Genomic DNA, 205,980 nt, shown 5'->3' with positions numbered 1-205,980 from the left:
TTCATTGGCTTTACGGGCAATGTGTTCGTTTAAGCAACGCATATACCAAGAGATATCAGATAAGCGTTCACGCCATTGTTGAATGATGTCGATAGCAACCTGCTTTTCCGCATCTGTGGTGAGTTTTCCCGCCAGGTAACGCCCAACCATTATTGGCCAGGTAAACAGCTTGGCCCAGCGCTCAGCTACTTCAGTATCACTCAGACTTTCAGCCTTCTTGGGGTTGAGATGTACCACCAGGTGGTAGTGATTGGACATCACCGCATAAGCGCAAAGCTCAATGGTAAAAACTTCATCTAACAGGGCTAAACGCTCAAGCACCCATTGTTTACGGTGGCCGTAGTCGGTACTGGTAAATCTATCTTCACCGCACAAGAAAGCACGGCCAACGCAGCGGCAAACACAATGGTAGTAAGGCGTATCCGCGGGTGAAACCAGCTCTGAACGGGGGCGAGTCATATCAGCTTCCTTGCTTATTTATCACTCAAACAGCGTAGAAACCGAACCTAGAACTGTCAACGTCGAGTGGTTTAGTGGATGTCCTATCCCTATAACCCTATTAATTAACCAGCCTGCTAATCATCGGCACTGTCGGTACCAATCGATATAGTTAAATTGTCTATGGGTAACTTTGAAAATATGTCTTCAATTGCTTTGCCAAGGGACTCACCGTCGGGGCCGCCCATTAATGCTAACAAGAACTGGTTATTTGACACTTGATAATCTTCAGCAAAGAACTCTTCAGGTTCAAACTCTTCAAAAAAGTCATCAAATAGATCACCTGCCGCTGGCTGGATCTCGTCTAGAAGATCCTGAAATTTACTGCCACTACCACCAGAAGCAAGCAGTTCACTGATCGCTAACCAAGTCTTTCTATCATACTCCCGTACGGTAAAGCCTACGTTGACGATATCACTCATACTCTCTTCCTAAAACATGTCATCAAACCAACACCAGCTAGCAATCCCTTGTACGGGAAGTTTTGAAAATAGTGCTACTAACTCTGATTCAATTTCATCGATATTATCGTTGTTAGACACTTCGATAAAATGAGTAAAGTCGTCCCGATGAGGGCAATGATAAAGGCACATTTGGTATTTACCAATATCATGCTTTTTGGTGATGAGCTCCCATAATGTAACTGCCTCAGCTGAATAATTCTTAAGGATTTCAGCAAATACCTTGTGAATACCAAAACTTGAGTGCCAATATTCGTTATCAAATTCCCTCGATGACTCACCATCATCGATCATCTGCTGGCGACACACCTGATGCCAAAAAGCGCGCTCTTCTTCATCTAGGGTAAAGGTTAGCCACAACTTTTTCTTTAATGGTATTTGTCCCGCCTGAAATGCCTTGACCAACCCATCATAAGTCGGTTTTGCATCCGGATGAGGTATCAGCTCTGCCAGAAAGTCACTACGCAACTGATTAAGTTCCTGCACATAGCGCGGAAGAGTGCTTACGTTGCTGTAACACGGACCGGCTAACAAAGGCCAAATAACCTTTTGAAATCGGTCAACGCCCAGAGCATCATGTCGCTCAGCTCGTTGCTGGGTGAAAAATTCCGCACTTAGTTGGTTAAACAGGTGAATGCCGTAAGATTTTCTCTGCAGCCATAGTGAACGATAAGGGTGGGCACAGTAATCATTGATCGCACGGGTATGGCTATTAATGATAGAAATGAGAACATACAAAGGTTCTAACTTAAAGAACTCACTTGTTTGCTTTTTGCCTACTTTCACTGGCAGGGGTAATTCAGTTTGATAGTCTGGCCCGCATAGCCAATCAAACAGTGCTAACGCTTCTGGTTCAGCAAGCAAATGCAACTGCTCTTCACCATAATCGCTCTCCGTTGCGATGGCCCTGCGAGACATCAGGTCGCCAACAAGACAACTAAACATGTCCTGCCACTGTTCTGGACGCACCTCAGCAGGCTCCATAGTCTCCAATAAGTAGCTGATCGTTACCTTATTAAGCACAGGGAAAAGCCTAATGTGATCTCCCGACCCTCGAATAATATCTTTTGGCGGATTACTCAAGTCACCCATCATAAAATAGTTGTGATACCAGCGATACTCTTTACGGCTACAGTCCTCTTCATAATATTCTTTAAAACTGTCGTCCCAACATTGCTGGCGCTTTGTTTGCCACTCAGGATCTTGGATGACCTGTAACATCTTGGCTATGTTTTCAGGAAACTGCGTCATTAATCGTCTTCCTCCAACAAGTCCTTAATTTCGTCTTCTGATACGTCAAATGCCGTTTGGGCCATCCCTCTAAAGCGGAGAGGACAGCCATTTTTGGATAGCTACAAATAGTCACCTCGGAATAGGGTTTATTCAATACCCCTTCGGTGGAAAACATGACTTTAGGCTTATTAACTGACTATTTTTTAGGGGATATTTTACGATTTCAAACTGAACTTTAGGAGGCAAGACACTCCAAACTCTTTCCTTTGGGACTGAACTGTGACGTGATTCTTCTGGACAGCCATCTCTAGATAGATAAATCAGCGGCATTTGTGGTCACATCAGCTTGATATCTTCTTTTGCCTCCAAACTTCGTTAACCTCAAAGAAATGAAAACTGACCTGTCACCAGTTGTTTTCTAGTAGAAAGCAATGCAGGACATTAAAAAGAAGAATGTTAGAATCGGTAGCAAGCTAACACGTTAAAACAGCAAAACACTCTATGAAACAGAACACGATCCTCTGGCACGATTATGAAACCTTTGGCGCTGATCCTAAACGTGACCGCCCAGTTCAGTTCGCGGCGATCCGTACAGATGAAGATCTCAACGAGATCGACGAGCCGTTGATGTTTTATTGTGCGCCAGCGGATGATGTGCTGCCGGCACCAATGGCCTGTTTAGTTACAGGGATAACGCCGCAATTGGCATTAGCCAATGGGATCCCTGAAGTTGAGTTTATTAAAAGGGTGAATACAGCATTCAGTGTGCCGGGTACATGCAGCGCCGGTTACAACACCATCCGCTTTGATGACGAAGTCACCCGCAATACCCTTTATCGTAACTTGATGGATCCGTATGCCCGGGAATGGAAAAACGGTAATAGCCGCTGGGATATTATCGATATGGTACGTACCTGCTACGCACTGCGCCCCGAAGGTATCGAATGGCCGACGCGGGAAGATGGTGCCCCCAGCTTTAAGTTAGAGCATCTCACTGCAGCGAACAGTCTCGCTCACGGTCAGGCCCATGATGCGCTGTCAGATGTGCGTGCGACCATTGCGATGGCGAAGTTGATAAAAGAAAAACAGCCACGACTGTACGATTACCTATATGGCTTGAGATCAAAGCGAGAGCTCGCCAAGCTCATTGACGTTGTAAAAATGCAGCCTTTGCTACACGTATCTTCGAAGATCCCCGCAGCTCAAGGGTGCTGTAGCTGGGTACTGCCGCTGATGTTTCACCCGACAAACAAGAACAGCATTGTGGTTGCCGATCTTAATTGCGATCCGACCCCTTTGTTAAAGATGAGCACTGAGCAGGTATTGGAAGCACTTTATGCCAAAGCAGATGCCGGACTCTATCGACCGCCACTCAAACTCGTTCATCTGAATAAGTGCCCGGTATTGGCGCCGGCAAAGATGCTGACAGCAGAGAATGCTGAGCGCTTAGGGATTGACCGAGATGCGTGCTTACAACACCTTAGCTGGTGGCGAAGCAACGCCCAGATCAAACACACCCTATCTGACGTCTATGAAGCCCCTTACGAGGGACATGTTGACGATGTAGACCTAAATCTTTACCAAGGTTTTGCCAGCAATCATGACAAGGCGACGATGGAGGTGATTCACCAAACTAAGGTTGAAGATCTACCCGCTATCACACCGAACTTCGAAGACCCTCAGCTCGCTGAACTGTTCTTTCGATTTAAGGCCAGAAACTACCCTCACCTTTTATCTGAACAGGAACAGCTTAGATGGCAGGCATTCAGGGAAAAACGGCTTGCTGCGCCCAACCCCTACGCGTTAGATATTCAGACCTTTAGTCATGAACTTGAAGCGTTGGCGATGGAACATCAAAACAATGAGAAGAAAATGGCGATCTTACATGCGCTGTATGATTACGCTCAGTCTTTGTAAACCTCAGTTGCGACATGATCGAGATACTTTCTATTGATAGGCCGCGTCGTCTCAAGCAGAGGGTTGGCTAATACAATCGTGGCCATCTCTGCATAACGGTAACGCCTAAGGCTTTGGCCAAAGTAACGCTCAAACATTGTCATAAAGTCACCGCTAGCGATCATCTTTTCCATACTCTGGGTAAGACAGGTGTTCAGCTCGATATCGCTATGATTAGTGAAGAAATAACCTGCGGTGGGATATATCAATGCGATATCAGGCAAAACTGCGAAACTATCATCATTCAGTACTTCCAGCTCCCTATCCACTTCAATAACCGCTCTGGGAAAGTAATCAACAAACCCTTCTTTGAGTAAACGATACATCTCAGATGTTGTGCCGTAACCATCAACGGGTAACGCGTTAGCACGCAATATCTCAATATCCGGCCAATCGTACCCCTGCACTGCGCGCAGTTCTTTTAACTGTTCTATTGTTCGGATGTGACTAAAACGAGCTAGGTCCTGGCGGCGCACAACCAGCACGCGAAAACCAAGCAGGCCGCGATAGATAGGAATGGGGACGGGCTTTAACAGCGACTCGCGCTCACTGGAAGTCATAGTCCAGACAACACTTAAACTGCCAGGATCTTCCGCTATTTCCATTGCCGCACGCCCCTGCAACATGGAGATCTCGGACCGTTCAAGTTGGTAACCAGAGCCGCAACCTTCAATTACCGCTTGGAGTAAATGTTGCGGGTACAGATCCGGCAAGCGTACCTCGTCGTGACCTAAAAGGTAACGTACCGTTTTCTTACTGCTATTGTCTGTGGCCTCTGCTTGCAGATCACCGGATGTAAAACAAAAAAAGACAATAAGCGTTAGGTAATTCAGCCAGTTCAAGGTTTTTTGGCTCGCTAAGTTGTGTATCAAATTTATCTTAGCAGCGAACCAAACAAACGTTAGTTATTCCGCTTATTTCACTGAGAAAGCGAGATCAGCTCGATGTTCTGGTTTACTTAGCACCACTTGCACCGTACTAATCACCCGCTCTCTGAACGCACCTTCGCAATAACAGAGATAGTATTGCCATAGGCGCACAAACTGTTCGGAGAACCCCATCTCGCGTACCGCGTCAAGGTTGGCAAAAAATCCTTCCCGCCAATGTGCCAGTGTTGTCGCATAGTGCAGACCAATATCTTCCAGTTGCCTGATCACCATGTCACTGTGCTGGGAAACCTGGGTAGAGAGGCGCTCCACAGATGGCAAACAACCGCCAGGAAATATATATTTTTGAATAAAATCAACACTGTTAACATACTTTGTATAACGTTGATCGGATATCGTAATTGCCTGAATTAATGCAGTCGCCTGCGGCTTCAGTAGCGACGATATCTTTTCGAAGTAGCTCGGTAAATACTGGTGGCCAACCGCTTCGATCATCTCAATGGATACGATTTTGTCGTATTTGCCGGTTAGCTCACGATAATCCTGTTTCAACAAAGTGATCTGATGCTCAAGCCCTTTTTCTCTGATCCGTTGCTGAGCAAATCGATATTGTTGCTCCGAAATAGTTGTCGTGGTTACGTGACAACCATAGTGTTCCGCCGCATAGATGGCCAAACCACCCCAGCCAGTGCCTACTTCAAGCAGGTGGTCAGACGGTTGCAAAGCTAGCTTTTCGCACACCACCTGCAGTTTATATTCCGCAGCCTCATCAAGGCTGGTGTCTGGGGTACGATAGATGGCGCTGGAATACATCATTTTCGGATCGAGAAATAGCTGATAAAAATCATTACTCAGATCGTAGTGGTCACCGATATTCTGACGCGCGTTCCGCCTACTATTACGACGGCGCCAATGACTGAGCACACGCAGTGGCGACTGCAGCCAGCTAAACTTAGCCTCTAATCTTTCTAACCTAGGGAGGTTCGCAGCAAAAATCTGGATCAAGCGGGTTAAATGATCACACCGCCACGCACCGCGAATGTATGCCTCAGCCGCTCCGATACTGCCGCCAAAAACAAAGGCTCGGTAAGCTGACGGGTCGAGTATCTCAACCGTGACATCAGCATCTCCTTCGCCGAAACGACAGCTGTCGGTACCGTCCAGCAGCATGACTGTGCCATGCTCTACCTCGTTGAAAAGTCGAAATACCAGCTGCTTGGCGAACTTATCGCGCATAGAAGGTTTCGCAGTGTCTGTGCCTTGATAGAGTTTGTCTGTTAGTAAGCGTTTTTCCCGTGTCATCAATGCACCTCTTTTCCAGATGGGTGACCTATAAAAGGCACACCTTTAAGCCAAATCTTCAATGCTTGCCAATAGATAGCAAAGACGATTTTGAACGTTATCAGCGGTATACGTAGGAAGATACGTTTTAGATTAGTTCGGGTTAACGGTTGGTGCTTAAGCTGCATGTTGGCATTAAACATCACTGTGTCACTTTGCAGATTCTTCACCCCAAAACCAAGTGTTGCTGTTGGCTCTGCAATGGCCCACTCGTATCGTTGATCCATCTCCATAAACGGCGATACGTGGAATGCTTTTTCCGCTGACGAAGGATTATCTGCGTCAATCAGATATCTATGCCGTTCGTTCCAAGGTGTATTGCTGACCTCAGCTAAGATATAAACGAGCGCTTCACCGCGGTAGCAGTAATACAGATTAATCGGGCTAAAATGAAAACCAAAGTACGCCGGATGGCACAGTGCAAAAACTTTATCTAGTGTTCCTTCGCCGCCTAACGCATTAACTTCACTTTGCACACGCTGCTTCAGCCGTGACTCTGACCGGTGGGAAAGGTGCCTATCAGCGCAAAATTTCGCCACACTAAACCGACGCTCACCCAACCAAGGCCGCAGGGCTGGCCACTTCCCTTCGTTATCCAAATCTAGATAAAGCATCATCAGATAGTATCTGAAGCTGTGGCGCTTGGGCGCAAAGCGAGTGTGCGCAACCCAACCGTGATATAACCCCTCACCTATCATAGTGTTTCCCCAAATGCTTCTGCGACCCTTAAAGCACTATTCACGCCATCTTCATGGAAACCATTAAACCAGTACGCGCCACAAAAGTGGCTACGCCGCCAACCACTAATTTGCCCCCACATGGTTTGGGCATTAGCCGCAGCGACCGTATATTGTGGATGAGCATAGGTGAATTTTCTTAGTACCTTGCTGGCGTCGATCTTTGTCGTGGCGTTAAGCGTGACACAGAAGGTTTCGTCCGACTTTATCCCCTGCAAGATATTCATATTGTAGGTGAGCTGCGGTAACTCGGTATCTACGCCATCCATCAGGTAATTCCAACTCGCCCATGCGCGCTTTTCCAGCGGAAGCAATGACTGATCAGTATGTAAAACCACCTCGTTATCAGCATAAGCAAGCGCAGAAAGTATTTCCTGCTCATTCGCGTCGGCATCAGCGAGAAGAGATAGGGCTTCATCTGAATGGCAGCAAAAAACCACCTCATCAAACTGTTGCTCACTGCCGTCAGCAAATCTCACGATGACGGCGGATTCCAAACGCTGCACCGATGAGATTTGCGCATTCAGTTGGATATCACCATCTATTTGCCGAACGAGTGGTTCGACATAGCTGCGCGATCCCCCTCCAACGACATACCATTGGGGACGATCTTTAATATCCAGCAAACCGTGATTTAGGAAGAAACGCAGGAAAAAGGTCAACGGAAATGCTTTCATCCCTTCTATGCTGGTCGACCAAATCGCTGCCCCCATAGGTAGAATGTAATGCTGCTGAAAGAAGTCGCTGAACTGATGCTTAGAAAGGAAATCACCAAGGCAATCATGACCCAAACTGGATTGAGATTGTGCCTTACATAGCTTGTTGAAACGGAGTATCTCGCTAATTAATCGATAAAACTTTGGGCTAAACAGGTTCTTACGTTGAGCAAACAGCGTATTTAGGTCATGGCCGTTATACTCAAGGCCAGACTGCCTATTACTGACGCTGAAGCTCATTTCTGTGGGCTTATACTTAACCCCTAATTGATCAAGCAAACGGATAAAGTTGGGATAAGTACGGTCATTGAATACGATAAAGCCTGTATCTACCGCGTAGCTTTTACCACCCACCTCCACATCAACAGTATGCGTGTGGCCACCAATGTAGTGGTTCTTCTCAAACAGGGTGACATCATGCTTTCGCGAAAGCAGTTTCGCCGTAACTAAGCCTGAAATTCCGGCGCCAATGATAGCTATACGCTTCATACTTTAATTAACCTTTTTTGTACTACTAACTGCCAAGACTCGGGTAGACAGGCGAGCAGTCGCAAAAACCAGATCAGCCGTCTAGGAAAAGTGATTAATGGCTTACGATTAGCGATCCCGCGTTGGATCCGACGACAGGCTTCTTCTACTGGCATTAGGAGCGGCATCGAAAAATCATTCCTACGGGTAAGCGGCGTATCAACAAAGCCCGGCTCAATCAGGCCGACGCTAATATCCATTTTTAGCCAGTCAACACGTAATGAACGAGCAAAATAATTTAGCGCAGCCTTGGTAGCGCCATAAGCTTCCGCACGGGGGAACGGAAACAGACGCGCAGATGACCCAACAATATAGACTTGGGCGTCTGTAACTTCGGCTAAATGCGGGGCTAGCAAAGCCAGTAAATCAACCTGGCTTTGGAAGTTAACCTGCCACATCCGCATAAATAGCGCAGTGTCTAACTTGCCGTCATTAATATACTCACAACCACCCGCCGCCATAATAACTAACGACGGTAAACCTGTTTCCGCCATCGCTTCAACAGCATCTACTACCTGGTCGCTTTCCAATAGGTCAACACTCTGGGTCCTTATGCGTGCCCCTTCAAGTTGCTTGAGCGCGTCTATATTTCTGCCCCATGCAATAACATCGTAACCAAGCCCTGCGTAATCTAGCGCAAGCTGCCGCCCGATACCCGAGGTAGCGCCTGTTATCAGGATCCTCATGCAGCCAAACGTCGCTTGAGGAAGTTAACTACACCACCCAATAGCGGCACCTGCTCGTAAAGCATCGTTCCCATATCAAAGAAATCGGTATGCTGATAAATCCCATTGTCGTTAAACTTAAGGACACTGCAGCCAGGCACGAGAATCTCTTTTCCCTGCTGCAATTTCGGATGAGAAAATGACATCTGCCACTGCAAGAAGCAGACGTTGTCGTTGAAGGCTCTTTCGAAGATCTCAAAGCGACAGTGAGTGAGGTCATTACATAAACCTGAAAAGTACGCAGTTAAAGCATCTAACCCCTCAACAGTATGAGCGGGATCCTTAAACACAACCTCTTCTGTATAGATTGAATCCAACTGAGCCAAACTATCAACAGTAAGGTTAGTAAACAGCGTTTCGAAACGTTTAAGGTAAGGTTGCATCATTGATTCCTTTATAGAACGCCAGCGCTCGTTGACGGGCTTCCGCATGAATAACCACAGGCATGGGGTAATCTCCTGCCAAAAGGTTTCTACCCTTTTTGTGCGGTTCAAAGATCTCCGGTACGGCTAACGATTTAAGTTCTGGCACCCACTTACGAATGAAACTGCCGTCCGGATCGAAACGTTTTGCCTGCAGAAGTGGGTTGAAGATCCTGAAATAAGGCACGGAATCCGCACCGGTACTTGCCGCCCACTGCCACCCACCGTTATTGGCAGCCAAATCACCATCGACCAACTGCTGCATAAAATACCGCTCTCCCCAGCGCCAATCGATGAGTAAGTGTTTCGTAAGGAAGCTGGCAACCACCATTCTTAGCCGGTTGTGCATCCAACCGGTATGTTTAAGTTGTCGCATCCCTGCATCAACCAACGGATACCCAGTTAATCCATCGCACCACTGTTGAAATAGCTGTGCATCATTGCACCACTGTAGCGAGTCGTAAGCAGGCTTAAATGAACGGTGCATGGATAATCGCGGGTACGCTTCAATCAAATGACGATAAAAATCTCGCCAAACCAGTTCGCTTAACCAAACATTTTCGCCCTCGGACAACGCACTGATATCACCGCTGACCTGATATAGCAATCTGGCAATACATTGCCTGGCAGAAATAGCTCCTATTGCCAAAAACGGACTTAAAGCACTTGTACCGGCAATGGCTGGCACATCCCTATCTGCATGATAATCATTAACTTTCTCAGCAACAAACTGGCGCAAGGTACCTAATATCTGCTCTTCAGTTACTGTTTGACTATTATTGACGTTTATATTTTCAGGCCAGCTAGACGCTTCATTATTGCTAGACGACAGGGTGTGACACTGCCTCGCCTTAGGTCGAGGAAAACAGCTAACCCCGGCACTACTGAAAAGGCGCAGCCATGCCTTTTTAAATGGCGTAAACACGGAGAATGGCTTGCCCTTCCCTGTTAATACCGACCCTGGAGGCAGTATTGCTCTTGTATCATAAGCGACCGTAGCGACACCTAGCAGTTGCAAGGCAGCTTTAACCTCGCGATCTCTTTTGCCTTCATTAAAGCCGACCTCTTTATTGATAAATAGATGATCTATATCGTTCGCCTGGCAATGGCTGGCAATTAGCTCTGGAATCTCACTGTAGGTATCAGCCATCAGCACAGTAAGGCCAATATTTAAGGCGGCAAGTTCGGCAGTTAAAGCTTCTATACGACGTCGAATCAATCCGATGCGGCTCGGAGACCAGTGATGACGCAGCCATTGCGTCGGAGAAATAACGTAAATCGCAAAGACCTGGCCTTCATCCTTTTCACAGGCATGAAAGAGCGCGGGGTTATCCAACGTTCTTAAATCGTCTCGGAACCAAACTAATTTCGCCAACTGACTACCCTTATCCGATCAACATCGCCTACAACAGCATATTTGTTTATACAACACAAAAGGTTAACGGCAGAAACGCTGGTTCGGATCAGTCGCGGTAGGCTAATTTTAGGTGATCAGGGTGAGAGAATATTGGTCGGAGCTGAATTTTTGACAAAAAAAAGCGGGAGTAAAGACTCCCGCGCAAAAATTCAATAGAAGCAATTGCTTCTCAAAGGCTAATAAATCTTACGAAAAACACTCTGTGACTGAGTCATCCAAACCGGCTTATCACTGGTTTTGAGCCAGTAGCGATGAAGATAACTAAACAGCTGAGCCCTTTTCGTATTAAACACAAAAGGAAAAGCTATAACGCCTAACACCAATACGAACATGCGACGTGCCACAACTTTAGGGAAGCTATAACGCATATACATGTCTCAATCCGTTGCCTTAGTGTTAAGTTGGTCACACTGTAACTAAAGCAAAGTCAGTTTACAAGAATTATTTAATTATTTGCAGTTGATCACACTTGATGAGCACCTAATGTAGTTTTGTTACACCAACCACCCCTTTAGAAGTAGTCATCAAAACAAAGATACAAAAAAGCCACCCGAAGGTGGCTTTTCTTTAGTACATCAATTTAACTAATCTAAAACTATTCACCACCGTCGATAGCATCTTCAACACGGCTTTTGAGCTTTTGCCCCGGGCGAAATGTCACCACCCTGCGTGCAGAAATTGGAATATCTTCGCCAGTTTTTGGATTTCGACCAGGTCGCTCATTCTTGTCTCGCAACTCAAAATTGCCAAAACCAGACAGCTTTACCTGTTCTCCACTTTCCAACGCCGAACGGATCTCTTCAAAAAAAGATTCGACCATCTCTTTTGAATCCCGTTTGCTCAAACCAATCTTTTCAAACAAGTGTTCAGCGATGTCAGCTTTGGTCAACGCCATTATCAGTCCCTCAAACAAGCACCATATTCTGAGGACAGGGTGTCCACGACGCGTTGCACGATGGCAGCCATCTCGTTTTCCTCTAACGTCCGCTCGTTATCTTGTAAGCGCAACGCTAAAGCGAGACTTTTGTGTCCGTCTGGAATACCTTTGCCCCTGTATACATCGAACAAGTCTATGCCAACTAACTGATTTCCGCCAACTTTCCTTGAGGCATTTATTAAGTCTGCAGCATTTATCTGCTCTTCAACGACAATCGCGATATCTCTGCGATTAGCAGGGAAGCGTGAAACAGGCGCAGCTTCAGGTACTTTTCGCTGCAATACGCTGCTTAATGACAACTCAAACAGGAAAACTTGGCTATCAATACCAAGCTTATCCGCAACTTGCGGATGCAAAGCACCACACCAACCTACGGCAACATCACCACGATATATCCGAGCAGATTGCCCTGGATGAAGGGCTGGATTCACTTCCTTTTTGAAACTAAATGTTTCTGCATCAGAGGTTAACGACAATAACGCTTCTACATCACCTTTCAAATCGAAGAAGTCGACATTCGATGACACATCATCCCAATGCTCATCAACCTTGCCCCCGGTAATAGCGCCAGCGATCATCCCTTGCTGATCCGGTAAATTCTCGCCGTTTGGCAAAAAGCGAAGACCGCTTTCAAATATACGAACCCGTGTCTGCTGGCGATTCTGGTTATATTTAACGGCTTGTAGGAGTCCAGACCAAAGGCTAACGCGCATAGCTGACATATCAACCGAGATAGGATGCGGCAATACGATTGCTTCAGCTTCAGGATGCAACACTGCTTGCGCCTTAGGATCAACAAAACTGTATGTAATCGCTTCCTGATAGTCACGACTAACAAGCAGTTTTTTCATCTCTGCTAAAGGCAGCGCAGCTTCCTGATGCTCGCCCATCACTAAGCTTCCCGCTGGGGCAATATTAGGTATGTTGTTGTAGCCATAAACACGAGCGATCTCTTCGATGAGATCCTCTTCGATAGCAATATCAAAACGGAAGCTCGGAGCAACCGCTGACCAGCCACCATCAATCAGTTCAACTGCCATCCCCAAGCGCTGCAAGATCTCAGTAACTTGCTCATTGGGAATGCTACATCCTAATAATCGAGCCAGACGACTCTGACGCAGCTCAATAGTATTTCGTGTAGGCAAATGAGATGCTTCAGTGCGGTCAATCAAAGGGCCTACCTGCCCCCCACATATTTCGACAACTAGCTCAATCGCTCTCGCCATCGCGCGATATTGCAACTCGGGATCCACACCACGCTCAAATCGATGAGAAGAATCGGTGTGCAAACCATAAGTTCGCGCTTTACCGGTAATAGCTAGCGGGCTAAAAAACGCACACTCTAGTAAAATATCTTGCGTGTCTGCATTCACACCCGTGCGCTCGCCACCGAATATGCCTGCCATTGCCACAGGACCTGACGCGTCAGCGATAACAAGCGTATCGTCTCGTAGCTCAACACTATTGCCATCAAGCAATGTTAGCGACTCACCCGCTTCAGCCATGCGCACGGTGATCGCGGCATCTAACTTCGCTAAGTCAAAGGCATGCATCGGCTGGCCAAGCTCTAACAGCACATAATTGGTGATATCGACAATTGGATCGATAGACCGTATGCCACAACGACGTAATTTTTCAACCATCCACAAAGGTGTCGATGCGGTGACATCGACATTCTTTATAACCTGACCTAAATAGCGTGGACATGCTTCTGTTGCCGACACTGAAATAGGGAAAACATCAGTGATGCTGGTTTCAACCGAATTACTGACTGGGCCCTGCACATCGATTTGGTTCAGAACACCTACTTCCCGTGCCAGGCCAGCAATGCTCAGGCAATCAGCACGGTTGGTCGTCAAGTCGACGTCAATGACAGAGTCATCCAGTTGCAGGTAATCACGCACAGACTGGCCGACAGGAGCATCAAGAGGAAGTTCAAGAATACCGTCGGCACTCTCTGCCATGCCCAGCTCTTCTTCACTACAAAGCATGCCAAACGATGGCTGGCCGCGGAGTTTCGCTTTCTTGATTTTGAAATTACCTGGCAATACCGCACCCACGGTGGCAACAGCCACTTTAAGGCCTTGGCGGCAATTCGCGGCGCCACATACGATATCCAGTAACTCCTCGTCACCCACATCAATTTTGGTAACTTGCAACTTGTCCGCTTCAGGGTGTTTAGCGCAACTGACCACTTCGCCAATCACAATACCGGTGAACTCACCCGCTACAGGGACAATTTCATCCACTTCTAAGCCGGCCATAGTGATCTGTTCAGCCAGCTCATCACTCTTTGATTTTGGTGATACCCATTCGCGCAACCACTGTTCGCTGAATTTCATTGTTCTTGTTCTCCTCGGCTATCAGCTGAACTGCTTAAGAAAGCGCAAATCATTTTCAAAAAATGCGCGAAGGTCATTAACGCCATAGCGCAACATGGTGAGTCGTTCGACTCCCATACCAAAAGCGAAGCCCGTATACTTTTCAGGATCGATACCTACGGAGCGAAGGACGTTAGGATGCACCATGCCGCAACCTAAGACTTCGAGCCAGCCGTTCTTACCCTTTACATCCACTTCTGCAGACGGTTCAGTGAACGGGAAAAAAGAGGGACGGAAACGTACTTCCAGATCCTCTTCAAAAAAGGCGCGAAGAAAATCGTGGAGAATACCTTTTAGCTCAGCAAAGCTGACATTTTCATCGACCATCAAACCTTCAACCTGGTGAAACATTGGTGTATGGGTTTGGTCGTAATCGTTGCGGTAAACTCTACCGGGAGAAATAATGCGTAGCGGCGGCTTTTCCACTTCCATGGTGCGGATCTGAACCCCAGAAGTTTGCGTCCGCAACATCATGTCAGGGTTAAAATAGAAGGTATCGTGATCCGCTCGCGCAGGGTGATGCTCAGGGATGTTTAATGCATCGAAGTTGTGAAAGCCATCTTCAATCTCTGGGCCTTGCTTAACTTGAAAACCTAACTCACCGAAAAAGCTTTCGATACGAGCAATAGTGCGACTAACAGGGTGTAAGCCACCGGTTGAAGCGCGACGACCAGGCAAGGTGACATCAATCGACTCACTGGCGAGTCGTATATTCAGCTCTTGCTCTTTTAACATCTCGCGGCGAGCATTCATTGCTCCCGTGATCGCTTGCTTTGCTTGGTTGATCGCCTGCCCTGCTTTGGGCTTTTCTTCAGGACTTAGCTTACCCAAGCCTTTCATTAGATCAGTGAATTTACCTTTTTTGCCAAGGTATTCGACACGCAACGTCTCAAGCGTTGCGTTGTCGTCTGCTTTTGAGATCGCTTCTAGCGCCTCAGCAGAAATTGCTTCCAGATTATGCATGGATAGTTACCGAACTATACGCAGAACGCGCAGATCCCAGTTTATGTCGTTATAAAGGCAGGAATTCTAACTGATCCACACCAATACTGACCAGTTTTAAACAGACTTTATGATCTGCAACATGAGGCTGGCGCATTCCCATCGACTGATAAATCACCAAACAGTTGTCAAAACAAAAAAACTGCTTGCGCAGGAAAATTCATTTGCTACTATACGAGCCGCTTCAAACAGCAGCATTAAAGCGTCCTTAGCTCAGTTGGTTAGAGCGCTACCTTGACATGGTAGAGGTCGGTGGTTCGAATCCACTAGGACGCACCAAACTCCCCTTGCGCCTCGTTTCAACCAATTTCAGTGTCAAAATATTTTACATAAGAAAAATTTAAATCCCTTTGTTTTTCGTAGCTTACAAATTCACTCGTGATCCCGAGCAATATTTAATCAATTCCCCTTTGATTGATTTGTTAAATTTGTTTACATTTAACACGTCTAAAGTTTATTAATCGGTGTATCTCAGTGGTCAAGCAGTCCCTGACAGGTATCGTAGCGATATTAACAACATGTTGCTCCTTGAGCGCGAACGCGGCGGATGTCGAAATATTCGACGGGTCACGTTTGTTCATTATGTCGGCCTACGATCAGCAAACAGCGATGCCTACCTCTAAGCAAGATCCGCTTTCGCTTCCAGCGACAGCTTATGAGCTAATCACTAATACACTGAGTGACGTATACCAGAAGGCAAAATTCGCACCTTCGGCCCAGGAGAGCTACTTCCCAGATTCAAAACTGTATGAAATGGTCGCTCTGCCAATGGTTGCCATTCCCTATCTCGATGATGGCTATCAAGTTGAACTCTTTGGACAGTTTTATGACAAGCAACGAAATGACTTGCTAAACATAGGCGCTGATGACCCGCTCTATCACTACTACGCTGGTGAGCAAACAGGCGTACTGAATAAAGATTTTGCAATCGGCTTTGGCACCAGTTACCTAATCAATAAAGATGTAACGGTTCAAACGATGTTTAGCTCTGGCGCAATTCCTAACCATGGCGACAGTAATGTCGCCGTCGGTATTGATATCAGCTTTTAGTTAATTCAATAACAGCGCCATCATAGCCGTCGAGAACGACAACAACACAATCACTTTCCAGCCTCACTTCTGCGCCCACAATGACGTTGCAGCTTTCTTCACTCTGCAGGGCAATTGATAGTGTCAGCGCTTCTTCGCCACCATTGGTCAATGTGACTAAGCGTCCGCCACTACAGTTCGCCACACCAACATGCTGATCAAGACCAACGAACTGCGCTGCACCATAGCCTTGATCAATTAACCGGCTCACTGCTTTTACGAAAGACTTTTGCTCGGTGGTAAGCGCGTTTAATCTATCACCGAGCATCAGAATGCCACCGCTAGCGATGATAGTTGTTAAATGCAGACGATAGTTTGCCTGGTTTGCAACCTGACCAGGTATATCCCTAAATACCAAACAATCAGGATCATTGAGCCACAATGTTCCGTGGCACCAATTACGATAGAAGGTCTCACGCCGTATCTGATTAAAGCGATACCACTGCCGCTCAACATCGTCGGACACACGCATACCGTCGACTAGCCCAACGCTTGGCCACATGGGTGCATTGCAGCCGAGAATAAACGCACCATCGGCAGCCTCATTAATCGCTTGCATGCCCAAACGATAAGCCTCAACGCGTGTCACGTTTTCCCGGCTCAATTTCCCCCCATGAACGGCCCCCCAAAAGTTCGCGTCGAGCTTAAAATAGTCAACCCCCCACGAATTTCTCATTGTACTAACCACATGCTTAAGGTATTGAATAACTTCTGACTGCGTCGCGTCTAACATGTACCACGGCGTACAGCGCCAGCCACCATAAGTAACCTCTTCTGCCGCTAGCGGTTGATCTGTTTCGGGGTGCTTTACAAACCATTCAGGATGTTCTTTAAACAAACGTGATCCGCGTTCGGCAATAAATGGCGCCAGCCAGATCCCCGCTTTTTTCCCTTGGGCTTTAATCTCTTTTATCAGCGCAGGAACGCCACCGTCAAACTTGTCAGAAGGAGTCAGCCAATCCCCCATAAACGCTTGATAGCCATCATCGATTTGAATGAACTCTAATGCAGGGTATGACTTTAATTCTGCCAAGTTTTCTCGAACGTCATCCGCCGTGACATTTTCGTAGTAGTGATACCATGAGCACCACCCTTGAGGGATCTTCTCTGGAAGCGCTCGGGGATGAGCGACCTGCATCAATTGACCGAATTGCGATAGCAGCTGATCTAAGTATTGCCCCTCAAGGCAGCAAAAGCCTTCTAACTGGATTGTTTCATGGGGCGCAAGCGTCACCCCTTCCAGATCCAGCGTGACCTCGATCCTTCCCTGCCGCAAAGAAAAATAGCCAGCGAAGCGATGACAAGAAACAAAGCCAAGCAATATGAATTGGTTGCCGGAATTGAGGACGCAGAGATTGTAAACGCGTTGTTCTCGATTGGGATCATACAGCCGATAGGTTTTACCATCATCACAACGACCAATATCAACAGGCTTAGCAAGCAGTCCGCCGGTTTGCGATAACATTTGAAAGCCTTCACCGTATAAGAGCGCATCATCATTCAGGCCATGTTGCCAATCATAAATAACCACTTTGTCTACGGCCTGATAACGGCCAGTCTGATTGGTTAACTCAGCAGTCATTACCCCATTATCAAACGGTCGAAGCAGAAAGAAGTGGTCTGCCGCGTTATTCCCACTAGTAATGGACGAGGAAGATTGGGTAAGTGAGTGCAACGTCATAATATTTCCTGTCGATCCAAATCTAATTTGTGATCATCTAGTCAACTAACTGAGTTCTTTATAACTATATTGGTATAGCAAAATATATCCTAACCTTTTTGTCAGTCATCGAGGCACTATATGAGCCAGTCACGCCTTACAAAAATTTCGATAGTTTTATTAGCTTTTTGCTGTATCAATGCGCATGCAGAAAAGGTAAAGCAAGTAGTTTACTTTCAAGATGATGCACGGTTTTCTTATGATATAGAGCTTCTACAGATGGCGCTGGACAATACTGCCGATCAGTATGGGCCAGCAAAAGCGGTCGCTTTCAACCAAAAGGTCAATGAAGCTCGAGGTTTGCGCTTGCTCGAGCAAGGGAAGGTTGATGTCGCATTTGTGCCCACAAACAGAGAAAGAGAACTACGGTTTCAATCGGTGAAGTTCCCTGTCCTTGGCGGGCTTCTTGGCTATCGGATCTTATTAATCCATCAAGAGAGCCAAGACAAGTTTAGTAGAGTTGAAAATATCGACCAACTCAGAGACAACATGATCGCTGGCTTTGGTTTGCACTGGGCAGATATGCAAATACTGTATTCAAACCAGATCCCGGTGATCGGCCATCCGGAATATGAAGAACTATTCAATATGGTCGAGCAGCGGCGTGTTGATTATTTCCCCAGAGGCTTGAATGAAGCTTGGCAAGAGATAGAACGGTTTAAGGGGCAACATCCAGGATTGGCAGTGGAGCAACACTTGGCTTTATACTACCCTTTCCCGCGCTATTTTTACGTCAATAGCAGCGATGACGCTCTTGCAAAACGCCTGCTCGCAGGACTAAAAATAGCCAAAACCAATGGCTCATTTGAGAAGCATTTTTTTGAAGCCTTTGGTGAGTGGATCCACCTAGCGCAGTTAAAAGATAGAAAAGTTATCCATTTAAATAACCCATTCTTAAGTGACGACACCCCACTGCCAGACTCAAGCTTTTGGATAGATAGAGAGTGAGATGATGTTCAGGGACGAAAATAAGGTAATTCGAGAGAATAGTAGATGTTTATATTAAAAAAATTAGCAGCAGCTTGGATCTCTCCTCTGCCCATTATCTTTCTTCTGTGTTTGGTCGCGCTAATTATGGCGATTAAATCTGGCAGCCATAGAATAGTCACCAGCCTGCTTGCAATCACGTTGTTGCTGATCGTTTTTACCTCTATTCCCCCTGCCGGTGATTACCAGATCGCGGCGGTTGAAAAAGAGTACCCTGCGGTGCTCTCTCTGCCCGAAGACACTAAGTATATTGTTGTGCTTGGTTGCGGGCACCAAAGCCTACCCATTGATGTTATTTCAGCAAGATTATACGAATGCGCGCTTAAACGAGTGACTGAAGGGCTACGGCATTTCTATCAAAAACCTAACCGTATTATGATATTCACCGGATATGGCGGAGCGGAATATACCGCCAGCGCTATCGTTATGAGGGATGTAGCGATTTCCCTAGGACTTCCGGCCCAGAATGCAGTTGTCTTACCTTCACCGAGGGACACATCAGAAGAAGCTATTGCGACAGCGTCCTTTATTAAACAAGCACCGTTTGCGCTGGTCACTTCGGCCAGCCATTTGCCTAGAGCAGTGAACTTGTTTAAACGCCAGGGACTAGATCCCTACCCGGTCCCCGCTGATATTCGGGGAACCCCTGATAAACCGAGAGATTGGTGGTACTACCGCCCCGATAGTGACCAGATAAGGAAAACTCGCCAAGCCTGGTACGAATATATGGGGCGTTTGTGGGTATGGCTAGGCGGCCACTAAGCCATCACGACTTATGCAGGATTGTCGATATCAACAAAACTAACATCCAGACCGAACTTCTCATTCAAGTGTTCACCTAACGCCTTAATGCCGTAACGCTCTGTCGCGTGATGACCGGCTGCAAAAAAATCAATACCTAGCTCTCGCGAAAGAAGAACAGTACGTTCAGAAACTTCACCGGAAATAAACGCATCACACCCCAAATCGGCGGCTTGCTCAATAAAGTCTTGACCGCCACCAGTGCACCACGCCACGCTCTTAATCTCATAAACCACAGCACTATGCAACGGTGCTCGGTTAAGCGTTTGGCTAAGCCGCTCTGCTAGCTCAACACTTTTGATTGGCGGCGAAAATGCGCCTGTAGCGAGAACGCTTGTCGGATCAGAACTCTCTGTTTGAGCGATACCAAGCAGCTTTGCGAGTTGCGCATTGTTGCCAACAACAGGATGGGCATCGAGCGGTAGATGGTAAGCCACTAGATTAATGTTGTTCTGGATTAACTTTCTAATGCGATTCGCTTTGATCCCAACAATTTCTGGAGATTCGCCCTTCCAAAAATAGCCGTGATGTACCAGTAAGGTATCTGCTTTTAAGGCTATCGCTTTATCAATCAAGGCGGCGCTGGCTGTTACCCCGGTAACAACATTTTGCACGACAGGTGAACCTTCAACCTGCAAGCCGTTAGGACAATAATCTCTAAATTGATCGACAACCAGAAAGTCATCCAAATATCGTATCAGTGTCTTTCTATCCATTGCAGTACTCATTACCACCTACTTTTTTGACTCAGGGGCACTGGGCAATTTACCGCTCTTAAGTAATTGCACAACCGTGTCTTTGTTCATCGCCAAATAATGGCCAACAGCATCACAAAGGTCATCTCCAAGCCCCAATTCACTTTCATTCAAGTACGATGACATTGCATCAGCGATATCAAGCAAACGATCATAAGCATCGGCTTCCTTCTTGCTGGTAAACGTCATCTTTTCCTCACCATTTCTTACTACGACATATTTTACTACGACAGCCATAACTTGACCCTTAACTGTTTTTTTATACAGTACTATCTTTGCTTACTGATTAGCAAGCATTAACCAAACATCCAATAACAAACACCAATAGCTGCCGTCATACCCGCAAAATCCGCAATCAATCCACAAGTCACGGCATGCCGAACACGCTGAATACCAACCGCGCCAAAGTACACGGCAAGTACGTAAAAAGTTGTCTCAGTAGAGCCCTGCATGACAGAGCTGAGACGACCGACAAAGCTATCCGCGCCATGGGTATCCATAGATTCGATCATTAACGCTCTGGCGCCGCTGCCCGAAAATGGTTTAAGTAGACCCGTAGGTAATGCATCAACAAATCGCGTATCGATAGCAAGCCAAGAAAGGAGGTAACGAATGCCATCGATCAAACTATCTAACGCACCAGATGACCTTAGCACGCTGATCGCACAAAGCATGGCGACCAAGTAAGGGACTATCTTAAATGCTTGCTCAATCCCCTCTTTCGCCCCCTCAACAAAGGTTTCATACACATTGACCTTCTTGTACCAAGCGGTCGATAGCAGCGCACAGATAACACCAAGCAAGGTAAAGTTGGCAATAAACGCTGAGCCATTAGCCATTGCATTCGCCGACAACGACATTAGATATAGAAGAGGCGCACCCAGCAAAAGCAGCAACGCCGCAGCGTAGGTAATAACGACTGTATTAAACAAATTGATTTTCTGCACAACTGCCACTGCGATTAATCCAGACAGGGTCGATGCAGCGGTGGCTAAGAGTATAGGGATAAACACATCGGTAGGAACTGCAGCGCCCATCTGTGCCCGATAGAGAAACACGGTAACGGGGAATATGGTGACTGAGGAGGTATTCAATACTAAGAACAGTATTTGCGCGTTAGATGCCACTTTTTTGTTCGGGTTTAGTTCATGCAACTGCTGCATCGCTTTAATGCCCAATGGCGTTGCCGCATTATCTAAACCGAGCATATTCGCTGCCAGGTTCATCGTGACACCGCCAATCGCAGGGTCGCCCCTTGGAACCTCCGGCATCAATTTTTCAAATAAGGGGGCTAGCAGCCGCGACAAACCGCGGATAACTCCGCTAGCTTCCGCCACCTTCATTAAACCCAACCAGAAACAGAGCAAGCCCGCTAAACCGATACCGATGGTCATCGACAAACTCGCAGCATCAAATAGGGCCTGGATCACGCGTGAGAACACCTGGCTATCATTCTTTATGAGCCACTGCCCTATCGCCGACACAGCACCGATAAGAAACATGGCCAGCCAAAAAACATTCAACATATCCTATTTCTCACCATCGATTTCAAGCTGCCCTCATCTGCCTATGGTATGATCTTGTTTAAGCTTAAAAAGAATGACATATCCCAGTGAAGACGCCTACGACTCTGCCCACAGATTTCCTTGAAAAAGTTAAAGAAATACTTCCGCCGGAAGAAATGAAAGCCTTTCTGGAAGCAACTTTAAGGCCGTTGCGAAAAAGTGTCCGCTTTAATCGCCTAAAAACCAATCACGATGATGACCAAAGCATTGCAGACCGGCATGATTGGACAATGAAGTCGATCCCTTGGTGCCGGGATGGCTATTGGATCGATCACGACAACGAAGCGCCACTTGGCAATGTTGCTGAGCATATGAATGGGCAATTCTACATTCAGGAAGCCAGCTCGATGCTGCCACCAATGGCGTTAGCTTATGCGGTCGGCGAACGCCCATTCGAACAAGTACTGGATATGGCAGCCGCCCCCGGGTCCAAGACAACACAACTTGCCGCGATCATGAGCAATAAAGGCGTACTTGTTGCCAATGAGTATTCAGGTAGCCGGATCAAAGGTCTATATTCCAACCTCGTCCGTTGTGGCGTTAAAAACGGCGCGCTGACCCATTATGACGGCCGCGTATTTGGCGAGTATTTGCCGCAAATGTTTGATGCCATCTTGCTCGACGCCCCCTGCTCTGGTGAAGGCACCATTCGCAAGGATCCCGATGCTTTTAAGAATTGGTCAGAAGAGTCCGTTGTAGAGCTAAGTGATACTCAAAAAGCATTGATGGAGAGTGCCTTTAAGGCACTAAAACCTGGTGGCACGCTGATCTACTCTACCTGCACCCTTAATCATCAGGAAAATCAGCAGGTATGCGAGCATCTACTTAATACCTATCGCGATGCAATAGACGTTATCCCACTAAATGAACTTTTCGATGGCGCCGAAATAGCTGCGACCCCAGAAGGCTATTTACATATCTGGCCACACCATTACGACAGCGAGGGCTTTTTCGTTTCAGCTTTCCGCAAACATGGAGAATGCCCGAAAAAACTATTAGCCCCCAGAGAGATGCCGGCAAAATTTCCATTCCACCGCCCCAGTCGTAAACAGCAGGCAGAAATTCAAACGGAGATCACAGCCCAATATGAATGCAGCCTAGATGGGCATAGCCTTTGGCAGCGAGACAGAGAGATATGGCTGTTTCCCGATGCTCTGTTACCAATGATCCCTAAAATGAAGTTTGACCGACTCGGTATTAAGGTGGGTGAACAACATAGAAAGGAATTACGTATCTCCCATGAATTTGCTATAGCGTTTGGCTCAACAGCGATAAATAAACATGAATTATCGCCGCCCGAAGCGGAAGCCTATTTTATGGGCAAGGATATAGAAAATCGTTCACAAGCAAAACGGGGCGATATCATCTGTACCTATCGCGGCACACCGATCGGTTTAGCCAGGGTGACGGGATCACGCTTAAAGAACAAGCTGCCAAGAGAGTTGGTACGTGACCAGGGTCTGACTTTTAAGTAATGCGCTGAAGTGAAAATTTGGGTGCATTAAATATCTATGTCTACACTTGAAGCTAGCTAAAGCAACAAAGTAACGAGTTTGACCAAGTTCTTTTGTGTTTTTTTAGTTAGCGCACGGCTCTTCCATAGAGCCATTCCCCTAGGCTCGGGACCCGGAATAGTCCCGAGCATTTTTTCTGCCCACAACATCACAATTTTTTTCTATCTTTAACAGTAACATGAAACCTGTTTAGCCAACTCTCGATAACAGGTTGTTAATGTAAGAGAGATAAATGGCAAATTCTTACCAACCGGAACTGATGAACGGCCATGAGTGAGCAAAAAAACGCTGAAAAAGATCCCCAACTAATCTCTTTACTGGAAGTCATGTCCAATGCGCTTAGCCAGTGCAAGCCTGCAACGCTAAACCGTATTAACGAACAAGCGGGTTTTCAACCCGGCACTGTTAGTGACGTAATAGCCAAATCCCACGTGCTGCTCAGCGATGACAAAACGGTCACTGAGCTTCCGGCCGAACTAAATATTTTAACGGCCAAGTTGTGGCAGCAAGCATTGTCCTTAGCCACCGTAACTAAAGGCTCCGTCAGCACATCGTCAGCGGAAATAGACGCCGCGGTTGCAGATATTGACGATATCGCTGAATTACGGAAGCAGTTTCAAGCCCTGAGTAAGCACAGCGCTTCTCTGGAAACGCAACTGAAGAGTAAAGTCAGTTCTGAGCAGTTACTGCAGAAAAACCTTGGCAAGGCTCGTATCGAGATCGCCACATTAAAGTCGTCTCAGTTAAACACTAAAATGCTCAGAGAAAGTGCAGAAAAAGAAAAACTGCACGCAGATCAGTACCATAAGCAGTTTGAAGCGGCAAAAACAGAGATCTATCACCTTTGTAAACAGTTAGAGCAACAGAAAAAGTCTCATCAATCTGAAGCAAAAGTAGATCAGGATCGGATCGTACAATTAGAGCAAGAGCTTTCGCAAGTTAGCACAGACGTTGACAGTAAGAGTGGCCTGCAAGATGCAGAACTGGCGACATTAAAATCTGAAATAGAAAAAGCAAATGACCAAATCGCATCCCTAGAGCAATCCTTAGAGACGGAAAAGGCACAAAATAGTGTCTTGGAAAAACAGTTAAGCAGCAAACACTCAACCGAAGAAAAGAGCTTAATAGAGAAAGCTTCACTGAAAGAAAAAACTGCTCATCTGGAAGAGCAAATCAGTTCGTTGAGCGCAGCACTAGAAGCGAAAGAAACATCTCTGGCGGAATATAAAGAGAGAATAGAAGCTGAAGCAACTAAGTCAGCGCAGATAGAAGCGTCACTCCGCAGTCATGAAAGCACGATAGAACAACAGCGTTGTTCACTGGAAGTAACAGAAAGCGAACTAATAGAACTCAAGCAAAGTAATCAATCTCTTGCAGAGGCAAATAGCAGTTTAGATGCTTTGAAAAAAGAGCTAGTGACACTCAAAAACTGTCAGCAGGAGAACAATGAACTCAGCTCTAAGTTGCAAGCAATGCAACAAGCCTTGGAAAAACATAGCTCGGCCTATGAGAAAGCAAAACAAGAGGTCGCTGGGTATAAAGATTCTAATGTCGAATTACAGAAAAAGTTAGCCGCGACACAACAACAAGTCGATAAGTTAGTCACTGACAAAGAGAGCATAGAAAGCAAGTTCAGTAGCGACATTGAAGAGTTTGAGGATGAGCGTAAACAGTTAAGTGCCAAGCTACGCGATTATCACGCTTTGAATTCAGAACGCAGCGAGTTGCTAGAGCAGCTATCTAAGGCTGAAGAGCGCTTCGCTAACGCAATGGGGGCGAAAGAAAATGCAGTGAGGGAACGCGATCGTATCATGACAGATATAGAAGTATTAGCGATGAAACTGCAAGAGGGGAATGACCGGGAGTTACTCGAGTCGTTACTAAAGAAATACGAAGAAGAAGCCTAAGCCTGACATAGGGGGAGTTTAACTCCCCCACTACGCTAATCAGCCTCTATTAATTTGACTAAATAAGCGATAGAAATTATCAGTTGTGGCACAGGCCAATTGTTGGAACGAGACCCCCTTGAGGTCTGCAACAAATTCCGCCACATCACGCACATAAGCAGGTTGATTCTGTCGACCTCGATGTGGCACTGGCGCCAGATATGGAGAGTCCGTTTCAACTAACAAGCGCTCTAACGGCACCTGCTTAACCACTTCTCTTAGAGCCGACGCATTTCTAAATGTCACGATCCCCGAAATAGAGATATAGAATCCCATATCCAAGGCAGCTTTCGCCATTTCCCAGCTTTCGGTGAAACAGTGCAATACACCGCCAACTTGTTCAGCGTCACCGGCTCGCATGATGGCTAAAGTATCTTCTTTTGCATCTCGGGTATGAATAATCACCGGCTTCTTAAGCGTATTGGCAACCTCAAGATGCCCAGCAAACGCTAATTTCTGCTTCTCTTTTGACTCTGCAGCGTAGAAATAATCTAGCCCTGTCTCACCAATGGCAACCACAGCTGGATCAGACGCTAGCTCTAGCAACTTGCTTTGCTGCCAAATAGAGTCCTGATCTAACGGATGAACCCCGCAGGAAACAGATACTTCAGGGAAACCGGTAACTTGACGCAGCATCTCAGGAAATGTTTCTAGCCTAATGCCAACACACAGCATGTGTTCCACACTCTGTGCTTTTGCCGCACTTATCACTTTTGCCAAATCGCCATCGAACTCATCAAGCTTAAGCTTATCGAGATGGCAGTGGGAATCTACGAGCATCTTTTCTCCAGACACAAAAAACGGGAAGTGAAAACACTTCCCGTTTATTCATAAAGCTTTCTCTGAAATTACAGAGCCGCTTTTGCCTTTTCTACCAGTACCGCGAAACCGGACTGATCGAATACAGCGATGTCTGCCAGGATCTTACGATCGATCTCGATAGATGCTTTCTTCAGACCGTTGATGAAACGGCTGTATGAAAGACCATTCTGACGAGCGGCCGCGTTAATACGCGCGATCCACAGCTGACGGAACTGACGTTTACGCTGACGACGGTCACGGTATGCATATTGACCTGCTTTGGTTATCGCCTGAAAGGCTACGCGGTAAACACGTGAACGTGCACCATAATAACCTTTAGCCTGATCCAATACCTTCTTGTGACGCGCGCGCGCTACAACACCACGTTTTACTCGTGCCATAGTTCAGTCTCCCCTTACGCGTATGGCAGCATACGCTGCACTGATCTAGTATCACATTTCTCAACCAAGTGCATAGCGCGAAGCTGACGCTTACGCTTAGTACTCTTCTTGGTCAAGATATGACGCAGGTGAGACTGTTTATGTTTAAAACGGCCGGAGCCAGTTTTTTTGAAGCGCTTTGCAGCACCTCGGTTACTTTTCATCTTTGGCATTTTGCCACTCCGCATTGAGCGTTAATACATAGCAAAACAGGCGGACCTCTCGATCACTTGTAGGCCTGAGTTACTTCTTAATTGGCGCGAGTACCATTACCATTTGGCGACCTTCCACTCGATGAGGGAATGACTCCACTTGGCAAATCTCAACCAGGTCTTCTTTAATTCGGTTCAATAACTTGATACCGAGCTCCTGGTGGGCCATTTCACGACCACGAAAACGTAGTGTGACTTTGGCCTTGTCTCCCGCCTCAAGAAAACGAACCAGGTTGCGCAGTTTTACCTGGTAATCGCCTTCATCTGTGCCAGGTCGGAACTTAACTTCCTTAACCTGAATCTGTTTGGTTTTCTTACGCTGCTCTTTTTGTTCCTTGCTCTTCTCGTAGAGGAACTTACCGTAATCCATCACTCGACATACCGGCGGCTCTGCGTTTGGACTGATTTCCACCAAGTCCATGCCTGCGGCAGTTGAAGCTTCTAACGCTTCAGTGATAGTAACAACACCAAGAGGCTCACCTTCTACGCCTACGAGGCGTACTTCTGACAGAGTGATCTCTTCGTTCAAACGGTTTGCGGGCTTCTGTTGCAGCGGCCCTCTTCTTCCACCTTTGCCTTTAATGGCTATTCCTCCACGATATCTAATCTTTTCTCAGAAACGCTGGCCTTCAGCAGGTTGATGAAATCATCAATTGGCATCACTCCGAGATCTTTACCTCTGCGAGTTCTAACAGCCACTTGACCAGATTCCACCTCTTTGTCCCCTGCTACTAATAAATAAGGAACGCGTTTTAGAGTGTGCTCGCGGATTTTAAAGCCTATCTTCTCGTTTCTCAAGTCCGCATTTGCTCTAAAACCTTCAGATCTCAACTTTTTAACCACTTCATCGCAATAATCGCCCTGTTTATCAGTAATATTCATGACGACTGCTTGTGTTGGTGCCAACCAATCAGGGAAATAACCCGCGTAGTTTTCTGTCAAAATACCAATAAAGCGCTCAAGCGACCCCAAAATGGCACGGTGGATCATCACAGGTTCATGACGTTCACCATCTTCACCGATATATGATGCACCAAGACGTCCCGGCATAGAAAAATCGAGCTGGATGGTGCCACATTGCCAAGCGCGACCAAGACAGTCATACAAGGTAAACTCAATTTTCGGGCCATAGAAGGCGCCCTCGCCTGGCTGAACTTGATATTGAAGACCATTTGCCGCCAAGGCATCAGCCAAAGCTTGCTCTGACTTATCCCAAACCTCATCAGAGCCAACACGTTGCTCAGGACGCGTAGACAGTTTGACATCAATCTCATCGAAACCGAACGTTTTGTATGTATCAAACACCATCTCGATACACGCCGACACCTCTTGCTGAACTTGGTCCTCAGTACAAAATACGTGGGCATCATCCTGAGTGAATGAGCGAACTCGCATCAAACCATGTAATGATCCAGACGGCTCATTACGGTGCACCAATCCAAACTCGGCCATGCGATATGGCAGATCACGATACGACTTCAAACCTTGATTAAAGATCTGTAAGTGGCCAGGGCAGTTCATCGGCTTCACCGCATAATCGCGCTTCTCCGATTCTGTAGAGAAAATCATGTCACCATACTTATCCCAGTGACCTGACTTTTCCCACAACGTTACGTCCAGAATCAATGGCGCACGGATCTCTTCATAACCAAACTTCACCAGCTGGCCACGCATGAAATCTTCAAGATTTTTGAAAATGGTCCAGCCACCGGCGTGCCAAAACACCATCCCAGGCGCTTCTTCCTGCCAGTGGAACAGATCCAGCGCTTTACCGATCTTACGGTGGTCACGCTTTTCAGCTTCTTCTAAGCGTTTCAAATACGCTTTAAGCGCCTTTTTATCGGCCCACGCCGTGCCATAAACACGCTGCAACATTTTATTGTCGCTATTACCGCGCCAATAAGCACCGGCAACTTTTTGAACTTTAAAATGCTGGCAGAACTTCATGTTTGGTACATGAGGTCCACGACACATATCAACATACTCTTCATGATGATAAAGGCCAGGTTGTGAATCTTTTGGCACGTTTTCGTCTAAAATCTCGATTTTGTAACTTTCACCTCGAGCTTCAAACGTATCTCGCGCTTCCTGCCAACTGACGTTTTTCTTCACAACGTCGTAATTAGTTTTTGCCAGCTGTAGCATGCGTTTTTCCAACGCATCCAGATCGTCTTGGCTCAACGCATGGTCAAGATCAACGTCGTAATAAAAGCCATTGTCGATCACCGGCCCGATAGCCATTTTACAATTTGGCCATAACTGCTTAATGGCATGCCCTAATAAGTGCGCACAGGAGTGGCGAATGATCTCAACACCTTCGTCGTCTCGCGCCGTAATAATGCTGACTTCGGCGTCACTACTGATAACATCACAAGCATCCACCAGCTCACCATTAACACGGCCAGCAATGGTCGCCTTAGCTAAACCGGGACCAATATCCGCCGCGAGCTGCATAGTAGTTACGGGCGATTCGAAGACACGTTGACTTCCGTCAGGGAGAGTGATTACAGGCATTGATTAGAATCCTTATTTACAGTGGTGACCCACACCAAGGGCCACATGCAATTAAAAAACAAAAAACATCCCAAATGAGGATGCTTTTTGTGCTTAGACGAGATTGTCTTTAATAGCCGCCCACTATAAGAAAAGAGCGTAGCAAATGCAATTTGAACTATTACCATTTGCTTGGTTCTTAATGGGCTCTAACCAAACACAACCAGATATTAAAACGAGCGCCTTATGACGACCAATTCCGCCTCGAGCCAACAGAGCGAAAACTATGATGCTGTCATTTTTGATATGGATGGCGTCATCGTTGATTCGGAGCCCTTATGGCGGGCTGCAGAAGCACAAGCATTTCAATCGTACGGCGTGCCCATAACCGAAGATATGGCCTATCAAACCACGGGGTTGCGGATCGACGAAGTGGTGTCTTATTGGCAGCAACGCTTTACTTTCGACACCCCGTCCCAAGTGTTACAGGATGCCATTATGGATCGGGTGATTACGCAGATAGAACAAACAGCCAAACCAATGGCAGGCGTATTGCCGCTGATAGAACGCTTATCTGCAGGTGGATACCCATTGGCTATCTGCAGCTCTTCACCAATGCGACTGATTGACACTGTGGTGCAAAAATTTCAGATTAAAGATAAGTTCCAAGCGCTGATATCCGCGGAGCATCTAGCTCTAGGGAAACCGCACCCACAAGTCTACTTGGACGGCGCTGATGCATTAAATGTCGTTGCCACCCGATGCATCGCAATAGAGGACTCCCTCAACGGCGTCATCGCAGCCAAAGCGGCTCGAATGACAACCTTTGCCGTGCCTGAGCCAAGCCAAGCCTCACTGGTACAGTTCGCAATCGCAGATGCAAAATTCTCATCATTGGTTGAGCTGAATCAGGCAATCGAAGAGTGGCTTCCCCGACTTAAGGCATAAACAGTAAGAAACAGCCATACTGAAACAGGAATGACTTGAGCACGGGAGCGGCATCATGGATCCGCTACTAAAGCAACAAATTAAATGCCCCCACTGTGGTCATCACTATACCGCAGAAATAGACAGTACTGGCGGTGATGAAGACTACTATGAAGACTGTCCAGCCTGTTGTTGCAGTATTCATATCACGGTTGGCCATTCCTCTGCCGACGGCACAACCACGGTCGCAGTGGATGGTGACGACGAGCAGTTGTTTTAACGCTTTTGTGCCAAATAGGTTCCAAACGCGTCACTCGAGAATTATCGAGCGCTAAACGTTTTTGGTGTTCAACAGCATCCTTTCAACCGTATCAACGACAGCCTGCGTCTGAGCATCGATCTCCAAATTAACGCCGCTTGCAACAGGTTTACCACCTAAAGTGGTCAGCCGCAGCGTCTCCGGGATAATGTGCAACCAGAAACCTCTTTCCGTCAGCTTACCGACAGTAAGACTAATTCCGTCTACAGCTATATAGCCTTTTTCCAGCACATACTTGTGCCATTCAGGGGCGATACTAACTTCGATATCATATTGGTTTTCACACTCGCTCACTTGTTCAACAACGCCTTGGGTTTGGATATGCCCAGATAAAAGATGACCACCTATCTCGTCACCCCATTTTGCTGCTCGCTCAAAATTCACAAACGAACCAAGGGTTAGCTGAGCCAAATTAGAACGTTGCAGAGTTTCGTTGATCAGATCAAAGCTCACGGACTCACTATCAAAGCTAACCACAGTCAGGCAAACACCATTAATCGCGATGCTTGCACCAGTCGTAAGACGCTGTAAATAAGAGGTGTCCGGCGGCATAACCGTCAAACGGCTAATATTAGCTTTATGTTCAAAACTACTGACCCTTGCACTACACTGCACGATTCCTGTAAACATGCGCCTCCAAGAAGTTTTATTAGGTTAAGAATGAAAGTAATCAGCGCTAAGTTTACGCGCGAAATAAGGCAGATCCTACGCCTATGTCTGCCGATATTTGCCGCCAACCTCGCCACTACGGTCATGTCATTTATCGACACGACGATGGCAGGTACAGTGTCTCCGACAGATCTCGCAGCTGTTGCCGTCGCAACAAGCATCTGGCTACCAGTGCTATTGCTGGTTCAAGGCTTAATTATGGCGCTGTCACCTATCACTGCACACTACTATGGTGCACAAGCGCAACACAATATAGCCAATGCTGTTTGGCAAACAGGCTACCTTGGGCTGGCCATGGTTGCCATACTTCTGCTCTGCTCACCCGTAGTGCCAATCATTATTGAAAGCATGGTTGATGATCCCCATTTGGCTGAGCTTACTCTTGGCTACCTCAAAGGAATTGTCTGGTCGGCACCCGCATTTGTTGTATTCCAAGTACTACGAAACATGTCTGAGGGGATGGACTTTACGCGTCCCATCATGCTGATTGGGTTACTAGGACTGATCCTTAACGTGCCAGCGAACTATGTCTTTATCTACGGTAAGTTTGGTCTGCCAGCGCTTGGGGGGGCAGGCTGTGGTTGGGCAACGGCCATTGTTAACTGGTGCATGATGCTAGGGATGATGCTCTATGTTCGCAGACATCCGCACTACAAGAAAGTGTCATTAGTCGAAGTCATACCGGCACTGCACTGGCACCAGATCAGCAGCCTTTTAAGACTCGGCATTCCAATCTCATTAAGTCTGTTTTTTGAAGTCTCATTGTTTGCTGTGGTTGCTCTGCTGGTTGCCCCATTAGGAGCAGCTCATGTAGCCGGACATCAAGTAGCGATCAACTTTAGCTCGATGATATTTATGATCCCGCTGTCAATTGGCATGGCTGTCACGATACGTGTTGGTATAAATCTAGGCGCAAAACGATCCGAAGATGCGCTTTATTCCGTAAAAAGTGGCATCGCCTTTGGCCTACTAATAGCTTTAGTCACTGCCGTTGCGACTGTAGTCCTAAGAAACCTGATCGCAGATGTCTACACTGACGACAATCATGTCATTGACTTGGCAGCGTCCCTGTTGTTACTTGCCGCGATCTATCAATTACCGGATACAGTTCAAGCAATAGGCGCTGGTGCTCTGCGCGGTTATAAGGACAGTAAGGCGATATTTATCATCACACTCGCCGCCTATTGGGGCATAGGTTTACCGATCGGCTACATCTTGGGTATGACAGACATAATGGTACCTGCGATGGGGGCGAAAGGATTCTGGATCGGCTTTATTGCAGGCCTTAGCTCCGCGGCGATTTTGTTTGGCCTACGTCTGAATCAATATCGAGTTAAAAGCCATTGGCAAAAGCGATAGCAACAACCAAACTCATCTACCTTTTGTGCTGCAGCTTTTTGTTGTTGAGCTGCAGCAAAATTTCGCCCGCCGACGAGGCTCTTTATCAAAACCATATTCGCCTCAACCGGTTACTAGGAGATGAGCACCTAGAGCTAACCCCTCCCTTAATCTCCGCCGTTTCTCCCCTTCCATCCGCTGCGGACAAGACGCCCCCGTTAAAAGAGATCCGCTACAGCATGACAGAGATCTGGCAGTACAGAGAATGTGGCTTAACACTACGCATGGGAGAGCGAAATAGCATTTTAGGGAAAGTAATGACGGCGTCTCAACAACTGATTTATGAGACACAACTGCTCTCAACCTTGGAGCTATGCCTTAAACAGCAGCAAAGCAATGAGCAAATAAAATGGTTAAAAACGCTGAGACAAACCAAACAGCAACAGCTCGCCAGTGTATGGCAAAAGGTACTGTGGAGTGATCCAATAATTCGCGGCCTATTTAAACCGCCAAGCCAGCGTCACTTGCCCCGCCGCGGCCGCTCCACTGCTATCGAAGGTCTCTCCCGGCTAAACGAACAGATGCATCAAACACTAACGTTTGCCCAGCAACTAGATCAGTCTTTTGAACAAATACTGTACCAGCTCCAAGGCAATCACTATCTGGGGCAGCTAGCTATAGACAGCGAGAACACCCTTGCTTGGCTCGCCATCACCAATGCGTTATTACGAGTTAAGCTACCCGAAGTTACTTGTATAGACAACAAGCCAAGCCCCGCTGCGAAAAGGCTTAAGGGGTATTTGCGTGGTTACTATGCAACCACCGTACAACCAGTAGTCTCGCAATTATTACGAGAACTGCAGGAGGTGAAGCCGTTGCTACATCCGCTGTATGGTGACACTGACGTGAGCAACACCATAGGTTTATTGACCAGTGATGACGGTTACTATCAACGCATCAAAACAGCCGCTAAACACCAGCAGCAAACTTGGCAAAAGTTATTTCATCGCTGCGGGCTCAGCCTACAACCATAGAGTGTTGCAACTGTTTCACTTGATCACGTATACGCCCGGCCTCTTCAAATTCCAAATTTTTTGCATGTTCATACATCTTTGCTTCTAGTTCGGCGATCTGCTTCGCCAACTGAGCAGGATCTGCAGGTACATAACTCGCCTTTCGCTCGGCAATAGCCAACGCTTTATTCTGTTTTTTACCTGACTTCTGACCTAAATCCATGACGTCAGCAATTTTCTTATTAAGCCCGGTTGGGACAATGCCATTCTCAAGGTTATGTGCTTCCTGCTTAGCTCGACGGCGAGTCGTTTCATCAATCGCACGCTGCATAGAGCCGGTGATTTTGTCACCATACAAGATAGCTTTACCCCGAACATTACGTGCTGCACGCCCCATGGTTTGAATCAATGAGCGGTCGGAGCGCAAAAAGCCCTCTTTGTCGGCATCCAGAATGGCAACCAGAGACACTTCTGGCATATCCAACCCTTCTCGTAATAGGTTGATACCTACCAACACATCAAATTCACCCAAACGCAGATCCCTAATAATCTCTACCCGCTCAACGGTATCAATATCAGAATGCAAATAGCGCACGCGTATACCATGTTCGTCCAAATACTCCGACAGATCCTCCGCCATACGCTTGGTAAGTGTCGTTACCAATACACGCTCATTGAGCGCCACACGTTGATTTATTTCTGACATCAAATCGTCCACTTGTGTAGCCACTGGACGAACTTCGATTTCCGGATCCAACAAGCCCGTAGGACGAACAACTTGCTCAATCACATCACCGCCTGAACGCTCTAACTCATATTTTCCCGGCGTTGCCGAGACATAGATAGTTTGCGGTGCGATCGCCTCAAACTCTTCAAAGCGTAGCGGCCGGTTATCCAAGGCCGAAGGGAGACGAAAGCCAAACTCGACCAAGGTTTCTTTGCGGGAGCGGTCGCCCTTGTACATGGCTCCGATCTGCGGCACGGTCACATGGGATTCATCTAAAATAACTAGCCCATCTGCCGGTAGATAATCAATCAGCGTTGGTGGTGGCTCGCCCGGTGTGCGACCAGACAAATAACGTGAGTAATTCTCAATGCCGGAGCAATAGCCTAATTCGTTCATCATCTCGATGTCGAACATAGTACGCTGCGAAATGCGTTGCTCTTCAACCAGTTTATTGATCGATAGCAACTGCTCTCGTCGCTCTTTCAGTTCTAACTTTATCGATTCAGCGGCTTCCAGTATCCGTTCCCGCGGCGTCACGTAATGAGACTTAGGGTAGATGGTATAACGCTGTAACACTCGCTCCTGCGCGCCAGTCAAAGGATCAAATTCGACTAAGCGCTCAATCTCTTCATCAAACAATTCGACTCTGATTGCATTTCTATCTGACTCGGCCGGAAAAATATCAATCACATCTCCCCTCACCCGATAATTAGCACGCTGGAACTCAACGTCATTGCGAGTGTATTGCAGCTCCGCCAAACGGCGTAGGATCGCGCGTTGATCAATCATGTCGCCAACACGAAGGTGCAATAGCATTTTTAAGTAAGCGTCCGGATCGCCAAGGCCATAAATGGCGGACACAGAGGCCACCAAAATAACATCTCGACGCTCCATCAGTGCTTTAGTTGCAGATAGACGCATCTGCTCAATATGAGCATTAACGGCCGCATCTTTTTCGATGAAGGTATCCGTGGTCGGCACGTAGGCTTCGGGCTGATAGTAATCGTAATAAGAAACAAAATACTCAACAGCGTTGTTAGGGAAAAACTCTTTCATTTCTCCATAAAGCTGCGCCGCCAATGTCTTATTGTGAGCCATGATTAAAGTTGGCCGGTTTAGCTCAGCGATCACATTCGCCATGGTAAAGGTTTTACCTGAACCCGTTACTCCCAATAAGGTCTGGTGCGCTAATCCCGCCTCCAAACCATCAATCAACTTTTCGATTGCCTGCGGCTGATCACCGGCCGGTGCAAATTGGGAATGGAGCTTAAAAGGCTTACTCATTACGCCTCCTGCAGATGTAAATTAAGCTGTTTGCGAAACCAACAGAAAGCAATCACCCCGGTCAATATGGTACCGACCAAACCACCGAGAAACAGGCCTTGGATACCAAACCACTGCCCCCCCAAATAAGCCAAAGGCACAAAGAAGAGGAAGAAGCGCGCAAAACTAAGTAACAGTGCTCGGTGAGGTTGATGGAGCGCATTAAAGCTGGAGTTTGTCAAAATCGTCACGCCTTGAAAACCATACCCAAATGGAAGGATTAAGATAAACAACATAATGATATCGGCAACAGATTCATCCTGACTAAACGCGCTAGCGATGAAGCCACCTGTAGCCAACAAAAGAAGGTAAACAACCCCTTGCCAAATCATTACAAACTTAATCGCCAACAAGTAAGCTTCTCGGACTCGGAGCCAGTTACCTGCACCATGATTTTGGCTCACTAGCGGTGGCAATGACATAGACAAGGCCAACACCACTAGGCTGGCAATTGACTCTAGACGAGTACCAACGCCGTACGCAGCCACCGCAGCAGCACCGTAACTTGCAACCATAGCTGTCATGACGGCCATAGCCAACGGCGTGAGCATATTTGCACCTGCCGCAGGCAAAGCAATATTCAAAATGCGTTGCCAAGCTTGGAGGAGTCCGGCAGACGGAAACCAATTAATTAAACCGTGACGATTTGCTAGTACGGTGATGATAATGACAGAGCCGATAAAAAATGAAATGACACTGGCTAACGCCGCCCCGCTGATCCCCATCTCTGGGAATGGCCCAATACCAAATATCAACAGTGGATCTAACACCGCATTGATCGCACCACCAAGCGCCATGTAAAGGCTCGGTAGCTTAGTTTCCCCGTTAGCTCTAAATACAGCATTACCGACCATAGGCAAGGCCAAGAACACACTACCTAAAAGCCATAAGTTCATATACTCCATGACTAAGCGTATCTGCGCGTCAGAAGCGCCTAGAAGTGAAAAGATCTCATCAGCAAGCAAAAAGGTCACTAAAGATAAGCTTGCAACCAACAAGGCGGTTAAATAGATCGCGGCCGTACCATGGGCTTTGGCCTCTTCTGATTTTCCCTGACCCGCAAATCGCCCGAGCACTGCTGAAGTACCAATGCCTAAGCCAATCACCATACTGATAATTGAAAAGGTCACTGGGAAGGTAAAGCTAATTGCCGCTAATGGCTCAGTCCCCAACAAGCTAATGAAAAAAGTGTCCACCAAATTAAAACTCATCAGCATCACCATCCCCAGGCAAATGGGTAAAGTCATACGTTTTAAGGTTGGTGCTATAGGGGATGAGAGCAGATTTTGCATTCAGAAGGCCAAACAAATCAGGGGTTATGAATATACATGGTTTAACTGCTCGGATCACCCATCTCATCTGCTACAGAACAAAATCAAAAGGCAACAAATCATGACAAAAAGATGAATAAATTTAAGGTTCGCAAATCATTAACGGACAAACACCTAAAAAGATCACTATTTACCAGAGTATATGAATCTTTAAAGAATATTGGGCTGAGCGCAGGCGATGAGCAAACTAAACTTGATCTAGCGCCTTATTTTCTCATTTTCACTACAATCTTTAGCCTAAAAGCCCTTGACATGAGAAAGCTCACACAATCTAGACTATGGAACGAAAAATGCAAAAAAATCTCTTGTTTTTTTATTGTTTTAAGAAAGTAATGCACAGCGACAATGTAACAACAAGAAGCTGTACAACTTTTAACCACTGCGTTTATCTAACGAACAAATGGTTTAAAAAACAATTTAAAATCAATGCGTTAAAACCATCTGGCAATAGTGACGAATCGGCAATTCGAAACGTAACAATGCGGCCTCTAGGCATGTGTAACATAGCTATCAACACACTTATCCACAGTTTTGGTGGATAACTGACTTCAGCCCAGAAACGACGCGGCCTGCAGCCAAATTGCCCTAATTTTGTGCAAATGTAGCCAACCTCTCTGAGGCACCGACAGGACGCGGGTTTGCGCAAAAAAGCCTTTAAAAATAGCTGTAAAATGTGACAATTCGATGAAGCATCGACAAACACTTCCCTAAGCAACTTTAAAAGAAGTTTACAGCGCGTTTTCTAGCGCAATATGATTAGGGAATGTAAAAAAATCCGCCACTTATTGTTTTGCCAACCAAGTTCTAGCCAACAAACCGGCCGAAGTTGTTACCCCCATATCCTTTGAGACAACAATGCCTGCAGAATCTATCGTGTAATAGGTAGGGAAAGCAGTGATTTTATATGCATTAGCCATCGCCCTGTCACCTAAAACCACTGGTATAGTTAAATCATGTTGAGCAATGAACTCATCGACTTCCGTCGTTGACTGATAGTCCAAAGCTACCGCAATGACATTCAGATTTGGATTACTCAGCTTAAGATCATCTACCGCATCGATACTGAAGTGGCATACGCCACACCAGGGGGCAAAAAAATAGAGCAACGTTGGACGCCCTCGTAACGAATCACTAGAAACAACCTCCTGCTCCAGCGTAACAAGCTCAAAGGCGGGAAGCGTTTCTCCCACGTCGAGCAGCTTCTGCGTATACAGCCACTGAACAACCCACCATACCAAGACAAAGAACAGGAGTTGAAACACCCATGCGCGACAGCGCTCCCAAATAGCCAATGTGCTCTCCAGACAAAATATCTAATAGTTGAAATAGAGACCGCTAAAAGAGTGATCCTCTTTCGCTCACTTTAATCGCCTGCGCAGCCGTGGCAAAAACAGAAACGAAAAAGGCCACCCTTAAGGTGACCTCTCAGAGATTAGCGCTCCGGAAATTACCAGCCAGCAATCTCTCTTAGTGCCGCACCGATATCAGCAAGACTACGTACTGTTTTAACGCCAGCGTCTTCAAGGGCAGAAAATTTCTCGTCTGCTGTTCCTTTCCCGCCTGCAATGATGGCACCAGCATGGCCCATACGTTTGCCTGCAGGCGCTGTAACACCAGCAATATAGGAAACGACTGGCTTAGTCACGTTAGCCTTAATAAAGGCCGCTGCTTCTTCTTCTGCTGTACCACCAATCTCACCAATCATCACGATAGCTTCAGTTTGAGGATCTTTCTCAAACATAGCCAAAACATCAATGAAGTTTGTGCCAGGGATAGGGTCACCACCGATACCTACACAAGTTGACTGACCAAAGCCTTCATCGGTTGTTTGTTTAACCGCTTCATAGGTCAACGTTCCTGAGCGGGAAACAATACCCACCTTACCCGGCTTATGAATATGACCAGGCATGATGCCGATCTTAGATTCACCCGGTGTAATGACGCCTGGGCAGTTAGGTCCAATCATGCGTACGCCAGATTGGTCAAGCTTGATCTTCACTTCCAGCATATCCAATGTTGGTATACCTTCAGTAATAGTGACAATCAGCTTAATACCAGCGTCAATTGCTTCAAGGATCGCATCTTTACAAAAAGGAGCTGGTACATAAATAACTGACGCTGTTGCGCCAGTCGCTGCCACAGCCTCGCTGACGGTATTAAATACAGGAAGGCCTAAATGCGTCTGTCCGCCTTTACCTGGGCTTACGCCACCGACCATCTGCGTACCATACTCGATGGCCTGCTCCGAGTGGAAAGTACCCTGACCACCGGTAAAACCTTGGCAGATAACCTTAGTATCTTTATTAATCAAAACACTCATTGGTTAGCCTCCGCTGCTTTAACCACTTGCTGAGCTGCGTCAGTCAGGCTAGTTGCTGCAATAATGTTTAATCCAGAATCAGCCAATTTCTTAGCACCTAACTCTGCATTGTTGCCCTCTAAACGAACCACTACTGGCACTTCGACACCCACTTCTTCTACTGCGCCAATGATGCCATCCGCAATCAAGTCACAACGAACGATGCCACCAAAAATATTCACCAAGACAGCTTTTACATTGTCGTCAGACAGAATAATTTTGAATGCTTCAACCACGCGATCTTTCGTTGCACCACCACCAACATCGAGGAAGTTAGCTGGCTCACCACCATGCAGGTTTACAATGTCCATCGTCGCCATTGCCAAGCCCGCACCATTGACCATACAACCAATGCTGCCATCAAGCGCTACGTAGTTCAGTTCCCATTGGGCTGCATGCGCTTCACGAGCATCTTCCTGCGACGGATCATGCATCTCTTGCAGTTTAGGCTGGCGATACATAGCGTTGCTATCGATATTGATCTTGCCATCTAAGCAATGCAGATCACCCTGTTTAGTGATAACTAGCGGGTTGATCTCCAACAGGGCAAAATCATAATCGGTGAACATTTTACCCAGACCCATAAAGATCTTGGTGAACTGGCGTATCTGTTGTCCCTCAAGGCCCAATTTAAAAGCCAAATCACGCGCTTGATAAGCTTGCGGGCCAACCAAAGGATCAATCATTGCTTTATGAATGAGTTCAGGTGTTTCTTCCGCTACCTTTTCAATTTCTACGCCACCTTCAGTTGATGCCATAAAAACAACACGCTGCGTGGCTCGGTCAACGACGGCACCCAGGTAGAGCTCTTGGTCGATATCAGAGCATGATTCAACCAAAATCTTAGTAACAGGCTGACCTTTTTCGTCAGTTTGATAAGTGACCAAATTCTTACCTAACCACTCTTGGGCAAAGGCCTTAATTTCGTCTTTCTTCTTCGCCAGTTTTACACCGCCCGCTTTTCCGCGACCGCCGGCGTGTACCTGACATTTTACTACCCACATGTCACCGCCGATTCGATCAGCAGCTTCAACGGCTGCTTGCGGTGTATCTACCGCGAAACCTTCGGAGACAGGCAGTCCATATTCGGCAAACAGTTGTTTTGCCTGATACTCATGCAAGTTCATTGGACATTATCCAGTTTGAATGATGGGAACATAGCCTGGGCATTTATATGCCCTCAGCTCTTTATTGACCCCGCTAAAGCGGGGCAAACTTAAATTTAGAGATCCAACAGAAGACGTGTTGGGTCTTCTAATAGTTCTTTAATCGTCACCAAGAAGCCAACCGACTCCTTGCCATCGATAATTCGATGATCGTACGACAGCGCCAGATACATCATAGGTAAAATCTCTACCTTGCCATCAACGGCCATAGGGCGTGGCTGGATCTTATGCATCCCCAGGATCGCACTTTGCGGCGGGTTGATGATTGGCGTCGACATTAGTGAGCCGAACACACCACCGTTAGTGATGGTAAAGTTGCCACCCATAATCTCATCAACAGTCAACTTACCATCACGCCCTTTAAGCGCCAGCTGCTTAATGGCGTCCTCAGTTTGTGCTAACGACAGCGTATCAGCATCTTTTAGTACTGGCGTCACCAAGCCGCGGGGCGTTGATACTGCAATACTGATATCAAAATAGTTGTGATAAACCAGATCATCACCATCAAGGGATGCATTTACTTCTGGATAACGCTTCAATGCTTCGGTCACAGCCTTCACATAGAAAGACATAAAGCCCAAGCGAATACCGTGCTTCTTTTCAAACTGCTCTTGATACTGCTTACGGATATCCATGATTGGCTTCATGTTAACTTCATTGAAGGTTGTCAACATGGCTGTAGACTGCTTTGCTTCAAGCAGACGTTCGGCAATACGCTTACGCAAACGAGTCATCGGTACGCGTTTTTCGCTGCGCCCAGTTGCAACTGCAGCTACGGCAGCACCTGCTGGGGCCGGCGCTTTTGCGGCATAGGCGTCGACATCTTCTTTAGTGATGCGACCGCCCTTACCTGTGCCCTTAATTTCCGCGATGGCATGCGCTTCAGTGATACCTTTCTCACCCAAGATACGGCGAACCGAAGGACTCAAGACATCATTTGAAGCAGCTTCAGCGGCCTCACTGGCTGCCGGTGCCTGTGCTGCTTGAGCTGGAGCCACTTCCTGTCCTGCGACTGCACCCGCCTTGAACTTAGCAATCACTTGCTCTGCCAACACAGTGTCACCTTCGGGATGGATGATCTCTACCAAGGTACCGTCTTCAGGCGCTACTACTTCGAGAACAACTTTATCAGTCTCGATATCAACGATATTTTCGTCACGAGCAATTGCCTCTCCAGGTTGTTTATGCCAGGTCGCAACTGTGGCATCAGCAACTGATTCAGGGAGTACCGGGACTTTAATCTCGATTGTCATTTTTATTCGTTCCTTCCTAGCAATTAGCTATCAATCATCAGTGCGTCGTTCACTAACGCCTGTTGTTGAGCAATATGTACAGAGGCGTAACCCACCGCCGGTGCTGCCGATGCTTCGCGCCCGGCGTATACCAAAGAGGCTCCTTTCGGAATAGCAGTCCAGAAATGGTGCTGACTACAATACCAAGCACCTTGGTTCTGAGGTTCTTCCTGACACCAAACGAAGTCTTTAACATGCTGATAGTCTTTAAAAATTTCAGCCAGACATTCATGAGGGAAAGGATAGAGCTGCTCGATTCGGATGATGGCAATATTATTAATCTCGGACTTACGTCGTTGTTCAGCCAGATCGTAATACACCTTGCCAGAGCACAATACGACACGCTCTACGTTTTTCGGATCGATATCCTCAACTTCACGTATCGCATTGTGGAAACGCCCGTTTGACAGCTCATCTAAAGAAGAGCTAGCTGCAGGCAAACGCAGCAACGACTTAGGTGACATGACGATTAGTGGCCGGCGCATCTTACGAAGCACCTGACGCCGAAGCATATGAAATACCTGCGCAGGAGTCGACGGTACACACACCTGCATATTATGGTCAGCACACAGCTGCAGAAAACGCTCCAACCTTGCAGAGGAGTGCTCTGGCCCCTGTCCTTCATAACCATGAGGCAACAGCAGAGTCAGGCCACATAGACGTCCCCATTTTTGCTCACCGGAACTTAAGAACTGGTCTATAACGACCTGTGCGCCGTTGGCAAAATCACCAAATTGCGCTTCCCATATCGTCAAGCCACGAGGCTCAGCAGTGGTATAACCATACTCAAATGCAAGTACCGCTTCTTCCGACAATACCGAATCGAATACTTCGAACTTACCCTGCTTCTCATGTAGGTGTTTCAACGGAATGAGCGCCGTTGCATCTTGCTGACTGTGTAACACTGCGTGCCGATGAAAGAAGGTTCCACGGCCGCTATCTTGCCCGGTTAAACGAATATCATAACCTTCATCCAGCAGCGTGGCGTAAGCTAAGGTTTCTGCAGCGCCCCAATCAAGCGCACGTTCACCATTAATCATGGCTAAACGATCATTATAGATTTTGGCAACGCGGGATTGCAGTTTATGACCTTCGGGGTAACTGCACATCAGCGCGCCCAAATGCTGTAATCGTTCTACTGAAGCAGTAGAGTCATAATTCGCATCCCAATCATGGCCAAGGTATGGCGTCCAATCGACAGAGTGTGACTCCATCGGCCGCCACTCTTTAACCATGCACTCGCCCTGGTCCAGCGACTCACGATAATCATTGTTGATTTGTGAGACTTCGCTCTGCTCCAAAGTACCCTCAGCCATCAAACGGTCAGCGTAGTGCTTACGCGGCGTCGGATGTTTGCGGATCTTTTGGTACATTAACGGCTGAGTAGCATTAGGTTCATCCGCTTCATTATGGCCATGACGGCGATAACAGATGAGGTCGATTAACACATCACGTTTAAAGGTATTACGAAAATCCAGCGCCAGTTTGGTCACTTCGACCACCGCTTCAACGTCATCAGCATTAACGTGGAAAATAGGCGCCTGCACCATCTTAGCGATATCGGTACAATATTGTGTTGAACGGGTATCTTCTTGATTAGACGTAGTAAAACCAACCTGATTGTTGATCACGATACGCACGGTACCGCCAACCTTAAACGCCCGCGCTTGGGACATATTAAAGGTTTCTTGCACGACACCCTGCCCGGCTATCGCCGAATCGCCATGCAAAGTAATAGGCAGCACAGTATTAGTATCAGGGTTACCACGGCGGTCTAAACGTGCCCGAACCGAGCCCAATACCACAGGATTTACAATTTCCAGGTGCGACGGGTTAAAAGCTAAGGCTAAATGAACCTTACCCCCTTCCGTTTCGAAGTCGGATGAGAACCCCTGATGATATTTGACGTCACCAGACCCCCAACCACCTGAATGCTTCCCGGCAAACTCATCAAATAATTCGCCCGTTTTCTTGCCTAACACGTTTACTAAAACGTTAAGTCGGCCACGGTGCGCCATACCGACAACCACTTCCTTCGCACCGTTTTCACCGGCATGATGGATCAACGCTTTAAGCATCGGAATAAGTGCATCACCACCTTCCAATGAGAAACGTTTAGCGCCAGGAAACTTAGCACCTAGGTACTTTTCTAATCCCTCGGCTGCGGTCAAGCCAGCAAGAAACTCAAGCTTATCTTCTTTTGAAAAATGAACCGCTGCATGCTTCGGCTCTAAACGGCTTTGGATCCAGCGCTTCTCTTCTGTCGAAGTGATATGCATATATTCTGCACCGATAGAACCACAATAGGTCTGCTTCAGTGCATCAATAAGCTCTCCAAGGGGCATGGTTTCCCTACCACCTTGGTATGAACCAACATTAAACTCGCGCTCAAAATCGTCACCTTCAAGATTATGAAAACTCGGATCAAGATCAAGGACTCGTTCTTGGCGCCATAACCCTAAGGGATCTAGGTTTGCGTGTTGATGACCGCGAAAACGGAACGCGTTGATGAGCTGCAGGACTTTAACCTGCTTTGCATCTAGCTCCGGATCTGAGACTTGCCCGCCACCGCGGTTGCCCTCTTTAGCTAACGTCCGAAAATACTCGCGTATCTTAATGTGTGACTGTTCTGTCGATTCAGGCTTAACTATCGGCAACTTATCGAAAATACGTCGCCACTCTATATCAACAGAATCAGGATCTTCTAAGTAGGCTTCATACAGCGGCTCTATATAGGCTGCATTGGCTCCAGCAAAGTGGCTGGACTCCCACCACGCCTGCATTGCGACTTCTTCCATCTCTTGTTTTCTCACCCCTGGCCGGTGGTGTAACTCTCAAAAAAATAGCCATTCGTAACCGAATAGCTATTTAGTCGTACGTAAACCAAGCACAAATGCCTGACGTCTTAACTACTAAACAGCCCGCTGTAAAAGCATCGACTTAATATGGCCGATAGCTTTCGTTGGGTTTAATCCCTTAGGACAGACACTGACACAATTCATAATGCCATGGCAACGAAATACACTAAATGCATCGTCTAATTCTGACAGACGTTCATCTGTGGCAGTGTCACGACTATCAGCAAGGAAGCGATACGCCTGTAACAAACCTGCTGGACCGACAAATTTATCGGGATTCCACCAGAACGATGGGCATGACGTTGAACAACATGCACAGAGAATACATTCATATAAGCCATCGAGCTTGGCACGCTCTTCCGGGCTCTGCAGGTGTTCGCGTGCTGGCGGCTGTTTACCATCGTTAATCAGGTACGGTTTGATACGTTCATAGTTTTCATAGAACTGAGCCATATCAACCACCAGATCACGAACAACAGGCAATCCTGGTAGCGGCCGAAGAATCACTTTGCCGCCGACTAACAGATCTGACAGTGGGGTAATACAAGCTAAGCCGTTCTTACCATTCATATTGACACCGTCGGAACCGCAAACGCCTTCACGACAGCTCCGTCTAAATGCCAATGTCGGATCTTGCTCCTTCAGCAAGATCAAAGCGTCCAACACCATCATGTCTGAGCCTTCAGGCACTTCAAGTGTGTAATCCTTCATGCTTGGCGCGTTATCTACGTCCGGGTTGTAACGGTATAGCGAAAATACGACTTTCATTACTGCGATACTCCCTTAGTATGTACGAGCTTTTGGCGGAAACGCATCACGCAGCTTAGGCGTCATATTGACATCTCGCTTAAGCATCTCTTCTGACTCAGGCATATAGAGGGTGTGGCACAGCCAGTTACCATCATCTCGTTCAAGATAATCTTCACGGCTATGTGCGCCACGGCTTTCCGTTCTGAAATTGGCAGATTTAGCTGTGGCGTAAGCTGTTTCCATCAAGTTATCCAACTCCATGCATTCAATTCGCTGGGTGTTGAACTGCTGGCTCGTATCATCAAGTCGCGCATTAGCTAAACGCTCGCGTATCTCACCCAACTCTTTCATGCCTTCAGCCATCGCGTTGCCTTCCCTGAACACTGAGAAATTCAACTGCATACATTGCTGTAGGTCTTTACGAATTTGCACCGGATCTTCACCCTGCTGGGTGCTGTTCCAGCGATTCATACGCGCTAAGCTGGCTTCCAAGTCTGACTCAGAGGCATCACGGGATTCGCTCATGGCATCAAGCGCTTCACCCAAGTGTTTACCTGCCGCACGACCAAACACCACCAAATCCAATAGTGAATTGCCACCAAGGCGGTTTGCCCCATGAACCGATACGCAAGCGATCTCGCCGACAGCGAACAAACCAACTACAGGCTTCTCGTTACCCTGCGCATCGACAGTGATCGCCTGGCCACTCACCTGAGTAGGTATACCACCCATCATGTAATGACAGGTTGGGATCACTGGGATCGGCTCTTTCACGGGATCAACATGGGCAAAGGTGCGTGATAACTCGCAAATGCCAGGCAAACGGGACTCAAGTACCTCTTCGCCCAAATGGTCGAGTTTCAATTTAGCATGCGGGCCCCAAGGGCCATCGCAACCGCGCCCTTCTCGGATCTCCGTCATAATCGAACGCGCAACAACGTCACGGCCAGCCAAATCTTTGGCATTTGGCGCATAGCGTTCCATAAAGCGTTCGCCATCTTTATTTAGTAGATAGCCACCTTCACCGCGACACCCTTCAGTCACCAACACACCCGCGCCAGCGATACCTGTGGGATGAAACTGCCACATCTCCATATCTTGAACCGGAACCCCGGCACGCAGAGCCATACCAACGCCATCACCAGTATTAATATGCGCATTAGTGGTTGAAGCATAAATCCGACCAGCACCACCAGTGGCTAATACCGTCGCCTTACTTTTGAAATAGACAACCTGTCCTGAATCGATATCAATGGCGGTACAACCAACAATGTGCCCATCTTGATTCTTAACCAAATCCAGTGCGTACCACTCACTAAACACCTTGGTCTTGTTCTTAATGTTCTGTTGATAAAGGAGGTGCAATAAAGCATGACCAGTTCGGTCAGCGGCAGCGGCCGTGCGTGCGGCCTGTTCGCCCCCAAATGCTTTTGATTGGCCACCGAATGGGCGTTGATAAATACGACCATTTTCAAAGCGAGAAAAAGGCAGTCCCATCTTTTCTAATTCAATGATCGCCTCTGGGCCGGTTTTACACATGTACTCAATGGCGTCCTGATCACCGATATAATCGGAACCTTTTACCGTGTCATACATATGCCATTGCCAATCGTCATCGTGGGCATTACCCAACGCAACGGTGATGCCACCTTGAGCAGAGACCGTATGTGAACGAGTAGGAAAGACTTTGGAGAGTAAAGCGCAAGACTTGCCCTCTTCAGAAATTTGCAGTGCGGCGCGCATACCGGCACCACCGGCGCCGATGACGACGGCATCGAATTCAAATGTTGGAATGCTCACTTGACCCCCCAGAGAATAAACAGACCTGCGGCGACGTAAGCAACTGCAGTTAAATTAATGAAGAACTGTAATGCGGCACGCAGCGCCGAGCACTTTATGTAATCAGTTAACACTTGCCACATTCCGATCCAGCAGTGCACAAGCAGACCGATTAATGCGAGAAAAGTGAAAACCTTCATGGCTAATGTGCTGAACAAGCCGTGCCATACGCCGTAGGTCATCTCTGGTGTAAAAAGAGCAAAACCGACAATAAAAATTGAATAGAGAGCTAAAACAATCGCCGACGCACGTAACAAGACAAAGTCATGCACGCCACTTCGGCCTAACATAGCAGCATTAGTTACCATACCCATACCCCCGCCAAAACAGACAGAACAGCGGTGAGCGCAAAACCTACATGGGCAGAGCGAATACCACTTTCGAGTTCTTCAAAATATCCAAGATCCTGTAATAAGTGACGAATGCCACCGACAAAGTGATATGCCAGCGCTGTCAGGATGCCCCACAGGACAAAACCAACAAACCAGCCATCAATCATCGCCTTTACTTCATTAAATCCGGATTCTGAGGTAAGAGAAATATTTAGTAGCCAAAGTAGAATAGCAATTGCAACAAACATAATGACGCCACTGACGCGGTGCAATATCGACGCAATGGCCGTCGCTGGAAAGCGAATTGTTGCTAGGTCTAAATTAACGGGTCTTTGTTTTTTCACATCCGACTCACTCGGCCCTTAAGAGCCTCTATTTATTTTTTTAATGTCGTATTTTTTTACGCCCTAACCATCATATTACTTTCGGGATATAAAGTTATTACCCCAAAAATGATATGCGGATCACATTTTAGACAAACAGTTGTTTGAAAAGCACCATTTTGGCGCGCCAAAGCCGCATTCTGCCTACGTTTGAGGGCGTAGTGTGGGCAGTATATCCACGACATTTTTTTATTACAATTCTTTAAATTTTGATTTGTATCAGGGAGAATTCTATTCACCTCTGAAATAGATCTTTGTTTCAAGAGATGTTGTAATCAGGTACTAACTTGTAAAAATGATAAATTATGCATCCAAGACGGGATTTAATGCATAGATAATTGACAGCTGCCCTATGCAGCGGTTAATAATACTGCGCTTAATTTTGGGAGCATCATACAATTCCAATAAGGAGAATCCTGAAATGACGGAGAAGAAAGCAGTTCTTCACGTCGGTGGCCAGGAGATAGAACTCCCCGTGCTTTCCGGTACCGCGGGCCATGACGTAATAGATATCAGAACCCTCGGCAAATATGGTTATTTCACATTTGACCCAGGTTTTCTTTCGACCGCATCGTGCGAGTCTACGATCACCTTCATCAACGGTAGTAAGGGCATCCTGCAACACCGCGGTTATGCTATCGACGATTTAGCGAACAACGCTAGCTATCTCGAAGTATGCTATCTGCTGTTGTACGGCGAATTGCCCAATGCAACGCAATATGCAGAATTTAGCCGTATTGTTTCCGAACACACGATGCTGAATGAACAACTCACACGATGCTTGCAGGGCTTCCGCCGAGATGCGCACCCGATGGCTATCATGTGTGGCATGGTTGGTACCATGTCAGCCTTCTATCACGACTCATTGGACATCACCAATGAACGTCATCGTGAGATCGCAGCCTACCGACTGATATCTAAAATGCCAACAATCGCCGCAATGTGCTTTAAGTACAATGTCGGTCAGCCATTCATGTACCCTAGAAATGACCTCGGCTACGCAGAGAATTTCCTTTACATGATGTTCGCTACACCGTGTGCAGAATACACACCAGATCCTATCGTTGCTAAAGCGATGGATCGAATATTTACCCTGCATGCTGATCACGAGCAGAACGCTTCAACATCGACCGTTCGCTTGGCCGGCTCCTCTGGTGCTAATCCGTTCGCTTGTATCGCGGCAGGTATTGCTTCTCTATGGGGCCCAGCTCATGGTGGCGCCAATGAAGCTTGCCTCAACATGCTTGAAGAGATCGGTAATGTTGACCGCATTCCTGAGTTTATCGAACGCGCGAAGGATAAAGATGATTCTTTCCGCTTGATGGGCTTTGGTCACCGTGTTTACAAGAACCATGATCCACGAGCAACTGTGATGCGCGAAACCTGTCACGAAGTTCTCGATAAGTTAAAGATCAAAGATCCTCTGCTTGATGTAGCGATGGAGCTTGAGCGGATCGCGCTGGAAGATGAATACTTCGTTTCGAAGAAACTCTACCCTAACGTAGATTTCTACTCTGGTATTATCTTGAAAGCGATTGGCATTCCGACCAATATGTTCACAGTAATTTTTGCGCTGTCACGCACGGTTGGTTGGATAGCTCACTGGAATGAAATGATGAGTGACGCAGGCCAGAAGATCGGCCGTCCACGCCAGCTATATATCGGTGAAATAGATAAAGGATTCAAATCAACAGAAGAACGTTGATTGGTCTTGCTCAAAGATTAAAAAAGGCAGCTTCGGCTGCCTTTTTTGTCTAAAAAAACCAGTGATGGTTAACCGATCCAACTGAGGTAGACCCCAGCCAAAATAGCAACAACAGCCACAGAGCTACGACGCCAACACCAATGGGAGCAATGCAGAACTCTTTGCTGCACGCGATAGCAGTTGGCTAACACCAAAGCAGGCAACGACATCGCCAGCAAAATAATAATCCGCAAACAAAACACAATGCAGGTCAGCAAACAAGAAAGATAAAAAGCAAGCTGAAAACGATTTGGATCACTCACCCCAAACAACTGCAGGTCCTTGACAAAACCGAACAACATTCCAGGATGAAGGTCGACCATCCAATCCAACAATAGCAGTGGCCAAGGCAACAGAATGCACACCATCAACAGTGGCTTACCGGAAAAAAATTCTTTCTTAAATTCACCCGGAAATTGTAGAGACGCCCAGAGAATACAAATAGTAATAGTTAAAACAACATAGGCCGTAGAAGGTATAACATGGGCCGAAATTGCCCCCAACAGTACCGAAAGCAGTATGAAAGCTAGAAAACCAATAAAAATCTTTCCATACTGCAGGCTTCTGCGAACACGCATCAACTCTTCACTCTTCCAACACAGCATTTTCCCTCGCGTCAGAGAGTCAAAATAGCGCCTGCCGGAATGATTTCTTAATGCAACTTGTTTGGCCAATACCACTACGCCCACAACCGTTAACAACATTCCGGTAATCGCTTCAACCATATTTTATTCCTAAAACAATATAAATATCTGACAGCTAGCTTTGCTGTTCTGCTATCGATATAGCAAAACCGCAACCTGCGACGCCCTATTCAGGAACACCAAAAAAGGTGATCTACGTCACTATGCCTTGATTTGGCTCATCGGTCTACTATTGGTTAAAAAATGACTCATAAACAGATAGTCGCCGTGCTATACCGACAACTGACTTGCCGGATATTGACTGAATAGTTAGGGTAAGCAAGCTGTGAAGTTATAAAACAACTGAATAGATAGCTAAAGACTAACTGAATATATTACGCAGCTTGTGGCAACGTTTGATGTTATCCCGTCATCTCAGCTTCAGTCGCGGTGCGCGCCTCACTTTCTAACAACACGGGTATGCCATCATCAATAGCAAACACCAGCTTATCAAACCGGCAAAGTAGCGCGTCTTTGTTTGGAGTAAATAGCAGCTTTCCCTTACAACAAGGGCAAGCGATTATTTCTAATAATTTCTTATCTTTTAACATGGTTAACTCTGTCTTCCTGGTTAATCCTATCGCACAACTGCGACAAAAAATGATCTGGTAGCTGCGCAGAGATGGGTAAATACCACAAATTTACGTGACCGTTGCTTTGACATTTAACTGCGTCCTTTTCAGTGACCAGCAAACAAGCCGCCTCCCCCTGAAGTTGAAGCAGCAATTGCGGATTGAATCCACAGTGATCTGCTAGTGGTGTCTCTTTGACTACATTGCCGCCGAGCTGAGTCACCAATGAGAAAAACCTTTGTGGATTTCCTATGCCTGCCGCTAAAGCGAGTGAGCCCAACTGCTCGATTGGTACTAGCTCTGCTTCACCGTCAACAGGTGCGGGGGGATCAGGTTCTAGTAACATCTGGTAGCGCCCCTTTGCTTCGGTACCCAACTCACCACCATTTTGAATAATAAAATCCACTTCCGATAGACGCCGACACGTTTCCCGTAAAGGGCCAGCAGGCAACAACAAACCATTACCCAATTGCCTGTCACCATCTATCACAGCGATCTCAATGTGCCGCCCCATACGGTAATGCTGAAGCCCATCATCACTGATAACCAGGTCGACGTCTGCACTGTGCAGCAGCAATTCTATCGCTGCCAACCGATCTGCACCAACGACCACTGGCACGCCCGTCCGGCGAGCAATCAGCAGTGGCTCATCACCAACCTCTTCAGCTCGGCTATCGGCTTGCAAATGGTATGGGTAAGTCGGCGCATTGCCACCATATCCTCTCGACACAACACCGACACGATAGCCCTTTTCCGTAAGGTGTTCACAAAGCCAAATAACCAGTGGGGTCTTGCCTGTGCCTCCGACACTGATATTGCCAACGACTATCACCGGAACCTTTGGCTCGACTTGGCGATAACGGCAAATAAACCAACGCCGTAATCGGCTTATCATGTAGAACAGCGCAGAAAAAGGAACCAATAGTTTGGGCCATAGGCTGCCGTCGTACCAGGCTTTAGGAAGTGGTGACAGCATTAATCACCAAATTGCATTTTATGGAGTTGAGCATACGCACCATCTTTCGCCAGCAACACCTCATGAGTGCCCTGTTCGATGATCCGACCACCATCAAGTACGACGATCTTATCGGCGTTCTGAATGGTTGAAAGCCGATGGGCAATGACCAGACTGGTGCGGTTAGCCTGTAGCGCCTCCAAAGCCCCCTGAATATGGCGCTCACTCTCAGTATCGAGGGCGGAAGTCGCTTCATCGAGGATCAAAATAGGTGCATCCCGCAGCAATGCGCGAGCTATCGCTATGCGTTGGCGCTGACCGCCAGATAACATCACGCCGTTTTCACCGACTTGGGTATCCAAGCCGTCGGGCATAGATTGCGCGAACTCTAAAACGTGTGCACTTTTAGCCGCTGCCTCTATTTGCTCCCGGGTAACACTGTCATCACAGGCATAAGCAATATTGTTAGCGATAGTATCGTCAAACAGCGTGACGTGCTGGGATACGGTAGCAAACTGGCTTCTTAGATTGGCCAATTTAAAATCATTTACCTCAATGCCATCAAGGGTAATGGTGCCATCCTGATAAGGATAGAAACGAGTCAGCAAACTAGTAATGGTTGACTTACCGCTCCCGGAACGCCCGACCAATGCCACCGTCTGCCCGGGTTCAATGCTGAGGTTGATGTTCTCTAACGCGGGTGTTTCTTTGCCTTGATAGGTGAATGTGACGTTGTTAATCCGTAAGTCACCTTTCGCTCTTGCAAACTCTTTCGTGCCGTTATCAGTTTCCTCTTCTTCGTCTAAAACGGCAAAAATACTGGCACTAGCAGCCATCCCTTTTTGAAATTGACTATTGACCGAAGTGAGCTGCTTCAAGGGCCGCAGTAACATGATCATGGAGGTGATGATGACGGTAAAGGTGCCAGGAGTGAGGGTTTCCATCATGCTGTCAAAACTTGCAACAAACAGCACTGTGGCTAAGGCGAAAGAGGCAATAATTTGAATCACCGGTACGCTAATGGCACTGGCAGCAACCATTTTCATATTTTGGCGGCGGGTTTTATTACTGATCTTTCTAAACCGCTCAGACTCGATCGCTTGTCCGCCAAACGTTAACACCACTTTATGGCCATTTAGCATCTGCTCGGCGGAGGTGGTGATATTACCCATCGCATTTTGGATCTGACGACTAATTTTCCGAAACCGCTTACTGACGAAACTCACGACCACAGCGATGATCGGACCGATAAGTAAAAATATGAGTGACAACTGCCAGCTCTGATAAAACATCAAAGCCAGCATACCGACGACAAACGCACCTTCTTTAACGATGATTACCAAGGTCTTGCTCGCAGCATTTGCGACCTGCTCGGTGTCATAGGTGATCTTGGATATCAATTGACCGGTGGTTTGCGAATCAAAATAGGGCACAGGCATTCGCATCATATGATCGAATAGTGATTGCCGCATCGTCATCACTACGTTGCTACCTACCCACGACAAGCAATAGGTAGAAACAAAGTTAAACAATCCACGAAGACAAAATGCACCCACCACAAATATCGGTGCGTAGGTCAGCACCCCGGGGTTTTTATTTGTCAGGCCCTCATCAATTAATGGCTTAATGGAATAGATAAATAATGAATCGATACCGGCGTAACCAACCATCGCAACAATGGCCGCGATGAAACCCAGCTTATAGGGCTTCATATAGGAAATAAGGCGCTTAAAATTCGATTGTTGCGTAGTTTCGCTCACTATGGCGTTCTCATCACTTAGAAAAAACAGGTTATTCTACCGTGCCTTACGGCACCCGGACAAACGTTGATACCACTTAGCATGGCTAAATACGCCTGTTCTTTGGCGATAATGCGCCACACTAAGCCCTTCAGTTGTCACTTCAATACTGATTTGACCGCTACAAGCTGTATCGAGTGTTTCCACTGATAACGCATGATAACGCTCTTTCACTTCTTCCGCGGGAAACCGATAGCGATTATAGGCGCCACGACTAAACACCGCATAATCGGGAGCAACAGCAGTCAACCAAACCAAAGAGGAGGAACTGCCGCTACCATGATGGGGTGCCAGCAAGACATTACTGGGAAGAGTCACGCCATTACGCAACATTTCCAGCTCAGCTGAACGTTCAATGTCACCGGTCAACATTAAACTATGGCGGCCATCAGAGATATGTAACACGCAGCTTTGATCGTTCTTGTTACGAGTTAAAGGAAGAGACGGGCTGAGCATGTTTATCTCAAGCTCGTTAAAAAATAGTGATTGCCCGGCCTGGCAACGGACATGCTCTAGTTGCTCGCTAGACAGAGAGCGATGAGACCCGACCGTTGGCGATATCAAAGTACCAACATCCATCTTATTTAAAACAGCTTCAGCCCCACCAACGTGGTCGGTATCATCATGGCTTAATACTAGGTAGGTTAATCGGCTAATGTTGTGCTGAATCAGCCAAGGCACCACTGTATGTTCCGCAACAACAAAGCCACTTTTATATCGGTTTCCCGTATCATAAAGCAGTACGTCATCCCCTTGCTGGATGACCACCGCCAGTCCCTGCCCCACATCAAACACCTCAATCTGCCAACGGCTTGCATCTACTGTTCTTAATGCCAGCAATAACGGTGAGCTCGCCAGACAAAGCGCTAATGGCCAAAGCCGGCGATTAACAGCAACAAGTATTACGGCAGAAAACAGTAAGCAAGCAACGATGATGGGCAGTATATAGGTACCAATGCCACCAGAGCTGAGCCAATTCAACCACCATGTAAACAGAGCCAAAATCTGGTCGACAAACACAAACATGGATCCCGCAAGCACTGGGGAAAACAGCAATATAACCACACTAACAAGCAACAAAGGCACAACTACAAATGTAATTAGTGGCACAACCAACAGGTTACTTATTGGCGTTAGAGGCGCAACAAAGCCAAGCTGCAACAAAGTCAGTGGCATCATCATCACGGAGAGCCCCAATTGCATCACCAGTAACTCAGCTATTTTGCGTGAAATAGCCTGCCCTTCCCTGCGACACCACCACCAGTGCAGCAAAGCGATGTTGGCCACAGCCCCGAACGACAACCAAAAACTCGCGCCATATAACACCGCGGGTGAAAAAATAACGAATAGCGCCATCAATGCCAGTAGCCCAGTCATGCGACTGATCCGCACATGCAAGCAAGAAAGAGCACACCAAATAGCTATCCCAAACCATGCTCGTTGTGCTGGCAATGCAAAACCTGACAACAGCGCGTATATACCGCTCACCGACAAAGCTAAGCAGATAACCAGTGGTACTTTTACAGTGATCCGATTAGATAGGTAGGGCACCCAGCCCATGACGGCGGTCAGCAACTTATGAGCGAGGAGAAAAATCAGTCCGATATGTAAACCTGATATCGCGATCAGATGGCTTGTGCCAGTTACACTAAGCAGCTGCCAGCGGTCACTAGAGATCAAACTACGATCACCTAACGTCAAAGCTAATATCAGATCTTTATGGCTTAACGATTGAACGAGAGCATTAATTTTTGCACGTAGCTGCTCTCGATAGTTTGTAGCCGTTGTTAACTGTCGAATTTCGCCGCGAATATATCCTGCGGCGTGTACCTCTTGACTCACCAGGTATTTTTCATAGTCCATCCCCGCGTCATTGGCGAAGCCCACAGGCGGCTTTAGGCGCACCCGCCACTGCCAAACATCGCCAAGCTTTGGCGTGAGCTCGGTGTGATACCAATTTAGCTTGACCTTTCCTTGCCAAATTGGCGGTGCAAATGGATATCCTATACTGTCAGACGACTCGTACGCTTTTAGCCGAACCATAAAACGCCAACCATCGTCAATGCGCCGTGGTAATGAAATGATCTCACTAGTTGTGGTAATGTCTTGCCCCGCTAATTCATCGGGTAGAATATTAGCTGCGTAATTGGCGTTAAATAGACAGACCCAAGTGGCACCGGCGAGCAAAGCTAGGCAGGTTCGACACCACTTTTGACGACACCAGGGCAGCAATAAAATACTGCAACTGAACCAAACGGGGTCAACCACCCAAGGTGATTGCGCAGCCGTGATGGCGCCAATAAGAAATCCGATAAAAATTGATTGCACAGTAGCTTTTGTTAATAAGAGATTTGAGACTGGGTTTACACACTATATGCCAAAAAAGACGTTAAAGCGGTTCATGCCCAGCCATGAAACTATCAAAAGCCATAAGTACTTACAGATGTTCGGCACCCTACTGCACGATCCGAACCTGTTTCATCTCAATCGACGCTCTGCGGCTGGCGCTTTTGCCATAGGTCTGTTTGTGGCATTTCTACCGATCCCATTTCAGATGGTGACTGCCGCCGCTATCGCAATTTTTATCCGGGTGAATCTGCCGTTATCAGTGGCATTGGTTTGGATCAGCAATCCAATCACTATGCCCCCGCTATTTTATAGCGCCTATCTGGTGGGTGTATGGATCACTGGAGGCAGTGAAAAGGCGTTTAGCTTTGAACTCTCTTGGCAAGGTTTAGCTGACAGTTTTGCTCACCTAGGTTACCCATTTATTCTAGGCTGCTTGATCTGTGGTGTGGTGTCTGGGGCAATAGGCTATTTTGCTATTAGATTACTGTGGCGTTATTCGGTAGTTCGCCACCTGCGCCAACGCAGGCAGCGACGCAGTTAGACTGATTGTCCAAGCACATTGGCTGGCAATATTTTACTCGCTTTCCATGCCGGATAGAGTGTTGCCAGCAGAGACAAAACAATCGCAACAATCACTGTAAACACGACGTCGCTGATACTAAGCAAAGACGGCAGAAAGTCGATAAAGTAGATCTCGGCGTCCAGTAGTTTATGCCCTAACAGCCGCTCTACACCCTGCGCAATTTGCCCTAACGAACTGGCTATCAAGACACCAAGTCCCGCTCCAATCAGGCTTCCCAGCACGCCGTTAAATAGCCCCTGTAAGATAAAGATCTTCATCACCATAGCATCTGTCGTCCCCATAGTTTTCAAGATCGCTATCTCTGACTGCTTATCCTGTACCGCCAGCACCAGCGTCGACACGATATTAAAACTGGCCACAGCGATAACCAAGGTTAACACCATATAGACGATCCCGCGGACCAATTGGATATCGCTGTATAGATGCCCTTGAGTACGTGTCCAGTCACTGATATAGAGGTAATGCGCCATCTCATAGGCTGCGTTCCTTACCAAGCGGGGCGCAGCCATCACATCGCCAAATTTAAAGCGGATCCCCTGCACACCACCTTGCCACCCGCTCAATTCTGCAGCGGTATCAATAGAGATTAATGCGGCACTCGCGTCCAGTTCACCACCCATCTGGATCAAGCGCTTCACTACAAACATCTTACGCTTTGGCGGCTTCATTCTCATCTGCGGATCAAGCGTCGGGATCAGCATCATCACCTTGTCGCCGACGGCAAGCGACAGCTCATCCGCAATGGTTTTACCCAGCCACAATTCATTATCAACCAAGGTGTCTGCAGGTTCAGGCAACAAATACGCGCCGATATCCGACACGTCTAATTCATAATCGAGATCAACGCCACGAGATTCAATCGCCTTCATTTTGCCACCTCGTTCAAGCATCGCATTGAACTTCACGAAGGGCGCAGCGGCAACCACGGCGGGATCGGCTATCGCGGATGCCGATAGTGATTTCCAATCGACAATCGGCTCCCTCACAGCAGTCACTTCACCGTGGGGAACCACCGAAAGTAAACGATCTTTAAGTGCCTGTTCAAAACCATTCATAGCGCTAAGTAAGGTGATCAACACCATCACCCCAAGCGCAATACCAAAGGTCGAGGAAGCTGAGATAAAAGAGATAAACCGATTACGTTGCCGAGCGCGACTAAAACGGAATGCGATCCAAAGTGCCAAATGCTGCATCAGTGTGCTGGCTCCTCAAGCAAACCGTTGACCAGCGATATCTTACGGTGCAACCGCCCTGCCAGCGCCAAATCATGGGTCACGACGATAAAACTGGTACCGAGTGTTTCATTTAGGCTCAACATCAACTGATACACTGCTTCACCAGTATTGGAATCGAGATTACCCGTCGGTTCATCAGCCAACACAATGCGTGGCTCAGTCACCAATGCTCGGGCAATAGCGACGCGCTGACGTTCACCACCGGACAGTTCCGACGGCCGATGTTTCTCACGGTGCGATAAGCCGACGCGCTCCAACATTTTTGCTGCCCTTTTACGTGCATCGCTGCCTGAAACACCGCCGATCAACAGTGGCATCGCCACATTTTCCAAGGCATTGAACTCTGGTAATAGGTGATGAAATTGATAAACAAACCCGAGCTTTTTATTACGAAGTTGGCACTGCTGGGTGGCGCTCATTTGATAGATATCATCGCCATCAAGGATCACCTTCCCCTCCGACGGTGTATCCAAAGCCCCTAACAGATGTAACAAGGTGCTTTTGCCTGAGCCCGAAGAGCCGACAATCGCCAACATCTCACCCTCATTGACCGACAAGCTAACGCCTTTTAATACCTCTGTTGTTAACTTACCTTCTTGATAGGTCTTAGATACCGAATCACAGACCAGTAACGGCTTACTCATATCTTAATGCTTCCGCAGGTTGGATCTTAGATGCCCGCCATGCGGGATAGAAAGCGGCCGCGATACAAAGCGCCACCGCGACGCTAGCCAACATGGCCACTTGCTCAATTTGATACTCAACAGGCATTGAGCGATTGCCAAGGCCCGGCGCAGGTACCAGGGGTAGATTTAATATCGGCGTCAACACATCAAGGTTCAACACAATCGCCGAGCCGATAATCAACCCCAACAAAGTACCAACGACACCGTTGTAGATGCCCTGAAAAAGAAAAACAGTCTGCACGCCAGCAGGGGTTAAGCCCAAGGTTTTAAGGATCGCGATCTCGGCGCGTTTTTCACCAACCAGCATCACCAACGCAGAAACGATATTAAACGCCGCGACGGCAATGATCAGTGACAGCAGCAACCACATCATATTCTTTTCCATTTTCACCGCCGAAAATAACTTCCCCTGACTTCGGCTCCAGGTATCCACCTGCCATTTCGCTGGTAATAGGCTAGTTAACTTGGTCGCCGTTTGGTCAGCCAGAAAAGCATCATCCAGATATAACCTGATCCCCTCGGCGCTACCGATTGGTTTGCGGGTCAAACGGGCAGCGTCATCACCATGGATCAACACGACAAAAGTATCGATATCGGCGCCAACCTCATACATACCCACCACACGGAAACGCCTTTGACTTGGCATTCTTCCCATCGGGGTAAATACACTGCCCTCAGCAACCATTAAACGAATAGAATCACCAACATTGACGCCCAGTTTGGCGCCCATACCACGTCCAATCACCACACCAAACTCACCACTTTTCAACCAGCCAAGTTCTCCTGAAATCATGTGGTTGCCGATGGTGGAAAGTGCCGTTTCTTGCTCTGGCCATACGCCATAAATCATCGCCCCGCGCAGGGTTTTACGGCTTTGTGCCATCCCCTCGCTAGCAATAAACGGCGTCGCCCCTTTCACATGTGCAATCGTCGAAGACTGTTCAATGAGATCTGGCCACGCTTTGATTGGCGAGCCATCTTCAGCTTGGATGGTCACCTGAGGCACTATGCCCAAAATACGGCGTTTCAGTTCCGACTCAAACCCATTCATCACTGAGGTGACGATAATTAAGGCGGCTACACCAAGCATCACACCGGTGATAGAAAAAAAGTTAATAAAGGAGATAAACCCATGCCCTTTGCGGGCTCGGCTGTATCTTAGACCTATAAATAAGCTGGCAGGATGAAACATCTGTTCCTTTGCGGTAGACGCTTTAGTTGTATGTATGCATAAACAGGGGGGATAATAAGATCTATTCACTAGAGATAACAAGCAAGTGGCACCGATAGCCCATGACTGATCAATATTTTTCTGTACCTTATCGACTACCTATCAACGTGATCGTGATGCCGGAGGCGACACCGATCCCCGATCAGCAGCAGCTCATTGACGAGATCCCAGAGCCATTCCGCTTGGCTTCTGAAGTCTCCACTTTGGATCAGGGTACCGTGCGCGCGTTACGAAACATGGGCGACGTCGCCGATGAGATATCTAATTTTCTTGAACTACAAGCACGCAAAATCAACGTAATCATGGGCTACCTGCTGTCGATGCAAGACGATCCTGATTTGCGCCACCACACCGTAAGTTTTGGTGCCAGTGAGTTTTGCTATACATCAGCACAGCCATTGGTGGCTGGCCGATTAATCCAAGTAAAAATATTTCTTCACGATGAAGCTGCTGCCGTCTTCGCCTATGCCGAAGTGATCAGTTGTGACCAGGACGCTGACAGTCATCTAATTGGTGCAAAATTTGTCACCCTCAGAGAAGAAGATCACGAGATGCTGATCAGAGCAACTTTGCATGTTCAGTCAAAGCTGTTAAAACAACGCGCCGAACAACGTAAAGGAGACAATGGGTGATCCAACGCGCTGCTTATCTGCCCGCGGAGTGGGCACCTCAAGATGCGGTATTGCTGACCTGGCCCCACGACCAGACAGATTGGGCTACGCAGCTTGAGCATATCGAGCCCGTCTATATTGATATGGCGAAAGCGATCACCCGCTTTGAGCGCCTGATTATCGTCGCCAGAGATCTGCCTCTGCGCGCGCATATCGCTAAACTGTTGAGCCATGCCGGTGTCGTTATGAGCCGTGTACGCATCCTGATCGCTACAAGTAATGACAGTTGGGCGCGGGATCATGGTCCAATCACTGTTTTTGATGGCCACCAGATGCAACCACTCTCCTTTACCTTCAACGGTTGGGGCGGAAAATATCCCTGCGAGCTAGACAACCAGATCAATCAACAACTGGCCGATCAGGCGCTGTTCAAGGCAGCCATAGTCAACATTGATTTGGTGCTTGAAGGGGGCGGTATCGAAACGGACGGCCATGGTACACTGTTGCTCACAAAGCAGTGCTTGCTCAATCCAAATCGTAACCCTGGGCTCGATCAAACCGCGATAGAACAGCGATTAAATGAACTACTCTACGCCGACCATTTCCTTTGGCTCAGTCACGGCGCGCTCGAAGGTGATGACACCGATAGTCATATCGATACACTGGTACGCTTTGCACCCAACGACACCCTGGTGTATGTCGCCTGTGACAAGGTAGACGATGAACACTACCCAGAACTACATGCAATGGAATTAGAACTAAACGCGCTACGAAACCGCCACGGCGCTAACTATCGTTTACTCCCCTTGCCATGGCCACAAGCCAAATACAGTAGTGAGGGCGAGCGTTTGCCCGCCACCTATGCAAACTATCTGATTATAGATGGCGCGGTGCTGGTGCCTATTTACGACGATCCAGCCGATGAACAGGCACTTGCGGTCATTGCGCAAGCGTACCCAGGGCGTGAAATCATCGGCATCGATTGCCAAGCAGTGATAGCGCAATTTGGTAGCCTGCACTGTCTCACTATGCAAATCCCAAAAGGCACGCTCGCCTAACGGCGCTAGCAAAGGAGCAAAGATTATGTCACGCACTCTCAATGTCGCCCTGCTTCAGCATGCCTGTAGCGACAATCTAAATGACAACCTGCAGCACACCTGCGACCTGATCCGTCAGGCTAAATCCGGCGGCGCCGAATTGGTGGTGCTGCAAGAACTGCATCGCAGTCGCTATTTTTGCCAGCAGGAAGATGTTGATTACTTTGATTTGGCAGAAACCATACCCGGCCCAAGTACTGACGCCCTAGGTGTTCTAGCTAAAGAGCTAGACATCGTCATTGTCGCGTCGCTGTTTGAAAAACGTGCCGCGGGCCTTTACCACAATACCGCAGTGGTACTAGAGAATGATGGCTCGATCGCCGGTAAGTATCGCAAAATGCATATCCCCGATGACCCTGGGTTCTATGAAAAATTTTACTTCACCCCTGGCGATCTTGGCTTTGAGCCCATCGACACCTCAGTGGGTCGCCTTGGCGTATTGGTGTGCTGGGATCAGTGGTTTCCGGAAGGCGCTAGGCTGATGGCTATGGCCGGTGCCGAACTGCTTATCTATCCGACCGCCATAGGTTGGGATCCCCGTGACGACGACGCAGAAAAAGCGCGCCAGTTAGATGCTTGGATCACAGTGCAACGCGGTCACGCCATCGCCAATGGCTTGCCGGTGTTGAGTTGTAACCGCATCGGCCATGAGCCGGATCCTGCTGACAGCAACCCAGGCATTCAGTTCTGGGGCAACAGTTTTATCACTGGCCCTCAGGGCGAGTTTCTGGCTCATGCCAAGGAAACGGAGACGCTGTTAACCGCGACTATCGACATGGAACGTTGTGAATCCGTGCGCCGCATCTGGCCCTACCTTCGCGATCGCCGTATCGATGATTATCAAGATCTTACTAAACGTTTTAGGGACGCATGAGTACATTGAGCCAATTCAACCTACTTAATCCACCAACACTCGGCAAAGCTGGGGATATCCAACTTTGGGGCGAAGCGCTTTCAACCGCTGAATCGCTCGCATTGGCGGAAGCGGTGTCCCGTCATCCAGGGATCAGTGTGATCATCACTGCGGATACGCCGACCGCCCTGCGTTTGGAATCTGAGCTGGCTCACCTATTGCTGGCGCAAGAGGTTGAGGTATTACTGTTTCCCGATTGGGAAACCTTACCTTACGATAATTTTTCGCCACATCAGGATATCATCTCACAACGTTTATCAACCCTGTATAAGCTGCAGCAGGCCAAGCAGATTGATGCACAGATGGCCTTAATCGTACCCGTTGCCACTTTGAGCTTGGTAACCGCACCGCCTAGCTATTTAAGCGGTCACACCTTGTTTGTGAATAAGGGACAGAGCCTGCCCCTCGACAAGCTTAAAGAGCAGCTCGCCTATTCCGGCTACCACCACGTACAACAGGTGTTGGAGCATGGTGAATTCAGCGTCCGAGGATCCATTTTGGATCTCTACCCCATGGGCAGCACTGTGCCCTACCGTATCGATTTCTTTGACGATGAAGTCGATTCGATCCGGCCGTTTGACCCAGAAAGCCAGCGTTCGGAAGCCCCGATCGACGCGATAAACCTTTTGCCGGGACATGAGTTCCCCACGGACGAGTTTGCCATTGAACGTTTCCGCACTCAGTTTCGTGAACAGTTTGCCGTCAGTAACGCCAAAGAATCACTGTATCAGCAGGTAAGTAAGAAGTTGATGCCAGCCGGCATTGAGTACTATTTACCACTGTTTTTCGAACAAACAGGAAACCTGTTTGACTACCTGCCGGAAAGCGCGCAACTGTTGCAGGTTGGGGATCTTGTTGCTGCTGCCGAACATTTTGCCCGTGATGTGCAGCTGCGTTATGACGACCGCAGCATCGATCCACTCAGGCCATTGCTTAAACCGGACCAACTATTCCTGCCAGTTGAAAAACTGTTTGCTGAGTGTAAACGTTGGCCTCGCGCACAACTGACCACCGCTTCTCAGCCGAGTAAAGTCGGCCGCTTTAATCTGGCGGCCAATGCGGTAACTGACATCGCCGTTAATCACAAATATGCCGAGCCCCTCACTCACCTAAAGCACTATCTGAAAGAGCATTCAGCACAGGTACTGTTTGTCGTTGAGTCGGAAGGCCGCCAAGAAGCACTGTTAGACCTTTTACATAAAGCGGGCATACGGCCAAATAAAATCCAATCAATAATGGCGTTTGTTGCCAGTAAAGATGCTTATGGCATCTTGGTCGCGCCGTTTGAGCACAGCGTCACACTGGCATCGGTGCCACTCACCATCATCACCGAAACCGAACTATTCGGGAATCGCGTTCGCCAGCGCCGGCGCCAGAAATCCAGCCGCGCATTGTCACCAGATCAGCTGATAAGAAACCTGGCTGAGCTACAAATTGGCCAGCCGGTTGTCCACATGGATCACGGCGTTGGTCGCTACGCCGGTCTACAGACCTTGGAAGCTGGCGGGATGACCAGTGAATTTGTCACCTTAGAGTATGCCGGCAACGCCAAGCTCTATGTGCCAGTCACCTCACTCAATATGATTGGTCGATACAGCGGTGCGGAGCCAGAAAACGCGCCCTTGCATAAATTGGGCAACGAAAGCTGGGGCAGAATTAAGCGTAAGGCCGCAGAAAAGATCCGTGATGTCGCCGCCGAGTTACTGCAAATTTACGCCAATCGCGCCGCGCGCTCAGGGGTCGCTTTCAATCTCGATAATGATTACAAAGCATTCTCCGAAAGTTTTCCATTTGAGGAAACCGTGGATCAGAAGAGCGCTATCGCCGCGGTAATCAACGATATGTCAGCAGCAAAATCGATGGATCGCTTGGTTTGTGGCGACGTTGGTTTCGGCAAGACAGAGGTAGCGATGCGCGCCGCTTATGTCGCTGTTAGCAATGGCAAACAGGTCGCCGTTCTGGTACCAACCACGCTGCTCGCCCAACAGCATTACGACAACTTCCGCGATCGATTTGCTGGCCATGCTGTTAGCATCGAAGTACTTTCCCGCTTCCGCACAGCGAAGCAAACTCAACAAGTGCTAGACCAACTGGGCGAAGGTAAAGTTGATATAGTGATCGGGACGCATAAGCTGCTGCAGCAACAGATCCCATTTAACGATCTAGGCTTGCTAATTGTCGATGAAGAACACCGGTTTGGCGTTCGCCAAAAGGAAAAGATCAAGGCCCTGCGTGCAGACGTTGATATCCTCACATTAACAGCCACACCGATCCCGCGGACACTAAATATGGCGCTCGGTGGCATGCGAGATCTGTCTATCATCGCCACCCCGCCAGCCAGGCGACTAGCAGTGAAAACCTTTGTTCGGCAACGGGACAACCACCTGATCCGAGAAGCCGTCATGCGCGAACTACTCCGCGGCGGCCAAGTCTACTTCCTTCACAACAGCGTCGACACCATCGAACGCACCATGGAAGAGCTAACCGAACTGTTGCCAGAAGCGCGCATCGCCGTTGCCCATGGCCAGATGCGGGAGCGTGAACTCGAACAGGTAATGACAGATTTCTACCATCAGCGCTATAACATCTTGCTTTGTACCACCATCATAGAAACGGGGATTGACGTAGCAAGTGCGAATACCATCATCATGGATCGGGCTGATAAGCTGGGCTTAGCTCAGCTGCACCAGCTTAGAGGTCGTGTCGGGCGTTCTCATCACCAAGCCTATGCCTATTTACTCACACCACCGCCGAAACGATTGACAAAAGATGCGCAGAAACGCTTAGAAGCAATTGCGGAGCTTGAAGATCTCGGTGCTGGTTTTGCGTTAGCGACCCACGACCTCGAGATCCGCGGTGCTGGCGAACTGCTCGGTGAAGATCAGAGTGGGCAAATAACGGCCATAGGTTTCAGTTTATATATGGAGATGTTGGAGCACGCCGTTGATGCACTGCAGAACGGCGAACCGATCAACCTCGAAGATGATCTTGGTAAGCAAACTGAAATTGAACTGAAGATCCCTGCTCTGCTGCCAGATGATTACATTTTTGAAGTAAATCTGCGCCTGTCATTTTACAAGCGCATCGCCGGTTGCAGAGATCAACAATCCCTAGATGAATTGCAGGTCGAACTGATCGATCGTTTTGGCCTACTGCCAACACCAGCCAAGAATCTATTCAAGATTAGCGAACTGCGCTTGCTGGCGGAAAAACTCGGCATTAAACGTATCGACGCCCATGGAAAAGGCGGTGTTGTTGAGTTTGCTAGCAAGACATGTGTCGACCCAACGTTTATCATTCGTCTCATCCAAACACAGCCTGCGCAATATAGGCTGGAAGGTGCCGACAAGTTTAGATTTATCATACCTTCACAAACCAGCGAACAACGACTGGTATTGGTAGAGCAAATGCTGGCAGAATTCAGCAATCACAGCGATTTAAAACATAAAAAGGACAGAGCTCGATGAAGCGAAACCGGATCCTGACGCTGGCATTAGCACCAGCCGTATTAATGGCAGGGCCACTTTTCTCCGCCAGCGTCGTTGCCGAAGAGGAAGAACCCCGTTGGTTCGAGGTGGAAGTGATCCTATTTAGCCGCAACGTGCCTGCCGACAGCGTTAATGAACATTGGCCTTCAGAAGCCAATAAACTCGACACTCGGAATGCACCAGATCTGCTGTCTGCACTGCTTTTCCCCGCAGAGGAAGTAGTACCTGTCGACGACAGCTACTGCATCCCAGCGGATCAGCTGACAACAGATCCCGTTATGGACGGCGCTGCAGCAACACCAGACAGCCTTGAAGCAGGTACCCCAGAAGTAGCAGGCGAAACAAAGGCGCCTTTAAGCGACAGCGAACAGATCCCGCAGCCCTGTCCACCGAGTGAGCTAGAGGATGCCGCACCGGCTACATACGCTAAAACAGACGTTCCCGAGATTGTCGTTGCCCCAGCGCTACCAGACTTTGATGTCACCCCCTACCTGATTGATGACCAATCGCTGCAATTAGTCGCCCAGCGTAAAGTTATTGAACGGCGACCAGAGTTCAAAATGATGTTACATACCGGTTGGCGTCAAGCCATGGTGCCACGCAAGCAGAGCGCAAAATGGCATCTGTTTGCTGGTAAGGACTTTACTGACCAATTTCTAGCTGATGGTACATTGCGCAATAAGCCTGAACTAGCAAAAACCAATCAAGCACCCTGTCCCTTTGGGACAGTGACTATCGATGGTGAGTGCATTATCAGTGACAACGCAGCATCGGAAAACCCAGCACCGAGTGCTAACGCCGATGCCCCTGCAGCGCCACAGCCATTAACCACTGAAGAAGTACAAGCCAACATTACAGAGATGCTGGCTGCCCAAGAAACGGAACTAGCGGCAGCGATGGCTGCGCAAGTGGAAGTCGAATCTACTGACGCACCAATCCTGCCATTGTGGCAACTAGACGGGCTGTTCCGCGTCTATCTGGAACACTACCTCTATATCGATGCCGATTTCGACTACCGCATTGCCGGTGAACGCGAACTACCGTTGCTGATTGAGGATCCATCATCAACCGATGGCAGTGCTGACAACCTCGAAATGACAGATCCGCTAGCGACACCTGAGCCGATACTCGCCATCGACAACCTTGAGCAAAGTTTGGCAGCAGAAACTCTACCTTTAACCCAACAGGAAGATCCTGAGGCTGGCGGCACGCTGGTAACAACAAAGCCCACAGAGGGCTACCTTTATAGGTATCGCCTAAGCCAAAGTCGTCGATTACGTAGTGGCGAATTGCACTATTTTGACCATCCTTTGGTGGGGATTTTGGTACAGATACGCCCTCACGACTATCGTGAACCGCCAACGCCAACAGAAGTAGATACAAGTGCAGCGGTAGAAGCAACTACACCTGCAGAAGTAGCAGCCCCAGCAAGTGACACGCAACCGGCGAGTTAACTAGAGGTTCAGTTAGTTCTGTTTTAAAAGCGCCAGGAGACAATCTGGCGCTTTTTTTTCGCCAATCAGAATAGAGAGAAATGCAAATGCTTAAAGGCGTTCATCATATAGCGATCATCTGCTCCGATTACCCACGCTCGAAACATTTCTATTGTGAAGTACTTGGTTTAAAGATCATCGCAGAAAACTATCGTGCAGAGCGCCGTTCATACAAATTGGACTTGGGCCTGCCAGATGGTACGCAGATCGAGCTATTCTCTTTTCCTGATGCACCAGAGAGACCAAGCTATCCCGAAGCACAAGGTTTACGCCACCTTGCATTTGCAGTCAGCTCAATGAATGAGATGGTGGCATACCTAAGTGATCACGACATAAAAAGTGAGCCGATCCGAATCGACGAATATACCGGCAAGCGCTATACCTTTTTCGCTGATCCTGACGGGCTCCCCATAGAGCTTTATGAAGTCACAGAGCATCCCATAACGCCAAAAACGTCATAGCATGGCTTGTTGCGATCACTCGGACTTACGCTTCCGCATGATGGCCTTGATGCGCGCAATAGTAAGCGGATAGATGCAGACACCTACGATCGTAATAAACAGCAACCCAAGTCCGCTAAACAACCAAACCTTTGCATTAGAAGGTGTTAATTCGGGCAAGCGCTTACCAGCCGCTAGGTAATCTACAACCCAGAGGTCACGCTGCAACAGGAACCACTGCTGCCGCTGGGTTTGCGCCATACGCTGCAACTGCAACTCACTGCTCACGGAACAGTTTTGCTGAACCAGCAGCACCTCGTCGTCACCAACTAAGGTGTTCGGATCAGCAACTGCCAACTTGGCGAGATCAGCAATATGGCGGTCAAAGCGGAACCTGTTGTCTTTAGCAAACACGAACCCCGATGGCTGCAGCAGTGCCAGCCCTATCGCTGTTGATTCAGACTGGTGCGATTGCAGGTATTGCTGCTGTAAAGCCAGAATTTGCCGTTTCGTCGGCTGTTCACAAGCACGAACGGCCAATAAGCGCTCTGCTTCAGTTCGCCATGAGACTTGTTTAGCACTTAACTGTTTACGTATTTCACTTTGTTCTTGCACGAGCTTGGCATGGGAGCCTTTCATCGCTTGCTGGCAGGTAGGAGAAGATACCGGCGGCTTAAAACCACTAAGGCTTAACTTCTCGCTGGCATTGCGCTCCAACAGCAGTAAGCTTTCCGCCGAAAGTCCACTCGTAACCTGCTTCCTTTGTTCCAGCCAAAGCAGTATTTGATCAAGTTTTGTTCGGTGACTATCGATCGCTTGCTGATAACGATTTTTACACTGGGCAACACCAGCAGAAGCTGCGACCTTTTTCCGCCCTGCCGCGCCCAGCTGTGCCTGCGCACGACCAACATTGTCTACTGAGCCATCCCAAAGCCGAAAATTGCGCTGATAAAGCCCACGCGCCTGTTCACATATCCCACGAGTATCCTGTGCCGAACACTCCGCTGCATGATACTCACGGATCGCGAGATTGACTGACACCCCCGCTTCTAGGCACAACATGTATGCAGGCCTGCTCCACGCTGCGATAGGACGACAATAATGCTTCAGCTTATTGTCGATATCCGAATCAGGCACGGCAACACCAAGGCCTGGTACTCGTTCAGGGGGCTCAGGTTTAAATGCCTGAGCGCTGAACGAGAACAACAGGCCGAGCCCGAGATAGAGTACGTTGATCAATACTGAAGACGCGTATTTACTCATTAATGTAATTTCAACGTTGGACGTAACGCACGGTTGATTTGACCAACCAGTAGTAGCAATAACGTCTTAAACCAGCCATGCAGTGCAAACTGGTGCATACGATACAAAGAGATATAAACGAACCGCGCTACGCGCCCTTCAACTCGCATTGATCCTCTCGTCAGGTTGCCCATCAGACTTCCCACCGTGGTGTACTTGCTTAATGAAACAAGCGAACCATGATCTTTATACTCATACGCTGTCAGCGGCTTCCCCTCTAACTGCGCGAGCAAATTCTTATACACGTGAGAGGCCATCTGATGCGCGGCCTGAGCACGTGGAGGGACAGGCTTTCCGTCTTCCTGAATACAACTCGCGCAATCACCCAATGCATAAATTGAATCATCGTTAGTTGTTTGCAACGTCGACTTAACCACCAGCTGATTAATACGATTGGTTTCTAAGCCGCCAATTTCTGCGAGAAAGTCTGGCGCTTTAATACCTGCAGCCCATACCATCAACTGTGCAGGGATCTCATCACCATCTTTGGTTTTCAAACCCGAACTGGTAGCTTCCGTCACCATGGTGGCGGTTTTTACTGCAACACCCAGATCTAATAATTCTTTGTGTGCAGCACCACTAATTCGCTCAGGTAGTGCAGGCAAGATGCGAGGCCCAGCTTCAACCAAAGTGACATTCAACTTATCGCGTCCGGCATCTTTAACACCGTACAGCGCGGCTTCTTCCGCCGCTTTATGTAACTCTGCAGACAGTTCTACACCTGTAGCGCCTGCGCCTACAATGGCGATATCGAGGGTTTCATTCTTGCCGCCACCCACTTTCAAAAACGCATTGAGTAGCTCACGGTGAAAACGCCTAGCCTGTTCAGGCGAGTCAAGGAAGATACAATTGTCTCTAACACCTTGGGTATTAAAGTCATTGGACACACTACCTAGGGAGATCACCAAGTAATCGTAATCGAGCGTGCGTTCAGCCATGAGCTCTTCGCCCTTCTCGTCATTCATCGGCGCAAGAACAATTTGCTTACTGTCCCGTTCTATTCTCGATAAAGCACCCAGCTGAAATTGAAAATGATGATTGCGGGCATGAGCACGGTAACTAAGCGCATCAACACCATCATCTAACGAACCTGCAGCCACTTCGTGCAATAACGGCTTCCAGATATGGGTACGTTTTCTGTCAACCAGGGTGATCTCCGCTCTGCCCTTTTTACCAAGACGACGTCCCAGCTTAGTTGCCAACTCCAAACCACCGGCACCACCACCAACGACAACAATCTTAATTTCGCTCATTCGGCGCTCCTAAAAAAACAAAAGCGGGCCAAATGGCCCGCAAAACATGCTAGCTGTCACATAGTTTAAGCTATTCGCTCGATTCCTTAAATGCTTTAATCTGTTGCAGATGGGGCGAGAGCTTTTTGAACTTATGACTCTGCTCTTCGTCCCAAATCACATCGTAATATGGCGCCAAGGCATCATGGCTAACCGTGTTGTCATGCACCTCATCATTTCGAGACAATACGACTAACGTACGTCCCTTATTCTTATTGCGAAACTCAGACACACATTTACCGGCTATATCTTTGTATTCTTCCGGCCGATCGATCTTCCCTTCCATCGTTACCTCGGGTTGAAGGTTGGGATTAATGATCACCGATTTTATTCCCGCCAGAAAACCGATCCGCTCAGACCAGTAACCGCCTAATCCCACACCACAAATCAGCGGATTAGGATCCCCCGCTTCTCGGACATCCCGCATCACCTCTTTCAGTAGATGGCTCATATCGTGCTTTGGATGCATGGTGCTATACGTCACGGCGCGTACATCAGGGTCAATAAATTTAAGCTGTAGCACTTTCTCGTGATTGCCAGGACTTGTCGAATCAAATCCATGTAGGTAAATAATCATTTTCTGCTCCCAATTTTGCGCCAGCTTTCTGAATATAGGCGAATAAATCGAATCTACGAATGCGCTGAGTCAAAAGATAAGTTAAGCAAAATTTTCCGAAATGATCGCCTGTACCTGCTGCCATCGCGGTGACGCGGTCAAATTTGCCCAGCTTGGCGCCGCAGACTTACGCATCTTCGGCAGACGTGGGGAGTAAGATGGTGCCAATTTCTGCACCGAATCTAACACCTCAACTGCAGCTTTTCGATCATTGCAAACCAACAACATATCACAACCAGCAGCTAAAGCCGCTGCGGTACGCTCATGATAGTCGCCCATAACACTGGCGCCTTCCATCGTCAGGTCGTCAGAGAAAATAACACCGTCAAAATCGAGTTCGCCGCGCAGCACTGTTTGCAACCAATAAGGTGAAAAGCCTGCTGGCAGTGCATCAAGATCCGGATATATCACATGGGCTGGCATAATCGCATCTAGCTTGTGATCCGCAGATAAGCGACTAAACACGGTCATATCATAGTCGCGGATCATCGCACTTGGGCGCTCATCAACCGGCACTGCCACATGGCTATCTGCAGCCACCGAACCATGACCAGGAAAGTGCTTACCGGTGCTTTTCATACCCGCTTGATGCATACCGTCAATAAACGCCGATGCCAGCGAAGCCACTTGTGCAGGTTGACTATGGAAAGCGCGATCACCAATCACTTCACTGATGCCATTCAGATCAAGCACAGGTGCAAAACTAATATCGATATCAACCGCCAATAACTCTGAGGCCATCAACCAGCCAAAATGCGTAGCCCAGGATGACGCCGTTGCCATATCACCATCACACGCTGCAAAGATTTTTGCCATTGCTGGAATATGGGTAAATCCGTCGCGAAAGCGCTGTACTCGGCCTCCTTCATGATCAACGGCGATCAGCAGTTCTGGTCGAACGCTACGGATCTCGGCCACTAACCTGGTGATCTGTTCTCGGCTTTGGAAGTTACGACTAAAGAAAATCAATCCACCAACGGCGGGATGAAGTAAGAGCGCTTTCTCTTCCGCGCTCAACACTGTTCCTTCCAAGTCAATCATCACAGGCCCCATAGGCAAACCTTGCGACATTACTATTCCTCCCGATGCAACTCAGTTAAATCATTAATTAGCTCACTAAGTTTGTCATCTAAGTGTGTCTGTTGTTGTTTTGTCATTGATGTGGAGATATCAACGATCATCTGCGCGTAAAAACGCCGGTTCTTTTCGATAGCGGCAAGATACTCGCCCCCTCGGATCTCATCGAGCTGTAACAAAAGATGTTCAGCACTCTGCTGAAACTGCGCTGGCTGATTGCGCTTCGCTAACGTTTGTTCAAGCTCATCCACCCAACGGTAGCGATATGCGATCCAGAGATCAAAACTGCTCGTTCGGGTCTCACTCCACTCTTTAATTCGCAGGATTTGGCCGTCAGTTAATGACCCTAGCCAATCTTCCAGTCCCTCTTCCATCCCCTCACGCCACTCTTGCTGACGTTCCTCGAGGGTCTGCTCATCATGTTCGGCCTTTATTTCGTCTAGCTCTTCGCGCACAGTTGCAACTAACTGTCTGGCCTGTTCGTCACTTAAGCTCTGGCCAAACTCAACCAAGGGGGGAAACATCACTTCTATCAGTTGATACCAGTGCGCCCGCGCCTTCTTAGTGAAGCCAACGACCTCATCGATGGTGAGTTCAGATTTTAGTGCAGAACGGAGCGACTCAAGATCTGCCGCATACAGAGGCAGCTGCTCTTGCCGGTGCCAACTCAATACCTGAGCGAGAGAGCGGTCAACGAATGCCTCTTGCTCGCTATCCAGCGTTATATAGTCGTCAATCGTCCAAGGCACTATCCAGTCCAAATAGTTATAAACCATTTTAGTGCTACAGGCTGTCAGCGTTCCGATAACAAGCAGCATGAAAAACGTGCGTGTTATCCAACGCCATCGCGGCCGAGATAGATTATTCACGATTGACTAATACTCCATAGCTGATCACTTTTTCCACCTGTAACACTTGATTGATACCAGATTGTGACAACACGACACGACTGTTCAGCAAATTGCGGTAAAACTGGGACAACTGCGATGCCAGTGGCGAAGGTGCTTGTTTCGCTTCGGCGCTAACCCAGTTGATTAACCAGTTAATACGTTCGACAGGCGCCTGAGCGATCAGTTCTTTCAACTCATTTAAGGCGCCTTTCTCGCCCTGCTGCCACCTAGCGTACAAAGCAGAAAAAGCCTGCAACTGAGCGTATTCCTCCGATTGAATGAAGTTTTGCAACGCCAACGGCGCATTTTGCAATAACGTCAATACATTGAAATCAACATTGAGCTGGTGTTGTTGTAGCCAATCGGTTGCCTGCTCGGGTGATGCCGATAGCGGGTAATGTTGGCAACGGCTAATAATGGTCGGCAATAACCGGCTCGAAACTGCCGTAGTCATGATGATAAACGTACCGGCGGGCGGCTCTTCAAGGGTCTTCAACAACGCATTAGCGGCGTTACTGTTCATTGCTTCTGCGCCAACAATCACAATGACTCGCCGACCCGACTGGTGAGTGGCTTGAGCGGTAACTCGCGTCAGTTCCCGAATCGCATCAACAGTGATCGTGCCCTTGTCATTGGCGGTAAGGAAAAGGTAATCAGGATGGTTTCCTGCGTCTTTCAATTGGCAGCTTTTACACTGGCCACAGGCGCGAAGATACCCCAGCTCTGTAGTTTGGGGTTGAACACAGATAAGCAGAGAAGCGAGATCATCGGCTAAGGTCCGCTTGCCAATACCGGCAACGCCAGTCAACAGCACCGCCGCAGGTAAACGATTGGCTGCAACACTTTGAGCTAACGTACCGTAGGCTGACAGCAACCAAGGCATCTGCAATGCACTTAGCACCTGCTGAGCCACGGTAAAACCTCTTCGGCGAGCAGATCATTTATTTGTTGCGTCACTTGCGGTATGGCAACCCCAGCGTCAACGGTTCTAATACTTGGGTCTTGCTTGGCCAGGGTCAAGTAGCGCTCTCGTGTTCTCACGAAAAAGTCGAGCGCTTCCAGCTCAATACGATCTAATTCGCCCCGCCCTCGAGCCCTAGCTAAGCCTACCTCAGGATCTATATCCATGTAGAGCGTTAAGTCCGGTTTAAAGTCACCAAGCACTGCATGTTTTATTGCCTGGATCTGACCATCGTCAATCCCGCGACCACCGCCTTGATACGCGCGACTCGACAAGTCATGGCGATCGCCCAATACCCATTTTCCAGCGGCTAACGCGGGTTCAATAACCGTTTTGACCAACTGTGCGCGACTGGCATACATCAAGAGCAACTCAGTTTCCGGAGCGACCGGTTCATCCAGGGTCGGAGATTTCACGATATTACGTAGTTGCTCCGCCAACGGCGTACCACCTGGCTCTCTCGTTGTTAAGATATCGCGCACGCCGTGGGAGGCCAGAAACTCCGTCACCGCAGTGACAGCTGTGCTCTTGCCGGCACCTTCGAGCCCTTCGATAACAATAAATTTACCCGGGACTGTTACTTCACTCATTATCATTTTCCAAGAATATATTTTCTGACCGCTTGATTATGCTCTTTCAAGGTACGGGAGAAATAGTGACGCCCGCCACCGCTGGCGACAAAATAGAGGTAATCCGATTTTTCCGGTTTCACGGCTGCCATCAGCGAGTTAACTCCCGGCATCGCAATAGGCGTAGGCGGTAAAGCAGGGATCACATAGGTGTTATATGCGGTCTTTTGACGCAAATGAACCCGTTTAATATCCCCTTGATAGCTGTCCCCTAAGCCGTATATAACGGTCGGATCCGTTTGTAAGCGCATACCTAACCTAAGGCGATTCTCGAATACAGAGGATATCCGAGGGCGTTCGTCATCAACGCCGGTCTCCTTCTCAATGATCGAGGCCATAATTAACACCTCATACGCACTTTTTAGCGGGATATCAGGATCTCGCTGCTGCCAAGCGAACTCAAGTTGGGCTTTCATTGCATCGTGGGCGCGCTGCAACAGTTCCAGATCAGTGCTGCCCTGAGTATAAAAGTAGGTATCAGGATAGAGCCATCCTTCGACAGATGGCGACTCAATGGCTAACGCCTCTTTCACTTGCGCATCACTTAACTCACCCAGTGTGCGTTTTAAGCCTGGGGCTTCCAGTAGCTTCAGTCGCCAATCACGAAAACGTTCACCTTCTACAAAGGTCAATTGATACTGAAATTCAGCACCGCCACTGAGTAAAGCCAAACTTTCCCTGAGCGTAGCATTGGGCTGAATTTGAAAGGTACCGACCTTGATCGCTACAAGTTCAGGATAGACACGACCAACCAGCCGGCTTTGCCAGGCTCCGCGGATCCAACCTTGCTGTTGCCACTCATCCAATACTTTACGGTAATGACTGCCGCTAGCAACAGCATAGATGACCGGTTCATTGACAAAAAGCGGTTGATTTAAATAGCTATCAACACGAGCAAAGACTATTGCCACGGCGACAATACCAAGCATGGCTAAGCCAATGACAAACACACTAAAACGTTTCCAAAAACTCATCTATTTCCTTCCATGATGATCGCTTGCAGCCTTCGGCTAAAGGCAAAATCTTGCATCACTCGGCCATCAAATAGTCTGACAGGAACAACTTGTTGTACGCTGTTCGTTATCCAAATTTCATCTGCAGAACGCAATGCATCTAGCGTACCTTTGACGACATTAAACGGGATATTTTCTGCGCTAAGCGTGTCCAACACAACTCGGCTCATCACCCCTGCAACCCCGGAACCGCAAAGATCGCATGTATATACAAGCTTATCTTTACGCCAAAATATATTGGCAGCATTTGTCTCTATTACATCGCCGTTTACATTGCAAAATACGGCATCATCAACACCTAACGCCAACACCTCTTGCCTACCTAATACTTGCTCAAGGCGGTTAAGTGTTTTCAAACCAGCCAGCGCTGGACTAACACCCAGTTTAAATTTTGCGACACCTAAACTTATTCCTTTCTGCTGCCATGCATCTACATGTGCAGGGACAGCAAACTGGCTGACAATCACAGAGGGCAGGTTACATCCTTGCGGGCTATAACCACGGCCACCGCTGCCCCGCGTAATAACGACCTTAATCACCGATGATGGCTGTGCTGATGCGGTCGCAAAAACGTCACGTTCTAAGCGATGCCAATCAATACCGGAAATATATAAACGCTGCGCACTGGTTTGCAATCGCGCCAAGTGGTGATCCCACCATTGAGCATGGCCGTCGGTAACCAACATAGTGGTAAAGAAACCATCGCCATACTGGAGGCCGCGATCGTTAACATCAATTTGAGATGAGGCTACGCCATTAATGAGGTGCAAAAGTGTTATCACAGATAATAAAAAAGCCTGATGCCATAAGGTATCAGGCTTTTTTATTCAGCAACAGTTTCCGTAACTTAGATTTTCTTCAAAAGCACGGATCCGTTGGTACCACCAAAACCGAATGAATTGCTTAGTGCATATTCTGCGTCCGTTTCTTGGGCGGTATGCGCACAATAATTCAGATCACAACCTTCGGCGGGGTTATCAAGGTTAATGGTGGGAGGAATAATCCCCTTCTCCAATACCAGTGCTGTGATGATGGTTTCAATCGCACCCGCAGCGCCTAGCAAGTGGCCTGTCATCGACTTAGTTGAACTGACCTTCAGGTCATAGGCATGTTCACCAAAGACTGACTTAACCGCAGCTGTTTCAGCAATATCACCTGCTGGTGTTGATGTACCATGAGCATTGATATAACCGACTTTGTCGTAATCAATACCAGAATCATTCAGCGCATTTACCATTGCCGCTGCGGCACCGCTGCCGTCTGCTGGTGGTGAAGTCATGTGATAAGCATCGCCGCTCATACCAAAACCAACCACTTCTGCGTACATCTTCGCTCCGCGAGCCTTCGCTGATTCATACTCTTCAAGTACGATCATGCCAGCACCATCTCCGAGCACAAAACCATCACGATCTTTGTCCCACGGGCGGCTTGCTTGCTGTGGTTCATCATTTCTAGTTGAAAGCGCCTTCGCAGCGGCAAAACCACCCAAGCCAAGTGGCGTACAAGCGGCCTCAGCACCACCAGCCAGCATAGCGTCAGCATCACCGTAGCAGATCATACGTGCAGCATGGCCGATATTGTGCACACCTGAGGTACAGGCGGTGACAATAGAAATATTCGGGCCTTTCAAACCGTATTTGATTGAAAGGTGTCCAGCTACCATGTTGATAATGGTCGAAGGTACAAAGAAAGGTGAAATCTTGCGAGGACCGCCAGCCAGCAGAGCTTCATGGCTCTTTTCGATGAGACCTAGCCCACCAATACCAGAACCAATCGCTGCGCCTACACGCGCTGCGTTTTCGTCTGTAATCTCCAATTTGGCATCTTCAATTGCCTGAATACCAGCGGCAATACCATATTGAATGAACAGATCCATCTTGCGAGCATCTTTCTTCGACATATAGTCTTCAACATTGAAGTCTTTTACCTGCCCAGCAAAGCGCGTGGAAAAAGCTTCAACATCAAACCCCTCAACAGGACCGATACCGCTTTTACCCGCTACCAGAGCCTGCCAGGACTCTTCAACGCTGTTACCAACAGGGGAAAGCATCCCCATGCCAGTGATTACTACACGACGTTTAGACACGTTCTGCCTCCATAAGGAGTTAACCCTACAAAAAACAAAGGCGGCTTAAGCGCCGCCTTCCTGAAATCTTTTTGATTAGTCCTGGTGAGACTGGACGTAATCGATAGCTGATTGAACAGTTGTGATCTTTTCAGCTTCTTCGTCAGGAATCTCAGTATCAAATTCCTCTTCAAGAGCCATCACCAACTCAACTGTATCCAGCGAGTCTGCACCGAGGTCATCAACAAAAGAAGCTTCGTTTTTCACTTCTTCTTCTTTAACACCCAGTTGCTCGATGATGATTTTTTTTACGCGTTCTTCAAGAGTGCTCATTTTCTATATTTTCCTTTATGAACAAATAACGCTTTCGCGAATTTTTGCCTAGTGTATTCGATAGGCCAAAAGATTCAAGCTATTGGCTAAAGAACTCAAAGTGGTCAAACCACGATTTTAGCGTTATTTATGAAAATTGCAGAACAAAATGTGTTCTTTGGTTAAACCATATACATGCCGCCATTTACGTGCAGCGTTTCGCCCGTAATATAGCCAGCCATATCAGATGCCAAAAAGACCACCGCTGAGGCAATTTCTTCTGGGCTTCCAAGACGTTCCATTGGTACCTGAGACAAAATAGCGCCGCGCTGACCTTCGTCAAGAGCATGTGTCATATCAGTTTCAATAAATCCGGGCGCGATCGCATTCACGGTGATTCCGCGACTGGCAACTTCCCGAGCCAAAGATTTAGTAAAACCGATCAAACCCGCTTTTGCTGCCGAGTAATTCACCTGGCCAGCGTTGCCCATAGTACCAACCACAGATCCGATATTGACGATACGACCGCCACGTTTCTTCATCATGGTACGAATGACTGCCTTACTCAGGCGAAACAGTGAGGTCAGGTTAGTATCGATCACTGACTCCCACTCATCTTCTTTCATTCGCATGAACAGATTATCTTTGGTGATACCAGCGTTGTTAATTAACAGATCAACACCACCATGAGATTCTTTGATATCGGCAAACAATGTGTCAACCGACGCCTGCTCAGTGACATTTAGTACCTTGCCAGCACCATGTTCACCAAGATATTCAGCAATGGCGTTGGCGCCATTTTCACTGGTTGCTGTACCGATAACAAAAGCCCCCTGCTCTACCAGTTTCAGGGCAATTGATTTACCGATGCCACGGCTAGCGCCGGTGACCAAAGCAACTTTACCTTCCAGGCTTAAGTTCAATGACATGTTTTTTAATTCCTCAAATTATTTGGTCAGCGCGTTTTCAAGGCTGGCAAAGTCATTGACAGCAACACAAGTTGCAGAACGGTCAATACGCTTAATCAAGCCTGAAAGTACCTTACCCGGTCCTACTTCAACGAATTCAGTCACGCCACCGGCGACCATTGATTGCACGGATTCAGTCCAACGCACAGGCTTATGTAACTGCCTAACCAACGCATCACGAATTTCAGCGGCGTCAGTGGCCTGAGCCACATCAACATTATTAACAACCGGTACAACAGGTGTTGCAAGCTCTACGGAATCCAACGATGTTGCCAGCTGTTCCGCTGCGGGCTTCATCAATGCACAGTGCGAAGGAACGCTGACCGGAAGCGGTAACGCTCGTTTGGCACCAGCTTCTTTACAAAGTTCATTTGCACGTGCCACAGCTGCAGCGGAGCCTGCAATTACAACCTGACCAGGTGAGTTAAAGTTCACTGCCGACACCACTTCATTCTCAGCGGCTTTCTCACAAGCAGAGATAATCTCTTCATCGCTCAGGCCAATGATGGCAGACATAGCACCTTCACCCGCAGGTACCGCCTGCTGCATGAACTTGCCCCGTTGCTCAACCAACTTGATCGCATCGACGAAAGACAACACACCCGCACAAACCAAAGCGGAGTATTCGCCCAAGCTGTGACCGGCCATCACACTCGGCATTTCACCACCTTGGCTCTGCCAAAGGCGGAATAGCGCGACAGAACTAGCCAACAACGCTGGCTGCGTGCGGTCAGTTTGGTTCAAGTCTTCTACCGGGCCTTCAGATACCAGCTTCCACAAGTCATATCCCAGTACAGCTGATGCTTCAGCGAACGTGGCCTGAACGACCTCATTGTTCGCCAGATCAGCCAACATGCCAACGGTTTGAGAACCCTGACCAGGAAATACAAATGCAAACTTATTGCTCATAATCTCTTCACCTAACTACCATTCACATCAATGAATAATGGGGTTAATAACGAACCAGTGCCGCGCCCCAGGCAAAACCACCGCCAAAGGCTTCCAATAGCAGAAGTTCGCCGCGCTTAATCCGACCATCTCTGATGGCTTCATCGAGCGCGACAGGTACAGATGCCGCAGATGTGTTCCCGGTGTTGTGTAGATTAACCACCACCTGATCCATCGACATCTTCAATTTTTTGGCTGTTGCCTGAATAATTCGCAGGTTGGCTTGGTGAGGAACCAACCAATCTAACTCCTGCTTATCCAGGTTATTGGCTTTGAGTGTTTGTTCAACCACTTCACTTAGCTTAGTGACGGCTACTTTAAACACCTCATTGCCCTTCATGAATAGCCAATCATGATCCTCTTGCCCAGGCCGCATATTGCGGATCTTCAGCAAGTCTCCATAACGGCCATCGGCGTTGATGTGAGTCGACAAGATACCCGGCTCTTCACTAGCAGTCAGAACCGCAGCCCCCGCACCGTCACCAAACAAGATGATAGTCCCACGATCTTCCGGGTCAGCCATGCGACTGAGGACATCAGCACCAATCACCAAGATATTCTTTGCTTGGCCTGTGCGGATAAATTGATCTGCCACGCTCAATACATAGCTAAATCCAGCACAAGCCGCCGCCACATCAAATGCAGGCATAGGTGGCGCGTTTAGGATCCGCTGTATTTCACATGCGGCCGACGGGAAGGCGTGTTCTGCACTTGTCGTTGCGCAGATAATCATATCGAGTTGATCAGCCGTTAACCCTGCAGCTTCAAGCGCATTTTTGGCTGCTTCTGCACCCATGGTTGCGACAGTTTCATCAGGGCCGGCGATACGACGTTCGATAATACCTGTTCGTTCAACGATCCATTGATGAGTGGTATCTACCATCTCTTCAAGATCGGCATTGGTACGAACAAGCTCAGGCAGGTGACTGCCTGTTCCAGAAATTTTGCTGTACATCATATTAACAATGTTTATCCAGCAGAGCGGCTTCGAGTTGATCTTTGATGCGCTTAGGCACCTGACGTTCCATTTCCACGATTGCTTCATCTATCGCGTGCTGAAACGCCTTAAGATCGGCGTTACCGTGGCTCTTGACCACGATGCCGCGCAATCCTAACAGACTTGCGCCATTGTACTGGTCGGGGTTCATCCCTTTTAACATCCGAGAAAGCGTCGGTAAAACAAAAGGTAGCAGAAATTTTAGCCAACCTTTAGGTTTGAAGCGACGCTTAAACTCTTTGATGATGAACTGGCTTAACCCTTCACAGGTTTTTAAACAAACATTACCGACAAAACCGTCACAAACCACAACATCGACGTTACCAGTAAAAATGTCCCGGCCTTCTATATAGCCAACAAAATGGATATCGTCACTGTCTAACAGTAATTGTGCTGTCTGTTTAATCTGATCATTACCCTTGGTTTCCTCTTCACCGATATTCAGCAAAGCGATTTTAGGGCGTTCAATTTGTTCAACTTGTTGCGCTAATACATGCCCCATCAAAGCAAATTGAAACAGTGTTTCACTATCGCAATTAATGTTCGCGCCCAAATCGAGCATATGTACCCGCTTGCCAACTTCGGTTGGCAAAGCAGCAATCAATGCGGGACGCTCAATACCAGGCAGAGTCTTTAAGACAAATTTGGCCATCGACATCAACGCGCCGGTATTTCCCGCGCTAACGCAAGCATCAGCGTGACCATCAGCCACCGCGTTTAGCGCCAGACGCATAGAAGACTGCCGCCGATTACGCAGCGCGAATGACGGTTTATCACCCATGCTAACAACGTCATCAGCATGATGAATAGAGATACGATCAGTGAGAGTTGCGGGTAATGACTTATCTAATAAGGGCGTGAGTTCTTGTTCGAGGCCGAACAACTGGATCTTAAGATGGGGGTGAGAATGCAATGCCTGCAAAGCTGCAGGCACTGTAATAGAGGGGCCATGGTCGCCCCCCATGGCATCTAACGCTAGGGTTAGATGTGACAAAATAGGCCTTCGGTATTAACCGACAACCTTTTGACCACGGTAGAAACCGTCAGCTGTCACGTGATGACGACGGTGAGTTTCACCTGAAGTCGCATCTACAGACAAAGTTGGTCCAGTCAGGCTGTCGTGGGCACGACGCATGTTACGCTTGGAACGAGATTTACGAACTTTTTGTACGGCCATCTGCCCTACTCCTCAGTTAATCACTTTTTTAACGAATTCAGTATAGCGAAGGGGTTTGGACGCTCATCAGCAGGCTCTATTTCACCAAACACCATGGTTTTCGAAGACTGAGGACAATCCGCATCGTCATGCATAGGCACAATCGGTACAGCTAACATCAGTTCATCTTCAACCAGAGTGTGCAGTTCAACTTCACCATTTTCATCAAGTTCAACTGGCTCATAAGCATCAGGCAGTTCATCCACATTCACTTTCGCCGTTATCGGGCAAAACTGCGAATGAACTTCAAACTCCTGTTCAAAGGTTTCGTTACAACGCTGACATGTGAGTGTCAGGCTAGCTTTAATGGACGCATCCACCACTGCCAGGCCTTGCGCGTCTATCCCGCATTTAAGCGCCACAGAAACCGGCGCCAACAACGGAGCCATTTCACTGAGCCGACTAAAACGTACTGCGTCTATTTCTCCATCATACGAGGTTCGCTTTTGCGAATTTCGTATGGGATCTAGACGTACGGGTAACTTCACCTTTCGCATAGGGCGCGAATGATAATGACCTAATACCCCAGAGTCAAAGGAAAATGAGGTTTTAAGTAGAAGAATAATCGGGCGTATACTAGGCGGTAACAGTGATCAGCGTAAAAAAGAAACTATGAAAACCTTAGTACTCGGCTCAACTTCCCCTTTTAGAAAAGCGATATTAGAGAAATTATCCGTCCCTTTCACCTGCGCATCGCCAGATATTGACGAATCAGCTCAGGATGGGGAAGCCCCGACAGCACTGGTCGAACGCCTCGCTGAAGAGAAAGCAGCGGCGGTATCGTCACTGTTTGACGATGCATTAATTATCGGCTCAGACCAAGTGGCTGTGATCGATAATCAGATCCTTGGCAAACCTGGCACTCATGAGAATGCAGTGAAACAACTGCAACAAGCCAGCGGTAAAGAGGTGACTTTTTACACTGGGTTAGCGGTCTACGAATCAGCCACCGGCGTCTGTATCTCGATAGTAGAGCCCTTTGTGGTCAGATTTCGCCACCTCAGCATCGCTGAGATAGAGAACTACCTTCGGGTAGAAAAGCCCTACAACTGTGCTGGCAGCTTTAAAAGTGAAGCGCTGGGGATCACCCTGTTTGACTCTCTCAGTGGCAAAGATCCCAATACTTTGGTTGGCCTGCCGCTGATTTCACTGACATCGATATTGAAAGAGTTTGGTGTCGATCTGCTGGCAGAAGCGGCAAAACAACATTAACTAGTTAACTGATTCACTCGCCCTTCTACAACTATCATCACCAAGGGCGAGTGCTACCTACCTGCCTGCCATCTAAACGGGCCAATGCCAGCGACGATAAAGGAAATGCATCACCCAAAGCGGACCTATCAACAAAAACTGCAGATCCTTAAAAAACGAGGGTTTCTTACCTTCAATTTCGTGACCAATAAATTGAAAGATCCAAGCGATCACAAAAACGATCGCGGCACTATAAAACAGGGGGAACTCCACCCACGTCTGATAACCCAGCAGCGCTGCGCACATCAATAACGTCATCACTAGCATGCCGATCGCGAGGGATAAGGATAATCGCCAATAGAACACAAACACCGGCAACATCGCTAATGAGCCCCAGTTCAACCAAGGCAACAGAGCGCCATCCCAAGGTACAGGGATCGACCATAACATTGCTAACACAGTAAAATAGATGGTAGGCACAGCGACCCAGTGAATCGCCTTATTGGTTGGATTTTTATGGCTCACGCCGTATTCATTTAGCCACTGCTTCAAAGATTTAGACATGATAGCTCGCCTTTTTATTATTGTTTTTTTGGCCAAGCTTAACAGGCTCTGCTCATATTTCCAGCAGAGGTCTAATCAGTGCAGCTATCGAAATGTAATGGTAAAACCGCGTTAATCAATCTTAATCAGGTTAACCGCTTTGATATGTGCGTATAGAGAGAGCCCCGCCACCAGCTTTAGTTGGCGCAATGCGCGTCTGGACAACGAGATAAGCAGTGACTGCGCCGACGGTGACGCCCCAAGGCAAACCTTCACGAGTGCTTCAGCTCCCCCCTGCTCCGAGATCTCCAGCACGGTCACCGGCACACAGTTCTGAATACTCGATTGCGCTAGTGGCCGCAATGCCAACACAACTTCATTGGCGGGAATACGGAGAGTGACCGTCTCACCCAATACCTCCTCAGGCAGCGGAGCCGTCAGCCAATACGCTGCAGGTCCATCATCATGTAAACGCAATCGCATCAGTTGATCGTGAGGATCGTAGGATTTTGCCGTGGCAAATAGCACTGCACCTTGATGCTGCTTATCAAGGTAACGACTATATTCTGGCGTAGAAAACAGTACGAGTGGATCCCCTTTCGCTACCACCTTGCCGTGGTCGATCATCACCACTTGATCACAAGCGGCGCAGATCTCTTCAGTGGAATGGCTGACATACAGCATCGGCAAAGACCACTCACAGGCGATGCGGCGAAGTAAAGGTAATAGCTGACGACGGGTTGCCACATCGAGCGCAGACATAGGTTCATCGAGTAACAGTAACTTAGGTGTTTGCAACAGGCCACGGGCAAGAGCAACCCGCTGCTGCTGCCCTCCTGAAAGTTGCCGTGGGTATTTGTCTGTCCAATTCAGTATTCCCAACTCACCAAGCAGATCAAACTCTTGCTCTGGGGTTAGGCTGCCCCGTTTAGCTGCCAACTGCAGATTACCGCCGACCGTTAGATGAGGAAACAGACGACTGTCCTGAAACACAAAGCCGATGTGACGCTGTTCACTCGCTAACTGCTCTTCGGCACTAAGCAACACCCTATCAGCGAGGGAGATGCAACCTTTCGCTGTTGACTCTAATCCAGCAAGCAGCCGCAGTAAGGTCGTTTTCCCTGCCCCTGACGCGCCCACCAGCCCAGTAATACCCGACAGTTCAGTATTAAGGTGATAAGCACTATGCCAGTCACCACGTTGCAGACTTACCGCCATATTCAACTGCATGGTAATAACCTCTGCTGACGCCGTTTCATCAAGCCATATACCAGTACCAATACGGCGATACTAAATATCAGCAATAGCCCAGCCAAACGATGAGCGGCATTAAAATCCAACATCTCGACATGATCGAACAGCGCGATCGATAACACGCGGGTTTCACCCGCAATATTGCCGCCAATCATCAACACCACACCAAACTCACCCACGGTATGGGCAAAACCCAGCACGCCCGCAATCACAAAACTGGGCAGAGTCAGGGGTACAACAATACGAAAAAATCGCTCTGTCCCACCCATCCCCATGGTGGCCGCCGCTTCTAAATAGTCCTTACCTAAATTGCTGAACGCCGCCTGTAGTGGCTGTACTACAAAGGGCAGCGAATAGATGATGGAAGCGAACCATAAGCCAGTAAAACTGAACACCAACGGGCTGCCAAACCACTGCAACCACAGCGCACCGAAACCGTTAACCGGCGAAAATGCCCATAACAGATAGAAACCTAATACGGTCGGCGGCAACACCAGTGGCAAGGCCACTACCGCCTCAACACAACTGGCGATAAATGAACGTTTGCGCGCCAGCCACCAGGCCAACATAGGGCCGATTAGCATCAAGGTCACCGTCGTCAGTAATGCCAGCTTAAGGGTTAATATGACCGCTTGCCAGTCCGCCGCGCTCATAGCACAACGTCCGTAGCCAAATAGCCCATTTTTAGCACCTCTCGCTGTCCCTGACTTAGTAGATAATTAACAAATGCATTGGTCTGCTCAGGATATTGACTGCGCTTTAATACCACTCCTTGTTGCACAATTGGCGTGTACCACTCAACAGGTAGCTTTATCGCCTGACTCGGCTGATCAATCACCTGTGAATAAGCAACGAAACCGCCAGCGACATTACCTGTAGCGATAAATTGATAGGCTTGAGAGACACTATTGCCAACGGCGGGAGGTATCGTTGACGACCAGTGCAGATGTCGCACAACTTCTGCAGCTGCAGCACCATAAGGGGCTGTATTGGGGTTTGCCATTGCCACCCGCGCGCGCCAACTGGCAACGGTATCCAAGCTCAGTCTTTCGCACGTTGGGCACCAGAACGCCAAAGCGCCACGTACGTAGGTGAATGGCTTGCCCAAGGCAAGTTGCTGCTCATATAAAGCGGCAGGTCGTACTGTATCGGCAGACAAAAAGAGGTCGAAAGGTGCACCGTGGACGATCTGTTGATAGAGCACACCACTGGAGGCAACACTGATCTCTATCTTAGTTCCGGTTTCAGTTTCATAATTAGCCACAACTTGCTGCAAGGTGGCATTAAAGTTGGCAGCCACGGCGATCCGAATAACGATGGTTTCAGCAACAACGGAGCCATTAATTAACCACAAAAATATCAACAATATGCGCATCTACGCCCCCTGAAATAACCAACACAGAGAAAAATTACGCCATTACAATTCGGGTCCGAAGCACTCGTTATAGCTTTGACATTCGCCACAGCTAGGCGCGCGACACACATAATCTCCTTCCCCCTGGCATAGACAACGGTAGAAGTACTTCTTCCAACGCATATCTTCGGTGTTATTTGCTGCCAATTGCGGGAAGTTATGCTCTAGCAAATAACGTAGCTGTTCTCGGCTAGTCATTCCTAATGCTCGCCATAGATGCGCCTTATCAAGACAAGCGCTAGCCACAACCAAGGCGATCACCTCCGCACCAGGGATCGCTTCATCGGCATGTGCCAGCAGTAATTGAGCCAACTGATTCCGCTCTTCTAGGCGCGAATTGTGCAACGAATTAAGCAGCTCAGACCGCGCCCGCAGCATAGGCCATTCGTTTTCTCGCCACCTTTGGTCTAACGCCAATAGGCGCTTATCGACTTGGGTTCTTAATACGTCCCGATAAGCAGCCATCGCCATACCTAAGCCGTACGGTAGACCACTCTTTCCCGTTAGCTGCGCCTTAATAATTTGATTGATAAAATCGCGGTTCGCTTGCGACCAGGCATTAGCTTGTGCCCACGCCCAATTCTTATCGTCTTTTACCTGCGCTTGGTGGTGTTGGGAAAGCAGGCTACCCCAAGAGAATGAGAAAGCTATCGTATTGGCGGTCATAAGCGCGCTCTCCTTTTTGACAAGGCGACGACTTTACGTTCATCGGGCAACCCAGTTAGGCTACCGGGCGGATTCAGCGCTCGTCCCTCAGCATTAACGATGGCCGTTTCGACCGGACAGATACTGGCGCATTGCGGATCAGCGTGGTGCCCGACACACTCATTACAACGATGCGGTAAAATTGAGTACTGCTTAGGCCCTACCGTTATCGCTTTTTGTGGGCAAACCAGCTTACACGCATTGCAGCCGATACAACTTGCAGTGATTTCGAAAGCCATTAGCACACCTCCCCTATCTCACTGCTCACCGTCCCCTGTGTTGAATTTTCACAGAACCGTTGCCATTCAATTGCCAACACCTCATCAATAGCCTGCATTGCATAATCGGTAGATGGGGCGACACCATGCTGCTCTAAAGATTGCCAAGGCCCCATTCCAATACGGGAGCACAACACCTGATCACACCCCTCAAGGCTACTGATCAAAGTGGACATACGCTGCTGTTGGTTAAGGGATTCATCATCACACTCGGTGCTACCCAAACAGTATTGATCGACATCGCGATCTGGCTGCCTGACGATGCCCGCCTGAGTCAGTTGATAGACTTGAAAATGCGTAGCATGGCCGAAATGCTGATCAATCAGCACGCCGCTCTGGCTGGCCACGGCAATATATCGCTCTGCCGCCGGCAAAGCGCTAGTGCCACACGCGCTAGACCCGTCATCATCAAGGTCCGCATGACAATCTTGCCCCAGCTTACCTACGGCATCAGCGCGGCACTGCTGACAATGGCTCATCTGCTCCATCGACTGCCCCGCCGCTTCACGAGCCGCGGCAATCTCAGATTCAGTCGGGCTTCGCTGCCCCATTAAACCAAAGTAAGTACCGTGTTCCGCTTCTGCGATCAGCGGCATAACGTTATGCAACATAGCGCCTAGGCGTTTCACCTCTTGCGCGACTGCCGCAACGTGATGATCATTGATCCCCGGGATCAGTACGGTGTTGATCTTCACCAACATGCCGAGGTCCGCCGCCGCCTTTAAACCAGCCAGCTGACGGTCAATCAGCGTTTGTGCCGCAACACGACCACGTAAACGTTTATGGTTAAAATAGACCCAAGGATAGATCTTGCTGCCGATATCAGCGTCGATACAGTTAATAGTGATGGTTAGGTGGTCTACACCCACCGCCTTTAGGTCATCAACGTGATCAAGCAGATTTAAGCCATTGGTTGAGACACACAGGTGCAGCTCATGTTGTAGCGCTGCCACCGCTTTCAAGGTAGCTATGGTCGACTTTGGATTAGCCAACGGATCACCAGGCCCAGCGATCCCAACGACACGGGTTTCTGGGATCCGCATCTTCACTTTTTGATAGCGAGCCACCGCTTCCGCTGGTGACATCAGTTTTGAGACAACGCCCGGACGAGACTCATTACTGCAATCAAACTTACGATTACAGTAGTTACATTGAATGTTACAGGCGGGCGCTACCGGGAGGTGAATACGCGCGTACTGGTGTGCCTGTTTTGAATAACAAGGGTGCGTTTCAATCTTAGCTTGTTGAGTTGCTAGCAGCTCGCCCATCTGAGTCCTCCACATACATCCTGGTGACTAGGTCACCCATCCGTTTCAGTCAATTCACTTACATAAGCTAATGCAAAGGACCCGCCAACACGTTAATAGTTATTTTTCAATAAGTTAAGAAAGGAGTCGAGAGTGATGTACCTCACAAACATCACATTTGTGAGGTACCTGACATTAGAGTTGTCGCATTCTGATATTCATCGTTTGTATTCGGTAAGCGATCTGTCTTGGAGTCATATCCAGCAGGCGTGCGGCTTTCGCTTGCACCCAACCCGCCTGCTCCAATGCAGCAACCACCCGCTCACGTTCATCTATTTCAGGATCTTCCAGGTCCGTTTTCGCTAAAGTGGCAGTCAAGTTAGGCGCAGAAGAAGAGAGTTTCATCGGCGCATCAACGCCGCCAAGCATGATCAAATCCTGATCGATACTGCCCTCTTCACTCATGATGGACGCCCGCTCCAGCATATTTTCCAGCTCACGGACATTACCTGGCCAGTGATATCCCATCATGGTTCGGATCGCGCCATCGGTCACCGACAGCTCACGGTTTTGTACCTTGGACAGTTTTTCAATCAGAAACTTGGTCAACTCCGGCAGATCTTCAATACGCTCCCGTAGCGGTGGCGGGTAGATAGGCATCACGTTGAGTCGATAATAAAGATCTTCCCGGAACCGTTCCGCACGCACCTCATCTTCAAGATTACGGTTAGTTGCCGCAACAATACGCACGTCAACCTTTAACGTTTGCGTACCGCCAACCCGTTCAAATTCTCCCTCCTGCAGGATCCGCAAAAGCTTGGCCTGAAACGCTGCTGATATCTCCCCCACTTCATCAAGAAACAGGGTGCCGCCATCGGCCATCTCAAATCGACCTTTACGCTGCTTTACCGCCCCGGTAAACGCCCCCTTCTCATGACCAAACAGTTCCGATTCCAACAGGTTGTCTGGCAGTGCAGCGCAGTTCAACTTAACGAAAGGCCCGTTTGCTCGTGGCGAGTTATAATGAATGGCATTAGCGATCAACTCCTTACCTGTGCCTGACTCACCCCGCACCAATACGGTACTGTCCCATTTCGATACCAGGCGCACCTGCTCAAATATCTTGCGCATTGAACGGGTATGGCCAACCATATTGTCGAAGCTGTAATTGCCGCGCACTTTGCGCCGCAAACGATCACGCTCAGCGACCAGGTTGTCATTCTGCTCGGCGACATTTTTTGCCAATAGCACATTTTTACCGATCAGCGTGGCGATCATCTCTACCAGTCGTGTGAAATGCTCCAACAATTCGGTACTGGCGAGTTCTGGCTGCGCGGCTAATACCCCATGTACCGTGCCGTCACGCTGCTTCAACGGCACAGCAATAAACGGTTTATCAAGCGCATACAGTGCTAGCTTATCGGCAAATCGCAGATCATCAGATACCCTGGCCAGCACAATCGGTTGCCCCTGACTCACCACACTACCAATGATCCCTTCACCAGCGCGATATCGCACTGTGCCAGTCTGTTGATTGGCGTCTTGTTCCGGTGAATGCAAAGCGTCGATCACCAGCATTTCCCTTTCGCTGTCCAGTAACGCCAACATGCCATGGCTTAACAGCGCGTCATCATGAAGCACCTGCAATACCTGACTTACCGTCTGCGTATAGTCGAGGCTATTGCCTAACAGGCTGCTAACTTTGTACAGCGCAGAAAGGTGCTTTTCCGCAATTTTTTCCGGTCGAGTTAAAAGCGTATCCATGGCTAACTCCTGTCTCTTTCACGTCGCGGTAAACTGATAACGGCTCGGCAGCCCCCTAAAGGACTGCGCTGCAGTAACGTGGAGCCACAATGCTCATTCATCACCTGTTGTACTATGCTCAAACCCACGCCACGGGCGCCGTTTGAAGCAACAGGTTTGGTACTATAAAAGGGTTGAAACGCTTTGATTTTGTTAGCTTGTGGCACACCGGGACCACTATCATCAATCAGCACCACCACGGACTCATCGTCCATATAGGTTTGGATTTCGATCTCCCGGCTTTGCGGCTTACCAAACTCGATAGCGTCGATGGCATTGTCCAGCAGCTGCTTAATCGCCACACGTAACCGGCTCGGTTGGCCATTAATTGAAGGCAGCGTAGCGGTCAGCTTGAGCTGCATCGGAATCGAAGTTTTTAACAGTCGCTGGGTACTCAACGCCGCCACATCATGTACCAGCTGATTAATATTTACCGGCTGTTGCGCCTCTTGTGGTCTATCCGGCAATGCATCACGCAGCTGGTCAACGGCATCGGCGCCAGATTTAAGCGCCATCTCCATCGCTTCTAACCCCGGACATTTACCGGAACGGCCGGTAAGTACGGTGACTGCCGCCTCAATCATATTGATCGGCCCCTGCATCTGGTGGATAGCAGCATGTAACGTCTCCTGCATTACATGCATCATTTCCGACTCAGCCGTCATCCTCTGCAGTTCCGACACCCGTTGCTGCTCCTGATGCCGCTTCTCTTTGGTGTGTTCGCTGATGGTCAACACCAGATAATCGCTGGCGGTGGGCGCAAAGTAATCATCCACGCCACTGTCTGCCGCAGAGAACCCCGACAACTTGCAGTAGAACCAGCGCTCGCCCCGAGACTGCTTTAACTCCAGGCTCAGACTGTGTCCTTCAACAAAGCGCCGTGTGCGCAGCTGCTCGGTGGCATTTTCACCCAGTTCCTCTTTCAATTTGGCGATGATCTGTTTCGCCGGCTCTTGTTGAAAATCTGCTGCCAACGCTTTGTAACTTAAGTTATCGAGCACAACCTGTTGGTTTTCATCAAGTAGGGCAATGGCCACTGGCGCGGCATTGAGCACAGCCTCAACCAAGGTTTTTTGATTGATCAGCTTGGTGGTCAATTCGTGGGTTTCGGTGACATCCCGGTGGATCCCCAGAAAGTGGGTCGTTTCACCTTCACCATCGGTCAAGGGCGTTACGATCACATCGGCCAAATAGCGTTCACCATTTTTGCGCCGATTAATTAACCGTCCCTGCCAGCTTCGCCCTTTCTTTAATTGATTCCACAACCCTTGATAAACCTCTGCAGGGGTTGTGCGGTAACTCAGGATGGAATGGTTTTCACCTTTAATCTCCTGCAACCCATAGCCAGTGGTCTGACAAAACCAGGGGTTTACGTAGAGAATATTGGCATCCGTATCGGTGATGGAAATCGCCATCGGCGCCTGTTCTACGGTTTGAATGAATTGGCTAACGGCTGTTTCGCTGCCCACTTCGCCATTAAAAAACGGAGTCATATCTATCACCGCACTTTCTTGCTGTTTGCTCATCCTTTCCTCCACCACACATAAGTGCGAGGTCACCGACATCGCTCATGGTTATCCCTAACTGCAATCACCGTTCCCATCTCGTTGCCAAGGTATGCAAGGGCTTAGCTAAAGAAGCCTTTGTTTGATTTGTGACAAACCCACACAAATTAACCTTAAGGTTTGTCGCATTTAGTACGCCTATCGATGGGCCGTTCTATTCATATCCCCAGTTAACACCGCACCAGCAAAGGGAAAAACGCACTTTGATGATGCACGCCTAGCAATGGCACAGCCCATGCAGAGGGGATAAGGAGCTGTCAGTAGGCCAAGCGATTGGTTTCAACGAACGCAGTAGGTGGTACCCAACGTTCCCCCTAATCCGGTTTTGGGTACCTCTGTGTTTTCTTCATCTAAACAGGAGCCCTGCTATGAGCGACTATTTCCTACTGCTGGTCGGTACAGCACTGGTCAACAATGTGGTGCTAGCTAAGTTTCTCGGCCTCTGCCCTTTTATGGGGGTATCCAACAAAATCGACAGCGCGCTAGGGATGGGATTGGCCACCACGTTTGTTCTCTGCCTCGCTGCAATATCAGCCTGGGTGATTGAACGCACCCTGTTGCAGCCCCTCGATTTAGGCGTGATGCGGATCCTGGCATTTATTCTGGTGATCGCAGCAGTGGTGCAGTTCACCGAGTTGTATATACAGAAGATGAGTCCCGCGCTTTACCAGTCCCTAGGGATCTTCCTTCCCCTAATTACCACCAACTGCGCCGTACTTGGCGTGGCACTACTAGTCGTTCAGGAGCAGATGTCGTTTACCGAAACTCTGGTCTACGGGCTTGGCTCTGCCCTCGGTTTCACTCTGGTGATTGTGCTGTTTGCTGGACTCAGGCAGCGACTGAAATTAGCGAAAGTACCCGCAGTATTCGAAGGGGCACCTATCGCATTTATTACTGCAGGTCTGCTGTCGATGGCCTTTATGGGCTTCGCCGGCATGGTAAAGGCAAGCTAACAACAGCTTAAAGGAGTTAACCATGAGCCTTTTTACATTGATCATATCTGTTAGCTGTTTTATCGCCCTTGGCGCCCTGTTGGGTGGTCTATTGGGCTGGGCATCGCGGGCATTTAAAGTGGAAAGTGATTCCCGTGTCGATGATCTCGAAGCGCTGTTACCGGGCGGACAATGCGGCCAGTGCGGCGAACCTGGTTGTCGTCAGGCTGCCGAAGCCATGGTCGCTGGCACACTGGGGCCGGAATGCTGCCCCCCAGGCGGAAATAGCTTGGCCGCCAGTATCGCCAAACTGCTTGGGGTTGACCTGACGGCCAAAGGTGATGACACCCAATGGGTGGCTTATATAGAAGAAAGCCAATGCTCTGGTTGCACCCGCTGCTTCAAAGCGTGCCCATTTGACGCCATCGTCGGTGCCAGTAAACAGATGCATACCGTCATCAGCCAAGTCTGCACAGGCTGTCGCCTATGTGAAAAAGCCTGTCCACAGGATTGCCTAACCATGCAACCCGTGACGCCTGCCATCCATACATGGCAATGGCCAAAACCCAACGTTGCCTAGGAGTGGCCCATGTTCTCATTCGATAAGCTACGTTCGTCATTGAGTCGCAAGCCTTTTAGCGGTGGTATTCATCCCACGGGCTATAAAGAGCTGTCGCAGCACTCATCGATTACCACGATGCCCCACCCAAAGCAGGTGTTTCTCGGGCTACAACAGCGCAATGGCTCCATGCTGCATACCATCGTCAATGAAGGCGAAACCGTTTACAAAGGCCAGTTAGTGGCCAAGGGTGCCAGTGATATGAGTGTTCCCCTGCACTCCCCAGTCAATGGCGTAGTACGGGAAATTAAACCCCATGTCACCGCTCACCCCTCGGGGCTGAAAGGCGCAACCTTGGTGATTGATGCCAATGACGATCCGCGCTGGGGGATCCCCCATGAGCCATGCAATCCATTTGAACTATCACCTGAAACCATTATTCGACGAGTGCTAGCGGCCGGTGTGGTTGGGCTTGGTGGCGCAGGCTTCCCGACCGGTATCAAGCTCCGCCTCGCAGCACAGAATGGTGTTCACACGCTAGTCATTAACGGCGGTGAATGCGAACCCTATCTAACCTGTGATGATCGTCTAATGCGCGAATACGCGCCTGAAATTGTTACCGGCGTAGAGCTGATGGTGAAAGCCATTGGCTGCAAGCAGGCCATTATCGCCATTGAGGACAATAAACCCGCGGCATTAGCAGCGCTCACCAGCGCCTGTAGCGAAGCAGAACAGGTCAGCATTCAGTCAGTACCTAGCCTCTACCCCATGGGTTCAGAACGCCATCTGATCAAAGCGGTCACAGGCAAAGCAGTGCCCGCCGGACAGCTCAGTACCAGCATCGGAGTGCTGGTGCATAACGTCGCCACCGCGCGAGCCGTATTCCACGCCGTGCGCTATCAACGACCACTCATTGAACGGGTGATCACTGTTTCTGGGGGAGCCGTCGAACAGCCAGCCAATATTGTTGTGCCAATTGGCGCATTGGTATCACAAGTATTAGCTGCTTGTGGTGGCTTAAAAATGGAAGCCGCACGTCTGGTTTCCGGGGGGCCAATGATGGGGCAAGCGCTGCCATCGCCATTTGTTCCTATCGATAAAAGCATTGGCGGCTTACTGGCGCTATCCGAAGAGGAAGTCCGCCCTAAGCAAAGCCACGAGTGTGTGCGCTGTGGGCGCTGCGTCAATGCCTGCCCGATGGGGCTAATGCCATTTCAGATGTCCGCCCATAGCCGCGTATCAGACTTTGAGGGGGCCAAGGAGTTTGGCCTAGATCACTGCCTGCTCTGCGGAGCGTGTAGCTATGTTTGCCCATCGAATATCCCATTGGTGCAGTACTTCCAACACGCCCGCGGTGCACTCAATGCGCAACGCGCCATGACCAACAAATCTGGCCAAGCACGGCAATTAACCGAGGCGCGCCAACTGCGGCTAGCGAAAGAGGCGGCAGAGAAAAAAGCAGCGAAGGCAGCAAAAGCGGCCAAATCTCCACGGCGCAAACGTGCCCCCAGAGCCAGTAAAACCACAGGAGAATCATAATGGTGCAATTTGCAGCAGTTTCCGGTCCCCATAGTCACAGCAACCAAAGCACCACCAAGCTGATGTTTCTGGTGCTGTTCGCGCTCACGCCCGCTACGCTGTACGGATTCTATCTGTTCGGTTTGCCAGCATTTCAGGTGTGGTTAGTTTGCTGCGTAAGCGCAGTGATCTGTGAAGCAGTGTGCCTGCTTCCACAAAACAAAACTTGGCACAGTGCCGTCGACGGCTCAGCCATGCTCACTGGATGGCTGCTAGCGATGAGCTTGCCGCCATCAACACCTTGGTGGGTCGCGCTCAGCGGCTCTCTGTTCGCCATTATGGTAGGCAAGCAGATCTACGGTGGACTGGGGCAAAACCTGTTCAATCCAGCGATGCTGGCGCGGGTAATGCTGCTGATCTGTTTCCCTGTCGAACTCACGTCATGGAATCAAACAGCGGCTCCACTGATGACTCCTGAAGGACTGGCGTTCACCGACAGCTGGCTTGGTAACGGTATTGATGGTGTCAGCGCTGCCACCCCCTTGGCTGCACACAGCAACATTGGGGTTTCAGCGAAGGCACTGCTGCTAGGTAATCATGCCGGTAGTTTGGGCGAAACCAGCGCAGTGTTATTGGCTTGCGGTGGACTATTTTTGTTATGGCGCCGTGTCATCAGTTGGCCTCTGCCTACAGCGTTAATACTTGGTCTGGCAGTTCCCGCCGCTATCGCCCATCTGGTTAACCCCAGCGAATATGCGTCTGCCCTCACCCATATTTGCTCTGGAGGCGCCATGCTGGCGGCCTTCTTTATCGCAACCGACATGGTTACTTCTCCCGCCAGTCCTAAAGGGCAATGGGTATTTGGCATAGGTTGCGGCCTGTTGATCTGGTTAATCCGCTGCTTTGGTAGTTACCCGGAAGGCGTCGCCTTTGCCGTACTCATCATGAATGCCACCACACCAATCATCGACCACTACCTGCGGCCGAAGATCTTTGGTACCCGCAGCCGCTTGAGTGTCTAGGAGGACCTATGTTGCCTTGTATCGAAAAAATGCGTGACACACTCAGCTATCAAACAGCACTGCTCGCCGGTGCTACGGGCACGGCCACACTATGCCTGCTGCTGACAAACCTGCTGACCGCGCCGGCAATCGCCATGCGCGCAGAGGAAGATCAGTTAGCAGGGTTGGCGCAAGTAATGCCTTTAGAAAGATATCAAAACGACATCCTTAAATCAGAACAGCATTTCAGTACCGAAGGCCACGACTACGCCATGTTCACCGCAATGAATGCACAAGGCCAAGTCACAGGCTATGTACTTAAAACAGAATCGATGGGGTATGCCGGTGCCATCTCACTGCTGATCGGTACCGATCCTCAGGGCGAGATCCTTGGCGTAAGAGTGCTGTCCCATGCTGAAACGCCTGGCCTAGGGGACAAAATCGAACTGGCCAAAAGTGACTGGATACTCGCTTTTGACGGCCACTCACTTGGCAATACAGGTGACGAGCAATGGGCCGTTCGCAAAGACGGCGGCGAATTCGACCAATTCAGTGGAGCCACCATAACCCCAAGAGCGATCGTTAACGGCGTTCATCGCGCACTTAAAGATCTCCCCCTGAAGCAAGATCTCTCCCCAACGGAGGAAACGCCATGAGTGATTACCGTAAAATCTTTGCCGACGGCTTCTGGAACAATAATGTGGTTTTGGGACAAAGTTTAGCTTTGTGTCCTTTGCTGGCGGTGACGACCAGTGCTACCAATGGTTTGGGGCTAGGCCTGGCCTCACTGGTGGTGATGGTTGCAGCCAACGTACTGGCCTCACTGTTTAACCCCTTGATCAGCCGTGCGGTGCGTATTCCGGTCAATATTCTGATGATCGCCACGCTGGTTACCATTACAGATCTACTGCTCAATGCCTGGCTTCACCCATTACATAAAGTGTTAGGGCTGTTTATTCCATTAATCGTTACCAACTGCGCCATTCTTGGCCGCGTCGAGTCGTTTGCCAGTCGTAATGCCATACTACCCGCGGCAGCCGACGGGCTGGCGATGGGACTGGGGTTTACCTGGGTACTGGTATTGATGGGTGGCATTAGAGAGCTATTTGGCGTCGGCACCTTGTTTGCCAACGCCAGTTTGCTGCTTGGAAAACATTTTGCGTTTCTAGAGATGGTCATTATCCCCGATTATCGTGGCATCCTGCTGCTGATCCTGCCCCCCGGCGGCTTCCTGATCTTAGGTGGCATGTTGTCCGCGAAACGTTTACTCGAACAACATATCGCGGCGAGAAAAGCAGCCAAGAATAAACTCGTCACTGCCGTAGAAGGAGGTTAATGATGCGTATCAGTATCGCTTACGCTCTGCCTGAACAACAGGTGTGGATGGATCTAGATCTGCCTGAATATGCGACCGTGATCAGCGCGATTAACCGCTCTGGCCTGCAGGAGCTGTTTCCCGAGATCCAGCTAGACCAACAGAAAGTCGGTATTTTCGGCAAGCTAGCCACGCTAGAGACACGACTGGTGGAAGGTGACAGAGTGGAGATATATCGCCCCACCACTTGGCTTCCACCGGAAGACGATGATGACGACGAATAATCCAATCTACACCGTCATAGTTTGAGCAGTCGGGGCGCGTCAAAGCGCCCCTTTTTTTGCCGTCGTCATCTCAGATCGCGCAGCAACTTTGCCAAAGCGTATCTTGGCAAAATGTTTGTTCCCACACGACCACTGTCTTGTTTGCGACAATGTCGTATGACAATGCCACATCAGCCGTACCAACATCAGCCACTCCACCAATAAATTCAATGAGTTATATTCAAAACGAGCATGGCAACCTTATTGCAATGTCATAGTTAGATATGTTTTTGCTGCCTTTTGGCAGGCATTTAAGGAGCTCAGACCATGGCAAAAGTAGGCATTTTCTTCGGAACCGACACCGGCAATACACGCAAAGTCGCCAAGCAGATATTCAACAGTTTGGGCGCAGAGGTGGCCGATAAACCACTCAATATTAACCGTATCGATGCAGACACCCTGCTCAGCTACGATGTTTTGATCCTCGGCACTCCCACCCTAGGTGAAGGGCAACTGCCCGGGTTGTCGTCAGAGTGTCAGACAGAAAGCTGGGAAGAGTTTATGCCCAACTTCGACGAGCTGGATCTGGAAGGAAAAAAAGTCGCCCTTTATGGATTAGGCGATCAAGTGAACTACCCAGACGAATTCGTTGATGCCCTGGGTGAGCTTTACGACGCTGTCGATGAATGTGGTGCAGAAGTCATCGGTAGTTGGCCGGCTGACGGTTACACCTTTAATGAATCACAAGCGGTTGATGAAGATGGTCGTTTTGTCGGTCTCGTACTCGATAATGACAATCAAAGCGATCTGACCGCTGATCGTGTGGCCACCTGGTTAGCACAGTTGGAAAGTGAATTGGTTTAGTTGCCAACTAAACCCTGAGAGAGGGCCGCTGTAGCGGCCTTCACTCGTTTTTGACGCCGCTTGGTGGACAGAACGCTTTATCAATCGCTATTCAACATGCCATGGCTGACAACTTGAACGCCATACGGGAACAAAGCACCGCTGCCAATCGAGGCGATGACGTTAAGTCCGTTCTCGCTACCACCCATCCCCACTACACGTCGCTATCTAGCAAAAACGAATTACTCTAATTCATCGTCTAATCGCTGCATATCCCAAACAATACCTCGCATATTCACCAGCACGTTAAGCCAATCGTCCTATGCCGAGCGCGTTGATTTTAATCACCCTCCTGCGAGGTAACTAGTATGCAATTAGATGTGATACTCACTATGGCGGGGTTAACCCTATTGGGATTATTACCCATGGTTAACCCCCCGACTTCCGCCACGCTCCTTCTGGGATACAGCAAGGGTAAAAGCAAGGCGTATATGTCACAGACGGCAAAGAGTGCCAGTCTGATCCTGTTTTGCGCGTTAACCACCACCTTTTTTATCGGCTCCTCTATTTTGGAGCTGTTTAATATCTCGATGCCTAGCCTGCGCTTAGGCGGTGGCCTAATTATTGGCGCCATTGGCTTCAAGATGCTGTTTCCTTCTGACGAAGTGAAGCCCAAAGCGGATAACGAAGATTCGATTGCCTTTGTCCCTTTAACCATCCCCAGTATGTGCGGCCCCGGCACCATGGCGCTTGTGATCAGCGGTGCGTCTGAAATTGCTGCGTTGTCTGACGATGTGAGCAAATTAAGTATCTATGGCGGCGTGCTGGCAGGGTTTGTCGGTGTTGCACTGGTTGCGTTCTTTGTATTAAGCATGGCCTACCCGATGTTAAAGCTACTGGGTAAAAGCGGTATTGATGCCTTTAGCCGGATCATGGGATTCATCCTTATCTGTATGGGCGCACAGTTCTGTGTCAACGGCTTAACCGAAGTCTATCAGGGCATGCAACTCGCTTAATCAGACCGATTTTATATAGATAGGAAACCACCATGAAAGAACATGTATTTATAAAGTCACATGAACAGATCATTGAAGGCGGTATCGGGTTAATTGAGCAATTTGATGCGCAAGCCAGCCAGTACATTTGGGTGGATATCGAAGGTGAACTGTCAGCGACGGCGAAACAAAAACTCGTTGAACTTGGTTGCCATGAGCTGGCCATGAACGCTTACCTGCAACAGCCCAATGCAATGAAAGTCGAGCAGTTCCCTAACATGCTATTCATGCTGTTTAAGGAGCAGGCCTCATGTACTGATGATTTGTCCTTTGAACATCAACAGGTAGCAATGTTTCTGGGCGAGAGGTTTCTTATCACCGTTCGCCCCAGCCGCTCAGCTGAACAAAACGCACAGTTGGCGCATCAATATTGTTCAAGAGCCAACACAGCAAGCCAATTGGCGATCATGATATTGCAGTCGGTGACTCGTTGTTACTTGGATAATGTTCGTTCATTTGAACAGCTGCTGGAACAAAAAGAAGATGCGTTACAAGGCGGCGAACAGAAAGAGACCCTGAATGACCTGGTCAACTACCGTTATCAGTTCCGCCGCTTAAGCCGATTGTTCGAACACCATAATGATCTGTTGTTGCAAATCAGTGGCGAGCCCGAACCGTTTCTCAACCTGACAACGGTGAAAGACAAACATGAATGGAACAAAATTCTGGAACGCTCGCGGCGCTTAACTGGACTGACTCGAATGTACTACGACATTTGTGGCGATCTGCTGGATGGCCATATCACCACCAGTACCCATGATTTAAACAACACAATAAAGATCCTAACGATGATCACCGCAGTGTTTGTTCCTCTAGGGTTTATCGCCGGTATTTACGGGATGAACTTTGAAAACATGCCAGAGCTCGAGTTCGAATATGGCTACTTCGCTGTACTCACGTTTAAAGTGCTTATCGCAGCCTCGTTCTTCTGGGTATTTAAGAAAAAGAAGTGGATTGACTGACACTAAGTCGCAGCTATAAATAAAGCCACCGGCATAACGCAAGTGGCATTTTTGTATGGAGCTCGTACTCGATCAGACATAAATGAAGCTGAGATCTCGATAGAATCATCCAGCAGTTATGTGCCAAGAGGCGTCATTCAAGCTGCTGTATCCGATCGCTAAAAGTCATCCATAGCAGTCGTTGATGAGGTTAACGGTTGTCTGTTCCTTTAGTGGCAAACCCAAAATGAGATACTAATACTTCCTACACTCAGCCGAGTTGCTGCGGACACTGAGTCCGATAATATCGTGAAGACTAGGTCTTAAATAGAAGTTGATACGCTTCAAGTGATCACAGTCGACAATGACAGGCGTCGTATTTGCGAGCTTTATCGATGAAATAGCGATCGCGAAAGCCGCATAAAAGCCGCATAATAGATCTACCGTCACGGATGGCGGCATTCCAGGGACAGCTGTATCAGGAGAAGGAACGATGCGGACAACAATCATCACTGCGGCGCTGACCGCACTCTTAACTGGTTGCGGTGGTGGCGGTGGCCAACAAGAAGAACCGCAGCCAGCGGCAAACGGTAAAGTCTCATTCACTGTTGACTACGATCTGATGGAGGTCAGTTGGATCGATGCGTTCGACAACGAAACCAGCTATCTGATTGAGAAACGTAATCTCGAACACAGCAACATAGAGTGGGAAACGGTCGCATCCACAGGCGCCTTGCCTACTGGTGCGCAGGGCTCAGTTAACCTGAACGCCATCACCGGTACATACCGCGTTTCTGCATTGCTGGATAACGGTGTGCAGGCCACAGTGAGCAATGATGCGGGTGTTACGCAGTTCAGTATTGATACCTTGCAAACAGAAATCAGCATCAATTTCAGCGCTAGCGTCGACCCATATTCAGGCGAGGTTGAATTTGGACTGAACGGCAGCGCAAGCAGTGTTCAGTGGTTCGTTGATACCGTTGCAGCAGGTGAGAGCGCCACCCTGGTATTGGATACAACGCGACTGATCAACGGAACGCACCGACTTGATGTGCTGGCAGAAATAAGCTCGGGTGTTTACGCGCAGACCGATTTCGTGTTCAGCAGCTACAACAGCGGTCTCTCAATGATTGGTTATATCGGCAACCTGCAAATCCCAATGATGTTGGTGGCACAGCCTGAAAGTCTCGATGCAATTATCAGCGTTGAATTCTGGGTTAACGGTGAACTGGTAGAGTTGCAAACAGCAGAAAAACCCGAAATCACGCTGATGGCTTGCAGATCTTCCTACATCGATCTTGGCTGCGGCGGGCATTCTGATCAGTCGTTTGTCTGGTACACAGACTGGGAGCCTGTTCACGGCGACTATGACATTGAGATTGTCGCGACGGACAGCGCAGGAAGTCTGGCGACTGAACGGTTGGCTTATCGGGTCAACGATCCTCCCATTATCTACATCGATTCACCGGCCCACCCCTTGTTAACAGGGGACACATTATCAATATCCGGTTCAATCGAAAGCGATGACGCTGTTACCGCTGACGTGTTGCTGGGCGATATCGTAATCGGCTCCGTGACCGACAAGGGGGCGTTCAGCGTTAGCTATTCATTGGTTGGTCTACCTTCTGGCAGCTATGCCGTTACCGTACGCGCTATTGATTCATACGGAGCCGAAATCATCAGGTTGTTAAACATCGTTTATTCGCCGGGCTCGAACGCAGAGCTGGTTTACTCTCTGGCACCAGGTGAAAGCGTTGCACACATCAACGAAGACTATCTGGTGATTAACAAGGGCGTCTATATGTTTGAGCGCCTGAACATGTTTAGCGGCGAAACTATTGCGGTTGACTTGTCAGCAGAACAAAGCCCAAGCAACGTTAAAGTCACAGAGTCCGGTAATGTTTATTACAGCGTGTATGATCGATATATCAAGCAATGGTCGCCTGCAGGCATTCGCAACCTATCCTATGAACTGCAGGCGCAACTGGGTAACTATGGGTTTAGCCTCGGCAATGAACCCTTTCTGAACGGCAGCGTCATCAGTTGGACAGGATGGCATACCTCGCAGTACGACGAAATAACCGGAACCCTGACGGAAGTATCTGACACGATCCAACTGCTGACGGATATCGACCCGCTTTCAGATGCGCTTGAGGTTCAACTCACCGCAGACGGCATTGAGGTCAATGGTGTGAGCGTCTGGCCGGCTTCTGGCTTTTACTATGCCAGACAGGGGCGGATATTTGTCATGTTCGGACAGCATTTGTATTCGGTTTATTGATTGAAGGGCAAGACTGCTCAACAAGGGGAATGCCGAATACGAGAAATTTTGGATGATTGCGATCTATATTGTTGTCTTACCGCTTGGGGCGCTAGGGATTCTGCAACTAGGGCCTTCTAGCCATAACCGTAAAGCCTGGCATCTGCGCTGTTTTTTTATCTTTGAACAATCCAGGTATCAATGTGTTCACAGTCAAAAGCGTGCCAATTGCGGTCATTGCTGTGCTGCAACACTAACCCACTTCTGCCCCAAAGTGAGTTATGGCTAGTTGGCACCTCATTTAATCACTGCGTCACTTGACCAAGTTTTCTTCATCCATGTAACGTGTGTGAATATTCAATGAGATATATGGGCTAGATGATGGGTCTTTTTGACTTTATCTTTGGTAAAAAGAAATCTACTGAGCAAGTTAGTCAGAGTCGAGCTAGCAGCAGAACAACAGAGGTCACCCAAGCCCCTCAACAATATAGAGACATGGCGTCACAGAATACAGTGCAGAGGATGAAGTTTCATGCAACTTATTTCAGCTTTATGCATTATAAGGTTGGAAATTACCCTGACACCTCATGTGTTGAAATTGTCGTGATACAACCTGAGCTAGCAAGGTTGCAGCTAGCCCAGTTGAATCCGCCAAAATTCAGTTCACATCTCGCTGGTTAAATTCCAATCCACTTAAACCATGCTTCTTGACCGCTTCAAAAAGTCCGTTTGGCCCATCCGTGCAATAAGTTGCCAGACCACAACCATCGATTCTGAAAAGGCCATCTTTTTCTATTCCGCTAGCATTGAGAACTAGTTTCTTAAACTTGCGAACACGGCTGGGCTTGCCGTTAGCGCGGTAGTTGAGCACGGTCTGGCCTTCATTGATGGCGTTGTACTTTGCCAGCACATGCAGTGCATACCAGCGCTCACCATTCAGTGATAAAGGAAGAAACTCGCATGTGTCTTTCAGCACCGGGCGCAGCAGATCTGCGACAGGTTCTGAACAAGCAAATTCGGTTGAGCCCCAAGCTGCGATATCCGGAACAACCATCTCTTCACTTAAATCATCGATTAGCCACTCCACCTCTACCGTTTGCCACCTATCTGCCTGAGGTACTCCACGCAACTCGATAAGCTCGCCGTTGGTTGACTGCAACGCCATCTCCAATCCTGTCTCCTGCAGCGTCAGGTAACGATCTACATCCGGACTAACGCTGAAAATGCTCTTAAAGTCACTCACGGTTACTGCTCCTTCTTAATCAGCTTGCGGAGGGGAAATTCACCGTCATACAGCTCCTCTCCTATTTCTCGCAATGTTTCGATGATACCGCGTCGCCCCAGTCCTTCAGCGATAGTTTCCTTAAGGAGAAACTCCACGTTCATATAATACTGTGGTGTATGCGTTTGACGATGAGACTTATCAGTTGGTATGCCTGGTATCGGAACGTTTCTCTTAAAGTTTGGTAGGTAAACGCCATTGGCTTCATGATCGATATCAATGCCAAACGCGGCCAGCCGTAATCGAGCCCAGACTGCACGTTTAGCGTCCCAAGCCACGATATGATGAGCTTCGACATTGCCTGGACGCGAGCCACGACCAGCTTTGTGCATATTCTCACAGAGTTTTTCACTGTGTTTTTTGGCATGTTCCCATTGAATGTGGCGGCTGTACTCAAGGTCATCTTTGGTTATCAGGTTGCCTTTGTACTTAGCAGAATCAATCACCAGCCCTCTGTAATAGATGGCATAGCTCATCGCTTGTTTCTTTGCTAAAGCAGGGTTGCCCGTGGCAGTAGCGAGATCGCGTTCTAGTTCAGCAACCGTGACGTATTCGTCTGTAGGCTGGTGCATATAACATCCTTGTATTGTTGGGAATTGCTTGTCCGTACATCCTAGACGGGAGCTTTGGAAGGTAAGAGATAATCAGATTGAAATCAACCAGCACAGCATGAGGAGCATAAAAATAGTCCGTGTTACCTGCTAGTTAATTCGGCTATTTGCAATCTGAGGTTGGGATTGACAGACCATTGCCGATTTTCAAATTTACATAGTTGGTTGGATTTAGCTATTTGGGAAGGCTTCAGAGTGCCAGGAGCGGTCGTTACTATAGTTCTGACACAGTTTTGTCCAACAGTGAGTTGCAGCGAATGACAGCTCCTCGCTCAAGTGAGACTGCCAAATTAGATTGCAGCCGTTCATCGTTGAGTGTCAGGCATATATGAGCTACTACATAAAAATGCCACTGGCATAACGCAGGTGGCTTTTTTGTATTTAGCTCGTTCAACTGACGCTCATGTCGGCAACACGCCTCAAACCGTATTTTTGCTCATATCCACTAACAACCGTTTGGGCGCGGGTTGCTTATCATTCACCTTCACCGCTCTGTTAACGATCAAGCGGAGCACGATCGCAATCACGGCAACAACAAACAGAAACGCGGGGACGATTTCGCGGGAAATCTCTCATCAATTCCGGCGTGTATTAAGCGGGGAGCTCGTGTCTTGGGTTTTTCCTTATTTATCTACAGACAAAAACCGAATTTATAGGCAGCTGTTGTACTTCTGCAACTTGAAGGACTGATTGCCAGTGTCGGTGCTAGCTTCATTCCAAGGGACTACGTCGCTTCCCGTTTTGATTTCTGATGGTTCCTCATCGCTCCAATAGGAATACGGCGACTTTGGTTTCCAGGCAACTAAATCTATCCTTTGTCCCGCTTGGTCGGAGTAATGGGCATAAAGATACCCTTTGAGCGTAAATGTGGTGCCAGATACGGCATATCTGCTATCTCTAGGCGCTTTCAGGCCTACAGGGAGTGCAACAAGAATGGGGCTTTCCATAACAGCTTTACCCTCGTCGTTAGTGAGGAAAAGTCTTACGGTGTATGGATCGCAGGTGTCGCTGATGTAAGTTACTTCAATTTCGTGTAGTTTTTCATCAAGCCGTTTTACAGATTGAGCTACGCCAGAAGAGTCGCAACCAACAGCACCAAAGATAAAAGAAACAGCAGCCAGTAATATTAAACAGTTGGGAATTCTCATAGTTAGCTCGGCGTTGAGGAATTCAGGAACTTTAGGTTGAGGCGTTCCACTACATCGCCGGCCTGATTTCCATTGTTGTAAATGCGGATTTTTCCAAACCTGTAATCAGTGTGGTTTCCGTTGGGGTTGTTATTAGGTTTTGAATTCGTGATATGACCGATGACAGTGCTTTTCGGCGGTAGCTTTTCTGAAAAATTAGCGGCGAAGTTGTCGACAAGATAGGCATTTAGAACTGGTTGCATTTCCGCAGTTCGGCATCCATGGAATTCAACAAACGCATCTTTACGGAACACAGAAAAATCAATATCGCCTAGTGTCGCTGTGTCATCAGGAGTTCCTTTTTGCTGGTTGTAGTAATACCCCACTGATTTTATTGCTACGACCCCTGAGTAAAGTCCATGCAGACTCTCTTCCATTTGTTCTGCGTCTTCTGCCGTTTGAGGTCTGTCCGAGTGTCTCCGCATGTGGTAGTGAGCATTGCGTTGGATGAAGCCCGCATCAATTGGCGTTTGGAGTTTCCTAGCGATGTGTATCCCGCCTTGGTTCCCGTGGGAAACTATATCCAAAGAGCCAATAGTTCCTGAACTGCACGAATTGATTTCCTTAACAATATCTTTTCCACTAAATGCCTTTTTAACAATAATCTGGTGACGTTGATGCTGATAGGATTTTTGGTAATCTAGTTCAAGTTGTTTGGCTGCATTTTGGAAGGTGTTTACATCAGCCCTGCTGAGGGAGTCAGTATAAATAATGAGGTGTATCATGACCTTTCACATCCTTATGCTGTCATATGAAGTTCAACTCAACCTTGAGTCTAACTTTTTAAAAAATAGAGAGATTTCCATCGCTAATAAGCGTCAAATCGCGGCCCAGTATAGAAACTGAATTAGGCACGAGTCAAGCGCTAAGCCTCGATCGCTTCATAGCTGAAGTGCGTAGTCAAACATACCCTATCCTAAAGCTGCTGCAGGATTGTTGGACAATGTCTGCTAGTAAGGGATTTGTGTTGCAGAAGCAGTTTTCACTGAAGGTGAATCACTACCCAATTGGTAGATACTTATCAGCGGATAAACGGCCGCTTTCAGGGGGAGATGTTCCGCAAGGTCTTTAGCTTGAATGTCTTCAACTGGCACATAGCTGCCCTTCGACTCTAACTCATCTTTGTCCAACAGTGAGTTGCCGAGCGAATGACTGCTCCTCGCTCAAATGAGACTGCCTGATTAGATTGCAGCCGTTCATCGTTGATGTGTCAGACATATATGAGCTACTACATAAAAATGCCACCGGCATAACGCAGGTGGCTTTTTTGTATTTAGCTCGTTCAACTGACGCTCATGTCGGCAACACGCCTCAAACCGTATTTTTGCTCATATCCACTAACAACCGTTTGGGCGCGGGTTGCTTATCATTCACCTTCACCGCTCTGTTAACGATCAAGCGGAGCACGATCGCAATCACGGCAACAACAAACATAAACACCGGGATCAACACCGCCAGTCTATTTATCATCCCTTGATGCGCCTCGTAGAAAGGTGAAGCAACAATGGCCCAACCAGCGACAGAGAACAGCAACACCCAAAGCCACGCACTCAACAAACTGACGACGAAAAAACGCCGGCGTGAGATCTTTTCTGCTCCCATCAACATCGGGGTCAACACGCGTACAAAAGGCATAAATCGAGAGATAAACAGCGCCAGCAGGCCATGTTTGTTCAGCATGTCGTGCGCTTTTGCTGCACTGCCTTGCGGCAATAAGCGATAAACCCGATCTATGAAAGAAGTATGTCTGAGTAACCGACCTTGTTCATAAGCCACTAAGCTGCCAAAACCTGCTGCCAATGGCAGTACAATGAAGGTTGGATAAGCACCCAGTACGCCAAGCCCCACCAATCCCCCAGCCAGAAACAGCAGACTGTCTCCCGGTAAAGGTAAAAACGCAAAGCTAGACTCAAACAACAGAATTAACACCAAACAACATAGAATAATGGTTTGACCAGACTCGGTTAAGGTCAAAAAATCCTGTTGCCAAATAGCGACAAAATATCATTCATCTTGGCCTCCCGGGGCACAAAAATAGCGATCTAATTACTATGTTGTTAAGGGGTTAATGCGGTGAACGAACGGCAGACGTTGAAATAAACAACGCTGCCGTAATCACGCTAAAATGAAGCTACTATGGCCCAGCAGGCAAAGGCTCCGGCAGATAATGTTCAGCTTTTAGCTTCAACAGTTCCGGTAAACAGGTACCCATTGAGATGGATGACCAGGTACCCACCAAAATCCCGAAAAACATGGTAATGGCAAACCCTTCCAATGCACTACCCCCCAATAACCAAAGGGCACTGATGGTCATTAACGTGGTACCCGAGGTGATCAAGGTACGGGTGAGGGTTGATACAATCGCCTGATTGTTGATATCGGCCAGAGGTGTGTTGGTTTTGGCTTTGGCCTGCAACAATTCCCGTACCCGGTCGGCAATAACAATGGAGTCATTGAGTGAATACCCGATCACCGCCAACAATGCCGCAAACACAGTTAAATTCACTTCCAACTGTAATAACGAGAACAGCCCAAGCACAAGCAACACATCGTGTACCATCGCGAGCAATGCCCCGGACGCCTGTCGCCATTCGAAACGAAAGCTAAGGTAGGCCATGATACTTATCAAACAGATAAGCATCGCCAACCCGCCCTGCTCCACCATCTCTTTACCTACCTGCGGCCCTACCATGCTGGTGTTGAGTATCTCCACCTGTGGATCCAGTTGAGTTAACGCTGCCTGTAACGGCGCTAAATCCATACCAGCATCGGGCACCGGAAAGCGGATCATCCAGCGGCCTTGCTCCCCGGCCGAAACCACAGAGACACCGGCGGAGACGCCCGCTTCCTGCACGGCGGATAAACCGCTAACGATGGTTTGGCTGTTGATATGCTCAGCAACACGAACTTCACTGACCACACCGCCGGTAAAATCCTGGCCAAAGTTCAGCCCTTTAACACTTAATGTGAGTATCGCCACCACCATCAATAATACCGAGACCACACTGGTGGCATACCGCCACTGACTTGCATTTTTATTGGTAATCATCTTTAAACCCTCACTTCCCGGCGTTTGTCACGGCCCCAAACCAAATTGATTAAGCCTCTGGATATCAGCAGCCCACTGAACATGCTGGTCAGCAAGCCAAGGCCCATGGTGATGGCAAAGCCCTGAATAGGACCATTACCGATGGAGTACAGGATCAACGCGGTGATCAAACTGGTGATATTGGCATCGAGGATCGTGCGCAACGAGCCACTGAAGCCCTGATCTATCGCCATGGCTAAACTGTGGCCTTGCCGTAGTTTTTCTCGAATGCGCTCAAATATAAGTACATTGGTGTCCACGGCAATGCCGACGGTTAACACCAAGCCCGCGATACCGGGCAGCGTTAGTACCGTGCCGGGGATCAATGCCAGCAACCCCAACAACAGCACCAAATTAGAAAGTAGCGCGACATTGGCAACCCAACCCATACGGCGATACCAGAGCGCCATAAACAACAAGGTGGCGCCCAAACCAAGGCCAAGCGCAGCAAAACCGTTCTGGATATTTTCTGCGCCCAGTGATGGCCCGATCGTGCGTTCTTCAACAATGGTGACCGGCGCGGTTAATGATCCCGCGCGCAGCAATAGCGCCAGCTGTTGTGACTCTTGAAAGCTACCCGCCCCAGTAATGCGGAAGCGGTCTGCCAGCTGAGATTGAATGGTAGCAATGCTAATCACTTCCGCATGCTGCTGGGTTTGGTCAAACTCATCCCGCATATATTCGTTGTAAACGGTCGCCATCGGTTTACCGATATTGGCGCGAGAGAACTCGCGCATTTTGGCGCCCCCTGCACGGTCCAAAGTGATATTAACTTCTGCCATTCCAAACTCATCACGGCTGGCGCGGGCATCAATAATATGTTCACCGGTTAATACTGGGTGACGAGCAAGTGGAATGGATTGACCATTGGCGTCATCAATACGTTGACCGCCATGCTCATGGGGGGCTTGTACGGCATAGAACGCCAAACTGGAAGTCGCGCCGATCACCCGCTTAGCCACAGCAGGGTCCTGCACGCCGGGCAGCTCAATACGGACACGCTCTGCGCCTTGACGCTGTACAACCGCTTCACTAATCCCAAGTTCCTGAATGCGGTCTCGCAGCGTGGTCAACACTTGTTGTACTGTCAGGTTACGCTGCTCTGTTTGCTCCTGCTCGCTCAGCATTGCCGTAACACTTCTGTCAGAGCTATGGATTATTTGCCAGCCCGGATACTGGTCGCGTAAATGACGAACAATCTCCCGCTCACTCGCGCTCGCCGGTAGCATGATCCCCACCCGTTCGTCGTTAAGCAGCTGGATACGTGCGCCTCTTATCTCGTTGTCGCGCATATACTGGCGCAGCTCATCAACCAGCTTTTCACTTTGCGCCTGATAAACCGGCTGCATGTCGATATCCAGCAGGAACTGCACGCCACCGCGTAGATCCAACCCGAGTTTAATGGGGGTAAACCCCATACCGAGTAGCCACGCTGGTGCAGCGGGCGTCATCGCCATGGTCACCTGACCATTAGCGCCAGTCAGATCCGCTAACTGCTCCCGCGCCGCGGTTTGTTGCGATGCGTCTGCCAGCACCACTTCGGTATGAGTGCCTGCTTGGTCAATACGTAAGGTGTTAATGCCGTTGGCCTGCAAATGAGATTGCAGTGCTAATACGGAGGTGGGTTGATCATTGTTTTCAATCTGTACGGTGGCATGCTCACCGTACATCGTGGGTAATGCACTTAACAGCATCACCAACAAGGTGACGCCAAGCACCAGGTATTTCCACTTTGGATAGTGGTTCAATAGGGGTTTACTTCGTCTCATGACAAATCGCCTGTGTTGCTCAAATAGGAGCAAATGAATTCCGTTATGAAGGCAGCAAACAGACAGATCTAGCCTGCGCTACTCGGTATAAAAAACGAGATCAGGCGAAGCTGGGAATAGGATGATTTAGGCGGAAACTGAGGTTACTCTCTTTCCAGCCCGAGATACGGGATGTGGGGGATACGTTTGTTAGGCACCAGTCCAAATTAGGCGGCGCGGTTTGTTGATAGCCTATGGCCAGTTCGGCGACCGGTGGCAGTGTCCATTCATGGGCCAGATAATACTCAGGCGTTGCGAAATCCTCATCAGAGAAATCAGTAAACAAGCGTCTGGTATTAGTTTGTGCAACGTTGGAACGCTCCACTGAAACAGTTTTGACCGGATCAGGTGACTCACGGTCATTAGCGCTGACATCTGTGATATCAAAGGTAGCCGTGCTGACGGTACGGGATTGGCTGTCATGCAATTGTGCTGCTGGTACGGCAAACAATAGTGCCCCCAGAAGCAACATTACTAATACGGGTCGAACACTCGCCCATTGCATGTCTAGTTTCAAGCCAAACCTCTTCATTGAATAAAAACCATTGCAGCCTAACCTTTGCTGCCAAGTCACGACAGGCCTCGTCTCTAACAGCCTTGCCGTCTGTGGAACCCTATCCCGTCTGACAGCGAAAGCAATCGTACGTTCGCTAATTACAATGGCTAGTAAGAACCATATTGGGTCACCACAACAACTATCCAAGTGTGTTAGTGGCATCCTTTCGAATAGATGCTGAACGATGCGGGTAGATTGAGCTGTCTTTAATCTCGTATTTATACTCGTAGCTAAAGTCAGGAAATGGGTAATTCTCCGCTTCCACCCACTGCGCTACGGTCTCATCTGCTTTCTCTTTCTTGTCTTGTTCGATCGCTTCAACATCACCTGCAGACTGGCGTTGATTGGCATAAGCCAACTTCGCACCCACCAAGTCGACTTGTTCAAGTACGGCAAACAACAGTTCTTCTTGTATAGACAAGAACTCATCATGCACTTTGGAGCGAATATAAATAACAATGCCGATCTCCAGCGCGTAACTACCTACGCCAAGAAAACGCACCCTGACCGGCTCCTCTTCCACTTTCGGATGCTGCAAAAATATTCGGCGCAGGTTAACCAATAGCACTTTTAACTGGCCCATGGACAACTCAGGGCGCAGCATCAAGGTATGGTCCATACGTCGCTTATCACGGCGATCAAGATTATCAATTTCGATGTTTGCCAGTTCAGAATTAGGAATGGTAATAACTGAACGTTCTAAGGTACGAATGCGTGTTGAGCGCAGGCCAATGTTTTCAATAACGCCTAAATTGTCACCATAGCGGCACAAGTCACCGGTTTTTATACCGCCATCGGCGTACAGCGTTAACCCGTTAATGACATTTTCCAGTAGCGGCCGAACGGCCAATGCCAAGGCTAAACCACCCACACCTAAACCGGCCAACAGCGGGCTGATCGAATAGCCCATAAACTCGATGCCATATAAACCTATCAGGATAACGACAATCACCCCGAATATGCGTGCTAACACAGTGATCAGCGAAGTATCGATATGCTCGGTGGTGCTTTTTCTATGGGCAAATAACAACGCAGCATGGTTGATCAACGCCATCACCAGCCAGCCAATCAACACAAACTGGACGATCAAAAACAATATCGCCAAGGTCTGATACACCACACCAGACAGCCAGATACCATCATCAATGATGGTACGCAGCAGCAACAACCATAGCGCAGCAGACATAAGTGCGATGATATGGCCAATACGCCAACCGATCCGCTCGGTGGTTTGTGCTTTCCATGCATTCCAGCTAGTCGCAATATACGAGACAAAGCGCAGAAACCCCCAGCTCACCAATGCCATTAAACCCAGGGCGATCCACTGCCACACAGGCAGGCTTAAAGCGATACGGTGGTATTTTTCGTCCAGCGACAGGATAAAATCGCGGGACAAAAGCGGCCCCGGGCTGACCAGAAACTCATCATAATAATTTTCGCGATCACTCACGACATAGGGCAAGTTGTGGATGAAATGGTACCAATAGGAAAGTTTCTGCACCGAGGTTTCCGAAAACAGGAATAGCCCTTTGAGATCACCTTCGGTTTGCTTCACCAACACCAAGTCAGTATTTGCCACGCGCCAGTGGGATATCTCATTTTCAGTGACCATTTGCGCGTCAGGCAAGGCGCTGATATCTAATCCTGTAATGCGGTCGAGTATTTCCCGCAGCAGAATAATCCTTTCCATCACCACTACTTGGCGACTCCGATTAGGCACTAATGACAGATCCAGTACTTTCGCCGATTGGAAATAGGCTTTCATACCCGCCTGAGAATCAAGCGTTTCATTTCGCCAGTGCTCAATCAGTTCATCTGACGATTCAAAGAACCCCTCTAATGCCGCCTTCGGGCTGCTCAGATCGATCACATCGCTTTCTTCAGCCAGCACTGGCGAGGAATAAACGATTGCCATGCTGAACAGCATGCTGCAAAAAATTAGAAAAGGTCTCGTGATCACTGTCGTCATGTTTCAGCCTTAAAAAGCTTTGAACTCACACCCACAGATTAGTTAATTCGCCGCAAAATCCCTATGAATTAGAGAAATTTATATTTGGCGTGGACAGGGGATGACGTTTGCAAATGATGTTTGAGAAGAAAGGTGAAATCACACCTTTCCCCTCAATGCATTGCACTTAACCGCCTAGGTTAAAACACCAACCCGCGCACGTTATCCTGAGAGACGAACATGGGTGGATATTTAACCTCGCGACAGTGATAGCTCTCTGGGTCTAATAGTTCACCTTCACCATCGTATTCAAGCACATCCGGATAGGCGCACAGCTTACTGCGACTCGCAAAGCCGTCGCTTTCATTGCCCCCTAATGCCAAAACCTCGGTCGGTGCGTCACCTGTGTCCAGCCACTGCTCAGCTTCGTTGAGAAAATCCACCCAGAATGGACCATCACCACCGGAACAATGATCAACACCCGGCATCAAAAACAAGCGAACATCATCGATCACTGCGGGATCTTGGGCTACCAGATGTTGGTAGTATTTAATGGTACTGGCAGGTGAAATCGCCATATCTCGCAGCCCTGTCCACATCATCAACTTCCCGCCTGCGTTACGAAACTCTGACAGGTCCGTACCCGCGATATTGAGCTGTTTAGCTACCTTTGCAGTGTCTTGATCCAGTTGATCAAAATCGTAAGCCAGGCGCTCCCATGAGCCATTAAACACCATGTCCCTCATGATCCCCTGACCAAACGCATAAGAGAAGTTTGGCGTATGAGGGGCGCTGTAGGATGTTGTTACTGACGTTTGAAAATTGTCCAGCTGCAGTGCATCAGTACCACCCGCAAGCCAACGCTGAACACCGGCTTCAGCTATCTCTGCGCCGGGATAAAAACCGGGAGCGATCAGGTTGCCGTGACTGTCATAAGCGCCGTCATAGATCAGCGACAACACTTTCACCTGTGCTTCACTCAGGCAGTCACTGTCTTGATCATCACTGCAAGCCAGCGATGCCACATCAAAATCACACTGCCACGGCTCGGAGATTAAGCCCTTGTGAATAGGCAAGTCGCTAGCGCATTGTGCCATCACAGCGTTATGCACTAACTGCCACTGCTCTTCCCCTATTAACGCGTGTGAAGTTTGCGCTGGATCCGGAAACATCTGGTTGCTGATCATAGAGAAATGCCCGCCCAGGTAATGTGTCCAGTTATAGGCAGGTGCCCCGGCAATGATCAGATCATAATCATGGGGGTATCGCTCTGCTGCAATCAGGCCCTGACCTCCTCCCCGTGAGCAGCCATAAAACAAGTTACGATCGCTGGCTTTGCCATAGTAGTGCTCAATGACTTGCTTAGCCGTTTCAGTGGTGAGATGCACAGCTCGGCCGCCAAAGTTTTCCAGTCGCTGGGGATGATCAATTGCCCAGCTCGCGTCCAATGGATGCCCGCGGTGACCTGTATCAGTGCCGGCAGTGGCATAGTGCTTACCGGGGAACGCAGCGTCTACGTAGTTAACAACATCACCAACGAAACCACCGCCGCCACTCATAACAAATCGTCCGTTCCACTCTTCAGGCAAACGTACCTCGAAGTTGATCTCGTCTTCAATGGTGCCGGTGACCAGGCAGTAACCCGGCAGCGCTTCTGCGGCGGTATAAGCTACTTGGTTTACAGTCGGCATATGGGCGAGCTGACAGCGGGTTTCAGATTGGTTTTTATCGGCAAGTTTGGCCGGTTGCTTAGTTGACTGCTTTGCCGGTTCACATCCAACCAACGACGTCGCCAACAATGTTGTCAGTAAGGCGCCGCCCGCAATAATCGCTGAGGGTTGTTTCTTTAGTCTCTTCAAAATGCGTTCCTCCCAAAAGGATTCATTGAAATAGGTAAAAGCAAAAAATGTTGGGAGGACTATATGGCTGAACAGCGGGGATGGTCGATGAATCTCATCAATTCATATTTGGGCCATCATCAGTGAGTTTCACGCTTACATTTCACCAAAATTGAATTTCTATAATTCATCAACAACCATACAAAACCGATGTAGTTTTGCCTCATCAATCACCGAGATGAGCGGCACCCAATGAACGAAATCACACTGAACGAAAACAGCTACCGATTGCTGGACACGGGGGACGGCGAGCCTGTACTCATCATCACTTCAAGGGAAGAAACGGAACTGTTATCAACCCAGTTAGAACTGGATAAACGCGATCACAAACTACGAGCGCTTAGACTAAATATATCGGCCGTCACATCTAGCTTCTTTGGCAATAAAGAAAGCATGAATTTGAAATCGTTGGCGAGAGATATTCATGCGTTGCTGGATATCTATTGGCTCGACCATGTGTACCTGTTCAGCGATCATTTAAATCATCGACAACTCGCCAAACTACAAACTCATTTGGGCTATCGAGCCACTATTTTTTAACAATGATGACATGACTATTTGACCGCCCGTTGAACCAAGCAAATGCACTGTCCGGTGTATTCGTTGGTTCAACAGGCAAGCTGCCAAGCAATAAGATGATGACAACGTCAAAAGGATTTGACGAAGCGCTAGTTCATCATTGGCTGTTTCTGCCTTACACGCGCTTAGCTAAACTGATGATTAATTCACAGGGGAGATTCAAAGAGGAAGTTTTGTGTCACAAACGTTTAATCGCACGAATGAAAAGCACCAAACAAACTACAAATACAAATACCTGCAGAAAACTCACGCCCCCCAGCATCAGCAGGTTGCGCCAATCGACGCTGCCCTCACAATCAAACTCACACTGAGGGCTGTATTGCCATGCGATAAACATGACCAAGGCTGCGGCCAGGCCCCCAATGATGACACCTGCGGTGACTAATTTTCTACTTATCATGGGTTACTCAACAGATTTATGAGTGACTTATTGTCACCTTCTCGCGAATATTCTGATACCTAACAAACCTTACGATGAAGCCAAGCCTAAATCCACCTGCGCACACCCGCTTTGTAATCCAGATAGTCTGAGTCAAAACGCGCTTGCAAGTGCACCTCTTCGGCCTTGGTTTGGCTATGCAAAGCATACAAGCCAACCGAAAGGCAGCGAGATAAACGCGAATAAACTCAATGGCAAATGATGGTTCTGTCATGTTTTTTATCGACAGTTGATGCTTGCAAAAATGCAAAGCGAATAACGTGTTTGCCCCTACTCTATCAGCCTGCTGATTAAAAAATTTCGTACTCGGTCATGCCTTCAAGCACGAGACACACTCAAACAGTAGTGATGGTATTTGTTAATAAAAAGCAGGGTCAGTGTTATTCGACAGCTGGTTGAACCAAGGCCTCAAAGTACTGCTCCATTGTCTGGTGCAACAATTGATTCAACGGATAGCCGCGACGAGTCTGAAGATAGCCACCGCAAATAGTGATGCTTTTCATCTCTCTTGGCACTGTCGGCAATGGGTACGTGGCGAGTTCTGGTTCGTTATCGGTCAGAAAACTACTAGAGATCGTTATCAAATCAGACCTTTTTAGCTTATCAGTCAACACGGATACGCTATGTGTCACCAGCTTGACGTTGGCTTCATATCCTTTCGAACGGTAAAACACTTCCACCGGTGCATGCTTGGTGTTGAGCCCATCAATCACAACACGCGCGATGGGCAGTGAATGAAATGTTTCCCAATCAGAGCCTGCCGACAATACCGGGTGATTTTTACGTCCGACAATGCGTAAAGCGATCTCTTTCAACGGGTGAGTGTAGACCTCTTGCGGTAAAGGATAAGAAGAGACGTTCAGCACGTAATCAATGTCACCCTTTAACAGATCGGTCAACGTCTCCGGTTGCCAACTCACCAGATTAATTGTCGCTTGCGGAAGAGCATCATCAATCGCACGATATATCCCTTTACCCAACACATCTAACAGGTAAGAACTCAGAACGATAGTGACTTCTCCCGTATAAATTTTGGGATCAAAATTTTGATAATTTTCCACGACTTTAAGCACTGGCGTCAGCATTTGGTCGGCCGCTTCAGCGAGTTTTTCAGCAAGCTCGGAAGGTTCAATACCGTGGGCTTTGCGCACAAACAGTTGATCGCCGAAAGTCTCCCTTAGCTTTGCCAAACCTCGACTGACACTGGTTTGAGATATACCAAGCCGACCTGCTGCGGCGTGGGTATTACGGGTTTCTACCACAGCTTTCAATAAACGCATCAAGTTAAGGTCAAGATCTTCAATCCCCTTTACCATGCCCACTATCTCCTTGAAACAAATATCGAATTTTAATCTAACCAATCAGGCTATTGTGGTCGATAAAAGCCAGCTATGGAATCAAGTTCGGTAGAATTTGCAGGCAGAACGCAAAACTAGAGGGATTGCAGCACGTAAAAACCTCCCCGCCTGATGGGTCTCAGGCCAAGGAGGTTATAAGTAGCCTACGAAAAGGCAATAGTGCTTGAGGTTTATTTAGTCGAACATCAACACCACGTATGCGAAGAACAATATCAGGTGAGTAGCCCCCATCAGTACATTTGACCGGCCACTGGCAAAACTCACGCTGGTCACCATCAAGGTAGCAAAGAGCAGCACCATGTCTGTCGGTGATAATCCAAGCGTAATGGGCTCAGCCAGGTAGATAGATATCAGCAGCACCGCCGGTACAGTTAATGCGATGGTTGCCAGCACGGAGCCAAAAAACAGGTTCATGGCGCGCTGTACTTGATTCTTCATCACCGCTTTAATACCACCCACACCTTCAGGAGCTAATACCAACAGCGCGACAATCAAACCACCCAGCGCAGCAGGCGCACCAAAGCTATGAATGCCATCATTGATTGGGATCGCGAGACTCTTAGCCAGCAGGATGATAATGGTGAGATAACCTACCAGCATCAGCGAATGAAACAAGTTGCTACCCAGCGGCCCATGATCTTCATGTGCTGATTCGTGTTCATCATTGACAAAGAAGTGCGTGTGACTTTTGGTTTGAGTAAACAAAAACACGGCATACAGCACCACAGAAGAGATGATCAGCGTCCAGGTTAAAGTCGGTGTAATAGATCCCGTGCCTTCCGGCGAAGTAAAATTTGGCAATACCAAACACAGCAGAGCCAGCGGGATGATCCCCACCAAGTACGATTTAATCCCCTCTTTGTTGTACTCTTGGGTATGGAATTTCCAGCCCCCCACCAGCAACGATATACCCACCAAGCCATTCAGCACCGCCATCACCACCGCAAACATGGTGTCTCTGGCTAATACGGGATTAGGCTCGCCCGTCAGCATCACCGACGAGATCATCACCACTTCAAGCAACACCACCGACAAAGTGAGGATCAGCGTCCCGAGTGGATCGCCGAGTTTGATAGCCAAGGCATCAGAGTGACGCACAACCGCAAAGATTGTGGCCATCACCACGCCAAACAACCCTAGAATGGCGACAACAGAACCCACTGAGAACCCACTGGCTGATAGCATTTGGTCGCCACCAAGCTTAAAAAAACAGACAGTAAGAATACCGATAAACAACAGGTATTCGTCGCGAAAAAGCTTTGTCATTGTGTCTCCCCTGTCACTGGAATAAAAGATGGTTCATCCAACTTGTTGGAGAGACTAAAGGCTACGTCTTACAAGGACTATGACTTAGAGAAATTCATAATTGGTCGAGCAAAAAGCCAGACACAAATATGTCGCCCTAAACGCTGACGAGGGATCTATAGTTTGAGTAATCATCGGCACTAAGGCACAAGGATGCCGTCATGCGGATCGCAACCTTTAATGTTGAAAATTTAGATACGCCAGCAGACGAAACCAATCCCAGTCTGAATCAACGCGTGCCAATTCTTAAAGCTGCTTTCGAGCGCATCAACGCAGATATTATTTGTCTACAGGAAGTTCATGGTCAGGAAACATCCGCCCATACCAGTCATAATCCAAGCCGAGTTTTATCTGCGCTTGATACCGTGTTGGCAGGCACCCAATACGAACACTATCATCGGGCATTTACCAAAACCCAAAACACGCCCTACGACAAACGCAATTTAGTGATCCTTTCCAAATTTGAAATTGAGGCCGAATATCAATATCGAAATGACCACATCGCCAAGCTGTCGTATCGAAAAGTCACCGCTAACCCACCAGAAATGCGCGCCAAAGATCTGAGCTGGGAACGCCCTATTCTTCATGCCAAATTGCTATTGCCCGATGGCTCTAAACTTCACATGATTAACCTGCATTTAAAATCTAGACTGGCATCCAATGTTGCAGGTCAAAAGAACGGCTTTAGCTGGCATAGCGCGGCAGGGTGGGCTGAGGGCTATTTCCTGTCATCAATAAAACGCGTGGGACAAGCGCTTGAAACGCGTATTTTGGTAGACCAGATATTCGATGCCGATCCTGACGCAAAAATAGTAGTGTGCGGTGATTTTAACGCCGCGCCTGGCGAAGTGCCGATCGAGGCGATGACCGGCGCAGTGGAAAATACCAACAACCTAAACCTTCGGGATCGCGTGTTGATCTCTTGCAGCAGAAATATCGCCGATTCAACAAAGTTTAGCCATCTACACCACGGCCAGAAAAATCTACTCGACCATATGCTCATTTCACAGTCGTTGTTAACCTGCTTTATCAGCGCAGAGATACACAACGAAAACCTGCATGACGAGAGTTTGCCATTCTCTTATGACAGCAAGTATCCCGAATCAGATCACGCACCTTTTATTGCCACGTTTAATCTGTAGCCAGAAAGCTGTTTTTTCGGACATTGGCGTGCAAATGTTTGAACTCACAACTAATAAGGTTATAGATATGATTTCAAACAGGCTTTAGAGTAAAGCAGGTAGCAATGACTAATCAGTGGTGCTGATTGCGAAATACAATGCAAGCCACCATCGGGAATACAAGAAAGGAAATCAAATGAGTGACGAAATAACAGAAGTAGAGGCAGAGATCTCTCAAGACACTAAAAACATGGCGCTACTGACATGGATCGGTACGATCTTTTTTGGCTTTATTCCGGGCCTTATTTTTTACCTCATCAAGAAAGATGATCCGTACCTGCAGGATCAGGCAAAAGAAGCGTTGAACTGGTCAATTACTGCTGCAATCGGTTACCTGTTATCAGCCATTTTGGTGATTGTCGTGATCGGCGCTTTACTGATGCCAGTCGTGGGTATTTGTCATTTAGTATTTTGTATCATGGGAGCTATCGCGGCATCGAGTGGCAAGCCATTCCGTGTCCCCTTTGCGATCCGTTTGATCAAATAACCTGTTTGCCACACACGTCAAACCGACAGCCAATGCTGTCGGTTTTTAACGTCACCAACTTTCGGCAGATACACAGACAAAAATCAAAATGAGGAAATTGAGATGGAAGAGGTTCTCAATGCAGCACCAGAGATCTCCAATACAAACACGGAAGTGTCCCAAGAGTTCTACGTCGTATCACCGTTAAAGTTTGTCATCCTTTTTATTGGTACCCTAGGTTTTTACTCTATCTACTGGTTTTATAAGCATTGGAGTCTGTTTAAAAAACACAATAACGACAACATCTGGCCTATCCCTCGGGCTATATTCGCCATTTTCTTCACCCATGCCCTGTTTGGCGTTATTGACGATAAGTACCAACAAGGTAACCATCCAGCCCGTAAGTCGCTAAGCTTTGCGGCTACCGTTTTTGTGGTATTGACCATACTTGGTCGGCTTTTAGACAAATTGGCAAGCAATGAGATTGTTGTGCCACTATTGGCATATTCAAGCTTGGCATTTATCCCTATTATCTGCTGGGCACTGCTACAAGGTCAGATCAGGGCAAATATCGCTTGCAATGACCCCGCCGCAAATTCAAATCGCACCCTCACTGTTTTTAATTGTCTTTGGTTGTTCCTCGGTGCCTTGCTTTGGTTTTTGGTTATTTTCGGATTGTTGATCACGTTGAATATCATTTCAGCGCAGTAACACCCTCCCAACCGACAGCCAATGCTGTCGGTTTTAGTTTCCTTAGCTAATAGGAAACACGGCGCTTATAGCCAATGGCTATTTGTAAAATGTCCTACCTTGTCTTAAGCCTATAGTTCACACACAAGGATTAATAAGGACAAACGGATGTCATCACCTACGGCTAACACTGCCCCAACGCTTTTCTCTCGACTCGCTTGCGCCTGTAATTGTGCTTACGGTATCAGTAGTAAAACTGGCAGCTACATCGCGCCAGCCATTTACGATCCAGCAGTAAATTGGACCGCACCACCCACCGCAATTTCAGCAACAAAATCCGGCGGGGGATCCGGGCCAAAGATCAACGCCTGCTTGGTTGGAATTAATCAGGATGGGATTATCATCGCCTTCCGGGGCACCTTACCGCCGGCATGGACAGTCGCCAGCCTAGAGGATTGGTGGCAAGACATTGTGGATTCTGCCCCAGTCTCCGCCCCACCATTGCCCGGTAAAGTGCACTCAGGATTTTGGGCCGCGCTAAATACCCTATGGGAAGACGTCGTTACCGCAGTGGAATTACTGCAACAAAAATACCCTTCAGCACCCATTTACGTTACCGGACACAGCAAAGGCGGGCCGTTAGCTTCACTAGGTGCGGCACGATTAATGTTAGGTGAGAATATCATCGCCACCCAAGTCGTCACCTTCGCATCTCCCCATCCCGGAGATACCAATTTTGTTACCCACTATCCCATGGCTCTGCCTGTCACTCGGCTTGAAAACTACTTAGACCTAGTACCGTTTTTGCCGCCGACACAAGAATTTGTCGACCTGTTCAAGGGGATTGGCGATACGAAACTAGGAAAAGCGTTTTGTCATTACTTCCCCAAAATATGCGCAGCCCTGCACTCCACCCAAAACTGGGATTATAGCTCGCTCGGGAAACTAGACTTTGTTACGTCAAGTGGTGATGTGGTTGGCATAGATAACTATCAGGCGATCCCGGAATATCGCTTTGTACAAATACTGGCAGCCCTGTTTGGCCTAGGTGATCACTATCAAACGCTGGCAGAACTCGCCGCTGATCCAGCATTATCTGAGGACGCCACGCCGGAACTGGCTGAAGCGCAACTGCTCGGTTTAGATCTCAGTAAAATTGGCGCTGCCCACTGTATAGCCTGTCAATCCGCCAGCTGTGCGGGGGGCTATATGACCGGAGCAGGCGGCGATCCGATCTGTCCGGCCTGTTCTGTGTAGTCATTTAGCTAGAGTAGTGATGCTTGTCGGCACACTACTCTAGCTACTATTGAATTTTGCTTAAATCCTAAGCAAAACTCAAAGCACAGATCGTCGCGCCGCTAAGGGAGTGATATTATCGCTGGCGTTTCATTTACCAACGCCCTGACGAGAACAATCAAGATGCAGTTTAGATGTGCCGAGTTAGCCGATATCGACAACGTATTGTCCCTTCATTTTCGCTATCAGGTAGATTCCATCGCCGAAGAGGATAAGAAGGATGGTTTTGTCACCACGCCATTCACTAAAGAAGAGATGACCCAACTAATCACACAGGAGCGTGGGTTGTTTATTGCAGAAAAAGAGGGTGAAGTCGTCGCCTATGCCATGGCAGCTTCTTGGCAGTTTTGGTCTAAATGGCCGATGTTTGCGCACATGATCAAAGGGCTACCTTCGCTGACCTACAACGAACAGGTGCTCAGTGTTGATAACTCGTACCAGTACGGCCCGGTCTGTGTCGATAAATCAGTCCGTGGCGAAGGTGTTTTCGAGCAAATTTTCGAGTTCGCATTGCAGCAGATGTCGACGCGCTATCCAATACTGGTCACCTTTATCAATAAGATTAACCCCAGATCTTATGCCGCCCATGTACGCAAAGCGAAGCTGGACGTGATCCAGGAGTTCGAATTCAATAATAATCAGTACTTCGAATTGGCCTGCCCCACCGTGCGCTAAACACTGAATAACCGTTCTGATAACAAAAAGGCAGGCCTATGATGGCCTGCCTTTTTCTGTTCGGTGGACGAACGATCAATCTTTAGGCAAACGATGCAAGGCGCACAGCTTGTTGCCCGCGGGATCCCTTAGATAAGCCAAATAAAGCTGACCAATAGAGCCTTCCCGTATCCCCGGCGGATCTTCACAAGTGACACCGCCATTAGCGATCCCAGCCGCATGCCAGGCATCCGCTTGTTCAGGGCTTTTTGCTGCAAAACCAATGGTGGTGCCATTGCCATGGCAAGCAGGTTCCCCATCAATCGGCTTAGTGATAGCAAACACACCGCTATCGGTGAAATAGAAGCAACGTCCCTTTTCATCGATCACGCCTGGCTCATACCCCATCGCGCCTAAAATAGCATCGTAAAAACGCTTCGATTCCTGAAGATCATTCGCACCCAAAAAAACGTGACTGAACATATACGGCCTCCTTGTGTTAACTGAATATATACCGTAGCCAACTTACCGCACTTAGTACAACGACACATTGAATGTTTAACCGTGATAGGTTTCATCACGACACAGACTACTTAGAACGGAAAAACCTGTGCGCTAAATATCTTCCACCTTTCCGCGACTAAATGGCAGAGGTAAAGCGTACCAAAATGTTGCTGCTGCTCATTAAAGCTAACTGACCACGCGATCTTTACCGACGCCGCATGGTCACCCAAAGGCTGATATTCCAGGATCTCAAAATCAGAACTTGTATAACCAGCAAGTTGTAACTGCTGGCAGTTCAGCGCGAACTTATTCTGCAGTGATTGCAAATCAGCAAACACTGCATTGCCATCACCGTCAGAAGTCGCACATGGCAACAGATAGCAATCACTGATAGCGGCAGGATCTAAACGCTCAAATGCAGCGTGATACGATTGAAAAAGCAGCCTTAACGCTTGCATAGATATCCTTAAAAAATGTCAGCATTACATCATGTTTTAATTTGAGAAGTGCCCGTGAGCTTTAAGCTCGTTCTGTTGCGTTATTCAACGCCATTAGATCGCCTATCACTTCCTCAGAGAACAGTGATTTAGACAGATACTGTTGCGCACCAGATTTGGCTACCAGAATAAGCCCTAGTTCGGTTTCAATGACGCGCTCCACATCAGCCCATAGCAGTGCTGTTTGGGTGTACGGATTTTGTGTCTTTATGCCATCTTCATCGATAACCAGCTTCACTTCACTACCCGAGCTGCGCCCCCACATCTGCCGTGTTAACCACCAAGCGCGGCGAAATCGAATATGAACGAGCTCCAGCCCACCCAACGCAACCAACATGATGCCGACCAACTTGGCTTGTTCAGTAAATAGCAGCAGACCGGTGCCGGCAACAAACAAACATGCCGGAAAAATATAGTTGGGCTTGGGGTTCTTACCATGGGGCAAAGACTGATCGTAGCATTCCGCCAGATATTTTTTAGACAGAGTAAATTGGGTAGTAAAACGTTGCATGTATCTTCTATTTATTCAGCGGGCACTTAGTTGCCCCACCATACCTTATTGGCGGTTATGAAAAAACAAAACCGGATCGGCACAGGCAGCAAACAACGCGTCATCGCAGCACCAAAGAATTAATAGCTTTAGCGGCACTGTAACAATCATCGAAGATATCCAAACTGTCATATTCTCGCGCTAGATTGAATTGGCCGGAGTTAACGACGCAATGACAGGGCGATGAATGAGATCAGACTTTCTCTACGAGTTAAACAAACAGTTACCCGAGCTGTTCGAACTACAGCAACTGATTGACCGTGCCGACAACCAGATTAAATCGCGAGTACTGACCCAAGTAAAATGTGGTTCCCACACCCTGCCGGTCTATCAACTCACGCTGGGCAGTGAAGATCCCACCGCCCCCGCCCTCGTCTTATTAGGTGGTGTCCATGGTGTAGAGCGCATTGGCACCCAAGTGTTATTAGCCTTCCTGCGCAGCCTGTTAGAAAGATTACGCTGGGATAAGGGACTAAACGCGCAACTGCAGCAGATGACTTTGATCTTCGTACCTCTGGTGAATCCAGGCGGCATGTGGATGCGACGTCGGTGTAATCCCAACGGCATCGATCTGATGCGCAACGCACCAATAGAATCTGCTGAACGCGTACTTTTTCTGGCTGGTGGTCATCGACTCAGTCGCCACCTGCCTTGGTACCGAGGCAAAGCCAATCAACCAATGGAGCCGGAGATTAACGCCGTTTATCAGTTGGTAAAAACGCAGTTACTGCAACGTCCGTTCTGCCTCAGCCTCGATTGCCATTCCGGCTTTGGCTTAACCGATCGGGTGTGGTTTCCCTACGCCCGTACCCGTCAACCGATCGCAGATCTCGCGGTCGCTTATCGGTTATCCCGCTTGTTTAATAAAGCCCATCGCCATAACACCAACTACCTATTTGAACCACAGTCCAGCAGCTACACGACCCACGGCGATGTCTGGGATCTGCTTTACGACGAAAGCAGGCAAACGCACCCCAAGCACACTTTTTTACCCCTAACCTTAGAGATGGGCTCCTGGCTTTGGGTGAAGAAAAACCCACGGCAACTGCTGCGGTTTGTCGATCTGTTTAACCCCACCGTACCCCATCGGCAAAATCGCGTCCTTCGTCGACATTACGCACTGATCGACTTCTTAATGGCTGCAACTCGCAGCTACGCCGAATGGTTGCCGCAAACCGCGAAACAACAGCGCAAAGACTTTAATGCCGGATTAAAAAACTGGTATAGCCATAGTAGAAAAGGCAACAAATGAAGCACCAGATCATCCTTATTCGCGGGCTTTTGCGAGAACAGCGCCATTGGGAAACGCTACCAGAGATATTGCGTAACAAACTGCCCCACACAGCCATCATCACACCGGATCTGGCAGGAAATGGTCGCCGTCATGGTGAAGCATCAGCTTGCAGTATCAGCGCTATGGTGGAAGATCTTCGTCGGCAAACAAAGCGGCAACGCGACCAAGGCGACCAAGGCGCAACTTACCTACTCGCCATCTCCATGGGCGGAATGATTGCCACCGAATGGGCAAAGCGATATCCGCAAGAGCTTTCCGGCATCGCTCTGATCAATACCAGCTTTGCCAACTTCAGCAACATCACTCAGCGCCTCGCTAGCCGCTGGTACCTGCCTATCATTCGCCATTTTGTGCTGCCCCGCTCATTACAAGCCAAAGAAGCACTGATATTACAAATGACCTCAAATCGGCACGCCACCAATCAACCGCTGCTGCAGCGCTGGGTGGCGTATCACAGAGAAGCCCCCGTCAGCCTAGCCAATGCCCTGCGTCAACTGTTAGCCGCGGCACGTTATCGTGCCCCCAGGCAAAAACCCGACGTGCCAGTGATGTTAATCGCATCCAGTCACGACCAATTGGTCAATACCACTTGTTCAAAACAGATAGCCACCCAATGGCAGTGTCCACTTTCTCTTCACCCCTACGCAGGCCATGACTTGCCATTGGATGATCCGCACTGGCTGGCGAAGGTGATAATGGAACACATGATAATCAGACGCTAATTCTGCGCTTTGGTTAGTCGCACGCCATCCACCACCATCTGCCATTGGCCATCAACCTCTGTTGGGGGCTCAGCGACAATAAACGTCGTGGTCACGGGGCCAATACCGACGATAAAGTTGTTACCCTGAAACTCTTTTAGAGGCGCGTTGATAGACGTGGTACCGCCTTTTTGTAATCGCTTATAGGCCACCGTGCCATCGGTCAGAATTAGCAGTTCCATCTCCCTACTCTGCCAATCTCCGGCGTAGTTCAACTTATCTACAGGCAACGGTTCGCTGCATGCTGACAGTAGCATTGCCATCACCACTGCGGCGATCGATCTCCATTTTGTTTTCACCTGACGCTCCTTGGGTATAAACAACACAATATTACTTGGCTGACTGTCGACACTAATATTGCTGGGATCTGAAACCACGTCTAGCCCCTCTGATCAAACATGCGACAAACATAAAAAAAGAGCGCTAACCTTAGCGCTCTTTTCCACATGACAGACAATTAAGTTAGTTAGTTTCTATGGTCATATCCACCCTGCCCCCTGGCCGTGGATCAGAACAACGCCCATGCACATAGCGCCCGTTGGCGGTAAATGGCCCAGTAGTACCGATACTGATAAAGTCGCCTAACAGGAATTGATCAATAACGCCGGTCGTAATTGAGACGTCATAAAGTTTGTAGCGCTTTAAATAGTCCTGCCAGCGATACTTGCTCGGATCATTAACCCACCACGCCAAATAAAGGTCGACTGACTCTTGCTCATTAATAAAGAAGATGTCGTTGCCATCATAGTGGCTACGCAGCTCCTCTTCTGCCAAGCACTTTTCAAAGCTATCGATACATTCTTTAATCGAATGCGGCGCCAGTAACCAAGCGTTTTGGGCAAAACCTGATGCATAGCCAATTCTTGGATTGTTTCGGCGCGGATTAAACTTATCCGGATAATTGACCCGAATACCGTAGCCATTGGGGATATTGTCAATTACGTCATCAGGTAAGTCACCTACCTCACCCACTGGCGTAAATAACTCTTCGCCCGTCCGCGCATCCCGAAGTCCTAACGGCCCCATGTAGGCAAAACTAACAAACTGTTTAAGATTTTGCTCACATGCAGGCACTTGCGGTGCAGCAACAATGGGCTGCTCTCTGTAAGCAGGTTTGTAACGATAGATCCCCCAATCAACATCGTTTACGCCCGTGAGTGTCGACATCAGTACCGAGCTGGTACGCGGACGAGGTGAGCCTGATTGGATCGCACAATGATAGACCCCATCTGGTGCACCAAGAAACTCTTCACCGTTGGCCTCTGCCTCCTCTCGCTCTCTCCATAATGCGGGATCATCCGGTTTGGCGGTATCGATACAGTTACCGGGTAGCGCAGTCACTTGGCCGGTCACCGGATTACGGATCTCACGGGGGCACTGGAATGGATCAGGATTAAACTGATCACAGGGAATATATCCCTCTTCTAAGTAAGAGGTATCATACGGATCTGATGTTGGATCCAGCGTTTGTACGTAATCTGGCGCGGGGGTACGTGATTTTTCAATTATCTCTACCGGATATTTAAAACTCCAATCATCCTGTGTGGCATATAGACAGAAGAAATTCGGCGGCGTGTTACCAGCACCTAGGTAGATATTGGCTGATCCCGCGTTGGGATCGGTTGGCCCAACCGCATTAACATCACACTCCCCCCTAACGGGTTGAGAAAAGCCACTGGTTTCAAAGTGCCCACTGTTTCTAACTCGTTCTCCTTCATAGGATGGAAGGTGGGCAAAACTAGAAGAAGTCATCGAAATTAAAGCGACGCCAGCAAGCACTGCCCACTTTGATTCCTGAGGCACTATCGGTGTGTGAGATTTATTCATCGGCTAGTTATCCGTTAATAATTATTATAATCAGAGTACTCACGGACACCGCTCTGAGCCCACGCGAATGCCCCGTGAGGGGCAACCCGCTTTAATCAGTATAAGATTACCGGTTAAAAATAGACCAATTAATGTACACACTTGAAACAAGCCACCAAGAACCGACAACGAAAACTCGGCAAGCGGCATCAATTTTAGTTTTAAACTTCATTGAGTCGCGATATAACGCGGCCAACCAAGTAGCAATGAAACTTACATTGAAATAATTAGTGAAACGACGCTGATGAAGTTAGGTAAACGATTACAGAGAATTGAACAGATGGTATTAACCGCGCGGCAAGCGAACGCAGGTTATAGCCATGTCTGGGACTGCTGCTGTGATCATGGCTTACTTGGCGCTGCACTGCTGACACACAAGGCGGCAGATACCGTACATTTTGTCGATATCGTGCCTGAGTTAATGGCACAGATAGACGAGAAACTCGCGCGTTTTTATGCCGACAGACAACCCCATGCTTGGCAAACCCACTGCTTGGACGTGGCAGCCCTGCCACTGAGCCAATATCAAGGCAAACATCTGGTGATCATCGCTGGAGTGGGTGGCGATCTGATGCTCCGTTTCATAAAAGAAATCCACCGAGCGCACCCAGACTTAGCGATCGATTTTTTGCTGTGTCCGGTGCACCACCAGTTCGCTTTACGACAAGCACTGATCGCACATAATTTCAGTTTAATTGATGAGGTATTGGTAGCTGAAAACCGGCGCTTTTACGAAGTGCTACAGGTCTCTTCAAATACAGATAGTAGCGCCCCAATAAGCCCTGTGGGTGACAAAATCTGGCGCTCAACCTCAACAGAAGAAGCCGAATTAGCAAAGAGCTACCTAAAAAAAACGCTCGCGCATTACCGCCGCATTCAACTAGGGCGCGACGATAGTGTTGAGCATATTCTCAAAGCATATAGCCACGTGGAATCACTACTGTGCAGTCACGGATACTCCGGAAACGCCCCTGCTGCGCGCCGGTAAGATACTAAAGGGTTACTAGAACCACATTCAGTCGCAGGTCAAAGCATGCTTGGTTAACGTACGATGCACCAAATATAACGTCAACGCACCACTTGCCAATACAGACAACAAAACCAGGTATGCGCCTAGCTCCAGCCCAATATAAAGCGCTGTAACAGCACCAACAATGTAGGCTGCACCGGCAACCATCTGTTTATTGGCTGGCGCAATAAGGGAAGGCAGCAACACAACCAATACAGCGGCCAACGATGAGAACAGCAGCAAACAGATAGCTTCTACATAGTGCATATAACCCGCCGTACACATCTCTGAGATCACCAGATCTGGAGGGCAAAATTTCTCAAATGCGAAAAGCGTCGACATGCCGATAAACATGCTTGCCATGTATCCTAGTACAGCCGCAGGGATCACTAAGATCCATCTAAAGACACGAATCATTTGTCAGCCTAGTGTTGAGTAATGTAGGCACCGCCGATACTTGTCGAGGCGACCTTCCTTGAATTAGTGACAAACTATTTTCGAGCAGTTGGCGTCCAGCGTCAAAAGAATCAAACATCCCATCCGCCATTTCGTATTCATTTGGCGCTTTAATCGGCGTGCTGGCTGCGGCGATCACGCGAATTAGCAGAACCACTAACTAAGGACTTTGTCGCGCTGTGTTTGCTCTCTATTTGCTACAACAAGCTCCGCCAGCCACTGTTTTTGCTTGGCAACGCGGGCGCGCTTCATATGGGCTTGGTTAATTTGTGGGTAAGCTTGAGCAAAACTCACGGTATGGGCAGGCATGATCTCGTGGCACCAGATAAGGTGATAACCGATTTCACTTTGGATCGGCGCGGAGATATCGTTCGCCGACATTCCAAATAGCACCTGATCCAACTCTGGATAGAGTTGTCCCTGGTGGCTAAATCCCAGTTCACCACCGCGCATGGCGCTCGGACATTCAGAATAACGTTTGGCGAGATGAACAAAGTTGTCAGTGGTTATCTTTTGCGCCAACTCGGTGATCCTCGCTAACGCTTGCTCGGCGGTATTTTCTGGAAATTCGTCATTGATAGTCAGCAAAATATGACTAACCCGGCGCCGCTCTGGCTGGGAGAACTTCTCCGGCTGTTTGTCATAGTAAGCCAGTGCCTGCTCCTGACTCAGATCCGGCAGATCTTTACAGATATAATCGAGAACAGTTTCGCTATGGATCTCGTCTCTAAGCGCTTGGCGCAGTTGAGGCAGATCTAAACCATTAACGGTCAACGAGTCGTAAAACTCCTCAACCTGTGGATAGCGCGATTGAAGTTCACTGATAGCCTGCTCCACCTGCGATGCACCGATCACCACTTTCGATGCCTCCGAACTATTTAGCACGCGCTGCTGTAATTGCTGAGCATTAACCGCTGCACGCTCGGCTTGCGCAAGCTGCTCCGGCTTAAGCTGCTGGAGGTTCAGGCCAAACTGAGCAAGACTGGCTTTCATCAATAGATATGCATGTGGAACGTTGCTCATAAAGTACTCCTGGCCTGTTATCTTTAACTAAGCGGTGGCTAAAAAACTTTCACCGATTTGAACTAAAAGTCCCGTTACTATTTGCTCTAAAGACCCCTCACCAATCTTTTTGATGAGAAATGCCTCTACCCAAGGAGAGGGAGTAAAAGCCATAACCAAGGCCGCTGCGCATTACAACTCCCCTAGGAGAAGGAGAAAAAGCTAATAACCAAGCCCATTGCAAATCGCCTTGCTCCTAATAGAGGTAATCAACAGCCAAAGCCTCTCAGCTCTGCGCTTTTTCTGTTTACCTCTTCTCCCTTGGGGAGAAGGTTGAGATGAGGGGTGTTTGCCTTTTCTGTTATGTGCTTTCCCTTCATCAGGCTTCGTCCAAGGCTTCTGAATCTAAAGACCCCTCACCCCAGCCCTCTCCCCTAGGAGAGGGAGTAAAAGCCATAACCAAGACCGCTGCACATTACAACTCCCCTAGGAGAGGGAGAAAAAGCTAATAACCAAGCCCATTGCAAATCGCCTCGCTCCTAAGAAAGGTAATCAACAGCCAAAGTCTCTCAGCTCTGCGCTTTTTCTGTTCACCTCTTCTCCCTTGGGGAGAAGATTGAGATGAGGGGTATTTGCCCTTTCTGTTATGTACTTTCCCTTCATCAGGCTTCGTCGAAAACTTCTGAATCTAAAGCCCCTCACCGTTCTTTTTGGTGAAAAACGCTTCTACCCTTAGAGAGTTCCAAAAGGCTAACAACTCACTGCAATCAGCGCTTTTTCTGGTAATAGCAGTTCTTGGTCCTGCCATTGCACGCGGTACTCTGTTGGCTGATCCTGCTGGCGATACACCCCAAGCACACTTACCGGATCGCCTTTGTTAGCAAACACCTCGCCATCCCGTGACAACGACAACCCCAATTGCACGTTGTCACCGTACTCAAACAGATTGTCTTGCCAGAGGGCATCACCATCTATTAGCTCGTTTTCACGGCAACCGATAGTTTTGTCGATATCGAGAAAGTGCACCTGATAGATCACCTGATCTTGCAGGAACATACCGACATGACGGACGTAGCCAACTTCTCCGCGACGCACCAGTAGCTTACCGCGGCGCATCTCTTCGCCGTCAATAATGGTCGGCTTGCCGATATAGGAACCGTCATCACGTACATTACGGATCAGCCTGACCTTACCGCCGATCTCGAACTTACTATTTAGCATGTCGTCTCCCCGTTTAGGTTTAGCGGGTTGTTAATCGCACTTTTGGCAGTCGCCACATTTACTGGCAGCGAACCCCACCTGCTCACCTTTCTGGATCAGGCAATAGGCTCTATTCAATGCACTTTTATAGTGTTGCCACCCCAGCATCGGGGTTTGCTTTTGGGTGTTCGCCAGTTGCTGATAGAACTGGCGTAACAGCTCTATACGGCGATGCTGGATCACTTCCGGTTGATAACTGACCTGAAAAAACTTCAGAAAATCTTCAGCAGAATCCAACTCCGCCAGTGCAAGATCGAGATCTGTCGCCGGCAATCTTGATTGGGGTGAACTAGATGCTGCAGCTGTACTCGTCATAAGGTACTCCTTAAGCCTGTAATAGCGGATACAAGCGCTGCGCTTCAAAGCGCGGCTCAGTCAACTGCTGCTGTAGCAGTTGCAACAATTCGTCGGATTTCGGGCTACGTTTGTACTGCTCAACCCATTGCGTTAGCAGCAGCTTAAAGCTTTCACATTCGCTGTCGCTGAGAGAAACGCCTAACGAATGACAAATGCTCTGGATCGCCCGCGAGCCGGAATGCTTACCCAACACCAGTGAATGCTGTCGCCCCAACAGTTTTGGATCGAAACCCTGATAGTTATTGGGATCTTTGAGTAAACCATCGACATGAATACCAGACTCATGGGTAAACACGCCTTTACCGACGATGCATTTTTGCTGGCAGATCCGACGACCCGACGCGGTCGCTACCTGCTGGCAGATCTCCGGTAATTTGGCAATTTGAATACCACTCTGGCCACGATACCGGCCGCCACGGATCACCTCCAACGCCATCGCCACCTCTTCCAACGGGGCATTGCCCGCGCGCTCGCCCAGGCCGGTGACCGTGGTGTTGGCGCTATGGGCCCCAGCAGCGATCGCAGCAAGCGTGTTGGCTGTCGCCAGGCCGAGATCATTGTGCGCATGAATTTCAATCTGTAGTGAGGTGTAATCCACCAAAGCAGAGATCAGTTCATGGGTGGTAAAAGGGTCAAGAATACCTAGGGTATCGGCAAAGCGCAGTCGCTGAGCGCCCGCCAGCTCAGCCTGCTCGGCGACTTGTAACAACAAAGCGGGATCAGCGCGGGACGCATCTTCCATGCCGATGCACACCTGTAACCCCATATCTAAGGCCTGCTTCACATGAGGCTCTATACGCCCGAGCATAGTGGCTTTGCTGATATTAAGTTTATGCTTCAGATGCTGTTCAGACACAGGGATCGACAAGTCGACCCAATCCAACCTTAAGCCCCTACAAGCATCAATGTCTGACGTTGTCATCCGGCACCAAGCCATCGACCGGGACTGAGTAAGGACAGCAGCTAGCTCTCTAATAGCGTCCCGCTCCATCTCGCCCATGGCCGGCACGCCAATCTCCAGTTCAGGAACACCGGCTGCCTGCAGCGCATCAGCGATCTGTAGTTTCTCTGCCAGTGAAAAAGCGACCCCAGCGGTCTGTTCGCCATCCCGCAGCGTGGTGTCATTAATGATCACAGCCATAACTTAACCTCCACTTTTCGCCCTATGCCTATTGGCCCTACCTCTGCCCCGTTAGACGGGGCAAGTCGGTTAGCCAAATACTGGTGCAAACTCTTCAGTATGAGGCACCCCTTCCGCTTCATTCCAGTACGGCGATAAGGTGCGTAGTTTGGCAACTATGGGCGGCAGCTCCTGTAGCACAGCGTCGATCATCTCATCGGTGGTAAAACGGGAGAGGGAAAAACGTATCGCGCCGTGGGCTGCGGTATAAGGGATCTCCATCGCTCGCATCACGTGACTGGGCTCTAATGAGCCAGAGGTGCAAGCGGAGCCTGACGACGCGGCAATACCGAACTGGTTCAGCATCAACAGGATCGATTCACCTTCTACATATTCAAACGCCACATTGCTGGTATTAGGCACGCGATTGCCTGGATCGCCGGTAACAAAAGCGTTTGGCACCCGCGCCAACAATCCCTGCTCCAAACGATCACGCATCATACTGATACGAGCGGTGTCGGTACGGACGGACTCGGCGGCTATGGCCGCTGCTGCGCCAAGGGCAACCACACCACTGACATTTTCGGTACCCGCACGACGTCCCCGCTCTTGATGGCCACCGCGCATCAATGGGCGGAACTTGGTGCCGCGGCGCAGATAGAGTGCTCCGATACCTTTTGGCGCGTGAAATTTGTGGCCCGACAATGACAACAGATCGATACCGCTATTGGCCACCTGGATCGGCACTTTACCGGCTACTTGAACCGCATCAGTGTGAAACAAAATGCCGTGGGCTTTCGCCAGTTCAGCCATACCGCGGATCGGAAACAATGTACCGGTTTCGTTGTTCGCCCACATCATGGTCACCAGTGCCACGCGGTCACTCAAGGCGGCTTTATAAGCGTCCATATCAATGCGGCCTTTCTTGTCGACCGGGATCCAATGAATGGTGTAACCCCTGCGCTGCAGGTGCTCACACATCTGCAAGGTGGCCGGATGCTCAACCACCGAAGTGACGATCTCCTTGCGCTCTGGGAACGCTTCCACTGCGGATAAAATCGCCGTGGTAGTGGCTTCGGTGGCGCAAGAGGTAAACACCACTTCGCTACTGAATTCAGCGCCAATCAATTCCTGAACTTGCTGCCGCGCAGTTTCGATAGCCTGCCCCACCGGACGACCAAAGCTATGAATGGATGAGGGGTTGCCATAAAACTGCGTCAAAAAAGGCAACATCGCTTCAACCACTTTCGGATCGACCTGCGTCGTCGCATTATTGTCCAGATAGGCACTGCCTAAGGGATCGCTTTCTGGCGTACCGGTACAACATTTGTAGTTCAAGTTCATGACACACCTCCTGCGTGAGCAGCGCCGCCCACCGGATAAACAGTAATGGGCTCCGCCAAAGCTTCGCTCAGGCGTTGTTCGATCATCGACAAAGTGGCACCCGACAGGCCGCAGCCAGAACACGCACCGGTGAGGGTGAGAAACACCATGTCATCGTCAATATCGGCGAGCTGTACATCACCACCATCTGCCTGCAGCATGGGGCGAAGTTCATCGAGCACCGCTTCGACACGCTTCACGCGTTCGACAATCGATTTTGGCGGCGTCAGTTCGACGCTGGCTGGTGTACTGGCGGCATCGTAATCTTCGATGCACGACTCGAGTACCCACTCAATCTTTTCATGACAAGCAGAGCAAGCACCGCCGGCTTTGGTGTAGTTGATCACCTCTTCGAGGGTACTGAGTTTGTTTTGTGCCACCACGCGGCGGATCATCACATCGTCAATGGCAAAGCACTTACAGATCAGTTCGCCCTCTTCATGGTCATCAACAAACTCTTCGCCACGATACTGGGCAATGGCGGCGTGCAGGGCTTCCATCCCCATCACCGAGCAATGCATCTTTTCCGGCGGCAAGCCATCAAGAAAATCCGCGATCTCCTGATTACTAACTGCTTTCGCTTCATCGATGGTTTTACCAATAATGATCTCTGTTAGTGCAGATGAAGAGGCAATCGCACTGCCACAACCAAAGGTTTGAAACCCGGCATCTTCAATGATCTCTGTATCTGGATTGACCTTGAGCGTTAAACGCAGCGCGTCGCCACAACTGATAGAACCGACATCACCAATCGCATTGGCCTGCTCGACCACTTTTGCATTTCGTGGTGTAAAAAAGTGCTCTTTTACTTTCTCTGAATAGTTCCACATAACCGACGCCCCACTGACTGATGAATTTGTTAGGGAGACAACCAGGATTGCAAGGAAGGGAAAGAGAGTGACAAGTGGGAGTGCAGCTAAAACGATGTGGGAACCGTTAACACTGCTCGAGTCCGGACTCCGGCACTTGTCTAAAAACCTTCGTTGCAATCACTGGTTATCACCCACAGTCACTATTGCAATTCAGGTGCCTGAGCGGTTAATCAGCCTAACCTAATGGTTTAATAAGGTTTTTTGTTAACACCTACGCAACAACAAACGAGACATGGCTCACATTAACAGCGCTTTTTGTCAGCTTTGTAGGATTAACGACATCGGCACTGTCGCAACTAAGTGGTTATCCCCTACCTGAGCCAAAGCATGAGTTGCTGGCCACTCGTGGGCATAGAGGCCGCAACGGCTGCCCGTGAAAAATTGAACTGAGAACAGATTACAGGTGAGTCGTCGCAAACAGACTTGAGTGCAGCGAATAGCTGAGCATAACTAAATCGGTAGAGATTCAGTCATGGGTGACGGAGATCGGTACCTCTGACTCAGTAGCAACCAGCTTAACCTGCGGTGGTGCATGGGTGGCGGTGTAGTGGGCCAACCACCGATGGCTTAGCCAGCTGCCGCCAGCGAATCCGGCACAGGCCAGCCCGACAAACCATGGGTCGGAAAGCGGCGGTATTAAATTGGTGGCGATCAACCATGTGAATAATAAGAGTACCGACACCACCATCAATAAAGGCGGCACGAACAGACGCAATAACACACTCAACATCTGTTTTTCGTCGCACTTAATAACGATCGCTTGCTGCGGCGTAAATAGATCCGCCGGTTGACCATCAGCCATTGATACAGCGCTGTGGCGGTCAAACTCATCCCGATCTATTTCATCTTTGTGTATGCGCATCGTAAACGTGCGGGGATCGGCTTGTTGCAGCACCCCGGTAGCACACTGCTGTTGTTGGGCGCAGGCGCTACAGCCACCCGCCCGTCGCCCTTCAACTGTCAGGTACTCATCATCCACTGCAACGACACGAACCGGGATCTGACTCATAGACGTCTAAACTCAGAGCGCACTGGCTGCAACGTGGGTGTGGCAATCCTTCGGACAGACTCGGGCACACGCGCTACAACCGATACAATCATCGGCATTCTCGACATCCATCACCATCATCACGTCGTCTTCATAATCGTCGTACATATCATCATCTTCGTCGATCTCACGCTCAACCAGATTAAATACGTCACGTGGACACACCTTGTAACAGCGGCCACATCCGATACAAGTGGACTGATCAACCTCAGTAACGAATTCAGGCTCCCATGGCGTTCCGCCTCGGGTGATCGCCTTATATTTTTCTGCACTCATTGTTCTCTCCTAATACTTAAGTTTGATAAAAATCCTGTTTCCCGCTGAAGAGCATATAGACCCCTCACCCCAGCCCTCTCCCCTTGGAGAGGGAGCAAATATGTACAACATCTTCTCCCCTGGGGAGAAGATTGAGATGAGGGGTATTTGCTCTTGCTGTTGTCAGCGATTAACTACCAATCTTCATCCAGCAAGCCGACAAGGCGCTCCAGTTCATCCACCTGACTCTGACGCTTTTTTAGCAATGCTTTTGCAGGCCAGCTTTCCGGTTCGGCGATCATCTGCTGCTGGATCTCTTCCAGTAAGCCGCGAATACAACTACCCTCTTCCAGCTTCAGCGGCTGCACGCCTTGATTCAGCAACTGGCGGATCGCCGGTGGCCCACAGGCAATAAAGTGCACCGCAGCACAGCCAGATAATGCATTAATCCTGGGCTGTAATTTGCCATCATCATGGCCTTGTGCAGCGTGCTTAAATTCAACCGCTTCCACCAAGTGAAAGTCATCTTCGTTGATGGCATAAATCATGAAGCTGCGTGCCGACCCAAAGTGCTGATCGACCGTTTCTTTGTCGCCAGTGGCAAACGCCACGCGCAATTGACTGATCGGTGAATGCGCATCTTCCACCACATGCAACACCCGCTCCGGTTGATTCATTTCGAGCTCCTTATGCTCTAAACAGCACGCTCTAAACCGCGACGTTTTGACTCACTGTTTCCGGCCCGAAACGATAGCGGCTGACATGGGCAGGCACCTCATCCTGATGCTGCGCCAGTAATATATTCACCATGGCAAACAGCCTGCTACGGGCGCCTTCGTAGCCAATCTGCAATAGATCAGCCGTACCGTAGCGGTCATGGCAGGGGTAGCCGGCACGCAACACGGGTAATTTGGGCTCGCACATATTGGCGGTATGAGTGTTGCCTATCACCAGCGAAACTTTGTCCAAGGCGGGCTCCAGATCCGACAGATCACCGACCACGATCTTCTTGATCGGTAGGCGCGCTAACAACGGCGAGTCGGTGGCTGTCACTAAGCGCGAGATCTCACAGCCTTGCTCGGTCAGCAGGGCCGTATAGCCCAGCGCCATATCACTCTCCATCGCCATGGCGATGGGTGCCGTGCTGAGATGAAAATGGCTATCTAGCATCGCGTCTTGCAAGCGCTTTCGGGCACGGGTTAACCACGCTGGCACCGGCTTACCACTGAGTTCAGCTAATCGCATCACCAGTGCGTCGGTGTTCGCCATCCCCATTAATGAGGAGAATTCAAAACAGGGCACAGCAAATTTTTGCTGTAACCACTGCCCAACACCAAACAGGGATTCACCGAACACCAAGGTGGCAGCACTGGACGCCATCTCTTCGAGTTCCAGCACCGACGTGCCGCCAGCACTGGTGGGCGAAAAGTCATCATCAGCCAGATGGCCATCCATAGAGACCGACAGATCCGGCAACATGATGGTGCTGAGATCAAATGCATCCAAATAACGATGTAATAACTCAACATCGGCGGGCGTCATCGCCACCGAGCAAAGCAGGTTCACCTGCCGCTTACGACGCGCTTTAACAACCGGTGCACGGGCTATCTGTTTGACCAAAGCACTGACACCATTGGCAAAGCCAGTCTGCATAGAACCCACAAAATCTGGCGTTGCCATGGTGACCACATGGATATGGCTAAACTGGGGATGTGCGACTTTAAACTCTTTCACCACGCGGTCGATATCACTGCCCTGCATCTCTGTCAGGCCGGTGGTGATCACTGAAATCAGTTCCGGTTGATGCTTTTCACACAGCAACACCAACGCTTCCATAAGATTACTGTCTGCACCCATCACGGCTGCGATCTGATCAACCGCAGAGTTTTGAATCGGCACAGGTTCACGGAAGTGTTGGATCAAATACACCTTGGCAAAAGCGCAACAGCCCTGTGAACCGTGCATCAACGGAATACTGTTGCGTATGCCCAGCGTCGCCAGCGTTGCCCCGGTGGGTTGGCTGGTTTTTAACGGGCGCTCGGTTAACGCGCGACGATTACGCTCCACTTTCTGCTGTACTGAAGCCTGCTGTACTGACCCTTGCGTTGCTAAAGATGACGCCGGTGATGATGAGTTATTCTGACTCATGATCGTAACCTCCCTGCCGCTGTTCACTGCAAATAGCGGGTGCATAAGCACCATGAAATGTCCCTGTTTGCCAAGGAGCATCACTGCGCACATGTTGCCAAATCGGGCTCTGTATAGTGCGGCATAGCTCTTTAGCAAAAGTCAGCATGCCGTCATAACCGGCATAGGCGTGTTCACGCTCTTGGTTAATATCGAGGAATGGCAGGCGCGCTTTCAGTGCGGTGTACATGTTACGGCCACCCGCAATCATTAAGTCGGCTTGATAATGCGCGGCCACATCCAGCAGGTTTCGCGCCCCGCCCTCATCCAGCATCTGCGCGTCTTCACCCATGATCTCGCGAATGCGGGCTTTGTCCTCTTCGGTGGATTTCTTGGTGCCGGTCGCGACCACTTCAATGCCCAGTTCCTGCAACGCCGAAACGATGGACCAGGACTTCACCCCGCCCGTATAAAGCAGCGCTTTTTTACCTTTTAACTGCTCACGATACGGGGCTAATAACGATCGAATGCGGCATTCATTCCTGCCAGTAAATTCATCGGTATTGGCAATCAGATCGGCATCGCCAATTAATTGCGCAAACTGCTTTAATGCATTGGACGTATCTTCGATGCCATAAAAGCTGCCTTCAAACCAGGGTATATCCCAGCGCTCTTCCAGCATTCTGGCCACATTCACCTGTGCCCGCGAGCACACCACCATGGCGGCGTCAGCGCGGTGCATAGTCTGAATTTCATGGAAGCGCGTGTCGCCCGCCATACAACAGAGAATGCGATATCCCAGCTGTTCAAATAGCGGTGACACATGCCAAAACTCACCGGCAATGTTGTACTCACCGATAAACACGATATCGTGCACCGGACGCTCTGGATGATGGTGCTGCATTGGCTTCGGCGGTGGCTCGGCGGTACCCACCACCTTCTTCACCATCACATCACCGGCAACACGGTTACCCAGATTCTTGCTGCCATAAAAGCCGGCAGCATCGACCGCGATCACGGGTCGCCCCCAGCGGGATTGGGCTAATTCACAAATGGCATCAACGTCGTTACCCTCTAACGCAGGTACGCAAGTGACATAAACAAATACCGCGGGCGGATCGTGCTTCTCAATCACTTCACGAATGGCATGCAACAGACGCTTTTCCGCCCGCCCCATGATCACATCCTGCTCATTTAGGTCGGTAGTAAATCCCAACCGAAACAGGTTTCGCCCACTGGCACGGGTGCCGCGGTTGTTCCAGCTATTTCCCGCACAAGCAATGGGGCCGTGGACGATATGAGCCACATCCGCGATCGGCAACAAACTGATCTGCGCACCATCAAAACTGCAGCCCCCCGCCGTCGCTCCAGGTACAGGGCGACTGCAACCACTCTTGCCTTCAGTTTTGTTATGACTGCAAGCCGGTTCATCCTGTAACGCCGCTATCTCACTTCGTTTCATGGCACCTCCAGCATGGCTATCAACACAGAGACTCAACCGCCCCGCGTTTGCCATCCGGCTAAGGAAAATTGTCGTCACAATGACAGTTGCAAAAGCAAGGCCACGGTTAAGTGGTTGTTTTTATTAGATTGGCGTTTGTGGGGTTTGCGACAAAGTGTGTGGGGGTGTGGGATGTAGACTGCGAAGAGTTAGTGTCTAGGTGTACCGATATGAACACCTTTAGCGCGTTTGTGTCCAACTACGCATTAAGGGCAAAACTGAAAAAAATAGGATTGTTTATAGGTGCTTCTAACGTAATCTTACATCCTATAACGTATTATTTTTTTGGGTATATATTCAATGCAATCAATTAAAATGACTCGAATGACAGTGATTGCTGGCCTCACAGTCTTATTTAGCAGCACTTATGTTCAAGCCTCGCCTGACGAAACACCGTATAAAATATACGAAGATAAAGTCACTAGCTGCATTAACGCTGAACAGAAAAAAATCAGCGTCACCCCGGCGGACTTTAAGGGCATTTCCCAGCAGGCGTTTTCTGTCTCTGCTTTTTACATCAAAGAGCAGCGAATTGTAGATTGCTCTGCAAGGGAAGAACTTGACGCTATCGCTTATGAACTCGCAGGTTCAAATAAGACAATAGAGCCATCAGATTTGAAGAACCGCTACTTGTCTATTGGCTTAATAGAGAAGAAAGCTGCATTTTATCGTCTTCCAGAAGCAGACCGCACGGCCTTTTTGGACGCGGTCAAAGGAAAAAACCTTGAGGTCAGCCTGATTGAGATCTTCGACAAGCTAGATAACAAGTAAATCTAAGTTCTGTTTAGCCATGCATATTCTGGTAAATAGCACTAAAGAACCGAAAGGACAGCTATCTCTCATCAACTCAACCTGCGTACCTAAAATCCAGTAACGCACACACAAAACAACAGGAAAAAAACGTCATTTGGCTATCGTGTCGGATGGGGGGCCCTCGCCGTTATTACTGTGTACGCTTCTCATAATCTTGACTCGGTTCAGATCCTTGTTTGGCTCGCTTGCTGTATGATTGTTCGATGTTTTTCTGATATTTATTAGTTCGACGATACATACGCACCTCCTACCTTGTAAGGTAGGCTAACCTTGCAAGGTCGTACTAATACACAGTTATATTACCAAAGGAAATCATGCGCACATTTCTAACAATCTTAATTTTAGTTTTGATTCAAGGATGTATTGCTTACCCTGGAACTTATTACTATCCAGAATCGAAAAACGGTAAAATCATATCTATTGGGAGTTGCGGTGATAATTCTCTATCAAAACTAATTATAGAAAATAATGATATTAAAATTAGCACTCAGGCCGGAGATGTGCAATGGAATTACGATCAAACATGGATTTGGTTTGAAGTAAATTCTGACAAGAAATTTAATATTTCAGTGAGCCCAAGTACAGTTTCATTTGCGTCAAGTGAAAACGCTATTGCTCCTCACGAAGTTACATATTCTTATAGAATTTCTGATAAAGAGTGGTTTAGTGAAGACTATACCTCAGTCCTTAAAATCCCTTCTGATACAGTAAAAACAACATACTTTAGAATTATGTTTAGATTTAAAAAACAAGAGAATATAAATTTAAATATTAGGGGTTTAGAAATCAATAGTAACCCAGTAGATGATATTGATGTAAATTTTAAAAAAAAAGAAACAATTAGGCTTTCGGCACTAAATTGCTAAAGAGAACCGAAGGGACAGCCATCTCTCATCAACTCAACTGGCGTCCCTAAAATCCAGTAACGCACACACTAAGCAACAGAAAACCAACGTCATTTGGCTATCGTGTCGAATGGGTGTCCTTCGCCGTTCTTCGCCGTTTGCCACTAAAGCTTTTTTGGAAAGAACACTTCTTTAGTTCTACCTGCTTTGATTAATGCGTTCATAAGGCTGGCAAACATCAGTGGATCTGTTTCGAGCAGTTTTAGCCTATCCAGATATTCGACCACATAGTCATGTATGAGAAACAGAATCATATCGACTCCTTTGAGATCGTAACGCATGATATTCCAAAGTGCTGGGCAACCTCTTTTTAGCATACGACTGCTATCTGCCGCTCTGTCAATGTGGCCTTGCGCCTTAAGTAGATTAACCAGCGCCCCAGCTAACCCGCCTTTTGCGATTTTACGGAGTTGACTGAAGTTCTTCTTTGTATGTGCTGTTAATTGAGGAGACTTGAGTATTTTTAATGAAATTTGGTAAACGATGATGGCGATAATTGCGTTAGTTAGCTTTACCCCTACTTGTTTTCCTATGAATTGTCCGGTTCGTCCTTTAAGCAAAGAGCTGGCATTTGCCAGTTGGGAGGGATCAGGGAGATTGATTATTCCAAGTTGCGCTGCGGCTTTTATGTAGCCTTCATTCAGAGCTGAATCAACCTTCAGGGCTCCAGTTTCTGCAATAGCATTAATGTACTCTTTGGGTAGTATCGAAATATAGGCACTGACGACTGCTGTAACGCACTGGGCAATGGGATTAAAAATTGATTGAATATCCATTTCCCAAGCTTTCTTCATAGTGGTTGCGAAAGCTTGTGCTACCACTAAGTTTTCTCCTCCAACATCTTGAAAACGTTGTTGCCCCTGTAGTCCTAATCCTTCAGTTGTTCTGTCAATTCCGCCAGCGATCCGTGCTGGTGTATCCACTGCTCGGGTTTTGATGCCATCGATGACGCCTGCAAGAAAATGTGATTCTTTCTGAATTCCTCCAAGAACGGTGGAATAAGATGTGTTTGGAACGGCTCTACGAAATGTGGGGCCATGACAGCCAAAGTCACAGGTTTGCCATTTTTTCTCGTAGGTACTGGTTCTACCCAGCATAGATATATTGGAAAAATGAATACTTTTGTAGGCTTCTATGTACTTATTGATGCCTAATTCACTAACTAGATTGCCATCGTGTGTCATGTTAAGTCCTTATAACATTTATCGTTGTTAAGAATTATTCATTTATATTTTCGATTAGGAAGTTGAATTCGTTTAATACGCTTTCTTTGCTCTTCATTGGCGTATGTAAGGTGACAAAAGAGAGGTGATTCTCATACTTCATTTCTATTATTTCGATGTAGTAATCTTCTTGTGTATCTAGAACTTCAACAAAATAACCATTACCTTGTGCCCTAGTGACATCGCCGTACTCTACCTTAGCATCATTTTTAAGATCTTCTAATAAGGCTACATTCAGATATTCTTCGACGTACTGCTTCAAAGTCTGATCTGCTCCCCTTTTATCGAATACTTTAATTGAGACAGTGGATGACACGGACGTCAGGATATTAATATCTCGTCGTTTTGGAGAAATATAATAATCCTGTACAACTTCCCAACCTGTAGGTAGCTGCATGACAAAGCCGTCTTTTTGATATTCAGATGAGTCAAGTGAGCGAGGGGTGTCACACCCAGCTAAAGCAGACAACACAAGCGCAAAAATGATTGGACAAACAATAAGTGAAGATATAGTTTTTTTCATTGAGCTGTCCTCCATGACTGTCAACCAGTAATCCTACATCGATGATATGAGTTTTTCAAACTCTGTAGCGCAGCTTTAACGGGGAGGCCGCCCCACCCGAACCTATGGTCAAAAGAATTAGACTTCTAAAATAAAAGGACGCCCATTTTCATTTGACTGATTTTTGAACAGCTTCTGCGCTTTTGAGTAGTTATTCTTTGAAAGTAGGGAAGCTGTTATGACTCGTCCCCGCTCAGAATTGGTATCGCCACCCGATACCCTTTACTACCACTGTGTTTGTCGTTGTGTGCGTCGTGTGTTCTTGTGCGGTGAAGATAGATTTCTAGGGACTGATTACAGCCACCGCAAAGCATGGGTGTTAGAGCGTTTAACCCTGTTAGGTGAAGTATTCACCATTTTGGACTGGTTCCGCTCATCCTTGTTTTTAGCATTCGATTTTAAGGGACAACCGAAAGGACAACCATCTCTCATCAACTCAACCGGCGTACCTAAAACCCAGCAACGCACACACTAAGCAGCTGAAAAACAACGTTATTTGGCTATCGTGCCGGGTGGGTGTCCACGTTCCCGGCTTGAAATCGAGGCCTTGTGACAGCAATGAAAGTAAATTTAGGCACATTGAGTGGCATAAAAAACACCGTAAGCACTCTGTTTTTACACAGTTCGAACCGCTATGTTTCATCGTCCTGACATAGAAGGAAAGTTTCCTGTTTTTATCGGTTAGCCTTTACTGAAACGGTGCTTTAACTAACTGTTTTAACGGCTAAATAGCTGATAGAGTGTATTTCTTAATTAGTGATTGAAGGAAAAAATGCTTCCGGCATAGGAGGAAATTTTCCTTCTGCTTATACTGGTAACTTTCAAATGGTAATCATGGACGAATTAGATATCGCTAAAATTGCAACAGCTGTACTTGTTGCTATCATCACGGCTCTCATCAGATTGATTTACATTCGATTAAACCGTGATGGAGAGAGAAGAAAGATACGGTCTTCGAGCGTCGAATTGTTGGATAAATTGATAAATGAGCGCGAATGGAAGAAGAAAGAAAACAGATTGATTATCGAAGAAACGGTTGAGCAAATATTTTTCAAGCCTGTTAGTTACGACGAGATAAAAGTGCTCCTCTACGCAAATACTCCAAGCGTCGCCTTCAGAACATATCTAACATACAGGCCTGTAGTAGAACTTAACGAAGCTAAGTCGAAGTTTACATTCAAGAAAAACAAGCGCCCTTACTGGGTCTTGTGGTCGATAAAGATACACAGATCTTTTATAAAGGGATTACTTGGTTATCTGATCTTCGCAATACCGTCCGCTTTCACTATTAGCTGGATTCTATCTGATTCGTCAAGCTCCCTCGATCTATCTAACCTCATTGCTTTAGGGGTAGTCGCTGGTTTGTTCTGGCTGATGGGAGGGATTTTGCTAATTGATGGAATGAAATATCAAAGTAGTGAAAAAGAGCTAGTAAGAGATCTTGGTGAAAAGTTCAAAGTTAACAATACTGCTCACTAACTCGTCGCTCCACTCCTCGGGGACAAAGGCCACAGCGCGGCAAGCCGCTGGCCATCGCCCGTCGCTGCGGCGTTACCCATTCCCCAACTTGTTCCTTTCCAATAGTGAGTTACGGCGAATGACAGCTCCTCGCTCAAGCCTGATTGTCAGGCCTGATTGCAGCCGTTCACCTTCTACTGTCAGATTGGGTACAAGCCAGTACAGTTAGCCATACCTATTCTGCTAAACAGAACTACTTCAACATCACTAATCAATATCAATGCAACGTTGGAATCGCCGCCGCTAGCATCAACTTAATCTGGTCAACGATCTGCAGCTCTTTCTCTTTGTCATAGGCTTTCACCTTGGGTGTATGAATATGGCCAACGGGTACCTTACTGCCGATCAGATTTCTTAAGCGAATGGAGCGGTAGCTGATCTCATTGGACAAGTACCCTCCCCCCGAGCCTTGTACTGAGGTTTCACCCTTTAGCTCGGCCAGTGACGCGGGCGATTTTTTCCCCGTTAAAGTTTCGACGTTACGATTATCTGTCACAGGAAATGGTGCGTTCATCTCTTGGGCAAGGCTGATCATTTCAGCTGCAGGTAACGAATATTCTAAAAACTCGGGGCCTCTTAGCGGCTGCCCTTGTAACAACGGCACTAACGGCGCTTGGCTGGTGGCTCCGGTCAGTACATTCAGATTGCCCGGCGCTTCTGCACTGCGTCTTAAACCTGGAAAACGCTCCAAGTCAAAGCCATCACGCCCCATCGAAATGGTGACCACCATGTCGACTTTATTGTACTTAAAATAGGGCATCAGCAGCTTTTCAATCATGCCAGCGTCGAAGTCAGCAAAACGTACTGGGATCATCACCGCTTGCACCTCTGCCGACGTACCATCGGCGGTCAGCAGTTCGTTATCCAGCAGCAGTGCAGCTAGTCCCGACGGGTTGGATTGGTCGATATGACGATCTAAAAAGAACGGGTCAAAGCCCGTCACCAAGATACGTATTTTTGCCTTTGAGAACACGGCGGTGCCGAAGCCACGACTCTCCAGCTCGAACCTGTCTATCCATTGCGCTTTCGTCTCTGCTGGCAGATCTAAGCTGCGAAACTTGGCGTTTGCGGCTAAACGAAACCAGTAAAGTGGCCGATCATCAGCCTGCTGTTGGGCAATTCTTTTACCGATGTTGAAGCCCTCTCGGCCAATATCGGCGATCTGATCAAGCGTGTTTGACGTATCCAGACGAGCGATAGCCGCCAAGGGCTTTGCAAAAGGCGCCAGCAAGCCAGTCATTGCTTTTTCCGCATCCGGCAAGCGCTGTTCTTCGATGGTGAGTTTGTTGACATCATTGGCAAGCACAGCGGATACCAATGAAACGCACAAAAACACCATGGCAATAAGAGTTCTAAACATCAACAACCTCGATTTATTAAGTCACTACACTCGACGGTAAGGGAGGTAAATGGGCTCCCACATATGCGCAGCCAGCTCTTGATCTATCTCTTTGCCACACATACAACCGTCAGGATCTGTTTCCTGAATTTGCTTAAGCACAGCTTTGGCCACATGCATAGAGACCGCTTTTAATTCACCGATACGTGGGAACACGCAACCTTCATCAAGATCCTGTTGCGGTACATAATCAGCCAGTGCAAACGACGCCGTGGTGAACATCTCCATGGTGATCTTTTTTACACCAGAGACAATAGTGGCTAAGCCAACGGCGGGGAAAATGAACACGTTATTCCCCTGACCGATCCGGTATGGCTTACCGTCATATTCGACATCATCAAACGGGCTACCGGTAGCCACAATAGCCTGCCCTTGGCTCCACCGGTAGATATCTTCTGGTAACGCTTCACAATTACTGGTGGGGTTAGAGAGAGGAAACACCATGGGGCGCTGCGTGTAATCAAGCATCTTCTTCACGTGATTTTCTTTAAACGCACCACCAACACCACTGCAGCCGAGTAATACCGTCACGGCGACATTGTCAATCAACTCACTAAGATCTGCTTTGTTGTCTTGTTTTAACTGCCAGCCACTGGCTAATGAAACCGGCTTAGCGTAACGCTGCTTGTATTCATCCAGACCCTCGCGGTTATCGAACACCACGCCTTGAGAATCCAAAATGAATATACGATCTCTGGCCGCCTGATGAGACACGCCCTCTTTTAGCAGGCCAGCAAAGATCTGATCCGCAACACCTACACCACCGGCGCCGGCACCATAAACGGCAAAGATCTGTTCGCCCAGAGTTTCCCCTTTAATCTTGGTGGCACCGATAATACCCGCCAACACCACCGCCCCTGTGCCTTGGATATCATCATTAAAAGAGGGGATCTCATCCTCATACTTGGCCAGATTATTAAATGCGTTGGACTTACTGAAATCCTCCCACTGCAGCACCGCTTTAGGAAACTGCAGTTTGGTTTGCTGCACAAACTTGTCGATAAACAGTTTGTACGCTTCCCCTTTCATCCGTTTTTTCGGGATCCCTAGATACATGGGATCGTTCAGCAGATCCTGATTGTCAGTGCCGACATCTAACGCCACCGGTAAACAGTGGCCAGGGTGAATTCCCGCTCCCAAGGTATAGAGCGACAACTTACCAATGGGGATCCCCATACCGCCCGCACCTAAATCACCTAAGCCTAGAATGCCCTGACTGTCGGTTACGACGATGATTTTGATCTCTTTGCCAGCGAAGTGGCGTGCCATCTCCCCCATGCTGTCGACATTGTCTGCCGTTACATACAGGCCGCGAGCTTTTTGGTAACGATGACTGAACTCCTGACACGCTTTACCTACCGTCGGCGTGTAGATAATCGGTGTCATCTCTTCTACGTGGCGTGACAATAACGCATAAAAAAGCGTTTCGTTGCGATCTTGCAGCGCACGCAGAAACAGGTACTGTTCGATGTCGCTGCAGGCGCTAAGAAACCCCTGATACGCGCGTTTAAGTTGGTCTTCAAAGGTCTGCGGTTTCGGTGGTAACAAACCGTTGAGATTAAATGCTTCACGCTCTTCGTAACTGAAACCGGTGCTTTTATTTAGCAAGCGATCATTGAGTAGCTCGGTACCGGAGATCGATACGGGTCTAAACTCGTTACCCTGCGCATCTTTCCAACGTAAGTATTTACCTGTCGCCATCGGTTTGCTCCGCGATTGTATTGGTAGGGGATCAACTCAATAGAGGATAGAAGATCCCACCAAGATATCTGCATAACCCGCTATTAATTGGAGTTATTTTTTAGCCTTACCTTACTCTCTCAGCGGTCGCAAAATATGTTGTTAGATCACGAAAAACCTTCACTGCCGTTAACTAGGCAGAACTGATATATTCTGGTGTCTACCACACGAACCCAAGATCCCATGAGCAAACGTTTCAGCCAGTCCTGTGAAAACAACAAGCAGCCCATCTTAGAGCAACTCAAGCCACGCTTGGTGAACCAGCGCCATCTGTTAGAAATAGGCTCGGGCACCGGGCAACACGCGCAGTTTTTTGCTGAGCATCTGCCCCAACTGTGCTGGCAAACCAGCGACAGACCAGACAATCACCCCAGTATTGATGCCTGGATAGCAGAATTAAATCTGACCAACCTGCGTTCCCCGCTGTCATTCACTATTGGTGAGGACAATTGGCCTAACCAGCCCATCGACACCGTATTTACCGCCAACACCGCTCATATCATGCAATCCGAGGAAGTGCAGATAATGATGGCGTTAGTTGCAGAGCACTTACCACTCCAAGGGCTGTTTTTCCAATACGGGCCGTTTAACATTGATGGCGCTTATACCAGTGACAGCAACCGCGAGTTCGACCAATTTTTACAGCAGGAAGATTGTGGTGGGATCAGAGATATTGCCGAGCTTGAAAGATGGGCGAAGGGATTGATGCTAGTAGAGCAAATAGCGATGCCAGCAAACAACCTGCTATTGGTTTGGCGCAAGCACGGTTAAAAATCCGCCATACAGCAATTCTGTTAACGAAGCTGCTTAATCAATCTATCAATGCCTACGTATTTGATTTGTTCAGGACGGAGCGTAAGAGCCACGCCTTTATCATTAACATAGGTCACTGGGCCACTAAAATTAACCACTAATGCGCCCCCTTTTTCCATTATTCTCATCAATGGCAAAAGTGACTCATCAGCCTCTGCAGGACCAGCCGACAAAGCAATATAGCCCATATCATGCAGCTGACTCTGGTCAAGTTTATAAACGGCTACGCCATCAAAATATTCGGTGACTGATTCAACAAGCAGAAGTACTTTATTGTCGTATCCACGAAGCTGTAGCGCGACCTGATAAACATCACCAAAACCATCGGAAACAGACACTGGAGATGTGCCATCGACAGCATCTGATGTCAAAACAGCACGCCAACCATAGTTAATATCGGTATCTAACATTGATGCTCGACACACTGCGATATAATGGTGGTCAGTCACTTTCATGTGCTGCTGACAATTCTTCATGCCTTTAATTGTATAAGCAGGCACAGGTGAGTTTTTCATCTGATGATAGAAAGGATCCGCTTGGCTATGTCCAGCCACAAACAACAACATCAATGAAATCAGACAACATAATTTGTGCAACATCTATACATCCTAAGCTATGAATGGAAGCAGCTTTTAGAGAACTCGACGATTAACCTCATCTTGGGCTCTCCTTCCACAAGTATTCTGCCTGAATCAACAATGCTTGAGATCGAAAAATGAACATGCTGAATTACTAATCATGACCGAGGTAAACATAAACAGGCATCGATGGCGGGATAATACACCTATAACGTCGATAATTCTTACAAGGTTCAAATATTCCACCGACTTTGTGAGAAATATATATTACTTATCAAAACATTAGCAACATGGCCAGGTTCCTGCTTAATTGCAATGAGAATTAATATCATTACATTTAATAGCCAAGGAATAACAATAATGAAGCTAAAACATCTGGCCTTAGGCGCCCTTTTGAGCGTTTCAACAGCATCCTACGCTGCTCCATTCACTAATGGTGGCTTTGAATCTGGTGATTTGTCGCCGTGGGTGAACGTATCTTCGCCAGAATGGTACGTCACTGACACTGAATCCCATTCCGGAAGCTATAGCGCAACCGACGTCGGCAACTTTCAACTCAAGCAGACATTTGATGCAGTTGCGACAGAAAATGTTTCCGAAGTTTCCTTTTGGCTCAAGCAACCAGAAGCAGCAATCTCTTGGGTTGGTCTTTTTTACTCTGACGGCAGTTCAGTAGGAGATATCGTTAACCTAACGACGAGTGACTGGGAATTTTTTGATATCACCAGCTGGTTAGTCGCTGGCAAAGAACTGACTGGCTTTGGCTTGTATGGCTACTCAGGCGCAGGCCCAGATGAAGACAGAACCTATTTAGATGATGTCACTATTAGCTACAGTGCAGAGGTTCCTGCGCCGGGTATTCTTGCCCTGTTTGCTCTGTCTATACTTGGTTTTGCCGCTGCGCGTAGAAAGTAGGTAATACGGTCACCGCGCTGAAGAGATAAAACGCCTCACCTTTGATGGGGCGTTTTTCTAAAAACAAAGTTCTTCGAGTTCGTCCAGCGCTTGCAGCCCCTGCTCGTCGCCCTGCTCTTCAAATAGATCGCGAATATAAAACACATTAGCGTGCAACAGATACAGGGGGTCATGTTTAAGCCCTTTGCCAGCTAAATAGTCGACATATTGCTGGCGAAATTTATCCCAGAATGCATTCCCCACCCCTGGTTGTTCGGTCAATGCGAGTAGATGGTCCATCAACTTTTGGGCGTTGCCCTCACAGTCAATGCCAGCAAAACTCACATAGCGATCAACGGCCTGCTCTGATTTATCACTCTCTGCCGCTTTGTGCTGCTTGCATGCACACGCCATTTTATCTACCTCAACTTCGTTCACCTTGCGGCCCCAATCAATTTGTGGCCGCAAGGCTGCCTTCACCAATTCTCTCTTGTGGCGATCACCAGGCCTATGCTGTGTCTGACGTCGTCGGTAAAGCAGGCACAACCCATGCTGGCGGCCATCAAGAAAACATCAAACTCAGGTTGGCTAACAAAGGGCGCACGTTCAGCCATATCATCCTCAGAACAGAGGATAAACCTAACGTCTGGATGCGCCTGACGTAACATGCTTAAGGTATGATCTTTTGCCCCTAACTCGGTCAGCAAAAGTAGGCTGTGTTGCAACACACGATCATCGAGTGTCGCGTCGATCAGCATATCATTCGGCTGCACCTTTGGTGCCTCCAGTCCTCCCATAGTCCCTAACATGGCACGCCCTCCACTGCTCTTTCTGTCGATTCCATCAAACGTTGTAACCAAGGTGCAGGTTTGCCACCCACCACCTGTTGCATGCGTTCAAGCACGTCGCTGCACGCCCCCGGTTGGGCTTGCTTAATAGGGTGAACGTTGGCACGAGTCACTTTCGCCGCAGCAGGCCCCCCAATAGAGAGGGTCGACAAGATATGGCAGTCACTGATTAGCGACAGCATAAATTCGGAACGCTTTTCGCCACTCTCACTACATGTCACGGGTCTTACATCAACAAGCTGATGCTGTTCTGCGTTGACCTCATACACCAATACCCGTAGGCAAGATCCGAAATGACCATCAAGCCGCTCTCCGTTATTCGACGTCATTGCCACGCGCAATTTCTTACCGCTCAGGGGGACTGATGGGAGAACTTCTGGCGCTTCCATGGTGTCAACTTCGTTGCTGTTGAAGATGGCGAATGCCTGCGCAAGATTTACTCTGTCGGGTTGCTCGGGCTGCGCAGAAAAGATCTCGCGTAGCTGCTTCGGCGACAACTGCCGTAGTTTCTTCTCGGTGAGCGGTTCTCCCAGCGTATCCACCAATAAACTCAGCAGCTGCGATAGAGGGATCTGAGGTAACGCCTTCGCAGCCAATGCGATGCGTAAGGCTGCAGTTTCAGAGACTGGTGCGGTCATCATTATCTCCCGACTAATTAGACATTAGAACTATTACGCGCGACGGGCACGAACAGTCACAGGTAGCTTGGGTGACGGACTGATGGGCTCGAAATAGTAACCAGTACCATCAGCCAGTTGGATCTCGCCACCCAGTTGTTCTGGTGAATCAAACTCAATCGAGGTCACCATCTCTTCGAGATCTTTCTTAGCGATGTAACAGGAAAGCTCGCCACTTTCTTCCCGGCGGATCATTACGTTCGGCATTGCTTTCTCCTTGGTTGAAAGAGGTACCGGGGCCTTCACCCCGGTACTTCATTCTTTAACGTACCAGGTCGTAACCGTAATCGGTTCTACCCATGTCGCTAGTATCAGCGTCCAACTTCTCAAGTACCGCGTTAACCAGTGTGGTTAACATGTACATGCCACCTTCATAACCTAGCGTGGTGTTGCGATGCAGGTGATGACGGTCGAAGATTGGGAAGCCGAGACGGATCAGCGGTACTTCAAACTCACCGCCTTTCGCCTTGGTATCACGCTGAATAAACTTGGCGTGAGAGTTTCCAATCATGAAGTCAGGCTTATTGGTGAACACCAGTGAACGGAAATGCCACAAGTCCTTACCAATAAAGATCTCTGTATTAGCGGTGTAAGGAGAGTCAGCGATCAACGCTTCCATCTTCTTGCGCCAGCGCTTATTACCGTTGTTGCAGAGGATATGCTTAATCTCACAACCTAATTCCATAAGGAACTTGGTTAAGCCCATCAGGTAATCTGGATCGCCATAGATAGAGAAACTGGTGCCGTGCAGCCATGTATGGGAGTCGGTGATCATATCCACCAAACGGCCACGCTCTGTTGCCAGCGACTCAGGAATAGGCTTGCCTGACAGTTCAGATACCTTCATCAGGAAGTCATCTGTCCAATCAACACCCATTGGGATGTTGGTTGCAGGTACTTCGTGCTTCCAGATACCTTCGACGTATTTCTTGGTTTTCACCAACTGATCAGGCTGCAGGAACATGGTAGTGATCGCGTTTGGCGCGTCAGCCACTTCCGCTAATGGAGTACCGCCTGCGTACATGCGATATTCGCCATCAGCCGGGGTATCAAGTACTTCAGACGGATCACACAGCAATGTGTAATCGACGCCCATCTCCTGCATCATGCGGTGCATCACACGGTAGTTACCAAGATAGGTTTCAAAGCCTGGTACCAGGTTAATTTTACCGTTACTGCCGACGGTTTTGTCTTCCATCTTGTTAACGCTGAAATGACGCAAAACACCTTCGAACATACCGTCCCAGCCATTGACATGACTACCAACAAAACTTGGCGTATGTGCGAATGGCGTAGGTAGCTCTTCAGGAATGTAACCCTCTTTTTTGGCGTTACCGATAAACGCGTTGAGGTCATCCCCGATCACTTCCGCCATACAAGTGGTGGATACAGCAATCATCTCTGGCTTATACAGCGCCAAAGAGTTTTGCAGGCCATCAAACATATTCTTCTGGCCACCGAATACTGCGGCATCTTCGGTCATTGAATCCGAGACACAAGCCACGGGCTCTTTGAAATGACGATTAAAATAGGTACGAAAATAGGCAACACACCCCTGCGAACCATGAACATAGGGCAGTGTGTTTTCAAAGCCCAGCGCACACAGGACGGATCCCAGTGGTTGGCAGGCTTTGGCCGGGTTAATTGTTAGGTTTTTCCGGTTGAAGTTAAGCTCTTTGTACTCTTCACCGGTCGTCCACTCAAAGACCTCTTTCACCTTGTCGGCGTCGTGGCTTTCTTCAAACAACTCGCGTTTGCGAGCCATCATCTCCTGGTACTCTGGCTGTCCAAATAATGGATAGCCAGGTTTGATATCATCTACTGTCTGACTCATAATCTTTCTCCTCCCGCGCCACTCATCTGTGAACTGACGGGCCGAGTGATACACATAAGCGGCATGCCGCCTAACCTGTTTCGTCGTGCTGCAACTTAGCCGTTAACGACCAGTTTTTCTTCAGCTTCAGCTTTCCAAGGTGCAGTCAGCTTGCTCCAACATGGGTTGTTCAGGGTCATATCCATATCGCGGGCGAAAATGGCGAAGCCATCGAAGCCGTGATAAGGGCCTGAATAGTCCCAGCTGTGCATCTGACGGAAAGGGATGCCCATCTTCTGGAAGATGTATTTCTCTTTCACACCGGCACCAATCAAATCGGGCTTAAGCTGCTCAGCGAATTTTTCCAGCTCGTAACCTGTGACATCGTCATAGATCAGCGTGGCGTCTTTCACTTCAGGAATCGTCTTGGTGTAGTCATCGTTATGGCCAAATTCATAGCCAGTACCAACAATTTCCATGCCCAAATCTTCATAAGCACCGATCACGTGGCGTGGACGTAAGCCACCGACATACAGCATCACTTTCTTACCTTCCAAACGTGGACGGTATTTAGCGATAATCGGTTCCCACTGTGCCTTGTACTTGGCGATCACTTCTTCCGCTTTCGCTTGAATCGACTCATCGAAGAACGCAGCGATTTTACGCAGTGACTCTTCACACTTGGTCGGGCCAAACAGGTTGTACTCCATCCATGGAATGTCGTACTTCTCTTCCATGTGGCGGCAGATATAGTTCATTGAACGATAACAATGCACTAGGTTGAGTTTTACTTTGGGTGTGTTTTCAATCTCTGGCAAAGTACCGTCACCAGACCACTGTGAAACAACTCGCAAACCCATCTCTTCAAGTAAAATACGCGAAGACCAAGCATCACCACCGATGTTGTAGTCACCAATAATGGCAACGTCATACGGTGTAGTTTCAAACTCTTTGTCTTCGACCTTGTCGAGGACATGATCGCGCAGCGTGTCGTTGGCAATGTGGTGACCCAAAGACTGACTCACACCACGGAACCCTTCACAACGCACTGGGACAATGGTTTTGCCGATCTCTTTGCCCTTCACTTTGGCAACCGCTTCGATATCGTCACCGATCAAGCCCACCGGACATTCCGATTGGATTGAGATCCCTTTCGATAATGGGAACAGAGTTTCGATTTCATCAACGATGGTGGATAGCTTTTTATCACCACCAAAAACGATGTCACGCTCTTGGAAATCAGAGGTGAAGTTCATGGTGCCGAAGCTATTTACGCCAGTAAAACCGGTGTAATAGTTACGACGACCCGCGCGGGAGTATTGACCGCAACCGACTGGACCATGAGAGATATGGATCATGTCCTTGATTGGACCCCATACCACCCCTTTTGACCCTGCGTAAGCACAACCACGAGCTGTCATCACACCGGGCAGTGACTTACGGTTGGCGGTAACACACTTATTTGATGACGCTTCTGCATCATTCGCCGTCAAATGCTTAAGACGATCTTTTTTCGCCTTTTCTGGATAGACCTCTAGCACCTCATCGATAAGCGCTCGAGTGTCCTCTTTTTTCATAGACATAACAGTCTCCTAAAGAGTTTTTAAACACCTGTTCTTATCAGAACCGTGTCTGCAGATGGATTAAGCCACCGCTTCTTCTTCCGCTTTCTTACCGATAATTGAAGTGTCTTCCTCTTCCATGATGCCGAATTCCATCAACAGCTCTTCAAGCTCATCCATGGTGACCGGCTCTGGCACAACAAACAGTTCGTTGTCGATGATCTTGCGTGCAAGAGCACGATACTCATCAGCCTGATTACACTTAGGATCGTACTCGATCACTGTCATACGACGGATCTCAGCACGCTGAACAATGTTGTCACGTGGTACGAAATGGATCATTTGTGTACCGATCTTGGCGGCTAATGCCATGATCAGCTCATCTTCACGATCGGTGTTACGAGAGTTACAGATCAGACCTGCAAGGCGAACACTACCGGTCGCTGCGTATTTACAGATACCTTTTGAGATGTTGTTAGCGGCATACATCGCCATCATCTCACCAGATACAACAATGTAGATTTCCTGTGCTTTGTTCTCGCGGATAGGCATGGCGAAACCACCACATACCACGTCACCCAGTACGTCATAAAATACGAAGTCGAGGTCTTCTTCATAAGCGCCCTCTTCTTCGAGGAAGTTGATCGCTGTGATAACACCACGACCAGCACAACCTACACCTGGCTCTGGACCACCGGACTCAACACAACGAACGCCGGCATAGCCAACTTTCAGTACATCATCCAACTCAAGATCTTCAACAGAACCGGCTTCAGCAGCCATCTCCATAATGGTGTTCTGCGCTTTTGCGTGCAGGATCAAGCGGGTTGAATCGGCTTTAGGATCACAGCCGATGATCATAATTTTCTTCTCAGCTTCGGCCAGCGCAGCAACCAGGTTTTGTGTGGTGGTTGATTTACCGATACCGCCTTTGCCGTAAATGGCACATTGACGAATAGCCATGGTGTTTCCTCCAACATCGTTCAATTCAAAAAAGGTTCCCGATATGGATATTGCGAAAACTGCGCCAGACAAGGCAAAACAGATTAACTAATTGTTTTTTAATGATTTATATAGAGGTAATTACAAAAACAGATAGGCGACAAAGCTCACATTAATGAACGGTTGTCGGGTTGTGTACATAGTTATTTGTAGCAAAAAGACTACAAAAACGCGGGTGTGAATAATCTGATGGGAGAAAAGATAAAATAGGAGCTGACCTAGAACTAAGTCAGCTCAAGCTGGAAAATACTTATTGCTCGCTAGATTTTGGTGGCAGTAATAGCTGCGGATCTAAACGAACCTTAAACCAATTGATGCGCCAATCAAGATGCGCCCCTGTGACTCTGCCTGTCGCTCCAACCTTCGCGATAGGTTGGCCCTGTTTAACCACGTCACCCGCTTTAACCAATGATCCACTGAGATGAATAAATGTCGATGAAATACCGTAGCCATGATCCATCAACAAGGTGCCACCACTGTAATACATATCAGGGTGCCAGAGAGTGATCACCCCGTCGGCAGGGGCAACGATAATAGTGCCGGTTGGCGCAGCGATATCCAAGCCGAAGTGCGGGCGCTTTGGTTCGCCATTAAAATAGCGTTGGCTCCCATAAACTCCAGAGATAGGACCATCAACCGGCCAAATAAGAGGCATGAGAAAGTCTTTGCGATCCGAATCGGTCTTTCTGGCGGCAGCAACCTGCCTATTATCATCACGAATACGCTCCAGCACTTCCTCGGGCGGGGACACATATTTTTGCTCTACCCCTTCAACGTACTGAATATTGTATTCCCGTTGCTTTATTTTATAACTCGTTTGCTGCTTTTCTCCGCCAGGCAGCGTCCATTGTAATTCCGCTTCACCAGTGTCATCACGACCAAAGCCAATGACAAAAATACCCTCAGCAGAAATTTTTACTGGGTTACCATCGAGCGATAACTGACTACCGGGAGGTAGCTTACCCGTGACCATACCACCTTGAATAAACTCACCGTTTAGCTCTATCGCCAACGTCTGTGCAGAAAACAGCAGAAAAATACTAACTAGAAGCGGAAATTTCACAGATAGCTCCTTTCTCAACACCCTCATAGGCGCGGACTTTAATTAATTGTTCGGGATAGTCACAAGATAATTGACGCGCAATGTAGTCAGCCAGGCATTCGACGGTTGTATCGCAATCAACTATTTCTGTAGCGCTTTTGCTAACCGCCAAATAATAACTCCCCTGGCTGGCACTGTATTGGAAACCGTAAAAACTGGCGTCAGTTAAACCAAATTGTGCACTAAACGGTAATGTCTCGACAGAGACTTCATCATCTGCAGAACCAAGATAGATATCTTGCCAACGCGAGGCCCAGTTGCTTTCCAAATCTGCGCGCTTTTCACCATCAAGCCAGATCCCTATCCGTGAACGGTGGCCGTGAGCGATCCGCTGACAATTCCCATCATGTTTTTTCAAACCATGAGTGTAATGATAAAACGCGGGGCCTTCGGCTTCATGGCGTAAATGAACGGTTATTCCAGTCACATTGTCAGGCAACAGTTTAAGTAACATCACTTCTAAATAACGAGCAAAGGCGCTATCGGTGATCTGTGCCAATGGCAAAATAGCAAAGGCCGACAGTGGACTCTGTATCACCAACTCACTTTTAGCAGCTTTAAATGAAAGCAGGATATCGTTATCTGATGAGACAATGGTTGTTTCGGCAGCTTGCTCTGGAACAATCAGCTTATGATCTACCGTCGCATCCAGCGCATGTTTGATGGTCTTTTTTACATGGGAGAAGTCAAAAAGCATACCCTCGTCATTCAATTCACCTGCCAGTTCAACGTCTACGATCCAGCTTTCACCTAACATCCCGCGCTGAGCGCATAAAAACGTACTGTCGATTACCGTCAAACCATCTACAAATAAACGCATTAAACCATTTTCCAGAGCAAACATAATTAGCGAAAGGAATTATAACGCGACAAGAGTAAGAGTTGAGAATTAATCTTAACTAAGACGCCGACAAAATTTGGGCAAAAAAAAGCCGGCATAAGCTGCCGGCTTTCTGTTAACGATTAAAGGATCACTCGTCGCCTAGCGGCAAGCCACCTTTTTCACGGTTATAACGCGCTGTACGTGGGAATGCTTGACCCGCTTCAGTGAACAGGTAAACAGCTTCTTTAGGGAAGCCTACTTCCATCACTTCGCCTGATGTTGCTTCAACATCAGAGTGCGCTTTAACAGTGAAGTCGCGACCATCAATCGTCATATAGACGAAAGATTCGGCACCTAAATGCTCAGCAACCAGTACGCTACCACTTACGTGACCGTGAGAGTCATCATGGTCACGAGGAAGAACGTGCTCAGGACGAACACCCACTTCAACTGCATCGCCTACTTTAGCACTGCTAGCATCAATGCAACCAACAACCACGTCACCAGTGCTCAGCTTAACCTTACACTCGTCGTCACCAATCTCAACCAATTCACCCGCCAAGAAGTTCATCTTAGGTGAACCAATGAAGCCAGCAACAAATTTATTTGCTGGTGTATGGTAAAGATCAAGCGGGCTACCAAACTGCTCAAGGTTGCTCGGCGCTTCATCATCTAATGGACTCAGTACCACGATACGATCTGCCAAAGTCATTGCTTCAACCTGATCGTGTGTTACGTAGATGATGGTCGACTGCAAATCTTTGTGCAGCTTGGCAATTTCAATACGCATCTTCACACGAAGTGCCGCATCCAAGTTCGATAAAGGTTCATCGAACAGGAATACCGATGGCTCTTGTACAATACAACGGCCAATAGCAACACGTTGACGCTGACCACCAGAAAGAGCTTTAGGCTTACGGTCAAGCATATGAGTCAGACCCAAGATTTCAGACGCCTTATCTACGCGACGTTTGATTTCATCTTTAGGTACTTTCTTCAGCTTGAGGCCGAATGCCATGTTCTCGAACAGATCCATATGTGGATAGAGCGCATAGGACTGGAACACCATACCTACGTTACGGTCTACCGGAGGAACTTCGTTCATACGGCGACCAGAAATAGCCAACTCGCCGTCTGTGATGTCTTCCAAACCCGCGATCATACGAAGCAGTGTAGATTTACCACAGCCTGATGGACCGACGAAAACGATGAACTCACCATCTTCGATGTCTAGGTTAATATCTCGTAATACATCCAAGTGTATTGATGGATCGTAGTTCTTACGTACATTCTTAAGGATGACTTCAGCCATTCTTGTCTCCAGAAAGCTATTGTTAGCTTAAAAACCTTAAATACTAAACCTATTAACCCTTCACACCACCGGCTGTCAGACCACCAACTAACCAACGTTGGGCCAACAGGAACACTAGGGTGATGGGGAAGCCAGACAATACGGCCGCCGCGGCAAAGTCGCCCCACAGATAATTCTGCGGATACAGGTACTGTTGCGCACCTACAGCTAGCGTAAGCATCTCTACATCCTGCAATAACAAGGAGGCAACCGGTACCTCAGTGATTGCACCAATGAATGCAAGAATGAATACAACTGCGAGGATCGGCACACTTAATGGCAGCAAGACTAAGCGGAATGCTTGCCAAGGCGTAGCGCCATCAATTGCAGCGGCTTCTTCGAGTGAAGGATCAATGGTTTCAAAGTAACCTTTAATCGTCCAAACGTGCAGCGCAATACCGCTGAGGTAGATGAATACCAAACCTGCGTGCGTATTCAATCCCAACCAAGGGAAATATTGACCGATCTTATCGAACATTGCGTAAATCGCTACCAATGCCAATACCGCTGGGAACATTTGGAAAACCAACATACCCTGCAAGATCAGGCTCTTACCAGCAAACTTCATACGAGCAAACGCGTATGCGCTAGTCGTTGCAAGTAAAACGATAAGAGCGGCACTGATAACAGCAACCTTAATAGAGTTCCACAGCCAAGTCAGTACTGGGAAAGGAGGAGGCGTAATACGCCCATCAGCTTCGACTACTGGAATACCAAGCGCTAGCTTCCAGTGCTCCAAAGAAGGATTTGAAGGAATGATCTCCCCCACCGCATAGTTACCTTGACGGAACGAGATGGCAATTACCATCAACAGCGGAAAAATAATGAGAGCCAAGAAGCACCACATGCCGACATGTGTCGCAAAGACGCGGTATTTCAGGCTTGAAGGTTGAACCATTGGCATAACTAGATAACCCCTCTATACCTTGTCCATTTTGGTCAACTTCAGATTCAAGATGGCCATCGCACCAACCAGAATGAAGATAACTGTCGCAATAGCGGCTGCCAGACCATAGTCCTGACCACTGCCTTCGAAAGCGATACGATAGGTATAACTAACCAATACGTCAGTTGTACCTGCAGGTGTCGTTGCACCGATGATATCCGGGCCACCATTGGTCAATAATGCAATCAATACAAAGTTATTGAAGTTGAAAGCAAAAGAGGCAATCAGTAGTGGAGTCAGCGGCTTAATTAACAACGGAACGGTAATGTTGAAGAAGTTGCTGATAGGACCAGCACCATCCATTGCCGAGGCTTCATACAGATCTTCCGGAATAGACTTAAGCAAGCCCATAGACAGAATCATCATGTACGGATAACCCAACCAGGTATTTACAATCAGAATCATACTTCGCGCTAACGAAGGAGTCGTATACCAATCAGGTTTAATACCAAACAACGCCTCCAGCACCATGTTTATCTCACCAAAGTTTTGGTTGAATAACCCCTTAAACACCAGGATTGAGATAAACGCCGGGACAGCATAAGGCAGAATCAAAATGACTCGATAAATTGCCTTACCACCAAGAAACTCCCACTGCACCAAGTTACCTAAGACAAGTCCGATTGCGAGGGTAAAGAATACACTTCCCGCAGCAAACATTACTGTCCACACAAAGATTTCAAGGAATGGTCCCTGAATACCTTTATCGGTAAATACGCGCCAGTAGTTATTCCAACCAATCGACACAGTGAAGCCAGGAGGCAACGCATCACCTACAAACTCACCATTGGCATCGATATACTGATAGAAGCCCGTATGGTAATTGGGGCGCACCAGCTGGTTAGACTTATTATTTCGTAACGTATTAGGGTCGCTGATGATTGTTCCATTTTCCAGAACAACACCATCGGAGAGGCGCGAGAATAGAGGTCTGAGGGCTGCAAACTTGCGTAATCCACTCATACTCAATTCAACGCCCGCTGGCAGCGTCACGTATATTGACTGCAGATGAGTTCGCAACGAGATCACATCTCGTAAAGTTGCCTTCTCACCTTCAGGTATCTCCTCAATAGCACGCATCTGGATGCCACTATCTACATAAGGAAAATCTTCAGGACGCGCTTTGCGAGACTTTATCTCGCCGGCGTTCCAAAGCTTTATCGTCGGACTGACAAAGACCTTTTCAGGTTCAAGTTCAGATCGAAGAACCAACTTGAAACGATCTTGCTCGGTCTTAATGAGTGAAAAATCGTAATTCCCGCCTTTAGCTAGATAGCTCTGCCTGAGATGATAATCCTGCACACGCTCCAACGATAGTAAGTTACTACCACTGTAGTTAGTGAAAGATATCCCTATCGTATAAGCCAGAGGGAAAATGATAAAGATAACCATCCCGGCAACACCGGGGAAAATATATCTATGGGCGTATGTCTTGCTATTGGTAAAAACGTACACACCGAGAGAGACGATGAGCAGAGTCAGTATGGCGAAAGCATACTCACCCGTTGCATACATAACGATAACTGAATAGCCACTGACCAGTATAACCAGAGCCAGAACCACTATTTTTAACCAGTTATAACCGTTAGAGACAGTTGTAGAAGCAGCGTTAGACGCACCCATTTGCACAACCTTTCCTGATGGGTAGAACAAAGGAAGGGGTAATCCCCTTCCTTATTCTTGGTGAGTTATTTTACTTAACGATACGCTTAGCAGCGCCGTCAAGGGCCTTGTCAACAGTCTGACGGCCAGAAGTCACGTTAGACAGAGCAGTTGCCATTGCTGACCAGAATTTGCCCATTGCAGCGACATTCGGCATAGGCTCACCAGCCTGTGCGTTAGCGAATGTTGCAGCGATGTTCGGATCTTTAGCCAACTGCTTCATGAACTCTTTATACGCTACTGCGCCTAAAGGTACATCGTCATTAACTTGCTTCAAACCATCGACAGTTAGCAGGTAGTTCTCGAGGAACTCCACTGCCAAATCTTTGTTTGGACTTGCAGCGTTAACCGCACCTGCCAGTACACCTACGAAAGGCTTAGCAGCAGAACCGTTAATGCTAGGGATGTAAGTTACACCGTAGTTGATGCCACTCTTCTGAATGTTGCTCCATGCCCAAGGACCGTTGATCATCATAGCGATCTCGCCCTTGTTAAACGCAGCGTCCATTACACCGTAGTCTGCGCCTTTAGGCATGATGCCCTGATCAATGAAGTCTTTGATCATGTTAACGCCAGCTTTAGCGCCTGGAACATTAACACCAGTATCTTTGATGTCGTAAGAACCATTTTCGTACTTGAATACATAACCGCCGTTAGCAGCGATCAGAGGCCAAGAGAAATAGGTATTGTTGTAATCCCACAAGATAGCTTTAACTTTACCGTCAGAACCTTCTTGCAGCTTCTTATCCAAAGCAGGGATCTCTTCGAAAGTCTTCGGAGGCTCAGCAACCAAGTCTTTGTTGTAGATCAGGCCAACAGCTTCAACAGCTACAGGGTAGCCGTAGATTTTACCGTCGATGGTTACCGCGTCCCAAGTGAAATCTTCGATAGCACCTTTCAGCTTATCGTTAGGCTTCAGCTCAGTCAGTAGACCTGCAGATGCCCAATCACCAAAACGGTCATGTGCCCAGAAGAAGATGTCAGGGCCGCTACCAGTTGATGCTGCCTGCTGGAACTTACCAGGGGCGTCATCAGGGTGAGCAACAGTAACTTTTACACCAGTATCAGCTTCGAATTTCTTACCGACTTCAGCCAGTCCATTATAGCCTTTGTCACCATTGATCCAGATGGTCAATTGACCTTCTTCAATAGCGGCGTTTGCGGTTGCGGACATCCCTAATGTCACTGCTGCAACAGCTGAGGCAAGGATTGTTTTTTTCATTAGCCTTTCCTTTGTGTTTTTTTGTTAGCGAGCAAAGCTCAGTTTGGATAATGGGTTCCCCCAGTCGCAAGCCATTCTAGAACATGCTATTGGCTACCGCACATGACATGCCTCAAACTTTTGAAACTATACTACAAGGTATTCGCAGCCTAACCGCCATAAACACCTTCATTTTGTTTAGTTTTCAGCCTACGCTTGGAAAAAGTCGTAAAACAACACCATTGTCACCAATTCCGCTTTTATTCTGTGTGCAGAGAAAACCTGTCTGCACAAAAGGTTGCACACATGTAAAAACGGGGCTGATGTTTATATCATGGAATTTTTTTACAAGAAACCTTTCAATCAGCAGCTACTTGAGAAAGTTAGTCTCTATCAGCGCCCTTATCAAGGTTACACCCATCAACTTATCGCTAGCCTATCGAACGCTTGAGTTGATCAAGCAAGTTAGGTGGCAGCTTTGTAATTGTCAGTGATTCGTTTACCGGATCAAAGAGAACCGTATCACCTAAAAGCCCCCTATCGAAGCCCAAGCTTACGCCTCTACCCTGTCCACTATACCGAGTCACTTTATTCATTACCGAAGACACAGGAGGCAACTCCTCCGGCAACTCATCGGCAATCTGATTAAGTAAACCATGACTATCGCCGCTCACTGAGCCGACCACTTCGGAAAGCTGAGCAATATTTAGGCGTTCACCTATTTGTTGCTGCTCTTTACTATATTTACTGGTCTCCAGGCGAACTTGTTGTTTCTCCTCAGCGTTGAGCTGAGCGACGCTACAATATGTCTCCACCGCTTCAACAAGCTGCTCATTTTGTTTTTTGGCTTCTTTGAACTCTTCGGCATTGAGAAATTGCAGAAAGAAGTCTGACACTTTTCTACCGACACGGCCTCTGATAAACGACAGCGGCATCGGTTGTTCTTCTCGCATTGCATCAATATCAAGGCGCGCTGCCAGCTGCAGTTTTGCTAAATCTAAGTAGGTGGATTGATGCAATGTCAGATCTTGGTCAAACGCCAAAGCCACCGTTTGGCTACTGAACATAAACAGCAAAAATTCACGACCTACAAACCGATAATGGCAAAGGATCAATAAGCCTTCTTCGACATGTTCATTCTCGCCCATCGCGCCAATCAGTCGCTTCGCACACTGCGAGGAAAAGACATTAAAATCTGTATCTTGTTTAAGATACACGGCCAACATTTCAGAAAATGAACTTTCAAGCTGCTCCTCAGGCGTAGTAAATTGCGCATACCCCTTGGCTGGTTTTGCATTATATGTGCTGTGGCAATTATCGATTAAGTCATGCAAAGCATGATCGCCTAGAGGCAACCCATTTTGATTCTTAATCCGTAAACCGTTTGTTGTTGCGTCCAAGCCGATAGCATGAACGTCAGCGTTAATAATTTCTAAAGACATGGTGAGTTGGCCATATTCGTTTCAATAACTTAACTATGATATGCTTTTTAGCATGTCGCTGTGTAGGTAAATCCCGATGCCTCAGGTTTCAAAATATAGTAACGCCCAAATAGAAAAAGCACTAAATGACGTTCTTTCTGTTCTGCAAGATCAATCTGCAACTATTGATTTCAGCTTGATGACACTAGGCAATGCAACCAGTCATGTACTAAATCAGGTGCCGAGTGAGCAACGCATGGCTGTACTTGAAAGCTTTGTGAAAGCACTAAAACAGTCCGCCTCGTAAACTGACAGGGTTAGAAGTGTCAACGGACATATGACAAAAATGACATTCAGCGAACTGGATTATAGAGATAAAGTTTCCCGGCTAGTGAGCTGGGGACACTGGTTTACCTTTGCCAATGCTTTGATTGCAATGGCTGTAGCGTTAGGGTTCGTTTTTGTCGCTGGCATACCTGACACAATACTTGCGCAGCTATTTCTCGTCATCTATTGGGCCGGGCACTTCTCTTTTATCACTTTTATCATTTTTCTTGTGCTGCTTTTCCCACTCGCGTTTATATTAACCAAACCACTGATAATGCAGATAGCCTCGGCAGTATTGGCTTCGATCGGTGTCAGTTTACTGATCGCAGATCTGTTATTCTTTAACGCCTATCGATTACATCTCAATCTATTTGCATTTGAACTGGCACTGTCGCCTGAAGGTGGTCTACTTGACCTCGAGCTATGGCAGGCTGGCGCGCTATTTTTTGGCCTGTTTATTGTAGAGCTCATTATCGGTATCTGGTTATGGCGACGCCCAACCAGGAGTACTACGCGGAAGTGGGCAAGAACGACTGCGGCGGCATTAACAGTCAGTTTTTTTCTAAGTCATTTAATTCACGTTTGGGCAGACGCGCTGTTTTATACGCCGATAACCAGCCAGCAGCATTATTTCCCACTTTCATACCCTGCAACAGCGAAAACTTTTCTCCGGGAACATGGTTGGGTAGATGTAGACAAATACGCCAAAGAGTTTCGAGAGCAAACGCTAAGCAATAAAACGCTTGAGTACGGAAAGTCCAAGCTACCGTTGCAAGCACCACAATCGCGACCGAATGTACTTTTGATCGTCATAGAATCATGGCGTTCTGACATGCTGAATGAAGAAGCAACACCAAACCTTCATCAACTTGCGCAGTCAGGGTTAAACTACAGAAATCACTTTAGTGGGGGCAATAACCCGCAAGAAGGACTTTTCAGCCTTTTGTACGGCATTCCCGCCACTTATATGGACAACATCAAACGCTCACATACACCACCGGTGATCAGTAGTGCGTTTGAAAGCGCAAATTATCAACAAGTTGCATTCACCAGTAGCAGAAAGCTTGGGGAAACACTCAGTGATACCGCCTTTAGTAAGTTCGATATTGTTCAAGGTGGGGATCCAGCGCTTGGCAATGCAGCCAATGATACGAATATCGTAAGAAACTGGCGAAAATGGGTAAAATCACGTGATATGCAAACGCCCTACTTTGCCGTTGTGGGTTTTTCATCACCAAGCAACTTCGCCACACCAACAAGCTACAACTCGCCTTTTCAACCCGACTTTGAAGGGGTACACCTGTTTAGTGATACAGACTTACTCGACCAAGTGCAGTTAAGTAATCGCTACAAAAACTCGCTTCACTACGTTGATTCTCTAATCCCTCAGGTACTGGCTCCGCTAACAAAAGATGCGTCACTTGAAAACACTCTCGTCATTGTCACCTCAGATCATGGCATGCAGTTGAGCGACAAAAACAGTAATCATTGGGGCTACAACAGCAACTACTCAAGCTACCAGACCCAAGTACCACTGATATACGTAGCGCCAGATGTAGGTGCCAGCGAAATCACCAAGTTGACTTCACATTACGATTTGAGTGCACAGTTAATTAAACAATTATATGGTTCCAATATAGATACCAAGGCATTAACAAGCGGCATTGCACTGGTTAGCGATGGTGTCCATCCTTGGCTATTTTTAGGTAATGACAAATATTTTGCCATTCTCGAGACCGATCGACTGACCGAGTTAAAAATGAGTGGTCAATATAAGATCTACACGAGACAGAATAAGCGTGATAGAGAAGCTAGGCTCCGCGTTACGCCCATGCGCGAAGTACTTGAAGAGCTACGCCGTTTTTACGGCAACAGCCAGTAAACGGCGATAAATCATCCAAACAAACCTGAAAGCCAAATGACATATTGCATTCCGGTTACGGATCGTTATCATAAGCGCCGCACCTCTGAAGTAAAACAAGTAGTTGACGGCGTGTAGCGCAGCTTGGTAGCGCACTGTCATGGGGTGTCAGGGGTCGGAGGTTCAAATCCTCTCACGCCGACCAATAGAAAGGCTCGCTATTTAACGATGGCGAGCCTTTTGCCTTTCTATGCGACGTAGTTCATCCTGCAACGAAGTAAATATATGCTCATCTTCCATGCGACAAACTGTTGCAGCAATTAAGGTTGAGCTCACATCCGCAGTGCCAACATCTGAAATGCTAATCAATAGTCATCAGACAAGTTATTACTCATCAAACATTGTTGTCTCTTTACTACGCAATAAATAGCAACGCATAGATGGCCAATAGCACACTGCAGATAATGTTCAACACAATACCGTGGCGTAGAAAGTCACTTAGCTTCAGCTCGCCGCTGCCATAAACGATGGCATTTGGCGGTGTAGCAACAGGCAACATAAAGGCGCAGGAACAAGCGAGCCCCACCATCACCACCAGTGCCTGTTCAGGTACATACAATTGCACCGCCAACGATGCAAATAGCGGCACCAGTAATGCCGCGCTTGCCGTATTACTGGCCACTTCAGTAAGAAATACAACAAATGCAGCCAAACCAATAAAGGTGAGTAGTAGCGGAGTATTTGAAAACAGCCCCGCCACAACGTCCGCTAAATAGATACTGGTTCCCGTCGTTTTGAGTGCCGCGCTTAACGTTAATCCGCCGCCGAAGAGCAACAATACCCCCCAATCTGTCTGCTGCTGAAACGCCTTCCAATCCAACAGCCTTAGTAACGCCAGCGTAACCAAACTCGTGAGAGCAATAAGCGTATCAATGTTATTCAGATCCCCGAGCAAGCCAGACAAGGGTCGAGACAACATCCAAGCAAGAACAGTGATGAGAAATACAGCTGAAGTGAGCACCCTCTTAGTCGTCCACACAAATGGTTCATCGACAACAGATACGCGTTTAGGAAAGCGTGGACGTGTCATCAGCCACAGCATGAACAGACAGGTGGGAAATAGTACCAGCAATAGCGGAAAGGCGAGCTGCATCCAATCTATAAAGCTCAGATTCAGCTGCGCCGCCGCAATGGCATTAGGGGGGCTACCAACAATCGTCGCCATGCCGCCAAGGCTGGCACAATATGCTAAACCCAGAAGCGCAAACCTGGCATTGTTATCGCGATATTTATCTATTGCGATAGCATCCAGTAGTCCAATCATCATCGGCAGCATCATCGCCGTTGTCGCTGTGTTTGATATCCACATAGACAAAAACGACACACTACATAACATCAACAAGATCGCCAACCAAGGGCGACCACCCGACGCTCTAACAATTAATTGTGCCAATGCTTTATCTAGTCCCTGGCTGCGCAAAGCCGATGCCAATGCGAATCCCCCGAGAAAGAGGAAGATAACTGGGTGGGCAAAGTTAGCCAGTGCCTGCTTGGTTTCGAAAACACCTAACAGCACCGCCAGAATTGGCACCGTCAGTGCCGTGATGGTGATATGCATCGCCTCAGAAAACCACAACACTGCCACAAAAATAAGTAACGCCATTCCCTGATTTATTCCCTCAGGAAATGGTTTGTAAAAGACGATTAGGATCAGCACCAACAGGTTGAGCAACAACACCGTTGGGCGAAAGGAACGACGAAAAATGGAAATTGCCAACGACCCACCTCACCCTTTACGTGGCGTTACCATGAGCTTAGTAAAGCGGCTAAGTAATTTGCGGAAAATAAGATCAGGATTTGACCGCGATCATCCACTTAAGCTGACAAGAGAAACAACACAGCTGCGTAGTGTAATCATGCGGCTTATCAGCCTCAGTAGCTATCGAACAGGCGAATAGAAAATGAGTACAGGGTTAGATAAGGCAGATCCCATCATATCTAGATAATAAGTAGATCAGATAAGGTCAGTAGAGTTCAGGGGCGGCTGCATCGCAAGCATGCAAATAGACTAGGTAATAACAACAAAGACCGATGAGACCTTAATATACTGATACTTTCGGTCACATCTCTACTCGTACCGCCAACCACGGGGCTGAGTCATAGAGCTGATTAATAAGCGAATATTGGACGAAACAGTTCGTTCAATTAACACCTAGTTGTTAGGCAATGCTGCCCGCAACTTCTTCAAATCACCCGATAGGACACCTTTTTTTGCCTCAAGGTGATCTATCGCTTCTCTTAGGCTGGGGAAATTACTCTGGATCGCCTCAAAAGCACGACGTTTCACAACCATGTCATGGTTCCCAGAAAGAATAGACAACCAAGTTTCAAGTAAAGGTAATGGGACTGAGCTAGCCAAAACATCTCCAATAGGGCATTACAGCAAAAGCTAACTAACATCTTCTTATATTCCAACGACAGAATCCAGCGCGGATAACGGATAATGCCTGTATTTTTGTAGTTCATCCGCGTAAAAAACTACATTTGATATGCTAGTATGGCTATCAGCCACTCATTTTTAGTTAGTAATTCATGCAGTTGAGAGTAATTACCCTCAGTCACAGCTAAATATTAATATCTGACGATTTTTATTAACAAACGGAGACAAACAGAGTGAGAGTTCATAGCCGCTACAGTATTAAAACTATGGTACTCATTGTTACCACTCTCTTTTTAACAGCATGCTCCGATCATGACGCCGCCCCCTGCCCCTATCAGAACGACAACATTCAACCCGGTAACGCTGGCTGCCTTATTTTTAACGGTAACCAACTATTGACTGTCACCCACCGTTTCACTGGAACGATAGGCATACCAGGGGGCACAGGCAGCGGTAATGAACCCGCGAGTTGTACGGCTTGGCGTGAATCTCGAGAGGAATTGGGCGGTGAGGTCGTCGTGGGCAACAAGTTAACAACATTGGAAAACGGGTTTGTGCTATTTCATTGCCAGCAGCAAAGTGCATTTCTTGCTGATGGTGGCGATTGGTTAGAGATAGCCGCAGTCAACTGGACACCTCTTGCAGATATTAATGCCGAGACTTGGCGCTATCCAGCGCAGTGGGCAAAGGTAAAAAAATTGGTATTGGAACAGATGGCACTGGAACGCTAACCCTCTTCGATTCTGAAAGAAAACAAGGCCAGCGGCTCACTCCGGCATCAGCTGATAAACCTGGCCAACGTAACTCACCATATACAACTCTCCCGCTTCGTCTTCGCCGAACGATGAGGGATGTCCCACTTGCCCAACAGCAATCATTGACGGTTTTTCTAGAGCCGTATCCAGAGCCCAAATTCGACCGCTGACATAATCACCAAACAGATACCAGCCATTCAGTTGCGGAAAGCGAGCACCACGGTACACATAGCCACCCGTCACCGATTGTCCTAGCTGATGACTGTAGTCAACTACAGGCATAATCACTTTATGTTTATAGCTATCCTCATCCAGCTGATAGCTGTGGTTGCCCTCGAACCAGCGCCAGCCATAATTGCCCCCGCGAACGATTTTGTTTACCTCTTCCCTACTATTTTGGCCAACATCTGCCGCCCATAAGTCGCCCGTTTTTCGATCAAAGCTAAACCGCCAAGGATTACGGAGGCCATACGCCCAAATCTCATCACGTGCGCCTTCAACCGTGACAAAAGGATTGTCCGGTGCGGCACGCCCCTGCACATCAAGCCGCAATATTTTGCCCAAAAGCTGACTAAGATCCTGCGCCCGATGATGAGGATCACCAGCACTGCCGCCGTCGCCTAAGCCAACATAGAGATAGTCGTCTGGACCAAAAACCAACATACCGCCGTTATGATTACGATAGTCTTGTTCCACCGTCAGCAGTATATGCTCACTCGCCTCCTCAAAACGGTTTGGATCATCAGGTGACACGCGAAAGCGAGAGATAACAGAACGCCGGGGCGAGACCGCCGAATAGTAAACATAAAAGTAACCATTCGTACGATAGTTTGGGTCAAATGCTAACCCTAACAATCCCTCTTCATTGCTTACGGTAAATCGATTTTTTGTCGCACTTTGAATATCAAAAAATAGCTTAGCATCACTGCCGTCGCTGCCATTAGCGACAACCTTAATCGCTCCGCCCTGCTCAACCAAAAATATACGATCAGAACCATCACCAGCATGGGTCAGAAAAAGTGGTTTATTCAACGCTAGATCAGGAAAAACCGGGGACAAAATAAGCGATGGGATTTGACGAACTTGCTTCTGCATTGACGCTTCTGAGGAACTCAGTATTTCTGACTGAACAATAGCAGGAGCTCCCATTGCGATAGTCAGCGCCGCAATGAACTTGGCAACGTAGAGACGGCTAGCTATTAACGTCGTTACCATTTTGGCACTGACACACCCGCACCTTAGGCTTTTAAACACCAGCATAATCGCTTGCATAGATACCTTTGCCATCACTCATACCCGGTCAATTCTAAGTACCCTCGACAGCGCGGCTCAGGCTTACACAACACCACGCCCTCCCAATAGGGAAATAGCGTCTTCATAAATTGTTCGCCATGAAGCGCTGCCACTTCAACGTCAATATCGTGCTCTGCCAGCATCACACGCCAAGCCAAGGGGAGTGTTTTGCCATCAACCGTTTGCCAACTAACAGGCCGAAAGCTGAGGTCATTCGCACTTAAAGCCGTTCCATTGCCCTCTGCGTCAATCAGTGTACCGTAGACAAAATGCTTGCCATTTTTTTGCCGCAAGCGAAATGCCATTAGTGCCCGCCCATCATCCAGATGCAGTGACAACCAGTCCCAGCCAAATTGGTCTGCGGCCAAATACTGACTGCTCCACTCTCTGTCTAACCAGCCTTCACCCGTTACAGTCAACGTCCTCTCAACCGGATTAAGCTCAGGGTCCAAGCCTGCATCGTTATCCGCTTGCAAAGCTGCCTTCAGGGTGATCTCGCCCGTGAGCGCTAAATGGGGCAAGCTGTAGTAATAGGAGCCCACCATAGCGTCAGGGTGTTTTTGACTAAACCCCTGTTGCCCATGAAGCACCGGCCGCTCTTGTCCAGTGATAGTGAGATCTATAGTAAATTGTGCCGTATCCACCTGTAATATCAGCGGCATTAGGCCCTTTGCTTGCCGATTAATCGTTGCCAATTGCCACTGCTCAATTCGAACCATGAACGGCTGAGCTGACACGTCGACCAGCCCCACGCCACCACGAACAAATTTCTCCCCATGAAAATGTGACCTTGGCGTTGTCAGAGCCGCGTGCGCCATATAGATCTGTCGGTTGTTCCAGGCGTTGGGCTTATCCTTCACACCACCCAGGGCACTCGGTTCATCATCACCTTCACCGGGCGCCAACGCGGAACGGAACAGAGTGAACTGCACGCCATACTGGGCACCGCTTTCATCCTCAAGGTTGGCAGTCAAATACCACCACTCAATACGATAATCAGGATGCTCACCATGATCAGTCGGAAAACGCAGCGGCTTACCCGGTAAAGCTTGTAAAAAACGCTGCGTATCGCCACCTTGCAACAACTGGGTATAGTTCCCAGCGTCCTTAGCGGAGTTACTTATACTGTCAGGATCTACTGGCGAACAAGCACTCAATATCAGCAAAACGCTAAACAGAACTTGAACACAGCGGCGTGGCTTACCGAATCGACCAACCATCATTGTCCCTCTGCCAACTGCCGGGCTAACGCCATCTTGTATAAACGGCGCAACGGTAATATTGCGGTGAGCGCGGTGATCACTGTGCTAAGCAGAATAAGATAACCATAATCCAGCCATTGCAGAGTGACCGGATAGCTCCAGCCAAATCCATACACATTAAGTAAATTAATCAATACCCAAGCCAGCCCGATACCAAAAGGCAAGGATAAAAGAGCGGTTATCAGTCCAACACTTGCCCACTGCAGTAATGACAATTGAAACAGTGCCCGTTTAGTCACACCCAAGCTACCAAGCACCGCCAATGCCAATCTTCGCCGCTCATTAAGCAGTACCAATGCACACGCCAGACCTGCTGCAGCAACCAATAAGGTCAAAACATTCAATGCCTTGGTAGCAACAAACGTCTGTTCAAAAACCCCTAGCGCCACCTCTCGCATTCGTTGCTGATCAATAATCTGTCGGTCATTTAACTGAAATCTATGCACTAGCTGATCATAGATACCAGCCTTCTCCTTAACCGAGTTCAACTTGATACCGAGACCCGAAAGCAGATGCCCTGGCCAATGCTGCTCAAAACTTATCTCATCCAACATCATCTGACCGGTCGGATTGCCAAAATCGTAGTAAACCCCCAACACCTCAAAGATCTGCTGCCTGACACCGCTTGCGTTACTATTCACGTTATTAAGCTGATCAATCGAGTCCAGGGGCAAACCAATACGATCCCCTAATTCAAGGCCATTTAACAAACTGAGGCGCTCGCTGATCAGCACACCTTCACCATTGGCGAAGCGCTGCCAACCGTCTTCGACCAGATGTATTGGCGCGATAGCTTGTCGCGCATATTGTTCTGATGCCAAGCTAAGCAAGTTAATCCTTATTGGTTGATTATTATCAGCACGGTTATCGGACACTAAAACAAACTCTGTGCGCATCTGCTTTTGCAATAGCAAAGATGCCACCTCATCCCTGTCCCGCAACCAAGCAAGAATTTCATCGCTACGCCCTTCCGGGCGTAGATAGATATCCGCCACTAAACGCTGCTCCAACCAAGTTGTCACAGCGTCTCGAAAGCTACCAACCATAGTATTCACACCGACATTTGCCGTCAGTGCTAACACCAGCGCCAGCATTGCAACGTGACTGCGTCCTAACTGCCAATCAAGCTCACTGCAAGACCATGCAAGCAGTGGCCGCGTTCGAGGTAAAGCAACCATGATCCGCTGCAGCAACAAGGAGTAGAGCCAGGGGATCAGCAAACCGCTGCCGAGTAACAGAAGAGCGAGAGTCACAAACCCGGTATGCAAACCCGGCAATTGCCAAGCCAAGACGGCGGCAGCAATCAGCAGACTAACACCAAGCAAAGCTAGCTTTGCTTGCAGTGCTTTGCCCTGACGTAGCTGATACTGCTGGCTCACACCAACCAACGGCTGACGCGAAGCGAGCTGCCACAATGGACCTGAAGCAGCCAAGCAGACCCCGACCAAAGACACAATGATCGCGCGATAGAGAACATCTGCACGCCAAAAGGATTGATAGGACAGCGCCACACCATAAAGATTATCCAGCGTACGTCCGAGTATCGGCAGTAATCCCTCAGCCATCGCCACGGACAGAGGAGCTGCTAACAATGCGGCCACACAGGCAAGCAGCAGAAACTCGATCACAAACAATCGAATCACAAGCAGCTTAGGTACCCCCGCCATCTGTAACTGCCTCACCAGTGGTCGCCTGTCTTGCAATGAAAAAGTCACCGCATTAAATACAATAAATACGCCGACCACCCAGGCCAGCAACCCCATCGCAGTTAAGTTCATGTGTAGCGAGCGCGTCATTGTTTTCAAACTTAAGGGGTCTTTAGCCAGTCGCACTTTGTAACCTGCTGGCAGCGCTGCACGAATATCGTCGAGCTGCTCACCCCCCATCACAGCAAGATAGGAGAGTTGCTCCCCCATGGATAACAGCTGCTGGCCATACCCGATATCGACCCATAAACGATGGCCTAACCCATGCCCCTGCTTAGTAAACACCGGTGCACTCTCTTCGCCACCTCTAAGCTGAAATCGCTGTCCTGATTGGATGCCCAACTGCTCGGCGCGAGCGACACTGATCCAGATAGCATAAGGAGGCAAAATGAACTCAGCCAATCCACCACCGCTTGCACTTCCCTGATTTTGGCCTTGGCTGAATGCTGAAATTGATTCCGCAGCGGCAAACGCTAAAGGATCCGTCGCGATAATAGATAGCAGCCGCTGTCTTTCATCGGTAATGGTTCCCGACACCACAGGCACCAAACTATCTAATCCCATATTTCGTAGGCGAGTATAAAGCGCTTGCGGGATTAACTGACGCTCGCTCACCGCAACAACATAAGCACTTGCCTGACGACCCAGTAGCTGCTCGCCACGCAAGTAATCGTCAGTTGCTGTTTGATTTAGCAGCGCAACACCATTGACCATCACCACGCCCGTGACTAATCCCGCTAACAGCAAGATTAGCTGTAACGGATGCCGCAGATAGTGCTGCCACAACGCTTTAGCGACGATGCCACGAGAATACATATCAGATCGCCTCAAGCTGACCGTCATGCAGCTGCATCTGCGAGCCAAGATAATTTGCCATCTCTCGGCTGTGGGTCACCATGATCAGTGCACTGCCGGCCTGACGGCTTAGATCAACCAACAGTGCCATCACTTCATGGCTCATATGATCATCGAGATTTCCGGTCGGCTCATCAGCCAATAGCAACTTGGGTTGATGAGCCAACGCCCTGGCGATTGCAACACGCTGTTGCTGGCCACCAGACAGCTGATCCGGCCAACGATCCAACAAATCATCGAGTGCCAAGCGGCAAATTAACGTTTCCGTATGATCATCGTGTTCAGGCAAACCCAACAGCCGCCGAGGAAAGGCGATATTGTCCCTAACACTCAAAGTAGGCAGTAAATTAAACTGTTGAAATACAAAACCGAGCTCGATCCGCCGATAGGCACTCAAGCGTTGCTCATTCGTATTGTCGATACGTTGATCATTGAAATGGATCTGCCCCGCCGACACCTGATCCATACCGCCAATAAGATGAAGTAGCGTACTTTTCCCCGAGCCACTTGCCCCCATCAATGCCAAGCTTTTACCTGATGCTAACGAAAGATCCACCCCACGAATAACACAATCGTTTTCTGGCTCCTGTTCACCGTTACTCACGTCAGCGTAACCTTTGTAAACGCCCGATAATTTCAGCATGAACTAAATCCACCAACCTATTTCTATTAGCAACAGATCCTGCGTAATGATGCAAACGTCACAACGGCGTTTACCTGATCCACCCGCAACAAATTACTTCGAAGAATAATCGTTAGCCTCACATTGAGGTGGCATTCGGAGCATTGCCAATGCCTCAAAGTAGCTATCATCAAGCTTACGAAACAAACCGACAAATGGTTGAACTTATATACGAATTCTTGCGCACTCCGATGATCAAAAAACCTGAAATGACAAGAAGCATCGGCAACAGTGACTAAACTCAAACTAAACCAGATCGCCCTTTGCTACGCTCTGGGCGCCAAGAACGCTGGATCATATAAACAGGATGATGGCGTATCAGGCAACAATTGGATAAGCATGGAAACGAGATGAAATTACTTATTGCATCAGACATTCATGGCTGCGCCCACGCAACCAAACAGCTACTCAAACACTTTGTTGATGGCAAATTTGACTATCTTGTTTTATTGGGCGACCTGCTCAACCACGGCCCGCGAAACCCGCTGCCTTTAGGTTATGATCCGCAAACAACAGCAGCCTTGCTGAACCAATACGCTGACCGAATTATTGCCGTCAGAGGAAACTGCGACAGCGAGGTCGATCAGGCGCTACTCACTTTCCCTATCACAGCCGATTACAACCATCTAGTGTTGGATGGCCGACGCTGGTTTCTAAGCCACGGCCACCTCGCATCTAAAGAACAGCTACCTCCGTTACAACAGGGTGATCTGTTTGTTTCTGGGCATGTACACCTTGCAGAAATAGAATACGACGGGGGTATTACCTTTTTTAATCCAGGCTCAATAACACTGCCCCGAGGAGGAAAACCGGCAAGTTTTGGCTCCTATAGTGATGGTGTACTTAGTTTAATCCGTTTAGAAGATGGTGTAGAGATACAGCAATACAATTTGATTTAATAGTTAGGTGATTAGAAGCTTACTATCGAGCTGCAAACGCCGAAGCTAAATGTTCGAAATCGTGGCACACGATATCCGCTTCATGAGCATAGTGGGGCACCGCACCAGCGACATATAAACACGATACCATCCCTGCCCGTTGCGCCGCTTGAATGTCGTAGAGAAAGTCACCGACATACAGAATGTCACTGACCGCGATCTGCCATTCATTTGCTATCGCAATCAAGCCACTTGGATCGGGTTTAGGCGGTGCATCTTCTCGCGTTACAATGCGTTCAATGGGGATACTATTGCGTTCCACTTTCATCGCCGCAGCTTGCTGGAAGTTGCGCGTAACAATCGCCTGAGGAATAGTACGAAAACACAAATGTTCAACTAACTGTTTGGCACCAGGAAGCCATCGAGCCTGCGCTGCATCAGCCAATTCATGCTGCTGGATCTTGAGAGAGGCTTGCGTACGCTGCTGGTTACAAACGATAGCATCGACAAATTCCAGTAGATCATGACCCTCTGGGCAGCCAATATCCTGTCTTATCTGAGCAAAATTCAGTGAGGATTCAACTAGGGTACCATCCAGATCAAAAATGACCCCTTTGATATCTGCCAACAGTTGTCTAGGCGAACGCTTATCGCTACAGATCACTCTGTCCTCTCCATAAAATACACGCCCTGCATCAGAGAGCGGCATCTCTATGTTACTACACTCGGCCATCGACAAGCTCACTATTCGCTGCATGGTCAATCACCGACAACAACTTTACAAATGCATCAACATCTCCATGCTGACGGTATTCCAAATCATATTTGTTATGAAAGAAGAGCGTCAGCGTGACGTCGTTAGAACTAAGAAATGCAGTATAACCATCAAAATCAGACGACGCGGTGAGCCCTTGGAAGTGGTGCCCACTCTCCGTTTTTACACCGTGGCGGCGTACCTTATCAAACACCCTTAAACATTGATGAATATCGAGTTCATTTCTCACCTTCACCTCCAACAAAAGCTGACTCAACCAAGCCTAAAGCTGTTCACCCCAAGTAAGTAACCAGAGCCAACTGTCGGCTATCAGTCTTTGAACGACAGTGAAAGAGATTAAGATCATAACCGCCACAGCAAACGGGTTAACGCCAGTGGCCAACCCACAATAAAGCAGCGGTTAGAAGAGTTAGAATGATAGAGGTGGCTGTCATTCCCCCTACATCATGAGGTTCAGGATTTTGTCGCAGACTGAACCACATAAGGTGTACAAGTACCAGATGTGATCACTTCGATCGCTAACATATATCGATCACCGAGCGTCGGCTTACCATCAAATAAGCCATAATCAACGACATAAACAAAATCATCTTCTTCATGCATCATCAAAACATATTCGTCCTGCAATTTATCGACTACGGCAGCAACCTGTTCCGATCGATACTCACAAGGGCCGCCAACCATCTCCTGCTGCATACAACCGAAAGAGGCCAAAGCGAAGATGAGTGACAAGGTGACAAAGATAAGTTTAGAAGTAATCTGTTTAACGCGCTCTATGATCATGATTGATGCTTCCTTGATGAGTACTGTTGATTAGTATAGGAAACAACCTCACAGAGTTATGTTTTTATTGCATTATTTCTTCACGCTAAAAGCTAACTACACAGACATATCTAAAACACAGGGATGACCGTAACCGCAGCATCCTATAAAATGCCACTAATTTGCAGCCTGAGTAGCACTCAGGCTACATTCTCTATTCAATTAAATGAGGTATTCCATGGCGCTGTCGCTTCAGGAACAACTACTCAAGGCCGGCTTGGCCGACAAGAAAAAAGCGCTGAAAATTAATAAGCAGAAACATCAGCAACGCAAAAGTAAAAAGGTAGAAACCGCCGAATCAAAGCAGTTAGCTGAACAAGCGAAGCAAGAGAAGTTAGCCAAAGACCGCGAGCTAAACCAACAACGCAAGCTCGAGGCGGAACAAAAAGCGATCACCGCGCAGAGCCGACAAATTATAGAAACCAACACTGTGGCGACAGATAATGGTGACATTGCTTATAATTTCACCGACGGTACCAAGGTGAAACGCCTATACACTGACGCGGCCACCCACAAGCAAGTCACTTTGGGCCGTTTAACTATCGTCAAACTGGATGAAAGCTACAAGCTTATCCCGACGGCAGCTGCCGATAAGATCCGCCAGCGCGATGAAAGCTATGTCATCTATTGCGCAGAGCAGAGCACGGCGCCTGAAACCGATGAAGAAGATCCTTATGCAGACTTCCAGATCCCAGACGATCTGATGTGGTAATACTTTCCACCCAATAGAAGTCAGATCCCCGACCTTAGGCTCAGCAATAGTTAAGATTGAGCTTTTAGGTTGGGAACATCTGTTTTTTCCAACAATTAGCCGACCAGCGACAAAGCCAACCCTACCCCTGCACTTAGCACTACCAAAGCGAACACGGGCATCTTTACCTTATTCAACAGAAAGAAACCGACCACCACCCAGGCAAAATCCACCGCAGAGCCGACCGCACTACTAAATACCGGTTGATACAGTGCCGCTAACAGTAAGCCAACGACGGCGGCATTTATCCCCGCAATCACGCCAGCCAACAGCGGGCGTCTTGCCATTGCTTCCCAACTGTTATGCAGCGCCAGCATCAACAACAACCCCGGCATGAATACCCCCAAAGTGGCGACAATTGCGCCGACGACCGGAGCACTGGGTATCACCATGGCACCTAAGTAGGTAGCCAAGGTAAACATTGGTCCAGGAACGGCCTGCGCAGCAGCATAGCCGGTAAGAAACTGCGACTGACTCAAGCTATCGCCAACAGTCACCTGCAACAGCGGCAGCACAACATGCCCACCGCCGAACACCAAACTGCCCGCTTGGAAGAAGTCACTGAACAGAGCCAACCACAGATGATCTTGACTCAGCAGTGGCAATATTAAAAACAGGGCTGCAAACAGTAGCAAAGCCCACCAACGCGGTGGCACAGCTACAGTACGCGAGGCTGCTGCGCTGGTATCAAAATCAGACTGGCGTAGTGCAATAGCACCAATAGTCGCCGCGATGACAAGTACCCCACACTGGGCCCATAACCCAGGCATCAGCAGTAACACCACCGAGGTAAAAACACACAAGCCCGCAGTCACTTTGCATTTGCAAAAGCTATTGAACATTTTCATCGTCGCATCGGCCACCACAATAACGGCAAGCAGTTTTAAGCCATGGATCGCCCCCAACAAATAGCTATTTTGTTCAAATTGTGCCGCCAGCACAGCAAGTATTAATAAGACTAGAAATGAAGGTAAGGTAAAGGCGGTGAAGGCGATCAACCCACCAATAAGCCCCCCACGCTTTAAGCCAATAGCGAAACCCACTTGGCTGGAGCCGGGCCCAGGCAAAAACTGACTAAGTGCAACCAAACGTGCGTAGGCGGCATCATCAAGCCACCCAAGCTTTACAACAAATAGGCGATGAAAATAGCCTAAGTGAGCGGCGGGCCCGCCAAAACTGGTCAGCCCAAGCAAAAAGAAGTGTCGGAAAATATGCAACATAATGAACGTTCAGTCGAAAGAACCGCAAACAATTTATGACAACAAGATGACAGTGGCATGACAACGGTAAGGCCAGATAAATAAGCCCACCCGCTGAACATAAAAAACGCACCGAAGTGCGTTTTTTATTGTGCGATTGAGCGTTGTTAACGGCTACTGCTTGATCACCTTACCGCCTTTCATTACAAAATCGACATCCAATAACTCTTCTAGGTTATCGAGTGGCGAAGCATCTACCGCGATGATATCTGCCTGTTTACCCACAGCAATCGTGCCCAAAGTGTCACTCATGTCGATCAGTGCCGCGGCATTAACAGTGGCCGTTTTAATCGCCTCCATCGGAGACATGCCAGCCTTGTGCATCAACAAAAACTCTTGCGCATTGATGCCGTGCTTAGATACACCACTGTCAGTACCAAAGGCGATCTTGACCCCCGCTTTATACGCTTTGGCGAAGTTACCCTGCATATCAGCCCCAACTTTGAGAGCTTTGGCTTTTTGCGCTTCACTCAGCACATCGGTGTTATTTGCCATCTGCACCACGGTGTCGCCCGCCAACAATGTAGGCACGAGATAGGCCCCGGACTGTTTGAACAGTTGGATAGCACTATCACTGGTATAAGTACCGTGTTCAATACTGGCAACACCCGCCTGCAATGCAGCGATAATGCCATCTTCTTGGTGGGCATGACTGGTCACTTTACGCCCCATGCGCTTGGCTGCTAATACCACCTCTTGCAACTCATCCATCTCCATCTGCTGCCCAGTGCCGGTGGCACGGTCAGTCAGCACACCGCCAGTAGATGTTATCTTTATCCAGTCTGCCCCATACTTAATGGCATGACGAGTTGCCCGTCGGCAATCGTAAGGGCCATCGCAAATGGTATGATTCTGTTCATCTAGGAATTCCATAAACTCAGGTTTAATGCCGCTAATATCTGCATGCCCTCCCGTGATCCCCACAAACGCGGCAGCAATAATACGTGGACCATCGATCCAGCCCTTGTTGATGGCATCACGCATGGCGTACATCTCTTGGCCACTGGAGCCCACATCTCGCACCGTAGTAAAACCCGCATTGAGCGTGCGCATAGCGAACATATAAGAGCGCATCTGCATCAATGGATTAGACATTTTGAGCATTTCCGAATCATTTTTCGGCCCCAGCTCACCTTGGAGATGAACATGCATATCCATCAGGCCGGGCAAAACGAACTGTTGCTTGAGGTCAATATAAACAGCATCCGCATCAAACTTGGACGGCTCTATGTAACCCGATTGCATATCGGTGATCACGCCATCACTAATGACAATGGTTTGTTGCTTAAGCGGTGATTCACCAGGCACCGCCAACACTTCCCCCACATGCAGCACGGAGGTTTGAGCCACTACGTTTAACGTAACAAAACAGCTAGCAACAAAAACAAACAGCCGACGTAATCCCATGAGTTTTATTCCTATTATTATTTTCACGCTAACAGTATCCCCTCTTGCGTATTGATTGGCAAAAGTGATCACCACTGGCCAACCTAACAGCAATGAAACTATCAAAATGAATGACTTATACGCTATGCTTGTTCTGGTCAAACCAGAATATCATGAGCATATAGAAGGCGTTGTCATATGGATATCAGACCGCAGCTGCGACACTACTTCACAGTGGGAATATCTATCGTCGAGAAAATTTTACTACTGCTAATTGCATTGGCGACACTCATTGCCATAGGCATGGAAGTACAGCATGTAATTAAAGCGAAAGCCGTCTACCTCAGTGATATTTTGCTGCTGTTTATCTACCTGGAAGTGCTGGCGATGTCTCGCCTCTACGTCGAACTTGGACGCGTCCCCGTGCGTTACCCCATCTATATTGCGGTGATTGCCCTCGCCCGTTATTTAACCCTCGGGATGAAAGAGATGGACGCACTCAGTGTCTTCTGGATCGCCATGGCAATGCTGGTGATGGTATTGGCCACATTAGGATTAAGGCTTGGCCACGTGTACCTGCCCTACGAAGAATCGAAGAAAATCGATAGCACTAAACAAACCCCTTGATATCGAGAATGAGTCAGGCTCGATTGAAGTTGGTAAATCAGCCGACTTTATTGTCATTGACCAAAATCTTTTGCAGATCCCAGTGCAAGATATCCATAAAACCAAGGTGTTAACTACGGTTCTTCAAGGAAAAACCGTGTATAAACGTAACTAGTGGATTAAGAGCATCAATAGTGAAAAGGTGTCTAGTCAGGCACCTTTACTATGTTAGCGCACTATATCTATTACCAGCCCAAAGCTATTGAACAAGTTGTCACACGGAGAGTTCTCAGATGAAGTTAAAGTTTATTACTAGCTCAATTATTGCCACAGCACTATTCAGCATGATGGGCTGTTCGTCCGCACCAGATGTTGAAGATTCACACAGTGGTTTTTTAAGCAGCTACGATCAATTGAAACCAGTGAAAGATGATGAAAATTTTTTACGCTGGCGCGCAGACGGATTCAACCCTAATGAATACGGTACGGTAGAATTCGAGCCGACCCAAGTCATCTTATCTGACGAACTAAAGAAAGAGTCCTCCCTTAACATCGAAACCCAAAAAGAGCTCGCGGAGTACTTTTCACAAAAGATGGTGTCGGAGTTCGGTACAGAGCAGAAAGTCGGCGAATCAACGAAAGTCTTGCAATTAAAAACGGCGTTTACTGGCATTACCAACTCAAAAGAAGATTTGGCAGCATGGCAATACCTGCCAATCACCTTCATCACGACTGCCGGTTTCCGCGATGATATGCCGATGTTATTTGTTGAGTTTGAAGCCATAGACACCGAGACCAATGTTATCGTTTCGCAAGCGATGCAACGTATTGTCATGGAAACGGTCGATCCAGATAAGCTCAATGAAATGGGCGTTGATGCGATCAAACCAGAAATAGACAAAGCAGTGGCAAAACTGCGCAAGCAATTTGAAAAATCTTTCGAAGAAGAATAACCCGGCTAGACCACACGGTTAAGTCGGTACGGATACAGATTAGGGTTCGCTGATTTTGCCATCAGTGAGCCCTTCTTCAGTAAACTACATTCTCAACACACCGGCTATCTTTCTCCGAACAGTTCCATTGCAAAGCCAACTATTTTTTGCCCTAGGCTTTCATTCAATTTTTCAGCAAATTACGGCACAATAGAGCAATGGCAAAAGCTAGTTATCACTTCAAACGTGCCGCCCTAGCCACAGCAGCAATGCTATGTGTGATATTAGGTGCTGCGGGAATATTCTTACCCGTTCTCCCTACTACGCCATTCCTTATATTGGCCACCATCCTTAGCTTTAATGCCTCTCCACGATTAAGAAACAAATTACTAAAACATCCAGTGTTTGGTTCCGCTATCCGCCGATATTTGCGTGAACGCGCGATCACTCGCAAAACACTTAAAACAGCTTTAATAACACTCTGGTTAAGCATCTGCGTGAGCATTCTTATTACCCAGCAGCTCGCACTAACGGCACTACTCCTTACCGTTGCACTGTTGGTCAGCATCTACCTTTTGAAGCTAAAGCGGATCGGCTAGCGGATATCGATGGCGTAAGTTTGAGATCTCGCTTTAAATAGCGAACAGTTCGGCTTTAACGCCGTGAAGACAAAAAGTGATTAGGAAGGGGTATTTCTCGGCGGTGATGATGACCATCCATAGTCATCAAACCTCAGTTATCAAAGATTGTGTTAAAGCATCACTGCCTAGGGTTTATGACGCCTCCATATTAAACATGCCATTCCTTATGCCCCTAAGCCGGTGTTTTTCAAACAACGCTAGCTGCCGTTCGTCGCACCGAACAGTCAGCCTGCTTTAACCGTTGAACCGCGTCAGTCACAGACAAGTTCTTCTTGAAATATTGCTCCTGAAACACTTTGGCTGGTTGCTCAGAAATGGTCTCTGGAGATACGCCTTCGGCTGCCGCCATATCAACAACCGCGTGACGCCAGCTAAAATAATTTCGATTACTCATTCATACTCCTGATAGATAGTGGCTATCGATTGATCCGAACCCGGATCGACTTCCAAAACATACTTATCATTGCATAGATATTCATGCCAAGAGTTGTCCTATACGACCTTGAATGCATTTTGGCGTTTACATTTGATAAAAATTTTCCATTTATCGAATTTTTATTCAACAACCAAAGAAAACGTGAGCGCACCCACCTCTTTAAAAAAAACACCAATCCTAGGCCGTTCATGGGTTTAACCCGCCCCTGTGATTAATTACACTCACGCTAAATTAATTAAATGTATTCTGATGCTTAGCATGCGTTCAGAGCAAACGACGCCGGTTAAAAAACGACGTAGCAACACGCTTATAACAGTTAACGAAACCGGCTTTGGGTGCTGCTACATACTCAACGATAACGCCAGTGGCCATTTACCAAGGACAGTAAGATTAAACCAAGGACAGCCCGATGAAGTGCAACCTGTTCCTATCCATCCTACTGATCATGCTGCCTCTCAATGCAGTAGCCACAGATGCGCCAGCACGCCCAACCGACATTCCATCACCTCTATTTATCTCAAAAGGTCAGTCAAGACAGGTTGATCTGGCTCTTTTGCAACCATCTGAAATGGTTCATTATCTTCGTGTGCGGTATGCCTACCAACCGATTGACATCACCATCGATGATGACCGCATGACAATGAAATGGGAGCCAGTCGCGCCGACATACGTCATCGTCAATCGTCCAAAGGGACGTGCACTACATGACCGGAATTTTTGGAAGTCAGTGTTAAAGAACTATCGGGATAGCAGCATCGGCGCGCCCGAATTCTCAATTGCTGACTATAAAGAGTTCTCAAACAGCAACTTTGAAGTAATTGCCGTCAATCAGTTTAATAACCGTCCACGCTTTACCGTCATCGGTCAGGTCACCATACCAACTCAAGCTCAGGTACTGGCAGACAATGGCCATTTCCCTTCGCCTATTGTTATCGACCCAGCACTGCAAGATACCTCAATGCTGACGGCAACACCGAGTAAATGTGTTGTCCAGAACAAGGGCGAGCCTTGTCGCACCCGCATCGCATTAAACTGGCAACTGGACACGCCACAAGATGTTTGCCTTCATATTGGCCGACGTTACCGCCCCCTCGCCTGCTGGGAGAACCAATCCAGCAGCGTATTCCATTATGAATTTGACTCAACCCAAACGTTAAATTTTTGGCTGTCTCGAATGCCTGACAGGCGCCGCTTGGCAGAGAAACGGATCAGCGTGGTTTGGGTGTATGAGCATCAGAAAACACCGCGCCGATGGAGGCTGTTCTAAGATGACCAACACACACTCGGTCTTGCTAGTAGAAGACGATGCATCCCTGGCTGATTGGATCGCCGAGTTTTTAGCTGAGCATGATTTTTCAGTAGTCCATGTTGAACGCGGTGACCAGGTACTGCCTGTGTTCAATGACGGTCACTTCGATATCGTTCTACTAGACGTGATGCTCCCTGGCATGAATGGCATTGAAGCTTGCCGTCAGCTGCGACAGCAATCCGATATCCCGGTATTAATCATGAGTGCCCGCGGCGATGAGTACGACGAGGTAATGGGTCTGGAAGCCGGGGCAAACGATTATATAATAAAGCCAGTACGTCCCCGCGCACTGTTAGCAAGGATCAATGCCCTGCTCTCTGCTTCTCGGCGCCAAAATGACACCAGCCAATTAGATCTACTCACATTTGGTGCGCTAGAGCTTAACAGGCACTGCGAACGCGTTCGCTGGTGTGGAGAAGAGATAGAGCTGTCTAGCGGACTATTTGAATTTTTATGGTTTTTAGCCACGCATTCAGGGCAGATAGTATCCAGAGAAACCGTTTTCCAAAATTTACGAGGCTTCGAGTATGACGGCATTGATCGCCGTTTTGACGTCATGTTATCTAACCTCAGGCGAGCCTTTGGCGATGATCCACAACATCCACAAAAGCTTAAAACGGTCTGGGGCAAAGGCTACCTGTTTGTGCCAGACGCATGGGCAGCACCAAGTTATGAACAAAGTGTCTAACCAATGAAGCGGCTTTATCTGAGCATTATCTGCTGCTCACTGGGCGCACTGTTTTTACTGGGGTGGGGTTTTGATCAGATAGCCAGCGAAGCAGATCTTAATGCAGGCACATCACAAGACAGCCACTATGGTCAACTAGCCGACGGCCTAGCTAATCACCTAAGCCACACTCCGATAGCCAAGCATGACGAAGTGCTAACCGCGCTCAGCGCAGACTTCGGCATCACCGCCAGCACAGAAAGCCGCGAGCTTTATGCTCTGCCTGCCGCATTAGAAAGCCAGTTAACTGAACCAGGCGGTTTAGTATTGGCCTCCGAAAACGGGCCACTACTATACCGGGCAATCCCTGAATTCCCGGAACTATTACTGCAACTGCAACTCCCACCACCCAACACACGAAGCCAGACCGTCGATCTGGCACTCAGCATCGCCTTTTATATCGGTTTGTGCGGCACGCTTGTTTTGTGGCTGTGGCCATTAACCCGCAGCCTTTTTCGGCTAAATCAGGCAGCAGACAAAATCGGGAAAGGCCAATTTCAGATACGGGTTGCATCGCCTCGCTTCTCTTATTTAGAAAAACTGGAAAGCAGTTTTAATCATATGGCTGCACAGATAGAAAAACTAATGACCGACAATCAGATCCTTGCGCGTAGCCTGTCGCACGACATTCGTACGCCCATGGCCTGTCTGCGCTTTGGGCTGGACGCAGCACAAGACACCACCGATCCTGAAAAATGCAGAGGCTACCTATCACGGATGGATACCGAACTTAGTCGTATGGAAGCAATGACCACAGCGTTTCTTGACTATGCCTGTATGGAGCAACACAGCAAACGCATTCAACGAGACTATCAAAACCTCAGCGAACTGCTACAAGAGCTGGTCGCAGAAAATAGCGTAATAGCTGAACAGGAAGAGGTAACACTTACCCTATACCATCCCGAGCAATCAGTACTGCACAACTTTGACTATCACTGGTGTTATCGCGCCTTGCAAAACCTAGTCAGCAACGCAATCAACTACGCCCGCTCGGAGGTGCTGGTATCACTGCGCTTTGACAATACACATATTCATATCTCTGTAGAGGACGACGGCGACGGGATCCCAGCAGATCAATACAAAACTGTGTTCACGCCGTTCGTTAAGTTGGCTACAGATCGCTCCCGCAAAGAAGAGCATTACGGCTTGGGTTTAGCCATTGTCAGCCGTGTGGTTGAGTGGCATGGCGGCCACGTGCAAGCAACAAATTCAACCAGCCTTAGCGGTGCTTGCTTTGAAATATCACTCCCAACCCACTAAATAACAAAGAAAATGTGACGCAAACCGCTCACTTACACATTCTTACGGGCTATTACATTCATCCCCTATTTTTCCCTACCCGTGATCAGCTAAAACATTGCCTAGCAGCAAAACAGTTAGCAAGTTCAGTTTTAGAAAGGGAATAATGGAATGAATACGAAGTTTTCTTTAAGTGCTATCGCAGCAGCCATGCTACTCAGTGCCTGTGGTGGTTCCTCCAGTGGCAACCCTGACCCCACGCCCACCCCGAGTGACGGTACCGCAGAAGTCCTGATGGATATGAGCGTAGTCGCCGTGGATGACCAGCCGACGATGCCTGCAGGTTGGCATGAGGGCGCTGTGTTTGCAGAAATATATGTACGCAGCTATATGGACTCTGACGGTGATGGTATCGGCGACTTTCAAGGTCTAACATCAAGACTGGACTACCTGCAGGATCTAGGTGTCGAAGGGATCTGGTTGCTGCCTATTAACGAAAGTTCAGACAACGACCACGGCTACGAAGTTGAAAACTACCGAACAATGGAAACCGACTACGGTACAAGAGAAGACTTCGATGAGTTCTTAGCACAAGCTCACGCCCGTGGTATCGGTGTGATCATGGACTATGTCATCAACCACAGCTCTGGCGCCAATCCCCTTTTCCTCGATTCAGACAATAGCGTTGGTGATAAGCGTGACTGGTACGTGTGGAGCGAAACCAACCCAGTTGAAGAAGAGGATGGATGGATCGGATACTGGGGGCCGGGCTGGCATCCGGGCCAGAATGGCGGCTTTTATTACGGCATATTTCAACACTACATGCCTGACTTTAACTTACACAATCAGGATGTTATCGACTTCCACCACAACAACTTACGCTATTGGTTAAATGCTGGGATGGACGGTTTCCGCTTCGACGCCGTCGGTCAACTATTTGAAAATGGCCCAGGGCATGAAGGGCAAACCAACCAACCAGAAAACATGGATGTACTGTTTGGCTTGCAACAGCTGATCATGGAAGACTACAGCAACCGTTATATCGTCTGCGAAAACCCTGCCAATGTGGGTGATACCAACGGCCCGCAAGGTTGTGGTTCGGCGTTTGCCTTTGGTCTTAACTATCAAATCATGAGCACGGTAATAAACCGTTCAACCGACCAATACTTGGCTGGCTACCTCAGTTACGATCGTTTAAACGAAGCAGGGATTATTCTCGCCAACCATGATGAATTTGCCGGACATCGCGTATACGAACAGCTGAATGGCAACATCGACAAGTACAAATTGGCTGCAGCCACGCTGTTAACACTGCCAGGTCGCCCTTTCATCTACTACGGTGAGGAAATAGGAATGGGCCATACAGCCGGGGCAACCAATGACCACGCACTACGGGCACCAATGAGTTGGACCGCGGAAGGTGGATTTACCGAGGCTGCTGAGCCGTTTCGTAACCATGCGGGCAATGTCGCCGACTTCAACGTAGAAACCGCCGAGGCCGATCCTGACTCATTGCTGAACCATTACAAAACGCTGATACAACTTCGGAAAGACACTCCAGCCCTGCGCTACGGCAGCATCAGTGTGCTGAAGGATGATGAAGTGCTTGCCTACACCCGCGAACATCAAGGTACTAGCGTACTCGTCATACTTAACCTGAGCACTGCGGATGTAAACGTAAACTTGGATCTGGGTGGCCAAGAGACAGAACTCACGCCGCTGGCTGGTTTTGGCGAAAGTCCACTAACAACCAGTGAATACGGTGAGTTAACGACCAGCCTGCAACCTAACTCTATAGGAATTTACAGCTACTAGTTTCTCCTTCGCCTGATTTGGGAGCACTGTAGTGCTCCCCTTTTTTATCCAGTTAACACTCGCCTCTGAATGGCCTCTATTTCAGCAGAACACCCTATTTCTGCTGCATCTTCGATGATAAGACTTCTTCTAGCTCAAGCCCCGTCAGATCATGAATGGTACGCCATAGGTAGTAAAAAATAGCCATCAACATCACCATGGACGGCAATGCAATCATTGGATAGCTATAGAGCGTTAACTGGCCAAGCTCTTCATTAAAGGCCTGCGTTCCCGCAGGGCTAGTCACTATATACTTGGCGAGAACGTAATTCATCACAGCTGAAAAACCAAAAGAACCAGCCACAAAGTATGTGGCTTTCATCAAACGCCGTTCAAATGCTGTGGCACTATCATGCTCTTCTAGCCTTTGTTTAATTTTATTCACATCCATAACGTCTGGATTGAACAACAAAGCTTTGACTAACGGATAAGGGGTAAAGGTCGAAACCAACACCGCAATACCTATGATCGCAGGTATCGCCGCTTCCTTAATTGCTAACCATTGGGTATCAAGCTCAAATAGCCCAATACCGCCGGTGAGAGAAACACTCGCTAAGCCCAACAAAGCAATGAAGTTGTACTTTCTATATCTAACTAATTCGAAAAGGCCCCAGCCCAGAGGAAATGCCAGAGCAGCGATCAAGCCACCCGCCGCACCTAACTCACTTTCACCACTAAACTTCATCAGTATAATTGAGGGCAAAATGACGCTGACCATAAGGTCAATCATCGGTCTAGGTTTGTGTGTCGGCGTGCGATTCATAAGCGTAACTTCATTGCTCCATAGTAAGTGCGAAAGGTTATAGCCAATTATCGTGGCTTAAACAATCAAGATCTTGTAACAATCTCTCTTAGAGAGCAGTCTTGTGAAAACATCAACCGCACATGAAACAACTCAAACTCCCCCACTTTGAACACGCTTATAGCGGATTGAGCAGCATCAACTCGCTGGGGTGCGGCCGCATATAGTAAGATCCATCAATGTAATCATTCGGATGATGTAAGAAATGATGCCGCAGTAGCGTTAAAGGGACGATCAGTGGCAGCAAGCCGAGGCGATAATTATTGATCGTCTCAACCAGCTCTTGTTTATCCAAACCAGTCACATGCTTTTTCAGAAAGCCTTGAATGTGAGTCAGCGTGTTGGCATGGTTTTGACGAGTCGCCCTCACCTTGAGTAACGTCATCATCTTTGTCAGATAGGCTTGGCTTACTGCGGCCAGACTCTCCTTACCCTGTTCAGACAACCAACGTCCCAACTCGCTCGCCAAATTTTGATCATGGCTGACAAAAATGAACTTATGCCGTGCGTGAAACTGCATCAGTTTATCGAGCGTCAATGGTTCTAACATCATCTGTCGCCAACGATAGTAGACAAAAACCCGTTGGATAAAGTTCTCACGCAATACTGGATCGCCTAATCGCCCCTCCTCTTCGACCGGCAGGTTGGGGAAGTTCTCCATCAGACGCTTGGCATAGAGACCAACACCGACACGATCAGGCGTATCTCCCTTGTACAATCGAACGCGTTCCATACCACAACTAGGAGAGTCTTTTTTGAGGATGTAACCACACAGCTCGTCATGCCAGTGTTTCTGATCTTCGGCAGATTGATACAGCTTCTCGGTGACATCCAACGCTGGATCTTTAGAGCCAATACAGCGCACTTCATCATCCTGTAACGACAGCCGTATCGTCTGTCGTGGGATCCCCAAACCTATGCTGACCTCAGGGCAAAACGGCACGAACTCAAAATAATCGTGCAAGACGTTTGTCACATAGAGATTTCGCTTGTGCCCGGAATCAAAACGCACCGGCTCACCAACTAAGCAGCTACTGATACCAACCTTGATTTTTGCCAAAGCGTCTTCCTCTCAAATCAACAAGTTAAAAAACCATCTAATGCTGAAGTCTATCTGTTGCCGCGGCAATTGCGAATGCGTTGACGCTTATAGCCGTTTATAAAAAGGCAAGAATAAACCGACAAGGTGTTAAATCATATTTAGTTCACAATCATCAGCGGATGCTGATTAGCATATTGAACAAGGCTATTCAGGGGATTATGAGGATAGGAATAACTTTTGGCAGCAAGCCTTTGACCTGACTCACCTGGTAACGACTTGCTGCCATGACCTCTATCGCAGCGCCGAAGAACAATACTTCACGCCAACGATAAGCTGTTGTACTCGTCTCTCCATCGACTAGTAAAACGTGGAAGCACAGCGTTTCTGGTATTGAGCATTCCACAACGCTGTTTTGTTGATACCGGTTGATTGCTTCATTGCTAATACTTGCTGCCTAAACATCGACAGTCTTTGTTTGCTGTCTGGATCAGCAAGTAACTCTGTTTTACTTTGTAAATTTTGCATACCTGCTTCTGAATGCTCGACGTCTTGAGCAAACGGAGGAAATTGACGCTCGATATAGGTCGCAACGATACGGCAATCCTGCACTTGCTGCTCTTTCGTCCAAGCCGACATGGATACCAGCGTTAGTCCGAGCGCAGTTAAACCAATGTACAGCGCTTTAAAGGGTCTAGTTGAACTCTTTATGCATTTCATCATTTGTCACTCCTACCCGCCGTTTAAGCGGGTATCTTTACTCGGAAAATCATCGAATAGAACAACGGGATCACCACTAACGTCAGCACCGTAGCGAACAGTAAACCAAACATGATGGTGACAGCCATGCTCTTAAAGAAAGGGTCTGCCAGCAGCGGTGCCACACCTAAGATGGTGGTGCAAGCGCCGAGGGCGACCGGGCGGGCTCGGCTAGTGGCGGCTTTTATCACAGCTAAGTAAGGCTCTATACCCGCTTGGATATCCTGATCAGCCTGATCCACCAGTACAATCGCGTTCTTTACCATCATGCCCACCAAACTAAGGAAACCCAGAGTAGCCATAAACTCAAATGGCGTTTGGAACAGGATCAGGCCAACAGCAACACCGATAACCGCCAAGGGTACGGTAAGCCAGATAACCAGCGCCTGACGCACACCGTTAAACATCAGTACCACAATCAACACCATCGCAGCAAAGCCATAGGGCGCAGAGATGGCGATGGCTTCATCTGCTTCTTTCGCATCTTTGTACTCGCCAAACCAATCCAGTGAGTAGCCTGGGGGCAGTGGCATCGCTTCTATCTCATCACGAATGCTGGCAAACGCTTCGGCGGTCAATATACCGGGCGCAGGATCGGCCTGCGCCATAATGGTAGGCACACGTTCAAAACGCTTGAGTACATCATCCTGCCACACCACATCTAGCGATTCGATCAATTGACTCACCTGGATAAAACGTCCGGTTTTGACGCTGAATACCTGCGTATTTTCAATTGCCTGCTGACGATCGCGTTCATGTTCCGGTGAGCGGGCAATGATAGGTATCAGATCATTACCTTCACGATATACCCCCACGTTACGGCCGGTCAGGGTTTGCGCAATGGCTTGGTTAACATCATGAGATGTCAGGCCAAAACGCTGTAACTGGTCTGGCGCATAAACAGGTTGCAATACGGGGACTTGCTGGCGCCAGTCATCCTGCACCGCGATTAAGTTCGGATTGGCGATCATTTTCGCTTTCGCCTGTTCAGCTAACTGCCGCAGCACCTGACTGTCTGGGCCTCTGAAACCCGCTTCGATTTTCTTACCTCCACCGGGGCCCAATACAAACTTCCATACCATCACGCTGGCGTCTTGATAGGAAGCGTTAAGCTCACCTTGCAGCTCTGCCAACAGTGGGCTGATACGATGGAAGTCATCAACATCCACCAATAACTGGCCATAACTTGGGTTAGCAGTAACCGGCGAATAGGTCAGCATAAAGCGCAGGCCACCCCCGCCAATAAAACTGGTCACATTGGTGACTCCAGCCTTAGCCAGAACGTCTTGCTCCATAGCGGCCATCACTTTTTCGGTGCGATGGATATCAGACCCTTGTGGCAAATAAACATCCACCACAAACTGCGGGCGTTGAGATTCAGGCATAAAACCAGGTGGGACAAAACGCAGCGCATAAACCGCAGTAAACAAGACTCCGAGGATAACTGCCAAAGTGAGCTTGCGATGTTGCAGTACCCATTCAAGCAAGGCTTTGTAGCGGTTCATCAGTGCACTTGGTTTATCTTCCACTGACTTAGATTCATCGCCTTGGCTTGATTTAGATTTATCTTTCGCTTCTAAAAAATCGTGGCACAGCATTGGAGTGATGGTGATCGCAAACAACCAACTCAATATCATGGAGTAAAGGATCACCCAGAACAGTGAGCCTGCGTATTCTCCCATATTTGAGGGTGACAGCCCGATGGCGCTGAACGCCAGTATTCCCACCAACGTGCCGCCAAGCAGTGGCCACTGTGTGGCACTGACAACCTCTTTTACGGCCTGTTTACGGTCGAGATTAGGGTTTTCGCGCAAGCGAACCTGGATGCCATCAGTAATCACAATAGCGTTATCTACCAGCATGCCCAGCGCAATAATCAATGCCCCTAACGAGATCCGCTGCATGGCAATGCCGTCGAACAGCATAATACATAGCGTACCCGCCACGGTAAGCAGCAACACAAAGCCGATAATAACGCCGGAGCGGGCCCCCATGAATATCAGCAGTACGCAAAAAACAATGACGACAGCCATCATCAGGTTGATGACAAAATCAGCGACAGAATCACGCACCGAGTCTGATTGCAACGAGACTTCGTGCAGCTCGATCCCAAGTGGACGTTGATCTTCCAGCTCTGCTAGGCGTGCTTTAACGGCGTCGCCCATGGTAACAACGTTGCCTCCCGCCATGTTTGAGATCCCCAAACCTATCGCACGCTCGCCGTTATAACGCATCAGTTGGTTAAACGGCTCTTGATAGCCACGGGTTACATTTGCGATATCGCCCAGGCGAATAACCGTGTTGTCGGATCCTATGGTGAGGTGAAGGTTTTTCAGTTCATCGGTTGACTGAAAATTACTGGCAGGGATCACCGGAACACGCATATTCTCGGTGGTAATGGTTCCGGCAACCGTTACCCGATTTTGCTGGGCGAGCACGTCAAATATCTGTTCCATCGAGATGCCCGATTGGGCTAAACGCTCGCGAGCAAACTCGACAAAAATCGCCTCCTGTTTTTCGGCAAGGGTCGTTGTTCTGGCAACACCGGGAACCAGCGCCAGCTCTCTGCGAATATTGTCTACGTAATCCTGCAATTGTTTGTCGCTAAAACCTTCACCTGTGATGGCATAGAACTGGGCATAAACATCACCAAAGTCGTCATTAACGATAGAGGGGCCGGCACCTGGCGGCAGTTGGTTCTGCACGTCACTGACCTTACGGCGAAGCTTGTCCCAGATCTGTTGCAGGTCGGCGTCACTTTTTGCAAACGCCATATCCATCTCAACAGTGACCTGTGACACGCCCGGGCGAGAAACCGATTCAACCTCTTTCAGCTCCTGTAGAGATTGCACCGCACCTTCAATCAGATCGGTCACCTCATCAGCAACCTCTTGTGCAGTGGCACCGTCATAGTGAGTGACAATCACGGCTTGGCGAATAACAAATTCAGGGTCTTCAAATCGACCCAAATTTTGGTAGCTAAGATAGCCACCCAGCAGGGTCATCAGCATCAATACCCAAACGCTGGTGCGCTTAGTAATGGTGTATTGGGCGATGTTCATCTACTTCTTCTCCTGAGTACTTTTTTCTTGCGTCGGTCGAACTTCCATCTCTGCAACCAAGCTTGTTGTGCCCGCGATCGCTATGATTTCGCCTGGCATCAAGTGTTGGATAACAGCGATACGATCACCATAAAGTTCACCAGTTTCAACAAAGCGTTGTTCAACACGATTTTTGTCGTTAATCACCCACACATACTGTTGCCCCAGGTTGTCAGGAGAGACGGCAGAAAGTGGCACTAACACCTTGCTTTGGCCGTGTTGCTCTCCAGGTGCAGGCAATACCCGTGCTGTCATTCCAGGGAGTATGGCTTTTCCATCCAAGTCATTAAAACTAAGAGTGACGGCATAGGTTTGCGTTGCAGGATCTGCGTGGGTGGCATAAGACTTCACGCTTAGATCGAACTGGTAATTGGGGAATACTGAAAGTTCAGCAACGGCACGTTGATTACCATGCTTGTCTGTCATGATGTGATCAGGTACTTGGATCACAACTTCCAGATTGTCCAAGTCATGCAGCATAAACAGCGTTTCATTCGCTTGCACCTGGACATGATTGTCGACCATGCGCTGAGCAATGATGCCATCAAAGGGCGCGTGCAAGTGGGTATAATCCAATTGCTGGGTTGCTTCACTGACACGATTTTCGGCAAGTTGGTAACGGGTGGATAATTTGTCCAAGTCACTTTTAGAGATCGCTTGGCTCTGCTCAAATAACGCTTTGCCACGCTCGTATTCAGCTCGGGTATTGTTAAGTTCCAGTTGCGCCGCTTTAAGCGCCAATTCTGCGTCTTTGGCGTCCAGCGAGGCAATGAGTTGCCCCGCTTTCACGATATCCCCTTCATTAACCCGTATGTCGGTTAAGCGCCCATTAATACGAAACGCTAAATCGGCGCGTTGAGCCGCTTGTACCACGCCAGTAAACGCCAGACCGCTGCTTTGTCCTGGCTTTACAACCTCACTGAGCACGGGGCGAATGACCACGGCTTTTGTCTTTTCTGGTTCTGAGCCGCAACCAGTCAGTACCATGGCCGTCAGGGCTAAGCCAAACCAAATAGAAACTGACAATTGCCACCGTTTACTCGTCATCACTTTTGCTGAATTCACCACGTTATCTCGCTCGTTTCCAAAACTTGGGATTGATAAGCTGTTTAGTCATGGTTCACTTTAGTAGTGACTAACACCGTCTTAGGCTAAGACACCAAAGGTAAAACCAACAGTTTACTTTCTACCTATTAAATCACCTTCCCCACCCAATGTAAACTGCCAAGTATACTTTGTTGCATTGGACTGCTAATATCAGTGATGCTAGATCAATAACTCAATAGAGAACAACATGAAACTGACAGAGTTGAAGCACCAGTCCATTATTACAGCCGCCAAGCAGGAATTTATTGAGAAAGGGTTTGCAGCGGCAAATATGAACAAGATTTGTGAATTGGCCGAAGTCTCCAAGCGCACGTTATACAAACACTTCGAGAGTAAAGAACTGCTGTTTGAAGCGGTGCTGACGCTGGAACAGGCAGAACACAATGCCCAGTCTGACTATCGCTATCTGCCTGAACAATCATTGCAGCAACAACTCACAGCCATTACTGAACAAGAGGTATCCAAACTTTATCGGCCTAATGGCATTGCCTTTGCGCGCACGGTGGTCATGGAGCTTTTCAGACAGCCTAAAACTGCCAGAGCGCTATCGGAACGCCTATATAAAACCCCCGCCATCAGTCAGTGGTTTGCCGAAGCGATAACGGCAGGCGCGATTAAGCCGATGGATGTTGCACTGATCACCAGCGTCTACGAATCGATATTTAATGGTATGTTTTTATGGTCACAGCTATTACATGTAGCTGAACCAGTATCAGGCAATGAACTGGCGATAAAGATCCAAGCCGTTGTTGAGCCGGTGCTGAAAACTTATGGACAGCGCGAATAAGCGCTTCCTTCTGATTTTTTCTGGCTTCAGCTTTGTGCCCCCTATTCCATCCTCTCGGTACAATCATTCAACGGCGAAATGAGTTTGCCAGACTAATTCGACACAGATATCACAATGCCCAAGCGTCTTCATATTGTCGCACAAGCTGATTGATACGCCTTTGCTAGCGTACTAACCAGCTATCTAACGTGAACAAAAATCAAATTATCAGTATACAAATCAACCAGTAGGCTCATCTCGGCCATTTAAATAACTAGCGCCAAAACAAACTTGTACACTCTAGAGTTTACATTGGTTTATTTTGCGATTACCATTAAAAATGTAAACTCAACAGTATACACAAGATGAATAAATGACCAGAAAGCCATTATTGAAAAATTCCGAGCGCATCTTATCCGACATTATTGCAGCGTCACGGCTGGAGTTCTTCGTACGAGGATTTGAGCACGCTAACATCAACCGAATTTGCCAACAGGCGTCAGTGTCGAAACGAACGCTGTACCGCTACTTTGAAAGCAAAAATGTGCTGTTTCATGTGATACTGGAGCAAGAGTTACAAAATGCTAGTCGCCTACCTGATTACGATTATGAACCATCGCAACCACTAAGAGATCAATTGGTGGCTGCGACTTACAATGAAGTGCAAGTGCTTGCGCAACCAAGCTGCCTGCCATTCCTTCGTATATTGATGATGGAGTTGCTGAGTCATCCCACCGAGCCAAACTTATTCTTAATTAAAACGCGTGCCTCACAGTCGTTAATACGTTGGGTTTCTGACGCAATAAGTGACCGTGCACTGAAGCCGGTGGAAACGAGTGTTGTGCTCAACTTTTACCAAGCGCTGTTCAATGGCATGTTTGTCTGGCCGAACCTTATCCAGCAATCAGTTGCCCCCTTGCAAGCGGATCTAACCGCAAAAGTGGATGCGGTTGTGGATGTTTTTCTCTGCCAATACGCCACCACAAAAAACTAATTTCGTACCGTCAACCATGACACTGCCAATCAAGCTAGTGCTGCGCGATAGCGCACCGATATCCCCCTATTTAACTATTGGAGAAACAATATGAAAGTTAACTTTGCTGCTATTGCCATCACTGCCGTTGTTGGTACTACACCAGCTTTCGCTGGAATTGAGACGATTTCGGATGGTATACCCGCAGCTAACTCTTCACTAAAAGTCGGTGTGGGTGTTGCGAACAGCTCAAATGCTTATCGAGGCTATGACGACAGGCAATCCGCGATACCGCTAATCCAATATGACAGCGAAAACTTCTACATGGACGGCTTAGAGATTGGTTACAAAGCATGGGAAGAGCAAAACCATCGCGTCAGTCTGTTTTTAGGGGCTGGCGGAGAAGAGTTTGATGCTTCTAAAAGCAACCATTTGAAAAGCTTTGATGATAGAGACATGAGCATCATGGCAGGCACGCGCTACCGCTATATGGATAGCTGGGGGATCTTGGATGCGAAAATAGCATTTGATGTGTCTGACAAGAGTGATGGCACCGTAGCCAGCATTGGCTATGGCTATCCTATCCAGGTATCAGACCGACTCACGATCATGCCACGCGGGTTTGCCAAATGGATGAATAACGATTACGCCAACTATTACTACGGTGTCAGTGACAACGAAGCTCAATCTATTGGCGCATCAGCTTACGCCCCTGGCAGTTCATATAAATATGGCGTAGAGCTGGCTGGTGCTTACAGGATCAATAACGTCTGGGAACTGAGTGCTGGCGCACGCTTGCAGATGCTGGACTCAAATATCAAAGACAGTCCCATGATAAGTGGAGACAATGAAACCGTTATATTTACTGGTGTGAGCTATAAATTTTGGTAGTGCCTACCGGCGGCACGTAAGTGATAGAGATGGGGCGTACCCCTTGCCTTATCTCTGCACTGCTGTATGAACGGAACAGCTGGCCTCCCCTTTCGAGACCGCGGCCTACTCAACACCCATGTGCCGACAGTCAGTAAGCGATCATCACCTCATTGCGGCGCAAGAAGGGCAATGTCCACGGCGGGTTGTATCGAGCAAGTTGAGGTGTCCCCCGCGGCGTGATCCCCTTAGTTTTCATCCACTCGAGTAGCAGTGTCGTCTGGCTAGCTACCTTCTCTTCTCCGGTAAAACCGGAAAATTGGATCACTGCATAATTTGTTGGCGGAATTTGCCGGATCTTAACCGCTGGGTTATTTGGTTTTGGCAGCGATGCCATGGTGTATTCACTGGGCATCACAAAATGAACTCGCCACTTGCTGTCAACGCTCTGCATAGTTACCGGCGAGGTCATATTGATGTTTTCAGATCCTGCAGCCATGGCTACGGGGGCTGTCATACTGATCTCTTCTGCTTTGCCAGAGGGGGCCGTATTATTGCCAAAAATGTAATTGGCAATGGCCTTGAACCCGGCGCTGGATGCGTCATCCATCTGCCCATCAACCAGCGTTTCAGCAATGATGATTGGGGCATAGACACGCAGTTCAAACGTTTCTGATGTTTCCAAAACTGTGTATTTGGGCTCTTCAGTTGCCATGGCCACTCCAGTAAATATGGACAGCAGTAAACCGACTATTCGATACATTGATATATCACCACTTAAATAAATGAGTTGCGTGAGGATGCTTTTATCTCTACCAAAACTACGTCATGAAGAGGGTATTGGATCGCTAATTTTATTGGCTCAGTCAGTGCCGCGAACTGCGCCCACGAGACAGATGGTAAATAGCATGCGTACATAGCATGAGTAGAAACATGAGTGAGTAGCTAAATTCAGCACTGATTGATCAACTCACCGTTTCATCGCGTAACTGATGGGAGATAAAAAGGTTGTTTCCAACGGACTGTCGGAGCGTAACGTATGAAGATCGCAGTGATTGGCGCGGGTTTATCCGGTTTAATAGCTGCTAGAGAGCTGCAAACTCTTGGGCACAATGTCGATATATTTGAAAAATCCCGTGGCCGTGGCGGCAGATTAGCAACCAAGCGATTGGATTGGGGCGCAGCGGACACCGGAGCCCAGTATTTTACGGCGCGGGATCCACGATTCATCGAAGAAGTTGAGCATTGGTGCAACACAGGCGTCGCCGCTTTGTGGCCATTTACCCCACACAAACTAATCGATGGACAACTTCAGCCATCACCAGACGACACTTTGCGGTTTGTTGGGACGCCGAACATGAACAGCATGGCGCACCATCTGGCTGACAACCTAAGTGTTAATCTGAACGTTCAGATAGAACAGATAGATAGGCGCGATAGCCATTGGTCGCTTGTAGATCAGAAGCAGCAGGCGTGGCAGGGTTACCACTGGGTGGTCTTAGCTATCCCCGCCGCGCAGGCTCAAAAATTAATGCCAAGCAACACACTGCCAATTGCATCTGCGGAATCTTTAATGAAGCCCTGCTGGGCATTGGTGCTGGGCACCGCCGGTGATGTAAATCCAGAGATCCAAGGCGTATTTGGCGATGATGTGATCTCCTGGGTATCACGACTGTCGGCAAAGCCGGGACGAACAGTTCCCGGTGGTTGTGATGATCTGTGGACCCTTCACTTCTCCCCTGAGTGGTCTAAGTCGCATGGCAAAGACGCAAGAGAGCGCGTGGCAGCAATCGGCGCGGATTGGCTTAGTCATGTGCTTGGAACAGAGTTAGCTGTTGAACATGAGTATCTTCATTTTTGGCGCTACGCCCACCTAGATAAGGACGTTGAAAGTACTAGTCCGAAGGTTAACCCTGATGTGAACATCGCGCTCATTGGGGATTGGTGTTCGGGTGGACGAGTTGAAGGAGCTTATTTGTCGGCAATGGATCTGATTGCACGGCATTTCAAATAGCGTCACGCGATACCATCAATACCAAAATATATGACAGCAACTCTGCAAGTTGGCCGCCAACGCCTATTTTTGTTTAGCTTGCGTCATATACAACCGACAGTAACGTCGCTTTGCCCATTTGGCGTAGCAGGTTTCGAAAAGCGGCCTGAGCCACCCTATTTTTAATGGGCTGACGATCCAACTAAATGGGGTGTGTGACCAAGCCAACAAGGTTGCATCAATCCCCATACGCCAACCACCATCGGCATCTTGCATGTGAAGCACTTCAAGCATGGCTTGTTTATCACTGCCGTCCGGCAACACGCCGGCATGGATATCGACAAAACAGATCTCGCTGTCTGCATGGCGTTTTAAGAAGGCGATCTCGCGACTACACATGGCGCAGCGACCATCGAAGTACAGCGTTTCTATCGCTGTTGCTTGAATGCTCATAACGCTATGACCCCTACGTGCAAACCGACCACCATGATCGTCAGGTTTCTGCGTAATTGCGCGTAACAAAAACGGCCCTGCGCTTCTCCATCAATGGCTTGGAGTTCGAGCGGCTTAGTCGCCGGCTCATTTTCTTTAAACAGATGAGTTTCTACCGCAATCAACAAGGCAAAACCAATGGCTAATACGATAATGGCGGCGTCGGCACGCCCCGCAAGCATCCCCGCCCATGACCATAACGCGAACAAATTGCTGACGATCAAAATAGCAGGCTTGATGGGCAAAACAGATGAGCGATCGATGACACGTCCCCACAAAGCGCCCGCCAAGAAACTGAGGATAATCGCACTGTAAGAGGTAAAGAGGAGCAAGCCCTCAACACCCCATATCGTTTGGTCCATCAAGATCAAAGCGATGGCGATAAAAAACGGTATTAATCCCGCATAGCCCAGGCCCATAAAAACAGTTTGAGAACGGCTCATATTTCTCGCTCAACAGAATAAAGAGTTAACACAAGGTACGTGTGCTGCCGCTGAGCGATCAGTTTATCCGTGACTAAGTATCAATTTCATTTTATTAAACAAGCAGTGGCCACTTGGCAATAAAGCTTTAACGATGGCTTAAACAGGCTGTATATCTAAGCAAATCTGCCATTTTTAAGGTGAGTGATTGAACTGCGCGACCATATGGTGGCTGCCACCTATCAGCAAACACCCAGCAACAAGTACGCATTGATTGCAATGGCAAATACTGTCGCGAACAGCGTGATTTGCGGCTGTCACTTGTCTTGTATGAGATACCTGTTAGGTAAAAAAAGCGCCGAACACTGTTCGACGCTTTGTAATTTGGCGCCATAAAGGCGCACTAAGCAGGCACAGCGTCACGAACGACCAGATCACCCGCAATAGACTCAATCTCAGTAACCAGTTGCTCCTGGGTAATTTCGGGAGGTAAGTTCAATGTGATACCAGCAGTAAAAACATTCCCACCAAGCTCAGCCACGCCCATCCTGTGACTTTCGAGATCGACTACCTCAACCCCCTGCCGGTCAAATAGTTGGGTGAGTTCATTGACAATCCCTGGACGATCGTCAGCATCGACCGATAGCTTCAGTTGTGAGTGTTGTTGCCGTTTCTCTTGTTGAATCTCTGAAAATCGTACATTGATGCAACCACATCCTGTGAACACAGACTCTAATTGCACTGATTTTTCTTCTGGCATCTCAACTCGGATCAATGCTGCGATTTGTCCGCCAAGATAACTCACCTTACTATTTAACCATCTCGCACCTAACTGGTGGCATTGTTCTGCGAGGTCTTTAAGTAGTCCAGGGCGCGAACTACCGACAAAACTTACCAAAGTAACGACCGTCATACGTGTTGTCCCTAATTATTAGAATTCGCCTTGGGGTAGGCATTTTTTAATCCAAGTAAATCCACTAGCTGCACGTCACGGCAAACACATTTGTGACTTACTACAACTGTTAACGAGTTTAATCTGGTCGGTTTTTGATCGGTTGATCAACATCAACCCAACATAGTTAATACTTCCGCTACATTTCAGTACAAATAAACACCAATAAGAAAAGGCCCTACAATGAAAAACCGTTGGCTAATCGCCGCCGCCGCAGTTGGCATTCATGTGTCAATTGGATCTGTTTATGCCTGGAGCGTTTTCAATCTTCCATTGGAACAAGCATTCGGCTGGTCAAAAAACGAAGTGGCTTGGACGTTTAGCTTTGCCATCTTTTTCCTTGGCTTATCAGCTGCTATTGGCGGCCATTTTATCGAGAAACGAGGTCCCAGAATCGCCGGCTTAGTTGCCGGTACGATGTGGGGACTAGGCATGCTAGGTGCAGGGGTTGCAACCTCGCTTGGCAGTCTGGAAATGCTTTGGCTGAGTTACGGTTTAATCGGGGGCATTGGTCTTGGCATCGGCTATATCACACCGGTATCAACCTTAGTTAAATGGTTTCCTGATCGGCGCGGTATGGCCACGGGGCTCGCCATCATGGGCTTTGGTTTTGGTGCCATGATTGGCGCTCCCATCTTCAACGCCATTATGGACACCCTCAGTATTCCAATGACTTTCTTCATTATGGGCGGCGTGTATATGGTGTTGATGTATGCATCCGCACTTTACCTAGAACGTCCGCCAGAGGGGTGGATGCCTGAGCATATGAAAGAAGCCATTGAATCTGGTAAACAAAAAAAAGTAGAAGACCTGTCCCAGTTAACCGCAAATGAAGCAGCCAAAACAGGCCCTTTCTATGGGCTTTGGATAATGATGTTTATAAACATTAGCTGCGGCATTGCCGTGATCTACTCAGCTTCACCGCTGGCACAAGAAAGTATCGGCCTGTCGGCTTTAGAAGCTGCCGCCGTCGTCGGTCTAATGTCGCTATTCAATGGCCTGGGCAGAATAGCCTGGGCATCACTGTCAGATTACTTGGGGCGCCCCAGCACCTACATGGCATTCTTCATCATACAGATTGTCGCCTTCTACCTGCTTCCCAACATCACCAGCGTTATCCTGTTCCAGGTTGTCCTGTACATCATCCTCACCTGCTATGGTGGTGGCTTCGCTACCCTACCCGCCTATATCGGCGATCTATTTGGCACCAAAGAACTTGGTGCGGTTCATGGTTATGTCCTTACCGCTTGGGCAGCGGCAGGCTTAGCAGGCCCACAAATCGCAGCGTATGTGCGAACAGTAACGGGAAGTTATGAGATGACACTCTACATCTTTGCAGCCGTGTTTATTCTCGCATTGATCGTATCCATACTGATGAAGCGTTACGTGAATAAAGCGCGAGCAGAACGTGAGATAACAGGAAATACAGCGCACGCATAAACCTGCATCTTTTAGCTAGGGAAAAGGAGCGCGATGCGCTCCTTTTTAATTAGTTATTCATTTATGATCCAAAGCTGGCGGCTCCCAAATTTCGTCACTATTGCCTTGAAGCGAAGATGACTGCGCCAGCGACAAAAGGCGCACAACTCAAGAAAACCATTGCATATCTAATCATAGAAAAGTACAGCATCAATACTTACACGCTTCACTCACACTGAAAATCACGCGGATATCACTCTGAGGCATCGGTTTGCTGGATAGTAGGATCTGAACTAGCGTGATAAACACCTTAGTATCAAGTTTGAAGTGCAACAGTAGCGGTTAGTGTTCATTGAATACCTCTTCAGGTGTTTTGTAGCCTAATC

The 205,980-nt window shown here is 48.3% G+C and carries 202 protein-coding genes and 2 tRNA genes; 65 read left to right on the top strand and 139 right to left on the bottom strand.

Annotated elements, in window-relative coordinates; all coding sequences use genetic code 11:
- From EZV61_RS14360 to EZV61_RS14350, 3 genes are all read right to left on the bottom strand, one after another.
- Window positions 1–459: transposase (locus EZV61_RS14360; protein WP_476695891.1), on the bottom strand; the 459-nt coding region annotated here is incomplete at its 3' end.
- Window positions 460–575: 116 nt separating this feature from the next.
- Complete coding sequence (locus EZV61_RS14355) at window positions 576–920, bottom strand: hypothetical protein (RefSeq protein WP_131416430.1); 345 nt, start codon at window positions 918–920, stop codon at window positions 576–578.
- Between the two features lie 9 nt (window positions 921–929).
- Window positions 930–2,210 (bottom strand): hypothetical protein, encoded by a 1,281-nt coding sequence (locus tag EZV61_RS14350; RefSeq protein WP_131416428.1) that lies wholly within the window; start codon window positions 2,208–2,210, stop codon window positions 930–932.
- A 483-nt stretch (window positions 2,211–2,693) separates the two neighbouring features.
- Between EZV61_RS14350 and sbcB the strand changes: the two genes are divergently transcribed.
- Window positions 2,694–4,109, top strand: a complete 1,416-nt coding sequence (gene sbcB, locus EZV61_RS14345; RefSeq protein ID WP_131416426.1) for an exodeoxyribonuclease I — start codon at window positions 2,694–2,696, stop codon at window positions 4,107–4,109.
- Here sbcB and EZV61_RS14340 read toward each other — a convergent pair.
- From EZV61_RS14340 to pheS, 11 genes are all read right to left on the bottom strand, one after another.
- Window positions 4,097–4,990 carry an ABC transporter substrate-binding protein gene (locus EZV61_RS14340; protein WP_131416424.1) on the bottom strand — a complete coding sequence of 298 codons (894 nt, stop codon included), beginning with the start codon at window positions 4,988–4,990 and terminating at the stop codon, window positions 4,097–4,099. The two genes, sbcB and EZV61_RS14340, sit on opposite strands and share 13 nt — an antisense overlap.
- A 72-nt stretch (window positions 4,991–5,062) precedes the next feature.
- Window positions 5,063–6,271, bottom strand: a complete 1,209-nt coding sequence (locus EZV61_RS14335; RefSeq protein WP_240695213.1) for a class I SAM-dependent methyltransferase — start codon at window positions 6,269–6,271, stop codon at window positions 5,063–5,065.
- A 65-nt stretch (window positions 6,272–6,336) separates the two neighbouring features.
- A complete protein-coding gene (locus EZV61_RS14330; RefSeq protein WP_130565644.1) occupies window positions 6,337–7,074 on the bottom strand; it encodes a DUF1365 domain-containing protein in 738 nt (245 codons plus the stop codon).
- Window positions 7,071–8,318, bottom strand: coding sequence for an NAD(P)/FAD-dependent oxidoreductase (locus EZV61_RS14325; protein ID WP_130565645.1), 1,248 nt, complete (start codon window positions 8,316–8,318; stop codon window positions 7,071–7,073). Before EZV61_RS14325 ends, EZV61_RS14330 begins: the two co-directional genes overlap by 4 nt.
- On the bottom strand, window positions 8,315–9,043 hold the full coding sequence (locus EZV61_RS14320) for an SDR family NAD(P)-dependent oxidoreductase (RefSeq protein WP_131416420.1): 729 nt from the start codon (window positions 9,041–9,043) through the stop codon (window positions 8,315–8,317). The genes EZV61_RS14325 and EZV61_RS14320 overlap by 4 nt, the downstream gene beginning before the upstream one ends.
- A complete protein-coding gene (locus EZV61_RS14315; RefSeq protein ID WP_165419233.1) occupies window positions 9,040–9,465 on the bottom strand; it encodes a nuclear transport factor 2 family protein in 426 nt (141 codons plus the stop codon). The genes EZV61_RS14320 and EZV61_RS14315 overlap by 4 nt, the downstream gene beginning before the upstream one ends.
- Window positions 9,449–10,879: a deoxyribodipyrimidine photo-lyase gene (gene phrB, locus EZV61_RS14310; protein ID WP_131416416.1), complete on the bottom strand. Its 1,431-nt coding sequence runs from the start codon at window positions 10,877–10,879 to the stop codon at window positions 9,449–9,451. The genes EZV61_RS14315 and phrB overlap by 17 nt, the downstream gene beginning before the upstream one ends.
- Before the next feature lie 218 nt (window positions 10,880–11,097).
- Window positions 11,098–11,289: a DUF2517 family protein gene (locus tag EZV61_RS14305; protein ID WP_267896987.1), complete on the bottom strand. Its 192-nt coding sequence runs from the start codon at window positions 11,287–11,289 to the stop codon at window positions 11,098–11,100.
- 227 nt (window positions 11,290–11,516) lie between these two features.
- Window positions 11,517–11,816, bottom strand: a complete 300-nt coding sequence (gene ihfA / locus EZV61_RS14300; RefSeq protein ID WP_114336531.1) for an integration host factor subunit alpha — start codon at window positions 11,814–11,816, stop codon at window positions 11,517–11,519.
- 2 nt (window positions 11,817–11,818) lie between these two features.
- Window positions 11,819–14,200 (bottom strand): phenylalanine--tRNA ligase subunit beta, encoded by a 2,382-nt coding sequence (gene pheT, locus EZV61_RS14295; protein ID WP_131416414.1) that lies wholly within the window; start codon window positions 14,198–14,200, stop codon window positions 11,819–11,821.
- A 21-nt stretch (window positions 14,201–14,221) separates the two neighbouring features.
- On the bottom strand, window positions 14,222–15,202 hold the full coding sequence (gene pheS / locus EZV61_RS14290; protein WP_114336529.1) for a phenylalanine--tRNA ligase subunit alpha: 981 nt from the start codon (window positions 15,200–15,202) through the stop codon (window positions 14,222–14,224).
- 241 nt (window positions 15,203–15,443) lie between these two features.
- Here pheS and EZV61_RS14285 point away from each other — a divergent pair.
- Together EZV61_RS14285 and EZV61_RS14280 are read left to right on the top strand one after the other, a co-directional pair.
- Window positions 15,444–15,520: transfer RNA gene (locus EZV61_RS14285), tRNA-Val, on the top strand.
- A 249-nt stretch (window positions 15,521–15,769) separates the two neighbouring features.
- Complete coding sequence (locus EZV61_RS14280; protein WP_131416412.1) at window positions 15,770–16,291, top strand: hypothetical protein; 522 nt, start codon at window positions 15,770–15,772, stop codon at window positions 16,289–16,291.
- On the opposite strand, the gene EZV61_RS14275 is transcribed toward EZV61_RS14280, so the two are convergent.
- A complete protein-coding gene (locus EZV61_RS14275; protein ID WP_131416410.1) occupies window positions 16,281–18,011 on the bottom strand; it encodes a glycoside hydrolase family 36 protein in 1,731 nt (576 codons plus the stop codon). The genes EZV61_RS14280 and EZV61_RS14275 overlap by 11 nt on opposite strands.
- 258 nt (window positions 18,012–18,269) lie before the next feature.
- On the opposite strand from EZV61_RS14275, the gene EZV61_RS14270 reads away from it, so the two are divergent.
- Together EZV61_RS14270 and EZV61_RS14265 are read left to right on the top strand one after the other, a co-directional pair.
- Window positions 18,270–18,998: a type 2 periplasmic-binding domain-containing protein gene (locus tag EZV61_RS14270; protein ID WP_131416408.1), complete on the top strand. Its 729-nt coding sequence runs from the start codon at window positions 18,270–18,272 to the stop codon at window positions 18,996–18,998.
- A 45-nt stretch (window positions 18,999–19,043) separates the two neighbouring features.
- The gene (locus tag EZV61_RS14265) at window positions 19,044–19,799 is read left to right on the top strand and encodes an ElyC/SanA/YdcF family protein (protein WP_131416406.1); all 756 of its coding nucleotides are present in this window, start codon (window positions 19,044–19,046) and stop codon (window positions 19,797–19,799) included.
- 11 nt (window positions 19,800–19,810) lie between these two features.
- On the opposite strand, the gene EZV61_RS14260 is transcribed toward EZV61_RS14265, so the two are convergent.
- Genes EZV61_RS14260 through EZV61_RS14250 form a run of 3 tightly spaced genes read right to left on the bottom strand, consistent with a single transcriptional unit; the run spans window position 19,811 to window position 22,119 of the window.
- The gene (locus EZV61_RS14260; protein ID WP_276320500.1) at window positions 19,811–20,566 is read right to left on the bottom strand and encodes a Nif3-like dinuclear metal center hexameric protein; all 756 of its coding nucleotides are present in this window, start codon (window positions 20,564–20,566) and stop codon (window positions 19,811–19,813) included.
- Window positions 20,567–20,572: 6 nt separating this feature from the next.
- Window positions 20,573–20,830, bottom strand: coding sequence for a YebG family protein (locus tag EZV61_RS14255; RefSeq protein WP_114336523.1), 258 nt, complete (start codon window positions 20,828–20,830; stop codon window positions 20,573–20,575).
- Between the two features lie 59 nt (window positions 20,831–20,889).
- The gene (locus EZV61_RS14250; RefSeq protein WP_131416404.1) at window positions 20,890–22,119 is read right to left on the bottom strand and encodes a nucleoside recognition domain-containing protein; all 1,230 of its coding nucleotides are present in this window, start codon (window positions 22,117–22,119) and stop codon (window positions 20,890–20,892) included.
- Between the two features lie 86 nt (window positions 22,120–22,205).
- On the opposite strand from EZV61_RS14250, the gene rsmF reads away from it, so the two are divergent.
- Window positions 22,206–23,633 carry a 16S rRNA (cytosine(1407)-C(5))-methyltransferase RsmF gene (gene rsmF / locus EZV61_RS14245; RefSeq protein ID WP_131416402.1) on the top strand — a complete coding sequence of 476 codons (1,428 nt, stop codon included), beginning with the start codon at window positions 22,206–22,208 and terminating at the stop codon, window positions 23,631–23,633.
- 308 nt (window positions 23,634–23,941) lie between these two features.
- Window positions 23,942–25,579 (top strand): hypothetical protein, encoded by a 1,638-nt coding sequence (locus EZV61_RS14240; protein ID WP_131416400.1) that lies wholly within the window; start codon window positions 23,942–23,944, stop codon window positions 25,577–25,579.
- A 39-nt stretch (window positions 25,580–25,618) separates the two neighbouring features.
- Here the strand turns inward: EZV61_RS14240 and EZV61_RS14235 are convergent, their stop codons facing one another.
- The 5 genes from EZV61_RS14235 to thrS form a co-directional block, all read right to left on the bottom strand.
- Entirely contained in the window at window positions 25,619–26,398 is a 780-nt protein-coding gene (locus tag EZV61_RS14235) for a TatD family hydrolase (protein WP_131416398.1), read from the bottom strand.
- Window positions 26,399–26,466: 68 nt separating this feature from the next.
- The gene (rplT, locus tag EZV61_RS14230; protein ID WP_114336518.1) at window positions 26,467–26,820 is read right to left on the bottom strand and encodes a 50S ribosomal protein L20; all 354 of its coding nucleotides are present in this window, start codon (window positions 26,818–26,820) and stop codon (window positions 26,467–26,469) included.
- Between the two features lie 14 nt (window positions 26,821–26,834).
- Entirely contained in the window at window positions 26,835–27,032 is a 198-nt protein-coding gene (gene rpmI / locus EZV61_RS14225) for a 50S ribosomal protein L35 (protein WP_114336517.1), read from the bottom strand.
- 70 nt (window positions 27,033–27,102) lie between these two features.
- Window positions 27,103–27,660 carry a translation initiation factor IF-3 gene (gene infC / locus EZV61_RS14220; RefSeq protein ID WP_407642894.1) on the bottom strand — a complete coding sequence of 186 codons (558 nt, stop codon included), beginning with the start codon at window positions 27,658–27,660 and terminating at the stop codon, window positions 27,103–27,105.
- Window positions 27,657–29,585 (bottom strand): threonine--tRNA ligase, encoded by a 1,929-nt coding sequence (thrS, locus tag EZV61_RS14215; RefSeq protein WP_131416396.1) that lies wholly within the window; start codon window positions 29,583–29,585, stop codon window positions 27,657–27,659. The genes infC and thrS overlap by 4 nt, the downstream gene beginning before the upstream one ends.
- 225 nt (window positions 29,586–29,810) lie before the next feature.
- Between thrS and hxpB the strand changes: the two genes are divergently transcribed.
- Window positions 29,811–30,512 (top strand): hexitol phosphatase HxpB, encoded by a 702-nt coding sequence (hxpB, locus tag EZV61_RS14210; RefSeq protein ID WP_131416394.1) that lies wholly within the window; start codon window positions 29,811–29,813, stop codon window positions 30,510–30,512.
- A 55-nt stretch (window positions 30,513–30,567) separates the two neighbouring features.
- Window positions 30,568–30,771, top strand: a complete 204-nt coding sequence (locus EZV61_RS14205; protein ID WP_131416392.1) for a CPXCG motif-containing cysteine-rich protein — start codon at window positions 30,568–30,570, stop codon at window positions 30,769–30,771.
- A gap of 51 nt (window positions 30,772–30,822) precedes the next feature.
- Here EZV61_RS14205 and EZV61_RS14200 read toward each other — a convergent pair whose 3' ends face one another.
- Window positions 30,823–31,440, bottom strand: coding sequence for a riboflavin synthase subunit alpha (locus tag EZV61_RS14200; protein WP_131416390.1), 618 nt, complete (start codon window positions 31,438–31,440; stop codon window positions 30,823–30,825).
- A 30-nt stretch (window positions 31,441–31,470) separates the two neighbouring features.
- On the opposite strand from EZV61_RS14200, the gene EZV61_RS14195 reads away from it, so the two are divergent.
- On the top strand, window positions 31,471–32,838 hold the full coding sequence (locus tag EZV61_RS14195) for an MATE family efflux transporter (RefSeq protein WP_131416388.1): 1,368 nt from the start codon (window positions 31,471–31,473) through the stop codon (window positions 32,836–32,838).
- Window positions 32,839–32,882: 44 nt separating this feature from the next.
- Entirely contained in the window at window positions 32,883–33,851 is a 969-nt protein-coding gene (locus EZV61_RS14190) for a DUF3080 family protein (protein ID WP_165569617.1), read from the top strand.
- Here EZV61_RS14190 and uvrB read toward each other — a convergent pair.
- The 11 genes from uvrB to sdhC form a co-directional block, all read right to left on the bottom strand.
- Complete coding sequence (gene uvrB / locus EZV61_RS14185; RefSeq protein WP_131416384.1) at window positions 33,835–35,841, bottom strand: excinuclease ABC subunit UvrB; 2,007 nt, start codon at window positions 35,839–35,841, stop codon at window positions 33,835–33,837. The genes EZV61_RS14190 and uvrB overlap by 17 nt on opposite strands.
- The gene (locus tag EZV61_RS14180; RefSeq protein WP_114336508.1) at window positions 35,841–37,172 is read right to left on the bottom strand and encodes an MATE family efflux transporter; all 1,332 of its coding nucleotides are present in this window, start codon (window positions 37,170–37,172) and stop codon (window positions 35,841–35,843) included. The genes uvrB and EZV61_RS14180 overlap by 1 nt, the downstream gene beginning before the upstream one ends.
- A gap of 821 nt (window positions 37,173–37,993) precedes the next feature.
- A complete protein-coding gene (locus EZV61_RS14175; protein ID WP_165569616.1) occupies window positions 37,994–38,503 on the bottom strand; it encodes a TlpA family protein disulfide reductase in 510 nt (169 codons plus the stop codon).
- Window positions 38,504–38,658: 155 nt separating this feature from the next.
- Window positions 38,659–39,531, bottom strand: coding sequence for a succinate--CoA ligase subunit alpha (gene sucD / locus EZV61_RS14170; RefSeq protein WP_131416380.1), 873 nt, complete (start codon window positions 39,529–39,531; stop codon window positions 38,659–38,661).
- Window positions 39,528–40,697, bottom strand: coding sequence for an ADP-forming succinate--CoA ligase subunit beta (gene sucC / locus EZV61_RS14165; protein ID WP_130565664.1), 1,170 nt, complete (start codon window positions 40,695–40,697; stop codon window positions 39,528–39,530). Before sucC ends, sucD begins: the two co-directional genes overlap by 4 nt.
- A gap of 95 nt (window positions 40,698–40,792) precedes the next feature.
- Window positions 40,793–41,989: a 2-oxoglutarate dehydrogenase complex dihydrolipoyllysine-residue succinyltransferase gene (odhB, locus tag EZV61_RS14160; RefSeq protein ID WP_131416378.1), complete on the bottom strand. Its 1,197-nt coding sequence runs from the start codon at window positions 41,987–41,989 to the stop codon at window positions 40,793–40,795.
- 23 nt (window positions 41,990–42,012) lie between these two features.
- A complete protein-coding gene (gene sucA, locus EZV61_RS14155) occupies window positions 42,013–44,826 on the bottom strand; it encodes a 2-oxoglutarate dehydrogenase E1 component (protein ID WP_114336502.1) in 2,814 nt (937 codons plus the stop codon).
- 114 nt (window positions 44,827–44,940) lie between these two features.
- A complete protein-coding gene (locus EZV61_RS14150) occupies window positions 44,941–45,654 on the bottom strand; it encodes a succinate dehydrogenase iron-sulfur subunit (RefSeq protein WP_114336501.1) in 714 nt (237 codons plus the stop codon).
- 15 nt (window positions 45,655–45,669) lie between these two features.
- Complete coding sequence (gene sdhA / locus EZV61_RS14145; RefSeq protein ID WP_130565666.1) at window positions 45,670–47,436, bottom strand: succinate dehydrogenase flavoprotein subunit; 1,767 nt, start codon at window positions 47,434–47,436, stop codon at window positions 45,670–45,672.
- On the bottom strand, window positions 47,433–47,783 hold the full coding sequence (gene sdhD, locus EZV61_RS14140) for a succinate dehydrogenase, hydrophobic membrane anchor protein (RefSeq protein WP_114336849.1): 351 nt from the start codon (window positions 47,781–47,783) through the stop codon (window positions 47,433–47,435). Before sdhD ends, sdhA begins: the two co-directional genes overlap by 4 nt.
- Window positions 47,777–48,151 carry a succinate dehydrogenase cytochrome b556 subunit gene (gene sdhC, locus EZV61_RS14135; protein WP_114336499.1) on the bottom strand — a complete coding sequence of 125 codons (375 nt, stop codon included), beginning with the start codon at window positions 48,149–48,151 and terminating at the stop codon, window positions 47,777–47,779. Before sdhC ends, sdhD begins: the two co-directional genes overlap by 7 nt.
- Window positions 48,152–48,611: 460 nt before the next feature.
- Here sdhC and EZV61_RS14130 point away from each other — a divergent pair, with 460 nt between their 5' ends.
- Window positions 48,612–49,895 carry a citrate synthase gene (locus EZV61_RS14130; protein WP_114336498.1) on the top strand — a complete coding sequence of 428 codons (1,284 nt, stop codon included), beginning with the start codon at window positions 48,612–48,614 and terminating at the stop codon, window positions 49,893–49,895.
- Window positions 49,896–49,963: 68 nt separating this feature from the next.
- On the opposite strand, the gene EZV61_RS14125 is transcribed toward EZV61_RS14130, so the two are convergent.
- The 5 genes from EZV61_RS14125 to EZV61_RS14105 all read right to left on the bottom strand — a co-directional run bounded on the left by EZV61_RS14125 (window position 49,964) and on the right by EZV61_RS14105 (window position 56,271).
- Window positions 49,964–50,659, bottom strand: a complete 696-nt coding sequence (locus tag EZV61_RS14125) for a hypothetical protein (RefSeq protein WP_114336497.1) — start codon at window positions 50,657–50,659, stop codon at window positions 49,964–49,966.
- Window positions 50,660–50,979: 320 nt separating this feature from the next.
- Window positions 50,980–51,168, bottom strand: a complete 189-nt coding sequence (locus tag EZV61_RS14120; RefSeq protein ID WP_131416376.1) for a Trm112 family protein — start codon at window positions 51,166–51,168, stop codon at window positions 50,980–50,982.
- Window positions 51,155–52,165 (bottom strand): tetraacyldisaccharide 4'-kinase, encoded by a 1,011-nt coding sequence (gene lpxK, locus EZV61_RS14115; RefSeq protein ID WP_131416374.1) that lies wholly within the window; start codon window positions 52,163–52,165, stop codon window positions 51,155–51,157. The genes EZV61_RS14120 and lpxK overlap by 14 nt, the downstream gene beginning before the upstream one ends.
- Window positions 52,165–53,907 carry a lipid A ABC transporter ATP-binding protein/permease MsbA gene (msbA, locus tag EZV61_RS14110; RefSeq protein WP_131416372.1) on the bottom strand — a complete coding sequence of 581 codons (1,743 nt, stop codon included), beginning with the start codon at window positions 53,905–53,907 and terminating at the stop codon, window positions 52,165–52,167. The genes lpxK and msbA overlap by 1 nt, the downstream gene beginning before the upstream one ends.
- 33 nt (window positions 53,908–53,940) lie before the next feature.
- Window positions 53,941–56,271 (bottom strand): DNA internalization-related competence protein ComEC/Rec2, encoded by a 2,331-nt coding sequence (locus EZV61_RS14105; RefSeq protein ID WP_131416370.1) that lies wholly within the window; start codon window positions 56,269–56,271, stop codon window positions 53,941–53,943.
- A gap of 46 nt (window positions 56,272–56,317) precedes the next feature.
- Between EZV61_RS14105 and EZV61_RS14100 the strand changes: the two genes are divergently transcribed.
- Window positions 56,318–56,833 carry a DUF2062 domain-containing protein gene (locus EZV61_RS14100; RefSeq protein ID WP_114336492.1) on the top strand — a complete coding sequence of 172 codons (516 nt, stop codon included), beginning with the start codon at window positions 56,318–56,320 and terminating at the stop codon, window positions 56,831–56,833.
- On the opposite strand, the gene lolE is transcribed toward EZV61_RS14100, so the two are convergent.
- From lolE to EZV61_RS14085, 3 genes are read right to left on the bottom strand one after another with little or no spacing between them, the layout of a single operon-like run.
- Entirely contained in the window at window positions 56,830–58,068 is a 1,239-nt protein-coding gene (gene lolE / locus EZV61_RS14095) for a lipoprotein-releasing ABC transporter permease subunit LolE (protein ID WP_338068549.1), read from the bottom strand. The two genes, EZV61_RS14100 and lolE, sit on opposite strands and share 4 nt — an antisense overlap.
- The gene (lolD, locus tag EZV61_RS14090) at window positions 58,068–58,754 is read right to left on the bottom strand and encodes a lipoprotein-releasing ABC transporter ATP-binding protein LolD (protein WP_114336490.1); all 687 of its coding nucleotides are present in this window, start codon (window positions 58,752–58,754) and stop codon (window positions 58,068–58,070) included. Before lolD ends, lolE begins: the two co-directional genes overlap by 1 nt.
- Window positions 58,747–59,988, bottom strand: coding sequence for a lipoprotein-releasing ABC transporter permease subunit (locus tag EZV61_RS14085; RefSeq protein WP_114336489.1), 1,242 nt, complete (start codon window positions 59,986–59,988; stop codon window positions 58,747–58,749). The genes lolD and EZV61_RS14085 overlap by 8 nt, the downstream gene beginning before the upstream one ends.
- A gap of 101 nt (window positions 59,989–60,089) precedes the next feature.
- Here EZV61_RS14085 and EZV61_RS14080 point away from each other — a divergent pair, with 101 nt between their 5' ends.
- From EZV61_RS14080 to gloA2, 6 genes are all read left to right on the top strand, one after another.
- Entirely contained in the window at window positions 60,090–60,659 is a 570-nt protein-coding gene (locus tag EZV61_RS14080) for a PilZ domain-containing protein (protein ID WP_114336488.1), read from the top strand.
- Window positions 60,656–61,696, top strand: coding sequence for an agmatine deiminase family protein (locus tag EZV61_RS14075; protein ID WP_131416367.1), 1,041 nt, complete (start codon window positions 60,656–60,658; stop codon window positions 61,694–61,696). Before EZV61_RS14080 ends, EZV61_RS14075 begins: the two co-directional genes overlap by 4 nt.
- Before the next feature lie 25 nt (window positions 61,697–61,721).
- Window positions 61,722–62,609 (top strand): carbon-nitrogen hydrolase, encoded by an 888-nt coding sequence (locus tag EZV61_RS14070; RefSeq protein ID WP_114336486.1) that lies wholly within the window; start codon window positions 61,722–61,724, stop codon window positions 62,607–62,609.
- On the top strand, window positions 62,606–66,115 hold the full coding sequence (gene mfd / locus EZV61_RS14065; RefSeq protein ID WP_131416365.1) for a transcription-repair coupling factor: 3,510 nt from the start codon (window positions 62,606–62,608) through the stop codon (window positions 66,113–66,115). The genes EZV61_RS14070 and mfd overlap by 4 nt, the downstream gene beginning before the upstream one ends.
- A complete protein-coding gene (locus EZV61_RS14060; RefSeq protein ID WP_131416363.1) occupies window positions 66,112–67,590 on the top strand; it encodes a CsiV family protein in 1,479 nt (492 codons plus the stop codon). The genes mfd and EZV61_RS14060 overlap by 4 nt, the downstream gene beginning before the upstream one ends.
- 86 nt (window positions 67,591–67,676) lie before the next feature.
- Window positions 67,677–68,090, top strand: coding sequence for an SMU1112c/YaeR family gloxylase I-like metalloprotein (gene gloA2 / locus EZV61_RS14055; protein ID WP_114336848.1), 414 nt, complete (start codon window positions 67,677–67,679; stop codon window positions 68,088–68,090).
- Between the two features lie 15 nt (window positions 68,091–68,105).
- On the opposite strand, the gene EZV61_RS14050 is transcribed toward gloA2, so the two are convergent.
- The 17 genes from EZV61_RS14050 to yceD form a co-directional block, all read right to left on the bottom strand.
- Window positions 68,106–69,332: a hypothetical protein gene (locus tag EZV61_RS14050; protein WP_131416361.1), complete on the bottom strand. Its 1,227-nt coding sequence runs from the start codon at window positions 69,330–69,332 to the stop codon at window positions 68,106–68,108.
- Window positions 69,332–70,624, bottom strand: coding sequence for an NAD(P)/FAD-dependent oxidoreductase (locus tag EZV61_RS14045; protein ID WP_114336482.1), 1,293 nt, complete (start codon window positions 70,622–70,624; stop codon window positions 69,332–69,334). The genes EZV61_RS14050 and EZV61_RS14045 overlap by 1 nt, the downstream gene beginning before the upstream one ends.
- 70 nt (window positions 70,625–70,694) lie before the next feature.
- On the bottom strand, window positions 70,695–71,240 hold the full coding sequence (gene ycfP / locus EZV61_RS14040; RefSeq protein ID WP_114336481.1) for an alpha/beta hydrolase YcfP: 546 nt from the start codon (window positions 71,238–71,240) through the stop codon (window positions 70,695–70,697).
- 81 nt (window positions 71,241–71,321) lie between these two features.
- Window positions 71,322–72,332, bottom strand: a complete 1,011-nt coding sequence (nagZ, locus tag EZV61_RS14035) for a beta-N-acetylhexosaminidase (protein WP_131416444.1) — start codon at window positions 72,330–72,332, stop codon at window positions 71,322–71,324.
- Window positions 72,333–72,352: 20 nt separating this feature from the next.
- Window positions 72,353–73,225 carry a DUF6279 family lipoprotein gene (locus EZV61_RS14030; protein WP_131416359.1) on the bottom strand — a complete coding sequence of 291 codons (873 nt, stop codon included), beginning with the start codon at window positions 73,223–73,225 and terminating at the stop codon, window positions 72,353–72,355.
- A complete protein-coding gene (locus EZV61_RS14025) occupies window positions 73,218–74,159 on the bottom strand; it encodes a DNA polymerase III subunit delta' (RefSeq protein ID WP_131416357.1) in 942 nt (313 codons plus the stop codon). The genes EZV61_RS14030 and EZV61_RS14025 overlap by 8 nt, the downstream gene beginning before the upstream one ends.
- Window positions 74,141–74,797 carry a dTMP kinase gene (gene tmk / locus EZV61_RS14020; protein ID WP_131416355.1) on the bottom strand — a complete coding sequence of 219 codons (657 nt, stop codon included), beginning with the start codon at window positions 74,795–74,797 and terminating at the stop codon, window positions 74,141–74,143. The genes EZV61_RS14025 and tmk overlap by 19 nt, the downstream gene beginning before the upstream one ends.
- A gap of 2 nt (window positions 74,798–74,799) precedes the next feature.
- A complete protein-coding gene (gene mltG / locus EZV61_RS14015) occupies window positions 74,800–75,810 on the bottom strand; it encodes an endolytic transglycosylase MltG (RefSeq protein WP_130565682.1) in 1,011 nt (336 codons plus the stop codon).
- On the bottom strand, window positions 75,807–76,631 hold the full coding sequence (gene pabC / locus EZV61_RS14010; protein ID WP_165569615.1) for an aminodeoxychorismate lyase: 825 nt from the start codon (window positions 76,629–76,631) through the stop codon (window positions 75,807–75,809). The genes mltG and pabC overlap by 4 nt, the downstream gene beginning before the upstream one ends.
- Window positions 76,632–76,696: 65 nt before the next feature.
- Window positions 76,697–77,935, bottom strand: a complete 1,239-nt coding sequence (fabF, locus tag EZV61_RS14005) for a beta-ketoacyl-ACP synthase II (protein WP_114336475.1) — start codon at window positions 77,933–77,935, stop codon at window positions 76,697–76,699.
- A 75-nt stretch (window positions 77,936–78,010) separates the two neighbouring features.
- Window positions 78,011–78,247, bottom strand: a complete 237-nt coding sequence (acpP, locus tag EZV61_RS14000; protein ID WP_114336474.1) for an acyl carrier protein — start codon at window positions 78,245–78,247, stop codon at window positions 78,011–78,013.
- Between the two features lie 161 nt (window positions 78,248–78,408).
- Window positions 78,409–79,155, bottom strand: a complete 747-nt coding sequence (gene fabG, locus EZV61_RS13995) for a 3-oxoacyl-ACP reductase FabG (RefSeq protein ID WP_114336473.1) — start codon at window positions 79,153–79,155, stop codon at window positions 78,409–78,411.
- An 18-nt stretch (window positions 79,156–79,173) separates the two neighbouring features.
- The gene (fabD, locus tag EZV61_RS13990) at window positions 79,174–80,103 is read right to left on the bottom strand and encodes an ACP S-malonyltransferase (RefSeq protein ID WP_114336472.1); all 930 of its coding nucleotides are present in this window, start codon (window positions 80,101–80,103) and stop codon (window positions 79,174–79,176) included.
- A gap of 43 nt (window positions 80,104–80,146) precedes the next feature.
- On the bottom strand, window positions 80,147–81,097 hold the full coding sequence (locus EZV61_RS13985) for a beta-ketoacyl-ACP synthase III (protein ID WP_130566037.1): 951 nt from the start codon (window positions 81,095–81,097) through the stop codon (window positions 80,147–80,149).
- 4 nt (window positions 81,098–81,101) lie between these two features.
- Window positions 81,102–82,133, bottom strand: a complete 1,032-nt coding sequence (gene plsX, locus EZV61_RS13980; protein ID WP_114336471.1) for a phosphate acyltransferase PlsX — start codon at window positions 82,131–82,133, stop codon at window positions 81,102–81,104.
- A gap of 15 nt (window positions 82,134–82,148) precedes the next feature.
- Window positions 82,149–82,316: a 50S ribosomal protein L32 gene (gene rpmF, locus EZV61_RS13975; RefSeq protein WP_114336470.1), complete on the bottom strand. Its 168-nt coding sequence runs from the start codon at window positions 82,314–82,316 to the stop codon at window positions 82,149–82,151.
- Between the two features lie 20 nt (window positions 82,317–82,336).
- Window positions 82,337–82,843, bottom strand: coding sequence for a 23S rRNA accumulation protein YceD (yceD, locus tag EZV61_RS13970; RefSeq protein WP_205695389.1), 507 nt, complete (start codon window positions 82,841–82,843; stop codon window positions 82,337–82,339).
- A 124-nt stretch (window positions 82,844–82,967) separates the two neighbouring features.
- Here yceD and EZV61_RS13965 point away from each other — a divergent pair, with 124 nt between their 5' ends.
- A complete protein-coding gene (locus EZV61_RS13965) occupies window positions 82,968–83,567 on the top strand; it encodes a Maf family protein (RefSeq protein WP_114336468.1) in 600 nt (199 codons plus the stop codon).
- 72 nt (window positions 83,568–83,639) lie between these two features.
- On the opposite strand, the gene EZV61_RS13960 is transcribed toward EZV61_RS13965, so the two are convergent.
- From EZV61_RS13960 to nifL, 9 genes are all read right to left on the bottom strand, one after another.
- Window positions 83,640–84,110 carry an Mpo1 family 2-hydroxy fatty acid dioxygenase gene (locus tag EZV61_RS13960; RefSeq protein WP_114336467.1) on the bottom strand — a complete coding sequence of 157 codons (471 nt, stop codon included), beginning with the start codon at window positions 84,108–84,110 and terminating at the stop codon, window positions 83,640–83,642.
- Window positions 84,111–84,221: 111 nt separating this feature from the next.
- Complete coding sequence (modC, locus tag EZV61_RS13955) at window positions 84,222–85,319, bottom strand: molybdenum ABC transporter ATP-binding protein (protein ID WP_131416351.1); 1,098 nt, start codon at window positions 85,317–85,319, stop codon at window positions 84,222–84,224.
- Window positions 85,310–85,996, bottom strand: coding sequence for a molybdate ABC transporter permease subunit (modB, locus tag EZV61_RS13950; protein ID WP_131416349.1), 687 nt, complete (start codon window positions 85,994–85,996; stop codon window positions 85,310–85,312). The genes modC and modB overlap by 10 nt, the downstream gene beginning before the upstream one ends.
- Window positions 85,993–86,718 (bottom strand): molybdate ABC transporter substrate-binding protein, encoded by a 726-nt coding sequence (gene modA / locus EZV61_RS13945; RefSeq protein ID WP_131416347.1) that lies wholly within the window; start codon window positions 86,716–86,718, stop codon window positions 85,993–85,995. Before modA ends, modB begins: the two co-directional genes overlap by 4 nt.
- Before the next feature lie 42 nt (window positions 86,719–86,760).
- Window positions 86,761–87,423: a nitrogen fixation protein NifQ gene (locus EZV61_RS13940; RefSeq protein ID WP_114336463.1), complete on the bottom strand. Its 663-nt coding sequence runs from the start codon at window positions 87,421–87,423 to the stop codon at window positions 86,761–86,763.
- On the bottom strand, window positions 87,420–87,701 hold the full coding sequence (locus tag EZV61_RS13935; RefSeq protein ID WP_114336462.1) for a 4Fe-4S dicluster domain-containing protein: 282 nt from the start codon (window positions 87,699–87,701) through the stop codon (window positions 87,420–87,422). Before EZV61_RS13935 ends, EZV61_RS13940 begins: the two co-directional genes overlap by 4 nt.
- Complete coding sequence (nifB, locus tag EZV61_RS13930) at window positions 87,701–89,008, bottom strand: nitrogenase cofactor biosynthesis protein NifB (protein ID WP_165569614.1); 1,308 nt, start codon at window positions 89,006–89,008, stop codon at window positions 87,701–87,703. Before nifB ends, EZV61_RS13935 begins: the two co-directional genes overlap by 1 nt.
- A 174-nt stretch (window positions 89,009–89,182) precedes the next feature.
- A complete protein-coding gene (nifA, locus tag EZV61_RS13925) occupies window positions 89,183–90,751 on the bottom strand; it encodes a nif-specific transcriptional activator NifA (protein ID WP_114336460.1) in 1,569 nt (522 codons plus the stop codon).
- 2 nt (window positions 90,752–90,753) lie between these two features.
- On the bottom strand, window positions 90,754–92,316 hold the full coding sequence (gene nifL, locus EZV61_RS13920) for a nitrogen fixation negative regulator NifL (RefSeq protein ID WP_165419239.1): 1,563 nt from the start codon (window positions 92,314–92,316) through the stop codon (window positions 90,754–90,756).
- Between the two features lie 407 nt (window positions 92,317–92,723).
- Here nifL and rsxA point away from each other — a divergent pair, with 407 nt between their 5' ends.
- From rsxA to EZV61_RS13865, 11 genes are all read left to right on the top strand, one after another.
- Window positions 92,724–93,308, top strand: coding sequence for an electron transport complex subunit RsxA (rsxA, locus tag EZV61_RS13915; RefSeq protein ID WP_114336458.1), 585 nt, complete (start codon window positions 92,724–92,726; stop codon window positions 93,306–93,308).
- Between the two features lie 22 nt (window positions 93,309–93,330).
- Entirely contained in the window at window positions 93,331–93,867 is a 537-nt protein-coding gene (locus EZV61_RS13910; RefSeq protein ID WP_131416343.1) for an RnfABCDGE type electron transport complex subunit B, read from the top strand.
- Between the two features lie 9 nt (window positions 93,868–93,876).
- A complete protein-coding gene (gene rsxC / locus EZV61_RS13905; RefSeq protein WP_131416341.1) occupies window positions 93,877–95,385 on the top strand; it encodes an electron transport complex subunit RsxC in 1,509 nt (502 codons plus the stop codon).
- On the top strand, window positions 95,385–96,386 hold the full coding sequence (locus EZV61_RS13900; RefSeq protein ID WP_131416339.1) for an RnfABCDGE type electron transport complex subunit D: 1,002 nt from the start codon (window positions 95,385–95,387) through the stop codon (window positions 96,384–96,386). The genes rsxC and EZV61_RS13900 overlap by 1 nt, the downstream gene beginning before the upstream one ends.
- Window positions 96,387–96,394: 8 nt before the next feature.
- Window positions 96,395–97,021: an electron transport complex subunit RsxG gene (gene rsxG / locus EZV61_RS13895; RefSeq protein WP_114336454.1), complete on the top strand. Its 627-nt coding sequence runs from the start codon at window positions 96,395–96,397 to the stop codon at window positions 97,019–97,021.
- On the top strand, window positions 97,018–97,701 hold the full coding sequence (locus EZV61_RS13890; protein WP_131416337.1) for an electron transport complex subunit E: 684 nt from the start codon (window positions 97,018–97,020) through the stop codon (window positions 97,699–97,701). Before rsxG ends, EZV61_RS13890 begins: the two co-directional genes overlap by 4 nt.
- Window positions 97,701–97,964, top strand: coding sequence for an RnfH family protein (locus EZV61_RS13885; protein ID WP_199405132.1), 264 nt, complete (start codon window positions 97,701–97,703; stop codon window positions 97,962–97,964). The genes EZV61_RS13890 and EZV61_RS13885 overlap by 1 nt, the downstream gene beginning before the upstream one ends.
- A 306-nt stretch (window positions 97,965–98,270) precedes the next feature.
- Complete coding sequence (locus tag EZV61_RS13880; RefSeq protein ID WP_131416335.1) at window positions 98,271–98,807, top strand: flavodoxin; 537 nt, start codon at window positions 98,271–98,273, stop codon at window positions 98,805–98,807.
- A 347-nt stretch (window positions 98,808–99,154) separates the two neighbouring features.
- Entirely contained in the window at window positions 99,155–99,802 is a 648-nt protein-coding gene (locus tag EZV61_RS13875) for a MarC family NAAT transporter (protein WP_131416333.1), read from the top strand.
- A gap of 32 nt (window positions 99,803–99,834) precedes the next feature.
- Window positions 99,835–100,803 carry a magnesium transporter CorA family protein gene (locus EZV61_RS13870; protein WP_131416331.1) on the top strand — a complete coding sequence of 323 codons (969 nt, stop codon included), beginning with the start codon at window positions 99,835–99,837 and terminating at the stop codon, window positions 100,801–100,803.
- 472 nt (window positions 100,804–101,275) lie between these two features.
- The gene (locus EZV61_RS13865) at window positions 101,276–103,063 is read left to right on the top strand and encodes a hypothetical protein (protein WP_131416329.1); all 1,788 of its coding nucleotides are present in this window, start codon (window positions 101,276–101,278) and stop codon (window positions 103,061–103,063) included.
- Between the two features lie 637 nt (window positions 103,064–103,700).
- Here EZV61_RS13865 and EZV61_RS13860 read toward each other — a convergent pair.
- The 10 genes from EZV61_RS13860 to EZV61_RS13815 form a co-directional block, all read right to left on the bottom strand.
- Window positions 103,701–104,285, bottom strand: a complete 585-nt coding sequence (locus EZV61_RS13860; RefSeq protein WP_131416327.1) for a hypothetical protein — start codon at window positions 104,283–104,285, stop codon at window positions 103,701–103,703.
- Between the two features lie 2 nt (window positions 104,286–104,287).
- Window positions 104,288–104,896: an AHH domain-containing protein gene (locus EZV61_RS13855; RefSeq protein WP_131416325.1), complete on the bottom strand. Its 609-nt coding sequence runs from the start codon at window positions 104,894–104,896 to the stop codon at window positions 104,288–104,290.
- 689 nt (window positions 104,897–105,585) lie between these two features.
- On the bottom strand, window positions 105,586–106,083 hold the full coding sequence (locus EZV61_RS13850) for a hypothetical protein (protein ID WP_131416323.1): 498 nt from the start codon (window positions 106,081–106,083) through the stop codon (window positions 105,586–105,588).
- 2 nt (window positions 106,084–106,085) lie between these two features.
- Window positions 106,086–106,847 carry a hypothetical protein gene (locus tag EZV61_RS13845; protein WP_131416321.1) on the bottom strand — a complete coding sequence of 254 codons (762 nt, stop codon included), beginning with the start codon at window positions 106,845–106,847 and terminating at the stop codon, window positions 106,086–106,088.
- A 586-nt stretch (window positions 106,848–107,433) separates the two neighbouring features.
- Window positions 107,434–108,039 carry a DedA family protein gene (locus tag EZV61_RS13840; protein WP_165569613.1) on the bottom strand — a complete coding sequence of 202 codons (606 nt, stop codon included), beginning with the start codon at window positions 108,037–108,039 and terminating at the stop codon, window positions 107,434–107,436.
- A gap of 217 nt (window positions 108,040–108,256) precedes the next feature.
- Window positions 108,257–109,168, bottom strand: a complete 912-nt coding sequence (secF, locus tag EZV61_RS13835; RefSeq protein ID WP_205695390.1) for a protein translocase subunit SecF — start codon at window positions 109,166–109,168, stop codon at window positions 108,257–108,259.
- Window positions 109,169–109,173: 5 nt separating this feature from the next.
- Entirely contained in the window at window positions 109,174–110,979 is a 1,806-nt protein-coding gene (secD, locus tag EZV61_RS13830) for a protein translocase subunit SecD (RefSeq protein WP_131416315.1), read from the bottom strand.
- A gap of 100 nt (window positions 110,980–111,079) precedes the next feature.
- Window positions 111,080–111,550, bottom strand: a complete 471-nt coding sequence (locus tag EZV61_RS13825; protein ID WP_131416313.1) for a hypothetical protein — start codon at window positions 111,548–111,550, stop codon at window positions 111,080–111,082.
- A gap of 163 nt (window positions 111,551–111,713) precedes the next feature.
- Window positions 111,714–113,489, bottom strand: a complete 1,776-nt coding sequence (locus EZV61_RS13820) for a mechanosensitive ion channel family protein (RefSeq protein ID WP_131416311.1) — start codon at window positions 113,487–113,489, stop codon at window positions 111,714–111,716.
- A gap of 233 nt (window positions 113,490–113,722) precedes the next feature.
- Window positions 113,723–115,381 (bottom strand): tannase/feruloyl esterase family alpha/beta hydrolase, encoded by a 1,659-nt coding sequence (locus EZV61_RS13815; protein WP_131416309.1) that lies wholly within the window; start codon window positions 115,379–115,381, stop codon window positions 113,723–113,725.
- A 231-nt stretch (window positions 115,382–115,612) separates the two neighbouring features.
- On the opposite strand from EZV61_RS13815, the gene EZV61_RS13810 reads away from it, so the two are divergent.
- Window positions 115,613–115,960 carry a hypothetical protein gene (locus EZV61_RS13810; protein ID WP_131416307.1) on the top strand — a complete coding sequence of 116 codons (348 nt, stop codon included), beginning with the start codon at window positions 115,613–115,615 and terminating at the stop codon, window positions 115,958–115,960.
- Window positions 115,961–116,177: 217 nt separating this feature from the next.
- On the opposite strand, the gene EZV61_RS13805 is transcribed toward EZV61_RS13810, so the two are convergent.
- From EZV61_RS13805 to EZV61_RS13795, 3 genes are all read right to left on the bottom strand, one after another.
- The gene (locus EZV61_RS13805) at window positions 116,178–116,399 is read right to left on the bottom strand and encodes a hypothetical protein (protein WP_131416305.1); all 222 of its coding nucleotides are present in this window, start codon (window positions 116,397–116,399) and stop codon (window positions 116,178–116,180) included.
- A 419-nt stretch (window positions 116,400–116,818) separates the two neighbouring features.
- On the bottom strand, window positions 116,819–117,754 hold the full coding sequence (locus tag EZV61_RS13800; protein ID WP_131416303.1) for a LysR family transcriptional regulator: 936 nt from the start codon (window positions 117,752–117,754) through the stop codon (window positions 116,819–116,821).
- 216 nt (window positions 117,755–117,970) lie between these two features.
- Window positions 117,971–119,062, bottom strand: coding sequence for a calcium:cation antiporter (locus EZV61_RS13795; protein WP_131416301.1), 1,092 nt, complete (start codon window positions 119,060–119,062; stop codon window positions 117,971–117,973).
- A gap of 200 nt (window positions 119,063–119,262) precedes the next feature.
- Here EZV61_RS13795 and EZV61_RS13790 point away from each other — a divergent pair, with 200 nt between their 5' ends.
- From EZV61_RS13790 to EZV61_RS13770, 5 genes are all read left to right on the top strand, one after another.
- Window positions 119,263–120,243, top strand: a complete 981-nt coding sequence (locus EZV61_RS13790; protein ID WP_131416299.1) for an endonuclease/exonuclease/phosphatase family protein — start codon at window positions 119,263–119,265, stop codon at window positions 120,241–120,243.
- 175 nt (window positions 120,244–120,418) lie between these two features.
- Complete coding sequence (locus tag EZV61_RS13785) at window positions 120,419–120,769, top strand: DUF4870 domain-containing protein (protein WP_114336447.1); 351 nt, start codon at window positions 120,419–120,421, stop codon at window positions 120,767–120,769.
- A gap of 102 nt (window positions 120,770–120,871) precedes the next feature.
- A complete protein-coding gene (locus tag EZV61_RS13780) occupies window positions 120,872–121,459 on the top strand; it encodes a DUF4234 domain-containing protein (RefSeq protein WP_130565694.1) in 588 nt (195 codons plus the stop codon).
- Window positions 121,460–121,606: 147 nt separating this feature from the next.
- A complete protein-coding gene (locus tag EZV61_RS13775) occupies window positions 121,607–122,695 on the top strand; it encodes a lipase family protein (RefSeq protein WP_130565695.1) in 1,089 nt (362 codons plus the stop codon).
- Between the two features lie 162 nt (window positions 122,696–122,857).
- Window positions 122,858–123,409, top strand: coding sequence for a GNAT family N-acetyltransferase (locus EZV61_RS13770; protein WP_114336441.1), 552 nt, complete (start codon window positions 122,858–122,860; stop codon window positions 123,407–123,409).
- A 75-nt stretch (window positions 123,410–123,484) separates the two neighbouring features.
- Here the strand turns inward: EZV61_RS13770 and EZV61_RS13765 are convergent, their stop codons facing one another.
- From EZV61_RS13765 to EZV61_RS13755, 3 genes are all read right to left on the bottom strand, one after another.
- Window positions 123,485–123,871, bottom strand: coding sequence for a VOC family protein (locus tag EZV61_RS13765; protein WP_114336440.1), 387 nt, complete (start codon window positions 123,869–123,871; stop codon window positions 123,485–123,487).
- 110 nt (window positions 123,872–123,981) lie between these two features.
- Window positions 123,982–124,350: a hypothetical protein gene (locus EZV61_RS13760; protein ID WP_131416297.1), complete on the bottom strand. Its 369-nt coding sequence runs from the start codon at window positions 124,348–124,350 to the stop codon at window positions 123,982–123,984.
- A 61-nt stretch (window positions 124,351–124,411) separates the two neighbouring features.
- Window positions 124,412–124,900: a YcxB family protein gene (locus EZV61_RS13755; RefSeq protein ID WP_114336438.1), complete on the bottom strand. Its 489-nt coding sequence runs from the start codon at window positions 124,898–124,900 to the stop codon at window positions 124,412–124,414.
- 226 nt (window positions 124,901–125,126) lie between these two features.
- Between EZV61_RS13755 and EZV61_RS13750 the strand changes: the two genes are divergently transcribed.
- Together EZV61_RS13750 and EZV61_RS13745 are read left to right on the top strand one after the other, a co-directional pair.
- Entirely contained in the window at window positions 125,127–126,191 is a 1,065-nt protein-coding gene (locus tag EZV61_RS13750; protein ID WP_131416295.1) for a DUF2817 domain-containing protein, read from the top strand.
- Window positions 126,188–126,955: an alpha/beta fold hydrolase gene (locus tag EZV61_RS13745; RefSeq protein ID WP_131416293.1), complete on the top strand. Its 768-nt coding sequence runs from the start codon at window positions 126,188–126,190 to the stop codon at window positions 126,953–126,955. Before EZV61_RS13750 ends, EZV61_RS13745 begins: the two co-directional genes overlap by 4 nt.
- On the opposite strand, the gene EZV61_RS13740 is transcribed toward EZV61_RS13745, so the two are convergent.
- Complete coding sequence (locus tag EZV61_RS13740) at window positions 126,952–127,293, bottom strand: hypothetical protein (protein ID WP_240695211.1); 342 nt, start codon at window positions 127,291–127,293, stop codon at window positions 126,952–126,954. The genes EZV61_RS13745 and EZV61_RS13740 overlap by 4 nt on opposite strands.
- Window positions 127,294–127,456: 163 nt before the next feature.
- The gene (locus EZV61_RS13735) at window positions 127,457–128,821 is read right to left on the bottom strand and encodes a hypothetical protein (protein ID WP_131416291.1); all 1,365 of its coding nucleotides are present in this window, start codon (window positions 128,819–128,821) and stop codon (window positions 127,457–127,459) included.
- Between the two features lie 283 nt (window positions 128,822–129,104).
- Here EZV61_RS13735 and EZV61_RS13730 point away from each other — a divergent pair, with 283 nt between their 5' ends.
- The gene (locus EZV61_RS13730) at window positions 129,105–129,848 is read left to right on the top strand and encodes a tRNA (adenine(22)-N(1))-methyltransferase (protein ID WP_131416289.1); all 744 of its coding nucleotides are present in this window, start codon (window positions 129,105–129,107) and stop codon (window positions 129,846–129,848) included.
- 27 nt (window positions 129,849–129,875) lie between these two features.
- Here EZV61_RS13730 and EZV61_RS13725 read toward each other — a convergent pair whose 3' ends face one another.
- From EZV61_RS13725 to nifE, 12 genes are all read right to left on the bottom strand, one after another.
- Window positions 129,876–130,286, bottom strand: coding sequence for a hypothetical protein (locus tag EZV61_RS13725; RefSeq protein ID WP_131416287.1), 411 nt, complete (start codon window positions 130,284–130,286; stop codon window positions 129,876–129,878).
- 195 nt (window positions 130,287–130,481) lie between these two features.
- A complete protein-coding gene (gene nifM, locus EZV61_RS13720; protein ID WP_131416285.1) occupies window positions 130,482–131,348 on the bottom strand; it encodes a nitrogen fixation protein NifM in 867 nt (288 codons plus the stop codon).
- Between the two features lie 729 nt (window positions 131,349–132,077).
- Window positions 132,078–132,548 carry a nitrogen fixation protein NifZ gene (locus EZV61_RS13715; RefSeq protein WP_131416283.1) on the bottom strand — a complete coding sequence of 157 codons (471 nt, stop codon included), beginning with the start codon at window positions 132,546–132,548 and terminating at the stop codon, window positions 132,078–132,080.
- A gap of 30 nt (window positions 132,549–132,578) precedes the next feature.
- A complete protein-coding gene (locus EZV61_RS13710) occupies window positions 132,579–132,902 on the bottom strand; it encodes a nitrogenase-stabilizing/protective protein NifW (RefSeq protein WP_131416281.1) in 324 nt (107 codons plus the stop codon).
- A gap of 10 nt (window positions 132,903–132,912) precedes the next feature.
- A complete protein-coding gene (nifV, locus tag EZV61_RS13705) occupies window positions 132,913–134,085 on the bottom strand; it encodes a homocitrate synthase (protein WP_131416279.1) in 1,173 nt (390 codons plus the stop codon).
- 69 nt (window positions 134,086–134,154) lie between these two features.
- On the bottom strand, window positions 134,155–135,408 hold the full coding sequence (gene nifS, locus EZV61_RS13700) for a cysteine desulfurase NifS (protein ID WP_131416277.1): 1,254 nt from the start codon (window positions 135,406–135,408) through the stop codon (window positions 134,155–134,157).
- Complete coding sequence (nifU, locus tag EZV61_RS13695) at window positions 135,405–136,277, bottom strand: Fe-S cluster assembly protein NifU (protein WP_131416275.1); 873 nt, start codon at window positions 136,275–136,277, stop codon at window positions 135,405–135,407. The genes nifS and nifU overlap by 4 nt, the downstream gene beginning before the upstream one ends.
- Before the next feature lie 508 nt (window positions 136,278–136,785).
- Entirely contained in the window at window positions 136,786–137,328 is a 543-nt protein-coding gene (locus EZV61_RS13690; protein WP_131416273.1) for a SoxR reducing system RseC family protein, read from the bottom strand.
- A 12-nt stretch (window positions 137,329–137,340) separates the two neighbouring features.
- Window positions 137,341–137,643: a ferredoxin III, nif-specific gene (gene fdxB / locus EZV61_RS13685; RefSeq protein ID WP_114336424.1), complete on the bottom strand. Its 303-nt coding sequence runs from the start codon at window positions 137,641–137,643 to the stop codon at window positions 137,341–137,343.
- A gap of 173 nt (window positions 137,644–137,816) precedes the next feature.
- Window positions 137,817–138,299: a NifB/NifX family molybdenum-iron cluster-binding protein gene (locus EZV61_RS13680; RefSeq protein ID WP_114336423.1), complete on the bottom strand. Its 483-nt coding sequence runs from the start codon at window positions 138,297–138,299 to the stop codon at window positions 137,817–137,819.
- 31 nt (window positions 138,300–138,330) lie between these two features.
- Window positions 138,331–139,770 carry a nitrogenase iron-molybdenum cofactor biosynthesis protein NifN gene (gene nifN / locus EZV61_RS13675; protein WP_131416271.1) on the bottom strand — a complete coding sequence of 480 codons (1,440 nt, stop codon included), beginning with the start codon at window positions 139,768–139,770 and terminating at the stop codon, window positions 138,331–138,333.
- A complete protein-coding gene (nifE, locus tag EZV61_RS13670) occupies window positions 139,757–141,211 on the bottom strand; it encodes a nitrogenase iron-molybdenum cofactor biosynthesis protein NifE (protein WP_131416269.1) in 1,455 nt (484 codons plus the stop codon). The genes nifN and nifE overlap by 14 nt, the downstream gene beginning before the upstream one ends.
- Before the next feature lie 339 nt (window positions 141,212–141,550).
- On the opposite strand from nifE, the gene EZV61_RS13665 reads away from it, so the two are divergent.
- Window positions 141,551–142,021, top strand: a complete 471-nt coding sequence (locus tag EZV61_RS13665) for a hypothetical protein (RefSeq protein ID WP_131416267.1) — start codon at window positions 141,551–141,553, stop codon at window positions 142,019–142,021.
- Between the two features lie 356 nt (window positions 142,022–142,377).
- Window positions 142,378–142,929 (top strand): hypothetical protein, encoded by a 552-nt coding sequence (locus tag EZV61_RS13660; RefSeq protein WP_131416265.1) that lies wholly within the window; start codon window positions 142,378–142,380, stop codon window positions 142,927–142,929.
- A 143-nt stretch (window positions 142,930–143,072) separates the two neighbouring features.
- Here the strand turns inward: EZV61_RS13660 and EZV61_RS13655 are convergent, their stop codons facing one another.
- Both EZV61_RS13655 and EZV61_RS13650 read right to left on the bottom strand, forming a co-directional pair.
- Complete coding sequence (locus EZV61_RS13655; protein WP_131416263.1) at window positions 143,073–144,152, bottom strand: cellulose-binding protein; 1,080 nt, start codon at window positions 144,150–144,152, stop codon at window positions 143,073–143,075.
- Between the two features lie 34 nt (window positions 144,153–144,186).
- Entirely contained in the window at window positions 144,187–144,714 is a 528-nt protein-coding gene (locus tag EZV61_RS13650; protein ID WP_131416261.1) for a hypothetical protein, read from the bottom strand.
- A gap of 217 nt (window positions 144,715–144,931) precedes the next feature.
- Between EZV61_RS13650 and EZV61_RS19545 the strand changes: the two genes are divergently transcribed.
- Window positions 144,932–145,228: a hypothetical protein gene (locus EZV61_RS19545; RefSeq protein ID WP_205695388.1), complete on the top strand. Its 297-nt coding sequence runs from the start codon at window positions 144,932–144,934 to the stop codon at window positions 145,226–145,228.
- Between the two features lie 281 nt (window positions 145,229–145,509).
- Window positions 145,510–146,232, top strand: coding sequence for a hypothetical protein (locus EZV61_RS13640; RefSeq protein ID WP_131416260.1), 723 nt, complete (start codon window positions 145,510–145,512; stop codon window positions 146,230–146,232).
- Window positions 146,233–146,488: 256 nt separating this feature from the next.
- On the opposite strand, the gene EZV61_RS13635 is transcribed toward EZV61_RS13640, so the two are convergent.
- Window positions 146,489–147,631: a hypothetical protein gene (locus tag EZV61_RS13635; RefSeq protein WP_205695387.1), complete on the bottom strand. Its 1,143-nt coding sequence runs from the start codon at window positions 147,629–147,631 to the stop codon at window positions 146,489–146,491.
- A 24-nt stretch (window positions 147,632–147,655) separates the two neighbouring features.
- On the bottom strand, window positions 147,656–149,371 hold the full coding sequence (locus EZV61_RS13630) for an NAD-dependent malic enzyme (protein ID WP_131416257.1): 1,716 nt from the start codon (window positions 149,369–149,371) through the stop codon (window positions 147,656–147,658).
- A 222-nt stretch (window positions 149,372–149,593) separates the two neighbouring features.
- Here EZV61_RS13630 and EZV61_RS13625 point away from each other — a divergent pair, with 222 nt between their 5' ends.
- Window positions 149,594–150,181, top strand: coding sequence for a DUF938 domain-containing protein (locus tag EZV61_RS13625; RefSeq protein WP_131416438.1), 588 nt, complete (start codon window positions 149,594–149,596; stop codon window positions 150,179–150,181).
- A gap of 23 nt (window positions 150,182–150,204) precedes the next feature.
- Here EZV61_RS13625 and EZV61_RS13620 read toward each other — a convergent pair whose 3' ends face one another.
- Window positions 150,205–150,822, bottom strand: a complete 618-nt coding sequence (locus EZV61_RS13620) for a hypothetical protein (protein WP_130565721.1) — start codon at window positions 150,820–150,822, stop codon at window positions 150,205–150,207.
- A gap of 339 nt (window positions 150,823–151,161) precedes the next feature.
- On the opposite strand from EZV61_RS13620, the gene EZV61_RS13615 reads away from it, so the two are divergent.
- The gene (locus EZV61_RS13615) at window positions 151,162–151,716 is read left to right on the top strand and encodes a PEP-CTERM sorting domain-containing protein (protein ID WP_131416255.1); all 555 of its coding nucleotides are present in this window, start codon (window positions 151,162–151,164) and stop codon (window positions 151,714–151,716) included.
- A gap of 57 nt (window positions 151,717–151,773) precedes the next feature.
- Here the strand turns inward: EZV61_RS13615 and cowN are convergent, their stop codons facing one another.
- The 14 genes from cowN to EZV61_RS13545 all read right to left on the bottom strand — a co-directional run bounded on the left by cowN (window position 151,774) and on the right by EZV61_RS13545 (window position 166,124).
- A complete protein-coding gene (gene cowN, locus EZV61_RS13610; RefSeq protein ID WP_205695386.1) occupies window positions 151,774–152,175 on the bottom strand; it encodes a N(2)-fixation sustaining protein CowN in 402 nt (133 codons plus the stop codon).
- Complete coding sequence (locus EZV61_RS13605) at window positions 152,172–152,504, bottom strand: DUF6129 family protein (RefSeq protein WP_131416253.1); 333 nt, start codon at window positions 152,502–152,504, stop codon at window positions 152,172–152,174. The genes cowN and EZV61_RS13605 overlap by 4 nt, the downstream gene beginning before the upstream one ends.
- On the bottom strand, window positions 152,498–153,181 hold the full coding sequence (locus EZV61_RS13600) for a NifB/NifX family molybdenum-iron cluster-binding protein (protein ID WP_165569612.1): 684 nt from the start codon (window positions 153,179–153,181) through the stop codon (window positions 152,498–152,500). The genes EZV61_RS13605 and EZV61_RS13600 overlap by 7 nt, the downstream gene beginning before the upstream one ends.
- A gap of 33 nt (window positions 153,182–153,214) precedes the next feature.
- Window positions 153,215–153,427, bottom strand: a complete 213-nt coding sequence (nifT, locus tag EZV61_RS13595; RefSeq protein ID WP_114336411.1) for a putative nitrogen fixation protein NifT — start codon at window positions 153,425–153,427, stop codon at window positions 153,215–153,217.
- 55 nt (window positions 153,428–153,482) lie between these two features.
- Window positions 153,483–155,054: a nitrogenase molybdenum-iron protein subunit beta gene (gene nifK / locus EZV61_RS13590; protein WP_114336410.1), complete on the bottom strand. Its 1,572-nt coding sequence runs from the start codon at window positions 155,052–155,054 to the stop codon at window positions 153,483–153,485.
- Window positions 155,055–155,149: 95 nt separating this feature from the next.
- Window positions 155,150–156,616, bottom strand: a complete 1,467-nt coding sequence (gene nifD, locus EZV61_RS13585; RefSeq protein ID WP_114336409.1) for a nitrogenase molybdenum-iron protein alpha chain — start codon at window positions 156,614–156,616, stop codon at window positions 155,150–155,152.
- A gap of 60 nt (window positions 156,617–156,676) precedes the next feature.
- Window positions 156,677–157,558, bottom strand: a complete 882-nt coding sequence (nifH, locus tag EZV61_RS13580; protein ID WP_114336408.1) for a nitrogenase iron protein — start codon at window positions 157,556–157,558, stop codon at window positions 156,677–156,679.
- A gap of 289 nt (window positions 157,559–157,847) precedes the next feature.
- Window positions 157,848–158,687 carry a M23 family metallopeptidase gene (locus tag EZV61_RS13575; protein WP_130565724.1) on the bottom strand — a complete coding sequence of 280 codons (840 nt, stop codon included), beginning with the start codon at window positions 158,685–158,687 and terminating at the stop codon, window positions 157,848–157,850.
- Window positions 158,638–159,519: a 6-pyruvoyl trahydropterin synthase family protein gene (locus tag EZV61_RS13570; protein ID WP_131416249.1), complete on the bottom strand. Its 882-nt coding sequence runs from the start codon at window positions 159,517–159,519 to the stop codon at window positions 158,638–158,640. The genes EZV61_RS13575 and EZV61_RS13570 overlap by 50 nt, the downstream gene beginning before the upstream one ends.
- Window positions 159,520–159,670: 151 nt before the next feature.
- Window positions 159,671–160,834 (bottom strand): ABC transporter ATP-binding protein, encoded by a 1,164-nt coding sequence (locus EZV61_RS13565; RefSeq protein WP_114336405.1) that lies wholly within the window; start codon window positions 160,832–160,834, stop codon window positions 159,671–159,673.
- Window positions 160,835–160,886: 52 nt separating this feature from the next.
- Window positions 160,887–161,777: a maltose ABC transporter permease MalG gene (gene malG / locus EZV61_RS13560; RefSeq protein WP_114336404.1), complete on the bottom strand. Its 891-nt coding sequence runs from the start codon at window positions 161,775–161,777 to the stop codon at window positions 160,887–160,889.
- Window positions 161,778–161,792: 15 nt separating this feature from the next.
- On the bottom strand, window positions 161,793–163,442 hold the full coding sequence (malF, locus tag EZV61_RS13555) for a maltose ABC transporter permease MalF (protein ID WP_114336403.1): 1,650 nt from the start codon (window positions 163,440–163,442) through the stop codon (window positions 161,793–161,795).
- 70 nt (window positions 163,443–163,512) lie between these two features.
- Window positions 163,513–164,703: a maltose/maltodextrin ABC transporter substrate-binding protein MalE gene (malE, locus tag EZV61_RS13550; RefSeq protein ID WP_114336402.1), complete on the bottom strand. Its 1,191-nt coding sequence runs from the start codon at window positions 164,701–164,703 to the stop codon at window positions 163,513–163,515.
- 410 nt (window positions 164,704–165,113) lie between these two features.
- A complete protein-coding gene (locus EZV61_RS13545) occupies window positions 165,114–166,124 on the bottom strand; it encodes a nucleoid-associated protein (protein ID WP_114336401.1) in 1,011 nt (336 codons plus the stop codon).
- 76 nt (window positions 166,125–166,200) lie between these two features.
- Here EZV61_RS13545 and EZV61_RS13540 point away from each other — a divergent pair, with 76 nt between their 5' ends.
- From EZV61_RS13540 to EZV61_RS13530, 3 genes are all read left to right on the top strand, one after another.
- The gene (locus tag EZV61_RS13540; protein WP_114336400.1) at window positions 166,201–166,410 is read left to right on the top strand and encodes a YejL family protein; all 210 of its coding nucleotides are present in this window, start codon (window positions 166,201–166,203) and stop codon (window positions 166,408–166,410) included.
- A 30-nt stretch (window positions 166,411–166,440) separates the two neighbouring features.
- Window positions 166,441–168,312 carry a DUF3413 domain-containing protein gene (locus tag EZV61_RS13535; protein ID WP_131416247.1) on the top strand — a complete coding sequence of 624 codons (1,872 nt, stop codon included), beginning with the start codon at window positions 166,441–166,443 and terminating at the stop codon, window positions 168,310–168,312.
- Between the two features lie 107 nt (window positions 168,313–168,419).
- Window positions 168,420–168,496: transfer RNA gene (locus EZV61_RS13530), tRNA-Pro, on the top strand.
- Between the two features lie 210 nt (window positions 168,497–168,706).
- Here EZV61_RS13530 and EZV61_RS13525 read toward each other — a convergent pair.
- Together EZV61_RS13525 and EZV61_RS13520 are read right to left on the bottom strand one after the other, a co-directional pair.
- Window positions 168,707–170,068, bottom strand: a complete 1,362-nt coding sequence (locus EZV61_RS13525) for an SLC13 family permease (RefSeq protein ID WP_130565728.1) — start codon at window positions 170,066–170,068, stop codon at window positions 168,707–168,709.
- 435 nt (window positions 170,069–170,503) lie between these two features.
- Window positions 170,504–170,710 (bottom strand): hypothetical protein, encoded by a 207-nt coding sequence (locus tag EZV61_RS13520; RefSeq protein ID WP_131416245.1) that lies wholly within the window; start codon window positions 170,708–170,710, stop codon window positions 170,504–170,506.
- Between the two features lie 254 nt (window positions 170,711–170,964).
- Here EZV61_RS13520 and EZV61_RS13515 point away from each other — a divergent pair, with 254 nt between their 5' ends.
- On the top strand, window positions 170,965–171,462 hold the full coding sequence (locus tag EZV61_RS13515; RefSeq protein ID WP_131416242.1) for an NUDIX domain-containing protein: 498 nt from the start codon (window positions 170,965–170,967) through the stop codon (window positions 171,460–171,462).
- Window positions 171,463–171,498: 36 nt separating this feature from the next.
- On the opposite strand, the gene EZV61_RS13510 is transcribed toward EZV61_RS13515, so the two are convergent.
- From EZV61_RS13510 to EZV61_RS13495, 4 genes are read right to left on the bottom strand one after another with little or no spacing between them, the layout of a single operon-like run.
- Window positions 171,499–172,773 (bottom strand): PQQ-dependent sugar dehydrogenase, encoded by a 1,275-nt coding sequence (locus tag EZV61_RS13510; RefSeq protein WP_131416240.1) that lies wholly within the window; start codon window positions 172,771–172,773, stop codon window positions 171,499–171,501.
- Window positions 172,773–174,002, bottom strand: coding sequence for a lipocalin-like domain-containing protein (locus tag EZV61_RS13505; protein ID WP_131416238.1), 1,230 nt, complete (start codon window positions 174,000–174,002; stop codon window positions 172,773–172,775). The genes EZV61_RS13510 and EZV61_RS13505 overlap by 1 nt, the downstream gene beginning before the upstream one ends.
- On the bottom strand, window positions 173,999–176,563 hold the full coding sequence (locus EZV61_RS13500; protein ID WP_165569611.1) for an ABC transporter permease: 2,565 nt from the start codon (window positions 176,561–176,563) through the stop codon (window positions 173,999–174,001). The genes EZV61_RS13505 and EZV61_RS13500 overlap by 4 nt, the downstream gene beginning before the upstream one ends.
- A gap of 1 nt (window position 176,564) precedes the next feature.
- Window positions 176,565–177,245, bottom strand: a complete 681-nt coding sequence (locus tag EZV61_RS13495; protein ID WP_131416234.1) for an ABC transporter ATP-binding protein — start codon at window positions 177,243–177,245, stop codon at window positions 176,565–176,567.
- 389 nt (window positions 177,246–177,634) lie between these two features.
- Here EZV61_RS13495 and yfcE point away from each other — a divergent pair, with 389 nt between their 5' ends.
- Window positions 177,635–178,183, top strand: coding sequence for a phosphodiesterase (gene yfcE / locus EZV61_RS13490; RefSeq protein WP_131416232.1), 549 nt, complete (start codon window positions 177,635–177,637; stop codon window positions 178,181–178,183).
- Window positions 178,184–178,205: 22 nt separating this feature from the next.
- On the opposite strand, the gene EZV61_RS13485 is transcribed toward yfcE, so the two are convergent.
- The 3 genes from EZV61_RS13485 to EZV61_RS13475 form a co-directional block, all read right to left on the bottom strand.
- The gene (locus tag EZV61_RS13485) at window positions 178,206–178,919 is read right to left on the bottom strand and encodes an HAD family hydrolase (RefSeq protein WP_240695209.1); all 714 of its coding nucleotides are present in this window, start codon (window positions 178,917–178,919) and stop codon (window positions 178,206–178,208) included.
- Window positions 178,882–179,166 carry a DUF3081 family protein gene (locus EZV61_RS13480; RefSeq protein WP_165569610.1) on the bottom strand — a complete coding sequence of 95 codons (285 nt, stop codon included), beginning with the start codon at window positions 179,164–179,166 and terminating at the stop codon, window positions 178,882–178,884. The genes EZV61_RS13485 and EZV61_RS13480 overlap by 38 nt, the downstream gene beginning before the upstream one ends.
- A 224-nt stretch (window positions 179,167–179,390) precedes the next feature.
- Window positions 179,391–179,720, bottom strand: coding sequence for a hypothetical protein (locus EZV61_RS13475; protein ID WP_130565740.1), 330 nt, complete (start codon window positions 179,718–179,720; stop codon window positions 179,391–179,393).
- Window positions 179,721–179,937: 217 nt separating this feature from the next.
- On the opposite strand from EZV61_RS13475, the gene EZV61_RS13470 reads away from it, so the two are divergent.
- Window positions 179,938–180,471: a DUF2058 domain-containing protein gene (locus tag EZV61_RS13470; RefSeq protein ID WP_131416228.1), complete on the top strand. Its 534-nt coding sequence runs from the start codon at window positions 179,938–179,940 to the stop codon at window positions 180,469–180,471.
- Window positions 180,472–180,566: 95 nt separating this feature from the next.
- On the opposite strand, the gene chrA is transcribed toward EZV61_RS13470, so the two are convergent.
- Both chrA and EZV61_RS13460 read right to left on the bottom strand, forming a co-directional pair.
- Window positions 180,567–181,730: a chromate efflux transporter gene (gene chrA, locus EZV61_RS13465; RefSeq protein ID WP_131416226.1), complete on the bottom strand. Its 1,164-nt coding sequence runs from the start codon at window positions 181,728–181,730 to the stop codon at window positions 180,567–180,569.
- Window positions 181,731–181,883: 153 nt separating this feature from the next.
- Window positions 181,884–183,176, bottom strand: a complete 1,293-nt coding sequence (locus tag EZV61_RS13460; protein ID WP_131416224.1) for a metal-dependent hydrolase family protein — start codon at window positions 183,174–183,176, stop codon at window positions 181,884–181,886.
- 177 nt (window positions 183,177–183,353) lie between these two features.
- Here EZV61_RS13460 and EZV61_RS13455 point away from each other — a divergent pair, with 177 nt between their 5' ends.
- From EZV61_RS13455 to EZV61_RS13440, 4 genes are all read left to right on the top strand, one after another.
- Window positions 183,354–183,782: a phosphate-starvation-inducible PsiE family protein gene (locus tag EZV61_RS13455; RefSeq protein ID WP_114336369.1), complete on the top strand. Its 429-nt coding sequence runs from the start codon at window positions 183,354–183,356 to the stop codon at window positions 183,780–183,782.
- Window positions 183,718–183,936 (top strand): amidohydrolase family protein, encoded by a 219-nt coding sequence (locus tag EZV61_RS19710; RefSeq protein WP_131416222.1) that lies wholly within the window; start codon window positions 183,718–183,720, stop codon window positions 183,934–183,936. The genes EZV61_RS13455 and EZV61_RS19710 overlap by 65 nt, the downstream gene beginning before the upstream one ends.
- Window positions 183,937–184,054: 118 nt before the next feature.
- On the top strand, window positions 184,055–184,714 hold the full coding sequence (locus EZV61_RS13445) for a DUF3313 family protein (protein WP_131416220.1): 660 nt from the start codon (window positions 184,055–184,057) through the stop codon (window positions 184,712–184,714).
- Window positions 184,715–184,911: 197 nt separating this feature from the next.
- Window positions 184,912–185,292 (top strand): YbaN family protein, encoded by a 381-nt coding sequence (locus EZV61_RS13440; RefSeq protein ID WP_131416218.1) that lies wholly within the window; start codon window positions 184,912–184,914, stop codon window positions 185,290–185,292.
- A 229-nt stretch (window positions 185,293–185,521) separates the two neighbouring features.
- On the opposite strand, the gene EZV61_RS13435 is transcribed toward EZV61_RS13440, so the two are convergent.
- On the bottom strand, window positions 185,522–185,728 hold the full coding sequence (locus EZV61_RS13435) for a hypothetical protein (RefSeq protein ID WP_114336365.1): 207 nt from the start codon (window positions 185,726–185,728) through the stop codon (window positions 185,522–185,524).
- Between the two features lie 451 nt (window positions 185,729–186,179).
- On the opposite strand from EZV61_RS13435, the gene EZV61_RS13430 reads away from it, so the two are divergent.
- From EZV61_RS13430 to EZV61_RS13415, 4 genes are all read left to right on the top strand, one after another.
- Window positions 186,180–187,037: a DUF3019 domain-containing protein gene (locus EZV61_RS13430; protein WP_131416216.1), complete on the top strand. Its 858-nt coding sequence runs from the start codon at window positions 186,180–186,182 to the stop codon at window positions 187,035–187,037.
- 1 nt (window position 187,038) lies between these two features.
- On the top strand, window positions 187,039–187,767 hold the full coding sequence (locus EZV61_RS13425; RefSeq protein WP_131416214.1) for a response regulator: 729 nt from the start codon (window positions 187,039–187,041) through the stop codon (window positions 187,765–187,767).
- Window positions 187,768–187,770: 3 nt separating this feature from the next.
- Window positions 187,771–189,066 (top strand): sensor histidine kinase, encoded by a 1,296-nt coding sequence (locus tag EZV61_RS13420; protein ID WP_131416212.1) that lies wholly within the window; start codon window positions 187,771–187,773, stop codon window positions 189,064–189,066.
- A 150-nt stretch (window positions 189,067–189,216) separates the two neighbouring features.
- On the top strand, window positions 189,217–190,860 hold the full coding sequence (locus EZV61_RS13415) for an alpha-amylase family glycosyl hydrolase (RefSeq protein WP_131416210.1): 1,644 nt from the start codon (window positions 189,217–189,219) through the stop codon (window positions 190,858–190,860).
- Window positions 190,861–190,954: 94 nt separating this feature from the next.
- Here the strand turns inward: EZV61_RS13415 and EZV61_RS13410 are convergent, their stop codons facing one another.
- The 5 genes from EZV61_RS13410 to EZV61_RS13390 all read right to left on the bottom strand — a co-directional run bounded on the left by EZV61_RS13410 (window position 190,955) and on the right by EZV61_RS13390 (window position 197,647).
- Entirely contained in the window at window positions 190,955–191,662 is a 708-nt protein-coding gene (locus EZV61_RS13410) for a VC0807 family protein (RefSeq protein WP_131416208.1), read from the bottom strand.
- 157 nt (window positions 191,663–191,819) lie between these two features.
- Window positions 191,820–192,761 (bottom strand): YbgA family protein, encoded by a 942-nt coding sequence (locus EZV61_RS13405; protein WP_131416206.1) that lies wholly within the window; start codon window positions 192,759–192,761, stop codon window positions 191,820–191,822.
- 339 nt (window positions 192,762–193,100) lie between these two features.
- Window positions 193,101–193,463 carry a hypothetical protein gene (locus EZV61_RS13400; protein ID WP_131416203.1) on the bottom strand — a complete coding sequence of 121 codons (363 nt, stop codon included), beginning with the start codon at window positions 193,461–193,463 and terminating at the stop codon, window positions 193,101–193,103.
- 20 nt (window positions 193,464–193,483) lie between these two features.
- Window positions 193,484–196,561, bottom strand: a complete 3,078-nt coding sequence (locus EZV61_RS13395) for an efflux RND transporter permease subunit (protein ID WP_131416201.1) — start codon at window positions 196,559–196,561, stop codon at window positions 193,484–193,486.
- Window positions 196,562–197,647 carry an efflux RND transporter periplasmic adaptor subunit gene (locus tag EZV61_RS13390; protein WP_165569609.1) on the bottom strand — a complete coding sequence of 362 codons (1,086 nt, stop codon included), beginning with the start codon at window positions 197,645–197,647 and terminating at the stop codon, window positions 196,562–196,564.
- A 247-nt stretch (window positions 197,648–197,894) separates the two neighbouring features.
- Here EZV61_RS13390 and EZV61_RS13385 point away from each other — a divergent pair, with 247 nt between their 5' ends.
- From EZV61_RS13385 to EZV61_RS13375, 3 genes are all read left to right on the top strand, one after another.
- Window positions 197,895–198,494, top strand: a complete 600-nt coding sequence (locus EZV61_RS13385; RefSeq protein WP_130565754.1) for a TetR/AcrR family transcriptional regulator — start codon at window positions 197,895–197,897, stop codon at window positions 198,492–198,494.
- A 352-nt stretch (window positions 198,495–198,846) separates the two neighbouring features.
- Complete coding sequence (locus EZV61_RS13380; protein WP_130565755.1) at window positions 198,847–199,467, top strand: TetR/AcrR family transcriptional regulator; 621 nt, start codon at window positions 198,847–198,849, stop codon at window positions 199,465–199,467.
- Between the two features lie 90 nt (window positions 199,468–199,557).
- On the top strand, window positions 199,558–200,337 hold the full coding sequence (locus tag EZV61_RS13375; RefSeq protein ID WP_131416199.1) for a MipA/OmpV family protein: 780 nt from the start codon (window positions 199,558–199,560) through the stop codon (window positions 200,335–200,337).
- 130 nt (window positions 200,338–200,467) lie between these two features.
- On the opposite strand, the gene EZV61_RS13370 is transcribed toward EZV61_RS13375, so the two are convergent.
- Entirely contained in the window at window positions 200,468–201,031 is a 564-nt protein-coding gene (locus EZV61_RS13370; protein ID WP_131416197.1) for an SOUL family heme-binding protein, read from the bottom strand.
- 324 nt (window positions 201,032–201,355) lie between these two features.
- On the opposite strand from EZV61_RS13370, the gene EZV61_RS13365 reads away from it, so the two are divergent.
- Window positions 201,356–202,330, top strand: a complete 975-nt coding sequence (locus EZV61_RS13365; RefSeq protein WP_131416195.1) for an NAD(P)/FAD-dependent oxidoreductase — start codon at window positions 201,356–201,358, stop codon at window positions 202,328–202,330.
- Between the two features lie 63 nt (window positions 202,331–202,393).
- Here the strand turns inward: EZV61_RS13365 and EZV61_RS13360 are convergent, their stop codons facing one another.
- From EZV61_RS13360 to EZV61_RS13350, 3 genes are all read right to left on the bottom strand, one after another.
- Window positions 202,394–202,762 carry a thiol-disulfide oxidoreductase DCC family protein gene (locus EZV61_RS13360; protein WP_130565763.1) on the bottom strand — a complete coding sequence of 123 codons (369 nt, stop codon included), beginning with the start codon at window positions 202,760–202,762 and terminating at the stop codon, window positions 202,394–202,396.
- Complete coding sequence (locus EZV61_RS13355) at window positions 202,759–203,244, bottom strand: DUF3429 domain-containing protein (protein ID WP_131416193.1); 486 nt, start codon at window positions 203,242–203,244, stop codon at window positions 202,759–202,761. Before EZV61_RS13355 ends, EZV61_RS13360 begins: the two co-directional genes overlap by 4 nt.
- A gap of 382 nt (window positions 203,245–203,626) precedes the next feature.
- Window positions 203,627–204,136 (bottom strand): glycine cleavage system transcriptional repressor, encoded by a 510-nt coding sequence (locus tag EZV61_RS13350; protein ID WP_131416191.1) that lies wholly within the window; start codon window positions 204,134–204,136, stop codon window positions 203,627–203,629.
- A 222-nt stretch (window positions 204,137–204,358) separates the two neighbouring features.
- Here EZV61_RS13350 and EZV61_RS13345 point away from each other — a divergent pair, with 222 nt between their 5' ends.
- Window positions 204,359–205,615: an L-lactate MFS transporter gene (locus EZV61_RS13345; RefSeq protein ID WP_114336351.1), complete on the top strand. Its 1,257-nt coding sequence runs from the start codon at window positions 204,359–204,361 to the stop codon at window positions 205,613–205,615.
- The last annotated feature ends 365 nt before the right edge of the window (window positions 205,616–205,980 follow it).

Origin of the sequence: Corallincola luteus (assembly GCF_004336975.1) — a bacterium.
In the GTDB taxonomy this organism is placed as follows: Bacteria; Pseudomonadota; Gammaproteobacteria; order Enterobacterales; family Neiellaceae; genus Corallincola; species Corallincola holothuriorum.
The sequence above is the reverse complement of the archived record's forward strand: the minus strand, read 5'-3'. Positions and strand labels throughout refer to the sequence as shown.

Coding starts and splice junctions, on each gene's coding strand:
- EZV61_RS13635 (WP_205695387.1), bottom strand. CDS start 147,631: ATGTTTAGAACTCTTATTGCCATGGTGTTTTTGTGCGTTTCATTGGTA.
- EZV61_RS14130 (WP_114336498.1), top strand. CDS start 48,612: ATGACGGAGAAGAAAGCAGTTCTTCACGTCGGTGGCCAGGAGATAGAA.
- pheT (WP_131416414.1), bottom strand. CDS start 14,200: ATGAAATTCAGCGAACAGTGGTTGCGCGAATGGGTATCACCAAAATCA.
- EZV61_RS14320 (WP_131416420.1), bottom strand. CDS start 9,043: ATGAGGATCCTGATAACAGGCGCTACCTCGGGTATCGGGCGGCAGCTT.
- EZV61_RS13795 (WP_131416301.1), bottom strand. CDS start 119,062: ATGACAAAGCTTTTTCGCGACGAATACCTGTTGTTTATCGGTATTCTT.
- EZV61_RS13885 (WP_199405132.1), top strand. CDS start 97,701: ATGATGCGTATCAGTATCGCTTACGCTCTGCCTGAACAACAGGTGTGG.
- uvrB (WP_131416384.1), bottom strand. CDS start 35,841: ATGAGTAAGCCTTTTAAGCTCCATTCCCAATTTGCACCGGCCGGTGAT.
- EZV61_RS13690 (WP_131416273.1), bottom strand. CDS start 137,328: ATGAGTCAGATCCCGGTTCGTGTCGTTGCAGTGGATGATGAGTACCTG.
- EZV61_RS14240 (WP_131416400.1), top strand. CDS start 23,942: ATGAGTGAGCAAAAAAACGCTGAAAAAGATCCCCAACTAATCTCTTTA.
- EZV61_RS13535 (WP_131416247.1), top strand. CDS start 166,441: ATGACAAAAATGACATTCAGCGAACTGGATTATAGAGATAAAGTTTCC.
- EZV61_RS13500 (WP_165569611.1), bottom strand. CDS start 176,563: ATGTATTCTCGTGGCATCGTCGCTAAAGCGTTGTGGCAGCACTATCTG.
- EZV61_RS13770 (WP_114336441.1), top strand. CDS start 122,858: ATGCAGTTTAGATGTGCCGAGTTAGCCGATATCGACAACGTATTGTCC.
- EZV61_RS13655 (WP_131416263.1), bottom strand. CDS start 144,152: ATGACACACGATGGCAATCTAGTTAGTGAATTAGGCATCAATAAGTAC.
- EZV61_RS13765 (WP_114336440.1), bottom strand. CDS start 123,871: ATGTTCAGTCACGTTTTTTTGGGTGCGAATGATCTTCAGGAATCGAAG.
- acpP (WP_114336474.1), bottom strand. CDS start 78,247: ATGAGCACTCTTGAAGAACGCGTAAAAAAAATCATCATCGAGCAACTG.
- yfcE (WP_131416232.1), top strand. CDS start 177,635: ATGAAATTACTTATTGCATCAGACATTCATGGCTGCGCCCACGCAACC.
- nifS (WP_131416277.1), bottom strand. CDS start 135,408: ATGAACTTGAACTACAAATGTTGTACCGGTACGCCAGAAAGCGATCCC.
- secD (WP_131416315.1), bottom strand. CDS start 110,979: ATGAGACGAAGTAAACCCCTATTGAACCACTATCCAAAGTGGAAATAC.
- EZV61_RS13825 (WP_131416313.1), bottom strand. CDS start 111,550: ATGAAGAGGTTTGGCTTGAAACTAGACATGCAATGGGCGAGTGTTCGA.
- EZV61_RS13420 (WP_131416212.1), top strand. CDS start 187,771: ATGAAGCGGCTTTATCTGAGCATTATCTGCTGCTCACTGGGCGCACTG.
- EZV61_RS13630 (WP_131416257.1), bottom strand. CDS start 149,371: ATGGCGACAGGTAAATACTTACGTTGGAAAGATGCGCAGGGTAACGAG.
- EZV61_RS13575 (WP_130565724.1), bottom strand. CDS start 158,687: ATGAGGGTGTTGAGAAAGGAGCTATCTGTGAAATTTCCGCTTCTAGTT.
- ihfA (WP_114336531.1), bottom strand. CDS start 11,816: ATGGCGTTGACCAAAGCTGACATCGCTGAACACTTGTTTGAAAAGATT.
- EZV61_RS13410 (WP_131416208.1), bottom strand. CDS start 191,662: ATGAATCGCACGCCGACACACAAACCTAGACCGATGATTGACCTTATG.
- nifT (WP_114336411.1), bottom strand. CDS start 153,427: ATGCCGAACGTAATGATCCGCCGGGAAGAAAGTGGCGAGCTTTCCTGT.
- EZV61_RS13440 (WP_131416218.1), top strand. CDS start 184,912: ATGGCAAAAGCTAGTTATCACTTCAAACGTGCCGCCCTAGCCACAGCA.
- hxpB (WP_131416394.1), top strand. CDS start 29,811: ATGACGACCAATTCCGCCTCGAGCCAACAGAGCGAAAACTATGATGCT.
- nifE (WP_131416269.1), bottom strand. CDS start 141,211: ATGAAACGAAGTGAGATAGCGGCGTTACAGGATGAACCGGCTTGCAGT.
- fabD (WP_114336472.1), bottom strand. CDS start 80,103: ATGAGCAATAAGTTTGCATTTGTATTTCCTGGTCAGGGTTCTCAAACC.
- EZV61_RS13360 (WP_130565763.1), bottom strand. CDS start 202,762: ATGAGCATTCAAGCAACAGCGATAGAAACGCTGTACTTCGATGGTCGC.
- nifH (WP_114336408.1), bottom strand. CDS start 157,558: ATGGCTATTCGTCAATGTGCCATTTACGGCAAAGGCGGTATCGGTAAA.
- fabG (WP_114336473.1), bottom strand. CDS start 79,155: ATGTCATTGAACTTAAGCCTGGAAGGTAAAGTTGCTTTGGTCACCGGC.
- EZV61_RS13545 (WP_114336401.1), bottom strand. CDS start 166,124: ATGTCTTTAGAAATTATTAACGCTGACGTTCATGCTATCGGCTTGGAC.
- EZV61_RS14315 (WP_165419233.1), bottom strand. CDS start 9,465: ATGCAACCTTACCTTAAACGTTTCGAAACGCTGTTTACTAACCTTACT.
- mfd (WP_131416365.1), top strand. CDS start 62,606: ATGAGTACATTGAGCCAATTCAACCTACTTAATCCACCAACACTCGGC.
- nifN (WP_131416271.1), bottom strand. CDS start 139,770: ATGAGTCAGAATAACTCATCATCACCGGCGTCATCTTTAGCAACGCAA.
- EZV61_RS13455 (WP_114336369.1), top strand. CDS start 183,354: ATGGATATCAGACCGCAGCTGCGACACTACTTCACAGTGGGAATATCT.
- EZV61_RS14350 (WP_131416428.1), bottom strand. CDS start 2,210: ATGACGCAGTTTCCTGAAAACATAGCCAAGATGTTACAGGTCATCCAA.
- EZV61_RS13725 (WP_131416287.1), bottom strand. CDS start 130,286: ATGATTCGTGTCTTTAGATGGATCTTAGTGATCCCTGCGGCTGTACTA.
- EZV61_RS14195 (WP_131416388.1), top strand. CDS start 31,471: ATGAAAGTAATCAGCGCTAAGTTTACGCGCGAAATAAGGCAGATCCTA.
- EZV61_RS14275 (WP_131416410.1), bottom strand. CDS start 18,011: ATGACGTTGCACTCACTTACCCAATCTTCCTCGTCCATTACTAGTGGG.
- sdhD (WP_114336849.1), bottom strand. CDS start 47,783: ATGGTAACTAATGCTGCTATGTTAGGCCGAAGTGGCGTGCATGACTTT.
- EZV61_RS13900 (WP_131416339.1), top strand. CDS start 95,385: ATGGTGCAATTTGCAGCAGTTTCCGGTCCCCATAGTCACAGCAACCAA.
- EZV61_RS13460 (WP_131416224.1), bottom strand. CDS start 183,176: ATGGGATTACGTCGGCTGTTTGTTTTTGTTGCTAGCTGTTTTGTTACG.
- EZV61_RS13800 (WP_131416303.1), bottom strand. CDS start 117,754: ATGGTAAAGGGGATTGAAGATCTTGACCTTAACTTGATGCGTTTATTG.
- EZV61_RS14335 (WP_240695213.1), bottom strand. CDS start 6,271: ATGCGCGATAAGTTCGCCAAGCAGCTGGTATTTCGACTTTTCAACGAG.
- EZV61_RS13715 (WP_131416283.1), bottom strand. CDS start 132,548: ATGCTAAATAGTAAGTTCGAGATCGGCGGTAAGGTCAGGCTGATCCGT.
- EZV61_RS13875 (WP_131416333.1), top strand. CDS start 99,155: ATGCAATTAGATGTGATACTCACTATGGCGGGGTTAACCCTATTGGGA.
- EZV61_RS13605 (WP_131416253.1), bottom strand. CDS start 152,504: ATGTTAGGGACTATGGGAGGACTGGAGGCACCAAAGGTGCAGCCGAAT.
- modB (WP_131416349.1), bottom strand. CDS start 85,996: ATGAGCGCGGCGGACTGGCAAGCGGTCATATTAACCCTTAAGCTGGCA.
- EZV61_RS13890 (WP_131416337.1), top strand. CDS start 97,018: ATGAGTGATTACCGTAAAATCTTTGCCGACGGCTTCTGGAACAATAAT.
- EZV61_RS13780 (WP_130565694.1), top strand. CDS start 120,872: ATGGAAGAGGTTCTCAATGCAGCACCAGAGATCTCCAATACAAACACG.
- pheS (WP_114336529.1), bottom strand. CDS start 15,202: ATGCATAATCTGGAAGCAATTTCTGCTGAGGCGCTAGAAGCGATCTCA.
- EZV61_RS13495 (WP_131416234.1), bottom strand. CDS start 177,245: ATGCTGAAATTATCGGGCGTTTACAAAGGTTACGCTGACGTGAGTAAC.
- sucD (WP_131416380.1), bottom strand. CDS start 39,531: ATGAGTGTTTTGATTAATAAAGATACTAAGGTTATCTGCCAAGGTTTT.
- nifK (WP_114336410.1), bottom strand. CDS start 155,054: ATGAGTCAGACAGTAGATGATATCAAACCTGGCTATCCATTATTTGGA.
- EZV61_RS13415 (WP_131416210.1), top strand. CDS start 189,217: ATGAATACGAAGTTTTCTTTAAGTGCTATCGCAGCAGCCATGCTACTC.
- EZV61_RS13425 (WP_131416214.1), top strand. CDS start 187,039: ATGACCAACACACACTCGGTCTTGCTAGTAGAAGACGATGCATCCCTG.
- lolE (WP_338068549.1), bottom strand. CDS start 58,068: ATGCAGCATTTGGCACTTTGGATCGCATTCCGTTTTAGTCGCGCTCGG.
- EZV61_RS13390 (WP_165569609.1), bottom strand. CDS start 197,647: ATGACGAGTAAACGGTGGCAATTGTCAGTTTCTATTTGGTTTGGCTTA.
- EZV61_RS13935 (WP_114336462.1), bottom strand. CDS start 87,701: ATGGCTTTCGAAATCACTGCAAGTTGTATCGGCTGCAATGCGTGTAAG.
- EZV61_RS14305 (WP_267896987.1), bottom strand. CDS start 11,289: ATGCGTTATAGCTTCCCTAAAGTTGTGGCACGTCGCATGTTCGTATTG.
- EZV61_RS14080 (WP_114336488.1), top strand. CDS start 60,090: ATGACTGATCAATATTTTTCTGTACCTTATCGACTACCTATCAACGTG.
- EZV61_RS14180 (WP_114336508.1), bottom strand. CDS start 37,172: ATGCAAAATCTGCTCTCATCCCCTATAGCACCAACCTTAAAACGTATG.
- nifM (WP_131416285.1), bottom strand. CDS start 131,348: ATGAGCAACGTTCCACATGCATATCTATTGATGAAAGCCAGTCTTGCT.
- EZV61_RS13745 (WP_131416293.1), top strand. CDS start 126,188: ATGAAGCACCAGATCATCCTTATTCGCGGGCTTTTGCGAGAACAGCGC.
- EZV61_RS14045 (WP_114336482.1), bottom strand. CDS start 70,624: ATGAGCGAAATTAAGATTGTTGTCGTTGGTGGTGGTGCCGGTGGTTTG.
- EZV61_RS13850 (WP_131416323.1), bottom strand. CDS start 106,083: ATGAGAATTCCCAACTGTTTAATATTACTGGCTGCTGTTTCTTTTATC.
- EZV61_RS13625 (WP_131416438.1), top strand. CDS start 149,594: ATGAGCAAACGTTTCAGCCAGTCCTGTGAAAACAACAAGCAGCCCATC.
- EZV61_RS13660 (WP_131416265.1), top strand. CDS start 142,378: ATGCGCACATTTCTAACAATCTTAATTTTAGTTTTGATTCAAGGATGT.
- EZV61_RS14250 (WP_131416404.1), bottom strand. CDS start 22,119: ATGTTGAATGTTTTTTGGCTGGCCATGTTTCTTATCGGTGCTGTGTCG.
- EZV61_RS13665 (WP_131416267.1), top strand. CDS start 141,551: ATGCAATCAATTAAAATGACTCGAATGACAGTGATTGCTGGCCTCACA.
- EZV61_RS13710 (WP_131416281.1), bottom strand. CDS start 132,902: ATGACGAGTACAGCTGCAGCATCTAGTTCACCCCAATCAAGATTGCCG.
- nifD (WP_114336409.1), bottom strand. CDS start 156,616: ATGTCTATGAAAAAAGAGGACACTCGAGCGCTTATCGATGAGGTGCTA.
- nifA (WP_114336460.1), bottom strand. CDS start 90,751: ATGGATACGCTTTTAACTCGACCGGAAAAAATTGCGGAAAAGCACCTT.
- EZV61_RS13735 (WP_131416291.1), bottom strand. CDS start 128,821: ATGAATAAATCTCACACACCGATAGTGCCTCAGGAATCAAAGTGGGCA.
- EZV61_RS13540 (WP_114336400.1), top strand. CDS start 166,201: ATGCCTCAGGTTTCAAAATATAGTAACGCCCAAATAGAAAAAGCACTA.
- EZV61_RS13430 (WP_131416216.1), top strand. CDS start 186,180: ATGAAGTGCAACCTGTTCCTATCCATCCTACTGATCATGCTGCCTCTC.
- EZV61_RS13470 (WP_131416228.1), top strand. CDS start 179,938: ATGGCGCTGTCGCTTCAGGAACAACTACTCAAGGCCGGCTTGGCCGAC.
- rpmF (WP_114336470.1), bottom strand. CDS start 82,316: ATGGCCGTACAAAAAGTTCGTAAATCTCGTTCCAAGCGTAACATGCGT.
- EZV61_RS13370 (WP_131416197.1), bottom strand. CDS start 201,031: ATGGCAACTGAAGAGCCCAAATACACAGTTTTGGAAACATCAGAAACG.
- EZV61_RS13400 (WP_131416203.1), bottom strand. CDS start 193,463: ATGATGAAATGCATAAAGAGTTCAACTAGACCCTTTAAAGCGCTGTAC.
- tmk (WP_131416355.1), bottom strand. CDS start 74,797: ATGAGTGAAGTAACAGTCCCGGGTAAATTTATTGTTATCGAAGGGCTC.
- EZV61_RS13805 (WP_131416305.1), bottom strand. CDS start 116,399: ATGATAAGTAGAAAATTAGTCACCGCAGGTGTCATCATTGGGGGCCTG.
- EZV61_RS13375 (WP_131416199.1), top strand. CDS start 199,558: ATGAAAGTTAACTTTGCTGCTATTGCCATCACTGCCGTTGTTGGTACT.
- EZV61_RS14235 (WP_131416398.1), bottom strand. CDS start 26,398: ATGCTCGTAGATTCCCACTGCCATCTCGATAAGCTTAAGCTTGATGAG.
- sucC (WP_130565664.1), bottom strand. CDS start 40,697: ATGAACTTGCATGAGTATCAGGCAAAACAACTGTTTGCCGAATATGGA.
- EZV61_RS13395 (WP_131416201.1), bottom strand. CDS start 196,561: ATGAACATCGCCCAATACACCATTACTAAGCGCACCAGCGTTTGGGTA.
- EZV61_RS14060 (WP_131416363.1), top strand. CDS start 66,112: ATGAAGCGAAACCGGATCCTGACGCTGGCATTAGCACCAGCCGTATTA.
- malF (WP_114336403.1), bottom strand. CDS start 163,442: ATGGGTGCGTCTAACGCTGCTTCTACAACTGTCTCTAACGGTTATAAC.
- odhB (WP_131416378.1), bottom strand. CDS start 41,989: ATGACAATCGAGATTAAAGTCCCGGTACTCCCTGAATCAGTTGCTGAT.
- EZV61_RS13350 (WP_131416191.1), bottom strand. CDS start 204,136: ATGACGGTCGTTACTTTGGTAAGTTTTGTCGGTAGTTCGCGCCCTGGA.
- EZV61_RS13750 (WP_131416295.1), top strand. CDS start 125,127: ATGAGATCAGACTTTCTCTACGAGTTAAACAAACAGTTACCCGAGCTG.
- modC (WP_131416351.1), bottom strand. CDS start 85,319: ATGCAGTTGAATATGGCGGTAAGTCTGCAACGTGGTGACTGGCATAGT.
- malG (WP_114336404.1), bottom strand. CDS start 161,777: ATGCCAATGGTTCAACCTTCAAGCCTGAAATACCGCGTCTTTGCGACA.
- EZV61_RS14100 (WP_114336492.1), top strand. CDS start 56,318: ATGCCAAAAAAGACGTTAAAGCGGTTCATGCCCAGCCATGAAACTATC.
- EZV61_RS13790 (WP_131416299.1), top strand. CDS start 119,263: ATGCGGATCGCAACCTTTAATGTTGAAAATTTAGATACGCCAGCAGAC.
- rplT (WP_114336518.1), bottom strand. CDS start 26,820: ATGGCACGAGTAAAACGTGGTGTTGTAGCGCGCGCGCGTCACAAGAAG.
- EZV61_RS14260 (WP_276320500.1), bottom strand. CDS start 20,566: ATGAGTACTGCAATGGATAGAAAGACACTGATACGATATTTGGATGAC.
- EZV61_RS13810 (WP_131416307.1), top strand. CDS start 115,613: ATGAACGAAATCACACTGAACGAAAACAGCTACCGATTGCTGGACACG.
- EZV61_RS13570 (WP_131416249.1), bottom strand. CDS start 159,519: ATGCGTTTATTTGTAGATGGTTTGACGGTAATCGACAGTACGTTTTTA.
- EZV61_RS14330 (WP_130565644.1), bottom strand. CDS start 7,074: ATGATAGGTGAGGGGTTATATCACGGTTGGGTTGCGCACACTCGCTTT.
- EZV61_RS13985 (WP_130566037.1), bottom strand. CDS start 81,097: ATGTACAGCAAAATTTCTGGAACAGGCAGTCACCTGCCTGAGCTTGTT.
- chrA (WP_131416226.1), bottom strand. CDS start 181,730: ATGTTGCATATTTTCCGACACTTCTTTTTGCTTGGGCTGACCAGTTTT.
- nifL (WP_165419239.1), bottom strand. CDS start 92,316: ATGAGCAAACAGCAAGAAAGTGCGGTGATAGATATGACTCCGTTTTTT.
- sucA (WP_114336502.1), bottom strand. CDS start 44,826: ATGGAAGAAGTCGCAATGCAGGCGTGGTGGGAGTCCAGCCACTTTGCT.
- EZV61_RS13380 (WP_130565755.1), top strand. CDS start 198,847: ATGACCAGAAAGCCATTATTGAAAAATTCCGAGCGCATCTTATCCGAC.
- EZV61_RS13505 (WP_131416238.1), bottom strand. CDS start 174,002: ATGATGGTTGGTCGATTCGGTAAGCCACGCCGCTGTGTTCAAGTTCTG.
- rpmI (WP_114336517.1), bottom strand. CDS start 27,032: ATGCCAAAGATGAAAAGTAACCGAGGTGCTGCAAAGCGCTTCAAAAAA.
- malE (WP_114336402.1), bottom strand. CDS start 164,703: ATGAAAAAAACAATCCTTGCCTCAGCTGTTGCAGCAGTGACATTAGGG.
- EZV61_RS13510 (WP_131416240.1), bottom strand. CDS start 172,773: ATGGCAAAGGTATCTATGCAAGCGATTATGCTGGTGTTTAAAAGCCTA.
- EZV61_RS14050 (WP_131416361.1), bottom strand. CDS start 69,332: ATGAGTAAATACGCGTCTTCAGTATTGATCAACGTACTCTATCTCGGG.
- EZV61_RS13365 (WP_131416195.1), top strand. CDS start 201,356: ATGAAGATCGCAGTGATTGGCGCGGGTTTATCCGGTTTAATAGCTGCT.
- EZV61_RS13760 (WP_131416297.1), bottom strand. CDS start 124,350: ATGCAAGCGTTAAGGCTGCTTTTTCAATCGTATCACGCTGCATTTGAG.
- EZV61_RS13650 (WP_131416261.1), bottom strand. CDS start 144,714: ATGAAAAAAACTATATCTTCACTTATTGTTTGTCCAATCATTTTTGCG.
- EZV61_RS13565 (WP_114336405.1), bottom strand. CDS start 160,834: ATGGCTGAAGTCATCCTTAAGAATGTACGTAAGAACTACGATCCATCA.
- EZV61_RS13445 (WP_131416220.1), top strand. CDS start 184,055: ATGAAGTTAAAGTTTATTACTAGCTCAATTATTGCCACAGCACTATTC.
- EZV61_RS13845 (WP_131416321.1), bottom strand. CDS start 106,847: ATGATACACCTCATTATTTATACTGACTCCCTCAGCAGGGCTGATGTA.
- EZV61_RS14120 (WP_131416376.1), bottom strand. CDS start 51,168: ATGTTAAAAGATAAGAAATTATTAGAAATAATCGCTTGCCCTTGTTGT.
- rsxC (WP_131416341.1), top strand. CDS start 93,877: ATGTTCTCATTCGATAAGCTACGTTCGTCATTGAGTCGCAAGCCTTTT.
- EZV61_RS13435 (WP_114336365.1), bottom strand. CDS start 185,728: ATGAGTAATCGAAATTATTTTAGCTGGCGTCACGCGGTTGTTGATATG.
- EZV61_RS13600 (WP_165569612.1), bottom strand. CDS start 153,181: ATGACCGCACCAGTCTCTGAAACTGCAGCCTTACGCATCGCATTGGCT.
- EZV61_RS19545 (WP_205695388.1), top strand. CDS start 144,932: ATGACTCGTCCCCGCTCAGAATTGGTATCGCCACCCGATACCCTTTAC.
- EZV61_RS13775 (WP_130565695.1), top strand. CDS start 121,607: ATGTCATCACCTACGGCTAACACTGCCCCAACGCTTTTCTCTCGACTC.
- EZV61_RS13940 (WP_114336463.1), bottom strand. CDS start 87,423: ATGACCGCCAATACGATAGCTTTCTCATTCTCTTGGGGTAGCCTGCTT.
- EZV61_RS14255 (WP_114336523.1), bottom strand. CDS start 20,830: ATGGCTGTCGTAGTAAAATATGTCGTAGTAAGAAATGGTGAGGAAAAG.
- EZV61_RS14085 (WP_114336489.1), bottom strand. CDS start 59,988: ATGTTTCATCCTGCCAGCTTATTTATAGGTCTAAGATACAGCCGAGCC.
- EZV61_RS13355 (WP_131416193.1), bottom strand. CDS start 203,244: ATGAGCCGTTCTCAAACTGTTTTTATGGGCCTGGGCTATGCGGGATTA.
- EZV61_RS13965 (WP_114336468.1), top strand. CDS start 82,968: ATGAAAACCTTAGTACTCGGCTCAACTTCCCCTTTTAGAAAAGCGATA.
- EZV61_RS13680 (WP_114336423.1), bottom strand. CDS start 138,299: ATGAATCAACCGGAGCGGGTGTTGCATGTGGTGGAAGATGCGCATTCA.
- rsxG (WP_114336454.1), top strand. CDS start 96,395: ATGTTGCCTTGTATCGAAAAAATGCGTGACACACTCAGCTATCAAACA.
- EZV61_RS13615 (WP_131416255.1), top strand. CDS start 151,162: ATGAAGCTAAAACATCTGGCCTTAGGCGCCCTTTTGAGCGTTTCAACA.
- EZV61_RS13620 (WP_130565721.1), bottom strand. CDS start 150,822: ATGTTGCACAAATTATGTTGTCTGATTTCATTGATGTTGTTGTTTGTG.
- fdxB (WP_114336424.1), bottom strand. CDS start 137,643: ATGAGTGCAGAAAAATATAAGGCGATCACCCGAGGCGGAACGCCATGG.
- EZV61_RS14265 (WP_131416406.1), top strand. CDS start 19,044: ATGTTTATATTAAAAAAATTAGCAGCAGCTTGGATCTCTCCTCTGCCC.
- EZV61_RS13865 (WP_131416329.1), top strand. CDS start 101,276: ATGCGGACAACAATCATCACTGCGGCGCTGACCGCACTCTTAACTGGT.
- EZV61_RS13730 (WP_131416289.1), top strand. CDS start 129,105: ATGAAGTTAGGTAAACGATTACAGAGAATTGAACAGATGGTATTAACC.
- thrS (WP_131416396.1), bottom strand. CDS start 29,585: ATGCCTGTAATCACTCTCCCTGACGGAAGTCAACGTGTCTTCGAATCG.
- lolD (WP_114336490.1), bottom strand. CDS start 58,754: ATGAGTAAGCCGTTACTGGTCTGTGATTCGGTATCTAAGACCTATCAA.
- EZV61_RS13385 (WP_130565754.1), top strand. CDS start 197,895: ATGAAACTGACAGAGTTGAAGCACCAGTCCATTATTACAGCCGCCAAG.
- ycfP (WP_114336481.1), bottom strand. CDS start 71,240: ATGATTATTTACCTACATGGATTTGATTCGACAAGTCCTGGCAATCAC.
- EZV61_RS14125 (WP_114336497.1), bottom strand. CDS start 50,659: ATGGTTGAAGCGATTACCGGAATGTTGTTAACGGTTGTGGGCGTAGTG.
- modA (WP_131416347.1), bottom strand. CDS start 86,718: ATGCGCATATTGTTGATATTTTTGTGGTTAATTAATGGCTCCGTTGTT.
- EZV61_RS13855 (WP_131416325.1), bottom strand. CDS start 104,896: ATGCACCAGCCTACAGACGAATACGTCACGGTTGCTGAACTAGAACGC.
- EZV61_RS13785 (WP_114336447.1), top strand. CDS start 120,419: ATGAGTGACGAAATAACAGAAGTAGAGGCAGAGATCTCTCAAGACACT.
- EZV61_RS14200 (WP_131416390.1), bottom strand. CDS start 31,440: ATGTTTACAGGAATCGTGCAGTGTAGTGCAAGGGTCAGTAGTTTTGAA.
- EZV61_RS13960 (WP_114336467.1), bottom strand. CDS start 84,110: ATGTCTAAATCTTTGAAGCAGTGGCTAAATGAATACGGCGTGAGCCAT.
- sbcB (WP_131416426.1), top strand. CDS start 2,694: ATGAAACAGAACACGATCCTCTGGCACGATTATGAAACCTTTGGCGCT.
- EZV61_RS13820 (WP_131416311.1), bottom strand. CDS start 113,489: ATGGCAATCGTTTATTCCTCGCCAGTGCTGGCTGAAGAAAGCGATGTG.
- EZV61_RS14270 (WP_131416408.1), top strand. CDS start 18,270: ATGGCGCTGGACAATACTGCCGATCAGTATGGGCCAGCAAAAGCGGTC.
- lpxK (WP_131416374.1), bottom strand. CDS start 52,165: ATGCTGTCACCACTTCCTAAAGCCTGGTACGACGGCAGCCTATGGCCC.
- EZV61_RS14150 (WP_114336501.1), bottom strand. CDS start 45,654: ATGAAAGTCGTATTTTCGCTATACCGTTACAACCCGGACGTAGATAAC.
- EZV61_RS13345 (WP_114336351.1), top strand. CDS start 204,359: ATGAAAAACCGTTGGCTAATCGCCGCCGCCGCAGTTGGCATTCATGTG.
- gloA2 (WP_114336848.1), top strand. CDS start 67,677: ATGCTTAAAGGCGTTCATCATATAGCGATCATCTGCTCCGATTACCCA.
- nifU (WP_131416275.1), bottom strand. CDS start 136,277: ATGTGGAACTATTCAGAGAAAGTAAAAGAGCACTTTTTTACACCACGA.
- rsxA (WP_114336458.1), top strand. CDS start 92,724: ATGAGCGACTATTTCCTACTGCTGGTCGGTACAGCACTGGTCAACAAT.
- EZV61_RS14205 (WP_131416392.1), top strand. CDS start 30,568: ATGGATCCGCTACTAAAGCAACAAATTAAATGCCCCCACTGTGGTCAT.
- nagZ (WP_131416444.1), bottom strand. CDS start 72,332: ATGGGGCCTGTGATGATTGACTTGGAAGGAACAGTGTTGAGCGCGGAA.
- EZV61_RS13475 (WP_130565740.1), bottom strand. CDS start 179,720: ATGATCATAGAGCGCGTTAAACAGATTACTTCTAAACTTATCTTTGTC.
- EZV61_RS13870 (WP_131416331.1), top strand. CDS start 99,835: ATGAAAGAACATGTATTTATAAAGTCACATGAACAGATCATTGAAGGC.
- EZV61_RS14325 (WP_130565645.1), bottom strand. CDS start 8,318: ATGAAGCGTATAGCTATCATTGGCGCCGGAATTTCAGGCTTAGTTACG.
- nifV (WP_131416279.1), bottom strand. CDS start 134,085: ATGGCTGTGATCATTAATGACACCACGCTGCGGGATGGCGAACAGACC.
- nifB (WP_165569614.1), bottom strand. CDS start 89,008: ATGGGCGAGCTGCTAGCAACTCAACAAGCTAAGATTGAAACGCACCCT.
- mltG (WP_130565682.1), bottom strand. CDS start 75,810: ATGAGTTTTTGGAAACGTTTTAGTGTGTTTGTCATTGGCTTAGCCATG.
- EZV61_RS14355 (WP_131416430.1), bottom strand. CDS start 920: ATGAGTGATATCGTCAACGTAGGCTTTACCGTACGGGAGTATGATAGA.
- EZV61_RS13485 (WP_240695209.1), bottom strand. CDS start 178,919: ATGCAGCGAATAGTGAGCTTGTCGATGGCCGAGTGTAGTAACATAGAG.
- EZV61_RS13880 (WP_131416335.1), top strand. CDS start 98,271: ATGGCAAAAGTAGGCATTTTCTTCGGAACCGACACCGGCAATACACGC.
- EZV61_RS13755 (WP_114336438.1), bottom strand. CDS start 124,900: ATGCAACGTTTTACTACCCAATTTACTCTGTCTAAAAAATATCTGGCG.
- EZV61_RS14070 (WP_114336486.1), top strand. CDS start 61,722: ATGTCACGCACTCTCAATGTCGCCCTGCTTCAGCATGCCTGTAGCGAC.
- EZV61_RS13910 (WP_131416343.1), top strand. CDS start 93,331: ATGAGCCTTTTTACATTGATCATATCTGTTAGCTGTTTTATCGCCCTT.